This is a genomic window from Streptomyces sp. NPDC019396, assembly GCF_040632375.1.
Taxonomy (GTDB): Bacteria; Actinomycetota; Actinomycetes; order Streptomycetales; family Streptomycetaceae; genus Streptomyces.
In genome coordinates, this window is the sequence record NZ_JBEYBS010000001.1 from 1 (window position 1) to 225846 (window position 225846).

Annotated in this window: 208 protein-coding genes, 1 tRNA gene, 2 pseudogenes and 1 riboswitch (1 of these 212 only partly in view); of the genes and pseudogenes, 92 read left to right on the plus strand and 119 right to left on the minus strand. The window is 70.4% G+C overall.

What is annotated here, in order from left to right; genetic code table 11:
• Positions 1–422: 422 nt before the first annotated feature.
• Positions 423–1064: a DNA-3-methyladenine glycosylase gene (locus tag ABZ532_RS00005; protein WP_361277831.1), complete on the minus strand. Its 642-nt coding sequence runs from the start codon at positions 1062–1064 to the stop codon at positions 423–425.
• A gap of 89 nt (positions 1065–1153) precedes the next feature.
• Between ABZ532_RS00005 and ABZ532_RS00010 the strand changes: the two genes are divergently transcribed.
• The 3 genes from ABZ532_RS00010 (at position 1154) to ABZ532_RS00020 (ending at position 3244) form a co-directional block, all read left to right on the plus strand.
• Positions 1154–1936, plus strand: a complete 783-nt coding sequence (locus ABZ532_RS00010; RefSeq protein ID WP_361277833.1) for a sporulation protein — start codon at positions 1154–1156, stop codon at positions 1934–1936.
• Positions 1937–1990: 54 nt separating this feature from the next.
• On the plus strand, positions 1991–2527 hold the full coding sequence (locus tag ABZ532_RS00015; RefSeq protein ID WP_361277835.1) for a YbhB/YbcL family Raf kinase inhibitor-like protein: 537 nt from the start codon (positions 1991–1993) through the stop codon (positions 2525–2527).
• Between the two features lie 186 nt (positions 2528–2713).
• Positions 2714–3244 (plus strand): HNH endonuclease, encoded by a 531-nt coding sequence (locus ABZ532_RS00020; protein WP_361277837.1) that lies wholly within the window; start codon positions 2714–2716, stop codon positions 3242–3244.
• Positions 3245–3311: 67 nt separating this feature from the next.
• On the opposite strand, the gene ABZ532_RS00025 is transcribed toward ABZ532_RS00020, so the two are convergent.
• The 4 genes from ABZ532_RS00025 to ABZ532_RS00040 all read right to left on the minus strand — a co-directional run bounded on the left by ABZ532_RS00025 (position 3312) and on the right by ABZ532_RS00040 (position 6531).
• Complete coding sequence (locus ABZ532_RS00025) at positions 3312–4082, minus strand: sulfite exporter TauE/SafE family protein (RefSeq protein WP_361277839.1); 771 nt, start codon at positions 4080–4082, stop codon at positions 3312–3314.
• A gap of 86 nt (positions 4083–4168) precedes the next feature.
• Positions 4169–5134: an SPFH domain-containing protein gene (locus ABZ532_RS00030; protein WP_361277841.1), complete on the minus strand. Its 966-nt coding sequence runs from the start codon at positions 5132–5134 to the stop codon at positions 4169–4171.
• Positions 5135–5236: 102 nt separating this feature from the next.
• Positions 5237–5665, minus strand: a complete 429-nt coding sequence (locus ABZ532_RS00035) for an NfeD family protein (protein ID WP_361277843.1) — start codon at positions 5663–5665, stop codon at positions 5237–5239.
• A 71-nt stretch (positions 5666–5736) separates the two neighbouring features.
• Positions 5737–6531 carry an ABC transporter ATP-binding protein gene (locus ABZ532_RS00040; RefSeq protein ID WP_361277845.1) on the minus strand — a complete coding sequence of 265 codons (795 nt, stop codon included), beginning with the start codon at positions 6529–6531 and terminating at the stop codon, positions 5737–5739.
• A gap of 134 nt (positions 6532–6665) precedes the next feature.
• On the opposite strand from ABZ532_RS00040, the gene ABZ532_RS00045 reads away from it, so the two are divergent.
• Positions 6666–7457, plus strand: a complete 792-nt coding sequence (locus ABZ532_RS00045) for a hypothetical protein (protein WP_361277847.1) — start codon at positions 6666–6668, stop codon at positions 7455–7457.
• A gap of 123 nt (positions 7458–7580) precedes the next feature.
• On the opposite strand, the gene ABZ532_RS00050 is transcribed toward ABZ532_RS00045, so the two are convergent.
• The 3 genes from ABZ532_RS00050 to ABZ532_RS00060 all read right to left on the minus strand — a co-directional run bounded on the left by ABZ532_RS00050 (position 7581) and on the right by ABZ532_RS00060 (position 9791).
• Complete coding sequence (locus tag ABZ532_RS00050; protein ID WP_361277849.1) at positions 7581–7823, minus strand: chaplin family protein; 243 nt, start codon at positions 7821–7823, stop codon at positions 7581–7583.
• A 173-nt stretch (positions 7824–7996) separates the two neighbouring features.
• Positions 7997–8641 (minus strand): response regulator transcription factor, encoded by a 645-nt coding sequence (locus ABZ532_RS00055; protein WP_361277851.1) that lies wholly within the window; start codon positions 8639–8641, stop codon positions 7997–7999.
• A complete protein-coding gene (locus ABZ532_RS00060; protein ID WP_361277853.1) occupies positions 8634–9791 on the minus strand; it encodes a GAF domain-containing sensor histidine kinase in 1158 nt (385 codons plus the stop codon). The genes ABZ532_RS00055 and ABZ532_RS00060 overlap by 8 nt, the downstream gene beginning before the upstream one ends.
• 197 nt (positions 9792–9988) lie before the next feature.
• Between ABZ532_RS00060 and ABZ532_RS00065 the strand changes: the two genes are divergently transcribed.
• The 3 genes from ABZ532_RS00065 (at position 9989) to ABZ532_RS00075 (ending at position 12850) form a co-directional block, all read left to right on the plus strand.
• Positions 9989–10717 carry an SDR family NAD(P)-dependent oxidoreductase gene (locus tag ABZ532_RS00065; protein WP_361277855.1) on the plus strand — a complete coding sequence of 243 codons (729 nt, stop codon included), beginning with the start codon at positions 9989–9991 and terminating at the stop codon, positions 10715–10717.
• A 14-nt stretch (positions 10718–10731) separates the two neighbouring features.
• Positions 10732–11841: an S-adenosylmethionine:tRNA ribosyltransferase-isomerase gene (locus ABZ532_RS00070; protein WP_361277857.1), complete on the plus strand. Its 1110-nt coding sequence runs from the start codon at positions 10732–10734 to the stop codon at positions 11839–11841.
• A 277-nt stretch (positions 11842–12118) separates the two neighbouring features.
• Positions 12119–12850 (plus strand): lytic transglycosylase, encoded by a 732-nt coding sequence (locus ABZ532_RS00075; protein ID WP_361277859.1) that lies wholly within the window; start codon positions 12119–12121, stop codon positions 12848–12850.
• Positions 12851–12963: 113 nt separating this feature from the next.
• On the opposite strand, the gene ABZ532_RS00080 is transcribed toward ABZ532_RS00075, so the two are convergent.
• Positions 12964–15564 carry an FHA domain-containing protein gene (locus ABZ532_RS00080; RefSeq protein WP_361277861.1) on the minus strand — a complete coding sequence of 867 codons (2601 nt, stop codon included), beginning with the start codon at positions 15562–15564 and terminating at the stop codon, positions 12964–12966.
• 236 nt (positions 15565–15800) lie between these two features.
• Between ABZ532_RS00080 and ABZ532_RS00085 the strand changes: the two genes are divergently transcribed.
• Both ABZ532_RS00085 and serB read left to right on the plus strand, forming a co-directional pair.
• Positions 15801–17591 carry a streptophobe family protein gene (locus tag ABZ532_RS00085; RefSeq protein ID WP_361277863.1) on the plus strand — a complete coding sequence of 597 codons (1791 nt, stop codon included), beginning with the start codon at positions 15801–15803 and terminating at the stop codon, positions 17589–17591.
• A gap of 165 nt (positions 17592–17756) precedes the next feature.
• Positions 17757–18971, plus strand: coding sequence for a phosphoserine phosphatase SerB (gene serB, locus ABZ532_RS00090; RefSeq protein ID WP_361277865.1), 1215 nt, complete (start codon positions 17757–17759; stop codon positions 18969–18971).
• A 290-nt stretch (positions 18972–19261) separates the two neighbouring features.
• On the opposite strand, the gene ABZ532_RS00095 is transcribed toward serB, so the two are convergent.
• The 4 genes from ABZ532_RS00095 to ABZ532_RS00110 all read right to left on the minus strand — a co-directional run bounded on the left by ABZ532_RS00095 (position 19262) and on the right by ABZ532_RS00110 (position 21698).
• Positions 19262–19801 carry a histidine phosphatase family protein gene (locus ABZ532_RS00095; protein ID WP_361277867.1) on the minus strand — a complete coding sequence of 180 codons (540 nt, stop codon included), beginning with the start codon at positions 19799–19801 and terminating at the stop codon, positions 19262–19264.
• 92 nt (positions 19802–19893) lie between these two features.
• The gene (locus tag ABZ532_RS00100; protein ID WP_361277869.1) at positions 19894–20097 is read right to left on the minus strand and encodes a hypothetical protein; all 204 of its coding nucleotides are present in this window, start codon (positions 20095–20097) and stop codon (positions 19894–19896) included.
• Positions 20098–20266: 169 nt separating this feature from the next.
• Positions 20267–20383: an SGM_5486 family transporter-associated protein gene (locus tag ABZ532_RS00105; protein WP_361277871.1), complete on the minus strand. Its 117-nt coding sequence runs from the start codon at positions 20381–20383 to the stop codon at positions 20267–20269.
• Positions 20384–20387: 4 nt separating this feature from the next.
• Positions 20388–21698: an MFS transporter gene (locus ABZ532_RS00110; RefSeq protein ID WP_361277872.1), complete on the minus strand. Its 1311-nt coding sequence runs from the start codon at positions 21696–21698 to the stop codon at positions 20388–20390.
• A 161-nt stretch (positions 21699–21859) separates the two neighbouring features.
• Between ABZ532_RS00110 and ABZ532_RS00115 the strand changes: the two genes are divergently transcribed.
• Positions 21860–22546, plus strand: coding sequence for a FadR/GntR family transcriptional regulator (locus ABZ532_RS00115; RefSeq protein WP_361277874.1), 687 nt, complete (start codon positions 21860–21862; stop codon positions 22544–22546).
• A 17-nt stretch (positions 22547–22563) separates the two neighbouring features.
• Here ABZ532_RS00115 and ABZ532_RS00120 read toward each other — a convergent pair whose 3' ends face one another.
• From ABZ532_RS00120 to fabG, 3 genes are all read right to left on the minus strand, one after another.
• Positions 22564–22902 carry a hypothetical protein gene (locus ABZ532_RS00120; protein ID WP_361277876.1) on the minus strand — a complete coding sequence of 113 codons (339 nt, stop codon included), beginning with the start codon at positions 22900–22902 and terminating at the stop codon, positions 22564–22566.
• Between the two features lie 221 nt (positions 22903–23123).
• Entirely contained in the window at positions 23124–23891 is a 768-nt protein-coding gene (fabI, locus tag ABZ532_RS00125) for an enoyl-ACP reductase FabI (RefSeq protein ID WP_361277878.1), read from the minus strand.
• A gap of 4 nt (positions 23892–23895) precedes the next feature.
• Positions 23896–24615: a 3-oxoacyl-[acyl-carrier-protein] reductase gene (fabG, locus tag ABZ532_RS00130; protein WP_361277880.1), complete on the minus strand. Its 720-nt coding sequence runs from the start codon at positions 24613–24615 to the stop codon at positions 23896–23898.
• 296 nt (positions 24616–24911) lie between these two features.
• Here fabG and ABZ532_RS00135 point away from each other — a divergent pair, with 296 nt between their 5' ends.
• From ABZ532_RS00135 to tyrS, 3 genes are read left to right on the plus strand one after another with little or no spacing between them, the layout of a single operon-like run.
• Positions 24912–26435, plus strand: coding sequence for a TldD/PmbA family protein (locus ABZ532_RS00135; protein ID WP_361277882.1), 1524 nt, complete (start codon positions 24912–24914; stop codon positions 26433–26435).
• The gene (locus ABZ532_RS00140; RefSeq protein ID WP_361277884.1) at positions 26432–27832 is read left to right on the plus strand and encodes a metallopeptidase TldD-related protein; all 1401 of its coding nucleotides are present in this window, start codon (positions 26432–26434) and stop codon (positions 27830–27832) included. The genes ABZ532_RS00135 and ABZ532_RS00140 overlap by 4 nt, the downstream gene beginning before the upstream one ends.
• Before the next feature lie 54 nt (positions 27833–27886).
• Positions 27887–29158, plus strand: coding sequence for a tyrosine--tRNA ligase (tyrS, locus tag ABZ532_RS00145; protein ID WP_361277886.1), 1272 nt, complete (start codon positions 27887–27889; stop codon positions 29156–29158).
• A 75-nt stretch (positions 29159–29233) separates the two neighbouring features.
• Here the strand turns inward: tyrS and ABZ532_RS00150 are convergent, their stop codons facing one another.
• Complete coding sequence (locus ABZ532_RS00150; protein WP_361277888.1) at positions 29234–29509, minus strand: GlsB/YeaQ/YmgE family stress response membrane protein; 276 nt, start codon at positions 29507–29509, stop codon at positions 29234–29236.
• Positions 29510–29751: 242 nt separating this feature from the next.
• Here ABZ532_RS00150 and ABZ532_RS00155 point away from each other — a divergent pair, with 242 nt between their 5' ends.
• Together ABZ532_RS00155 and ABZ532_RS00160 are read left to right on the plus strand one after the other, a co-directional pair.
• Complete coding sequence (locus tag ABZ532_RS00155) at positions 29752–30096, plus strand: DUF3099 domain-containing protein (RefSeq protein ID WP_361277890.1); 345 nt, start codon at positions 29752–29754, stop codon at positions 30094–30096.
• Between the two features lie 263 nt (positions 30097–30359).
• Entirely contained in the window at positions 30360–30599 is a 240-nt protein-coding gene (locus ABZ532_RS00160) for a hypothetical protein (RefSeq protein WP_361278614.1), read from the plus strand.
• Here the strand turns inward: ABZ532_RS00160 and moaA are convergent.
• From moaA to ABZ532_RS00175, 3 genes are all read right to left on the minus strand, one after another.
• Positions 30582–31571 (minus strand): GTP 3',8-cyclase MoaA, encoded by a 990-nt coding sequence (gene moaA / locus ABZ532_RS00165; protein ID WP_361277892.1) that lies wholly within the window; start codon positions 31569–31571, stop codon positions 30582–30584. The genes ABZ532_RS00160 and moaA overlap by 18 nt on opposite strands.
• A gap of 179 nt (positions 31572–31750) precedes the next feature.
• Positions 31751–33394 (minus strand): cation acetate symporter, encoded by a 1644-nt coding sequence (locus tag ABZ532_RS00170; RefSeq protein ID WP_361277894.1) that lies wholly within the window; start codon positions 33392–33394, stop codon positions 31751–31753.
• Positions 33391–33762 (minus strand): DUF485 domain-containing protein, encoded by a 372-nt coding sequence (locus tag ABZ532_RS00175; RefSeq protein ID WP_361277896.1) that lies wholly within the window; start codon positions 33760–33762, stop codon positions 33391–33393. The genes ABZ532_RS00170 and ABZ532_RS00175 overlap by 4 nt, the downstream gene beginning before the upstream one ends.
• A gap of 302 nt (positions 33763–34064) precedes the next feature.
• Between ABZ532_RS00175 and ABZ532_RS00180 the strand changes: the two genes are divergently transcribed.
• A complete protein-coding gene (locus ABZ532_RS00180; RefSeq protein WP_361277898.1) occupies positions 34065–35597 on the plus strand; it encodes a S8 family serine peptidase in 1533 nt (510 codons plus the stop codon).
• A gap of 279 nt (positions 35598–35876) precedes the next feature.
• Positions 35877–37217, plus strand: a complete 1341-nt coding sequence (locus tag ABZ532_RS00185) for a CoA transferase (RefSeq protein WP_361277900.1) — start codon at positions 35877–35879, stop codon at positions 37215–37217.
• On the opposite strand, the gene ABZ532_RS00190 is transcribed toward ABZ532_RS00185, so the two are convergent.
• The 6 genes from ABZ532_RS00190 to ABZ532_RS00215 form a co-directional block, all read right to left on the minus strand.
• Entirely contained in the window at positions 37118–38068 is a 951-nt protein-coding gene (locus ABZ532_RS00190) for a sterol desaturase family protein (protein ID WP_361277902.1), read from the minus strand. The genes ABZ532_RS00185 and ABZ532_RS00190 overlap by 100 nt on opposite strands.
• Before the next feature lie 146 nt (positions 38069–38214).
• Positions 38215–38946, minus strand: a complete 732-nt coding sequence (locus ABZ532_RS00195) for a VIT family protein (RefSeq protein WP_361277904.1) — start codon at positions 38944–38946, stop codon at positions 38215–38217.
• A gap of 16 nt (positions 38947–38962) precedes the next feature.
• Positions 38963–40189: an amidohydrolase family protein gene (locus tag ABZ532_RS00200; RefSeq protein WP_361277906.1), complete on the minus strand. Its 1227-nt coding sequence runs from the start codon at positions 40187–40189 to the stop codon at positions 38963–38965.
• Positions 40186–41487, minus strand: coding sequence for an amidohydrolase family protein (locus ABZ532_RS00205; protein WP_361277908.1), 1302 nt, complete (start codon positions 41485–41487; stop codon positions 40186–40188). The genes ABZ532_RS00200 and ABZ532_RS00205 overlap by 4 nt, the downstream gene beginning before the upstream one ends.
• Positions 41488–41552: 65 nt before the next feature.
• On the minus strand, positions 41553–42437 hold the full coding sequence (locus ABZ532_RS00210) for an SDR family NAD(P)-dependent oxidoreductase (RefSeq protein ID WP_361277910.1): 885 nt from the start codon (positions 42435–42437) through the stop codon (positions 41553–41555).
• Entirely contained in the window at positions 42434–43240 is an 807-nt protein-coding gene (locus ABZ532_RS00215; protein WP_361277912.1) for an acetoacetate decarboxylase family protein, read from the minus strand. Before ABZ532_RS00215 ends, ABZ532_RS00210 begins: the two co-directional genes overlap by 4 nt.
• Before the next feature lie 138 nt (positions 43241–43378).
• Here ABZ532_RS00215 and ABZ532_RS00220 point away from each other — a divergent pair, with 138 nt between their 5' ends.
• From ABZ532_RS00220 to ABZ532_RS00240, 5 genes are all read left to right on the plus strand, one after another.
• Positions 43379–44005 carry a TetR family transcriptional regulator gene (locus ABZ532_RS00220; protein ID WP_361277914.1) on the plus strand — a complete coding sequence of 209 codons (627 nt, stop codon included), beginning with the start codon at positions 43379–43381 and terminating at the stop codon, positions 44003–44005.
• 108 nt (positions 44006–44113) lie between these two features.
• Positions 44114–45127 carry a DEDDh family exonuclease gene (locus ABZ532_RS00225; protein WP_361277916.1) on the plus strand — a complete coding sequence of 338 codons (1014 nt, stop codon included), beginning with the start codon at positions 44114–44116 and terminating at the stop codon, positions 45125–45127.
• Between the two features lie 107 nt (positions 45128–45234).
• Positions 45235–45468 (plus strand): hypothetical protein, encoded by a 234-nt coding sequence (locus ABZ532_RS00230; RefSeq protein WP_361277918.1) that lies wholly within the window; start codon positions 45235–45237, stop codon positions 45466–45468.
• A gap of 72 nt (positions 45469–45540) precedes the next feature.
• Complete coding sequence (locus ABZ532_RS00235; RefSeq protein ID WP_361278616.1) at positions 45541–46332, plus strand: SURF1 family protein; 792 nt, start codon at positions 45541–45543, stop codon at positions 46330–46332.
• Between the two features lie 55 nt (positions 46333–46387).
• A complete protein-coding gene (locus ABZ532_RS00240; protein ID WP_361277920.1) occupies positions 46388–47143 on the plus strand; it encodes an SDR family oxidoreductase in 756 nt (251 codons plus the stop codon).
• A 193-nt stretch (positions 47144–47336) separates the two neighbouring features.
• Here ABZ532_RS00240 and ABZ532_RS00245 read toward each other — a convergent pair whose 3' ends face one another.
• From ABZ532_RS00245 to ABZ532_RS00285, 9 genes are all read right to left on the minus strand, one after another.
• Positions 47337–47528 carry a DUF6381 family protein gene (locus tag ABZ532_RS00245; RefSeq protein ID WP_361277922.1) on the minus strand — a complete coding sequence of 64 codons (192 nt, stop codon included), beginning with the start codon at positions 47526–47528 and terminating at the stop codon, positions 47337–47339.
• Positions 47529–47604: 76 nt separating this feature from the next.
• A complete protein-coding gene (gene amaP, locus ABZ532_RS00250; protein WP_361277924.1) occupies positions 47605–48192 on the minus strand; it encodes an alkaline shock response membrane anchor protein AmaP in 588 nt (195 codons plus the stop codon).
• Positions 48193–48196: 4 nt separating this feature from the next.
• On the minus strand, positions 48197–48820 hold the full coding sequence (locus ABZ532_RS00255; RefSeq protein ID WP_361277926.1) for a DUF6286 domain-containing protein: 624 nt from the start codon (positions 48818–48820) through the stop codon (positions 48197–48199).
• Positions 48817–49164, minus strand: coding sequence for a hypothetical protein (locus ABZ532_RS00260; protein WP_361278618.1), 348 nt, complete (start codon positions 49162–49164; stop codon positions 48817–48819). Before ABZ532_RS00260 ends, ABZ532_RS00255 begins: the two co-directional genes overlap by 4 nt.
• Before the next feature lie 39 nt (positions 49165–49203).
• Positions 49204–49392 (minus strand): hypothetical protein, encoded by a 189-nt coding sequence (locus ABZ532_RS00265; protein WP_361277928.1) that lies wholly within the window; start codon positions 49390–49392, stop codon positions 49204–49206.
• A gap of 25 nt (positions 49393–49417) precedes the next feature.
• Positions 49418–49849 carry an Asp23/Gls24 family envelope stress response protein gene (locus tag ABZ532_RS00270; RefSeq protein WP_361278621.1) on the minus strand — a complete coding sequence of 144 codons (432 nt, stop codon included), beginning with the start codon at positions 49847–49849 and terminating at the stop codon, positions 49418–49420.
• 244 nt (positions 49850–50093) lie between these two features.
• Positions 50094–50894, minus strand: coding sequence for an enoyl-CoA hydratase/isomerase family protein (locus ABZ532_RS00275; RefSeq protein ID WP_361277930.1), 801 nt, complete (start codon positions 50892–50894; stop codon positions 50094–50096).
• 154 nt (positions 50895–51048) lie between these two features.
• On the minus strand, positions 51049–51270 hold the full coding sequence (locus ABZ532_RS00280) for a helix-turn-helix domain-containing protein (RefSeq protein ID WP_018518904.1): 222 nt from the start codon (positions 51268–51270) through the stop codon (positions 51049–51051).
• Positions 51271–51696: 426 nt separating this feature from the next.
• The gene (locus ABZ532_RS00285; RefSeq protein ID WP_361277932.1) at positions 51697–53295 is read right to left on the minus strand and encodes an ABC-F family ATP-binding cassette domain-containing protein; all 1599 of its coding nucleotides are present in this window, start codon (positions 53293–53295) and stop codon (positions 51697–51699) included.
• Between the two features lie 195 nt (positions 53296–53490).
• Between ABZ532_RS00285 and ABZ532_RS00290 the strand changes: the two genes are divergently transcribed.
• Both ABZ532_RS00290 and ABZ532_RS00295 read left to right on the plus strand, forming a co-directional pair.
• Positions 53491–54381, plus strand: coding sequence for a neutral zinc metallopeptidase (locus ABZ532_RS00290; protein WP_361277934.1), 891 nt, complete (start codon positions 53491–53493; stop codon positions 54379–54381).
• A gap of 117 nt (positions 54382–54498) precedes the next feature.
• Entirely contained in the window at positions 54499–54903 is a 405-nt protein-coding gene (locus ABZ532_RS00295) for a VOC family protein (RefSeq protein WP_361277936.1), read from the plus strand.
• Positions 54904–54918: 15 nt separating this feature from the next.
• On the opposite strand, the gene ABZ532_RS00300 is transcribed toward ABZ532_RS00295, so the two are convergent.
• From ABZ532_RS00300 to ABZ532_RS00310, 3 genes are all read right to left on the minus strand, one after another.
• Entirely contained in the window at positions 54919–56310 is a 1392-nt protein-coding gene (locus tag ABZ532_RS00300) for a hypothetical protein (protein ID WP_361277938.1), read from the minus strand.
• 134 nt (positions 56311–56444) lie between these two features.
• Positions 56445–57572, minus strand: coding sequence for an alpha/beta fold hydrolase (locus tag ABZ532_RS00305; RefSeq protein ID WP_361277940.1), 1128 nt, complete (start codon positions 57570–57572; stop codon positions 56445–56447).
• 120 nt (positions 57573–57692) lie between these two features.
• Positions 57693–58388: a class II aldolase/adducin family protein gene (locus ABZ532_RS00310; RefSeq protein ID WP_361277942.1), complete on the minus strand. Its 696-nt coding sequence runs from the start codon at positions 58386–58388 to the stop codon at positions 57693–57695.
• Between the two features lie 182 nt (positions 58389–58570).
• Here ABZ532_RS00310 and ABZ532_RS00315 point away from each other — a divergent pair, with 182 nt between their 5' ends.
• The 7 genes from ABZ532_RS00315 (at position 58571) to ABZ532_RS00345 (ending at position 67110) form a co-directional block, all read left to right on the plus strand.
• Positions 58571–59812 (plus strand): inorganic phosphate transporter, encoded by a 1242-nt coding sequence (locus ABZ532_RS00315; RefSeq protein ID WP_361277944.1) that lies wholly within the window; start codon positions 58571–58573, stop codon positions 59810–59812.
• A 17-nt stretch (positions 59813–59829) separates the two neighbouring features.
• Complete coding sequence (locus ABZ532_RS00320; protein ID WP_361277946.1) at positions 59830–60051, plus strand: hypothetical protein; 222 nt, start codon at positions 59830–59832, stop codon at positions 60049–60051.
• Positions 60052–60206: 155 nt separating this feature from the next.
• A riboswitch (cobalamin riboswitch) is annotated at positions 60207–60358 on the plus strand.
• Positions 60359–60386: 28 nt separating this feature from the next.
• A complete protein-coding gene (locus ABZ532_RS00325; RefSeq protein WP_361277948.1) occupies positions 60387–61418 on the plus strand; it encodes a cobalamin biosynthesis protein in 1032 nt (343 codons plus the stop codon).
• Complete coding sequence (locus ABZ532_RS00330; RefSeq protein ID WP_361277950.1) at positions 61415–62923, plus strand: cobyric acid synthase; 1509 nt, start codon at positions 61415–61417, stop codon at positions 62921–62923. Before ABZ532_RS00325 ends, ABZ532_RS00330 begins: the two co-directional genes overlap by 4 nt.
• A 112-nt stretch (positions 62924–63035) precedes the next feature.
• The gene (locus ABZ532_RS00335; protein WP_361277952.1) at positions 63036–65141 is read left to right on the plus strand and encodes a putative cobaltochelatase; all 2106 of its coding nucleotides are present in this window, start codon (positions 63036–63038) and stop codon (positions 65139–65141) included.
• Positions 65141–65749, plus strand: a complete 609-nt coding sequence (gene cobO, locus ABZ532_RS00340) for a cob(I)yrinic acid a,c-diamide adenosyltransferase (protein ID WP_361277954.1) — start codon at positions 65141–65143, stop codon at positions 65747–65749. Before ABZ532_RS00335 ends, cobO begins: the two co-directional genes overlap by 1 nt.
• Entirely contained in the window at positions 65743–67110 is a 1368-nt protein-coding gene (locus ABZ532_RS00345; RefSeq protein WP_361277956.1) for a cobyrinate a,c-diamide synthase, read from the plus strand. Before cobO ends, ABZ532_RS00345 begins: the two co-directional genes overlap by 7 nt.
• Before the next feature lie 268 nt (positions 67111–67378).
• Here ABZ532_RS00345 and ABZ532_RS00350 read toward each other — a convergent pair whose 3' ends face one another.
• A complete protein-coding gene (locus ABZ532_RS00350) occupies positions 67379–68122 on the minus strand; it encodes a ZIP family metal transporter (protein WP_361277958.1) in 744 nt (247 codons plus the stop codon).
• Between the two features lie 47 nt (positions 68123–68169).
• Between ABZ532_RS00350 and ABZ532_RS00355 the strand changes: the two are divergent.
• Positions 68170–68547 (plus strand): annotated as a pseudogene (locus ABZ532_RS00355) (cobalamin biosynthesis protein); the annotation flags it as partial.
• Positions 68548–68754: 207 nt separating this feature from the next.
• Positions 68755–69864 carry an Rv2231c family pyridoxal phosphate-dependent protein CobC gene (cobC, locus tag ABZ532_RS00360; RefSeq protein ID WP_361277960.1) on the plus strand — a complete coding sequence of 370 codons (1110 nt, stop codon included), beginning with the start codon at positions 68755–68757 and terminating at the stop codon, positions 69862–69864.
• 305 nt (positions 69865–70169) lie between these two features.
• Here the strand turns inward: cobC and ABZ532_RS00365 are convergent, their stop codons facing one another.
• Together ABZ532_RS00365 and ABZ532_RS00370 are read right to left on the minus strand one after the other, a co-directional pair.
• On the minus strand, positions 70170–71120 hold the full coding sequence (locus tag ABZ532_RS00365) for an SCO1860 family LAETG-anchored protein (protein ID WP_361277962.1): 951 nt from the start codon (positions 71118–71120) through the stop codon (positions 70170–70172).
• Between the two features lie 207 nt (positions 71121–71327).
• Positions 71328–72416 (minus strand): amidohydrolase family protein, encoded by a 1089-nt coding sequence (locus tag ABZ532_RS00370; protein ID WP_361277964.1) that lies wholly within the window; start codon positions 72414–72416, stop codon positions 71328–71330.
• A gap of 452 nt (positions 72417–72868) precedes the next feature.
• Here ABZ532_RS00370 and ectA point away from each other — a divergent pair, with 452 nt between their 5' ends.
• The 4 genes from ectA (at position 72869) to thpD (ending at position 76097) form a co-directional block, all read left to right on the plus strand.
• Positions 72869–73366, plus strand: a complete 498-nt coding sequence (gene ectA / locus ABZ532_RS00375; protein WP_361277966.1) for a diaminobutyrate acetyltransferase — start codon at positions 72869–72871, stop codon at positions 73364–73366.
• 90 nt (positions 73367–73456) lie between these two features.
• The gene (gene ectB, locus ABZ532_RS00380; protein ID WP_361277968.1) at positions 73457–74725 is read left to right on the plus strand and encodes a diaminobutyrate--2-oxoglutarate transaminase; all 1269 of its coding nucleotides are present in this window, start codon (positions 73457–73459) and stop codon (positions 74723–74725) included.
• Between the two features lie 79 nt (positions 74726–74804).
• Positions 74805–75203 (plus strand): ectoine synthase, encoded by a 399-nt coding sequence (locus tag ABZ532_RS00385; protein WP_361277970.1) that lies wholly within the window; start codon positions 74805–74807, stop codon positions 75201–75203.
• A 3-nt stretch (positions 75204–75206) separates the two neighbouring features.
• Complete coding sequence (thpD, locus tag ABZ532_RS00390) at positions 75207–76097, plus strand: ectoine hydroxylase (RefSeq protein ID WP_361277972.1); 891 nt, start codon at positions 75207–75209, stop codon at positions 76095–76097.
• Between the two features lie 60 nt (positions 76098–76157).
• Here the strand turns inward: thpD and ABZ532_RS00395 are convergent, their stop codons facing one another.
• Positions 76158–77237 carry an alkene reductase gene (locus ABZ532_RS00395; protein ID WP_361277974.1) on the minus strand — a complete coding sequence of 360 codons (1080 nt, stop codon included), beginning with the start codon at positions 77235–77237 and terminating at the stop codon, positions 76158–76160.
• A 155-nt stretch (positions 77238–77392) separates the two neighbouring features.
• Between ABZ532_RS00395 and ABZ532_RS00400 the strand changes: the two genes are divergently transcribed.
• The gene (locus tag ABZ532_RS00400) at positions 77393–77941 is read left to right on the plus strand and encodes a MarR family winged helix-turn-helix transcriptional regulator (protein ID WP_361277976.1); all 549 of its coding nucleotides are present in this window, start codon (positions 77393–77395) and stop codon (positions 77939–77941) included.
• Here ABZ532_RS00400 and ABZ532_RS00405 read toward each other — a convergent pair.
• The 4 genes from ABZ532_RS00405 to ABZ532_RS00420 form a co-directional block, all read right to left on the minus strand.
• Positions 77890–78936, minus strand: a complete 1047-nt coding sequence (locus ABZ532_RS00405) for an aminotransferase class V-fold PLP-dependent enzyme (RefSeq protein WP_361277978.1) — start codon at positions 78934–78936, stop codon at positions 77890–77892. The two genes, ABZ532_RS00400 and ABZ532_RS00405, sit on opposite strands and share 52 nt — an antisense overlap.
• 49 nt (positions 78937–78985) lie before the next feature.
• A complete protein-coding gene (locus ABZ532_RS00410; RefSeq protein WP_361277980.1) occupies positions 78986–79702 on the minus strand; it encodes a DsbA family oxidoreductase in 717 nt (238 codons plus the stop codon).
• A gap of 95 nt (positions 79703–79797) precedes the next feature.
• Positions 79798–80412, minus strand: coding sequence for a DUF1349 domain-containing protein (locus ABZ532_RS00415; protein ID WP_361277982.1), 615 nt, complete (start codon positions 80410–80412; stop codon positions 79798–79800).
• Between the two features lie 4 nt (positions 80413–80416).
• On the minus strand, positions 80417–81952 hold the full coding sequence (locus tag ABZ532_RS00420) for an aldehyde dehydrogenase (NADP(+)) (protein WP_361277984.1): 1536 nt from the start codon (positions 81950–81952) through the stop codon (positions 80417–80419).
• Positions 81953–82143: 191 nt separating this feature from the next.
• Between ABZ532_RS00420 and ABZ532_RS00425 the strand changes: the two genes are divergently transcribed.
• The 6 genes from ABZ532_RS00425 (at position 82144) to ABZ532_RS00450 (ending at position 88195) form a co-directional block, all read left to right on the plus strand.
• Positions 82144–83127, plus strand: coding sequence for a hypothetical protein (locus ABZ532_RS00425; RefSeq protein WP_361277986.1), 984 nt, complete (start codon positions 82144–82146; stop codon positions 83125–83127).
• Complete coding sequence (locus ABZ532_RS00430) at positions 83115–84425, plus strand: histidine kinase (protein ID WP_361277988.1); 1311 nt, start codon at positions 83115–83117, stop codon at positions 84423–84425. Before ABZ532_RS00425 ends, ABZ532_RS00430 begins: the two co-directional genes overlap by 13 nt.
• The gene (locus tag ABZ532_RS00435; protein ID WP_361277990.1) at positions 84422–85093 is read left to right on the plus strand and encodes a response regulator transcription factor; all 672 of its coding nucleotides are present in this window, start codon (positions 84422–84424) and stop codon (positions 85091–85093) included. Before ABZ532_RS00430 ends, ABZ532_RS00435 begins: the two co-directional genes overlap by 4 nt.
• 209 nt (positions 85094–85302) lie before the next feature.
• Complete coding sequence (locus ABZ532_RS00440; protein ID WP_361277992.1) at positions 85303–86106, plus strand: polysaccharide deacetylase family protein; 804 nt, start codon at positions 85303–85305, stop codon at positions 86104–86106.
• Between the two features lie 96 nt (positions 86107–86202).
• Positions 86203–87651, plus strand: a complete 1449-nt coding sequence (locus tag ABZ532_RS00445) for a penicillin-binding protein 2 (protein ID WP_361277994.1) — start codon at positions 86203–86205, stop codon at positions 87649–87651.
• A gap of 124 nt (positions 87652–87775) precedes the next feature.
• Positions 87776–88195 carry a hypothetical protein gene (locus ABZ532_RS00450; protein ID WP_361278623.1) on the plus strand — a complete coding sequence of 140 codons (420 nt, stop codon included), beginning with the start codon at positions 87776–87778 and terminating at the stop codon, positions 88193–88195.
• Here the strand turns inward: ABZ532_RS00450 and ABZ532_RS00455 are convergent.
• A complete protein-coding gene (locus tag ABZ532_RS00455; protein ID WP_361277996.1) occupies positions 88188–89609 on the minus strand; it encodes an NCS2 family permease in 1422 nt (473 codons plus the stop codon). The two genes, ABZ532_RS00450 and ABZ532_RS00455, sit on opposite strands and share 8 nt — an antisense overlap.
• A gap of 182 nt (positions 89610–89791) precedes the next feature.
• Here ABZ532_RS00455 and ABZ532_RS00460 point away from each other — a divergent pair, with 182 nt between their 5' ends.
• The 3 genes from ABZ532_RS00460 (at position 89792) to ABZ532_RS00470 (ending at position 91712) form a co-directional block, all read left to right on the plus strand.
• The gene (locus ABZ532_RS00460) at positions 89792–90292 is read left to right on the plus strand and encodes a hypothetical protein (RefSeq protein WP_361277998.1); all 501 of its coding nucleotides are present in this window, start codon (positions 89792–89794) and stop codon (positions 90290–90292) included.
• A complete protein-coding gene (locus tag ABZ532_RS00465) occupies positions 90252–90482 on the plus strand; it encodes a hypothetical protein (RefSeq protein ID WP_361278000.1) in 231 nt (76 codons plus the stop codon). The genes ABZ532_RS00460 and ABZ532_RS00465 overlap by 41 nt, the downstream gene beginning before the upstream one ends.
• A gap of 66 nt (positions 90483–90548) precedes the next feature.
• Entirely contained in the window at positions 90549–91712 is a 1164-nt protein-coding gene (locus tag ABZ532_RS00470) for a TerD family protein (RefSeq protein ID WP_361278002.1), read from the plus strand.
• Positions 91713–91770: 58 nt separating this feature from the next.
• Here ABZ532_RS00470 and ABZ532_RS00475 read toward each other — a convergent pair whose 3' ends face one another.
• On the minus strand, positions 91771–93354 hold the full coding sequence (locus tag ABZ532_RS00475; RefSeq protein WP_361278004.1) for a TROVE domain-containing protein: 1584 nt from the start codon (positions 93352–93354) through the stop codon (positions 91771–91773).
• A gap of 601 nt (positions 93355–93955) precedes the next feature.
• On the opposite strand from ABZ532_RS00475, the pseudogene ABZ532_RS00480 reads away from it, so the two are divergent.
• A pseudogene (locus tag ABZ532_RS00480) lies at positions 93956–94801 on the plus strand (ISAs1 family transposase); the annotation flags it as partial.
• Positions 94802–95260: 459 nt separating this feature from the next.
• Entirely contained in the window at positions 95261–96310 is a 1050-nt protein-coding gene (locus tag ABZ532_RS00485; protein ID WP_361278006.1) for a Ca2+-dependent phosphoinositide-specific phospholipase C, read from the plus strand.
• A 468-nt stretch (positions 96311–96778) separates the two neighbouring features.
• On the opposite strand, the gene ABZ532_RS00490 is transcribed toward ABZ532_RS00485, so the two are convergent.
• Entirely contained in the window at positions 96779–98350 is a 1572-nt protein-coding gene (locus tag ABZ532_RS00490) for a hypothetical protein (RefSeq protein WP_361278008.1), read from the minus strand.
• Between the two features lie 204 nt (positions 98351–98554).
• Between ABZ532_RS00490 and ABZ532_RS00495 the strand changes: the two genes are divergently transcribed.
• On the plus strand, positions 98555–100405 hold the full coding sequence (locus ABZ532_RS00495) for an endonuclease/exonuclease/phosphatase family protein (protein WP_361278010.1): 1851 nt from the start codon (positions 98555–98557) through the stop codon (positions 100403–100405).
• A 242-nt stretch (positions 100406–100647) separates the two neighbouring features.
• Here the strand turns inward: ABZ532_RS00495 and ABZ532_RS00500 are convergent, their stop codons facing one another.
• A complete protein-coding gene (locus tag ABZ532_RS00500) occupies positions 100648–101361 on the minus strand; it encodes a hypothetical protein (protein WP_361278012.1) in 714 nt (237 codons plus the stop codon).
• 143 nt (positions 101362–101504) lie between these two features.
• Between ABZ532_RS00500 and dapA the strand changes: the two genes are divergently transcribed.
• Positions 101505–102410, plus strand: coding sequence for a 4-hydroxy-tetrahydrodipicolinate synthase (dapA, locus tag ABZ532_RS00505; RefSeq protein ID WP_361278014.1), 906 nt, complete (start codon positions 101505–101507; stop codon positions 102408–102410).
• 21 nt (positions 102411–102431) lie between these two features.
• On the opposite strand, the gene dapD is transcribed toward dapA, so the two are convergent.
• The 3 genes from dapD to ABZ532_RS00520 all read right to left on the minus strand — a co-directional run bounded on the left by dapD (position 102432) and on the right by ABZ532_RS00520 (position 104738).
• Positions 102432–103433 carry a 2,3,4,5-tetrahydropyridine-2,6-dicarboxylate N-succinyltransferase gene (gene dapD, locus ABZ532_RS00510; protein ID WP_361278016.1) on the minus strand — a complete coding sequence of 334 codons (1002 nt, stop codon included), beginning with the start codon at positions 103431–103433 and terminating at the stop codon, positions 102432–102434.
• 436 nt (positions 103434–103869) lie between these two features.
• On the minus strand, positions 103870–104418 hold the full coding sequence (locus ABZ532_RS00515; RefSeq protein ID WP_361278018.1) for a TetR family transcriptional regulator: 549 nt from the start codon (positions 104416–104418) through the stop codon (positions 103870–103872).
• Entirely contained in the window at positions 104418–104738 is a 321-nt protein-coding gene (locus ABZ532_RS00520) for a multidrug efflux SMR transporter (RefSeq protein WP_361278020.1), read from the minus strand. Before ABZ532_RS00520 ends, ABZ532_RS00515 begins: the two co-directional genes overlap by 1 nt.
• A 236-nt stretch (positions 104739–104974) precedes the next feature.
• Between ABZ532_RS00520 and ABZ532_RS00525 the strand changes: the two genes are divergently transcribed.
• A complete protein-coding gene (locus ABZ532_RS00525) occupies positions 104975–106012 on the plus strand; it encodes a hypothetical protein (protein WP_361278022.1) in 1038 nt (345 codons plus the stop codon).
• On the opposite strand, the gene ABZ532_RS00530 is transcribed toward ABZ532_RS00525, so the two are convergent.
• The 11 genes from ABZ532_RS00530 to ABZ532_RS00580 form a co-directional block, all read right to left on the minus strand.
• Positions 106002–106367, minus strand: a complete 366-nt coding sequence (locus tag ABZ532_RS00530; protein ID WP_361278024.1) for a VOC family protein — start codon at positions 106365–106367, stop codon at positions 106002–106004. The genes ABZ532_RS00525 and ABZ532_RS00530 overlap by 11 nt on opposite strands.
• Positions 106368–106458: 91 nt before the next feature.
• Positions 106459–106872 carry a metal-sulfur cluster assembly factor gene (locus ABZ532_RS00535; RefSeq protein ID WP_361278026.1) on the minus strand — a complete coding sequence of 138 codons (414 nt, stop codon included), beginning with the start codon at positions 106870–106872 and terminating at the stop codon, positions 106459–106461.
• Complete coding sequence (gene sufU / locus ABZ532_RS00540; RefSeq protein ID WP_361278028.1) at positions 106869–107342, minus strand: Fe-S cluster assembly sulfur transfer protein SufU; 474 nt, start codon at positions 107340–107342, stop codon at positions 106869–106871. Before sufU ends, ABZ532_RS00535 begins: the two co-directional genes overlap by 4 nt.
• A gap of 11 nt (positions 107343–107353) precedes the next feature.
• Positions 107354–108622 carry a cysteine desulfurase gene (locus ABZ532_RS00545; RefSeq protein ID WP_361278030.1) on the minus strand — a complete coding sequence of 423 codons (1269 nt, stop codon included), beginning with the start codon at positions 108620–108622 and terminating at the stop codon, positions 107354–107356.
• Positions 108619–109383 carry a Fe-S cluster assembly ATPase SufC gene (sufC, locus tag ABZ532_RS00550; protein ID WP_361278032.1) on the minus strand — a complete coding sequence of 255 codons (765 nt, stop codon included), beginning with the start codon at positions 109381–109383 and terminating at the stop codon, positions 108619–108621. Before sufC ends, ABZ532_RS00545 begins: the two co-directional genes overlap by 4 nt.
• 7 nt (positions 109384–109390) lie before the next feature.
• On the minus strand, positions 109391–109708 hold the full coding sequence (locus tag ABZ532_RS00555) for a non-heme iron oxygenase ferredoxin subunit (RefSeq protein WP_338675803.1): 318 nt from the start codon (positions 109706–109708) through the stop codon (positions 109391–109393).
• Entirely contained in the window at positions 109708–110889 is a 1182-nt protein-coding gene (sufD, locus tag ABZ532_RS00560) for a Fe-S cluster assembly protein SufD (RefSeq protein WP_361278034.1), read from the minus strand. Before sufD ends, ABZ532_RS00555 begins: the two co-directional genes overlap by 1 nt.
• A 67-nt stretch (positions 110890–110956) precedes the next feature.
• The gene (sufB, locus tag ABZ532_RS00565; protein WP_361278036.1) at positions 110957–112378 is read right to left on the minus strand and encodes a Fe-S cluster assembly protein SufB; all 1422 of its coding nucleotides are present in this window, start codon (positions 112376–112378) and stop codon (positions 110957–110959) included.
• Positions 112375–113157: an ArsR family transcriptional regulator gene (locus tag ABZ532_RS00570; protein ID WP_361278038.1), complete on the minus strand. Its 783-nt coding sequence runs from the start codon at positions 113155–113157 to the stop codon at positions 112375–112377. Before ABZ532_RS00570 ends, sufB begins: the two co-directional genes overlap by 4 nt.
• Before the next feature lie 161 nt (positions 113158–113318).
• Entirely contained in the window at positions 113319–113702 is a 384-nt protein-coding gene (locus ABZ532_RS00575) for a YidB family protein (protein WP_361278040.1), read from the minus strand.
• A gap of 112 nt (positions 113703–113814) precedes the next feature.
• Positions 113815–114567, minus strand: a complete 753-nt coding sequence (locus ABZ532_RS00580; RefSeq protein ID WP_361278042.1) for a DUF72 domain-containing protein — start codon at positions 114565–114567, stop codon at positions 113815–113817.
• A 141-nt stretch (positions 114568–114708) separates the two neighbouring features.
• On the opposite strand from ABZ532_RS00580, the gene ABZ532_RS00585 reads away from it, so the two are divergent.
• The 3 genes from ABZ532_RS00585 (at position 114709) to ABZ532_RS00595 (ending at position 117539) form a co-directional block, all read left to right on the plus strand.
• Positions 114709–115635 (plus strand): ABC transporter ATP-binding protein, encoded by a 927-nt coding sequence (locus ABZ532_RS00585; protein WP_361278044.1) that lies wholly within the window; start codon positions 114709–114711, stop codon positions 115633–115635.
• 107 nt (positions 115636–115742) lie between these two features.
• A complete protein-coding gene (locus ABZ532_RS00590) occupies positions 115743–116459 on the plus strand; it encodes an ABC transporter permease (RefSeq protein ID WP_361278626.1) in 717 nt (238 codons plus the stop codon).
• 111 nt (positions 116460–116570) lie between these two features.
• Entirely contained in the window at positions 116571–117539 is a 969-nt protein-coding gene (locus ABZ532_RS00595) for a COX15/CtaA family protein (protein ID WP_361278629.1), read from the plus strand.
• Here the strand turns inward: ABZ532_RS00595 and ABZ532_RS00600 are convergent.
• The 3 genes from ABZ532_RS00600 to ABZ532_RS00610 all read right to left on the minus strand — a co-directional run bounded on the left by ABZ532_RS00600 (position 117536) and on the right by ABZ532_RS00610 (position 120237).
• On the minus strand, positions 117536–118696 hold the full coding sequence (locus ABZ532_RS00600) for an amidohydrolase family protein (RefSeq protein ID WP_361278046.1): 1161 nt from the start codon (positions 118694–118696) through the stop codon (positions 117536–117538). The two genes, ABZ532_RS00595 and ABZ532_RS00600, sit on opposite strands and share 4 nt — an antisense overlap.
• A gap of 134 nt (positions 118697–118830) precedes the next feature.
• On the minus strand, positions 118831–119190 hold the full coding sequence (locus tag ABZ532_RS00605; RefSeq protein ID WP_361278048.1) for a hypothetical protein: 360 nt from the start codon (positions 119188–119190) through the stop codon (positions 118831–118833).
• Positions 119191–119289: 99 nt separating this feature from the next.
• Positions 119290–120237, minus strand: coding sequence for a heme o synthase (locus tag ABZ532_RS00610; RefSeq protein WP_361278050.1), 948 nt, complete (start codon positions 120235–120237; stop codon positions 119290–119292).
• A 417-nt stretch (positions 120238–120654) separates the two neighbouring features.
• Between ABZ532_RS00610 and tkt the strand changes: the two genes are divergently transcribed.
• From tkt to pgl, 5 genes are read left to right on the plus strand one after another with little or no spacing between them, the layout of a single operon-like run.
• Positions 120655–122757, plus strand: coding sequence for a transketolase (gene tkt / locus ABZ532_RS00615; protein ID WP_361278052.1), 2103 nt, complete (start codon positions 120655–120657; stop codon positions 122755–122757).
• Between the two features lie 34 nt (positions 122758–122791).
• Entirely contained in the window at positions 122792–123910 is a 1119-nt protein-coding gene (tal, locus tag ABZ532_RS00620) for a transaldolase (RefSeq protein ID WP_361278054.1), read from the plus strand.
• A 5-nt stretch (positions 123911–123915) separates the two neighbouring features.
• Positions 123916–125448, plus strand: coding sequence for a glucose-6-phosphate dehydrogenase (gene zwf, locus ABZ532_RS00625; protein WP_361278056.1), 1533 nt, complete (start codon positions 123916–123918; stop codon positions 125446–125448).
• Positions 125445–126482: a glucose-6-phosphate dehydrogenase assembly protein OpcA gene (gene opcA / locus ABZ532_RS00630; RefSeq protein WP_361278058.1), complete on the plus strand. Its 1038-nt coding sequence runs from the start codon at positions 125445–125447 to the stop codon at positions 126480–126482. Before zwf ends, opcA begins: the two co-directional genes overlap by 4 nt.
• Positions 126479–127261 (plus strand): 6-phosphogluconolactonase, encoded by a 783-nt coding sequence (gene pgl / locus ABZ532_RS00635; protein ID WP_361278060.1) that lies wholly within the window; start codon positions 126479–126481, stop codon positions 127259–127261. The genes opcA and pgl overlap by 4 nt, the downstream gene beginning before the upstream one ends.
• Positions 127262–127354: 93 nt before the next feature.
• On the opposite strand, the gene thrS is transcribed toward pgl, so the two are convergent.
• The 13 genes from thrS to ABZ532_RS00700 all read right to left on the minus strand — a co-directional run bounded on the left by thrS (position 127355) and on the right by ABZ532_RS00700 (position 143713).
• A complete protein-coding gene (gene thrS, locus ABZ532_RS00640) occupies positions 127355–128623 on the minus strand; it encodes a threonine--tRNA ligase (protein WP_361278062.1) in 1269 nt (422 codons plus the stop codon).
• Positions 128624–128857: 234 nt separating this feature from the next.
• On the minus strand, positions 128858–130531 hold the full coding sequence (gene pgi / locus ABZ532_RS00645) for a glucose-6-phosphate isomerase (protein ID WP_361278631.1): 1674 nt from the start codon (positions 130529–130531) through the stop codon (positions 128858–128860).
• A gap of 198 nt (positions 130532–130729) precedes the next feature.
• A complete protein-coding gene (locus ABZ532_RS00650) occupies positions 130730–131065 on the minus strand; it encodes an RNA polymerase-binding protein RbpA (protein WP_338675831.1) in 336 nt (111 codons plus the stop codon).
• 109 nt (positions 131066–131174) lie between these two features.
• The gene (gene secG / locus ABZ532_RS00655; RefSeq protein ID WP_361278633.1) at positions 131175–131405 is read right to left on the minus strand and encodes a preprotein translocase subunit SecG; all 231 of its coding nucleotides are present in this window, start codon (positions 131403–131405) and stop codon (positions 131175–131177) included.
• Between the two features lie 150 nt (positions 131406–131555).
• On the minus strand, positions 131556–132332 hold the full coding sequence (gene tpiA / locus ABZ532_RS00660; RefSeq protein ID WP_361278064.1) for a triose-phosphate isomerase: 777 nt from the start codon (positions 132330–132332) through the stop codon (positions 131556–131558).
• 7 nt (positions 132333–132339) lie between these two features.
• Positions 132340–133551, minus strand: a complete 1212-nt coding sequence (locus ABZ532_RS00665; RefSeq protein WP_361278066.1) for a phosphoglycerate kinase — start codon at positions 133549–133551, stop codon at positions 132340–132342.
• Between the two features lie 107 nt (positions 133552–133658).
• The gene (gap, locus tag ABZ532_RS00670; RefSeq protein WP_361278068.1) at positions 133659–134663 is read right to left on the minus strand and encodes a type I glyceraldehyde-3-phosphate dehydrogenase; all 1005 of its coding nucleotides are present in this window, start codon (positions 134661–134663) and stop codon (positions 133659–133661) included.
• A gap of 198 nt (positions 134664–134861) precedes the next feature.
• Entirely contained in the window at positions 134862–137801 is a 2940-nt protein-coding gene (locus ABZ532_RS00675) for a M14 family zinc carboxypeptidase (protein WP_361278070.1), read from the minus strand.
• A gap of 218 nt (positions 137802–138019) precedes the next feature.
• On the minus strand, positions 138020–139009 hold the full coding sequence (gene whiA, locus ABZ532_RS00680; protein WP_093653140.1) for a DNA-binding protein WhiA: 990 nt from the start codon (positions 139007–139009) through the stop codon (positions 138020–138022).
• Complete coding sequence (yvcK, locus tag ABZ532_RS00685; protein WP_361278072.1) at positions 139000–140067, minus strand: uridine diphosphate-N-acetylglucosamine-binding protein YvcK; 1068 nt, start codon at positions 140065–140067, stop codon at positions 139000–139002. The genes whiA and yvcK overlap by 10 nt, the downstream gene beginning before the upstream one ends.
• Positions 140064–141038, minus strand: a complete 975-nt coding sequence (rapZ, locus tag ABZ532_RS00690; RefSeq protein ID WP_361278074.1) for an RNase adapter RapZ — start codon at positions 141036–141038, stop codon at positions 140064–140066. The genes yvcK and rapZ overlap by 4 nt, the downstream gene beginning before the upstream one ends.
• The gene (uvrC, locus tag ABZ532_RS00695) at positions 141035–143152 is read right to left on the minus strand and encodes an excinuclease ABC subunit UvrC (protein ID WP_361278076.1); all 2118 of its coding nucleotides are present in this window, start codon (positions 143150–143152) and stop codon (positions 141035–141037) included. The genes rapZ and uvrC overlap by 4 nt, the downstream gene beginning before the upstream one ends.
• Positions 143153–143284: 132 nt before the next feature.
• A complete protein-coding gene (locus tag ABZ532_RS00700; protein ID WP_361278078.1) occupies positions 143285–143713 on the minus strand; it encodes a Rieske (2Fe-2S) protein in 429 nt (142 codons plus the stop codon).
• A gap of 187 nt (positions 143714–143900) precedes the next feature.
• On the opposite strand from ABZ532_RS00700, the gene ABZ532_RS00705 reads away from it, so the two are divergent.
• On the plus strand, positions 143901–144821 hold the full coding sequence (locus tag ABZ532_RS00705; protein WP_361278080.1) for a carbohydrate kinase: 921 nt from the start codon (positions 143901–143903) through the stop codon (positions 144819–144821).
• Positions 144822–144944: 123 nt separating this feature from the next.
• Here the strand turns inward: ABZ532_RS00705 and uvrA are convergent, their stop codons facing one another.
• The gene (gene uvrA / locus ABZ532_RS00710) at positions 144945–147959 is read right to left on the minus strand and encodes an excinuclease ABC subunit UvrA (protein WP_361278082.1); all 3015 of its coding nucleotides are present in this window, start codon (positions 147957–147959) and stop codon (positions 144945–144947) included.
• A gap of 223 nt (positions 147960–148182) precedes the next feature.
• Between uvrA and ABZ532_RS00715 the strand changes: the two genes are divergently transcribed.
• From ABZ532_RS00715 to ABZ532_RS00725, 3 genes are all read left to right on the plus strand, one after another.
• Positions 148183–148884 carry a maleylpyruvate isomerase family mycothiol-dependent enzyme gene (locus ABZ532_RS00715; protein WP_361278084.1) on the plus strand — a complete coding sequence of 234 codons (702 nt, stop codon included), beginning with the start codon at positions 148183–148185 and terminating at the stop codon, positions 148882–148884.
• Positions 148885–148964: 80 nt separating this feature from the next.
• Positions 148965–149621, plus strand: coding sequence for an MBL fold metallo-hydrolase (locus ABZ532_RS00720; RefSeq protein ID WP_361278086.1), 657 nt, complete (start codon positions 148965–148967; stop codon positions 149619–149621).
• A gap of 154 nt (positions 149622–149775) precedes the next feature.
• A complete protein-coding gene (locus ABZ532_RS00725) occupies positions 149776–151065 on the plus strand; it encodes an MFS transporter (protein ID WP_361278088.1) in 1290 nt (429 codons plus the stop codon).
• Between the two features lie 96 nt (positions 151066–151161).
• Here ABZ532_RS00725 and ABZ532_RS00730 read toward each other — a convergent pair whose 3' ends face one another.
• The 5 genes from ABZ532_RS00730 to ABZ532_RS00750 form a co-directional block, all read right to left on the minus strand.
• Positions 151162–152187 (minus strand): TerC family protein, encoded by a 1026-nt coding sequence (locus ABZ532_RS00730; RefSeq protein ID WP_361278090.1) that lies wholly within the window; start codon positions 152185–152187, stop codon positions 151162–151164.
• A 273-nt stretch (positions 152188–152460) separates the two neighbouring features.
• Entirely contained in the window at positions 152461–154449 is a 1989-nt protein-coding gene (locus ABZ532_RS00735) for a TerD family protein (protein WP_361278092.1), read from the minus strand.
• A 121-nt stretch (positions 154450–154570) separates the two neighbouring features.
• Positions 154571–155149, minus strand: coding sequence for a TerD family protein (locus ABZ532_RS00740; RefSeq protein ID WP_361278094.1), 579 nt, complete (start codon positions 155147–155149; stop codon positions 154571–154573).
• Between the two features lie 148 nt (positions 155150–155297).
• The gene (gene uvrB / locus ABZ532_RS00745) at positions 155298–157421 is read right to left on the minus strand and encodes an excinuclease ABC subunit UvrB (protein ID WP_361278635.1); all 2124 of its coding nucleotides are present in this window, start codon (positions 157419–157421) and stop codon (positions 155298–155300) included.
• Positions 157330–158283, minus strand: coding sequence for an MHYT domain-containing protein (locus ABZ532_RS00750; protein ID WP_361278096.1), 954 nt, complete (start codon positions 158281–158283; stop codon positions 157330–157332). Before ABZ532_RS00750 ends, uvrB begins: the two co-directional genes overlap by 92 nt.
• A gap of 199 nt (positions 158284–158482) precedes the next feature.
• Between ABZ532_RS00750 and ABZ532_RS00755 the strand changes: the two genes are divergently transcribed.
• Both ABZ532_RS00755 and ABZ532_RS00760 read left to right on the plus strand, forming a co-directional pair.
• Positions 158483–159052, plus strand: coding sequence for a methylated-DNA--[protein]-cysteine S-methyltransferase (locus ABZ532_RS00755; RefSeq protein WP_361278098.1), 570 nt, complete (start codon positions 158483–158485; stop codon positions 159050–159052).
• 197 nt (positions 159053–159249) lie between these two features.
• Positions 159250–160617 (plus strand): MFS transporter, encoded by a 1368-nt coding sequence (locus tag ABZ532_RS00760; protein ID WP_361278100.1) that lies wholly within the window; start codon positions 159250–159252, stop codon positions 160615–160617.
• A 32-nt stretch (positions 160618–160649) separates the two neighbouring features.
• On the opposite strand, the gene ABZ532_RS00765 is transcribed toward ABZ532_RS00760, so the two are convergent.
• The gene (locus ABZ532_RS00765) at positions 160650–161027 is read right to left on the minus strand and encodes a cupin domain-containing protein (protein WP_361278102.1); all 378 of its coding nucleotides are present in this window, start codon (positions 161025–161027) and stop codon (positions 160650–160652) included.
• A gap of 122 nt (positions 161028–161149) precedes the next feature.
• Between ABZ532_RS00765 and ABZ532_RS00770 the strand changes: the two genes are divergently transcribed.
• Together ABZ532_RS00770 and ABZ532_RS00775 are read left to right on the plus strand one after the other, a co-directional pair.
• A complete protein-coding gene (locus ABZ532_RS00770; RefSeq protein ID WP_361278104.1) occupies positions 161150–162058 on the plus strand; it encodes a pseudouridine-5'-phosphate glycosidase in 909 nt (302 codons plus the stop codon).
• On the plus strand, positions 162055–162978 hold the full coding sequence (locus ABZ532_RS00775) for a PfkB family carbohydrate kinase (RefSeq protein ID WP_361278106.1): 924 nt from the start codon (positions 162055–162057) through the stop codon (positions 162976–162978). The genes ABZ532_RS00770 and ABZ532_RS00775 overlap by 4 nt, the downstream gene beginning before the upstream one ends.
• Positions 162979–162983: 5 nt before the next feature.
• Here ABZ532_RS00775 and ABZ532_RS00780 read toward each other — a convergent pair whose 3' ends face one another.
• Positions 162984–163646, minus strand: a complete 663-nt coding sequence (locus tag ABZ532_RS00780; protein WP_361278108.1) for a uridine kinase — start codon at positions 163644–163646, stop codon at positions 162984–162986.
• 54 nt (positions 163647–163700) lie between these two features.
• A complete protein-coding gene (locus ABZ532_RS00785) occupies positions 163701–164348 on the minus strand; it encodes a helix-turn-helix domain-containing protein (RefSeq protein WP_361278110.1) in 648 nt (215 codons plus the stop codon).
• Positions 164349–164432: 84 nt separating this feature from the next.
• Between ABZ532_RS00785 and ABZ532_RS00790 the strand changes: the two genes are divergently transcribed.
• Positions 164433–165644 (plus strand): pyridoxal phosphate-dependent aminotransferase, encoded by a 1212-nt coding sequence (locus ABZ532_RS00790; RefSeq protein ID WP_361278112.1) that lies wholly within the window; start codon positions 164433–164435, stop codon positions 165642–165644.
• A gap of 438 nt (positions 165645–166082) precedes the next feature.
• On the opposite strand, the gene ABZ532_RS00795 is transcribed toward ABZ532_RS00790, so the two are convergent.
• Positions 166083–166817, minus strand: a complete 735-nt coding sequence (locus ABZ532_RS00795; RefSeq protein ID WP_361278114.1) for a hypothetical protein — start codon at positions 166815–166817, stop codon at positions 166083–166085.
• Between the two features lie 94 nt (positions 166818–166911).
• Here ABZ532_RS00795 and ABZ532_RS00800 point away from each other — a divergent pair, with 94 nt between their 5' ends.
• Positions 166912–167595 (plus strand): DUF2293 domain-containing protein, encoded by a 684-nt coding sequence (locus ABZ532_RS00800; RefSeq protein WP_361278116.1) that lies wholly within the window; start codon positions 166912–166914, stop codon positions 167593–167595.
• Between the two features lie 70 nt (positions 167596–167665).
• On the opposite strand, the gene ABZ532_RS00805 is transcribed toward ABZ532_RS00800, so the two are convergent.
• The 4 genes from ABZ532_RS00805 to ABZ532_RS00820 form a co-directional block, all read right to left on the minus strand.
• Positions 167666–168370: a chaplin gene (locus tag ABZ532_RS00805; protein WP_361278118.1), complete on the minus strand. Its 705-nt coding sequence runs from the start codon at positions 168368–168370 to the stop codon at positions 167666–167668.
• Between the two features lie 329 nt (positions 168371–168699).
• Positions 168700–170052 (minus strand): SWIM zinc finger family protein, encoded by a 1353-nt coding sequence (locus ABZ532_RS00810; protein WP_361278120.1) that lies wholly within the window; start codon positions 170050–170052, stop codon positions 168700–168702.
• A gap of 76 nt (positions 170053–170128) precedes the next feature.
• The gene (locus ABZ532_RS00815; RefSeq protein WP_361278122.1) at positions 170129–173056 is read right to left on the minus strand and encodes a DEAD/DEAH box helicase; all 2928 of its coding nucleotides are present in this window, start codon (positions 173054–173056) and stop codon (positions 170129–170131) included.
• A gap of 137 nt (positions 173057–173193) precedes the next feature.
• Entirely contained in the window at positions 173194–174177 is a 984-nt protein-coding gene (locus tag ABZ532_RS00820) for a slipin family protein (protein WP_361278637.1), read from the minus strand.
• 191 nt (positions 174178–174368) lie between these two features.
• Here ABZ532_RS00820 and ABZ532_RS00825 point away from each other — a divergent pair, with 191 nt between their 5' ends.
• Together ABZ532_RS00825 and ABZ532_RS00830 are read left to right on the plus strand one after the other, a co-directional pair.
• Positions 174369–174704 (plus strand): hypothetical protein, encoded by a 336-nt coding sequence (locus ABZ532_RS00825; RefSeq protein ID WP_361278124.1) that lies wholly within the window; start codon positions 174369–174371, stop codon positions 174702–174704.
• 123 nt (positions 174705–174827) lie between these two features.
• The gene (locus tag ABZ532_RS00830) at positions 174828–175103 is read left to right on the plus strand and encodes a DUF6343 family protein (RefSeq protein WP_361278126.1); all 276 of its coding nucleotides are present in this window, start codon (positions 174828–174830) and stop codon (positions 175101–175103) included.
• A gap of 3 nt (positions 175104–175106) precedes the next feature.
• On the opposite strand, the gene ABZ532_RS00835 is transcribed toward ABZ532_RS00830, so the two are convergent.
• The 4 genes from ABZ532_RS00835 to rpsA all read right to left on the minus strand — a co-directional run bounded on the left by ABZ532_RS00835 (position 175107) and on the right by rpsA (position 178730).
• Positions 175107–175469 (minus strand): tetratricopeptide repeat protein, encoded by a 363-nt coding sequence (locus tag ABZ532_RS00835; RefSeq protein WP_361278128.1) that lies wholly within the window; start codon positions 175467–175469, stop codon positions 175107–175109.
• A 48-nt stretch (positions 175470–175517) separates the two neighbouring features.
• Positions 175518–176120, minus strand: coding sequence for a dephospho-CoA kinase (gene coaE, locus ABZ532_RS00840; RefSeq protein WP_361278130.1), 603 nt, complete (start codon positions 176118–176120; stop codon positions 175518–175520).
• 31 nt (positions 176121–176151) lie between these two features.
• On the minus strand, positions 176152–177090 hold the full coding sequence (locus ABZ532_RS00845) for a PAC2 family protein (protein ID WP_361278132.1): 939 nt from the start codon (positions 177088–177090) through the stop codon (positions 176152–176154).
• A 146-nt stretch (positions 177091–177236) separates the two neighbouring features.
• Entirely contained in the window at positions 177237–178730 is a 1494-nt protein-coding gene (rpsA, locus tag ABZ532_RS00850; protein WP_361278134.1) for a 30S ribosomal protein S1, read from the minus strand.
• 394 nt (positions 178731–179124) lie between these two features.
• Here rpsA and ABZ532_RS00855 point away from each other — a divergent pair, with 394 nt between their 5' ends.
• A complete protein-coding gene (locus ABZ532_RS00855; protein WP_361278136.1) occupies positions 179125–179952 on the plus strand; it encodes a class I SAM-dependent methyltransferase in 828 nt (275 codons plus the stop codon).
• Positions 179949–182483: an ATP-dependent helicase HrpB gene (hrpB, locus tag ABZ532_RS00860; RefSeq protein WP_361278138.1), complete on the plus strand. Its 2535-nt coding sequence runs from the start codon at positions 179949–179951 to the stop codon at positions 182481–182483. Before ABZ532_RS00855 ends, hrpB begins: the two co-directional genes overlap by 4 nt.
• Here the strand turns inward: hrpB and ABZ532_RS00865 are convergent.
• The 3 genes from ABZ532_RS00865 to ABZ532_RS00875 form a co-directional block, all read right to left on the minus strand.
• Entirely contained in the window at positions 182473–183465 is a 993-nt protein-coding gene (locus tag ABZ532_RS00865; protein ID WP_361278140.1) for a DUF3068 domain-containing protein, read from the minus strand. The two genes, hrpB and ABZ532_RS00865, sit on opposite strands and share 11 nt — an antisense overlap.
• 18 nt (positions 183466–183483) lie before the next feature.
• Positions 183484–183621, minus strand: coding sequence for an SPW_0924 family protein (locus ABZ532_RS00870; RefSeq protein WP_361278142.1), 138 nt, complete (start codon positions 183619–183621; stop codon positions 183484–183486).
• Between the two features lie 157 nt (positions 183622–183778).
• Positions 183779–185512 (minus strand): lytic transglycosylase domain-containing protein, encoded by a 1734-nt coding sequence (locus ABZ532_RS00875; protein ID WP_361278144.1) that lies wholly within the window; start codon positions 185510–185512, stop codon positions 183779–183781.
• Positions 185513–185773: 261 nt separating this feature from the next.
• On the opposite strand from ABZ532_RS00875, the gene ABZ532_RS00880 reads away from it, so the two are divergent.
• A complete protein-coding gene (locus tag ABZ532_RS00880) occupies positions 185774–186631 on the plus strand; it encodes a DUF4184 family protein (protein WP_361278146.1) in 858 nt (285 codons plus the stop codon).
• 135 nt (positions 186632–186766) lie between these two features.
• Here ABZ532_RS00880 and polA read toward each other — a convergent pair whose 3' ends face one another.
• Positions 186767–189421 (minus strand): DNA polymerase I, encoded by a 2655-nt coding sequence (gene polA, locus ABZ532_RS00885; RefSeq protein ID WP_361278639.1) that lies wholly within the window; start codon positions 189419–189421, stop codon positions 186767–186769.
• A gap of 187 nt (positions 189422–189608) precedes the next feature.
• On the opposite strand from polA, the gene ABZ532_RS00890 reads away from it, so the two are divergent.
• Positions 189609–191888, plus strand: coding sequence for an FdhF/YdeP family oxidoreductase (locus ABZ532_RS00890; RefSeq protein ID WP_361278148.1), 2280 nt, complete (start codon positions 189609–189611; stop codon positions 191886–191888).
• 82 nt (positions 191889–191970) lie between these two features.
• Positions 191971–192468 carry a hotdog fold thioesterase gene (locus tag ABZ532_RS00895; protein ID WP_361278150.1) on the plus strand — a complete coding sequence of 166 codons (498 nt, stop codon included), beginning with the start codon at positions 191971–191973 and terminating at the stop codon, positions 192466–192468.
• A gap of 208 nt (positions 192469–192676) precedes the next feature.
• Here the strand turns inward: ABZ532_RS00895 and ABZ532_RS00900 are convergent, their stop codons facing one another.
• A complete protein-coding gene (locus ABZ532_RS00900; RefSeq protein ID WP_361278152.1) occupies positions 192677–194644 on the minus strand; it encodes a Xaa-Pro dipeptidyl-peptidase in 1968 nt (655 codons plus the stop codon).
• 155 nt (positions 194645–194799) lie between these two features.
• Here ABZ532_RS00900 and ABZ532_RS00905 point away from each other — a divergent pair, with 155 nt between their 5' ends.
• The 6 genes from ABZ532_RS00905 (at position 194800) to ABZ532_RS00930 (ending at position 201531) form a co-directional block, all read left to right on the plus strand.
• Positions 194800–195228, plus strand: coding sequence for a hypothetical protein (locus tag ABZ532_RS00905; protein WP_361278154.1), 429 nt, complete (start codon positions 194800–194802; stop codon positions 195226–195228).
• A 522-nt stretch (positions 195229–195750) separates the two neighbouring features.
• Positions 195751–196986, plus strand: coding sequence for a branched-chain amino acid ABC transporter substrate-binding protein (locus ABZ532_RS00910; RefSeq protein ID WP_361278156.1), 1236 nt, complete (start codon positions 195751–195753; stop codon positions 196984–196986).
• A 102-nt stretch (positions 196987–197088) separates the two neighbouring features.
• Positions 197089–198021: a branched-chain amino acid ABC transporter permease gene (locus ABZ532_RS00915; RefSeq protein WP_361278158.1), complete on the plus strand. Its 933-nt coding sequence runs from the start codon at positions 197089–197091 to the stop codon at positions 198019–198021.
• Between the two features lie 5 nt (positions 198022–198026).
• Entirely contained in the window at positions 198027–199769 is a 1743-nt protein-coding gene (locus ABZ532_RS00920) for a branched-chain amino acid ABC transporter permease (protein WP_361278641.1), read from the plus strand.
• A gap of 5 nt (positions 199770–199774) precedes the next feature.
• On the plus strand, positions 199775–200818 hold the full coding sequence (locus ABZ532_RS00925) for an ABC transporter ATP-binding protein (RefSeq protein ID WP_361278643.1): 1044 nt from the start codon (positions 199775–199777) through the stop codon (positions 200816–200818).
• On the plus strand, positions 200815–201531 hold the full coding sequence (locus ABZ532_RS00930; RefSeq protein WP_361278160.1) for an ABC transporter ATP-binding protein: 717 nt from the start codon (positions 200815–200817) through the stop codon (positions 201529–201531). Before ABZ532_RS00925 ends, ABZ532_RS00930 begins: the two co-directional genes overlap by 4 nt.
• Before the next feature lie 97 nt (positions 201532–201628).
• Here ABZ532_RS00930 and ABZ532_RS00935 read toward each other — a convergent pair whose 3' ends face one another.
• Positions 201629–202282 (minus strand): response regulator, encoded by a 654-nt coding sequence (locus ABZ532_RS00935; RefSeq protein WP_361278162.1) that lies wholly within the window; start codon positions 202280–202282, stop codon positions 201629–201631.
• A gap of 97 nt (positions 202283–202379) precedes the next feature.
• On the opposite strand from ABZ532_RS00935, the gene ABZ532_RS00940 reads away from it, so the two are divergent.
• A tRNA-Leu gene (locus ABZ532_RS00940) sits at positions 202380–202454 on the plus strand.
• Between the two features lie 58 nt (positions 202455–202512).
• Here ABZ532_RS00940 and ABZ532_RS00945 read toward each other — a convergent pair.
• From ABZ532_RS00945 to ABZ532_RS00960, 4 genes are all read right to left on the minus strand, one after another.
• Positions 202513–203016 carry a hypothetical protein gene (locus ABZ532_RS00945; protein WP_361278164.1) on the minus strand — a complete coding sequence of 168 codons (504 nt, stop codon included), beginning with the start codon at positions 203014–203016 and terminating at the stop codon, positions 202513–202515.
• Between the two features lie 26 nt (positions 203017–203042).
• Complete coding sequence (locus tag ABZ532_RS00950) at positions 203043–203636, minus strand: hypothetical protein (protein WP_361278166.1); 594 nt, start codon at positions 203634–203636, stop codon at positions 203043–203045.
• A gap of 96 nt (positions 203637–203732) precedes the next feature.
• Positions 203733–205169: a pyruvate kinase gene (pyk, locus tag ABZ532_RS00955; RefSeq protein ID WP_361278168.1), complete on the minus strand. Its 1437-nt coding sequence runs from the start codon at positions 205167–205169 to the stop codon at positions 203733–203735.
• 329 nt (positions 205170–205498) lie between these two features.
• Complete coding sequence (locus ABZ532_RS00960; RefSeq protein ID WP_361278170.1) at positions 205499–206197, minus strand: SIMPL domain-containing protein; 699 nt, start codon at positions 206195–206197, stop codon at positions 205499–205501.
• A 98-nt stretch (positions 206198–206295) separates the two neighbouring features.
• On the opposite strand from ABZ532_RS00960, the gene ABZ532_RS00965 reads away from it, so the two are divergent.
• Positions 206296–208104, plus strand: a complete 1809-nt coding sequence (locus ABZ532_RS00965) for a 5'-nucleotidase C-terminal domain-containing protein (RefSeq protein WP_361278172.1) — start codon at positions 206296–206298, stop codon at positions 208102–208104.
• On the opposite strand, the gene ABZ532_RS00970 is transcribed toward ABZ532_RS00965, so the two are convergent.
• The 5 genes from ABZ532_RS00970 to ABZ532_RS00990 all read right to left on the minus strand — a co-directional run bounded on the left by ABZ532_RS00970 (position 208101) and on the right by ABZ532_RS00990 (position 215084).
• Positions 208101–209555, minus strand: a complete 1455-nt coding sequence (locus tag ABZ532_RS00970) for a SidA/IucD/PvdA family monooxygenase (protein WP_361278174.1) — start codon at positions 209553–209555, stop codon at positions 208101–208103. The two genes, ABZ532_RS00965 and ABZ532_RS00970, sit on opposite strands and share 4 nt — an antisense overlap.
• Positions 209555–210925 carry an aminotransferase class V-fold PLP-dependent enzyme gene (locus ABZ532_RS00975; RefSeq protein ID WP_361278176.1) on the minus strand — a complete coding sequence of 457 codons (1371 nt, stop codon included), beginning with the start codon at positions 210923–210925 and terminating at the stop codon, positions 209555–209557. The genes ABZ532_RS00970 and ABZ532_RS00975 overlap by 1 nt, the downstream gene beginning before the upstream one ends.
• Before the next feature lie 217 nt (positions 210926–211142).
• Entirely contained in the window at positions 211143–213650 is a 2508-nt protein-coding gene (gene pepN, locus ABZ532_RS00980) for an aminopeptidase N (protein WP_361278178.1), read from the minus strand.
• Between the two features lie 115 nt (positions 213651–213765).
• A complete protein-coding gene (locus ABZ532_RS00985; protein WP_361278180.1) occupies positions 213766–214752 on the minus strand; it encodes an asparaginase in 987 nt (328 codons plus the stop codon).
• Positions 214749–215084, minus strand: coding sequence for a chorismate mutase (locus ABZ532_RS00990; RefSeq protein ID WP_361278182.1), 336 nt, complete (start codon positions 215082–215084; stop codon positions 214749–214751). Before ABZ532_RS00990 ends, ABZ532_RS00985 begins: the two co-directional genes overlap by 4 nt.
• A 103-nt stretch (positions 215085–215187) precedes the next feature.
• Between ABZ532_RS00990 and ABZ532_RS00995 the strand changes: the two genes are divergently transcribed.
• Positions 215188–215574 carry a hypothetical protein gene (locus ABZ532_RS00995; RefSeq protein ID WP_361278184.1) on the plus strand — a complete coding sequence of 129 codons (387 nt, stop codon included), beginning with the start codon at positions 215188–215190 and terminating at the stop codon, positions 215572–215574.
• A 126-nt stretch (positions 215575–215700) separates the two neighbouring features.
• Here the strand turns inward: ABZ532_RS00995 and ABZ532_RS01000 are convergent, their stop codons facing one another.
• Positions 215701–216474 carry a serine protease gene (locus tag ABZ532_RS01000; RefSeq protein ID WP_361278186.1) on the minus strand — a complete coding sequence of 258 codons (774 nt, stop codon included), beginning with the start codon at positions 216472–216474 and terminating at the stop codon, positions 215701–215703.
• Positions 216475–216724: 250 nt separating this feature from the next.
• On the opposite strand from ABZ532_RS01000, the gene ABZ532_RS01005 reads away from it, so the two are divergent.
• Both ABZ532_RS01005 and ABZ532_RS01010 read left to right on the plus strand, forming a co-directional pair.
• Entirely contained in the window at positions 216725–217675 is a 951-nt protein-coding gene (locus ABZ532_RS01005; protein ID WP_361278188.1) for a hypothetical protein, read from the plus strand.
• A gap of 23 nt (positions 217676–217698) precedes the next feature.
• Positions 217699–219228, plus strand: a complete 1530-nt coding sequence (locus tag ABZ532_RS01010; RefSeq protein ID WP_361278190.1) for an ankyrin repeat domain-containing protein — start codon at positions 217699–217701, stop codon at positions 219226–219228.
• Between the two features lie 177 nt (positions 219229–219405).
• Here the strand turns inward: ABZ532_RS01010 and ABZ532_RS01015 are convergent, their stop codons facing one another.
• The 5 genes from ABZ532_RS01015 to ABZ532_RS01035 all read right to left on the minus strand — a co-directional run bounded on the left by ABZ532_RS01015 (position 219406) and on the right by ABZ532_RS01035 (position 222796).
• Positions 219406–219813, minus strand: a complete 408-nt coding sequence (locus ABZ532_RS01015) for a VOC family protein (protein ID WP_361278192.1) — start codon at positions 219811–219813, stop codon at positions 219406–219408.
• A 147-nt stretch (positions 219814–219960) separates the two neighbouring features.
• A complete protein-coding gene (locus ABZ532_RS01020; protein ID WP_361278194.1) occupies positions 219961–220353 on the minus strand; it encodes a ribonuclease domain-containing protein in 393 nt (130 codons plus the stop codon).
• A 63-nt stretch (positions 220354–220416) separates the two neighbouring features.
• Complete coding sequence (locus ABZ532_RS01025; RefSeq protein ID WP_361278196.1) at positions 220417–220815, minus strand: DUF6234 family protein; 399 nt, start codon at positions 220813–220815, stop codon at positions 220417–220419.
• Positions 220816–221097: 282 nt separating this feature from the next.
• Entirely contained in the window at positions 221098–222030 is a 933-nt protein-coding gene (locus tag ABZ532_RS01030; protein ID WP_361278198.1) for an SDR family oxidoreductase, read from the minus strand.
• A gap of 1 nt (position 222031) precedes the next feature.
• Positions 222032–222796, minus strand: a complete 765-nt coding sequence (locus tag ABZ532_RS01035; RefSeq protein ID WP_361278200.1) for an SDR family oxidoreductase — start codon at positions 222794–222796, stop codon at positions 222032–222034.
• A gap of 67 nt (positions 222797–222863) precedes the next feature.
• Here ABZ532_RS01035 and ABZ532_RS01040 point away from each other — a divergent pair, with 67 nt between their 5' ends.
• The 4 genes in view from ABZ532_RS01040 to ABZ532_RS01055 are tightly spaced (at most 8 nt apart) and all read left to right on the plus strand, a layout consistent with a single transcriptional unit that may run on beyond the window.
• Entirely contained in the window at positions 222864–223625 is a 762-nt protein-coding gene (locus tag ABZ532_RS01040) for an enoyl-CoA hydratase family protein (RefSeq protein ID WP_361278202.1), read from the plus strand.
• Positions 223622–224479 carry a CoA-transferase gene (locus ABZ532_RS01045; RefSeq protein WP_361278204.1) on the plus strand — a complete coding sequence of 286 codons (858 nt, stop codon included), beginning with the start codon at positions 223622–223624 and terminating at the stop codon, positions 224477–224479. The genes ABZ532_RS01040 and ABZ532_RS01045 overlap by 4 nt, the downstream gene beginning before the upstream one ends.
• Positions 224476–225228: a CoA-transferase gene (locus ABZ532_RS01050; RefSeq protein ID WP_361278206.1), complete on the plus strand. Its 753-nt coding sequence runs from the start codon at positions 224476–224478 to the stop codon at positions 225226–225228. The genes ABZ532_RS01045 and ABZ532_RS01050 overlap by 4 nt, the downstream gene beginning before the upstream one ends.
• Before the next feature lie 8 nt (positions 225229–225236).
• A protein-coding gene (locus ABZ532_RS01055; protein ID WP_361278646.1) for a nitronate monooxygenase crosses the window boundary here: on the plus strand, positions 225237–225846 show its 5' portion. 464 nt of this gene lie beyond the right edge of the window; the window shows 610 of its 1074 coding nt (coding positions 1–610); it begins with the start codon at positions 225237–225239; its stop codon lies beyond the right edge, outside the window.

Below are 225846 nucleotides of genomic sequence, written 5' to 3' on the forward strand. Positions count from 1 at the left end.
TCTTCAAAGGAACCTCGACCATCCGAAACCGGATGGACGGGGTATCAACTAATCTGGCGTTGATTTTTGGCACGCTGTTGAGTTCTCAAGGAACGGACGCTTCCTTTGTACTCACCCTCTCGGGCTTTCCTCCGGGCGCTTCCCTTCGTGTTTCCAACCCTACCAGATTCATTTTCCGTTCCGTTCCCGGTTCGGATTCTGTTTCCAGTGGCCGTTGGAGGGCCTTTGCCTTTCGGCGTGTTCACTACGTTAGCCGATTTCCCTGGTAGCTCATAATCGAGCTATTCGGATTGAATTTCGGCATGCCGAAATCACACCCGGGTCCGGGTTGTCGTAGGTAGTGGATGGCCGCTTCGGGGGCTGTAGAACAGCAGTCCCCGTTCAGGCGGCTCGGGCTACGTTAGGCGTCTCGAAACACGGAGTCAAGTTGACCTACGGCGTGGCGCATGAGGCCGGTAGGGGCTCACGGTGGGATCGCCGTCGATCCAGTAGCGCCATGGATGAGTGCCGCCTTCGCCGCCCACTCCCGTACGCGGACCGTTGCGTACCTGGTCAGAACTGACGGGCCGCCCGGTGAGGATGCTGAGTGGCGCGCCTGGTCCGCGGCAGACGTCGGTGCCGTCGAGGGCCCGGTCGATGCCGAGGGCTGTGGCCAGCCGAGCCGGTCCTTTGGCCAGTTCCTTGTCATTGCGGGCTGAGATTCGACGTTTGCGGGCCAGTTCGTTGCCCACATGGATCTCGCCCGCACGCAGCAGGACTCCACTCGCGGTGCCTTCGGGACCGCACACCAGGTTGAGGCAGTGCCACATGCCGTAGGTGAAGTACACGTACGCGTGTCCGGGCGGACCGAACATCACTGCGTTCCGGGCCGTGCGGCCCCGGTAGGCGTGCGAGCCCGGGTCGGCCTCGCCGGCGTAGGCCTCCACCTCCGTCAACCGGAGCTCGATCGGGCCGTCGTCCGTCTGTCGTACCAGCGTGCGGCCCAGGAGATCGGGGGCCACATCGAGCACCGGGCGGTCGAAGAAGCGTCGGGGCAGCGGCGTACGGTCGGAGCTCTCGGGCATGGCGTCCGAGGGTACCCGTCCGCAACGTCCCGGGAACCGGCTACGGTCGTCGCGCGTAAGTAGAGGTCAGGACCAAGGGAGGTAGGAGCATGGGCTTCAAGAGGCTGCTCGCGAGTCTGGGCGCCGGTGGGGCGTCAGTGGAGACCGAGCTGACGGAGGCGAACGTCGTCCCCGGTGGTGTCGTGCAGGGCGAGGTGCGGATCCAGGGTGGTTCCGTCGACCAGCAGATCGAGGGGCTGTCCGTCGGTCTCCAGGCGCGCGTCGAGGTCGAGGGCGGTGACCAGGAGCTCAAGCAGGACATCGAGTTCTCCAAGCAGCGGCTCGGCGGTGCCTTCGAGCTCAAGGCCGGCGCGATGCACGTGGTGCCGTTCGGGCTCGAGATCCCCTGGGAGACGCCGGTCACCACGATCGCGGGGCAGCAGCTGCGCGGGATGAACATCGGTGTGACCACGGAACTGGAGATCGCGCGTGCCGTGGACTCCGGTGACCTGGACCCGATCCATGTCCACCCGCTGCCGGCCCAGCAGGCGATCCTCGACGCGTTCATCCAGCTCGGCTTCCGCTTCAAGAGCGCGGACATGGAGCGGGGCCACATCCGTGGGACGCGCCAGCGGCTGCCGTTCTACCAGGAGATCGAGTTCTTCCCGCCGCAGCAGTACCGGGGGCTGAACCAGGTCGAGCTGACGTTCATCGCCGACGGCCGCGAGATGGATGTGGTGCTGGAGATGGACAAGAAGCCGGGGCTCTTCAGTGAGGGCAGCGACTCCTTCCGCTCGTTCCAGGTAGACCTGCACAACTTCCAGGGGACGGATTACTCCGCCTACCTGAACCAGTGGCTCGCTGATGTCGGCGGTCGCCGCAACTGGTTCTAGGCTCGGGTCCGTAAGCGCGGAAACGCGCAGGAACGCCTATTCGGAGGTTCAGACGTGACCGAGGCGAAGAGGGCTCCACTGCCTCATGACTTCCATCCGCCGGTGCCGTCGTTCACCGTGACGAGTCCCGATGTCGAGCCCGGAGGCTTCCTGAAGGACGCCCAGGTCCACTCTGGTGGCAACACCTCGCCGGGGCTGCGGTGGGAGGGCTTCCCCGCGGAGACGAAGAGCTTCGCGGTGACGTGCTTCGATCCGGACGCACCGACGGGCAGCGGGTTCTGGCACTGGGTCCTGTTCGACATCCCGGCATCGGTGACGGAGCTGCCCGCCGGTGCGGGCGGCGGGAAGTTCGAAGGCCTGCCCGACGGCGCGGTCCATGTCCGCAACGACTACGGGTCGAAGGACTTCGGCGGGGCCGCTCCGCCGCCCGGGGACGGGCCGCACCGCTATGTGTTCACGGTGTACGCCGTGGACCAGGAGAAGCTCGGCCCGGGCGACGAGGTGTCGCCGGCGGTCGTGGGCTTCAATCTGCGGTTCCACGCGCTGGCGCGCGCCCAGCTCATCGGGGAGTACGAGGACAAGGGCTTGTGAGCAGCCCGAGCTGCTGCTCAGGCTTCGCCTGTTGTTTGCCCGCTCCTGGTCTTGGAAGAGATCAGGAGCGGGCATCTTTCGTTGTGCGCGGATATTGCGTTGTCCATCGCGGCGTGCCCGGCCAGAGTTGATCCCAGCCCAGAGCTCGCCACAAGGGCCGGGCCGGCACATGGGAGGCGGGGCACAATGCGGGACACGCTGGTACTGAATGCGAGCTTCGAGCCGCTGTCGACGGTGACGCTCAACCGTGCGGTGGTGCTGGTGCTGCAGGACAAGGCCGTCGTCGAGCAGGCCCACCCCGCGCTCCGTGTACGCGCCGCAGCGGTGGAGCTGCCGGTGCCCCGGGTGATCCGGCTGTGCAGATACGTACGGGTGCCGTTCCGAAGACAGGCGCCGTGGTCGCGGAGGGGTGTGCTGGTCAGGGACCAGAACCGGTGCGCGTACTGCGGCAAGCGGGCGACGACCGTGGACCATGTGGTGCCGCGGGCGCAGGGTGGGGTGGACAGCTGGCTGAACACGGTGGCGTCCTGTGCCGAGGACAACCACCGCAAGGCGGACCGTACTCCCGAGCAGGCCGGTATGCCGCTGCTGCACGAGCCCTTCGAGCCGACGCCGGCGGACGCGATGCTGCTGACGCTGCGGGCGGGTGAGCGCGCGGAGCTGCCGGAGTGGCTGGCGCGGAACGCGTCGCAGCCACCCTCCCGGACCGCGGCCTGAGCATTGGCGTAGGGGCTGTGGTGCCACGAGAGCCCGCCTCCGGAAGGAGGCGGGCTCTCGTGTGCCGTCAGCGCAGCAGTAGCAGAACGATGGCGGTCGTACCGACGATGACGATCACGGTGCGAAGCGCCACGGGCGACAGCCTCCGGCCGACGGTGGCGCCGATCTGACCGCCGATGGTGGAGCCGACCGCGATCAGCAGGGCGGCCGTCCAGTCGATGTCCGCGGCGAACACGAAGAAGAGGGCGGCGACGCTGTTGACGATCGCGGCGAGGACGTTCTTGACGGCGTTGAGGCGCTGGAGGGTTTCATCGAGCAGGATGCCCATCAGGGACAGGTAGATGATCCCCTGGGCCGCGGTGAAGTAGCCGCCGTAGACGCTGGCCAGCATCAGGGCGATGAGGAGGAGCGGGCCTCCGTCGGGGTGCGGTTGCGCGGTGGCGACCCGTTCCCGGCGGCGCTGGACGGCTGCGGAGATCCGGGGCTGGAGGATCACCAGGACGAGGGCGAGCGCGACGAGGACGGGGACAATCGTCTCGAAGGCGGTGGACGGCAACAGGAGCAGGAGCATCGCTCCGCCGAGCCCGCCGATGAGTGAGGCGAGTCCGAGACGGAGCACTCGGCGGCGCTGTCCGGTGAGTTCCTCGCGGTAGCCGATGGCTCCGCTGATCGATCCTGGTATGAGTCCGATTGCGTTCGAGACGGTCGCGGTGACCGGGGGCAGTCCGGTGGCCAGCAGGACCGGGAACGTGATGAGCGTTCCCGAGCCGACGATCGTGTTGATGGTGCCTGCCGCCGTACCGGCCGCGAAGACCGCGAGTGCTTCCCAGATGGACAAAGCCATCTCCTCACATGATCAGTGTGTCGCCTCCCCGCCGTGAAGGTCGAGGGGCCGAACCGATCATGCCCGACCGCGTGTATGTGTCAATCGATCGGCGGCTGCTCGCGTCGCTCGGTGCCGCTCTGCGGCGGGATGTTGCCGCTGCCGCCGCCGTGGTTGCTGTTGCCGGAGAACGAGCCGCCGAAGCTGCCGATCGCACCGGAGAGGCCCTTGAGTGCGTCGCCGATCTCGCTGGGCACGATCCAGAGCTTGTTGGCGTCGCCCTCGGCGATCTTCGGCAGCATCTGGAGGTACTGGTAAGAGAGCAGCTTCTGGTCGGGGTCTCCCGCGTGGATGGACTCGAAGACGGTGCGGATCGCCTGTGCCTCGCCCTCGGCGCGCAGGGCGGCGGCCTTGGCCTCGCCTTCGGCGCGCAGGATCGCGGACTGCTTCTCACCCTCGGCGGTGAGGATCTGCGACTGGCGGATGCCTTCCGCGGTGAGGATCGCCGCGCGCTTGTCCCGGTCGGCGCGCATCTGCTTCTCCATCGAGTCCTGGATGGAGGTCGGGGGTTCGATGGCCTTGAGCTCGACGCGGTTGACGCGGATGCCCCACTTGCCGGTGGCCTCGTCGAGGACCCCGCGCAGAGCCGCGTTGATCTCCTCGCGCGAGGTCAGGGTCCTCTCGAGGTCCATGCCGCCGATGATGTTGCGCAGTGTGGTGACGGTGAGCTGCTCGATCGCCTGGATGTAGCTGGCGACTTCGTAGGTCGCGGCCCTGGCGTCAGTCACCTGGTAGTAGATGACGGTGTCGATGTTGACGACGAGGTTGTCCTGGGTGATCACCGGCTGAGGCGGGAAGGGGACGACCTGTTCACGGAGGTCGATCCGGTTGCGGATCGAGTCGATGAACGGCACGACGATGTTCAGGCCCGCGTTGAGGGTGCGGGTGTAGCGGCCGAAACGTTCGACGATGGCGGCACTGGCCTGCGGGATGACCTGGATCGTCTTGATCAGGGCGATGAAGACAAGCACCACCAGAATGACCAGGACGATGATGATCGATGGCATCGTGCTCCCCGTGCCCTTCGCTGCCGGATGATTCTGATGATCGAGTTTCCCAGACCGCGGGCGGTGATGGGACCCGTTCCGTCACATGATGATGACGCGTGGTCAGATGACCACGGCGGTGGCACCGTCGATCTCGACCACGTCGACCTGCTCGCCCGGTTCGAAGGCGCGCTCCGTGTCCAGGGAGCGTGCCGACCAGACCTCTCCCCCGAGCTTGATGCGGCCGCCGCCGCCGTCGACCCTTTCCAGAACGACTGCTTGACGGCCTCTCAACGCGTCGATGCCAGTGGCCAGTTGAGGCCGCTGCGAGCCGTGGCGGGCCGCGATGGGGCGTACGACCGCGATGAGCGCGACCGACACCGCGGCGAACACGATCACTTGAGCGACCACGCCGAAGCCGAGGGCCGCGGTGACGGCTCCCGCGACGGCGCCGGCGGAGAGCATGCCGAATTCGGGCATGGCGGTGAGCACCAGCGGGATGCCGAGCCCCACCGCTGCGATCAGCCACCACACCCATGCGTCGATGTCCACACAGGCATGGTAGGTCCGTGGCCGCCGCTAAGACAGAGCGCGCGGGCCGGGCTGCCGGGGCCCAACTGGTTTCACTGGCCGAGCGGGAGGCCCTGGGCGCTCCAGCGCTCGCCGTTGCGCTCCACGATGAGGGGCAGGCCGAAGCAGCGGGAGAGGTTGCGGGAGGTCAGCTCGGTCTCCACGGGACCGGCGGCGACCACCTTGCCCTGACGGATCATCATGACGTGGGTGAACCCGGGGGCGATCTCCTCGACGTGATGGGTCACCATGATCATGGACGGTGCCAGGGGGTCGCGGGCGAGGCGGCCGAGCCGGCGCACCAGGTCCTCACGGCCGCCGAGGTCGAGTCCCGCGGCGGGCTCGTCGAGCAGCAGCAGCTCGGGGTCGGTCATCAGGGCGCGGGCGATGAGGGTGCGCTTGCGCTCGCCCTCTGAGAGGGTGCCGAACCTGCGGTCCAGGTACTCCGACATGCCGAGGCGGTCGAGGAAGGCGCGGGCGCGCTGCTCGTCGACGGCGTCGTAGTCCTCGTGCCAGGTGGCGGTCATGCCGTAGGCGGCGGTGAGCACGGTCTGGAGGACGGTCTGGCGCTTGGGAAGCTTTTCGGCCATGGCGATGCCTGCCATGCCGATACGCGGGCGGAGTTCGAATACGTCGATCTTGCCGAGCTCGTCACCGAGGATGGTGGTGGTGCCGGTGGTGGGGAAGAGGTAGCTGGAGGCGATGTTGAGCAGGGTCGTCTTGCCGGCGCCGTTGGGGCCGAGGATCACCCAGCGCTCGCCTTCCTTGACCGACCAGGAGACGTCGTCCACCAGAGCGCGTCCGTCGCGGACCACGGATACGTCCACCAGCTCCAGTACATCGCTCATGAGCGCGTTGTCTCCCCATGCAATCGTCGAGAGGTCCCGGGAGTCCGGTGTGCCTGCGGGCGTGGCTCCCAGGGGAAAACCTACGCCACCAGCCGGGTGCCCCGATGGCCCGGTCCGGTACCTAGGCTGGGTCCATGCTTTCGGAACCACGCTCAGGACGGCTGGCCGCATGGGGAAATGCCCTGTTGGCCGGTTTTGTATCACCCGATGACGCGGTGCTCGCGATCGTCGGGGAGGACGCGGTGCATCGTGTGGAGGGGCTACCGGACGAGCCGGGGCCGGTCGGGCTCAGTCTCGCACTGGGGCGGCTGCGGGGGCTCGGTGTGACGGGTTTCCGGGTCGCGCTGCCCGCGCCCGGACATCCGCTCGGGCTCAGCGGCCCGCCGGTGTTCAACGCACGGGCCCTCGATGCGGAGGAGGCGGTCGTCGGCCACGGGGCGGCGTACGGGCTCGTTCCGGACGTGCACGAGGTGGGGCCCGCCGGGGATGTGCATGTGCGGGTGGTCTGGCACTGCCTCGAGGTGCGGGATGCCCCGCCTGCGGATGTGCCCTCGCTCGGGGAGGCCGAGCGTGAGCTGGCGGAGGCGATGCGGGACGCCACGGCGGTGCTGTCGCGGCTCGATGTGGCGGGGTCAGGTCCGGCGGCCGAAGCGGCGCTCGACGCGTACCGGGCACGGGCCGAGGCGGGCGCGGGGCGGGATGTGCTGGCGCCGGGGTATCCGCCGCGTGCGGTGCGGGTGCTCGAGCTGGCACAGCGGGTCGGGCTGCTGGTGTCGCTCGCGTACGAGAACGGGCACGGCGGCGCTGTGAGCGCGTCGGAGATGGCGGCACGGGGTGCGGCACTGCGGCCGGTGGAGCGGGTGGCGCGGCGTGCCCAGGTGGCCGCGTACAACGCGTACGTGGAGGAGCAGGAGCGCCGCGAGTAGCCGTAGGGCCATGTCGGCGGGCGACCCGAAGGGCCGCGGGGACTGCGCGACCAGTCACAGCGGGCCCTCCCCCTGCTCTCGCGGGGAGGGCCCCGAGTGACACACCGGACTTGCGGCGGTTGGTCAGCCGTTGACACCCATGTTGCCGAAGGCCGGGTTGAGCGCACCGATGACGTTGACGGTGTTGCCGACGACGTTGACCGGGACGTGGACCGGGACCTGGACCAGGTTGCCGGAGCCGACGCCCGGGGAGTTGACGGCGCTGCCGTCCGCGTGCGCGCTGGTCGCGGACGCGGCACCGGCGCCGGCTGCGAGCAGCCCACCGGCGACCATGGTGACGGCGACGGCCTTCTTGAGGTTCTTCACTTCAGCTTCCTCCTGGTCACGGACTGCGGTGGTCACCGCAGCACGTACTGGAGAACGCCCGTCAGACCCATCCGGATACGCCATGTGGGCGACATACACACGACGGTATGAATCTCAGACCGGCGGGCAACCGTCCTGGGGGCAGGCTCCACCGACCTGCTGAAACGTTCTGATCAGCCGCTGAGGCCATGGCGAACGGCCCAGAGCGCCGCCTGCGTACGGTCCGCCAGATCCAGCTTCATCAGAATGTTCGACACATGGGTCTTCACCGTCTTCTCGGAGAGGACCAGAGCGCGGGCTATCTCGCGGTTGGAGCGGCCGTCGGCGATCAGCCCCAGCACCTCGCGCTCGCGCTCGGTGAGCGAGGTGCCCCTCCCCTGCCCGGTGCCGGGCTCGTCCTCCGAGAGCAGCGCGTCGGCCACCTCGGACTGGAGCAGCACATGGCCCGCGTGCACGGAGCGGATCGCGCCGGCGAGGGCGTCCGGATCCACGTCCTTGTACACATACCCGGAGGCGCCCGCGCGGAGCGCAGGGACGACGGTGCGACGTTCCGTGAAGCTCGTGACCACCAGCACCTTCGCCGGGTTGTCGAGGGCTCGCAGCCGGCGCAGGGCCTCGATCCCGTCCATACCGGGCATCTTCACGTCCATGAGCACGACATCAGGACCGAGCTCCTCGGCTTGCGCCACACCCTCGGCTCCATCGGCGGCCTCCCCCACCACTTCGATGTCGTCCTGCACTTCGAGGAAGGTGCGCAAGCCCCGCCGGACGACCTGGTGATCGTCCACGAGCAGCACGCGGATTCCCTTGTCACCCACCGGGGACCTCCATCTCGATCGTGGTGCCCTCACCGGGCGCCGATTCCACCGTGAGTGTGCCGCCGACTCCACCGGCCCGGTCACGCATCGAGACCAGGCCGAGGTGCCGCCCCGCCCTGCGCACCGAAGCTGGTTCGAAGCCCTTGCCGTCGTCCCTGACGCTGAGGACCGCGCCCTGTCCTCTGCGGCCCAGACTGACCGCGACCAACCCCGCGCCCGAGTGCCGGAGCGCGTTGTGCAGGGCTTCCTGGGCGACCCGTAGGAGGGCTTCCTCCTGGGCCGCGGGCAGGGCGCGCACTCCCACGGCGTCGAAGGTGACGCGGGCGGTGTGGGCGCGGTCGAGCACCTGGATCTGCGTACGGAGGGTGTTGACGAGCCCGTCCTCGTCGAGGGCCGCGGGGCGCAGCTCGACGACCGCCGCCCGCAGTTCGTCGGTGGCTTCGGCGGCGAGCAGGGCGACCTGCTGGAGTTCTCCCTTGGCCCGCACGGGATCACGGTCCACCAGCGCGGCCGCGGCCTGGGCGGTCAGCCGCAGCGAGAACAGCTTCTGGCTGACCGCGTCATGCAGCTCATGGGCCAGGCGGGAGCGCTCCTCGGCGATCGTGAGCTCACGGCTGCGCTCATAGAGCCGGGCGTTGACGAGGGCAATCGCGGCGTGCTGGGCGAGGATCGAGAGCAGCTCCTCGTCCTCCTCGGTGAAACCGCAGGTCCCCCCGCGGTCGCCGCGGGGCTTGGGGCACCGCTTGTTGGCGAGGAAGAGCGCGCCGATCGTCTCGCCGCCGTCCTTGATGGGCAGGCCCAGGAAATCGGACATGTCGGGGTGTGCGGACGGCCAGCCCTCGAAGCGGGGGTCCTCGCGTACGTCCGCGAGCCGCTCGGTCTTCGCGTCCCTGAGCATCGCGGCGAGGATTCCGTGCTGGCGCGGCAGCGGTCCGATCGCCCTCCACTGCTCGTCGCTGACGCCGTCGACGACGAACTGTGCGAAGCCGCCGTGGTCGTCCGGCACGCCCAGCGCCGCGTACTCCGCGTCCAGCAGCTCGCGTGCCGAGGCGACGATCGTCTTGAGGACGTCGCGCACCTCGAGGTGCCTGCTCATCTCGAGGAGGGCGGTGCTCACCGCGGCGAGGCCGGAGCGCGGTCTGTGGCTCATGGGATCACGGTACCGGCATGCCGTGACCGTGCGTATCGGCCTGTGGACGGTCGCAGCCTGGGCCGTCGGTCGTAGGTCGAAGTGCCCTGCACGGCAGGGCCTCGGGGACGAGGTGGACGGCCGGGGTGCGGAGCCACTCTGAGGGTCTCAGGGCCTGAGGTGGCCCGAGGGCAAACCGAACAGAGGGGACGGACATCATGCCGGTAGCGATCATCACGGGTGCTTCCAAGGGGCTGGGACGGGCGCTGGCCGGGTCACTCGCCCAGCGTGGCTGGGACCTGGTGCTGGACGCGCGCACCGAATCCGTGCTGACGGAGACGGCTGAGCAGGTGAGGCGCCGCTTCGGGACCCGGGTGGTGGCACTGCCCGGGGATGTCACCCGGGCCGGGCACCGCCGTGACCTGGTCGCGGCGGCAAAGGAGCTGGGCTCGCTCGATCTGCTGGTCAGCAATGCCAGCGCGCTGGGTGCCGAGCCACTGGTGCCGCTGGCGGAGCTGACGCTGGACGGGCTGCGTGAGGCGCTGGAAACCAATGTGGTGGCGGCGCTCGGGCTGGTGCAGGAGGCACTGCCGTCGCTGCGCACCAGTACGGCGGGGGGCACGGAGCCGGATACGGCGGGTGCGGTGATCGCGGTGAGCTCGGACGCGGCGCGGGAGGCGTACGCCACCTGGGGCGGATACGGGTCGTCGAAGGCGGCGCTCGACCTGCTCACCCGGGTGCTGGCGGTCGAGGAGCCCGGGCTGAGGGTCTGGGCGGTGGACCCGGGCGACATGCGCACGGATCTGTATGAGGCCGCCGTGCCCGGGGACGGAGACGCCGGGGCGCGGCCCGAGCCGGAGTCGGTGGTCCCGGCGTTCCTGAGGCTGCTGGACGAGCGTCCGGCCAGCGGCCGGTACGAGGCGGCCGCGCTGCTGGCGGCCCGGTGAGCGGGGTGGACCGGATGAGCCCGGTGGGTGTCCTGGAGAGCCTGAGGGTGCCGGACGAGCTGCTGGCGCGTGTGCCCGCGGAGGATCGCGGCAGCGGCCGGGACGACGTACGGCTGCTGGTGTCGCGCGGCACCGCGGTGTCGCACCATGCGTTCCGTGAGCTGCCCGGGCAGCTGCGGGCCGGTGATGTCCTCGTGGTGAACACGTCGCCCACATTGCCGGCCGCCGTGGACGGGCGGCTCGGTGCGGAACGCCTGGTCGTGCACTTCTCGACGCGCGGTGACCTGCCTCCCGGCCGCGGTCAGGAGGGTGAGCGCTGGGTGGTGGAGCTGCGCGCCCCGGACCGCGCGGGGAGCACGCGGCAGCGGGCCGGGGGACCTGCGGGAGCACGGATCCGGCTGCCCGGGGGCGGCAAGCTCGTCCTGGAGGAGCCGCTGGAGCACGGGGGCGCAGCGGGCGGGCGGCTGTGGTGGGCCACGGCCTCGGTGGACGTGGCGGGGCTGATGAGGCGGTACGGCAGGCCCATCCGATACCGGTACACGGAGCGGGACCAGCCGCTGTCCGCGTACCAGACGGTGTTCGCGCTGCCCACCCCCGACGGCTCGGGCTCGGCGGAGATGCCGAGCGCGGCCCGCCCCTTCACGGAACCCCTGGTGGCGGAGCTGGTGCGGCGGGGGGTGCAGTTCGCTCCGCTCACCCTGCACACGGGTGTGGCGTCGGCGGAGGCGCACGAGCCTCCTTACCCGGAACGCTTCGAGGTGTCCGAGGCGACGGCGTGGCTGGTGAACGCGGCACGGGCGGGGGGCGGCAGGGTCATCGCGGTGGGGACGACCGCCGTACGGGCGCTGGAGTCGGCGTCGGGGCCGGACGGCGTGGTGCGGGCGGCGAGCGACTGGACGGATCTGGTGGTCACTCCCGGGCGGGGGGTGCGGGCGGTGGACGGTCTGCTGACGGGACTGCACGAGCCCGAGGCCTCACATCTGCTGATGCTGGCGGCCATCGCCGGGGAGGAGGCGCTGGCCTGCGGTTATACCCGGGCGCTGGAGCACCGCTACCTCTGGCATGAGTTCGGGGACGTGCATCTCATCCTGCCGGATGACCTCGTGACAGATCGGGTTGCTTGAGCAACTCGGCGTGAGGTGGAGCGGGGCCCGGTGTGAGCCCGCACATAGGGCGCAGGTCACTTACGAAGCGCACTAGTGGATACATAAAGAACATCTGAACTGGACTTTTTGGGGGACTTGTCCTGACTTATGGGGGCCTGCTCCACTACCCGGGATCGTACGTCACACCTTTGCCAGCGGATTTTGCTGCCGCTAAGAATTGCGTTCGTCGCCGCCGAGAAGGCGCTGAGCCGCCCGGCCTTTCGCGACTCCCGCTATTCGAAGAGGTACGTCTCGCATGTTCGCGTCCCGCACTTCCGGTTCCGCTCGTATGTCCAAGACTCACAAGATCTCGATCGCCGGTGTGGCCGCCGTTGGCGTCTCGGCCCTCGCGTTCTCGCTCGTCCCGGGCAGCGCCTCCGCCGAAACCGAGACGCAGGCTGTGTCCACCGCCAATGTCGCCTGGTCCACCAGCGTCGACACGGCGAAGGCCGCGGCCCTTCAGGCGAGCATCGCCAACCAGTCGTCCTTCCTCGACGCCCAGGCCCAGGCCCAGGCGAAGGCGAAGGCCACCGCCGCGGCGCTGAAGGCCAAGGCCGAGGCCCAGGCCGCCGCCAAGGCGAAGGCCGCCGCCGCCAAGGCCGCCGCGAAGAAGCGCGCCGCCGTGCAGGCTGCCGCCAACCGCGCCGCCACCCGCAAGGCGGTCTACCCGAACAACCTGGACGGCTGGATCCGCGAGTCCCTGGACATCATGAAGAAGCACAACATCCCGGGCACCTACGAGGGCATCCACCGCAACATCATGCGTGAGTCCTCCGGTAACCCGCGTGCCATCAACAACTGGGACATCAACGCCCAGAACGGCATCCCTTCGAAGGGTCTGCTCCAGATCATCAAGCCCACCTTCGACACGTACCACGTCGCCGGCACCGCCCGTGACCAGTACGACCCGGTCGCCAACATCGTCGCGTCCTGCAACTACGCGGCCGACCGCTACGGCTCGATGGACAACGTGAACAGCGCCTACTGACGCTGACGGACGCGCCGCACGGCCGATCCCACACGCCGGGAGGCCGGCACCCCACGCGGGTGCCGGCCTCCCGGCGTGCTCCGTCGGACTCTCCGTCCGGCGGATGCACACCACTACTTCCGCATGACCTCCGGCTCGTGGCGGCGCAGGAAGCGGGCCACGAAGAACCCGCACAGCGCGCCGAGCGCCAGCAGCGCCGCCATGTCCAGGCCCCAGGCGCCGACCTCGTGGTCCCAGAGGGGGTCGGTGTTGCCGGGGTCGTCCTGGTTGGGGCTGATCCGGTTGAAGTCCAGCGTGGCGCCGGCCGCGGCGACCGCCCAGCGGGACGGCATCAGGTAGGAGAACTCGTTCACGCCGACCGTGCCGTTGAGGATGAACAGACAGCCCGTGAACACGACCTGGATGATCGCGAACATCACCAGGAGCGGCATGGTCTTCTCGGCGGTCTTCACCAGCGCCGAGATGATCAGGCCGAACATCATCGAGGTGAAGCCGAGCGCCATGATCGGCAGCGAGAGCTCCAGGAGTGTGGCCGAGCCGAGTACCAGGCCCTCCTCGGGGATCTCCCGGCTGGAGAAGCCGATGACACCGACCAGTGCGCCCTGGAACACCGTGATCATGCCGAGCACGATCACCTTGGACATCAGATACGCGGAGCGTGACAGACCGGTCGCACGCTCGCGCTCGTAGATCACCCGTTCCTTGATCAGCTCACGCACCGAGTTGGCGGCACCGGCGAAGCAGGCGCCGACCGCGAGTATCAGCAGCACGGTCGTGGCCGTGCCGTTCGGGATGATCCTGCCGCTCTGCGGGTTCACACCGTTGGGCAGCAGTCCCTTGTCCGCGTCGATGAGCAGGCTCACCGCGCCGAGCACGGCAGGCAGGAGCACCATCAGGGCGAGGAAGCCGCGGTCGGAGACGATCACGGAGACATAGCGCCGGATCAGCGTACCGAGCTGGGAGAACCAGCCCTGCGGCTTCGGCGGCCTGATCGCCTGCGGCGACGGCATGTTCACCGACTGCGGGGCGACGGCGTCGATGTCCGCGGCGTACATCTGGTAGTGCTGCGAGCCCTTCCAGCGGCCCGCCCAGTCGTAGTCGCGGTAGTTCTCGAAGGCGGAGAAGACATCGGCCCAGGTGTCGTAGCCGAAGAAGTTCAGTGCCTCCTCGGGCGGGCCGAAGTACGCCACCGAGCCACCGGGCGCCATCACCAGCAGCTTGTCGCACAGGGCCAGCTCGGCCACGGAGTGGGTGACGACGAGGACGGTGCGGCCGTCGTCGGCGAGACCGCGCAGCAGCTGCATCACATCGCGGTCCATGCCCGGGTCGAGGCCCGAGGTCGGCTCGTCCAGGAATATCAGCGACGGCTTCGTCAGCAGCTCCAGGGCCACGGACACGCGCTTGCGCTGGCCACCGGAGAGGGAGGTGACCTTCTTCTCCTTGTGGATGTCCAGCTTGAGCTCGCGCAGGACCTCGTCGATGCGGGCCTCGCGCTCGGCGGCGCTGGTGTCCGCGGGGAAGCGCAGCTTGGCCGCGTACTTGAGAGCGGTGCGGACGGTCAGCTCCTTGTGGAGGATGTCGTCCTGCGGGACCAGACCGATGCGCTGGCGCAGCTCGGCGAACTGCTTGTACAGGTTCCGGTTGTCGTAGAGGACATCGCCCTGGTCGGCGGGCCGGTAGCCGGTGAGCGCCTTGAGCAGGGTGGACTTTCCGGAACCGGACGGGCCGATCACCGCGACCAGCGACTTCTCGGGAACGCCGAAGGAGACGTCCTTGAGGATCTGCTTGCCCCCGTCGACGGTGACCGTGAGGTGGCGTGAGGAGAAGGAGACCTCACCGGTGTCGACGAACTCCTCGAGCCGGTCGCCGACGAGCCGGAAGGTGGAGTGGCCGACGCCGACGATGTCGTTCGGGCCGATGAGCGCGGATCCGGACTTCGCCAGCGGCTGGCCGTTGACGTAGGTGCCGTTGTGGGAGCCGAGGTCCCGGATCTCGAAACGGCCGTCCGGCGTGGCGTGGAACTCGGCGTGGTGGCGGGAGACCTGGAGGTCGGAGACCACCAGGTCGTTCTCCAGGGCACGGCCGATGCGCATGACGCGGCCGAGTGAGAACTGGTGGAACGTGGTCGGGCTGCGGTCACCGTAGACCGGCGGTGCCTGCCCCCCGGCCTGCTGCCCGTAGGCCCCTGCGGGACCTTGCTGGTACGGGGTCTGCGGGGCCTGCTGGTGCGGCACCTGCGCATGCTGCGGTGCCTGGTCCTGCTGCCAGTTCGGCTGCGGCGTCCCCTGGGGCGCCTGCTGCCACTGCGGCTGGGCGGGAGCCTGGGGTGCGGCGGCCTGCTGGGCGTACTGGTTCTGCTGCGCCTGATGAGACTGCTGTACCTGCTGCGGGGCGGCACCCTTGGCGTTGTAGTTGTCGTCCGCGCCACCGTTCAGATTCAGCCGCGGCCCGTCGGTGGCGTTGCCGAGGTGTACCGAGGAGCCGGGGCTGACCTCCGTCTGGTGGATCCGCTGGCCCTGCACATAGGTGCCGTTGGTGCTTCCGTGGTCCTGGATGACCCAACTCCGGCCGCCCCAGCTGACCGTGGCGTGCCGCCACGACACTCTGGCGTCGTCGACCACCACGTCGCCCTGTGGATCACGTCCGATGGTGTACGACCTGGACGGATCGAGGTTCCAGGTCCTTCCGTTCAATTCCAGTACGAGTTCCGGCACTCCATGCCCCACTAGTTGTCCCCCGAGTTACCCCCGTCGCAGGGAGTCTAGGGATGGCGAACATCGTGAGGAACTATTTCAGGCCCGCCGCCGTAACCAAAAGCCGGGCCTCCCGACGGCGTGCTTCCGAGTGCCCGAACGCGCCGTTGACGGCGGAGAAACGCGCCCGGAGAGTGGTAAGCGCCCATGAGTGCACACGGATCATGCACGAAGGGGATAAATGCGTATGAGCTCGGATGGCTCGGGGGGTCCTGATGGCGTCGACCGGCGACGGGGACCGCGAACAGCCGGTGCCGTGGGGGGATGTGGTCCTGGCTTCGATCGCCGCGGTGAGCTGGTCGCTGGCCGGGATGGCGGGGACAGCCGCGCTCGGGCTGCACCTGCTGGGCGCCGACGCGAGCGGCTCTCTTGCCGCCATGACGGCGGCGGTCACGGTGCTCGCTGTCGGGGGGTCGGTCACCCCGTACGGCGATGTGTCGCTCTTCGGGCTCGAGGGTGCGCAGGCGTCGACGGCCGTCCATGTCGTCCCGCTCGGAGTGGCGGTGGTCGGGGTTCTGCTGCTGGCTCACTTCTTCCTGAGGTCGCTGCGCGGGGCCGGCGGCTGGCTCTCCGCCACGGAACTGGCCGCGCGGGCAGGCGTGTTGGCGGGGGTGTTCCTCGGTGCGGTCGGCGCGCTCGCCTGGGTGGGGCACGACGTGATCACCTTCGACGGCGGCGCCCTGGGGATCGATGGAACGCCGGGATCCGGTTCGGACGGCGGTTCCGGCATCGGGGTGCCGGGTCTTGGGGACCTCGGGGACCTGGGAGAACTCGGTGGTCAGGGGGACGGCGCCGGGGGGATCGGGGCGCTGCTGCCGGACCGGCTCGGGGACCTGGTGGACGCCCGGGCTTCGGTCGGGTTCTCCGTGAACACCGCCGACTCCCTGGCCGGTGCGCTGTTCTGGGTGCTCGCGGTGCTGCTGATCGCTCTCCTCGCCTCGCGTCGCACGCCGCTGCCAGGAAGCTGGGCCGTGGTGCACCGGGTGATACGGCCCGCCGTCTCCGCGCTGGTGACCGTACTGCTGACGGCCGTGGCGGCGGGGCTGGCCGCGGCGGTGTACGCGGCCTTCACGGACGACCGGCCGGGACCGGTCATGGGCGCGGCCCTGCTCGGCGCGCCGAACGGTGCCTGGACGGGCGTGGCACTGGGGCTGCTGGTGCCCTGGCACGGCAAGGCGACCGGTGAGCTGGCGAAGACGTTACCGGATCCGATGGAGAAGCTCATCCGACTGTCGGCGGACGAGCGGGTGACGGTGGGGCGGCTCGCGGAGTACGACGGCCGGGTGTGGCTGCTGGGGGTGGCCGCTGCCGTGCTGATGCTGTGCGCCGGAGTGCTCGTGGCGGTGCGTACGCCCAGACCCGACGAGGTGGGGGCGGTGGGGTTCGCGGGGCGGTGCGCGCTCGCGCTGGGTCTGGTCTCGGCCCTGACGCTGCCGCTGCTGGTACTGCTGACGGGGGTGTCGGCGGACGCATCACTGTCGGTGCTCGGGGTCGACGCGTTCGGAGCGGGCCTTGAGCTGCACGGCGATCCGGTCGTGGCCGTGCCGCTGGGAGCGGTGTGGGGCGCGGCTGCGGGCGGACTGGGGGCGCTGCTGGCGTGCGCCGCGGGGGCGGCCGGCTCACGGGCGGCGCCGCTCTCCGTGGCGGAGCGCGCGCCTCTGGCACCGGTCGCCGGGCCCTACCGTCCCTCCATGCCGTATCGCCCGCCGAACGCGGATACGAACCCGTATCTGAGGCTGCCTGAAGGGCGGGGAGGGCCCGGTCAGGGGCCGCGCGGGACCCCGGGAAAGGGGCTGCCAGGAGCCCCGGGTCAGGGACTGCACGGAGCTCCGACGGTGGCCGGGCCGGTCCTGCCTCCGCCCCCTCCGCCAGGGCCTCCCCCACCGCCCGGGTATCGGCGGACTCACCCGGACGGCCCACAGGACCGAGGGCCGGACCAGCCACCGGATGGGCCGCCCCCGCCCGGGGCGCCCCGGACGCGTCGCTGATTCCGGCACAGGGCCGGAGCCCCGCCCGACATCCCTGGGCCGGCCTGCCGAAACCCGGACTTCGCCTTTCCGACGCGGACCCGGGTCCCCGGCGGGGTGGTGGCCGTCCGCTCCGCGGGACGGGGCGGCGCGTGGCACGGAGTGCCCGATAACGTGGGAAGCACCATGAGCGCATCGCAGCCCCCTCAGACGCCCGACGTCCGCACCCTTCTGGTCAAGATCTTCGGGAAGGACCGCCCCGGGATCACCGCCGGGCTCTTCGACACCCTCGCCGCGTACGCGGTCGATGTGATCGACATCGAGCAGATCGTCACGCGTGGCCGCATCACGCTGTGCGTCCTCGTCACGGCGCCGTCCACGGGTGCCGAGGGCGCGCTGCGCTCCACCGTGCACAGCTGGGCCGAGTCGCTGAAGCTCCAGGCGGAGCTCATCTCGGGTACCGGTGACAACCGGCCGCGTGGCAGCGGCCGCTCCCATGTGACCGTGCTCGGGCATCCGCTGACGGCGGAGTCGGCGGCCGCCATAGCCTCCAGGATCACCGGCTGCGGGGGCAATATCGACCGCATCTTCCGACTGGCGAAGTACCCCGTCACGGCGGTGGAGTTCGCGGTGTCCGGCTGCGAGACCGAGCCGCTGCGCACCGCGCTGGCCCTGGAGGCGGCCGAGATCGGCGTGGATGTCGCCGTGGTGTCCGCCGGGCTGCACCGCAGGGCGCAGCGTCTGGTGGTGATGGACGTGGACTCCACCATGATCCAGGACGAGGTCATCGAGCTGTTCGCGGCGCACGCCGGATGCGAGGATCGGGTCGCCGAGGTCACCGCCGCCGCGATGCGTGGTGAGCTGGACTTCGAGCAGTCCCTGCACGCGCGGGTGGCGCTGCTGGCCGGTCTTGACGCCTCGGTGGTCGACAAGGTGCGGGCGGAGGTGCGGTTGACCCCGGGGGCCCGCACCCTGATCCGTACGCTCAAGCGCCTCGGCTATCAAGTCGGCGTCGTGTCCGGCGGGTTCACGCAGGTCACGGATGACCTCAAGGACCGGCTGGGTCTTGATTTCGCCTCCGCCAACACACTGGAGATCGTGGACGGCAAGCTGACTGGGCGGGTCACCGGGGAGATCGTGGACCGGGCGGGCAAGGCGCGGCTGCTGCGGCGGTTCGCCTCGCAGGCGGGCGTGCCGCTGGCGCAGACGGTGGCGATCGGCGACGGTGCGAACGACCTGGACATGCTGAACGCGGCGGGACTCGGTGTGGCCTTCAACGCCAAGCCGGTGGTGCGGGAGGCGGCCGACACGGCGGTGAACGTGCCGTTCCTCGACGCGGTGCTGTATCTGCTCGGGATCACACGTGAAGAGGTCGAAGCCGCGAACGTGCACGAGGACTAGGCGGGCTGATCGGCAGCGCCCATGAGCGTGCCCCGGCGTGCGCACCGCACACCGGGGCCGTGACGTGCTCGGCGGACTGCGCGCTACTAGGGCGTGTTGCGAAAGTAGCGCCGTCCGCCCGGAGGGCGGGGCTCGCGGCGTCCGGTGCGTGCGATCGCAAGGCGGAGGGTCATCCTCGTACTGGACGTACTCGGATGAGTCCGACAACGCAGCGAGTGTGCGCGCTGGGGGCACCTCCCAGGCGAAGCTCTGGGGGAGTCGCGTGCCAGGCGGGACCTTCGCAACACGCCCTAGTCGTGCGGCGCCCAGTAGTCGACGAGTGTGCCCACGCCGTGCTCGACGGACTTCCAGGAGCCGGAGAAACCGATGACGGCGAACGCGGCGGTGGGGAAGCCGCCCCTGTTCATCCTGGCGAGGGCATCGCCCTCGGCCGTGCCCGCGAGGGCGTCGGCGAGCGCGTGCATGCCCGGGTTGTGACCGATCAGCAGCAGATCGTCGATATCGTCCGGGGTCTCGTTGAGCAGTGCGATGAGATCACCGAGCGACGCCTCGTACATGCGCTCCTCGTACACGGTGCGGGGGCGGTGCGGCAGCTCGTGGACCGCGAGCTTCCAGGTCTCGCGTGTCCTCGCCGCGGTCGAGCAGAGGGCCAGGCCGAAGGCGATGCCTGTGTCGGCGAGCTTGCGTCCGGCGATCGGGGCGTCCATGCGGCCCCGTTCGGCGAGGGGCCTCTCATGATCGGAGACCTCGGGCCAGTCGGCCTTCGCATGGCGGAGCAGGACGATCCTTCGGGCTGGAGGTGTGTCTCCGGAAAGCTCAGCGGCGCTCATGGTCTCCAGCTTCGCATGAATTCAGCCATGGGGCGCAGGGTGTTGAGGAGCTCGGACACCCTGCGGCGTCGCAGCCGCCTCCGGGCCGCTCGTCAGCCGGTCAGGGACCGTATGCGGTCCAGCAGGAAGCCGACCGACTGCTCGCCGCCCGCGGCGTGTGCCTCGCCGGAGGCCGTCATCAGCACGAGCAGCACGGCGAAGGCGATCACCGGCAGCACCAGGGCCCACCACGGCAGCCGCACGTCGGGACCGCCCACCGCAGGGGCATGCGTCCGGGTGCGACTGAGGGCCGGCATGACCGCCTCCGTGAGGTCCGCTGGTGGGCTGTTTGGCCAGCACGGCCTGGATCGCCGAGCTGCTTCCAACGTACGGATCTCGGGCCCGGTATCCCATCCGGTGATCCACCCACTTCACCCTGACACTGGCCCCCTAGGGGACGGGGGGACAGCCCTACCGGCTGCTGGTTCAGGGAGAGGCGATCGAGGCGATGACACCGATGACCACGGTGATGGCGATCATGGCACCGAAGATGAGCAGCAGCTTCTTCTGGCCGTTCGGGGGGTTCGGATCGAGCACAGGCATGCCGTCAGTCTCGCATCCCCGCCTCCTCCTCCACCGTGCGGTCCCGGCCCGCCAGGCAGCCGGCGATCATCTGGGGCACCATGAGCCCGGCCATCAGGGTCAGCGGCACCGCCCAGCCCCCGCTTTGCTCGTAGAGGGCGCCGACCAGGGTCGGTCCGGGGATGGAGATCAGGTACCCGGTGCTCTGGGCGAAGGCGGAGAGCCGCACGACACCCGAGCCGGTACGGGCACGCATTCCGATCATCGTCAGGGCCAGCGGGAACGAGCAGTTGGCGATCCCGAGCAGCATCGCCCAGCCCCAGGCGCCCTGGGCAGGGGCGGTGATCAGGCCTGTGTAGCCGGCGACTCCGCACAGACCGAGGGCGATGACGAGGGGCGCCTGGTTCCTCAGACGGGCGGCGAGCCGCGGAATCGTGAAGGCCAGCGGTACGCCCATGACCATGACCACGGCGGACAGTGCTCCTGCGGTGTTCGCCGACACGCCCGCGTCGCGGAAGATCAGCGGCATCCAGCCCATGGCCACGTAGGCGCCGGTGGCCTGGAGCCCGAAGAAGCAGGCGAGCGCCCAGGCGGTACGGCTCCCGGTGATCCGCGGGCCCGGGGCGGTGGGGCGGTGCACGGCGCGGGGAGCGGGTGGCCCGGTGGCTGTACCCCGGCCGCGGCCACGCAGCGGCAGCACGGTCCAGGGCACCACGGCGACGGCGGCGAGCAGGCCCCATACGGCCAGCCCGGTGCGCCAGCCGCCGCCCAGGGCCCCGGTGAGGGGCACGGTCGCGGCGGCGGCCACGGCGCTGCCGAGTGACAGCGCCATCGAGTAGAGCCCGGTGACGCCGCCGATGCGGTCGGGGAAGTACCGCTTGACGATCACCGGCATGAGGACGTTGCTGACGGCGATGCCCGTGAGGGCGAGCGCGGTGGCCGCGAGGAATCCCGGGGTGCCGTGGGAGTAGGGGCGTATCAGCAGCCCTGCGGCGATGGCCGCCGTCCCGGCACAGACGACCGGGACGGGGCCGAACCGCCGGGCCAACCGGGGCGCGGTGAGGCCGAACACGGCGAAGCAGAGCGCTGGTACGGAGGTGAGGAGCCCCGCCACGGCGCCACTCATGTGCAGGCCGCCTCGCACCTCTTCGAGGAGCGCGCCGAGGCTGGTGATAGCCGGGCGCAGGTTCAGCGCGGCGAGGACCAGTGCGATGAGTACGAGTCGATGGAGCCAGACCTGGGCTCCGGACCCCGGAGCCGGATCACCGCGAGGAGCGGAGCGCTTGTGCGTCCGTGCGGCAGCCTCCTGGTTGGGGGTTCGAGGTTCTTCCAGCATAAGCCCATCATAGAATCATGGGATGATTTACCCGAGGACGGTGATGGTCGTACGGCCGGACTTCCCGGTGCCGGTCCTCACGGTGGACGATGTGACACGACGGGCCCTGTGTCCGTCGGCACACCGGCAGTGACAGAGCGAACAAGGAGCACAGGGACACCATGGCGCTGACCTCACCCCGGCGTTCCGCTCTCTCGGATCAGGTGATCACCCAGCTGCGGAACCAGATCACCTCGGGCGAGTGGCCCGTGGGCTCACGGATCCCGACCGAGCCCGAGCTGGTCGAGCAACTCGGCGTCGCCCGCAACACCGTGCGCGAGGCCGTCCGCGCACTCGCCCACAACGGGCTGCTGGACATCCGCCAGGGCTCCGGCACCTACGTCATCGCCACCAGCGAACTGGCCGGGGTGATGCACCGCAGGTTCGCCGGCGCCGACCCGCGCCATGTCGCCGAGGTCCGCTGCACCCTGGAGTCCTCGGCGGCCCGGCTGGCGGCCCGGAACCGGACCGAGCGGGATCTGAAGCAGCTGGACGCGCTGCTGGCGCGGCGCGAGGAGGCGTGGCGCACCGGCGACCCGATGCTGTTCGCCACGGCCGACGCCACCTTCCATCTCGCCGTGGTCGCGGCGTCCCACAACGACGTGCTGACCGCCCTCTACGCGGACCTCGGCGATCTGCTGCGTGAGTGGCTGCACGACTGGCTGCGCGAGGGACCGGGCTCGGAGATGCGCCCGGAGGACCACATGGACCACGCCAGGCTCGTGGCGGCGATCCGGGCGGGCGACGGGGACCTCGCGGCTTCGGAGGCCGCGAGCTATCCCGTCATGTGTCTGCGTGACGGGAGCTGACTCCCGCGGGGCACCCTTCAGGGCACGCGCACATGGCTCACCCAGGCGTTGCCTATCTCCATCCAGCAGCGCTCGGTGAGGGTCGCGTAGGCCGTGGGGTTCACATCGACGGGATCGCTGTCCGCGTCGACGTCCCACCACCGCGCGCACTCGACGTGCAGTTGCACCCGGTCGGTGTCGAGATAGGAGTTACGGCAGTACGCGGTGGCGCGCGAACCCTGGACCACCACGTCGCAGTCAGCGCCGTAGGGCCTCGGAGGCACCTCCCCGTGCGGCAGGGAGGCCGCGCTCGACGCCGGCAGAATCAGGCTGGTCAGCGTCCCCAGCACGGCCACGGAACACCATGACGTACGCACAAGCAGACCTCCTCGGCCGTACGGCGGCACAGGGCCGCTGCTGCACCACAAGAAGGGATTGCCTCTCCAGACTCCACGAGCGGCCGGGGTGGCGCCCGTTCCGCTAGCCCGAACGAGCGACGCCCCGGCCTCCCGCGCACAGCGGGTGACCGGGGCATCGGCGGCGTACGGGTTACACCGGGCGTTACGCGTCCGTTACGTAACAGTGTGTAGCTGTGGTCTCAGGCGCCCATGATGTGCACGCCACCGTCGACGTGCACGATCTCACCGGTGGTCTTGGGGAACCAGTCGGACAGCAGCGCCACGATTCCCCGGCCCGCAGGCTCCGGGTCGGCCATGTCCCACTGCAGCGGGGAGCGCTCGTCCCAGACCCGGGCGAGGTCCGAAAAGCCCGGGATGGACTTGGCGGCCATCGAGCCGATCGGGCCCGCCGAGACCAGGTTGCAGCGGATGTTCTGCTTGCCCAGATCGCGGGCGAGATAGCGGGAGGTGGCCTCCAGCGCGGCCTTCGCGGGGCCCATCCAGTCGTACTGCGGCCAGGCGAACTGCGCGTCGAAGGTCAGACCGACCACGGAACCGCCCTCCTGCATCAGCGGCAGGCAGGCCATCGTCAGCGACTTCAGCGAGAACGCGGACACGTGCATCGCGGTCGAAACGGACTCGAAGGGCGTGTTGAGGAAGTTGCCGCCGAGCGCGTCCTGCGGTGCGAAGCCGATGGAGTGCACGACGCCGTCGAGGCTGCCGAGTTCCTCACGGACCAGGTCGGCGAGCCGGCCGAGGTGCTCGTCGTTGGTGACGTCGAGCTCGATGACCTTGGCGGGCTTGGGCAGCTTCCTGGCGATGCGCTCGGTCAGGGTGGGCCGCGGGAAGGCGGTGAGGATGATCTCCGCACCCTGCTCCTGGGCCAGCTTCGCGGCATGGAAGGCGATGGAGGACTCCATCAGCACACCGGTGATGAGGATGCGCTTGCCGGCGAGGATTCCACTCATGTGATCAGTGACCCATGCCCAATCCGCCGTCAACGGGGATGACGGCTCCAGTGATGTACGAGGCGTCGTCGGAGGCGAGGAACTTCACCGTGGCGGCGATCTCCTCCGGCTGCGCGTAACGGCCGAGCGGCACCTGGGAGACGATCCCGGCGCGCTGCTCGTCATTCAGCGCCCTGGTCATATCGGTGTCGACGAAGCCGGGCGTGACGACGTTGAAGGTGATGTTCCGCGAACCGAGTTCACGGGCGAGGGACCGGGCGAACCCGACCAGTCCGGCCTTGGAGGCCGCGTAGTTGGCCTGGCCGGCCGACCCCAGCAGACCCACCACGGACGAGATCAGCACGACGCGGCCCTTCTTGGCACGCAGCATGCCGCGGTTGGCGCGCTTCACGACCCGGAAGGTGCCGGTGAGGTTGGTGTCGAGCACGGAGACGAAATCGTCCTCGGACATCCGCATCAGCAACTGGTCCTTGGTGACGCCGGCGTTGGCCACCAGCACCTCCACGTTGCCGTGCTTGTCCTCGATCTCCTTGTAGGCCTGCTCCACCTGGCCGGCGTCGGTGATGTCGCAGCGCACGGCGAGGCAGCCCAGCTTGGCCAGCTCCTCCGGCGGCTCACCCGAGCGGTAGGTGATCGCGACCTTGTCGCCGGCCTCGGCGAAGGCGCGGGCGATGGCGAGGCCGATGCCCCGGTTTCCTCCGGTGACGAGAACCGAGCGGCTCAACGGATCACCCTTTCGTTAGCGGCCTGTGCAGGGGCTGCATATGTCCTGTCCTGCGAGAACCTATCGGTCCCGCACCTTCCGGAGGGAATCGGCTGCGACAGTGGCGTCCCCCGTCTGCTGTGGGGACCCTACAGTCGGCGCGGGCCGGCGGCCGGAAGTCATCGCCAGGGCGGCCGGTCTTGGCGTATAGCCGCCACAAGCGCGGGATCCCCCTCGGAACTGACCCCGCCGCATGCTTGACTTCGCGTAGTGATCGAGCACGCACCCTTGAGGAAGACGAGAAGGAGAGGCCGCCTGTGCCCCATGACATCGATCCGACGTTTCTGGCGCTCCCGTTGCGGGCGCTGGCCGATGCCGCGCTCGCGCGGGCGCGGGCGCTCGGCGCGGAGCATGCCGACTTCCGGCTGGAGCGGGTGCGCAGCGCGGCCTGGCGGCTGAGGGACGCCAGGCCCGCTGGTTCATCCGACACCACCGATCTCGGCTTCGCGGTACGGGTGGTGCACGGCGGTGCGTGGGGGTTCGCGTCCGGGGTCGATCTGACGATGGACGCCGCCGCCCGGGTCGCCGGTCAGGCGGTGGCGATGGCGAAGCTGTCCGCACAGGTGACCGCGGCGGCCGGGTCAGAGGAGCGGGTGGAGCTCGCCGACGAGCCGGTGCACGCGGACCGGACGTGGGTCTCCTCGTACGAGATCGATCCGTTCACCGTGGCCGACGAGGCCAAGTCCGCGCTGCTGACCGACTGGAGCGCGCGGCTGCTCAGGGCGCGGGGCGTGGCGCATGTGGACGCCTCGCTGCTCACGGTCCACGAGAACAAGTTCTACGCGGACACCGCGGGCACGGTCACCACCCAGCAGCGGGTGCGGATTCATCCGCAGCTCACGGCGGTCGCCGTGGACGAGTCGACCGGTGAGTTCGACTCGATGCGGACGATCGCACCCCCGGTGGGCCGCGGCTGGGAGTATCTGACCGGCACGGGCTGGGACTGGGACTCCGAGCTGGAGGAGATCCCCGAGCTGCTCGCCGAGAAGATGCGCGCGCCGAGCGTCGAGGCGGGGCGGTACGACCTGGTCGTGGATCCCTCCAACCTGTGGCTGACCATCCACGAGTCGATCGGGCATGCCACCGAGCTGGACCGGGCGCTCGGCTATGAGGCGGCGTACGCGGGCACCTCTTTCGCGACCTTCGACCAGCTGGGCAAGCTGACCTACGGCTCTCCGGTGATGAACGTGACCGGGGACAGGACCGCCGAGCACGGACTCGCCACGATCGGCTACGACGACGAGGGCGTCGAGGCGCAGAGCTGGGACCTGGTCAGGGACGGCACGCTCGTCGGATACCAGCTCGACCGGCGCATCGCCAAGCTCACCAACCTCGGCCGGTCCAACGGCTGTGCCTTCGCGGACTCCCCCGGGCATGTCCCGGTGCAGCGGATGGCGAATGTGTCCCTGCTGCCGGAGGAGGGCGGTCTGTCGACGGAGGACCTGATCGGCGGGGTGGAGCGCGGGATCTTCGTGGTCGGTGACCGCTCCTGGTCGATCGACATGCAGCGCTACAACTTCCAGTTCACCGGGCAGCGCTTCTACCGGATCGAGAACGGCCGGCTGGCCGGACAGCTGCGCGATGTCGCCTACCAGGCCACGACCACAGACTTCTGGGGCTCGATGGACAAGGTCGGCGGCCCGCAGACCTATGTGCTCGGCGGTGCCTTCAACTGCGGAAAGGCCCAGCCGGGGCAGGTTGCGGCGGTGTCGCACGGCTGCCCCTCCGCCCTGTTCCGCGGCGTCAACATCTTGAACACGACTCAGGAGGCCGGTCGATGAGCCCCGTCAGCAAGCCGCACGAGATCGTCGAGCGCGCCCTCGAACTGTCCACGTCCGACGGCTGCGTGGTGATCGCCGACGAGGAGTCGTCCGCCAATCTGCGCTGGGCCGGAAACACCCTGACCACGAACGGCGTGACGCGCGGGCGCACCCTCACCGTGATCGCCACCGTCGACGGGGTGCAGGGCACCGCGTCCGGAGTGGTGTCGCGGTCGGCGGTCACCGCCGAGGATCTGGAGCCCCTGGTGCGGGCCGCCGAGGCGGCCGCGCGGGCGGCCGGTCCCGCGGAAGACGCCCAGCCGCTGGTCAGCGGGATCCCGGCGACCGCGGACTTCACGGAGGCGCCGGCCGAGACCTCGTCGGCTGTGTTCGCCGACTTCGCGCCCGCGCTCGGCGAGGCGTTCGCCCGGGCCCGCGCCGGCGGGCGCGAGCTGTACGGCTTCGCGAACCACGAGCTGACCTCGACCTATCTCGGCACCTCGACGGGCGTACGGCTCCGCCATGACCAGCCCACCGGCACCCTTGAGCTCAACGCCAAGTCCCCGGACCGGACGCGGTCCGCCTGGGTGGGCCGTTCCACACGGGACTTCCGGGATCTCAAGGACATCGACCCGACCGCGCTGGACGCCGAGCTCGCCACCCGGCTCGGCTGGGCCGAGCGCCGGATCGACCTCCCCGCCGGACGGTACGAGACGCTGCTCCCGCCGACCGCCGTCGCCGATCTGCTCATCTACCAGATGTGGTCGTCGGCCGGCCGGGACGCGGTGGAGGGCCGCACGGTGTTCTCCAAGCCCGGTGGCGGCACCCGACTCGGTGAGTCACTCACCGAGCTGCCGCTCACCCTGCGCAGCGATCCCCACGAGCCCGGGCTGGAGTCCGCACCCTTCGTGATCGCGCACGCGTCGGGTGACACCGCGTCGGTCTTCGACAACGGCCTTCCGCTCGAGCCGACCCGGTGGGTGCGGGACGGAAAGCTGGACCGGCTGGTCACCACCCGGCACAGCGCGGGCCTGACCGGACTGCCGGTCGCCCCGGGTATCGACAATCTGGTCCTGGACGGCGGCGGTGAGCGCTCCCTGGAGGAGATGGTCGCGGCCACCGAGCGCGGGCTGCTGCTCACCTGCCTCTGGTACATCCGCGAGGTCGATCCGGCGACGCTGCTGCTGACCGGACTGACCCGCGACGGGGTCTATCTCGTCGAGAACGGCGAGGTGACCGGTGCGGTGAACAACTTCCGCTTCAACGAGTCGCCGGTGGACCTGCTGCGGCGGGCCTCCGAGGCGGGGCGGACGGAGAAGACATTGCCCCGCGAATGGAGTGACTGGTTCACTCGGGCCGCGATGCCCCCGCTGCGGGTGCCGGACTTCAATATGAGCTCCGTCAGCCAGGGCGTATAACCTCGTAGCTGTTTGTCGGACCCACTCGAAACCAGCTGAGGAGAAGCGAGAGAAGTGACGGACATCGTCGACGAGCTGAAGTGGCGCGGGCTGTTCGCCCTGTCCACTGACGAGGACGCATTGCGCAAGGCGTTCACGGACGGTCCCGTCACGTTCTATTGCGGTTTCGACCCGACCGCGCCCAGCCTTCATGTGGGTCATCTGGTGCAGGCACTCACCATGCGCCGGCTCCAGCAGGCGGGTCACCGCCCGCTGGCGCTGGTGGGTGGGGCGACGGGTCAGATCGGTGACCCCAAGCCCACCGCTGAGCGCACGCTGAACGCCCCGGAGACCGTCGCGGCCTGGGTGGAGCGGGTGCGCGCCCAGATCGAGCCGTTCCTGTCCTTCGAGGGTGAGAACGCCGCGGTCATGGTCAACAACCTGGACTGGACGGCGGGGATGTCCGCCATCGAGTTCCTCCGCGACATCGGCAAGCACTTCCGCGTGAACAAGATGCTCACCAAGGACTCGGTCGCCCGCCGGCTCGAGTCCGACCAGGGCATCAGCTACACCGAGTTCAGCTACCAGCTGCTCCAGGGCATGGACTTCCTGGAGCTGTACCGCCGCCATGGCTGCACCCTGCAGCAGGGCGGCAGCGACCAGTGGGGCAATCTCACCGCGGGTCTGGACCTGATCCACCGCCTGGAGCCGCACGCCACCGCGCACGCGTTGGCGACTCCTCTGATGACCAAGGCGGACGGCACCAAATTCGGCAAGACCGAGGGCGGCGCCATCTGGCTGGACCCGGAGATGACCACGCCGTACGCGTTCTACCAGTTCTGGCTGAACGTGGACGACCGCGACATCTCCACCTACATGCGCATCCTCAGCTTCAGGAGCCGTGCGGAGCTCGAGGAGCTGGAGCAGCAGACCCAGGAGCGCCCGCAGGCCCGCGCGGCGCAGCGTGCGCTGGCCGAGGAGCTGACGACGCTGGTGCACGGCGCCGACCAGTGCACGGCGGTCATCGCCGCGTCGAAGGCGTTGTTCGGCCAGGGTGAGCTCGCGGATCTGGACGAGGCCACGCTCGCCGCGGCTCTCTCGGAGCTGCCGCACGCACGCGTGTCCGAGCCGGGCGCGGTGGCGGACCTCTTCACGGAGGTCGGTCTGGTGGCGAGCAAGTCAGCCGCCCGCCGCACCATCAAGGAGGGCGGCGCCTACGTGAACAACGTGAAGGTGACCGCCGAGGACGCGGTGACGGCGGCCGGCGACCTGCTGCACGGCCGCTGGCTGGTGCTGCGCCGCGGCAAGAAGAACCTGGCGGCGGTCGAGGTCGCCGCGGCGGACTGATTCGCCGCGGGCAAGAGGTCCCGCTGCACGAGCAGACGGCCGGGTGGAGGTGATCTCCGCCCGGCCGCTGCCGCTTCAGGCCTTCTGCTTTCTGGCACGCAGGCTCATGTAGGCCATATCGCCGAGGCCGACGATGACCACGGCGGCGATGATCTGGAGGATGTGCCGACCCCAGTCGATGCCCGGGGTCTCTCCGATCCCGAAGGCATTCGCGAGCGCGTTGCCGACGATCCCTCCGATGATGCCGAAGATCGTGATGAGCCAGAGCGGGCTGTGCTGCTTGCCCGGCAGAATCAGCTTGGCGATGAGTCCCAGCACGAACCCGACGATGATCGCCCACAACCAGCCCATGGCTGCCTCCCGATTTCGGCTCGACGTGAGCAGTGATGCGGTTACTTGGATATCCGACAGATACCCGACATTTTCGGCCCATCCGCTATACGGCGCATGTCGGACGGCCTTCTGCGCGGTGTGACGGTGCGACCCCGCCGGGGAACGGGTGACCCTGTCTCGTAGCGGTGCGGGCCGCGGCGTACGGTGGAGGCAGGATCGGCCGGGGAGAGCCCGGCACGGCGGTCGGGCGGTGGAATGTCATGCGGAAGCGCACTACGACCGAGGTCTTCCGGATCACCGGGGCCCGGCAGGGGCTCAACGACGATGTGCGCGGGCGGCAGCGCCGCTATGTCATCTCCATGTCGGTCCGGACCCTGGCCGTGATCCTGGCCGCGACGCTCTGGAACGTCGAGCGGCATGTGGCGATCGTGGCGCTGGTACTCGGCGCTCTGCTGCCGTATGTCGCCGTGGTGATCGCCAACGCCGGCCGGGAGCGCCCGCCGTCACTGCCGTCCGTCTTCGTCCCCACACCCGTACAGCCGGCCATCGGCCCGAGGGTGCCCGAGGCGGAGGAACAAGCGGAACGGCACACTCGTCAGAGCTGACGAGCCGCTCACGGAATGCCGCCGAATGCGGAATGGCAACCTCAAGAAAAGCTCAAATCAATCATGCGGTTCCAGTGCACCACACGGGGTTCCCCGTGACATACTGCGTGTGCGCTCCGCATCCCCCGTCGGAGCGACAGACCGACGCCGGGCAGCTCCCCCCGTGGCTGCTCGGCGTCGCTTTGTTGTCGCCGCCTTCGTGCCGCTCCATTGGCACCGGATAATCACTTGTCAGAGTGACGACGATCGGGGTGACGGTGATCGTGGAGAATGACCGGGTGAGTGACGAAACCCCGATCTGTTCCGCCAAAGGCTGCCGTGCCCCCGCGGTCTGGGTTCTGGCCTGGAACAATCCGAAGCTGCACACACCGGAGCGCCGCAAGACCTGGCTCGCCTGCGAAGAGCACCGCGAGCATCTCTCCCAGTTCCTTGGTGTACGGGGCTTCCTGAAAGACGTCGTGACGCTCGGCGAATGGACTGCCCGCTCAGCCTCCGATGGCTGACATGGGGCGCGAAGGCTGAAGGAAGGACGGGTCGTCGAGCCCGGATCCGGCCTTCTTGCCCCACATCGCGACCTTCCAGATGCGGGCGATCTCCTCGTCGGGTGCACCCGAGCGCAGCGCCCCGCGCAGATCGGTCTCTTCCTGGGCGAACAGGCAGGTGCGGACCTGACCGTCCGCGGTGAGCCGGGTGCGGTCGCAGGCAGCGCAGAAGGGGCGGGTGACAGAGGCGATGACGCCCACCCGGTGCGGTCCTCCGTCGACGATCCAGCGCTCGGCGGGTGCGGAGCCGCGGGAGTCGTCGCCCTCGGGCGTGAGGCTGAACCGCGTGGCCAGCGAGGCCAGGATGTCGCCCGCGGTGATCATGCCGTCGCGCTTCCAGCCGTGCTGGGCGTCGAGGGGCATCTGCTCGATGAAGCGCAGCTCGTAGCCGTGCTCGATCGCCCAGGCGAGCAGCTCGGGGGCCTCGTCGTCGTTGAGACCGGGCATCAGGACCGTGTTGACCTTGACCGGGGTGAGTCCGGCCTCATGGGCGGCTCGCATGCCGTCGAGCACATCGCGGTGGCGGTCACGGCGGGTGAGCGTCTTGAAGACATCCGGCCGCAGGGTGTCCAGGGAGACGTTGACCCGGTCGAGCCCGGCCTCCTTGAGCGCGCTCGCGGTGCGACGCAGCCCTATGCCGTTGGTGGTCAGGGACATCTTCGGCCGGTGCGCCAGCTCCGCGCAGCGCTGGACGATCCCGACGAGTCCGGGCCTCAGCAGGGGCTCCCCACCGGTGAAACGGACCTCGGTGACACCGAGGCCGGTCACGGCGATGCGTATCAGCCGGACGATCTCGTCATCGCTGAGCAGCTCGGGCTTGGTGAGCCACTGGAGACCCTCTTCGGGCATGCAGTAAGCACACCGCAGATTGCACCGGTCGGTCAGTGAAACCCTCAGGTCGGTGGCCACCCGCCCATACGTGTCGATCAGCACTGCGGGCCCCCTCCCCGGTATCCGGAAATCGGTAACAGGAACTCCTCTGTAAAGCCGAGCCTACGTGAGAGCTCCGGCTGTGACAGGTGCCGATTGCCACGAGGAACGACACGGCCGCGCCGTAGGTCTTCGTAGGACCCTACGACGCGGCCGTGGTCAGGCGTGTATCGATCCGCTCCTCAGTGGGCGCCGACGCCTGTGAGGGACTTGACCTCGAGCTCCGCGTACTTGCCCTTGTCGGGCTCTTCCTTGGACAGCAGGGATCCGATCCAGCCGAGCAGGAAGCCGAGCGGGATGGAGACCAGACCTGGGTTCTCCAGCGGGAACCAGGCGAAGTCCGCGGCGGGGAACATGGAGGTCTCCTTGCCGGAGACGACCGGCGAGAAAAGCACCAGCAGCACGGACGAGACCAGACCGCCGTAGATGGACCAGAGCGCGCCCTGAGTGGTGAACCTCTTCCAGAAGAGGCTGTAGAGGATCGTCGGCAGATTGGCGGACGCGGCGACCGCGAAGGCGAGGGCGACCAGACCGGCCACGTTCAGATCGCGGGCCATGGCACCGAGGGCGATGGAGACGATGCCGATGAACACCGTCGCCCAGCGCGCGGCACGCACTTCCTCCTTCTCGGTCGCCTGCCCCTTGCGGATGACATTGGCGTAGATGTCATGGGCGAACGACGACGACGAGGCGAGGGTGAGCCCGGCGACGACCGCGAGGATGGTGGCGAAGGCGACCGCGGAGATCACCGCGAGCAGGATCGGCCCTCCCGCGGAATCGATGCCGCCGAGATGGAGGGCGAGCAGGGGTGCCGCCGTGTTGCCGGCCTTGTTGGACTCCTTGATCTCCTCGGGTCCGACGAGGGCCGCGGCACCGAAGCCGAGCGCGATCGTCATCAGGTAGAAGGCACCGATGATGCCGATGGCCCAGATGACTGACTTCCGTGCGGCCTGGGCGGTCGGCACGGTGTAGAAGCGGATCAGGATGTGGGGCAGACCCGCGGTGCCGAGTACCAGGGCGATGCCGAGCGAGAGGAAGTCCAGCTTGGAGGTGTCGGTGGCGCCGTACTTGAGGCCGGGCTCGAGGAACGCGGCGCCCTTGCTGCTCTCCTCTGAGGCCCTGCCGAGCAGTTCGGAGATGTTGAAGTTGAACTTCAGCAGCACGAGGAAGGTGATGAGCAGGGTGCCCGCGATGAGCAGGACGGCCTTGACCATCTGCACCCAGGTGGTGCCCTTCATCCCGCCGATGGTGACGTAGAGGATCATCAGTACGCCCACCAGGGCGACGACCCCGACCTTTCCGGCGTCACTGGTGATCCCGAGCAGCAGCGAGACGAGCACGCCGGCGCCTGCCATCTGGGCGAGCAGATAGAAGATCGAGACGACGATGGTGGAGGTGCCGGCCGCGGTGCGCACGGGACGCTGGCGCATGCGGTAGGCGAGGACGTCGCCCATCGTGAACCGACCGGAGTTGCGCAGCGGCTCGGCGACCAGCAGCAGTGCGACCAGCCAGGCCACCAGGAAGCCGATGGAGTACAGGAATCCGTCGTAGCCGAAGAGGGCGATGGCTCCTGCGATGCCGAGGAACGACGCGGCGGACATGTAGTCGCCGGAGATGGCCAGGCCGTTCTGGAAGCCGGTGAACTGGCGTCCGCCCGCGTAGAAGTCGGCCGCGCTCTTGGTCTGGCGGCCGGCCCGGACGGTGATGAAGAGCGTCCCGACGACGAACGCCGCGAACAGCGAGATGATCAGCGCCCGGTGCTCGCTGGTGGCGCTTGATGCCGCGAGCCGGGTTCCGGCTCCGTACAGCGTGCTGGTGCCGCTCATGCGTCGGCCTCCATCCGGGACTTGATTGCTGCCGCCCTGGGGTCGAGCTTCCGGGCCGCGAAACGGGCGTAGAACCAGGCGATCAGGAAGGTGCTGACGAACTGGGCGAGACCGAGGACCAGCGCCACATTGACATTGCCGAAGAGCTTGGTGCCCATGAAGCCGCCGGCGTAGTTGGACAGCAGGACGAACAGCAGGTACCAGGCGATGAAGGCGACGGTCAGGGGGAAGGCGAAGGAGCGGTAGGTCTGGCGCAGTTCGCCGAATTCCGCGCTCTCCTGCGTATCGACGAAGTCCGGTGTCGTGGGCGGGGCGGGGCGGGCGGGGGCGTCCGTGCCGCCGGGCGGCGGCGGTGCGTCGGTGGCCACGGATTCTCCTCGTGACTCGGGTGCGGTGGGCATGGGAGAGGGGGGTCTCGCAGCGGAGGTGCTGGGGGCTCCTCCCGTGAGAACGGCACGGAGCCGGGGGCCCGGTGGTTCACATCCGGTCTGCTTGCCGCAGGTTCCGGCCGGCGTCCGGTCCGGGCCTGGAGGTCCGATCAGGTTCCTGTCGGGTTTTCCTACCGAAGTCGTTGATGTACCCCGATGATCGGGATAATTTCACTCGTCATGTACCCGCCCATTCGCAACAGGGGTGTCTGGGCGGACATTACGGATGATGTGGAGAACCCATGGCTCATCTGCGATCCAGGCGAACGCGCGCTATAGCGCTGCCCGTCGGTCTGGCGCTCACGGCCTCGCTCGGTTTCCTGCCCACGGGCGCCGCTTCGGCGGCTCCTCTCGACGGCGCTCCGGCGGCCGTGTCGACCGAAGGACCGCTGCTGTCGTACGTCGTCAACACCAAGGGCGGGCATGCGACCGTCAAGTCGGTGAAGCGGGCGATCGAGAAGGCCGGCGGCACGGTCGTGATCGCGTACGACCAGATCGGCGTCATCGTCGTCCACTCGCAGAACCCGGACTTCGCCAAGCAGATCCGCACCGTCAGGGGCGTCGCGTCGGCCGGGGCCACCCGCACCGCGCCGATCGCTCCGCAGTCCGACACCGCCATCGGCGCGGACCAGCCCCTCGGCGCTGCCGAGGCGGCCAAGGCCAGTGCGAAGGCCACGGACGAGCAGGACCCGTTCGAGCCGCTCCAGTGGGACCTGCCCGCCATCAAGGCGGACAAGGCCCACCAGAGGACGCTGGGCAGCAAGAAGGTCACGGTCGCCGTGATCGACACGGGTGTCGACGACACCCACCCCGATCTGGCGCCCAACTTCAACGCCGCGGCCTCCGCCAACTGTGTGACCGGAAAGCCGGACACCACCCCGGGCGCCTGGCGTCCGGCCGCCGGAGAGAGCGACCACGGCACGCATGTGGCGGGCACCATCGCCGCGGCGAAGAACGGCATCGGTGTCACCGGTGTGGCCCCGGGCGTGAAGGTGGCCGGCATCAAGGTCGCCAACCCGGACAGCTTCTTCTACACCGAGTCCGTGGTCTGCGGTTTCGTCTGGGCCGCCGAGCATGGCGTCGACGTCACCAACAACAGCTACTTCACCGACCCGTGGCTGTTCGCGTGCAAGACCGACGAAGACCAGAAGGCACTGCTCGAGGCGGTCACCCGGGCCACGCGGTACGCGGAGCGCAAGGGCACGGTCAACGTCGCTGCGGCGGGCAACTCCAAGATGGACCTGGCGGCGGACGAGCTCACCGACGCCACCAGCCCCAACGACACCACTCCGGTGACGCGCCTCGTCAACCCGCGCGAGTGCTTCGACTACCCGGCCATGCTGCCGGGAGTCGTGACGGTCTCCGCGACGGGTGCGAAGGGCCTCAAGGCCTCGTACTCGAACTACGGCAACGGCGTCGTCGACATCGCCGCCCCGGGCGGCGACTCGACGGCCTACCAGAAGCCGGACGCCCCGGCGACCAGCGGGCTGATCCTGTCCACGGTGATGAACGGCGGCTACGGCTACAAGGGCGGTACGTCGATGGCGTCGCCGCACGTCGCGGGTGTCGCCGCGCTCATCAAGTCGACCCACCCGCGCGCCTCGGCCGCCGAGGTCAAGGCGCTGCTGTACGCGCAGGCCGACGACACCGCGTGCGGTGACGCGTACGACATCAACGGCGACGGGACCGTCGACGCCGTGTGCGAGGGTGGCAAGCGCAAGAACGGTTTCTACGGGACCGGTGTGGCGGACGCGCTGGACGCGGTGCGGCGCTAGGGCGTGTTGCGAAAGTCCCGCCTGGCACGCACCCTCGCTGCGTTGTCGGACTCATCCGAGTACGTCCAGTACGAGGATGACCCTCCGCCTTGCGATCGCACGCACCAGACGCCGCGAGCCCCGCCCTCCGGGCGGACGGCGCTACTTTCGCAACACGCCCCAGGCCGACGGCCCCGTGTGAAAAGGGGCTGAGTCCTGCTGAGTTGGGCCCGGGCGCGAAATCGCGTCCGGGCCCGTTCTTCGACCCATGCGATGGCACTGAGTGCCATACTGCCGTCCATGGCTGACACTTCCTCACCCGGGACCGAGCTCCTGTGGGCGGCACTCGGCGGAGACCAGGCGCTGACCCACCACGTCGCGTACGGCGGGCCGCGCGGGCTGCTTGCGGCACGGCTGCCCGTGATGGAGCTGGCCCGCGCCGCGGTGGCGGTGTGCGCGCTCGCGGGTGCGGAACGTGCCGCGAGCCTCGCCGGGGGCGCCGTCCCCGCCGTGCGGGTCGACGACGGGGCTGTCGCCACGGCGTTCGTCAGCGAACGGAACCTACGGGTGGACGGTCGCGCCCCGGTGTCGTTCGCCCCGCTGTCCCGGTTCTGGCGCACGGCCGACGGCTGGGTGCGTACGCACGCCAACTACCCGCACCACCGGGCCGCGCTGCTGACCGCGCTGGGCACCACAGAGGAGGGCGTGGAGTCCGCGATCGCCGAGCGGCGTGCGCAGGACGTCGAGGACGTCGTGTACGAAGCCGGGGGCCTGGCGTTCGCGCTGCGCACCCCCGGTGAGTGGGCGGCGCATCCGCAGGGCGCGCTGGCGGCCCGGCAGCCGGTGCTGGCCAGGGAGCGGCTGGACGACGCGGCACCACGGCGCAGGGGCGCCGGGGACCGGTTGCGGGTGCTCGACCTGACACGGGTCATCGCGGGCCCGGTCGCCACCCGGACGCTGGCCCTGCTCGGCGCGGACGTGCTGCGGATCGACCCGCCCCGGCTGCCCGAGCTCGCCGACCAGCACACCGACACCGGCTTCGGCAAACGGTCCACGGCGCTGGACTTGGACAGCCCGGCGGACCGCCGCACCTTCGATGAACTGCTCGCCCGGGCTGATGTGCTGGTCACCGGCTACCGTCCGGGTGCGCTGGAGCGCCACGGGCTGCTGCGTCCGGGGCTGGTGGTGGCGCAGGTCTCGGCATGGGGGCACGAGGGACCATGGGGCGACCGGCGCGGCTTCGACAGCCTCGTCCAGGTGGCCAGCGGAATCGCCGTGATCGAGGGATCCGCAGAGCAGCCGGGGGCGCTGCCGGCGCAGGCCCTCGACCACGGTACCGGCTATCTGCTCGCGGCGGCGGTGCTCCGCTCCCTGACCGAGCAGGACGCGACCGGGGGCACCCGGCTGCTGCGGCTGGCGCTGGCGCGTACGGCACACCTGCTGACCGGCGTACTACCGCGGCGGCAGCCCGTCGGGGCGTCGGATGCGTACGCACCCGGCGCCTGGCTCGCCGAGACCGCGAGCCCGCTCGGCACGTTGCGCTACACCCGGTCGCCGGTGACGTACGAGGGAAGCCCGGCCGACTGGTCGCGCCCCCCGGGTGTCTGGGGCTCGGACGCCCCGGAGTGGCTCACCACCTGACCCTGCTCCCCGCACCCGGGGGCGGGCTGCCACCCGGGCCCGCGGAACACCCGCCCGCCCCGCTCGCGCCAGCTGCCCGCGGCACGCAGATCGCGGGCGATGGAGACGTATTCGTGGGTGGCGACCCGCAGCGGGTTGTAGGTCCCGATGTTCTTGGTGAGCCCGAACACGGGCCGTTCCGTCTCGGCGGTGAAGGAGCGGAAGAGCCGGTCCCAGACGATCAGGATCCCGCCGAAGTTCCGGTCCAGGTAGCCGCCTTGCGAGGCGTGGTGCACCCGGTGGTGCGAAGGCGTGTTGAACACGTACTCGAAGAACCGAGGCAGCTTGCCGATCCGCTCCGTGTGGATCCAGAACTGGTAGACGAGATTGACCGAGTAGCAGAACGCGAGCGCCGCCGGGTGCACGCCGCCGGCCACCAGCGGAAGGTAGAACGGCCAGGTGGTGAACCCCGTCCAGGGCTGGCGCAGCGCGGTGCTGAGGTTGAACTTGCGGCTGGAGTGATGGACGACATGGCTGGCCCACAGGATCCGGATGACGTGATGGCCGCGGTGGGACCAGTAGTAGAAGAAATCCTGCGCGAGCAGCAGCAGCGGGATCGTCCACCACAGGACGGGGACCCGCAGCGGCGCGAGTTCGTACACCGCCGTGTAGATCGCCACGACCGGGATCTTCCACAGGACGTCGAAGAAGAGGCTGCCGAGCCCCATGGAGATGCTGGTGGCAGCGTCCTTCGCCTCGTAGGCAGCGGCGTCCTCGTCGGGATGGAGCCGGTAGCTGACCGCCTCCACGATGGTCAGCAGAACGAATGCGGGGATCGACCACAGCACGACGTCGGGCAGGTTGGGCGCCATGCGAGGACCGTAGAGGCGGTGGTGCGGGCGCGGCTAGATGTCGTTACCGACAAGTATGCGGGCCGCGGTGCCAGCGCGCTTCGGCCAAGGGGCACAACACTCGGCGGCACCGGGCTCTTCGCCCCCGGGCAGGTCGCCCGGAGGTCCTAAATCCCCGCCGCGCCCATCAGCGACCCCGCCGCGTACGTCACGCCCATGGCCAGCGCTCCCCCGACCACGTTCCGCGCCATCGCCCGCCCCGCCGGGGCAGCGCCCAGGCGGGCGCTCCACCAGCCCGTGAAGGTGAGCGCGGTCAGCACCGACAGCACGGTGACCCACAGCCGTGACGACGCGGGCGGCAGCACGATGGCCAGGAGTGGCAGCAGGGCGCCCGCGGTGAAGGCGAGGAAGCTGGCGCCTGCCGCGTGCCAGGGGTTGGCCAGTTCATCGGGGTTGATGCCGAGTTCGACCCGGGCGTGGGCGCGGAGCGCGTCGCGTTGAGTGAACTGGACCGCGGCCTCGTGGGCGACCTCCCGGGTGAGGCCGCGTTGTTCCAGCAGTTCGGTGAGTTCCTCGAGTTCGGCTTCGGGCTGCTCGCGCAGCTCGCGCTTTTCGAGGGCCAGCGCGGCCCCTTCCGAGTCGCGCTGGGTGGAGACCGAGACGTACTCGCCGGCCGCCATGGACATGGAGCCGGCGAGCAGTCCCGCGAGTCCGGCCGTGAGCAGGTCGCTCCGCTCGCTGGTCGCGCCCGCGACGCCGACGACGAGGCCCGCGGTGGAGACGATGCCGTCGTTGGCGCCGAGTACCGCGGCGCGCAGCCAGTTGAGACGGGTGCCGAGGGTGCCATCGTGGGGCTCGTGGTGGGTCGGTTGCGTCACGCCACGGAGGGTCTCATCCATGAGGGTCCGGGGACAGTCACCACACGCGTACCGAACCGCCCGGCGCGAAGGCGGGGCTGGTGGCGTCGGCGGGGACCTCCTTCAGCGGCTGAGCGATCTCCTCGACCGTGGGGCCGACGCGTGCCGCCACGGCGTCGAGCAGTTCCAGGTCGAAGCCGTACACCCGGGCCGCGTTCCCGCCCACCATCGCCGCGATCTCGTCGCGCGGCAGCCCCGCGTAGGCGATACGGAGACCCTCGCGGGAGTACGGGGCCGTGCCCTCGTCATGCGGGTAGTCGCTACCCCACATGATCTTGTCCAGGCCGATCCGGTCGCGCAGCGGCACCTCGTGCGGACGCATGAAGCTGGCGCCGACGAAGCAGTTGTCGCGCCAGACCTCGCTGGGCCCCTTGCCCATCGAGGCGGCCAGTCCGGTGCCGAACTTGGACTCGGCGGTGACGGCCCGGGATGCCGCGGAGACCAGCCGCCCGTGGTAGTAGTCCAGCATCTCCACCACCCCGGGGATCCAGCCCGAACCCTGTTCGGTGAGCACGAGGTTGAGCCCGGGATGGCGGCGGAAGGCGCCGCCGAAGATCAGATGCCACAGCGCCCGGTGCGAGAACCATGTGGTCTCCACCATGAACACGGCCCGCGCGGCAGGTTCGTCGCCGAGCGGCGGGGACGCCGAGCCACCGTGGTGGTTGACGGGTACGCCGAGTTCCGCGCAGACCGCCCACAGCGGGTCGTACACCGCCGAGTACAGCTCCGGGATGCCCGATCCCGGTGGAGTCCCCGGGAGCAGGACTCCACCGGTCAGGCCCGCGTCCCTGCTGCGGCGGACCTCGGCGACGGCCGCGGGCACGTCGTTCAGCAGGATCTGGGCGACGCCCGCCCGGCGCCCGGGGGCGAGGGAGCAGAAGTCGGCGAGCCAGCGGTTGTGGGCGCGCAGGCCGGCCCAGCGCTGCTCGTACTCCTCGCGCGTCGGCACCGGGGCCATCAGGGACGCGGAGGGGAAGAAGGGCGGGATGGTGTTGGGGTAGACGACTTCGGCGACGATGCCGTCGGTCTCGAGCTCGGCGAGCCTGCGCGCCGAGTTCCAGTTGCGGTCGGCGGTGTCGGCGAGCAGGTCCTCGTAGGGGTTGACGTATGCGGCCGCCCAGGCGTCGAAGTCGTCGTGGTGCCGCTTCTCCAGGTAGGGCTTGTAGTCCAGGAGATCGGCTCCGGCGTGGCAGTCGGCGGAGATGACCGTGTAGCGCTCGGTCATGGCGTCACCCCCAGTGCGGGGAAGTCCTCGCCGGTCAGCCAGTGGCGTCCCACCGCGCGCGACCGGGCCCAGGACGCCTCGACCGCGGCCTGGTCGGGTGACTGCCCCAACTCGGCCGGTGTGGGTCCGACGCGCCGGGCGATCGGTGCCAGCGCCGCCGTGTCGAAGCCGAACACCTCGGCCGCGGCGAGGCCCAGCATGCGGCGGGTCTCGGCGACGGGGATGTCGTGGAAGGTGTCCCGCAGCCAGGCCCTGGTACGGGGCCAGGTGCCCTCGGGGTGGGGGAAGTCGGAGCCCCAGAGGATGTTGTCGACGCCGATCTCGTAGCGCTGGGCGAGCTCGCGGCGTTTGGTGTTGGTGGCGCAGATGAAGACCTGCCGGTCGAGGTACTCGCTCGGCGGGCGCTTCATCTCGGCGAAGGGCGACAGTTTCTTGCCGCCGTGTGCGCCGAGGTAGAGCCGGTCCATGAACCAGAGCAGATTGGGCAGCCACCAGCAGCCGGACTCGGCCACACCGAACCTGAGGCCGGGATGACGCTCGAACGCCCCGGACCAGAGCAGGAACCACAGCGGCCGGGCGGGCCACCAGGTGACCTCGGAGACGTAGATGCCCAGGTGGTCGCCGTACTCATGGCGCGGTGCGGCGCCGGAGTGGGTGATCAGCGGCATGGCGGTCTCGGCCGCCGCGGCCCAGACGGGGTCGTAACGGCGGTCGTGGTAGGGGGCCTTGTCGACCCACATCGAGGGAATCATCAGCGCGCCGAGTCCGGACTCCTTGGCACGGTGGATCTCGGCGACGACCCGGTCCACCTCGCCGGTGACGGGCAGCAGGGCGACTCCGCAGTGCCGCTGCGGGTGCTCGGACACGAAGTCGGCCAGCCAGCGGTTGTGCGCCTGTGCCCCTGCCATGCCGAGCTCGGGATCCTGGTCACCGGAGAGCCCGAGCCCGACCCCGAAGGGTGCGGCGGTGCCGCTGTCGACGGCGTCCGCGTCGGGGAAGACCACCTCGGCGGCCACCCCGTCGCCGTCGAGCTCCTTGATGCGCTGCCCTGGGTCCCAGCCTCCCCGCAGGCCTTCCTCGTTGTCGCTGAACCACTTGTCGGCGAAGGCTTCGTTGCGTACGCCGAGCCGGGTCATCTCCTCGCGCCTGCGGTCGCGTCCGGCGAGGAACTCGTCGAAGTCATGGTGATGGCGGGCGTCGAGATAGGGGCGGTACCGCTCGGTGGGCAGCCCGGCATGGCAGTCGGAGGAGATGATCAGATACGGGTCTTCGGGTGCCGGTGCGTACGGGTCCGTCATGGCACGTCACTCCTGCGGTCGGTCGTCCAGCAGTGCGGTTTCGTGCGGTCGCGTGCGTTTTGCGTTCAGTCCAGGATGAAGCGCTCGAGATAGGCAGGGTTGGCGCGGTCGAGCATCGACTGGGCGCGGGCGCGGATCTGGCGATCGCTGTGCTCCCCGGGCGGGAGCATCCAGAAACGGTCCGCCCTGATGCCCTCCAGGACGTGCTCGGCGACCTCGTCGACCGGGGTGAACCGCACCTCGTGGCCGGCGTCCCGCATCGCCGCCTCCCACTGGGCCAGGCTGCGGTAGGGGGTGCGGCGGGGTCGCTGCTTGGCGTAGCGGTCGGGCCTGTTGCGGTGGGACTCCCACAGCCCGGTACGGAGCATATGGGGTCCCGGGAAGAGCACGGATGCTCCGATCAGGGCTTGCTCGGCACGCAGTTGTGCGTAGAGCGACTCGGTCATCGTCACGACCGCCGCCTTGGTGACGGCGTACACGGAGGCGGTGGGCAGTGGGGCGATACCGCCGTCGCCGGACGAGGTGTTGACGACATGGCCCGGCTCACCCGCCTCGATCATCCGGGGGACGAACGCCTGGATGCCGTGGAAGACGCCCCAGACGTTGACGGCGAAGGCCCATTGCCAGTCGTTGGGTTCGTGCTGCCACATGGGGCCTTCGGCACCGGAGCCGACACCGGCGTTGTTGCACAGCACATGGACGGCGCCGAAGGTCCCGTACACCTCGTCGGCGAAGGCGCACACCGAGTCCCGGTCCGAGACGTCGACCACGCGAGCGAGCACCTCCGCGCCGTCCGCGGCGAGCTCGCCGGCGGTCTTGTGCAGTGCCGCCTCCTCGACGTCGGCGAGGACGACCTTCAGTCCTTCGGCGGCGAAGCGGCGGACCATGGCGCGGCCGATCCCGCTCGCCGCGCCGGTGACGACGGCGACCTGCCCGGGCGCGGGCCTCACCGGTCACTCCCCTGCGGGGGTCCGTCGAGGATCTGCCGGGCGTCGTCGTAGCGCTGGTGGAGATAGGGCAGCAGAGCCTGGGCGCTGACCCGCTCGACCACACGGCCCTTCTGGTCACTGGTCTTCTCACCGATGGTGAGCTCCACCAGCTTCCGTACGGGCAGATCGGCGACCGGGTCGTACATGGACTCGCGCAGCACCACATCGCCGGTGAGACGTTCGAGCGTGCGGAACCTCTCGTTGCGCACGCAGTGCACGAGCACCGGGTCGGCGTCGAATCCCGATCCCGAACCATCCACCGAAGGAAGGCACTTGAAGTAGAAGTCGAGCTTCTCGGCGGGCTCGGGCAGCGGCAGCGGTCCGGACACCGCGCCCCGCACCTCGACGAAGGCGATCCCGTGCCGGGCGAGTGAGGCCCGTACGACCATGCCGTCGCGCTCGACGGACACCTCGCCCAGCTTCTTCGGCTCGCCGAACACCTCACGGCCGCCGATGAGGGCGCGTTCGGTGGTCATCGGCATGACCAGCGGATACCAGCCCTGCTGCTCGCCGTGCGCGGCCGCGACCGCGACGGAGCCCGCTCCGAGTGGATGCCCTGGCAGGTCGACCCGGCTGATGTTCACCCGCACCAGGGGCTGTTCGGTCGGTTTGAGCGGTGGCGGCAGCACGGCCGCGATCACATCCGGGTCGGTCTCCCACACGGCCACGACGCCCGTGGACCAGATCTCGGGGAGTGCCGCGGCGGCTGCGCGGGCTGCTGTGATCTCGGCCTCGGAACGCGCTCCGTACCGTACACGTGCCATGTCGTACCACCCTTCGTCGTGCGCCGAATGCATCGCAGGGGGACGGGTCCGTCTGGCTCTCTCGGCGAATCTGTAACAGAGTTACACCGTTGCCGATGAAGGGTAAAGAGCCTTGCACGTAACGGAATTGGGGGATCCATGCCACGTACTGCCCTGACCCGCGAAGAGGTGCTCGACACCGCGGCGGAGCTTGTCAGGCAGCACGGCCCCGACGCCCTCACCATGCGGGGCCTCGCGGCCAGGCTCGGCACCGCGGTCACCTCGATCTACTGGCATGTCGGCAACCGCGAGTCACTGCTGGACGCGCTTGTGGAGCGGACCGTGCGGGAGATGGGCGCGATCCGGCCCACCGGCCGTACCCCCGCCACCAGGATCGTGTCGGTGGCCCGGCAGCTGCGCCTGGAGCTGCTGGCCCGTCCGCATCTGATCGCCATGGTCCATGAACGGGGCCTGACCGAGCGGATGTTCCTGCCCGCGCAGCGCGCCCTGGTCCACGAGATGCACACGGCGGGGCTGCGGGGAGCGCGTGCGGCGGAGGCGGTTCGTGTCGTGCAGTTCCAGATAGTCGGCTTCGTCCTCGTCGAGCGCAACCAGGGACGCGCCCCCGCACAGTCGCCGGGGCAGGACGTGCTGTGGGACGCGGAAGCCGCCGAGGACGACCCGGGACTGGCCCGCGCGCTCGCCCGGCAGCCAAGGCCGGAGAAGCTGTTCACCACTTCGGTGCGGGCACTCGTGGACTCCCTGCTGGCGCAGGCCGGGAGATAGCCGTGCGGCTGCGGCCGGACTGTAGGGCCGGGGGCCCGTCGCGGCGCTCGGCCGTGCCGTCGCCCATGGGGCGCTCGACCGGTTTGTCAGTGGGGCCCCGTAAGCTCTGTGACCATGCTCGACGACCGTACGACCGCAGCAGCGTGGCCGGCCGCGTACCCGGAGGGGTACGCGGTCGTCGACGTGGAGACCACCGGACTCGCCCGCGACGACCGGATAGTCTCTGCTGCCGTCTACCGCCTCGACGCGCAGGGGAACGTGGAGGACCACTGGTACACACTGGTCAATCCCGAGCGGGATCCGGGGCCGGTATGGATCCACGGTCTGACGAGTGATCTGCTCGACGGAGCGCCTCTGTTCACCGATATCGCCCGGGAGTTCGCGCACCGGCTGGACGGCCGGGTCCTGGTCGCGCACAACGCCATCTTCGACTGGTCCATGATCGCCAGGGAGTACGCGCGGGCGGACCATGCCGTACCGGTGCGGCAGCGGCTCTGCACCATCGCGCTCTCCAAGGAGTTGGCGCTGCCGCTGCCCAACCACAAGCTGGAGTCGCTGGCCGCCCATTTCGGCGTGGTCCAGCAGCGCGCACACCACGCCCTGGACGATGCCCGGGTGCTGGCCGAGGCGTTCCGGCCCAGTCTGCACGCCGCGGCGGAGCGGGGGGTGCGGTTGCCGCTGCTGGAGTGCCGGCCGCTGACCGAGTGGTCCACCGCCGCGCCCGCGCCGCGCATCGGCCGGCAGGCGACAGGCTCCTCGTCGGCCGGCTTCTCGTCAGCAGGATCCTCGTACTGGCACAACAGCTGGCGACCCTCCCGCAGGCGCCCCGCCTGCCCCTACCCCAACCCAGGGCGCTACGAAGCGGACAAACCACTCAAGCAAGGCATGCGGGTGGCGTTCTCGGGTGATACCTCCATCGAGCGGGAGCTGCTCGAGGACCGCGCGATTGAGGCGGGACTGCACATCGCGACAAGCGTGTCACGGCTCACCAGCCTCCTGGTCACCAATGATCCGGACGCGGGGACGTCGAAGACCGTCAAGGCGAAGTCCTTCGGCACACCTGTCGTCGACGAGGCGGCGTTCACCCAACTGCTGCGGGATGTGAGCCCGGCAGGGAAGTGACGCGGAGGCTGTGCCCCGGCACGGGCACTGCGCCGGTCGGGTGCTGCCACGCCGACCCGCCCCCACGGATCTTGCTCTGGCCGCCCGCGCTCCGCAGCATGCGGCGCATGGCACGTTGCGAGGTCTGCGGAAACGACTACGGCATGTCCTTCGAGGTGCACGCGCAGGGCGCCGTGCACGTCTTCGACTGCTTCTCCTGCGCCATCCACCGGATGGCCCCCATCTGCGAGCACTGCAAGGTCCAGATCATCGGCCAGGGCGTCGAGGCCGAGGGCCACTGGTACTGCGGAGCGCACTGCGCCCGCGCCGAGGGGAGGGCGGGCATCGTCGACAGGGTCTGACGCTACGGGCACCGAGCCTCCTCGAGCACCCCTCCGTCCGAACACCCCATGGCCGAGTTGTACGGTCATGGGGTGTACCGCTTCCTGTTGTCCCGGCAGTGGGTGATCCTCACCCTCGTCAGCCTCGTCCTCATCCCCGTGATGGTCGAACTGGGCTTCTGGCAGCTGCACCGGCACCAGCACCGCGTCGCCCAGAACCAGCTGATCGCCGACAATCTCGCCGCCCGGCCGACACCGGTCACCGAGCTCACCTCTCCCGGTCACACTGTTCCGCGCGCCGACTACTGGCGGCAGGTCACGGCCACGGGCACCTTCGACACCGCGCACGAAGTCGCCGTACGCCGCCGCACCAACGCCGATGACCGCGTCGGGTTCCACGTGCTGACTCCGCTGGTCCTCGCGGACGGCCGCGCGGTGCTGGTGAACCGCGGCTGGGTGCCTGCGGCGGCCGACCAGGCGGCGTTCCCCGAGGTGCCGCCCGCGCCCAGGGGCCGGGTCACCGTCACCGGTCGACTGATGGCCGACCAGACGACCGGTGCCAGCGGCATCAGGGACCTGTCCGGGCTGCCGCCTCGTCAGATCATGCTGATCAACAGTGCGCAGCAGGCGAAGTCCCTGGGGCTGGCCCTGCTCGGCGGCTATATCGAGCAGACCGCGCCCGAGCCGCCGCGCGGCTCGCCCGAGCTGATTCCCGAGCCGGACCACGACTCCATCGGCGCCCATATGGCCTACGCAGTCCAGTGGTGGCTGTTCGCGGCCGGGGTGCCCGTCGGCTGGGTGATCCTCGTGCGCCGCGAGAAGCGCGATCGCGCGGCGGCATCGTCCGAGGAACCCGTGGCCGCTCCGGAGTCCGCAGCCGTCTGAGAGAGCCCGGGACCGGCCCTCGCCCGGGCCGCGGGGTGCAGGGCAGGATAAGCGCATGGATCTTGGACTGAAGGACCGTGTCTACATCGTCACCGGGGCGACCCGGGGTCTGGGCAACGCGTCGGCGCACGCACTGGCGGCGGAGGGCGCGCGGCTGATCGTCACAGGCCGGGAGCAGAAGGCCGCCCAGGCGGCGGCCGCCGAACTCGGGCCGGACGCACTCGGCATCGCGGCGGACAACGCCGATCCGGACGCGGCCGAACGGCTCATCACGGCCGCGCGCGAGCGTTTCGGGCGGGTCGACGGCGTACTGATCAGCGTGGGCGGACCGCCGCCCGGCTTCGTCGCCGACAACACGGACGAGCAGTGGCAGGCGGCGTTCGACGCGGTCTTCCTCGGCGCGGTGCGGCTGGCGCGGGCCGCCGCGGCCGCGCTGGGTCCTGGCGGGGTGATCGGCTTCGTGCTCTCCGCCTCGGTCCACGAGCCGTTCCCGGGCCTGACGATCTCCAACGGGCTGCGCCCGGGCCTGGCCGGTTTCGCCAAGTCCCTCGCCGACGAGCTGGGGCCGCGCGGGATTCGCGTCCTGGGCCTGCTTCCGGGGCGCATCGCCACGGACCGCATGCGCCAGCTCGACGAGCTCTCCGGCGACGCGGACGCCTCCCGGGCCGCGAACGAGCAGCGCATCCCCCTGCGGCGGTACGGCACCCCGGAGGAGTTCGGCCGCACGGCCGCGTTCCTCATGTCACCTGCGGCGTCCTACCTGACGGGCGTGATGCTCCCTGTGGACGGCGGCGCCCGCCACGGGTTCTAGCCACACGGCGAGGGAGTGGGCTCCGGGGCGCGCCCAGCACCGGTCGGGCCTCGTGGTCGCGGAGTGGGCAGGCCGCCGCTGTGCCGTGGCGGTGACCCCGGGTGTCCGTCTCCAGCACTGGAATCCGTCCGGGGACGGGGCTTGGGATTCCGGGCTTGCCGTGCACCGTGGAGGGCAAGCCCGGGCAATCCCGTCACACCTCCGGGAAGATGTCCCCCGCCCCCATCGCACTCTCCTGGTCACTCTGGTCCCGCAGCTTCCGGGACTTCTCTTCCAGCCGGCGGCGCTCCTCCGGGTCCGAGGCCCGTTCCGCGGCCTGCTTCAGTTCGTCCGCCTTCTGGCGCATCTGGCGTACACGACCACTTGCCTCGCCTGAAACGCTCATGATCACTCCTCATACGTCATCGGATGAGCGGGCACCTCTCAGCGAACCAGTGCCGCCGTGACCTCGCATCCGGAGGTCACACCACGCGCCTGGCGTGGTGCCGCTCCGCGCGGAGGCGGACCTCCGTCGGCAGCGCGGCAAGGGCCGCCGACGTGCGGGCGTGGTCCAGGGCCTCGGCCGAGAGACGGTGGAGGGTCTCGCCGGGGGACGCATAGGGCTCCAGGAGCAGACGGACGCGGGCCGTCGGCGCCGTACGGCGGCCGTGAAGGGCGATCTGGGCCCGGGCCACGCCGTCGAGCTGCTCCGCCTCGCCGACCAGTACGGACTCCAGGGCGCGGCCCCTGAGCAGCGCGCCCTCGCCGTCAGCGGTCTCGACCAGGATCTCGGCGAGACGCGAGCGGCGGAACTGTGCCAGCAACCACCACAGGCCCATCAGCAGCACCACCACGAGTGCCACGATCACCACCGGCCACCACCAGCTCTCGGCACGCCATCGCTGCCGGGCGCTCTGGGCGAGCAGCACGTCACCCGGCCCCGACCAGGGCCACCAGGACGGCACCGCGGCCCCGACAGCGGCGGCGAGTACCGCTCCCCCGGCGGCCAGCAGCACCAGACCGGCGAGCCCGAGCAGCACACGGTTGACGACGGGGAGCGCGGGAGCCATGGGGTCATCCCCTCTTGGGAGGCCGGCGGACCTGCACGGACAGCGCAGGGGGGTGCGCGAGGCCCAGTTCGCGGATGCCGGCGTCCAGCACGGCTTCCAGGTCGCTGCGCACCTCATCGAACTCACGGAAATGGGACACCGCCCGTACGCCGACCCAGGAGCGTCGCATCCGCACCCGTACGGACTGCACACCGGACACCTCCATCGCCCGGTCGCGCAGAACGAGCGCCGCCGCGTCCCGGTCGAGTCCCGCTCTCAGCGCGATGTCGGCCGCTGAGCGCCTCATCGGCAGCAGGCCCCGCAGTCCGGGGGTGACGGCGAGCACGATCAGGCACAGTCCGAGTGTCACGGCGACGCTCGCGCCCACGAGTACCCAGGTGTCGTCGAGGGGCCGCCGGTCGAGCTCGTCGGCGAGTGTCCGGCGCCATGCCACACCGGGCCGCTCGGCACGTACGGCGGCGACGTCGTACAGGAACAGCCCCGCACCGGCGGTCAGCAGGGCCGCGACCAGTACGGCCGGGATCCGCCGCTTGGACCAGAAGCGCGAAGCCTTCCCGGGTGCGGATTCGTTCGCGGGTGCGGGCTCGTTCGCCTGTTCGACCCCGGACTCAGTCGCGGGCTCGGTCATCTCAGTCTCCCCTGATCCGTCCGGCGGGTATGGACGGATTGCAGCCGCTCGACCTCCACGGCCACCTCGGACGCCTCCATCCCGGCCAGTGACGCCACCCGTTCGGCCACGCGCCGGCGCACCGCACCGCACTGGGCGCCGATGTCGGAGGGGTAGTCGAGTTCGAGGCTGATACGGATACGGGCGTGGTCGTGGTGCACGATGACCGTGGCATGCGGGGGTGAGCATCCTTCGGGCACACGCCCCAGGGCCTCACGCGCCGCCCGCGCCGCGATCTTCGCGACGACCCGGTCGGCGATCGTCGTCTCTCCGCGTGCGGCCGCCTCGATCCGCTGCGGCGGCATGGACGACAGGGGCGGGGGCGGGTCCACGGCCACCCCGGATCACCTGCGGTCGCCGTGCTCGCGGCCCCGGAAGAAGGCCCCCGGGTCGAGGCCGCCTTCCAGGAAGCGGCCGGCCACGAACCCGACCGCGCCGAGCGCGGCCACCAGGAGGAAGGCGCCGAAGCCGCCGAAGTATCCGGCGAAGCCGAGCGCCATGCCGGCCAGCAGGCCGACCACCGCCATGCTCATTCGTGAGCTCCTCTCGTGAGCTCCGCTACTGGATCCGCGGTTCCGGCTCTTCGTCTTCCTCGTCCGGGAGCTTCACATCGGTCACCGCGATGTTGACCTCCACGACTTCGAGACCGGTCATCCGCTCCACGGATGAGACGACGTTCCCACGGACGGCCCTGGCCACATCCGCGATCGACACCCCGTAGTCGACGACGATCTCCAGGTCGAGGGCGGTCTGCACCTCGCCGACCTCGGCCTTCACGCCGCGTGTGACACCGGAGCGTCCGCCCGCGCCGGGCACCCGGTCGCGCACGGCGCCGAGGGCGCGGGAGACCCCGCCGCCCAGCGCGTGGACTCCGATCACGTCCCGGGCAGCGAGTGCGGCGATCTTCTCGACCACTCCGTCGGCGATGGTGGTACGCCCCCGGGCGCCCGGATCACCAGCGGCCCGCCTGCTCGGCCCGGTGCCCCCCATGCCCTCCGACGGTTCCTTGCTGACATTGACGCCGGTGTCGGTCATCGCCGTACGTCCCTTTCCGGGAGGTGGTGAACTCCTGGCTCCGCTGCCCACACTAAGTGCGCTTGCCCTGTCACGCGCCGGGGACGCGGCAGGTGGGGGCAACAGCAGAGGTGATCACCACTTCCCGGACGGGAGGCAAGCGCGGAGCGCGCGAGCGCCCTGGGCCATGCGGGACCGATGTGGCCCGACGCGCGTGGGCTCAGTCGGCGAGACCCGCGAGGTCCCTCAGACGCCGGGCCTGGGCAGCCCGCTCGGCCTTGCGCTGCTCCTCGTAGGTGCGGTCCTGAGCACCACGCAGCAGCGCCTTGGTCTCGATCACGGCGTCACGCGGGGCAGCCAGCAGAGCCGCCGCAAGGTCACGCACGGAACCGTCGAGCTCCTCGGCGGGCACCACGAGATTGGCGAGACCGATCCGCTCTGCCTCATCGGCCTGGACGGAGCGTCCCGTGGCGCAGATCTCGAGCGCGCGGGCGTACCCGACCAGCGAGACGAGCGGATGCGTCCCGGCAAGATCCGGGACCAGGCCCAGGCTGGTCTCGCGCATGGCGAACTGGACGTCCGGCGCGACGATTCTCAGGTCGCAGCCCAGAGCGAGCTGGAAGCCCGCCCCGATCGCATGCCCCTGCACCGCCGCGATCGACACCAGGTCGTTGCGGCGCCACCAGGTGAATGCCTCCTGGTACTCGGCGATGACCGCGTCCAGCTCCTCGGCGGAGCCGCGGGCGAGGTCGAGGAACGACGGCTCGCCGTCGAAGCCCTCGGGCGTGAAGGCCTGGCGGTCGAGGCCCGCGGAGAAGGACTTGCCCTCTCCGCGGAGCACGACCACCCGCACACTGCCCGGCAGCATCCGCCCGGCCTCCGTCAACGCCCGCCAGAGAGCGGGGGACTGGGCGTTGCGCTTGGCCGGGTTGGTGAGGGTCACCGTGGCCACCGCGTCATCGACGGTGAGCCGTACGCCGTCCTTGTCGAGCACAGAGTCCAGCGAGTCGAGCGAAGTCATGGGGAGCCTCCGGTTCCGGTGCGGTCAGTGCAGCGAAGATTTAAGTTACTGCACAGTAACCAGTCAGTCGACCGTATCGATCGACCGAGTGGCCCACACCGGAACCGTCCGGTCACCCACGGACGCCGCCGACTCGACGGCTGTGCGCGGAATGTCAGGCCGTGGCGGCCTTCTTGCCCCGCGTAGCTCCGCCGCGTCCACGCAGCGTGACTCCGGACTCGCTGAGCATCCGGTGCACGAACCCGTAGGAGCGGCCAGTCTCTTCGGCCAGCGCCCGGATGCTCGCACCGGAGTCGTACTTCTTCTTCAGGTCTGCCGCGAGCTTGTCGCGCGCGGCGCCGGTCACCCGGCTGCCCTTCTTCAGAGTCTCGGCCACCCGTGCCTCCTCATGGGAAGTGCGCTCTGGACTTCTCATGATCACCCCTACCGGGCCTCATGGCCACCCATTCGACAAGGTCCGTGCCACAAGGTTTGGCCGCGGCGGGCTTCCGATCGCGACCGGAATAATGGATTCCGGTCCTGGCCGCCGAGAGGTTTCCGCGCGCCGCGCCAGGAAACTCCAGGTCAGAACAGGTGTGACCCCGACGGTGCGGTTCCGGGCCGCTGCGCGAGCACAGCGGCCCGCGGAACCTGCCGCCACGCCGGAGGATGAGACGTTCTCACCCAGATGAAGGACAAACGGTGGGCCGAATGATCCATACGGAGTGGATCAGAGCGCTCCGGACGGGACACCCGGGCACGGGACACGGGGCGTCAGGCGTCAGGCGTCAGGCGTCAGGCGTCAGGCGTCAGGCGTCAGGCGTCAGGCGAGGGTCACGAGATCCGCGTAGTCCGCGCCCCAGAGATCCTCGACACCGTCCGGGAGCAGGATGATCCGCTCCGGCTGCAGTGCCTCGACCGCGCCCTCGTCGTGCGTGACCAGGACGACCGCGCCCTTGTAGGTGCGCAGCGCGCCGAGGATCTCCTCGCGGCTGGCCGGGTCGAGGTTGTTGGTCGGCTCGTCCAGCAGCAGCACATTGGCCGCGGAGACCACCAGCGTGGCCAGCGCGAGCCGGGTCTTCTCACCGCCCGACAGAACCCCGGCCGGCTTCTCGACGTCGTCGCCGGAGAACAGGAACGACCCCAGCACCTTGCGGACCTCGACGAGATCGAGGTCGGGCGCCGCGGTCCGCATGTTCTCCAGGACGGTGCGGTCCGGGTCGAGGGTCTCGTGCTCCTGGGCGTAGTAGCCCAGCTTGAGGCCGTGGCCCTGGACGACCTCGCCGGTGTCGGCGTTCTCGACCCCGCCGAGCAGCCGTAGCAGGGTGGTCTTCCCTGCTCCGTTCAGACCGAGGATCACGACGCGGGACCCCTTGTCGATGGCGAGGTCCACATCTGTGAAGATCTCGAGCGAGCCGTAGGACTTGGACAGGCCCTCCGCCATCAGCGGGGTCTTGCCGCACGGCGCGGGCTCGGGGAACCGCAGCTTGGCGACCTTGTCGGCGGCCCGCACGTCCTCGAGGCCGGACAGCAGCCGCTCGGCGCGGCGCGCCATGTTCTGCGCGGCGACGGTCTTGGTGGCCTTGGCACGCATCTTGTCGGCCTGGGCGTTGAGCGCCGCCGCCTTCTTCTCCGCGTTCTGGCGCTCGCGCTTGCGGCGCTTCTCGTCCGCCTCGCGCTGCTGCTGGTAGAGCTTCCAGCCCATGTTGTAGACGTCGATGGTCGAGCGGTTGGCGTCGAGGTAGAAGACCTTGTTGACGACGGTCTCGACGAGGTCGACATCGTGGGAGATCACGATGAAGCCGCCGCGGTAGGTCTTCAGATAGTCACGCAGCCAGACGATCGAGTCGGCGTCGAGGTGGTTGGTCGGCTCGTCGAGCAGCAGGGTGTCGGCGTCCGAGAACAGAATCCGGGCCAGCTCGACACGGCGGCGCTGACCACCGGAGAGGGTGTGCAGCGGCTGGCCCAGCACGCGGTCGGGCAGGTTGAGCGCCGCGGCGATCGTGGCGGCCTCCGACTCGGCGGAGTAACCGCCCTTGGTCAGGAACTCCGTCTCCTGGCGCTCGTACTGCTTCAGCGCCTTCTCCTGGGTGGCGCCCGTGCCGGTGGCGATGCGCTGCTCGTTCTCGCGCATCTTGCGGAGCAGGACGTCGAGGCCACGCGCGGAGAGGATGCGGTCACGGGCCAGGACGTCGAGGTCGCCGGTGCGTGGGTCCTGCGGGAGGTAGCCGACCTCGCCCGAGCGGGCGATCTGTCCGGCGGCGGGGATGCCCTCACCCGCGAGGCACTTGGTGAGGGTGGTCTTGCCCGCTCCGTTGCGGCCGACAAGGCCGACGCGGTCGCCCCTGGCGATGCGGAAGGTGGCGGACTCGATGAGGACTCGGGCGCCGGCGCGCAGCTCGATGCCGGAAGCGGTGATCACGGAAAGACTCCAGGACGGGACGGACGGCGGAGGGACGACAGGGCGTGCGAAGGCTCGACGCCGTCTAATCCACGGGGAGAATTGCCATACGGAGCAGTCTACCGGCCTTGTGCAACCGGTTTCCTGTGGCGCTGCCCACCTCTGGCCGCCACGCAAAAGGGGCGGGCGGCACCCTGCTGCTCGATACTCGGGATCATGCAGTTCGACGACGACGCCGACCTGGACACCTCGGAGGTCCAGGATGTGCGGGGCAGCCGGTTGCCGGGGGGAAGGGCGACCGTCGGCGGTGGGATCGTCGGATTCATCGCACTGGTGCTCGGGCTGATCTTCGGGGTGGGACCCGACCAGCTCGGGCTCACGGACGGCGGCCAGGAGACCCGGCCGAGCGCCTCGACCGCGGCGCAGGTGGGCCAGACCTGCCGCAAGGGCGTGGACGCCAACACCCGCGACGACTGCCGGACCGTGGCCGTGGTCAACAGCGTGCAGGACTTCTGGCGCGCGGAGTACACCCGGCGCGGCGGACGGTACACGGATGCGCCGACGGTGATGTTCACCGATCGGGTCGGGACCGCGTGCGGATCGGCCACATCGGCGGTCGGGCCGTTCTACTGCCCCGCCGATCGCAAGGTCTATCTGGACCTCAGCTTCTTCGACGACCTGCGCACGAGGTTCGGGGCCTCCGGCGGGCCGTTCGCGCAGGCGTATGTCGTCGCCCATGAGTACGGCCACCACATCCAGAACCAGATGGGCACCCTGGCCCTGGCCCAGGACAACCGGGCGGGGGCGGGGAGCAACGCGGTCCGGGTGGAGTTGCAGGCGGACTGCTACGCGGGGGTGTGGGCGCACCACGCCACGACGACCCCGGACGAGAAGACCGGGAAGCCGCTGCTCACCCGGCTGACGGACGCGGACATCCGGGAAGGCCTCGACGCGGCGGCGGCCGTGGGCGACGACCGGATCCAGCAGGCGCTGCAAGGGCGGGTCACCCCGGAGACCTGGACGCACGGCTCCGCGGCGCAGCGTCAGGAGTGGTTCTACACCGGCTATCGCACGGGCGACATGGCCGCGTGCAACACCTTCCGCTGAGCCGCTCCCCCGGACTCCGCCCGGAGGAGCGCCGGGGTCCCGGGCATTGTCGGTGCCCCCTGCCAGACTGAGATCCGGATCACACCCCTGTGGGCGGGTGACGGAGGAGGGATCGAGATGGCGGAGGCACCGAGCATCTGTCCGACGCTGCTGTACACGGACGCCAAGGCCGCGATCAGGCAGCTCACCGAGGCCTTCGGCTTCACCGAGCACGCGGTGTACGAGGCCGGGAGCGGCAAGGTGGTGCACGCCGAACTGTCGTACGGGAACGGAATGGTGATGCTGGGCAGCAAGGGCACCGGCAGCGAGTTCGACAAGCTGATGGAGACCGGCGGCCCGATCGGTGTGTACGTCCAGGTCGACGACGTGGACGCACACCACCTCCGCGCGGTGGAGCACGGGGCGGACATCGTGCTGCCGCCCACCGACCAGGACTACGGCTCGCGGGACTACATGGCACGCGATCTGGAGGGCAACGTCTGGAGCTTCGGGACGTACCGGCCGGGTGCGAGCGCGGAATGACCCGGCCTGGCGTCCTCAGGCTCCTCCGGTGTGGACCTGGAAGGCCGCCCGGCGAAGTGCCTTGGACAGGGCGGGGTCGGGGTGGGCAGCGGCGAGTGCGACCAGGACCTGCACGGTGCGGGGGTGGCCGACCGCCCTGACCTCGTCCAGCAGGGCGGGGACGGTGCCCTGCACGGCAGCGTCGAGGTGACGGACCAGGAGGGTGGTCTCACCGTGGTCGGCGACGGCAGCCGCGGTGTCCACCCAGAGCCAGGTCGCCTCGTCGCGGGTGAGCACTTCTGCCGCGTCATCCGGATCCGCTCCCTCGTACTCGGCAAGCCAGAGCAGGGCGTACGGGCGCAGGGACGGCTCTTCGGCGGCGGCACGCACCCCGGCCTCGGCGGGGGCTCCGACGACGCGGAGTGCCTCGAAGGCGAGACCACGCAGCAGCGCGTCCTCGCCGCGGGCCGCGACGAGGAGCTCGGAGACGGCACTGGAGACGGTGCGCGCGGCCAGCCAGGCGCGGTACTCGTCCCGGGCGGGTCCCGGGCTGAGCCGGGCGCAGGCCCGGAGCAGGTCCTCGGCCGGGTGCTCGATGTGGCCGGCAGGGCTCTGGGCCGCGACGCAGATCTGCTCGAGCTTGACCCAGACCGCCCAGTTGCCGAGCGGGGTGAGGGTGGCCTGGCTCTGCCCGAGGGTGAGTGCGTCGACGGCGGCGAGGCCCTCCAGGGCCCAGTCCATCAGGGCGGGGAGCAGCGCGTCGGCGACGGCCCGGTCGACCGGGGAGACCGCGGCGGCCGGGGGTGCGGCGGGCTCCCGCTGCGAGGGGGCCATGGGCACTTCGCAGCGTTCGTCGCGCAGTTCCGCGACGCGCTGCTGGAGCAGGTCCAGCAGCGCTGACACCAGGACGGGGCCGGCGGAGAGCTGGAGGAGGGTGAGGATCTGCGGGACGGCCTCGACGACTTCGGCGACGGCTGCGGGTGCGACGTCGTCGGGTGCGGGGTGGACCAGCGACCATGCGTCGAACAGGGCGACCCAGCCCCGCAGCACGGCCGTGTCGTCCCGGTCCCAGGCGTTGAGCCGCCAGCCGGGGCGGGCGGTGCTGCCGTGGAGTTCGACGAGCCCGGCGAGACGTGCGCGGTCCCAGCTCGCGCTCGCCTGGTCCGGGGTCAGCTCCAGCGCCGTCGCGGCCTGTTCCCGTACGGCGTGGACGGCCGCGTCGGGTGCGGAGGCGGCCCAGCGGGCGATGCGCACGGCGTCGGCGAGGGCCTCGCGCGCCTGGCGGGCCAGTTCGGAGGCAGGCGGAGTGCCCTCGGGCGGGCGCGGGGCGGGACGCGTACGCCGGTTCGACACGGCACGCCGGGCCGTGGCGGTGGGACGGGGACGGACAAGACGGAGTCTGGAGTCGCGCACGTTACGGGACGTCACGGGGAGCAGTCTTCCCGCTGTCGGCCCGAAAGCCCAATTCGGAATGACGGATCTCGTCGCGGGGCCGCTCAGAGGGCGAGGGCTGGGCCTCCTTCGACCGGTCGCGGGGCCCTGACCCTGCTCGGACCGCTTGCTCAGACCAAGGGGGTGAGGAAGCGGCGGAGAGCCTCCTCGTAGCGTGCCGGGTCGGCGTTCCACATCGCCGAGTGCGGGGCCTCGGTGACGGTGTGGAGGCTGACCAGGTCGGGGCGGCGTGCAGCGAGTTCCCGGGAGGGCCCCCAGGGAGCGAGCCGGTCGTCGGGACCGTGGAAGATCAGTGTCGGCACGCCGAGGCTGCTCGGATCCGCGGCCTCGCGCAGGCGGTCACCGTGCAGTCCGGTGCGCCCCTGGGCGGCGCGCACCGCCAGCGGGAGCAGCAAGGACGGGGTGTGGCGGGCGGTGGCGAGGGCGCGCAGTGTGGCTTCCCAGTCGAGCACCGGGGAGTCCAGCACGAGCCCGGCGATCCGGTCCCGCGCGGCCGAGTTGGCTGCGGCATGCAGGGCCATCGCGGCTCCGACGGACCAGCCGTGCACGATCACGCGTTCGGCGCCGCCGCGGACCGCGTACCGGATGGCCGCGTCGAGATCGCGCCACTCGGAGTCGCCGAGATGGCAGAGGCCGTCGGGAGAGCGGGGTGCGCCGGGGTCGCCTCGGTAGGCGATCGCCAGTACCGGCACGCGCCGCCCGGCCAGGAACGGCATCAGGTTCAGGACGTGTTCGCGGGTGGCGCCCAGACCGTGCACGGCGATGATCCATGTGGCGCGGGGCCCGGGGACGAACCAGGCGGGCAGGGGCCCCAGTTCGCCGTGGACCTCCACGTCCTCGTGGTCGATCCCGAGGGCGCCGCTCGGCGTGCCGCTGTGCAGCCGAGGGGTGAAGCGGACCTTCGTGCCGATGTCGAGGCCGCCGTGGCCCACGCTCTCCAGCCGGCGGACGACGGTGTCAGCGGCGTGGGGGACGTCTTCGAGCACCGGGCCGACGACCGCGTGGACACCCTGGCCGGTGAGTCCGTACAGGCCGGGGCGGAGCGAGGCGAGGCTGCGGGTGAGGGTGATCCGGCCCGGCCCGGTCGCGTGCACGGTGAGCCGGGGCTCGCCGGGCAGGGGGCGTTCGGGCGTGGCCTTGAGTGCCGCGTCGCTCGCGTACCGGCCCGCGGCGAACGTGGCAGCTCCAAGACCGAGCAGGGTGGTGACGGCCGCTGCCGTCGCTTTAGCCGGGCGCACCGTTCCAGTGTGGTGAGGTCCTCGCCAGGCTGCCAGTGGGCGCGCCACCAAGAGTGACGCGCAGGGCGCGGGCTCAGCCGCCGGGCGCCGGTTCTCGTGCACGGCCGGGCATCGAACGGTTCAGCCCGGCTGGCCGTAGGTGCGGAGCTTCTCGCGCACCTCGTCGACCTGGTCCCGCGAGAGGAGGTTCGGCTCACGGCCGGGCACGGAGCTCGCGGTGAGCCAGACCCGGCACATCCACTCCAGCTGCGCGGTGCGGTCGTATGCCTGGTCGAGCGTGGCGCCGTAGGTGACGGTGCCGTGGTTCTGGAGCAGGCAGCCCGTGCGGTCCGCGAGGGCGTCGAGCATCCGGGCCGCGAGTTCCTCGGTGCCGTAGCGGGCGTACGGGGCGACACGGACGGGTCCGCCGAGGGCGGCCGCCATGTAGTGGATCAGCGGCAGCTCGGTGACCAGCGTCGACACGGCGGTGGCGTGCACCGCGTGGGTGTGCACGACGGCGGCGGCGTCCGTGGCGCGGTAGATCTCCAGATGCATCGGCAGTTCGCTGGTGGGGACCAGGTCACCCAGTACGCGGCGTCCGTCCGGAGCGACGCCGACGGCGTCCTGCGGCCCGAGCCGGTCGTAGGGCACCCCACTCGGCGTGACCAGGATCACATCCCCGCCCTCGGCGGGTACCCGTACGGAGACATTGCCCGAAGTGCCGACCACGAGTCCGTCCGCCACGGTCCTGCGGGCGGCGGCCACAAGGTCCCTCCATGCCCGTGCGATCGGCTCCTGCTGCCCGTCGTACCGCTCGTCCCGCTGCCGCCCACTCATGGGTTGATCATGTCAGGCACCCGGCCGCGGCAGCGCACTTCGGCCCGCGCAAGCACCTTCTCCGCCAAGCGGAATGGCCATACCCTTCTGGAGTCACTCATGAGCCGTGCTGAGTTCATCTTCCGTTCACTCAGCTTGCTTACGTTCGGCTGGCCACTGACGTCCAATAGAAGCCTGGGTAAATGGAACACATCACGCTTCTCCTCGGGATCGTGATCATCACCGCTCTCGTGTTCGATTTCACGAACGGTTTCCACGACACGGCCAACGCGATGGCCACCACCATCTCGACCGGGGCACTCAGACCGAAGACGGCGGTGGCCATGTCGGCCGCGCTGAATCTCGTGGGCGCCTTCCTGTCCATCGAGGTCGCCAAGACGATCTCCGGCGGGCTCATCGAGGAAGAGGGCATCCGCACAGAAGTGATCTTCGCCGCGCTCGTCGGCGCGATCCTGTGGAACCTGCTCACCTGGCTGCTCGGCCTGCCGTCCAGCTCGTCGCACGCCCTCTTCGGCGGTCTCATAGGCGCCGCCGTGATGTCCGCGGGCTTCTCGGCCGTGAACGGCGGGACGATCGTCACCAAGGTGCTGATCCCGGCCGTCGCCGCGCCGGTGGTCGCCGGTCTCGCCGCGTTCCTCGCGACGAGGCTGACATACAAGATCGGCAACGGTGCCGACGACAAGGCCACGTCCAAGGGCTACCGGGCGGGTCAGATCGCCTCGGCCGGGCTCGTCTCCCTCGCGCACGGCACCAACGACGCGCAGAAGACCATGGGAGTCATCACCCTGGCCCTGGTCACCGGCGGCGTGCTCGCCCCCGGCTCCAACCCCCCGATGTGGGTCATCGTCTCCGCGGGTCTGGCGATCGCGCTCGGCACCTACCTGGGCGGCTGGCGCATCATCCGCACCATGGGCCGGGGACTGACCGACCTCCAGCCGCAGCAGGGCTTCACCGCCCAGACCAGCGCCGCGACGGTCATCCTGGCCTCCTCGAACCTGGGCTTCTCGCTCTCCACCACCCAGTCGTGCTCCGGCGCCGTGATGGGCGCGGGGCTCGGCCGCAAGGGTGGTGTGGTCCGCTGGTCCACCGCGACACGGATGTTCGTCGCCTGGGGCCTCACCCTCCCGGCAGCCGGCCTGGTCGGTGCCGCCGCGGAATTCCTGACCAGCCAGGGCGCCTGGGGCACCGCCGCCGTCGCCGTGCTGCTCGTCGCGGGCTCGGCCGCCATCTGGGTGCTGTCGCGCCGCAAGCCGGTCGACCACACGAACGTCACCTCCGACGAGATCACCGAGGCCCCGGGTGTGGTCACCACCGCCATCGCGGCCGTGACCCCGCCGCCCACCGTGGCCGCCGCCGAGGAGCTGAAGGCCACCATCCCGGCTCCCGCCAGTGAGTCCGCTCCCGCGCCCACCGCCACGGTGTAAGGAAGAAACGAATCAGCATGAAGATCGACTGGGCAGCTCTGGGCTCCGTCTTCGGCGTGAGCCTCATCGTGACCGTCGCCCTGGTGGGCCTGTTCACCCTTGGCATCGTCGGCCTCTCCAAGCAGGAGGCGGCAGCCGCGCAGGGAGGCTCCGCCGGCCTGGCCCGCACTGGCGCCTACGCCTGCTTCGCACTGTGCGCCGCCGCCGTGGCGTACGGGATCTATCTGATCGTCTCCTGACGATCGGCGGCACGGCAGCCGGCAGAACGACACATGGGAGCCGGACACCCCCGAGGGGGTGTCCGGCTCCCGCTCTGCGCACCCCTCCCACACCGCGGTGTGGGCCTGCGCACACTGTCCCGTCGCAGGTCAAAGGTGAGTTGACGGGTGTTCGCGGCCCATGGTGGACTTCCGGGGCCACTTACGGCGGCAGAAGAGGAAGCCGGTGCGAATCCGGCGCGGTCCCGCCACTGTCACGGGCGCGCACTCCCTACACCAGGGCGCTTCCCGAAGCCAGGAACTCTCTCCCGCCGGATCACGTCGAGCCAGGGCGCGGACCCTGAGTGAGGACGAACATGCCTGCCGAGCAGCGGGCGCCGGGGGGACTCGTCCCTGCTGTCGCTGTCCCTGCCATCACGTTCGCTTACGGCGCCACGGCCGGACTCGTCGGCGACCTGCTCTTCGGCGATCCCCGCCGAGGACATCCGGTCGCCGCCTTCGGCAGGGCCGCCGCCGCCGTCGAGCGCGGGCTCTGGCGCGACCACCGCGGCTGGGGCGCCCTGCACACGGCGCTGTGCGCCGGGGGCGCGATCGCCGCGGGTGCGCTGGGCGCCGCTTCCGTACGCCGGTCCCGTACCGCGTCCCTGGCCCTGACCGCCGCCGCCACCTGGGCCGTCGTGGGCGGTACCACCCTCGGCAGGGAGGCAAGGGCGATCGGCGGGGCCCTCGCGGTCGGTGACATCGAGACCGCCCGTGAGCGCCTCCCCCATCTCTGCGGCCGTGACCCCGAGGCGCTGGACGGGCCCGGGATCGCCCGCGCCGTCGTGGAATCCGTCGCCGAGAACACCTCGGACGCCGTGGTCGGCGCGCTGGTGTGGGGCGCGGTGGCGGGCGTGCCCGGTCTCGTGGGCTTCCGTGCCGTGAACACCCTGGACGCCATGGTGGGCCACAAGTCGCCCCGCTACCGGCGGTACGGCTGGGCATCGGCTCGACTCGACGATGCGGCGGGCTGGCCGGGCGCCCGGCTCACCGCGGGCCTCGCGGTAATCGCCGGCGGCGACCCCCGAGGTGCTGTACGGGCCTGGCGCGTGGACGCGGCGAAGCATCCCAGCCCCAACGCGGGTCCGGTAGAGGCGTCGTTCGCGGGTGCGCTCGGGGTACGTCTCGGGGGGACGCTCTCGTACGGCGGGCGCACCGAGGAACGGCCCGTGCTCAACGGGCAGGGCAGGGCCGTCGAGGTGGCGGACATCGAGCGCGCGGTGCGGCTGTCGCGCCGGGTGGGTGTGCTGGCGCTCGCGGCATGCGCGGGCGCACGGCTCGCCTGCACGGCGGCGACGGCGATGCGGGGCAGGAGCGGCATGAGAGACATGAGGGGGAGGCGGAAGTGAGCGGCGGAGGACTGCTGATCGCCGGCACCACGTCGGACGCGGGCAAGAGCGTCGTCACGGCGGGGATCTGCCGGTGGCTGGTGCGCCAGGGTGTGAAGGCCGCCCCCTTCAAGGGGCAGAACATGTCACTCAACTCCTTCGTCACCCGCGAGGGTGCCGAGATCGGCCGGGCGCAGGCCATGCAGGCCCAGGCTGCGCGCGTGGAACCAACGGCGCTGATGAACCCGGTGCTGCTCAAGCCGGGCAGTGACCGCTCCAGCCAGGTGGTGCTGATGGGCAAGCCGGTGGGGGAGCTGAGCGCACGCGGCTACCACGGCGGCAGGCAGCAGACGCTGTTCGAGCCGGTGGTGGAATGCCTGGAGAAGCTGCGCAGCACCTACGACGCCGTGATCTGTGAAGGCGCCGGCAGCCCCGCCGAAATCAATCTGCGGCGCACCGACATCGTCAACATGGGCATCGCACGGGCCGCCCGGCTCCCCGTGGTGGTGGTCGGGGACATCGACCGGGGCGGGGTCTTCGCGCAGTTCTTCGGGACGACCGCGTTGCTCGCGCCCGAGGACCAGGAGCTGGTCGCGGGCTATCTGGTCAACAAGTTCCGCGGCGACGTGACACTGCTGGAGCCGGGTCTCGAGATGCTGCACGGGCTGACCGGAAGGCGGACGTTCGGTGTGCTGCCCTACGCCCACGGCCTCGGCATCGATGAGGAGGACGGGCTGCGGGTCTCACTGCGGGGCGCCGTACGCGAGTCGGCGACCGCAGCGCCGCTGGGCGAGGACGTGCTGCGGGTCGCGGTGTGCGCCGTGCCGCTGATGTCCAACTTCACCGATGTGGACGCGCTGGCGGCCGAGCCGGGGGTGATCGTGCGGTTCGTGGACCGCGCCGAGGAGCTGGCCGACGCTGACCTGGTGGTGGTGCCCGGCACCCGCGGCACCGTGAAGGCGCTCGCCTGGCTGCGTGAGCGCGGGCTCGCGGACGCGATCGCGCGACGGGCCGCCGAGGGCAGGCCCGTGCTGGGCATCTGCGGCGGTTTCCAGGCCCTGGGCGAGCACATCGAGGACGAGGTGGAGTCGCGCGCGGGCGAGGTCGACGCCCTTGGACTGCTGCCGGTGCGCGTACGGTTCGCGCGGGAGAAGACCCTGGCCCGGCCGGTGGGCGAGGCGCTCGGCGAGCGGGTCGAGGGCTATGAGATCCACCATGGCGTCGCCGAGGTGCTGGGCGGCGAGCCGTTCCTGGACGGCTGCCGGGTCGGCGCCGTCTGGGGCACCCACTGGCACGGCTCGCTGGAGAGCGACGGCTTCCGGCGGGCGTTCCTCCGGGAGGTCGCCGCTGCGGCGGGACGCCGTTTCGTGCCGGCGCCGGACACCAGCTTCGGTCTGCTGCGCGAGGAACAGCTCGACCGCCTCGGCGATCTGATCGAGGAACACGCCGACACCGCCGCCCTGCTCGAACTGATCGAGCGCGGCGCCCCCGCGGGCCTGCCCTTCGTCCCTCCGGGGGCGCCATGAGGAGGGCGACACCGGACCCGGTCCGCGCCAAGGCCAACGACCGCGTCCACGTGCCGAATCGGCCCGACCGGACACAGCGGGAGCAACGAGAGCAACGGGAGGACCAGAACGTATGAGTGGTGCCGTGCACTACCCCTTCACCGCGATCGTCGGGATGGACGATCTGCGCCTGGGACTGCTGCTGAACGCGGTCTCGCCCGCTGTCGGCGGGGTCCTCGTACGCGGCGAGAAGGGCACCGCCAAGTCCACCGCCGTGCGCGCACTCGCCGCGCTGATGCCGGATGTGGAGGTCGTCGCGGGCTGCCGCTTCTCCTGCGCGCCCGGCGCACCCGATCCCGGTTGCCCGGACGGCCCGCACGAGGACACGCCCGGCACCGCACGTCCGACCCGCATGGTGGAGTTGCCCGTCGGCGCGTCCGAGGACCGGCTGGTCGGTGCGCTCGACATCGAGCGGGCGCTCGCGGACGGCGTGAAGGCCTTCGAGCCCGGTCTGCTGGCCGACGCGCACCGCGGAGTGCTCTATGTCGACGAGGTCAATCTGCTCCACGACCACCTGGTGGACCTGCTGCTGGACGCGGCGGCGATGGGGGCCTCGTACGTGGAGCGCGAAGGCGTCTCCGTACGTCATGCCGCGCGCTTCTTGCTCGTCGGGACCATGAACCCCGAAGAGGGCGAGCTGCGGCCCCAGTTGCTCGACCGCTTCGGGCTCACGGTGGAGGTCGCCGCCTCGCGCGAGCCGGAACTGCGGGTGGAGGTCGTACGGCGCAGGCTGGCGTACGACGACGACCCGGCCGGTTTCGCCGCGCGCTGGGCGGACGAGGAGGCGGCGCTGCGCGAGCGGATCGTGGCCGCGCGGGCCCTGCTGCCGTCCGTCGTGCTCGGGGACGCGGCGCTGCGCCAGATCGCGGCGACCTGTGCGGCGTTCGAGGTGGACGGCATGCGTGCCGACATCGTCATGGCGCGTACGGCGACGGCGCTGGCGGCGTGGGCGGGGCGTACCGACGTACGGGAGGAGGATGTGCGCCAGGCCGCCCTGCTCGCACTCCCCCACCGGCGGCGGCGCAATCCCTTCGACGCGCCGGGGCTTGACGAGGACAAGCTGGACGAGACGCTGGAGCAGTTCGGCGGGCACGACGAGCCGGATCCGGATCCGGACGGTGGTCCCGGCGGCCCTGATGACGGTCCCGACGGTCCGGATGGCGGTCCCGGAGGCGGTGGCGGGATTCCGCCGCAGGGCCAGGGGCCCGAGGCCGAACCGCCGCACACGAACGAGCCCGGCGCCTCCGATGCGTCCCGTGAATCCCAGACGCCGGAGCCGTCCGCGGCGCCCGGACCGCGTTCCGGCGCCGGCGAGCAGTCCCCCGTGGCGGCCGCGGAGCCGTTCCGTACGAGGATGCTGAGCGTCCCCGGTCTCGGCGACGGCGCCGCGGGGCGGCGCTCACGCGCCCGCACGGAGCACGGCCGGACCACCGGTGCGCGGCGGCCCCGGGGCACGCTGAGCAAGCTCCATCTCCCGGCGACCGTGCAGGCCGCGGCCCCCCACCAGCGAGCGCGCGGACGCTCGGGACCCGGGCTGGTCGTACGACGTGACGATCTGCGCCAGGCGGTCCGCGAGGGACGCGAGGGCAATCTCGTGCTGTTCGTCGTGGACGCCTCCGGTTCGATGGCGGCGCGCCGCCGGATGAGCGCGGTCAAGGGCGCGGTGCTGTCCCTGCTCCTCGACGCGTACCAGCGGCGGGACAAGGTGGGCCTGGTGACCTTCCGCGGCCGGGACGCGGAGGTGGTGCTGCCGCCGACCTCGTCGGTGGACGCCGCCGCCACGCGGCTGGAGCAGCTGCCGACGGGCGGGCGTACCCCGCTCGCCGCCGGCCTGCTGAAGGCACATGACGTGCTGAGGGTCGAGCGTTTGCGCGACCCATCGCGGCGCCCGCTGCTGGTCGTGGTGACGGACGGGCGCGCGACCGGGGTGCGCGGCGAGGATGCCGTGGGTCTGGCCGCGCGGGCCGCCAGGCTGCATGCCGCCGATGGCACCGCCGGTGTGGTCGTGGACTGCGAGAGCGGGCCGGTGCGGCTGGGTCTCGCCGGCCGTCTCGCGGGCGAACTCGGCGGCAGCGCCGTCACCCTGGACGAGCTGCGGGCGGACAGCATCGCCGGACTGGTCAGGGACGTACAGGCGGGCACGGGTACCAGGACGGGAACCAACAGGAGGGCCGCGTAATGCCGCAGGGACAGCCGAGCACGGTGCCGAACGACGGACTCACCACCCGTCAGCGCCGCAACCGCGCGCTGGTGATGGTGCACACGGGCGTCGGCAAGGGGAAGTCGACGGCCGCCTTCGGAATGGCGCTGCGCGCCTGGAACCAGGGCTGGCCGGTCGGGGTGTTCCAGTTCGTCAAGTCGGCGAAGTGGAAGGTCGGCGAGGAGAACGCGCTCAAGGCGCTGGGTGCCACCGGCGAGGGCGGCACCGTCGACTGGCACAAGATGGGCGAGGGCTGGTCCTGGATCCAGCGCCCGCCGGGCGAGGGCGAGCCGTCCCACGAGGAGAAGGCGCGCGAGGGCTGGGAGCAGGTCAAGCGTGATCTCGCGGCGGAGAAGTACACGTTCTACGTCCTGGACGAGTTCGCGTATCTGCTGCACTGGGGCTGGGTCGACGTGGCCGAGGTGATCGAGGTGCTGCGGGATCGGCCGGGCACCCAGCATGTGGTGATCACCGGCCGCAACGCCCCCCAGGAACTCCAGGACTTCGCCGACCTCGTCACCGACATGTCCAAGGTCAAGCACCCGATGGACGCCGGTCAGAAGGGCCAGCGGGGCATCGAGTGGTAGCACGTCTCGTCATCGCCGCACCCGCGTCGGGCAGCGGCAAGACCACCGTCGCGACCGGCCTGATGGCGGCGTTCACGGCGAGCGGTCTCGCCGTGTCCCCGCACAAGGTGGGTCCCGACTACATCGACCCGGGCTATCACGCGCTCGCCACGGGCCGGCCCGGCCGCAACCTCGACTCGTACATGTGCGGTACGGAGCTGATCGCGCCGCTCTTCACGCATGGCGCGCACGGCTGCGATCTGGCCGTGATCGAGGGCGTGATGGGGCTGTACGACGGTGCGGCGGGCGAGGGTGAGCTGGCGTCCACGGCGCAGGTGGCGAAGCTGCTACGGGCGCCGGTGGTACTGGTCGTGGACGCCTCATCGCAGTCGAGGTCGGTCGCGGCGCTGGTGCACGGCTTCGCGTCATGGGACCCGGAGGTGCGGCTCGGCGGGGTGATCCTCAACAAGGTCGCCACGGACCGCCATGAGGCGCTGCTGCGGGAGGCTCTCGAGGAGTCGGGCGTCCCCGTGCTGGGTGTGCTGCGCCGGGCTCCCGCCGTCAGCACCCCGTCGCGGCACCTCGGCCTGGTGCCGGTGGCCGAACGGCACACGGAGGCGCTGGACGCGGTGCGGGCGCAGGCGGAGCAGGTGCGGGCGGGCTGCGATCTGGAGGCCCTGCTGGCGCTGGCGCGCGGTGCGCCGCCGCTCAGCGCGGAGCCGTGGCACCCGGCCCCCGGCCGGGAGCCCGCGCCGGTCGCCGGGTCCCCGGTGGTCGCCGTGGCCGGCGGTGCGGCGTTCACGTTCTCGTACGCCGAACACGCGGAGCTGCTCACTGCGGCCGGTGCCAGCGTCGTCCCCTTCGACCCGCTGCGCGACGAGGACCTGCCCGAAGGCACCCGCGGCGTGGTCGTCGGCGGCGGTTTTCCCGAGATGTACGCGCCCGAGCTGTCCGCCAACACCCGGCTGCGCAAGGCGGTCGCGGAACTGGCGCAGACGGGCGCGCCCATCGCGGCGGAGTGCGCCGGGCTGCTCTATCTGGCGCGTTCGCTGGACGACAAGCCCATGTGCGGGGTGCTGGAGGCCGATGCGCGGATGTCGCCGCGGCTCACCCTCGGTTACCGGGACGCGGTGGCGGTGAGCGACAGTGTCCTGGCCGCGGCGGGCACCCGGATGCGGGGCCATGAGTTCCACCGCACGGTCATCGAGCCGGGCGCGGGTGCCCAGGCGGCATGGGGGCTGCGGCAGCCGGAGCGTCGGGTGGAGGGCTTCGTGCGGGGCGGGGTGCACGCGAGCTACGTCCACATGCACTGGGCAGCGGTCCCGGACACGGCATACCGCTTCGTCCGGCACTGCGCCCAGTGGTCCGGGCATGCGGGCTAGGCCGTGTTGGAGAACCAGCGCCGTCCGCCCGGATGGCGGGGCTCGCGGCGTCCGATGCGTGCCCTCGCGAGACGGTGGGGGTACCCCCACCGAAGGTCGGGGGGAGCCGTCCTCGTACTGGGCGGGCCTGAACGGTCCCGACCACGCAGCGAGTGCGCGGGCTGGGGGCACCTCCCAGGCGAAGTTCCGGGCGAGTCGTGGGCCAGGCGGGACTTCTCGGACTCGGCCTGGTGCCACCTGTTGCGGCGGCACCGGGCACGGTCCGGTGTCATTCGGCGACGCCCGTCACGACCCAGATGAACGCCACACCGCCCACCGTGCACAGCAGCGTGGAGTGTGCGGGGTGGCGGTGGTGCGCCTCGGGCAGGATCTCGGCGGCCGCGAGGTAGACGAGCACACCGCCGAAGAAGCCGAGATAGCTGCCGAGCAGTTCCGGCGGCAGGGTGAACAGCAGGGTCGACGCCGCGCCGACGACGGGCGCCAGCGCGGCGGCCACCAGCATGGCGAGGGCCCTGCGGCGCTCGTTGCCGTACAGGCTGGTGACGGTGTACGTGTTGAAGCCGTCGGCGAAGTCATGGCTGATGACGGCGAGCGCGACCGTGGCGCCCATCCCGCCGCCGGCCTGGAAAGCCGCGCCGATGGCGATCCCGTCCATGAGGCTGTGCCCCACCATCGCCGCGGCCACGGTCATACCGACCTGCGGTACGCGGTGGTCATGACCGTTCCGCGCCCCGTTGTACGCGCCGTGCGAGGCCTGGCGGGCGGCCAGCATCCGCTCGACGAGGTGGGCGACCAGGAACCCGCCGACGAACAGCAGCAGAGCCTGCGGCACTCCGAAGACCTCGTGACCCGCCGCGGCCATCGCCTCCGGCAGCAGATCGAGACCCGCCGCACCGAGCATGAGCCCACCCGCGACGCCGAGGACCAGGTGCCTGCGGTCGGTCACGTGCTGCGCCGTCCAGCCGCCGAAGAGCGTCATCAGGAACGCGCCGAGCGCGACGAACACCGCCATGGGTTCTTGCTAGCGGATACCGCCCCTGCGGCGCCGGGCGCCACGCCATGAGCCGCCTGGTGGTCGGTGTCGGGGCACGGCACGGCGCGGCCGCCGCCGAGGTGCTGGAGCTGATCCGCACCGCGCTGCGGGAGGTCGCGCACGGGCCGGGGGCGGTCGTGGCCCTGGCGACCGTGGACGCCAAGGCGGACGAACCGGGGATCGTCGCCGCCGCGGCGACGCTCGGGGTACCCCTGCGGGTCTATCCGGCGGGGGTGCTGGCCGGGGTTCCGGTGCCGCATCCGTCGGGTGTGGCACGGGACGCTACGGGCACGGCGTCGGTGGCGGAGGCCGCAGCACTCGCAGAAGGGGGCGAACTGCTCCTACCGAAAACGACATCGGGGGAGGTGGGGCGACCCGGCAGGGTTACGTGTGCGATCGTACGACTTTCAGTGCCGCTGGATCCGTAGCCTCCGATTCCGGAGCCGATACACCAGCACGAGCACCAACCCCAGCACCACCGGCAACGCTGCCCCACCTCGAGGAGAACGTGTGACTTCCCTGCCCGCATTGCTCATCGCGGCCGCCAGCGCCGGACATGGGTCCGCGGCCGGTAGCGGAGCCCGCGCCGTCCCGGGATCGGCGGAGCACCCGTGAACATACCGACCGACCCGACCGACCGGCACGATCCGCTGGATCCCCACGATCTGCGCCACCACGGCGACGCGGAGGTACGGGACGCCCGGCTGACCGACCTCGCGGTCAACGTCCGCACCGGCACTCCCCCGCGCTGGCTGCGCGAGCACATCGCCGCGTCCCTGGCGGAGCTCGCCGCCTACCCCGACGGACGGGCGGCGCGGGCGGCGGTCGCGGCCCGGCACGGGCTCCCGGTGGAACGGGTGCTGCTGACTGCGGGCGCGGCGGAGGCGTTCGTACTCCTGGCACGCGGACTGCGGGTGAGCCGCCCGGCAGTGGTGCACCCCCAGTTCACGGAGCCGGAGGCGGCGCTGCGGGACGCGGGGCACGAGGTGACCCGGGTGGTGCTGCGCGAGGAGGACGGCTTCCGGCTCGATCCGAGAGCCGTACCCGACGACGCGGACCTGGTGGTCATCGGCAATCCGACGAACCCCACATCGGTGCTGCACCCGGCCGCCACCATCACGCGGCTGGCCCGCCCGGGCCGGATCCTGGTGGTGGACGAGGCTTTCATGGACGCCGTGCCCGGTGAGCGCGAGGCGCTGGCGTCGGTGACCGATGTGCCGGGGCTCGTGGTGCTGCGCAGCCTCACCAAGACCTGGGGGCTCGCCGGACTGCGGATCGGCTATGTGCTGGCCGCCGCGGAGACGATCGCCGCGCTGGAGCAGGCCCAGCCCCTGTGGCCGGTGTCGACTCCGGCGCTGGCGGCGGCCGAGGCGTGTGTGTCGTCACGGGCACTGGTGGAAGCGGCCGGGGCGGCGGAGCAGATCACCACCGCACGGGCGCATCTGCTGGCCGGTCTCGCGGAGTTCGACGAGGTGCGCACGGTGCCGACGGCGCAGGGCCCCTTCGTGCTGATCCACGTGGAGCGCGCGGACCGGGTACGCGAGCTCCTGCGAAACCTGGGCTTCGCGGTCCGACGCGGCGACACGTTCCCTGGTCTCGACCGGAACTGGCTCCGGGTGGCGGTACGCGACCGCGCCACGACGAATCGTTTCCTCCAGGCACTGGACCAGGCGCTGGCGGCAGTGGGCGCGACCACGAGCGGCGGCCGGGGCCGCGCTTGAGCTCCGGCCCTCCCGGGCCCGGAAGCCGAAACCGCGCTCGCGCCGCGGCAGCGCGGAGGACCCCGCCGCAGTCCGGGCGCGGCCCGGCCGGTCGGCTCGGGCCTCGACGACAGCTGCGGGTCTTCCCCGAGCTCTCCGCAGCGCCGTCGACGGTGCTACCGCAACCCCCGACCGGCACGGCGCTTCGGCGGGAGCGCCGCGACCGGCCGGCGGGCCCTTACGGGGCGCGGAGCACCGGTCGCGGGCCCAGGGCACGCAGCCGCCGGCCCGGACAGCAACCGGGGCCCTGGGCGCGGGGGGGGGCATCAGTCCCGGGCGCGGCGGCGCGACAGTGCCACCGCGGCGGCGCCGGTGGCCAGGAGCGCGACACCGGCCGCGGCGGCATACGGGGTGGTCGAGCCGCCGCCCGTCGCGGCGAGACCCTCGGAGCCGGGCCCGGGTGAGGCTGCGGCCGGGGACGCCGAGACCTGGGGGGCGGCCGGTTCCGCTCCGGTCTGGGTCCGCACGCCCGGTGCGGGTGCGGCGGCTTCCGGGGACTCGCAGCTCGCCGCCGCCAGTGTCACCGTGCCCTCGACCTCCGCCACGTTCAGCTTCAGCGGGTTCACCGACACCTTCAGCTCAAGCGCGGTCGCCGCTGCCGTGCGGGAGGTCGTCTCCGTACGGGACAGATCGAGCGTGATCGCGCCGACCCCCGGCACCTCGACCTTCGACGGAGCCCCCGACGTGAGGGCCACCTTCTTCCCCAGCGCCCGCACCGTGCCGAGCACATTGGCCGTGGCCTGCGGCTTCTCGCCCACCGCGCAGACCGCCTTCGCCGTCACCTTCTCGACCTCGATCAGCGAGAGCAGGGCGAGGCCGGGGACGTGCACCTTGGCGTGCGCGAGCGTGGCGACACCCTCGGCACGCTCCCGGTTCGCGGTGGCCCTGGCACTCGCGGCGTCCGCGCTCAGCACGCTGAACGGCCGCCCCTCGTCGACGCCTTCCAGCTGCACGGTGAGCGCGGTCTTCTCCGCGTTCCCAGGCGCATGCACCTCGTTGAGGCTCGTCCTCAGCGGCACTTGGACGGTCTTGTTCAGAAGGGAGACATCCAGGCCGGTGCGCAGGACGACCGCACTCGCCTGCCCTTCGGAGCCGCCCGTGGCATGAGCGGGCACGGCGAGGGCCAGGGGACCCGCTACGGCCAGTCCGACGACGGCGGCCGCCGAGGCCGCGACTCCCGGGCGGCGTGCGGGCATGCGGAAGGTGTTGCTGTTCACGGTGGTGAAACCCCCACGAGAGACAAGGCATCGCCGGGCACGTCCACCACGGGGACACGTGTACGACGGCGGCGACTGGAACATCCGCATACTTACGTACCAAGAGTGAACCCGCGCGCACCCGGCGTGAGTTCACTCCAAAGTGTGGTTTCGCGCTCGTATTCGATTGCGCACCCGTGGACGTTGCGGCCCCACCCGACGCGTGCGTCAGGCCATCACACGACCGTTGACGACCACCCTTCGCGGCGCGGCCAGCACCGCCGCATCCGCCCGCGGATCCGCCTCGTACACCACCAGGTCCGCCGGGGCACCCTCTTCGAGCCCCGGGCGCCCGAGCCAGCCGCGCGCGCCCCACGTGGTCGCGGAGAGCGCCTCCACCACCGGGATGCCGGCCTTCACCAGCTCGGCGACCTCCGCGGCGACGAGCCCGTGGGGCAGCGAGCCGCCGGCGTCCGTGCCGACGAACACCGGGACGCCGGCGTCGTACGCCGAGCGCACGGTGTCGTAGCGGCGCTCGTGCAGTCGTCGCATATGGGCCGCCCAGCGCGGGAACTTGCCCTCGCCGCCTTCCGCGAGCTTCGGGAACGTCGCGATGTTGACCAGAGTCGGCACGATCGCGACACCCCGCTCGGCGAAAAGCGGGATGGTCTCCTCCGTCAGCCCGGTCGCGTGCTCGATGCAGTCGATGCCCGCTTCCACGAGGTCCCGCAGGGAGTCCTCGGCGAAGCAGTGGGCGGTGACCCGGGCACCCATCCGGTGCGCCTCGGCGATGGCCGCCTCGACGGCTTCGCGCGGCCAGCAGGCTCCCAGGTCACCGGATTCACGGTCGAGCCAGTCGCCGACCAGCTTGACCCAGCCGTCACCGCGACGGGCCTCCCGCGAGACATAGGCGACGAGGTCCTCCGGCTCGATCTCATGGGCGTAGTTGCGGATGTAGCGGCGAGTACGGGCGATATGCCGGCCAGCCCTGATGATCTTGGGGAGATCGTCACGCTCGTCGATCCAGCGGGTGTCGGCGGGTGAACCGGCGTCCCTGATGAGCAGGGTGCCCGCGTCACGGTCGGTCAGCGCCTGCTTCTCGCTGGTCACCTCGTCCACGGCGCCGTGTGCGTCGAGTCCCACGTGGCAGTGGGCGTCGACCAGACCGGGCAGCACCCAGCCGCCCACGGTGCGTACATCCGTGGTCACGGGGCGCTGGAAGGTGATGCGGCCACCGACCACCCACAGCTCGTCCCGCACCTCCTCCGGACCGACGAGCACCCGACCCCTGACATGCAGCACCACACCATCGCTCATGGCATGCACTCTACGAGCCCCGGTGGCACCACCGGCAGAGGACGCCCGGTCCGCCGGCCCTCCGGGCCGCCCGGGAAATTCCCGGCATCCCACACAGCCCGCGCCACCCCCGCCCACCACCTTTACGGAAACAAATAGGGCCTGAATCCTGGAATGCACAGAGGAATTCCGAAGAAAGTAGCTCCCCGCATTCTCCTGCCCCGTTTCCCTCACCCTAAACGCCAAGATTCCGCAAGGATGTATTGCCTCATTTCCGGCACGATCCCCAGCTCGCCCCGCATGTGACCGACTCCACATCCAGGATTCTTTGCCCCGATAACTCCACCACAAAAGCGTCCAGTTCGGGAATCGCTCGCGCCAGGGCCCGCGCACGCGCGATAACACACAACCGCGCTTCACCCAACCCCCTGGCCACATGCAATCCAGCAATTTGCTCGGTAAATTCAATTCGCATGACCACCGCATTGAGCATCGACAGCCCACGCGTGGAGGACGGAGCCGCGATCTGGCGAATAGCCCGCGACTCCGAGGTCCTGGACCTGAACTCCTCGTACAGCTATCTGCTGTGGTGCCGCGACTTCGCCGCGACTTCCGCGGTGGCCCGCGGCACGGACGGCGAACCGATCGCGTTCATCACCGGTTACATCCGGCCCGAGCGCCCGGACACGCTGGTCGTCTGGCAGGTCGCCGTCGACGAGGCGCACCGGGGCCGCGGACTCGCCGGGACACTCCTGGAGGCGCTGGCCGTGCGGGCCACCGCCGCACAAGGGATCCGCGCGATCGAGACCACCGTCACGCCCGACAACACCGCGTCCGACCGCCTCTTCGCGTCCTTCGCGGCCCGCCGGGGCGCAAGCCTCGAGCGCGAGGTGCTCTTCGACGGCGGGCTGTTCCCCGACGGGGGGCATCAGCCCGAAGTGCTGTACCGCATCGGGCCGATCGCGGGCTGACCGCCGGCCACGGCGAGGCCGCCGCCAAGAGCCCGGCTCTCGGCCCCGCCCTCGTTCCAGCCAGAACACCCCACACCAGGAGAGAACGCTGTGACCATCACCCCGCCCGCCCTGAGTGTCTTCGAGACCCTGGAGTCGGAGGTGCGCAGCTACTGCCGCGGTTGGCCCGCCGTGTTCGACCGTGCGCAGGGCGCTCGCCTCACCGACGAGGACGGCCATTCCTACCTCGACTTCTTCGCCGGCGCAGGATCACTCAACTACGGCCACAACAACCCTGTGCTCAAACGCGCGCTGCTGGACTACCTGGAGCGCGACGGCATCACCCACGGCCTGGACATGGCGACGACCGCGAAGCGTGCCTTCCTGGAGTCGTTCCAGAACATCGTGCTACGACCGCGCGACCTGCCGTACAAGGTGATGTTCCCGGGCCCGACCGGCACCAACGCAGTGGAGGCCGCTCTCAAGCTGGCCCGCAAGGTGAAGGGCCGCGAGGCGATCGTCTCGTTCACCAACGCCTTCCACGGGATGTCGCTGGGCTCGCTGGCCGTGACGGGTAACGCCTTCAAGCGGGCGGGCGCCGGGATACCGCTGGTCCACGGCACGCCGATGCCGTTCGACAACTACTTCGACGGCCAGGTGCCGGACTTCCTCTGGTTCGAGCGCCTGCTGGAGGACCAGGGCTCCGGCCTCAACAAGCCCGCGGCGGTCATCGTCGAGACCGTGCAGGGCGAGGGCGGTATCAATGTGGCACGCGCCGAGTGGCTGCGTGCGCTGGCCGACCTCTGCCACCGCCAGGACATGCTGCTTATCGTGGACGACATCCAGATGGGCTGTGGCCGCACCGGTGCGTTCTTCTCCTTCGAGGAGGCGGGCATCACCCCGGACATCGTCACACTGTCCAAGTCGATCAGCGGCTACGGACTGCCCATGTCGCTGTGCCTGTTCGCACCCGAGCTGGACATCTGGGAGCCGGGCGAGCACAACGGCACGTTCCGCGGCAACAACCCGGCGTTCGTGACCGCCGCCGCCGCGCTCGACACGTACTGGGCCGACGGCCAGATGGAGAAGCAGACCATCGCCCGCGGTGAGCAGGTCGAGCAGACCCTCCTGTCGATCGCCGACGAGAACTCGGCGGCCGGGGTCCACTTCCGCGGCCGGGGCCTGGTCTGGGGCATGGAGTTCGCCGACAAGAGCCGGGCGTCCGCCGTCTGCGCCCGCGCCTTCGAGCTGGGTCTGCTGCTGGAGACCTCCGGTCCGGAGAGCGAGGTCGTCAAGCTGCTGCCGCCGCTGACCGTGACGCCCGACGAACTGGACGAGGGCCTCAGCACCCTCGCCCGCGCGGTCCGCGAGACGGCCTGAACCACGGCACTCCCGCATCACCGCACACCCGCATCACCACCCACCTGGAAGCCCGGAAGAGAAAGGGTCTGAATCCACCGTGATCGTCCGTTCACTGAAGGACATCGAGAACACCGACCGGCACGTCAGGGCCAAGTCCGGCACCTGGGAGAGCAAGCGCATCGTGCTTGCCAAGGAGAAGGTCGGCTTCTCGCTGCACGAGACCGTGCTGTACGCGGGTACGGAGACGTCGATGTGGTACGCGAACCACGTCGAGGCCGTGCTGTGCGTCGAGGGCGAGGCCGAGCTCACCGACGACGAGACCGGCGAGTCCCACTGGATCGAGCCCGGCACGATGTACCTGCTGGACGGGCACGAGCGTCACACGCTGCGCCCCAAGACCGATTTCCGCTGTGTCTGCGTCTTCAATCCGCCCGTGACCGGACGGGAGGACCACGACGAGAACGGCGTCTACCCCCTGTTGACCGAGGAGGGCTGACACATGACCACCGCGATCACCGATCTCTACCCGACCCGCGGGGCGACCGAGGCGGCCGTCCCCCGTCAGGACCCGGTCGTCTGGTCATCGCCTGGGGCGCCGGGACCGATCGCCCCATCGGCGCTCCAGTCGTATGAGCGCGACGGTTTCCTGGCGGTCGATGAGCTGATCACCCCGGCCGAGGTGGCGATCTACCGCACCGAGCTCGACCGCCTGGTCTCGGATCCGGCGATCAGGGCCGACGAGCGCTCGATCGTCGAGCCGAAGTCCCAGGACGTGCGCACGGTGTTCGAAGTGCACAAGATCAGCGAGTTGTTCGCCGGGCTGGTGCGCGATGAGCGGGTCGTGGGCAAGGCACGGCAGATCCTCGGCTCCGACGTGTACGTCCACCAGTCGCGGATCAACGTCAAGCCGGGCTTCGGGGCCTCGGGTTTCTACTGGCACTCGGACTTCGAGACCTGGCACGCCGAGGACGGGCTCCCGCGGATGCGGACCGTGTCGGTCTCGATCGCGCTGACCGAGAACCTCGACACCAACGGCGGTCTGATGATCATGCCCGGATCGCACAGGACGTTCCTGGGATGCTCGGGTGAGACGCCGAAGGACAACTACAAGAAGTCGCTTCAGATGCAGGACGCGGGCACGCCGTCCGACGAGGTGCTGACCGCCTTCGCCGACCGGCACGGCATCCGGCTGTTCACGGGCAAGGCCGGGTCCGCGACCTGGTTCGACTGCAACGCGATGCACGGGTCGGGGGACAACATCACCCCGTATCCGCGCAGCAACGTCTTCATCGTGTTCAACAGTGTGGAGAACACGGCCCAGGAGCCGTTCGCGGCGCCGGTGCCCCGGCCGTCGTTCATCGGGGCACGGGACTTCACCCCGGTGCGCTGACCACACCGGAGGGAAGGACGGGCCGGTCGCGCGCTGCGCGACCGGCCCGTTCGCCGTCGGTCAACCGGTAAGGGCCGGGTAGTCGATGTACCCCTTGTCGCTCCCGCCGAAGAACGTGGCCGGGTCGGGGGTGTTGTACGGTCCGCCCGCCGCGAGCCGGGCCGGAAGGTCCGGGTTGGCGAGGAACAGGGCGCCGTACGCCACGATGTCGGCGATCCCGTCCTCGACCAGGGTCAGGGCGTCGTGGCCGGTGGGCCCGTCGGTCGCCGGGTTGAGGACGACCGTGCCGGAGAACTCCTTGCGCAGGTCGAGGGTCAGCGGGCGCAGCGCGGGGGTGGCCTCCAGGATGTGCACATACGCGATGCCCAGCGCTTCCAACTCGCCGAGCAGCGCCGGATAGGCCCGCTCCGCCTCGTCCAGCGGCTCGGCGATGTCGTTGTACGGGTTGGTCGGCGAGATCCGGATGGCGGTGCGCTCGGGGCCGATGGCCCCGGCCACGGCCTTGGTGACCTCGACGGCGAAGCGGATACGGGACTCCGCGTCGCCGCCCCACTCGTCGGTGCGGCGGTTGGTGTTCGGCGCGATGAACTGGTGGATGAGATAGCCGTTGGCGCCGTGCAGCTCGACCCCGTCGAAGCCGGCCTCGACGGCGCGCCGGGCGGCGGCGGCGAAGTCCTCGATGGTGGCGCGTACTTCGTCGCCGGTCAGCTCGCGGGGGGTGCCGATGTCCTTGGGGCCCTCATGGGTGAACACCTGGCCGTTGGCGGCGACCGCCGACGGTCCGACCGGGGTCAGCTCGCCGGGCAGCACATCCGGGTGGCCGATCCGGCCCGCGTGCATCAGCTGGGCGAAGATCCGGCCGCCCTTGGCGTGTACGGCGTCGGTGACCCGGCGCCAGGCGGCGAGCTGCTCCGCGCTGTGCAGACCGGGGGTGTCGGGATAGCCCTGGCCGACGGCGGACGGCTGGATCCCCTCGGTGATGATCAGACCGGCCGAGGCGCGCTGGGTGTAGTACTCCACGGTGGAGTCGGTCGGGGTGAGACCGGGGCCGAAGGCGCGGCTGCGGGTCATCGGGGCCATGGCGACGCGGTTGGCGAGCCGGGTACCGGACAGGTCGATCGGGTCGAAGGCGGTGGTCATGGGGGCCTCCTGAACGGGAAAATTGGTCGGCCAAGCAATTGGCTCGGGATTCACTGTACCCCATTGATTGGTCGACCAAGGTAATCTGGACAGAGGAACCTATGGGAACGTCGGGACTGCCCGACGACCCCGCTTGTAAGACTCCAGGAGGCCCGATGAAGCCCGAGGTCACCCCCTCCTGCACCGGCGGCCAGCCGCCCGAGGCCGCAGCCTGCGGGCCGGTGGGCCACGCCGTCACGCGGGTGGCACGGCTGCACCGCATGGCCGCGGGCAGGCTCCTGCGGCAGGTCGGGCTCTACCCCGGCCAGGAGGCCGTGATGATGCTGCTGTGGCAGAAGGGGCCGGTGCGGCAGTCGGAGCTCATCAAGATCTGTGAGCTCGACCCGTCGACCATCACCAAGATGCTCCAGCGCCTCGAGCAGTCAGGGCATGTCCGCCGCTGCCCCGATCCGGCCGACCGGCGTGCGGTGCTCGTCGAGGCGACGGAGACGAGCTGTGCGCTGTTCGCCGATGTCAGCCGGGCCTGGCGCGAGCTGGAGGAACACACACTCGCCGGCCTTGACCACGCCGAGCGTGCCGAGCTCGGCCGCCTCCTGGCCAGGGTCGAGGAGAACCTGTGCCCGGAGACGGCCGAGTGCCCGGAGATCGGTGCTCAGCCGGACAGCACGTCGAGCGCCCTGTCGACGTCCGCTTCCGAGTTGTAGAGGTGGAACGACGCCCGCATGTTCCCCGCGCGGGCCGCCACGACGATCCCGGCCCGGGCCAGCTCCGGCTCCCGGTACCCGAGCCCGGGCACGGCCACGATGGCGGACTCCCCCGGGACCGGGGCGTGGCCGAGCTCAGTGAGCCCCCTGCGGAAGCGGGCCGCGAGCGCGGTGTCGTGGGCGTGGATCCGGTCCACCCCGACCTGCTCGACCAGCGCGAGTGAGTGCTCCGCCGCGTGGTACGCGAGGAACGCCGGCGGCTCGTCATAGCGCCGCGCCGACCGGGCGAACTCCTCCACCGGCCCATAGGTGCCCCGCGACAGGTCCTCGGCCGCCAGCCACCCCGCATGAGCCGGGGCCATCGACCGCTGCGCGTCCTCCGTGACGGTGAGGAACGAGGCCCCGCGCGGACAGAGCAGGTACTTGAAGGCGGCGGTGACGGTGTAGTCGTACTCCCCCGCCTCCAGCGGCAGCCACCCCGCGGCCTGACTGGCGTCGAGCAGCACACGGGCCCCGTGGGTGCGCGCCGCCCCCCGTACGGCGGCGAGATCGGCGACTCGCCCATCGGCCGACTGCACGGCGGACAGCGCGACCAGCGCCGTTACGGGACCGACCGCCTCCGCGATCCGCTCCAGCGGCACATACCGCACCTTCAGATCGCCCCGGGCCACGAACGGGGTAACCACGGAGCTGAACTCCCCCTCGGGCGCGAGGACTTCGGCCCCGGCGGGCAGCGAGGCCGCGATCAGCCCGACATGGACGGCCACCGAACCCCCGATCGCCACCCGCTCGGCGCCGACTCCGACGATCCGCCCGAAGGACGCACGCGCGGCCTCGGTGGCCTCGAAACTGCCCGAGCCTCCCGCCCACCCGGCGGCGATCTCCTCGGCGAGCCGCCTGACGGCCTCGACGGAACGCCGGGGCAGCAGCCCGCAGGTGGAAGTACTCAGATAGGTCGATGTGGGCGCGAACTCCGCGCCTCCCAGAGTGTCCATGTACGTGCACACTACGTCGCCCGGGGAATCACCGCCCGGCCCCGGGTGATCAACGACGCGGCGGAACCTCGCACGCGCCGTCGGCCTCGCAGACTCCTGTGGTCCCGGCCGTGTCCACCGGCGTGCTCTCCCGGCCCTCCCAGGCCTGCTCCAGAGCGCGCGTGAACACGTCGGAGGGCTGCCCGCCGGAGACGCCGTAGCGCCGGTCGAGGACGAAGAACGGCACGGCGTTCGCCCCCAGCTCGGCGGCCTCGCGCTCATCCGCCCGCACCTCGTCCGCGTAGGCGCCCTCGTCGGCGAGGACCGACCGGGCCTCGTCGGCGTCCAGACCGGCCTCGACAGCGAGCCCGACCAGCACCTCGGGGTCGAAGACAGACCGCTCTTCGGCGAAGTTCGCCCGGTAGGCGAGGTCGAGCAGCGCGTCCTGGCGCCCGCGCGCCCTGGCGAGGTGCAGCAGACGGTGCACGTCAAAGGTGTTGCCGTGGTCCCGCCCCTCGGTGCGGTAACCGAGTCCCTCCGCACGCGCGGCGGCCGCGACGTGCTCCTCCATCGCCCGCGCCTCCTCGACGGTGCGCCCGTACTTCTTCGCGAGCATCTCGATCACCGGGGCGGACTCGCCCTTGGCGCGGTGCGGATCGAGCTCGAAGGAGCGGTGCACGACCTCGACCTCGTCACAGTGGGCGAAGGCCGCGAGGCCCTTCTCGAAGCGGGCCTTGCCGATGTAGCACCACGGGCAGGCGATGTCGCTCCAGATCTCGACGCGCATGGAACAGCTTTCTCATCGGTCGGGTGTCATGGCGAGCGGGCGGTCGAAGCCGCCGTTCGGTGGGGCAACGCACGAGCACGCCGATGCATTCCGGGTCAGGAGCCGTCGCGCAGCCCGTCCGGCCAGGAGGGACGGAACTCGATGTGGTCGAAGGCGACGACGCAGCCCTCGCCCACGGGGGACTGGGCCATGAAGCCGACCAGCGCGGCCCCGGCCTGGTCGGGGGTGCCGAGGCGGAAGATCCGGACGAAGGTCCAGTGGGTGCCGTCCGTGGACGCGTGGAAGGCGAAGGCACCGCCGGTGCGGCTCATGCGGAGCCAGGCGCGGTCGCCGTCGACGGCGAAGGAGTTGGCGTCGTCGGAGTGCCCCCGGGTGACGACCGTGCAGACGGTCGGGGTGTCGGGGGACAGCTCCAGGCAGAGCTTGGCCCATTCACGCTCGGCGACATGGAGGTAGAGCGCGCCCGCGTCGAAGGCCGCGCCGAAGCCGGCTTTGACACGGGCGATCAGCTGGAAGTCGCCCTCGGGTGCGCCGAGCAGCCGGGGTGCGTCGGAGACCGGGTCGAGGGCGTCGGCGGTGGGTGGGACGAAACGGTCCTGGCGGGCACCCGCCCAGCCGGTGAGCGTGCCGTTCTCGTACGACCAGTGGGCATCCGGGCCGTACGGGCGGAGCGGGAAAGGGAGCTCCGGCAGGGTGGTCTCCTCGGTCACCCGGTCAGCTTTCCAGACCCTCCGGGCGGCCGTCGACCAGGCGTGGCAGGCCCAGCGGGTTTCCGTCGCGCAGCTCCGGGGGGAGAAGGACGGACGGGACGGACTGGTAGGTGACCGGTCGCAGCCAGCGCTCTGTCGCGCTGGCGCCCACGGAGGTGAAGGTGGAAGTGGCGGCAGGGTAGGGGCCCCCGTGGTACTGGGCGGGGGCGACGGCCACGCCGGTCGGCCAGCCGTCGACCAGCACCCGGCCCGCGAGCGGCACGAGCGAGGCGAGCAGCTCCGCCGCGGTGCCGTCCGCGGCCTCGGCCCCGGCGAGGTGAACCGTCGCCGTGAGGTTGCCGGGCAGCCGGGCGAGCACGGCCTCCATCTCGACGCGGGACTCGTAGCGGGCGACGACGGTGACCGGGCCGAAGCACTCCTCCAGGAGCAGATCGTGCGGGCCTTCGGTGGCCAGCGGCCCGGCGGGTACGGTCAGATAGCCCGCGCTGACGGTGTGCTCACCGCCCGCGCCGGGTGTCACGGGTGTCTCGACGCCGTCCAGCGACGCACGTTCGGCGACGCCCGCGATGAAGGCGTCCCGCATCCGGTGGTCGAGCATCACCCCCGGCTCGGTCTCGCTCACCGCCGCTGTCAGGGACTTCAGGAGCCTGTCCCCCACATCGCCCGCGGGCACGAGCACAAAGCCCGGCTTGGTGCAGAACTGGCCCTCCCCCAGAGTCATCGACCCGGCCAGGCCCGCGCCGATCGCCTCGGCCCGCTCGGCCGCAGCGGCCTCGGTGACCACCACCGGGTTGAGCGAGCCGAGTTCGCCGTGGAAGGGGATCGGCACGGGCCTGGCGGCCGCGGCGTCGAAGAGCGCCCGCCCGCCGCGTACCGAACCCGTGAATCCGGCAGCCGCCACCAGTGGGTGGCGCACCAGCTCCACTCCCGCGTCGAAGCCGTGCACCAGGGCGATCAGGTCCTCCGGCAGCCCCACCCGCTGAGCGGCGCGCCGCAGCACCGACGCGCACAGCTCGGAGGTGGCCGGATGGTCGGGGTGGGCCTTGATGACGACGGGGCAGCCGGCCGCGAGCGCGCTGGCGGTGTCACCCCCGGGCACCGAGAAGGCCAGGGGGAAGTTGCTCGCCGCGTAGACGGCGACCACGCCCAGCGGGATCCGCCAGCGGCGCAGATCCGGCAGGGGCGGGGTGCGGCCCGCGTCGGGGTGGTCGATACGGATGTCGAGGAAGGAGCCTTCGTCCACGGCGTCGGCGAAGGCACGCAACTGCCCTGTGGTCCGGGCCAGTTCACCGGTGAGGCGCACCGGGCCCAGCGCGGTCTCGGCGTCGGCGGCTTCGATGACGTGCTCGCCCGCTTCGTCGAGGAGGTCGGCGGCGGTACGCAGCAGAGCGGCGCGGACCGTACGGTCGGCCAGCGAGGACCGGGCGGCGTGCGCGGCACGCACCACCTGGTCGACCTCCGCGGCCGTGGCCTCGACCGCGACCTGTTCGCGCTGATGCCCGGTTCGGGGGTCCACGCTCCAGACTGGTGCTGCTCCCACCACGGCTTTCCTTCCCCGGAACGATTGTGCGCAACGGTGCGGACCCTATTTCCGGGTGTTTGGCAGGGTCAAGGGACACCGGGAGTCCACCTGTCCTCCCACGTGCGGTGAGGGCTCTCCGCCGCACGGCGGAGACGGTTCCTCTCCGGGCAGGAGGTGCCGTGCGGGCGCGGGCCGCGAGGGTGGTCTCCATGACACACACGCCGCTCACCGCTGTTTCCCCGGCGCCGCCCAGCCGGGCCCGCAAGGTCCTGCGGGCCGTCGAGATCGCCTCCTGCGTCCCGTATCTCGCCCTCAAGGTCGCCTGGATCGCGGGCAGCCGGATCGGGATACCCGAGGGCAGTGTGCTGCTGGAACACCGCGCGCTGATGGCCGTCGTCAACAGCGTGACCGTGCTGATGGACGGTGCCGTCATCGTGCTCGCCCTGCTGCTGACCCAGCCCTGGGGCAGGCGGCTGCCGTCCTGGCTGCTCGCCGTAGCGGCGTGGGGCGCGGGCGGACTGCTGGTACCGATCATGGTCGGCTTTCCGGTGCAGTCGCTTCTCGCGGCCACGAACGGTGCGGCGGATCCAGGGGCGGCCATGGACGGGAAGTTCCTCGATCCATGGGTCTTCGACGTCGTCTACACCGGCTTCATCATCCAGGGCCTCTGTCTGGGAACCCTGTTCGTGCTGTATGCCCGCGAGCGCTGGGCGCACTTGTGGCAGGGCCGGGTCGGGGACCTGCCCGACGGCGGCCGGGGGCTCAGGGCGGCTGCCATGGCCGGGGCCGTGCTCGCGCTCTTCCTCGTCGCGCTGCACGCGCTCTGGGCGCTCGGCGCGACCACGGGCCTTTCCCGCACCCAAGCCGCCCGGCGCGGGCCGGACTTCCACGTCCTCCAGACGGTCGACGCCCTGTATCTCGTCGCCGCGGCCGCCGGTCTGCTGATGCTCGCCTTCCGCCGGGGGCGGGCCCTTCCGGTACGCCTGCCGCTGGGCATGGCCTGGCTGGGATCCGGTGCGGTCGGCTGCTGGGGCGCCTGGCTGCTGTTCGCCGCGGCGCTGCCCGTGACCGAAGGCACCGAAGGCGTCCCGCAGTTGACAGTGCTGACCTACGCTGGCGGCATGATCGTCGGTCTGCTGGTGGCCGCCTGTACCGCCGTCTTCCTGCGGCGACGCGGCACATGGGACGTGTGAGGCGCGGATGCGCGGCCCTGTTCGGCGCGCGGGCGCGGCGGCGCTGGGTGCATCTGATCCTGGGCGGCGCCCTGCTGATGCCGTACTGGCTGCTCGGCCTGGTCGCGACGGGACCGTTGCTCGGGGCGGAAGGCACCTTCGGCGGGTCGTACGCGGCGCAGTTCGGGGCGTACGCCGTCGCCCTGCCGCTGGCCGCGGCCACCGCGGTGTTCCCGCTGACCCGGCTCATGTCGGTGGCAGCGGCCAAGGCGCTGTGCGGGGTGGCTCCGGAGCTCTTCGCGGACGGCCCGGCCGTTTCGCGGGGGGCCAGGCTGCGCACGGCGGGCTGGTTCACCCTGCACGTCGGGATGGGCGGGCTGATCAGCGGGGCGTCGCTGGCCCTTCCGCCGTTCGCCGTGACCACGGCGCTGCTGCCGCTGTCGGCAGGGATCCGTGACTGGGTACGGCTGCCCGCATCGCTCGACCGGCCGTGGGTCCTGGCCCTCGCGCCGTTCGCCGGGGCCGCGATGCTGCTGGCGCTGGCCGTCTGCGCGGCAGCGGCCGGGGCGCTGCTGGCGCGGCTGGCACCGGCGCTGCTGGGGCCTACGCCCGCCGACCGGGTCGCGGCGGCCGAGAGGCGCACCGCGGAGCTCGCCGCGCGCAACCGGCTGGCACGCGAGCTCCACGACTCGGTGGGACATGCGCTGAGCGCGGTGACCCTCCAGGCCGGAGCCGCGCTCAGGGTCCTGGACAGCGACGTACCGGGCGACCGGGCCTTCGTCCGGGAGGCGCTGGCCGCGATCGAGCAGACCACGCGTCGTACGGTCGGTGAACTCGACGGTGTGCTGGGGCTGCTGCGACGGGACGACGAACCCGCCGGGTCCCGTGTGCCGACCGGACCCACCCTGGAGTCCTTGGACCTACTCATCGGAAACTGCGGGCTGGCCGTCGGGTACGAAGTCGGTGCCGATCTCAGCCGGGTACCGGAGCGGATCTCGCGTGACGCGTACCGCATCGTGCAGGAAGGTCTCAGCAACGCCCAGCGGTACGGCGGCACCGACGCCAGGGGGGCACCGGACGGAGTTCGCCGACCCGTATCGCTGCGCATCGCCTGGGAGGACGACGTCTTGCTGATCGCCATCGAGAACCCGCTGCCCGACCGGCGAGCCGTGGTACGGCCCGGCGGCGCCCGTGGGCTGCGCGGAATCGCCGAACGTGCCGCCCTGCTCGGCGGCCATGCCGAGGCGGGCCCCGTCGACGGTGGTACGTGGCTGCTGACCGCCAGGCTCCCGCTCACCGGCGCGCGAGGTGCACGGTGACGACGACGAGCACGGTCCGGGTCGTGCTGGCCGACGACGAGCGGATGGTCCGCACCGCGCTGCGGGTGATCATCGACGCCGAACCGGACCTGGAAGTGGTGGGCGAGGCGACGACGGGCGCGGAGGCGGTTTCTCTGGTGCGGCAGTTGCGGCCCGATGTGGTGCTGATGGACGTACGTATGCCGGACGTCGACGGCATACGCGCCACCGAGCAGATACTCGGCACCCTGACCACGGCGCCGCGGATCGTGGTCGTGACGACCTTCGAGAACGATTCGTACGTGTACGACGCCCTGCGCGCCGGTGCCGCGGGCTTCCTGCTCAAGAGGTCCGGTGCCCAGGACCTCGTCGCGGCGGTGCGGCTGGTGGCGCACAGCGACTCGCTGCTGTATCCGGCCGCACTGCGCGGTCTCGCCGCCGCCCACGCCCGCCTCGCTCCCCAACCGCCGAGGTGGGCGGCGCGGCTGACGGAGCGCGAGGCGGATGTGCTGCGGCTGATGGCCAAGGGGCTGACGAACACGGAGATCGGTGAGCGGCTGGGGGTCGGTCACGCCACGGCGAAGACACACGTGGCGGCGGTGCTGGCGAAGACCGGCACGCGCGACCGCACCCAGGCCGTGATCGCGGCGTACGAGTCGGGCTTCATCACCCCGGGTCCGCACGCCTGAGTGTCCGGCGGCCGGGGCCGAAGCAGACGCCGTACGCCGAACGCTGTGAGGCCGGCAACGCGGTGCAGGGGGCACGGACGTGGCAGCCGCCGTCCCGAGGGGCGGCATCGGCCACGGAAATGTTCGGGATTGGTAATAAGCGGATCCGTCACGCCCCCGCTCCCGTCCTCCGGGGTGCAAGTCAGGCGCAGGGGAGAGCGGAGAAGGACATGGGGCGGCGTCGGAGCCTGGGTATGAACGGCCGTGTGATGGTGGCGGCCGTCGGTGTGGCGGGGATCACCGCCCTGGCAGCGGCATGGACGAGCCAGGCCGCCCCTCCCGGAACGGAGCCGGCCGTATCCGCGAAGCCGGAGCCGAAGCCGATCGTGGGCCAGACCTCCGTTCCGGATCCCAAGCTCCCCCCACCCACCGTCAACATGGACATCGCGCACGCCTCCGACGTGGGCGACAAGGGCGTCAACATCACGATCGACGATGGTCCTGACCCGACTTGGACACCTCAGGTCCTCGCCGCACTCAAGGACAACGGTGTCAAGGCGACCTTCTGCATGGTCGGAACGCAAGCCAGGGCCCATCCCGATCTGGTCAAGGCCGTGGTGGCGGACGGGCACCGGCTGTGCGACCACTCCGTCTCCCACGACACGACCATGGGCAGCGCGTCACATGCCCGACAGTCCCAAGAGATCCTGGACGCGGCGAAGATGATCACCGAGGCGTCAGGGGGCGTCAAGCCGCTCTACTACCGTGCTCCGGGCGGTGCCTTCACTCCCTACAGCCGTCAGATCGCCGCCTCGCAGGGCATGCGGCCGCTGGGCTGGAACGTGGACTCCAAGGACTTCAAGCGCCCCGGGGCGGCCGCGATGGTGGCGACCGTGAAGAACGAGGTCTCCAACGGGCCCACCATTCTGTTCCATGACGCGGGTGGAGACCGCAGCCAGACGGTTGCCGCTCTGCGCGAGGTCCTGCCGTGGCTCCGGGAGCAGGGATACGGCTTCGGGTTTCCGGTGCGCTGAGACCGGCGCATGAGATCGATGGATCCCGGATGAGGATCTCCTGAGAAAGCCGGCAGAACGGAACGAAAGCCTCCGGGTCGGTCGTCCTCACCAGGGATGAACAAGACGATCAGACACGCCGCGGTCTTCAGCCTCCTCCTTGTGCTCGCCCTGCTGGTGCAGGCGACCTGGGTGCAGGCGTACCGGGCCGAGGCGCTCACGGACGGCAGCCACAACCGGCGGAACACCATCGCGAAGTACGCACAGCCGCTCGGCGACATCGTCGTGGCCGGTGCACCGGTCACGGGTTCGAGCAGGACCAGAAGCGGTGATCTCGCGTACCAGCGCACCTACACCGACGGCGAGCTCTACGCGCCGGTCACCGGCTACAGCTCGCAGGCCTACGGTGCCACCCAGCTCGAGGGCATCTACGGGGACGTGCTCGACGGCTCGGCGAACCGTCTGAAGAACCCGCTCGACGCACTCACCGGAAAGCCGGAGCGGCCCGGGGACGTTCTGACGACCATCGACCCGGCCGTGCAGAAGGCCGGTTTCGAGGCGCTCGGCGACAACAAGGGCGCTGCGGTCGCCATCGACCCGAAGACCGGCCGGATCCTGGGGATGGTGAGCACCCCGTCGTACGATCCGTCGACGATCAGCGGCACACACGACGGCGACGCCTGGAAGCGGCTCACGGAGAGCGAGGACCAGCCGATGCTCAACCGGGCGCTGCGCCAGCCGCTGCCCCCTGGCTCGACCTTCAAGCTGGTGGTAGCCGCGGCTGCGCTGGAGGACGGGCTGTACTCCTCCGTGGACGAGCGCACGGACAGCCCGTCCCCGTACACGCTCCCGAACACCCGGACCGTCCTGCCGAACGAGAATCCGTCCGCGCCGTGCGAGAACGCCAGCATCCGCACCGCGCTCCGGTACTCCTGCAACAACGTCTTCGGGAAGATGGCCGCTGACCTGGGGCAGGAGAAGGTACGGGCGACGGCCGAGAAGTTCGGCTTCAACGACGCGGAACAGGACGTGCCGGTGCGCGCCACGAAGAGCGTGTATCCGTCCGGGATGGACGCGGCGCAGACCGCACTGACCGGCATCGGCCAGTTCGACGTGACGGCGACTCCCCTGCAGATGGCGATGGTGTCCGCGGCTCTGGCCAACGACGGGGTCATGGCGGCCCCGCACATGGTCTCCAAGGTCGTCGACGCGGACGGCTCGACCGTGGAGAGCGACGAGGAAACGGGATCGGAGCGGATCGTGTCCTCGTCCACGGCGCGGCAGCTGCGCAGTGCCATGGTCACCGTCGTCGAGGACGGCACGGGCGCCAACGCGCGGATCGACGGTGCAGAGGTGGGCGGCAAGACCGGGACCGCCCAGCACGGCGAGAACAACAGCAAGACGCCGTACGCCTGGTTCACGTCCTACGCGAAGGACACGGCCGGCGGCGACGAGGTGGCCGTCGCGGTGATCATCGAGGACTCGGGGGCGGAACGCTCCGAGGTGAGCGGCAACGGTCTCGCCGCACCGGTCGCCCAGAAGATGATGCGGGCCGCGCTGCGCTGAGCACCCCGGTGGGCGGGCGGGGCCGGGCGCACGATATGCAGGAGGTCGGCCATCCTGGCTCAACTTCCTTGCAGACCGGAGGACTTCAGTGCGCCCCCTGCCCCGTTCCCTGTCCGGCTGGACCATGGCGGTGTTCGGTGTGCTCGCCGCCGCGCTCGGCGTGGTGGGGCTGGTCGCCCCGGATGCGCTGATCAGTCTGATGGGCTTCGCCCCGGTGCCGGGCCCAGGCGGGGACCGGGCGCCGGGCGACCACACCCTGGTGTTCCTCACCGCGTCCTCGATGGCCGCGGTGAACATGGGCGTGTACTACATCCTGGCCGCCCTGGCCGACTGGCGGGCCTTCTTCCGGTGGACGGTGCCGTTCCGGCTGCTGACCTGTGCGGTGTTCACGGCCGCGGTGGTCACCGGGCGGGCGCCGGCCGGATTTCTGGGGGTGGGTCTCTGGGAGGGGCTCGGTGCGGCGCTGACGGGTGCGGCGCTGTGGCACGAGACCCGCCGCCGCACGGGCGACGGTGGCCGCAGCCACGGCCACCGGGTCATCTGACCCCGAGCAGTTCCTCGACCGGACCGATCGCGAAGTAGAGGACGAACAGCGCCGACACGGTCCACAGCAGCCAGTGCACCTCGCGCGCCTTGCCCAGCACGGTCTTGATGGCGACGTACGACAGGAATCCCGCCCCGATGCCGTTGGTGATGGAGTACGTGAAGGGCATGACGGCGATCGTCAGGAAGGCGGGGATGGCGACCTCGTAGCGCTCCCAGTCGATGTGCCGTACCTGGGTCATCAGCAGGAAGCCCACCACCACGAGGGCGGGGGCGGCGGCCTGGGCCGGGACGACCGTGGCCAGCGGGGTGAACAGGAGCGCGAGGCCGAAGAGGGCCCCGGTGACGAGGGAGGCGAGCCCGGTACGGGCGCCCTCGCCGACGCCCGACGCCGACTCGATGTAGCAGGTGGCGGACGAGGAGGAGGCCATACCGCCGGCGACCGCCGCCGCACCGTCGATCAGCAGTACCCGCCCGAGGTTGGGGACGTCGCCGTTCTCGTCGAGCAGCCCCGCCTCGTTGGTGACGCCGACGATCGTGCCCATGCTGTCGAAGAAGTCGCTCAGCAGCAGCGTGAAGACCAGCAGCACGATGGTCACCGCGCTGGCCTGTCCGAAGGCGCCGAACAGACTGAACTGACCGAGGAGTTGGAAGTCCGGGGCGGCGATGATGCTCGGAGGGACGTCGGGGACGGTCAGTCCCCAGGCGTTGGGGTCGATGTCCGCGAGCTCGTCGATGAGGATCGCGATCAGCGTCATCACCACGATCGAGATGAGGATCGCGCCGCGCATCCTGCGGGCCATCATCGCGCAGGTGAGCAGCAGCCCCAGGCAGAAGACGAGCACCGGCCAGCCGGAGAGCTGCCCGCTGGCACCCAGTTGCACGGGCACGGTGCCCGTCTCTCCCGGGATCCGGGTGACGAAGCCGGCGTCGATGAAGCCGATGAACGCGATGAAGAGCCCGATGCCCACGCTGATGGCCTGTTTGAGCGGCTGCGGGATGGCGTGCATCACCGCCTCGCGCAGTCCGGTGACGACCAGCACACAGATGACGATGCCCTCGACCACCACCAGGCCCATCGCGTCCGCCCAGCTCATCAGCGGGGCGAGCTGGAAGGCGACCACGGCGTTCAGGCCGAGACCGGCGGCGATGGCGATCGGCAGATTGCCACCGAGACCCAGGAGCGCGGTCATCACGGCGGCGACCAGGGCCGTGGAGGTGACGAGCGCCGGTCCGGAGAGCGTGTGACCGTACTTGTCCTCGGCGCCGCCCAGGATGATCGGGTTGAGCACGAGGATGTAGGCCATCGTGAAGAAGGTGGCGAAGCCGCCGCGTACCTCCCGTGCGACGGTCGAACCCCGTGCACCGATCCGGAAGTACCGGTCGAGGGCGTGGTGATGCTGCGAAGTCGGCATGGCTCTCCTCGGCGGTGGCGGCGGCAGCCGCGGTGGGCCGGTTCCGGCGGCTGGTCGGTCAGCCGCCGGATCCGCACGGACCGGGGCCGTGTTATGTCATCTGCTATCTAAGGCATGCACCGGTCCGTCATCAGGGCGGCTTCCCCATCCGGGCAGGCCATTCACCCTGCCAGCATGCCCGGATGCGCAACCTGACGGTTCTTCAGGGCAGCGACACGGCGCTGTATCTCACCGGAGGGGTCGTCTCCGGCTTCGGCGCCACCGCGATGTGGCTGGTCTCCGGCATCTGGGTGAAGTCGCTGACCGACTCCGACGGTCCGGCGGCCCTGGCGGTCTTCGCCCTGTGGGCTCCCGCGCTGGCCGGGCCCTGGCTCGGGTCGGTCGCCGACCGGGTGCGCCGGCGGCCCCTCGTCGTCGCGGTGGCCGCCGCCATGGCCCTGCTGCTGCCCTGCCTCGTGCTGGTCGGCTCCGCCGGACGGGTCTGGCTGCTCTTCTGCGTCCTGGTGGTGTACGGGGCGGGCGGGGTCATCGCGGAGGCGGCGGAATCCGCCCATGCGCTCGACGGTCCGGGCGCGCCGGGTGAGAGCGGCTCCCGCGGAATACGGATGACGGACCCGGTGGGCAGCGGGCATCATTCCGGTCATGCCGAGACCTTCCGGATTCCGTTACGAGCAGCGTGGTGACGGCAGCGTCATCATCACCCACCGCGGCCGCTCCGCCGCCACTCTGCGCGGAGCGCGTGCCGGCACGTTCCTGTCCGAGGTCGAGTCGGGCGACGCGCAGCTCGTGATGGCCCGCTGGACCGGGGCGTACCGCTTCGGGAACGAGCGGCAGGCCCGCCAGCATCCGAGGAACCGGTCGGGTCGGCGATAGACGCCATTCGGCCGAAGGTGCCGAAGGTAAGGGAACGGCAAAGCCGCCTCGCTCGTTACCCCAGTCATGACAGCTATGACCCCCGGCTCGAACATCTCCCTGGCCGCCACGCGCGTGGCGGTGGACGTCAGCGCTCCCGTACGGCTTGACGTCTCGGGCCTGCTGCTCACGGCCGACGGCAAGGTGCGCTCCGACGACGATTTCATCTTCTACAACCAGCCCTCGGGGCCCGGTGTCACCCACCGCTCAGGCGGGGGCGCGACCCCCGACGCGATCATCGTCGACACCGCCGCAGTCCCGGCCGGGATCGAGAAGATCGTCGTCACGGCGAGCCCGGACGCCGCAGGCCAGAGCTTCCAGGGCATCGAGCCCACGGCCACCATCCGGGACGCCGACAGCGGCTCCGTGCTTGCCACCTTCACCCCGCCGCAGCTGGGCACCGAGACCGCGCTGGTGGTCGTGGAGATCTATCTGCGGGGCGGCGCCTGGAAGGCGCGCGCCGTGGGCCAGGGATATGCGAACGGCCTGGCGGGCATCGCCACCGACTTCGGGGTCTCGGTGGACGAGGAGCCTGCCGCCGCGCCCGTACAGGCGCCCGCCCCTGCTGCGGCGGCACCCGCCGCCGCACCTGCGGCACCCGCGGCCGCGAGCGGCAAGATCAACCTGGACAAGGGCCGGGTCAGCCTTCAGAAGAACCAGACCGTGTCCCTGGTGAAGGGCGGCAGTCCGCTGCTCTCCCAGGTCAAGATGGGCCTCGGATGGGAGCCTGCCTTCGGGGGCAAGGACATCGACCTGGACGCGTCGGTGATCGCCTACGGACCCCAGCGCAACCATCTGGACAGCTGCTACTTCGGCAAGCTCTCCATCCTGAACGGTGCGGTCAAGCACTCGGGCGACAATCTGACCGGTGAGGGCGCGGGTGATGACGAGGTGATCGTCGTGGATCTGGGCCGGATCCCGGCCGAGGCCACCGGCCTGGTGTTCACCGTGAACTCCTTCTCCGGCCAGAAGTTCACCGAGGTCGCCAAGGCGTACTGCCGGCTGCTCGACGCCGCCACAGGTGAGGAGCTGGTCCGGTTCGACCTGACCACCGCGGAACCGCAGACCGGGGTCATGATGGCGAAGCTCATCCGGCAGTACTCCGGTGAGTGGGAGATGACCGCGATCGGCGAGTTCGTGAAGTCGCGCACGGTCCGGGGCATGGTCAAGCCGGCGGCGCAGGCACTCTGACCCACCAGGCGAACAGCCCCGCTCCGGTCGCCGCACGTGCGGCGACCGGAGCCGGATGTCAGCTCTGCGCCCAGGGCCAGTCGGCCGACCGGCCCGCCTCCAGCAGCGGGACCATCCGGAAGGCCGCGTCGGTGAGCCCGCCGAAGGTGTGCCGGTTTCCCTCACCGGACGGGCCGTGTCCGGCCCGGTAGCCCGCCAGGTTCCAGGTGTAGACGGGCACGTCCGCCGGGATCTGCGCGATCGGGCTTCCGTGGTGGCTGTACGCCGTCTGCTCGTCGGTGACGATCAGCACCCGGTCGTGCCTGCGGTAGTGCCGGCGCACTGCCTCGGCGGTCTTGGTGCCGCCGAGGTCGCCGAAGCGCCCCAGGACCTTAAGAACCGAGTCGCCGCGGCGGTACTTCACGGCCCGGCTGCTCGTGCCGAACTCGACCAGATCGGCATCGGCAGCTCGCATCGCCAGCGCCGTACCGAAGATCGCCGCCGCGTCCGCGCAGTTGAGCTGGGAGCGCGCGGACAGCGGCGACCACATCGAGCCCGAGCGGTCCACGAGGATCAGCGTCCGCCCGGGCAGCGCGGGCACGTTGGCCAGCGAGTGCCCGAGTGCCTTCTCCAGCGGGTACGACCAGCGCAGCGACGGCGCGTGCTGGTACGCGGCGAGGTAGCGGAACGGGAACTGCTTCGAGGCGGCCACCGCCTCAGGGTCCGAGATCCTCGCGGCGACTTGAGCCGCCACCTCGTCCGAGACCCCGGCCTCGTCGAAGTTGCGCAGATTCCGCACCATCGCCATTGCGCCCATGGACGGGATGACGGCTTCCCAGGCCGCCGCGTCCATCGGCCCCTGGAGCCAGCCCGCCAGCGCCTCCCAGGTCACCCCGGCCTGGGTCAGGCGCTCAGCGCCACCCGGTCCGGTGACCACGGCACGCCGCTCGGCGACGGGCAGTTCCATCAGCGCACGATGGGCGGTCAGCATCCGGTTCGACGCGGGCGGGGTGGCGGTGTCGGGGTGGTGGCGGCGGTCCAGCGCGTAGTGGAACAGCTCGCCCTGCCACGGCTTGCCGGGGTCGGGCGAGGCGTGCACCAGGTTGAGCACGTCGCCGAAGCGGTAGCCCTTGCCGGAGGTGTCGTACTTCAGCAGCGACGCACCGTGGTAGAGGCGGCGCACGGCGTCGGCGACACCCCGCTTGACGGGCTTGGGCACAGCCCGCCCGTAGCGCGAGGTCCAGTAGCCGAGCAGCTCTCCCGGCTCGTCGGCGCGGCGCAACACGGACGCGATGACCTGCCGGTTCGCGGGGCCCTCGGTGGCAGCGGCGGCGAGCCGGGCCCTGACGTACTCCGCCGCCCCGACGAGCGAGGCCGTGCGCATGCCCGCGTCGCCGCGGAGCCACCCGAGCAGGCCGGCGGTCCAATCCGGGTCCTCGACGGCGAGGGTGCGCACCAGGGCGGTGAAGCGGTCGTCGCGGTCGTCGCCGGACTCGTAGAACGTCTGCTGCGAAACGAAGTTGGCGACGGCGAGCAGGAACAGCTCGGAGCGTGCGTCGCGCCGGACACCGGTGCCTCCCTGGTGGGTGGCGGCAAGGTCGGTGGAGCGTACGGGCGAGGTCGCCGCGGCTCGTCGATTGGTGCGGGTGTTGAAGCGTGCCATGTGAATTCCCCCGAATTCCCCGTTGGTTGTTCATTGCCGGGGAGGCACAGCATGAACGAGCGATGAGAGGCGCCCGAGGTCGAAGCGGCCACGGTCCATATGACGGCTGCTCTATCCGATTGAGCTACACGCCCCGAAGGCGTGACGGGATTCGAACCCGCAACCCGCTGTTCCCCATGAAGTATCCGGGGCCTGCGCACCGGGCACTCTCTTCGCATGCCGGCCTCCCGAGATCGAAATGGCGGCGGTTGGGATTCGATCAACGAAGTAACCGCAGCCTGCGCACCGGGAGGTGCATGAAGTCGTGGTGTCCAGAGAACAAGTTCGGCGGAACCGACGATGGTGCTCTGGCCCCTGAGCTACACCGGCCTGAGTGCCGGAGACGGGACTCGAACCCGTGACCTCCCCATTAGCAGTGGAAGTAGGTCCTGCCTGCGCACCTGGACGCTGATCACTCTAGGGCGGACGGCCGGGTGCGCGCCAAGGGATTTACCCGGAGGGCGCCGGCGGTTCAGCGGGGGGGTGACGCTTCCACGGTCCGGTGATGGCGAGCATGATGCCCGGGTTCTGGATGTTGGCGAACAGCGTCCGCCCGTCGGGTGAGAAGAGCCGTGCCCACCGAGCCGCCTCGCTTGCCCCGGACCCGGTCCGGCTGAGGCGGCGGGCGTTCGCCGTGGACGGCAAGTGCCTGCGCGGAGCCGTCCGCGCAGACGGCAGCCGGATGTTCGTCCTGACCGCCGTCCGTCACGACGACGCACTGACCGCCGCCCTGCGCGAGATCGGCGCGAAGACCAACGAGATTCCTGAGTTCGCCCCGCTCCTGGACGCCATCGACGACGCGGACCTGCACGAGGCCGTGATCACGGTGGACGCGATGCACGCGCAGAAGGATCACGCCCGCTACCTCGTCGAGGACCGCCACGCGCACTATCTGCTGTCGGTGGCGAACAACCAGCCCACGCTCGCGGGGCAGTTGAGAAAGTTACCCTGGGGCAAGGCGCCTGCCCTTGACCATTCACGCGACCGGGGACACGGCCGCGAGGAGGTGCGGGGGGTGAAGGTCGTCTCCGTGGACGGCCTGCTCTTCCCGCCCGCCCGCCAGGTCGTTCGCATCCACCGCAAACGCCGGCCCCTCGGTGCGAAGAAGTGGCAGACCGAGACGATCTACGTAGTCACCGACCTGCCCGCCCATCAGGCGTCCCCCGCCGAGATCGCTTCCTGGGCCCGCGGCCACTGGATCATCGAGAACACCGTCCACTGGACCAAGGACGTCACCTTCGCCGAGGACGCCAGCCAGGTCCGACGTCACCACACCCCGGCCGTCATGAGTGCCTTACGCGATCTGACCCGCACGGCCCTCGACCGGGCCGGCTGGACCAACATCGCCAACGGCCGACGCGCTCACACCCGCCCCGACGCAGCCCTCAACCTGCACGGCATTCCATGATCAAAACGGGGGATTCTCCCCGGGCCCTGACCGCAGGGTCGAGGTGAACACGGCGATGCCGGACGGACAAGCACGCGGAAGCTCCTGTCGGACAGGCGATCTTGGCCGTAAACCCGTCTACCAGGGGCTTCTTCACGTCCGGATATCAACCCCTCCAGCCCAACTACCGACCCAGCCCAAGAGGTTGGAAAACGCTCACCGCTTCTGCTTGCTGTGGAACAGCTGTGAATAGGCATCAGGCGCTACCGAAGGTGACTCACCTTCACTACAGTCGCTCGCCATCCCGCTGCATCGTCAGCGGGATACCTCGACAACTGCTGGCCCAACCCAAGTGCTGCTCGCTGCGCCTACATTGCAGGGGTCGAGCTTCTAGGGGCCAGCCAGATTCAGCGAGTTCAAGGAGCTGAAGTGACCTACGGAAAATCTGCCCCAGGCAGAAGGCTACGCAGAACCCTGGTCATGGGCAGCGCTCTGCTTCTGGCCGTGGTCGGCCCGAGCGTGGCCGGCGCGCCCGCCGAGGCGACCTCCAGTGCGTCGTCGGCAGTCGAAGACCTTCCCCTGAACCAGGTCAGCGTCTCCGGTTGGCACAACGCCTTCGAAAAAGACAAGGCGAGCAAGCTCACCACTGCGCTCGACAAAGGCGCCCGCCTGCTGGAGATCGACGCCTACAGCACTTACAGCGGAACGGGCGGATGGGTGGTGAGCCATTCGAACCCATTGATCGCGAACAACAACTGCACCTACACGGTGGGAAAGTGGATTTTCAAGACGACTCAACAAGATGGAAATCTGCGCACCTGCCTCGACAACCTGGAATCGTGGAGCAAGGCTCACCCTGGCCATGACCCCGTTTATGTCAAGCTCGAACTGAAATGGGGATTCAGGAAGAGCGCGGACAAGGGTCCTGCCGATCTGGATTCGCTCATCAAGAATCACATCGGCGAGGAGCGCATATTCAAGCCCAGTGACCTGACCGGAGGCCGTCAGCTCACGCTGGACGACGCGGCGCGTGCGGGTTGGCCGACCTGGAAGCAGCTGCGTGGGAAGTTCATCTTCTACCCGATCACCGGGACAGTTGAGAATGAGCTCGCCGGCTACGACCTTGACAACCTCTCCACATCCGAGGAGTACGCGGCACACGTTCGGGATCTCGCAAATTCAGGACACCTGAACCAGGCAATGATGTGGCCAAACATGCGTCCCCAGTCCGGCAACGGTGACCCGCGCACCGCCTACGACGTCTCGCTGCGCCCCTGGATCGTCATGTTCGACACGCAAGCCCAGAACTGGCTCAACGATGGACACGACATGGCCTGGTACTGCTCGCAGCACTATCTGACCACATTCACCTCCGCAGCCAGTGTCGCCCCCGCCTTGGACGGCACGGATCCCGACCCCGACGCGGCAGCCGAACGCGTCAGGTACCTGGCACAGCGCGGAGCCAGCGCCGTGACCCACGACTGGACCAAGGCGCCAGGCGCCCTCACCGTGCACCCCCGTACGTGCTGAGAAACCACCATGAGTCGATCCGGGCGGCGATCGTCGCCCGGATCCTGACAGTCCCGTAGGACACGGTCCAAGGATCTTCAGTGCGGTCACCGATCGGGTGACGGCCGGGGATGGATAGCAGGCGAGGCCTTCGGGCAGTGGTTCGAGATGTCTTAGTGGACGTTAAGTCCGTTTCTGGTAGCGGCCTTGTCCGGGTTGGGTGAGGAAGCCTTGGCGGGCAGGGCCCCGGGGAGAATCCCGTCGCTCCTGGTTTGACCGGTTGATCATCGATGCCGGGGGGGGACGAGGGGGGTGTGCCTCTTGAATGCTGGCGGTGCGAGTGTGCCCGGCCGCGACCCGCGCACGGACAGACGGCAGGTGAACACCACGCGACCGTCACACGACACGGTGGGCCCACGCCCGCGCATCGCCGCCCTGCGCCGTGCCTCGTGCCGCGCCATCCCGGCTCCCTCTGCCGGGGCCGCCTTCTCAGGTCCCGGCGCGGGAGCGGGCCTTGAACGCCGCCTTGCGTGCCTCCTTGGCCGTCCCGCGATCGCCGTGCAGCCGTCCCATCGCCTCCAGCACATCGGCCGTCGCGGGGTGCTCCACACGCCATGCCTCGCCGAAGAACCCGCTGTGCTGTCCGACGAGCCCCTCCACGAGCCCCCGTAGCTCGTCCGACTCCCCCTCGGCGTCGAGCTGGGCCGCGATCGTGTCGACCGCCAGCCAGAGGATCATGGACGGCGGGGGCGCCGGAACGTCGGCGGTGCCACGCTCCGCGAGCCATACCCGGGCGAGCCCGCCCAGCTCCCGGTCGTCGAGTACCGCGCGTACGGCGGGCTCGGCGTCCGCGCCGAGCAATGCGAGGGCCTGCTGGCAGTGCAGCCGCCGAAGCGGCGCGCCGCGGTCGGTGCCGTGTGCGGCGTCCAGCAGTTCGGCGGCGGCTGCGCGAGGGGTACGGCGGGCCAGCCACTCGATGGTCTCCGCCCGCGCCGTGAGCTCGGAGTACCGCGCCACCCCGTCGAGCAGTGCGTCCGCTCCCCCGGTCGCGAGGTCCCCGACGGCAGGTGCCGCGATCCCGGCCTCCAGCATCCGGGCCCTGATCCCGTACAGCCCGAGCGGGGTGAGCGCCACGAGGCCGTAGCGTGACACGTCGTCATCCGCCGCGTCGGGCGCATGCATGTCCGACGCGGCCGGACCGGAGGGGCCGGACCGGGCGGTGGCGGGCCCCGCCTCCTCCTCCATCAGATCCCCGTCCACGGGCCGGTACCGCACCAGACCGATCGGTTCAAGCAGCCGGAACTGGTCGTCCAGCCGCATCATCGCCTCCGACACCTGCTCCAGGATGTCGTCGGTCGGCTCTCCCATGTCGTCGGGCACGATCATCGACGCGGCCAGCGCGGGCAGCGGCACAGCAGCACCGCTGCCCGCGGACGCGGCGCCGTCCCCGGTGATGCCGCCGTCAGCGGCTCCCTCGGTCAGGGTCAGCAGATACAGATTGCCGAGCACCCCGTCGAGGAACTCGGACTCCGCCTCCGGGTCCCAGTTCAGGGCGTCCAGGTCGATCTCGCCTTGCTCGTCGATGACCGCCGACAGATCGTCCAGGAGGGGCGCGATGGCGTCGGCGCGGACCGACTCGAAAGCGTCCTGCCACAGCGCCAGCACGTCCCTGGGGCTGCCGCCCGTGATCAGCGGCAGATTGCCACCCGTGGTGACGGTCCCCGGCAGTTCGCCACCACCGACACCGTCTCCGGCTCCGTCCTCGTCATCGGGGACGACGACCTCGACCAGTCCGGTGTCGACGGCCACGCGCCAGGCCGCACTCGCGTCCGCCGTCCCCTCTTCGTCGGGCGCGAGGCCCAAGGCCTTCGCCGCATCCGGAAGCTGATCCTCCACCAGCACTCCGCCCGCGCCGACCCTGGTGCCGGGGCCGGCCCAGCGCGCCAGACGCACGGCACGCGACAGCAGCGGTGCGCCCAGCGCGTCCCGTGCCAGCTCGGCCTCCCGGCGCAGCCTCACCGGGGGCAGTGCGGGGCTTGCGGCGGGGCGGTCTGGTGACATCTGGCGGTTCTCCTCGGCATGCGTGTACCGGCTCGGGCGGCATCCCCAGCGTAGACGCATTTCGCCCCATGCCACCCGGTTCATACACGCGTCAACGGCAGTACACCGAGAGCCCCTTGACAAGTGACATGTCCACCCAGGACATTGACGCGCGTAGAACCAGCACCACCACCCTCATACCCCCCTCATTCCGGAGTTTTCCCGATGCCTTCGATCCCGAGATCAGCCGCCGTCGCGTCCGTTATGGCGTCCGCTCTGGCCGCCGGACTGCTCGCCGGTTCCTCCTCGGCCGCCGCCGACGCCGACATCACGGCAGACACCGCCGGTACGCGTATTCACGACATCCAGGGCACCACCCGCACCAGCCCACTCGTCGGCCAGCAGGTGAAGGATGTCGAGGGCATCGTCACCGGCGTGCGCTCCTACGGCTCTTCGCGCGGCTTCTGGATGCAGGACACGCAGGCGGACGCCAACCCGGCCACCAGCGAAGGCCTGTTCGTGTTCACCAGCTCCGCCCCGACGGTCGCCGTCGGCGACTCGGTGAAGGTCACCGGCACGGTCAGCGAGTACGTCCCGGGCGGTCTGACCTCGGGCAACCAGTCCCTGACCCAGATCTCCAAGCCGACCATCGCCGTGGTGTCCTCCGGCAACGCGCTGCCGGCCCCGGTCACCATCAGCGCCAGGAGCGTCCCGTCGGCCTACGCCCCCGAAGGCGACCCGGCCGCCGCGAACAGCATCAACGGACTCACGCTGGAGCCCGGTACGTACGCCCTGGACTACTACGAGTCCCTCGAGGGCACCAACGTGAGCATCGGCACCTCGCGTGTCGTCGGCGCCACCGACCCGTACTCCGAGCTCTGGGTCACGGTGAAGCCCCGCGAGAACGCCACCGTGCGCGGCGGCGCCCGATACGGCTCGTACGAGTCCCAGAACACCGGCCGTCTCCAGATCCAGTCGCTGGTGCCGACCTCCCAGCAGGCGTTCCCGAAGGCGAACGTCGGTGATGTGCTGTCCGGTACGACCGAGGGCCCGCTGGACTTCAACCAGTTCGGCGGCTACACCATCACCGCCCGCACCATGGGCACGGTCACCGACCGCGAGCTGGAGCGCGAGTCGACCCGTCCGCAGCGCCGCGGCGAGCTGGCGATCGCCACCTACAACGTGGAGAACCTGGACCCGTCCGACCCGCAGGAGAAGTTCGACGCGCTGGCCAAGGCCGTCGTCGAGAACCTCGCCGCCCCGGACATCCTGGCCCTGGAGGAGATCCAGGACAACACCGGCGCCAAGAACGACGGTGTGGTCGCCGCCGACCAGACGATCAAGAAGTTCACGGACGCGATCGCGGCTGCCGGTGGTCCGGCGTACGAGTACCGCACGGTCGACCCGGCGAACAACAAGGACGGTGGCGAGCCGGGCGGCAACATCCGCCAGGTGTTCCTGTTCAACCCGGAGCGGGTCTCCTTCACCGACCGCGCCGGTGGTGACGCGGCCACCGCGACCGGTGTCACCAGCGAGGGCCGCAAGGCCGCGCTCACCCTCTCCCCGGGCCGGATCGACCCGGCGAACACCGCCTGGGAGGCCAGCCGCAAGCCGCTCGCGGGCGAGTTCGTCTTCCGCGGCCGCACGGTCTTCGTCATCGCCAACCACTTCGGCTCGAAGGGCGGTGACGAGGGTCTGACCTCGCAGCACCAGCCGCCGGTCCGCTCGTCCGAGACCAAGCGCCTCGAGCAGGCCAAGGCCGTCAACACCTTCGTCAAGGACATCCTGAAGGTGCAGCGCAACGCCCACGTCGTGACCCTCGGCGACATCAACGACTTCGAGTTCTCGGACACGGCCAAGGCGCTGTCCGACGGCGGCGTGCTGTACTCGGGCATCAAGTCCCTGCCGCGCTCAGAGCGTTACTCGTACGTCTACCAGGGCAACAGCCAGGTGCTGGACCAGATCCTGGTCAGCCCGTCGATCTGCGACTTCGACTACGACAGCGTGCACATCAACGCGGAGTTCGCCGACCAGAACAGCGACCACGACCCGCAGGTGCTGCGCTTCCGCCCGTAAGCCCTGGTGCTTCGCCACTGCACGCCCGTGCTCATACCGAGTGCGGGCGTGCAGTGCGTCATGGGCCCCGCCTCAGTCCTCCTGTTCGCTGAGCAGCCGTCACGCGGTGAGGACCATGGCGGTACGGGCGGTGCCACACCGTGCCGATCTCCTCCTCATCGAGGGGTGTTCGCGCACTGCTGGGTGCGGGTGCGGATGGAGTCGGCCGCCATGAGAGCCGCCCTCCGCGTGCCCCAAGGTCGTCAGCCTCCCGCGTTCACCTCGTTGTCGGGTGCTCCGTCACCGACGGGTGGCAGATCGCCCCGCTCGACCGGTGCGGCGGACCGTGCCGGCTCCTCGGGGAGCAGAGCGTCGAGCTCGCGGTCGTCGGCCCGGTGCGCGGATATCAGCGCGGCGCGGAGGACCTCCCGGTCCACCGACGCGCTGTCGGCGTCAAGCCGGACTACGTGGCCGTCCTCGACCCGGACGTACTCGTGCTGTCCGCCCTTGGCGCTGTACCACGTCCGGTCACCGTCGGGCCGACAGCTCCGCTGCGCACCGGACTCGCAGGTGGCGTCGGGGAACGTGCCCCGGTCGACGCGCAGATGGATCTGCCCGCCGCCGGACGCCGCCACATAAGCGCTCTGGAAGCCGTCGTCCCCCGAGGGCCCCAGGGACTGCTTGGCCACCGCGAAGCCGGGAACATCGATGACGTAGATCAGCTCCATGGCGGACTCCAGACTCCGCGCCCTGGCCTCCAGCACGGACCGGTCAGGGACGGGCCCGTCGACGGCGGCGGACCGGTCGGGGCCGGGCCGGGCCGGGGTGGCACCGGACGCCGGTATCCCGTCGACCCGTTGCGTGCCGCAGGCTGCGAGCACGATGAGCAGAGGAAACACAGCGATACGCCCGATGCGGCCAGTGCGGCTCATGCGGGCCATACCGCCGGCGCGGGAGATGTGTGCGTGACGGATCATGACTCCATCCTGCCCGGCGCCCGAGCGACCTCGCACCTCCCTGGCACCTACTCGCCACCGCTCCCTTCGTTAACCATCACTAACCCTTGGTTCGAAGGAAATCTAAGTGGACCTTCACGGTAAAGCCGGCGGACACTTCGGACATGACGATGTCTCACCTTCCCGAGCCACCCTTCGGCCGTGCCCTCTGCGCCATGATCACTCCATTCACCGCCGGCGGCGCACCGGACCTGGACGGAGCCCGCAAGCTCGCCGCGCACCTGGTGGCCGAGGGCTGCGACGGGCTGGTGCTGAACGGGACCACGGGCGAGTCACCGACCACCACGGACGCCGAGAAGACCGCGCTCGTCGCCGCCGTGCGCGAAGAGGTGGGGGCATCGGCGAGCATCGTGGCGGGCGTCGGCAGTGCGAGCACCCGGCACACCGCCGAGCTTGCCCGGTCCGCCGAAGGCGCGGGCGCGGACGGGCTGCTGGTCGTCACCCCGTACTACAGCCGTCCGCCGCAGGCCGCGGTGGAAGCGCACTTCCGGGAGGTCGCGGACGCGGTCGGAATCCCGCTGATGCTGTACGACATCCCGGGCCGCACCGGCACCCGGATCACCCCCGAGACGATGGGGCGGCTCGCGGACCATCCACGGATCGTGGCCGTGAAGGACTGTGCCTATGACCTGCTCGGCAGCGGCAAGGTGCTGGCCGGCACCTCACTCGCCTACTACGCGGGCTGCGAGGAGCTGAACCTGCCGCTCTACGCGATCGGCGGCGCGGGCTTCGTCAGCACGGTCGCGAACATCGCTCCGGGCCCGCTGCGGGCAGTGCTCGACGCCCATGACGCGGGCCGTCCGGACGAGGCCGCCCGGCTCCACCGGCTCACCCTGCCGCTCACCGAGCTGATGATGGCCTCGGGACTGCCGGGCACAGTGACGGCGAAGGCTCTGATGGCCGAGCTGGGTCTGCCCGCGGGGGCGGTGCGGGCACCACTGCAGCCCGCCGACCGGGAAACGGTCGACGGGCTGCTGGCGGCCTATCAGGAGCTCCGGTCGGCCTGGTAGCCCGGACGCCCCGGTCACACGTCAGTTGTGGCTGTGCAGCACCTCGTTGAGGCCGCCCCACACCGCGTTGTTCGGGCGGGCCTCGACGGTGCCGGTCACCGAGTTGCGGCGGAAGAGGATGTTCGAGGCGCCGGAGAGCTCGCGGGCCTTGACGACCTGGCCGTCCGGCATGGTGATACGCGTACCGGCGGTGACGTACAGACCGGCCTCGACGACGCACTCGTCGCCGAGCGCGATCCCGACGCCCGCCTCGGCGCCGACCAGGCAGCGCTCGCCGATGGCGATGATGACATTGCCGCCGCCCGAGAGGGTGCCCATGGTGGAGGCGCCACCGCCGATGTCGGAGCCGTTGCCCACCACGACGCCCGCGGAGATCCGGCCCTCGACCATGGAGGTTCCGAGCGTGCCGGCGTTGAAGTTGACGAAGCCCTCGTGCATCACGGTGGTGCCCTCGGCGAGGTGCGCGCCGAGCCGGACGCGGTCGGCGTCGGCGATCCGCACACCCTTGGGCGCGACGTAGTCCGTCATCCGCGGGAACTTGTCGATCGAGGTCACCTGGAGGTGCAGGCCCTCCGCGCGCGCGTTGAGCCGCACCTTCTCGATGTCGTCGACCGCGACCGGCCCGAGCGAGGTCCAGGCGACGTTGGAGAGCAGCCCGAAGACGCCCTCCAGGTTCTGGCCGTGCGGCTTCACCAGGCGGTGGGAGAGCAGGTGCAGACGCAGATAGGCGTCGTGCGCGTCCAGCGGCTTGTCGTCCAGCGAGGCGATGACCGTGCGGACGGCGACGATCTCGACCCCGCGGCGGGCGTCCACGCCGACGGCCTTCGCGGCGCCTGTGCCGAGCAGCGTGACCGCCTGGTCGGCGGAGAGCCGTTCGGTGCCTGCCGGCCCGGGCTCGGCGGAGAGCTCGGGGGCGGGGAACCAGGTGTCGAGCACGGTGCCGTCGCCGGCGATGGTGGCGAGGCCGGCGGCGACGGCGCCGGTGGTGCGGGGGGCGGTGGTGCTGTCGGGCGAGTCAGTCATACGGAGAACCTAACCGGCCGGACCGGGCGGGTGCGAACCGGTCTCAGGTGCCGGTCCGCACCCGCGGGTCCATCGAGTGCCCTGCCGGGGCCGCCCCCGTGACGGTCCCGGTAGGCGTGGGCCGGGCCGCCCCGTGACGGTCCGGTCCAGCCGCGTCAGAGCCGGCGCCCTGGCTTGTCCACGATTCGCCCGCTGCACCGCGGCGCTGACGCCCACCGGGGTGTCCTTCGTGGTGACCTTGCCGTTGAGCTTTTCACCGGCGAGGTACATGGTCCGGCTGCCCCGGTACTCGTAGGTGTCGGGCGAGGAGCAGTTCCTCCTGGAGGTCAGGTCCTTGGTCAGGCCCCTGCTGGTGAAGTGGACGGCCAGGGACGGCCGGCCCAGCGCGTCGCTTGCTACCCACAGGTCCCGAACGGGTTCACGGAAGTCCCGCACGTCAGTCGCGGACCAGTACGCGGGCCAGCATCTCCCGCGCGAACGCCTCGTCGTAGCGGGTGTCGGTGAGCAGCACCTGTACGCAGATTCCGTCCATCAGCGCCATCACCGCCCGCGCCGTCATCGCGTCCGTCCTGCGGGAGAGTGCACCGATGACGCCATCGGTCCATTCGGCGGCGACCGGGCGCAGGGCGGGGCGGCGCAGCGCCGCCAGATAGAGCTCGTATTCGAGCTCCACGCCGGTCCGTTCACCGCCGAGCCACTCTCCCATCAGCCTGGCGAGTCCCACGGCGAGGTCCGCGTCCGGGTCGGCGAGGACATCACTGGTGCGCAGCAGTTCCGCGAAGCCCTCGTTCGTCTGCCGCAGGGCGGCGATGAGCAGTTCGTCCAGGGAGGCGAAGTGGTACGTGGTCGAGCCGAGGGGCACGTCGGCCTCGGCGGCGACCGTGCGATGGCTGAGCCCCGCGATGCCGTCGCGTCCGACCACCCGGATCGCGGCGTCGATGATCCGCTGGCGCCGTTCGGGGTCGTACCGCCGGCTGCGGGGCATCAGTGGACACCGCCCAGGTTGAGCACGATGACCCCGATGACGACGAGGGCGATACCGGCGAGCCTCATGGCATTCGCCGGCTCGCCCAGGAACACCATCCCGATCGCCGCCACCGCAGCGGTACCGACACCGGCCCAGATCGCATAGGCCGTGCCGACCGAGAGGGTCTTCAGTGTCTGTGCCAGCAGCGCGAAGGCGGTCACATAGCCCACCACGGTGATCAGCGACGGCCACAGCCTGGTGAAGCCCTCGCTGTACTTCATCGCCGTGGTGCCTGCCACCTCTGCCGCGATCGCCGCGGCCAGCAGTGCGTATCCCATGTGTACGAGTGTACCTATCGATGGGTACGATCGTACGCACAGCACACCAGCGCATACCGCTACCGTGTTCGAGTCACAGTGGGGATGAGTACGGGACGGGGCGGGGTACGGCGATGTCGCAGAACACGGGGTGGGGACCTTACGGCGGGACTCATGGAGCGCCGGGCGCGCCAGGATGGGGCGCCTGGGCACCGCCGCCGCCGAAGCCGGGCGTGATACCCCTGCGGCCACTCACTGTGGGCGACCTTTTCAACGGCGCCTTCAGCACGGTCGGCCGTCACTGGAAGCAGCTGTTCGGCATGGCCCTCGCGGTGTACGGGGCCGCCACCCTGCTCGTGGTCGCGGCCATCGCCATCGCCTACTCGGCCGTCGAGAGAGAGCTCCGTGTCCTGCTGGACACGTCCCACGACTCGCCCCCGAGCTGGGACGAGGGTGCCCCGCTGCTCACCGCCTTCGTCTGCGTCTGGCTCATCGCCGTGCTGGCGATGCTGCTCTCGACGGTGGTGGTGCAGACGAGTATCGCGGTCGTCGTCCAGGACGCCGTCCTCGGACGTCCTACGACCATCGGTGCGGTCTGGCGGCGCACAGCGCCCAGGGTCCCCGCCGTGCTGGGTACGCTCCTCATCAGCAGCCTCATCGTGGTGGTCCCTGTGGCGCTCGCCCTCCTGGGCTTCGTCAGCGCGATCGTCATCCTCGCCACCCAGGACGACGCCCCCGCGGCAGGCGGCCTGGCCCTGCTGGGCTTCCTGGGAACCATGGTGACCGCACCCCTGGCCGTCTGGCTCTGGGTCAGATTCAGTCTGGCTCCGGCGGCCGTCGTCTTCGAGGGCCAGGGACCGGTCAAGGCGCTGCGCCGCTCATCCGTCCTGGTACGCGACGAGTGGTGGCGCGTGTTCGGTATCTCGCTGCTGGCCTGTATGGGCGCGGCGACCGTGGGCTCGATGGTGCAGTACTTCGCACAGTTCCTGGGCATGTTCCCGACGATGATGATGAGCCCCAGCAGTTACGGCCCTGAGCCCGACGTCGCCGAGATCTTCACGGGGCTCGGCGTCGCCATGGTCGTCTCCATGGTCGGCGGGCTGATCTCCCAGATCATCACCACGACCTTCCCCAGCCTGGTGACGTGCCTGCTCTACGTGGACGAGCGCCTCCGCAAGGAAGACCTGGGGCCGGTCCTGGCCGAGGCGGCGGGGATGCAGCAGCAGCCCGCCCCGCCGAAGCCCCAGGCACCGTACGGCCCCGCTGCCCCGGAGAACCCGCCCGTCAGTCCGTGAGCGTCCGCTTCGGCCGCAGCACGCAGAATTCGTTGCCCTCGGGATCTGCCAGCACTACCCAGCTCGCCTCCGCGCTCTGTCCCACATCGACCCGCCGCGCCCCGAGTGCGAGGATCCGCTCGACCTCGGCGTCCTGGTCGTCGGGCGCGAGATCGATGTGGAGCCGGTTCTTGAGGGTCTTGCGCTCCGGCACCGGTACGAAGCACATGCCCGGCATCGCGTGCTGGTCGGCACCGATGACGACTTCGTCCTCGGCCTCGTAGAGCACCTTCCAGTCGAGCACCTGACTCCAGAAACGGGAGAGTCCGGGCAGGTCGCGGGCGTCGAGGACGAGGTGGTACAGACGAACGGCCATGCCCGCCAGTGTGCCTGGCGGGCATGGCCGTTGCCCGTATACGGGCGGTCCGGGATGTCGCGGAGGACCACCCCGGTGCGTCAGACGCGGGTCAGACGTTGAAGCCCAGAGCGCGAAGCTGCTCGCGACCGTCGTCCGTGATCTTGTCCGGGCCCCACGGCGGCATCCAGACCCAGTTGATCTTCAGCTCGTTGACGATGCCGTCGGTCGCCGCCTTCGCCTGGTCCTCGATGACATCGGTCAGCGGGCAGGCCGCCGACGTCAGCGTCATGTCCAGGGTGGCGATGTTGGAGTCGTCGATGTGGATGCCGTAGATCAGCCCGAGGTTGACCACGTCGATGCCCAGCTCGGGGTCGACGACGTCGTAGAGGGCCTCGCGGACCTCTTCCTCGGACGCCTTCGAACCCGCAGGGCCCGGAGCCGGGGACGAGAAGGTCTCCTCGGTCGGCCACTCCTGCTCGGTGGTGCTCTCCGGGGTCGTCGTGGTGTCGGCGTTCTCAGTCATGCGGTCTTCCCTTCGGACGGCTCCGGTAGCTCGGACAGCGCCTGGGCCGTCGCGTCCTTCCACGCCATCCAGCTCAGCAGCGCGCACTTCACCCGCGCCGGATACTTCGAGACGCCGGCGAACGCCACCGCGTCCTCCAGCACCTCCTCCATCGCGTCGTCCGGCTCGATCTGACCCTTGGACTGCATCAGCTCCAGGAAGGTGCCCTGGATCTTCTGCGCCTCGGCCAGTTCCTTGCCGACGAGCAGCTCGTTCAGCACGGAGGCCGAGGCCTGGCTGATGGAGCAGCCCTGACCTTCGTAGGAGATGTCCTCGACGCGCGATCCGTCGTACTTCACGCGAAGGGTGATCTCGTCGCCGCAGGTCGGGTTGACGTGGTGCACCTCGGCGTCGCCGTCCCGCAAGCCCCGCCCGTGCGGGTGCTTGTAGTGGTCCAGGATGACGTCCTGGTACATCGAATCAAGCTTCACGCGTCAGTCCCTCATCCGAAGAAGTCACGGACGTGCTCCAAGCCGTTGACCAAGGCGTCCACCTCGGCCGGCGTGGAGTACAGATAGAACGACGCCCGCGTGGTCGCAGGAATTCCGTACCGCAGGCAGACGGGCCGTGCGCAGTGGTGGCCGACCCGGACCGCGATGCCCTGCTCGTCCAGCACCTGGCCCACGTCGTGCGGGTGGATGTCCCCGAGCACGAAGGAGATCGCCGCACCGCGGTCCTCGGCCGTCACCGGGCCGATGATCCGCAGGTCGGGGACTTCCTGAAGGCGCTGGACCGCGTACTCGGTGATCGCGTGCTCGTGCTGGGCGATCTTGTCCATGCCGATCGAGGTGAGGTAGTCCACGGCCGCGCCGAGACCGACGGCCTGGGCGATCGGGGGCGTGCCCGCCTCGAACTTGTGCGGCGCCGGGGCATACGTGGACGAGTGCATCGAGACGGTCTCGATCATCTCGCCGCCACCCAGGAACGGCGGGAGGTCCTCCAGGAGCTCCTGGCGTCCCCAGAGCACACCGATGCCGGTCGGGCCGCACATCTTGTGACCGGTGAAGGCCACGAAGTCGGCACCCAGGGCCTGGACGTCCAGCGGCATGTGCGGGGCCGCCTGCGAGGCGTCGATGAGGACGAGTGCCCCGACCTCCTGCGCGCGGCGGACGATCTGCTCGACCGGGTTGAGCGTGCCCAGGATGTTCGACACCAGCACGAAGGAGACGATCTTCGTCTTCTCGGTGATGATCTCGTCGATGTTGGACAGGTCGAGCCTGCCGTCGTCGGTGAGACCGAACCACCTCAGCTTCGCCCCGGTGCGCTGCGCCAGCAGCTGCCACGGAACGATGTTGGAGTGGTGCTCCATCTCCGTGATGACGATTTCGGTGTCCTGGTCCACGCGGTAGGGCTCATCGGCCCAGCCCAGCATGTTCGCCACGAGGTTCAGCGACTCCGAGGCGTTCTTGGTGAAGATCACCTCGTTGCGGCTGGGCGCGTTGATGAAGGCGGCGACCTTGTCGCGAGCGCCCTCGTACAGCGCGGTGGCCTCCTCCGCGAGCACGTGCACGCCGCGGTGGACGTTGGCGTTGTGCTGCTCGTAGTACTCACTGAGCACGTCGAGCACCTGGCGCGGGGTCTGCGAGGTCGCCGCGTTGTCCAGGTAGACGAGCTTCTTGCCGTCGTGCAGGACGCGGTCCAGGATCGGGAAGTCCTTGCGGAGCGCCTCGGTGTCGAGAAGGCCGGGGAGCCCCTGGCGGGGATGGGTCACGCGGATACGCCACCCTTCACATATGCCTCGTAGCCCTCGGCCTCCAGCTTGTCCGCGAGCTCCGGGCCGCCGGACTCGGCGATCCGCCCGTTCGCGAACACGTGGACGTAGTCGGGCTTGATGTAGCGGAGGATCCGGGTGTAGTGCGTGATCAGCAGGGTGCCGACCTCGCCGGTCTCGCGGACCCGGTTGACGCCCTCGGAGACCACGCGCAGGGCGTCGACGTCCAGACCGGAGTCGGTCTCGTCGAGGATCGCGATCTTCGGCTTGATCAGCTCGAGCTGGAGGATCTCGTGGCGCTTCTTCTCACCGCCGGAGAAGCCCTCGTTGACATTGCGCTCGGCGAAGGCCGGGTCCATCTGGAGACGCTCCATGGCCTCCTTGACCTCCTTCACCCAGGTGCGCAGCTTGGGGGCCTCGCCGCGGATGGCGGTGGCTGAGGTGCGCAGGAAGTTGGAGACGGAGACGCCCGGGACCTCGACCGGGTACTGCATGGCGAGGAAGACACCGGCACGGGCGCGCTCGTCGACGGACATCTCCAGGACGTCCTCGCCGTCCAGCGTCACGGTGCCACCGGTGATCGTGTACTTGGGGTGGCCCGCGAGGGAGTAGGCGAGGGTCGACTTGCCGGAGCCGTTGGGGCCCATGATGGCGTGGGTCTCACCCTGCTTCACGGTCAGGTCGACGCCCTTGAGGATCTCCCGGGGGCCGTTCTCGGCGTCGACGGAGACGTGCAGGTCGCGGATTTCAAGCGTTGCCATGGGTGACTCAGGACTCCTGGGTGACGGAGACGAGCACATCGTCCCCTTCGATCTTTACGGGGTATACGGGGACGGGTGCCGTCGCGGGAAGGCTGTCGGGCTTGCCGGTGCGGAGGTCGAAGCTGGAGCCGTGCAGCCAGCATTCGATGTGGCAGTCCTCCACCTCGCCCTCGGAGAGTGAGACGTTCGCGTGCGAGCAGATGTCGTTGATCGCGAACACCTCGCCCTCGGTGCGCACCACTGAGACCGGCGTGCCGTCGAGTTCCACCCTCTTCGGGGTGTCCTCCTCCAGCTCGCTCAGCCCGCAGGCTCGGACGAAGGCCATCAGACGGATGCCTCCAGCTCGGCCTCGATCTTGGCGATGAGGCGCTCTTCGACGTCCGGCAGACCGATCTGCTGGACCAGCTCGGCGAAGAAGCCGCGGACGACCAGGCGGCGGGCCTCGGTCTCCGGGATACCGCGAGCCATCAGGTAGAAGAGCTGCTCGTCGTCGAAGCGGCCGGTGGCGGAGGCGTGTCCGGCGCCGACGATCTCGCCGGTTTCGATCTCGAGGTTCGGCACCGAGTCGACCCGCGCGCCATCCGTCAGGACGAGGTTGCGGTTCATCTCGTAGGTGTCGGTGCCCTCGGCCCTGGCCTCGATCAGCACATCGCCGATCCAGACGGCATGGGCGTCGTCGCCCTGGAGCGCGCCCTTGTAGACGACGTTCGACTTGCAGTGCGGGGTGTTGTGGTCCACCAGGAGGCGGTGCTCCTGGTGCTGGCCGGCGTCGGTGAAGTACAGGCCGAACAGCTCGGCCTCGCCGCCCGTGCCCGCGTACGACACCCGCGGGTGGAGCCGTACCACGTCGCCGCCGAAGGTGACGACGACGGACTTGAAGGAGGCGTCCCGGCCGACCAGCGCGTTGTGCTGGCCGAGGTGGACGGCCTTGTCGTCCCAGTCCTGGACGGAGACGACGGTCAGCTTGGCACCGTCTCCGAGCACGAAGTCGACGTTGGCGGCGACGGCCGCGTCACCGGTGTGGTCGATGACGACGACGGCCTCGGCGAAGGCGCCCAGCTCGATGTGCTGGTGACCGTAGGCGACCCCGCCCTCACCGCGCACCGAGATCCGGATCGGCTCGCTGAGCACGGTCTCCTTCGCCACCGTGACGACGGAGGCCTTCTCGAAGGAGGAGTACGCCTGGGCGGCGACCCGGTCCACGGGCTTGCCGGCCTGGCCGAGCCGCGCGTCGTCGCGGCCGACGGCCTCCACCGTGACGCCTTCGGGGGCGCTGATCTCGACCGTCACCCCGCCGTCCGTGGCGACCGCGGTGCCGTCGTGCAGCCCGGCGAGGCGGTCCAGCGGGGTGAACCGCCATTCCTCCTCGCGTCCGTGCGGGACGGGGAAGTCCGCCACGTCATAGGACGGGGGCGCGCTCATGCGCGTGGCGACGGTGGACTCCGCGGCCACCGCGATCGAGCCGGCGGTGGTGGAGCCCGCCGGGATGTTGTGAGCCTCAGCCATGGCTGTCGTGGTGCTCGCTTTCTCGGATAAGTCGGTGCTGACGGTCGGATGCGGCGGTGGCGTGGCGCTAGCCGACCGCTCCTTCCATCTGGAGCTCGATCAGCCGGTTGAGCTCGAGGGCGTACTCCATGGGCAGTTCCTTGGCGATCGGCTCGACGAAGCCGCGCACGATCATCGCCATCGCCTCGTCCTCGGACAGACCACGGCTCATCAGGTAGAAGAGCTGGTCCTCGGAGACCTTGGAGACGGTGGCCTCGTGGCCCATGGACACATCGTCCTCACGGACGTCCACGTACGGGTAGGTGTCGGAGCGCGAGATGGTGTCGACCAGCAGCGCGTCACAGAGCACGTTGGACTTCGCGCCCGGGGCGCCCTCGCCGATCTCGATCAGACCGCGGTACGAGGTGCGGCCGCCGCCTCGCGCCACCGACTTGGAGACGATGTTCGAGGAGGTGTTCGGCGCCATGTGGACCATCTTGGCGCCGGCGTCCTGGTGCTGGCCCTCGCCCGCGAAGGCGATGGAGAGGGTCTCGCCCCTGGCGTGCTCGCCCATCAGGTAGACGGCCGGGTACTTCATCGTCACCTTGGAGCCGATGTTGCCGTCGACCCACTCCATGGTCGCGCCCTCGTAGGCCACGGCGCGCTTGGTGACCAGGTTGTAGACGTTGTTCGACCAGTTCTGGATGGTCGTGTACCGGCAGCGGGCGCCCTTCTTGACGATGATCTCGACCACGGCGCTGTGCAGCGAGTCCGAGCTGTAGATCGGGGCGGTGCAGCCTTCGACGTAGTGGACGTAGGCGTCCTCGTCGACGATGATCAGCGTCCGCTCGAACTGGCCCATGTTCTCGGTGTTGATCCGGAAGTAGGCCTGCAGCGGGATCTCGACGTGCACGCCCTTCGGGACGTAGATGAACGAGCCGCCGGACCACACCGCGGAGTTCAGCGAGGCGAACTTGTTGTCACCGACGGGGATGACCGTGCCGAAGTACTCCTTGAAGAGCTCCGGGTGCTCCTTCAGCGCGGTGTCGGTGTCCAGGAAGATGACGCCCTGCTCCTCCAGGTCCTCGCGGATCTGGTGGTAGACGACCTCGGACTCGTACTGCGCGGCGACACCGGCGACCAGGCGCTGCTTCTCGGCCTCGGGGATGCCGAGCTTGTCGTACGTGTTCTTGATGTCCTCGGGCAGGTCCTCCCAGCTCGCGGCCTGCTTCTCGGTGGACCGTACGAAGTACTTGATGTTGTCGAAGTCGATGCCGGAGAGGTCGGAGCCCCAGTTCGGCATGGGCTTCTTGTCGAACAGACGCAGACCCTTCAGACGCAGCTTCAGCATCCACTCGGGCTCGGACTTCTTCGCGGAGATGTCGCGGACGACGGCCTCCGAGAGGCCGCGCTTGGCGGCGGCGCCGGCGGCGTCGGAGTCGGCCCAGCCGTATTCGTACTTGCCCAGGCCCTCGAGCTCAGGGTGGGCAGTCTCCGTGGGGAGAGTCATGCGGGGTTCCTCCCGGCCTTGCTTGCAGATGCTGATGTGTCTTCTGTGGTGCTGCTTCTGGTTCTGCCGCTGTCGCTCGTGCCACGGCCCGCCTTCGGGATGAAGGTGGTGCACACTCCGTCGCCGTGGGCGATGGTGGCCAGCCGCTGCACATGGGTCCCGAGCAGGCGCGAGAAGAACTCCGTCTCCGCCTCGCACAGCTGGGGGTACCGCTCGGCGGCGTGGGCGACGGGGCAGTGGTGCTGGCATAGCTGCTCGCCGACCGGGGCGTCACGGGCCGTAGCAGCGTACCCGTCGGCGCTCAGAGCCTTGGCCAGAGCCTCGGTACGGCGGTCCGGCTCGGCGGCATCGAGCGCCCTGCGGTACGCATCGGCCTGGGCTTCGATCCGGGCCCGGGCGAAGTCGGCGACAGCCGCTTCACCAGCGGCTCCGCCGCCGGCCGCGCGTTCGATCCAGTGCAGGGCGTCAACGGCCAGCTTGTCGTACGACTGCTCGAAGGCGTCACGTCCGCAGTCCGTGAGCGCGAACACCTTGGCGGGCCGGCCGCGCGTGCGCGTGCCGTACACGCGCTGCTCATGCGGAGCGACGACGTCGTCGCTCACCAGCGCGTCGAGATGGCGGCGGACGGCGGCCTGGGTCAGGCCGAGGCGTTTCGCGAGGTCGGCGACGGTGGAGGGGCCGTGGTCCAGGATGGACCGCGCGACCCGGTTGCGCGTCGAGCGCTCCCCGGTAGCGAGCTCCTCCTGGGGGGCCGCGGGCCCCGCCTCACCGTTTTTCACAACGCCATTGTTGCGTAATTCCCAGGACAGTGACAAGCCGCGTCCAGGCCGTGGACGGTGCCGTGCATCACTTAGGGAAACCTAACCTGACCTGCGGAAACGATCACTCCGCTACGCCGCCTCGGGGCGCGCCGGGTGATCGCCGGGGGTGTCGGCGTGCTCTAGAGCAGCCCTTCGGGGACCTGCCCCTCCGGGGTGAGCTTGTCGACGACCTGCGGCAACGCGGCGGCGAGCCGGTCGGCGGCCTGTTCGGGGGAGACACCGCCCCGTTGCGCCACACGGTCGAGCACCTGGTACGGAAGGGCCTGCGCGAGCTCCGGGCCGCTGACGGGCTCGTTGTCACCGAGGCCGATCCAGGAGCGGACCTTGGCGGCGAGACCGCCCTCGTCGAGCTCGTTCACCAGGCCCTGGAGCGGGTTGCCGCCGCCCTGGCCGCTGTCACCGACCTCGCTGAACAGCGAGGCGAGCAGCCTGCCCACCCCGCTCCCCTCCTGTCCGTCGCCCAGCAGCCCGCCGAGCAGACGTTCCAGATCGTTCTCCGCCATCACCGTCGCCTTTCCGGAGGGGCCCGCCCAGGACACCCCCAAGGCCTACCCTCCGGCGCCCGGGGGCGGACCCCCTGCCCGATGGTTCACCCGCTTGGTGTCCGGCGCGCCGTCACGGGGTGCGGGTCGCGCCGCCCCCGCGCGACAGGACCGCACGCCGGAACGCCGTGGCGTCGAGGACCGCCGCGCCACCCGCGTCGTTGTTGAAGTACGCGAAGACATCGGCCGTCGCGGGCCACGTGTCGGCGATACGTCCGGCCCAGGACGCCAGCGCCCCGCGGCCGTACCGGGGCCAGGGCTCGGCCCGGCCCTCGTGGAAGCGCACATAGCCCCATCCCGTGGTCCGCCACAGCGGGGTCCGCGGCCGGGAGCCCCGGTCCGCCCAGCACAGGGCCGCTCCGCGGTCCTCCAGCACCCGTCTGACCTCCTCCGTCCACCAGGACGGGTGCCGGGGCTCGACCGCCACGCGCACCTCGGGCGGGAAGCCGGCGAGAGCGGCGTCCAGGAGTCCGGGGTCGGCCTTGAGCGTCGGCGGCAGCTGGAGCAGCACCGGTCCCAGCCGCTCCCCCAGCCCCTCGGCATGCTCAAGGAGCCGCCGCACCGGCTCCCCGGGGTCGCGCAGCCGTTTGATGTGGGTGAGATAGCGGCTCGCCTTCACCGCCATGAGGAAGTCGCCGGGGGTCCGGTCCCGCCAGTCGGCGAACGTCGAGCGCTCGGGCAGCCGGTAGAAGGCGTTGTTGTTCTCCAGGGTCGCGAAGCACCGCCCGTACTCCTCCAGCCACAGCCGCTGGGGCAGCCCGTCGGGATAGAGCACCCCGCGCCAGTCCCTGTACTGCCACCCTGAGGTGCCGATGTGCACGGGCATAGAGAGAATCTTCCCCGGCGTGTCGCGCCTCACCCGCTTCCGGAGGACTCGGCCGCACCCACCGGAAGAACTGGTTCCGGTAATGGCGAGTTCCAGACCCGGGGGTCCGGGGACCGGCCGCGGCTCCTTAGACTTCCCCGCATGAACAACGAGTCCGTCGTCCAGGTGCGCAGCCTGGTCAAGCGGTACGGAGCCAAGACCGCGGTGGACGGGCTCGACCTCGACGTCCGCGCCGGTACGGTGACCGCCGTCCTCGGTCCCAACGGCGCGGGGAAGACCACCACGGTCGAGACCTGCGAGGGCTACCGCCGCCCCGACGCGGGCAGCGTCCGGGTGCTCGGGCTCGACCCGGTCGCCGACGCCGAGCGGCTGCGGCCCCGGATAGGCGTGATGCTCCAGTCCGGTGGCGTCTACTCAGGCGCCCGCGCCGACGAGATGCTCCGCCACATGGCCAGGCTGCACGCCCACCCGCTGGACGTGGACACCCTGATCGAGCGGCTCGGCCTCGGCTCCTGCGGCCGTACGACATACCGGCGGCTGTCCGGTGGACAACAGCAGCGGCTCGCGCTCGCCATGGCCGTCGTCGGCCGCCCCGAGCTGGTCTTCCTCGACGAGCCGACCGCGGGACTCGACCCGCAGGCCCGCCGGTCCACCTGGGAGCTGGTGCGCGAGCTGCGCACGGACGGAGTGACCGTGGTCCTCACCACCCACTTCATGGACGAGGCCGAGGAGCTCTCCGACGACATCGCGATCATCGACACGGGCCGCGTCGTCGCGCAGGGCAGCCCCGAGCAGCTCTGCCGCGGCGGTGCGGAGAACACCCTCCGCTTCACCGGGCGACCGGGACTCGACCTGGGCTCACTGCTGAAGGCACTGCCGGACGGCACCTCGGCCGCGGAGCCGGCCTCGGGGGTGTACCGGATCTCCGGCGACGTCGACCCGCAGCTGCTGGCCACGGTCACCTCCTGGTGCGCACAGCACGGGGTGATGCCGGAGGGGATCGCGGTGGAGCGGCACACCCTGGAAGACGTCTTCTTGGAGCTGACCGGGAAGGAGCTGCGGTCATGACCGCTGAGGTGAGTGAGGGCGTGACGGCGGGTGCGCCGTCGGCGCCCGGGACGCCGGGAGCACCCGGGCGCTATGCGCCGAAGCCGGGCGCCGCGCCGCTCGGGCGGATGATCGCGGCGCAGGCGGCGCTGGAGACCCGCATGCTGCTGCGCAACGGCGAGCAGTTGCTGCTGACGGTGATCATCCCGTCGCTGCTGCTGGTGCTGTTCTCGACGGTCGACATCGTGGACACGGGTGCCGGTCGTGCCGTGGACTACCTCGCCCCCGGCGTCCTCGCGCTCGCGGTGATGTCCACCGCGTTCACGGGCCAGGCGATCGCCACCGGTTTCGAGCGGCGTTACGGGGTGCTCAAGCGGCTCGCTGCGTCACCGCTGCCCCGATGGGCGCTGATGACGGCCAAGACGCTCGCTGTCCTGGCGACAGAGGTGCTCCAGGTCGTCCTGCTGACGGTGATCGCCTTCTCACTGGGCTGGTCCCCCGAAGGGGGTCCCGTCCCCGTCCTGTCCCTGCTCGTGTTCGGCACTGCGGCCTTCTCCGGGCTCGGGCTGCTGATGGCCGGCACACTCAGGGCGGAGGCGACCCTGGCCGCGGCGAACCTGGTGTTCCTGCTGCTCCTGGTGGGCGGCGGAGTGATCGTGCCCCTCGCCAGATTCCCGGACGCGGCACAGTCGGTACTCGGGCTGCTGCCGATATCCGCGCTGTCGGACGGACTGCGGGACGTGCTCCAGCACGGTGCCGGGATGCCCTGGGCCGACCTGGGGATTCTGGCGGGCTGGGCCCTGCTCGGGCTCGGGGCGGCAGCGACGTTCTTCCGCTGGGAGTGAGCACGGCACGTAGCGACACATGCGCGGAGCGCCGCCCGCGACATGGCCGTTCGCGTCCGGACACGACCCTGTCGTCCCCCTCGTGAAAGCTTGCACAAGCGGCCGCCTACGATAGTCGCCGTGCAGACCCCCCTCGCCTTCATCGCCCAGCGCTGGACACCATCCCCCGCGACCGTCCGGCGTGCCGCGCTCTCCGCTGTCGTGATGAGCGTCGTCATCATCGTCACGGGTGGCGCGGTCCGGCTGACCGGCTCCGGTCTCGGCTGTGACACCTGGCCCAAGTGCACGGACGACAGCCTCTTCGCCACGCCCGCGCAGGGCATCCACGGCGCGATCGAGTTCGGCAACCGCATGCTGACCTACGTCCTGTCGGCCGCGGTCGGCTGGGCGATCATCGCGGCGCGCTCCACCAAGCCCTGGCGGCGCGGGCTCACCCGGCTCGGCTGGGCCCAGTTCTGGGTCGTGATGAGCAACGCGGTCATCGGCGGTATCACCGTGTGGGCGGGCCTCAACCCGTGGACAGTCGCCGGGCACTTCCTGGCGGCCAACGCGCTGCTGACCGTGGCCACCCTCACCTGGATCAGGGCGGGCGAAGGCGACGCCGCGGCCCGTCCCCGGGTGCCTCGCCCGGTGCGGAAGCTGTCCTGGGCGCTGCTGGTGTCCTCCGCGCTGCTGATCGCGGTGGGCACGACGGTGACCGGCTCCGGGAAGCACGCGGGCGACAGCAGCGATGTGCCGCGGATGCCGTTCGACTGGGTGGACGCGGCGCATGTGCACGCCGCGCTGGCCTGGCTGGTGTGTGCGCTGGCCCTCGCGATGTGGCTGGCCCTTCGGGTGGTGGACGCCCCCAACGACACCCGGGCTCGCGCCCGCGACCTGCTGGTCGTGCTGCTGGCCCAGGGCGCCATCGGCTACGTCCAGTTCTTCACCGATGTGCCCGAGGTGCTGGTGGGCGCCCACATGCTCGGCTCCTCGCTGATGTGGGTCGCCGTGCTGCGGCTGGCCCTGAGCCTGCGGGAGCGACCGGTCGAGAGCCCGGCCGCTTCGGTACGGCAGGACCCCGCACTCACGACGGCCTAGCCGCCCCGCTGGATCTGGGCCGGCAGCCTGGGGTTCTGGGCCAATGGCCCCGGAGCCGGGGCCTGGGCCTGGGCCTGGGCCGGAAGTCCGTAGACGCGGCGGGCGTTGCCCGCCGCGATCATCTCGGCCACCCGCTGGGCATCGGCACGGGACCACGCACCGTCGGTGACCCAGCCGCTCAGTACCCGCCCCAGCGCCTCCCGGAAGATCCGCGCACCGACCACATGGAGCTCGGGCAGTCCCCGCGACCCGCTGGAGAACAGCAGCTTCCCGAAGGGCGCGAGCTCCAGGATCTCCGCGAGCACGGACGCCGCCCCAGCCCCCGTGTGCGCGAGCGCGGGCCCGACGTCGGCGTACACATGCGGGAAGACGCTCGCCAGGTGTGCGGCGTGGCGGTGGTGCGGATAACCGTGCAGCAGGACGAGATCGGTGCCGAGACCGGTCGTGGCCGCGGCGAAGCCGGTGAGCAGCAGCGGATCGTCCACACCGACGTGCAGTTGCAGCGGACGCCCCGCGGTGACGGCGATCCAGAGCAGATGGCGGAGCAGCACGGGATCGGTGAGGCGCTCTCCCACGCGGCGCGCGGACAGCCAGCGGCCCGTCGCACCCCGTACCTCTCCGGGCCCCGGCGGCTCGGGGGCGAGGGCGAGCCCGTGCCGTACGCCCGCGAGGGACGTGAGGGCGACCGCCGTCACCGCCGCACCGTGCACGGCCTCGGCGAGGTTGGCCAGGAATCCGTCGACGGTGCCGGAAGTGTCGGCCACCTGTTCGGCGAGCTGTTCCAGGCGGGCGATCTCATGGGCTTCGGCCGCGCCCGCCGCGGCGATCTCGGGGATCCCGGTGATGTCTCCGGGCAGCCCGGTGTCCACCAGATACGTGGAGATCCCGGTGGCCCGCAGCAGCCGTCTGCCGGACTCCAGGACGCCGAGTTCCCTGCGGCGGGCGAGATAGTGCGCGGGTGGGCAGTGCGGCTCGAGGCCGAGCAGCGGCGGGCACCAGCGCCGCACGGCGAAGCCCGTCTGGGTGTCGAAGAAGGTGGTTCCGGGCGCGGGTGGTCCGGCGGTCCTGCCCAGGTGCGCCTCGAACGTGCCGAGGCCGAGTTCGGTGCGCAGGACGCCGTGGCAGTACTGGTCCACCAAGGACGGCGTATCGATCATCCGGGGCTCCCTGCGGTGGACGCGCTTCCACACGTCCTAACGGGTGAGCCCCGCATGAGGTGTTGCCCTGGTGCCCGATGGACCGTCCCTACGGGCGGTCGGGCCCTGTCCTGAGGACGCGGCCCGGCCCCGCGTCAGCCGTTCGACGGGCCGCCGACCTGGATGCCCGCCATGCGGGTCCACTCATACGGCCCGGTGCGGACCTTCGCGGCGAAGTCGCCGTCGAAGGACTCGTGCATGGTGATACCGGACTTCTCCGCCGCGCTGACCGCGATGGCATGGCTGGGGGCCACGATGTCGCCCCAGCCGCCGTCCTCGCCCACGAGCACGATGCGGGTGCCGCGCTGCCCGATGTAGGCGAGCTGGCCCTCGGCGCCGCCGTGCGCCTTGGCGAAGGCGCCGATCTCCTTGGCGAGCTTCGCGGCCTTCCGGGCGGCGCGTGCGTCCTGCCTGGCCTGGGGCGCGGTCTCGTCGACCTGCTGGGTTTCTGCCATGACACCGATGCTACTCGTGAGTAGATCCACTGGCGACCGCCGTGCCACGTGGTCTGGGCCACGCCGTGCCTGAAAGGGCCGCCCGGTCTGCTGCCCGCCCTACTTCAGGAACGGGTCCACGGCCACCGCCACGAACAGCAGCGAGACATAGGTGATCGACCAGTGGAAGAGCCGCATCTCCTTGAGCTTGCCGCCCGTGGCCCCGGCCTTCGCCCGGCTCTGGAGGGCGTGTGCCTCCCACAGCCACCAGCCGCCGGTGGCCAGCGCCACCGCCGTGTAGAACCAGCCGGTGTAGCCGAGCGGGGTGAGCAGCAGCGAGACCGCGACCATCACCCAGCTGTAGATGACGATCTGGCGGGCGACGACCCTGTTGGAGGCGATCACCGGGAGCATCGGCACGCCCACGCGCGCGTAGTCCTCCTTGACCTTCATCGACAGCGGCCAGTAGTGCGGCGGCGTCCAGAAGAAGATGACCAGGAAGAGGATGACCGCGGCCCACGACATCGAGTTCGTGACGGCGGACCAGCCGATGAGCACGGGCATGCAGCCCGCGATTCCGCCCCAGACGATGTTCTGCGCGGTGCGCCGCTTCAGCAGCATCGTGTAGACGACGACATAGAAGAGGAGCGCGCCGAGCGCGAGCGCCGCGGACAGCCAGTTGACGAGGAGTCCGAACCAGAGGGTGGAGACCACCGCCAGGGTGAGTCCGAAGACGAGACTCTCGCGGGGCGAGACCATCCCGGTGACCAGCGGACGCTGCGAGGTGCGGTCCATGAGCGCGTCGATGTCGCGGTCGATGTACATGTTGAGCGCATTGGCGCCGCCCGCGGAGAGATAGCCTCCGACACAGGTCGCCACCACCAGCCAGAGGTCCGGCACCCCCTGGGCGGCCAGGAACATCACGGGGACCGTGGTGATCAGCAGCAGCTCGATGATCCGCGGCTTGGTGAGCGCCACGAATGCCTTGACCCGGGCCCCGAATGGCCGATGGCCCCCTGGGCCGGTGGTCAAGGCGACCCCTGCGGGCCGGGACTCGACGGCCGTCACGCACACCCCTGACAGAGAATTCCCAGCGAGCCCACGAGGACGCCTCCCGCACCCGAGGGTTGTGGGGGCATGAACACCCGTGGAGGCTCACGCGTACCACGCCACTCTAGACGTTGGTCGCATGCCGATCTTCGCGGGGGTGGGGTCGTGTTGAGCGGTCCGGGACGAGGCCGCGTATTCACGCATTGACGTGACCCGTCGACGCGACGAACACCGAGCCGATCACCGACAGGAGGCGAAGTCCGGCCCGCGAGCGCACCCTGGCAGTGGCGGCACCGGAGGGAAGACCGGCGCTGTCCGAGGGGAGAGACGTGCTCTCGAAAGGACGCCCGCTGCTGCGAGGGTAGGCTCGACAACGCCCGGGACACCCGTTCAGTCACCGGGCCCCGAACATGTGGAGAGGAGCCCTGACCCAGGGTGAGCACCAAGCCGACCACCACAGATCTCGAGTGGACCGCATTGGACCAGCGGGCCGTGGACACCGTCCGTGTCCTCGCCGCCGACGCCGTACAGAAGGTCGGCAACGGCCATCCTGGTACGGCCATGAGCCTGGCCCCCGCGGCGTATGTCCTCTTCCAGAAGCTGATGCGGCACGACCCCGCGGACGCGGACTGGACCGGCCGTGACCGGTTCGTCCTCTCCGCAGGTCACTCCAGCCTGACCCTCTACATCCAGCTCTACCTGGCCGGGTACGGCCTGGAGCTGGATGACCTGAAGGCCTTCCGCACCTGGGGCTCCAAGACCCCGGGGCACCCGGAGTACGGCCACACCGTCGGTGTCGAGACCACGACGGGTCCGCTGGGCCAGGGCGTTGCCAATGCGGTGGGCATGGCCATGGCCGCCCGTTACGAGCGCGGTCTGTTCGACCCGGACGCGGCGCCCGGTACCTCCCCGTTCGACCACATGGTCTGGGCGATCGCGGGCGACGGCTGCCTCCAGGAGGGCATCTCCCACGAGGCGTCCTCGCTGGCCGGCCACCAGAAGCTCGGCAACCTGGTGCTGCTGTGGGACGACAACCACATCTCCATCGAGGGCGACACGGAGACGGCCGTCTCCGAGGACACCCTGAAGCGGTACGAGTCGTACGGCTGGCATGTGCAGCGCGTGGAGCAGCTGCCGAGCGGTGATCTCGACCCGGTGGGTCTGTACCGTGCGCTGAAGGCTGCTCAGGCGGAGACCGAGCGGCCTTCCTTCATCGCGGCACGCTCGATCATCGCCTGGCCGGCCCCGAACGCCCAGAACACCGAGGCGGCACACGGCTCGGCGCTCGGCGACGACGAGGTCGCGGCCACCAAGCGGGTCCTCGGCTTCGACCCCGAGCAGAGCTTCGAGGTCTCCGAGGAGGTCATCGGGCACACCCGCGAGGCACTGGACCGGGGCCGTGACGCGCGCGAGGAGTGGGAGAAGACGTTCGCGGAGTGGCGGGCCGCCAACCCGGAGCGCGCCGCCGAGTTCGACCGTTTCCGTGCGGGCGAGCTGCCGACGGGCTGGGAGGAGAAGCTCCCGGTGTTCGAGGCCGGCAAGGGCCTCGCGACCCGTGCCGCGTCCGGCAAGGTGCTCCAGGCACTGGGCGGTGTCATCCCCGAGCTGTGGGGTGGTTCCGCCGACCTGGCGGGGTCGAACAACACCACCATCGACAACACCTCGTCCTTCCTGCCGAAGGGCAACCCGCTGCCGGAGGCGAACCCCTACGGCCGCACGGTCCACTTCGGCATCCGCGAGCACGCGATGGCGGCCGTGATGAACGGCATCACGCTGCACGGCAACACCCGGGTCTACGGCGGCACCTTCCTGGTGTTCTCCGACTACATGCGCAACGCGGTGCGCCTGTCCGCGCTGATGCACCTGCCGGTCACCTACGTCTGGACGCACGACTCGATCGGTCTCGGCGAGGACGGCCCGACCCACCAGCCCGTCGAGCACCTCGCGTCGCTGCGTGCGATCCCGGGGCTCGCCGTCGTGCGCCCGGCCGACGCCAACGAGACCGCCATCGCCTGGCGGGAGATCCTCCGGCGCTGGACCAAGGAGTTCGGCGTGGGCACCCCGCACGGCCTGGCGCTGACCCGCCAGGGTGTGCCGACCTACGAGCCCAACGAGGACACGGCCAGGGGCGGTTATGTGATGTTCGAGGCCGAGGGCCCCGACGGGCAGGCCGCGGACGCCCAGGTCGTTCTGATCGCCACCGGCTCCGAGGTGCACCTCGCGGTGGAGGCGCGCGAGCAGCTCCAGGCCGCGGGCATCCCGGTCCGGGTCGTCTCGATGCCGTCCGTCGAGTGGTTCGAGGAGCAGGACCAGGCGTACAAGGACAGCGTCCTGCCGCCGTCGCTGAAGGCCCGTGTCGCGGTCGAGGCCGGGATCGGCCTGACCTGGCACCGGTACGTCGGCGATGCCGGCCGGATCGTCTCGCTGGAGCACTTCGGTGCGTCGGCGGACGGCAAGGTGCTGTTCCGCGAGTTCGGGTTCACCCCGGAGGCAGTGGCCGCCGCCGCCCGGGAATCGATCGACGCCGCCGGGCGCTGACGCCGGTATACGACAAGTAGGAGATGCAACTCTCATGACAGACGCACTCAAGCGCCTCTCCGACGAAGGCGTGGCGATCTGGCTCGACGACCTGTCGCGCAGGCGGATCACCTCCGGCAATCTCGCCGAGCTGGTCGACCAGCACCACGTCGTGGGTGTCACCACCAACCCGTCGATCTTCCAGAAGGCCATCTCGTCCGGTGACGGTTACGAGCAGCAGCTCGCCGACCTGGCCGTGCGCCGGCTGACGGTTGAGGAAGCCCTGCGGATGATCACGACGGCGGACGTCCGGGACGCCGCCGATGTGCTGCGCCCGGTCTTCGACGCCACCAGCGGCCAGGACGGCCGGGTGTCGATCGAGGTCGACCCGCGGCTCGCGCACAACACCGCGGCGACGATCGCCGAGGCCAAGCAGCTCGCCTGGCTGGTGGACCGGCCGAACACGTTCATCAAGATCCCGGCGACGAAGGCCGGTCTGCCCGCGATCACCGAGGTGATCGGGCTCGGTATCAGCGTCAATGTCACGCTGATCTTCTCGCTGGAGCGCTACCGCGAGGTGATGGACGCCTACCTGGCCGGTCTGGAGAAGGCGAAGGCGGCCGGACTCGACCTGTCGAAGATCCGTTCGGTGGCGTCGTTCTTCGTGTCCCGGGTGGACACCGAGATCGACAAGCGCCTGGACGCGCTCGGCACGGACGAGGCGAAGCAGCTGCGCGGCAAGGCGGCGCTCGCCAACGCCCGCCTCGCCTACGAGGCCTACGAGGAGGTGTTCGCCTCCCAGCGCTGGGCCGCGCTGGACAAGGCGGGGGCCAACAAGCAGCGTCCGCTGTGGGCGTCGACGGGCGTCAAGGACCCGGCGTACAAGGACACGCTGTACGTGGACGAGCTGGTCGCCCCGGGCACGGTGAACACCATGCCGGAGGCCACGCTCAACGCGACGGCGGACCACGGGCAGATCACCGGCGACACGGTGCGCGGCACCTACGAGCAGGCGCGTGCCGAGCTCGACGGTCTCGCGAAGATCGGGATCTCGTACGACGACGTGGTGCAGCTGCTCGAGGACGAGGGCGTCGAGAAGTTCGAGGCGGCCTGGAACGATCTGCTCAAGTCGACGCAGGCGGAGCTCGAGCGCCTCGCCCCTTCGGAGGGCTGAGCATCTTGACTCCCGCACACGGAGCAAATCCGCTCCGTGACGCCGCGGACCGACGGCTCCCGCGTATCGCGGGGCCGTCGGGCCTGGTGATTTTCGGCGTTACGGGCGATTTGTCACGTAAGAAGTTGATGCCCGCCGTTTACGACCTCGCCAACCGGGGTCTGCTTCCGCCGGGCTTCTCGCTCGTCGGCTACGCGAGGCGCGAGTGGGACGACGAGGACTTCGCGCAGGAGGTGCACGACGCGGTGAAACAGCACGCGCGCACCCCCTTCCGCGAAGAGGTCTGGCAGCAGCTGATCCAGGGAATGCGCTTCGTCCAGGGCGACTTCGACGACGACGACGCCTTCGAGAACCTGAAGAAGACGATCACCGAGCTCGACCAGGTGCAGGGCACCGGCGGCAACTTCGCCTTCTACCTCTCGGTGCCCCCGAAGTTCTTCCCCAAGGTCGTCAAGCAGCTCAAGAAGCACGGTCTGGCCGACCAGAAGGACGGCTCCTGGCGACGCGCCGTCATCGAGAAGCCCTTCGGTCACGACCTCGCCTCCGCCAAGGAGCTCAACTCGATCGTCCACGAGGTGTTCGACCCGGACCAGGTGTTCCGGATCGACCACTACCTCGGCAAGGAGACCGTCCAGAACATCCTGGCGCTGCGCTTCGCCAACACCCTCTTCGAGCCGATCTGGAACCGGTCGTACGTGGACCACATCCAGATCACGATGGCCGAGGACATCGGCATCGGCGGCCGGGCCGGCTACTACGACGGCATCGGCGCCGCCCGCGACGTGATCCAGAACCACCTGCTCCAGCTCCTCGCGCTGACCGCGATGGAGGAGCCCGCATCCTTCGAGGCGGACGCGCTCGCGGCGGAGAAGACCAAGGTGCTCGGGGCCGTGAAGCTGCCGAAGGACCTGGCCGCGGGCACCGTGCGCGCCCAGTACACGGCGGGCTGGCAGGGCGGCGAGAAGGTCGTCGGCTATCTCGAGGAAGAGGGCACCGACCCGAACTCGAAGACCGACACCTACGCGGCCATCAAGGTGGAGATCGACAACCGCCGCTGGGCGGGTGTGCCCTTCTACCTGCGCACCGGCAAGCGGCTCGGGCGCCGGGTCACCGAGATCGCCGTGGTCTTCCAGCGCGCCCCGCACTCCCCCTTCGACCGCACAGCCACCCAGGAGCTGGGGCAGAACGCCCTGGTCATCCGGGTCCAGCCGGACGAGGGTGTCACCCTGCGGTTCGGCTCGAAGGTGCCGGGCACCTCGCTGGAGGTCCGGGACGTCTCGATGGACTTCGCCTACGGGGAGTCCTTCACGGAGTCCAGCCCGGAGGCGTACGAGCGGCTGATCCTCGATGTGCTGCTCGGCGACTCCAACCTCTTCCCGAGGGTCGAGGAGGTCGAGCTGTCCTGGAAGATCCTCGACCCGATCGAGCAGTTCTGGGACCGGCACGGCAAGCCCGCGCAGTACCCCGCCGGGACCTGGGGGCCGGCCGAGGCGGACGAAATGCTCGCACGAGACGGACGGAGCTGGCGTCGGCCATGAAGATCGACCTCACGGACACCACGTCGGGAAAGATCAACAAGGCTCTGGTGAAGGGTCGGCGGGCGATCGGCACACCGGCCGTCGGCATGGTGCTCACCCTTGTCATCGTCACCGACGAGGAGAACGCCTACGACGCGCTGAAGGCCGCCAACGACGCGTCCCGCGAGCACCCTTCGCGCACCCTCGTGGTGATCAAGAGGGTCTCCCGGTCACCGCGTGACAAGGCCAAGGCCCGCCTCGACGCCGAGGTGCGGGTCGGCGCCGACGCCGGCAGCACCGGCGAGACGGTCGTACTGCGGCTCTACGGCGAAGTCGCCGACCACGCCAACTCGGTCGTCCTGCCGCTGTTGCTGCCGGACGCGCCGGTGGTGGTGTGGTGGCCGGTGCACGCACCGGTCGACCCGGCGTCCGACCCGCTCGGCGCGCTGGCACAGCGCCGGGTCACCGACACCTACGCCTGCGAGCAGCCGATCGCCGAGCTCACGGCCCGGGCCGACGCCTACACCCCGGGTGACACCGATCTGGCCTGGACCCGGATCACCCCGTGGCGTTCGATGCTCGCCGCCGCACTGGACCAGGCGCCCTGGAAGGTGACCTCGGTCGAGGTGGAGGGCGAGGAGTTCAACCCGAGCTGCGAACTGCTCGCCATGTGGCTCGCCGACCGGCTCAAGGTGCCGGTGCAGCGCTCGGTCTCGGCAGGACCCGGTCTGACGTCCGTGCGGATGGAGACCAAGCAGGGGCCGATCGTGCTGGGCCGGTCCGACGGATCCATCGCGACGCTCTCCATCGAGGGCCAGCCGGACCGCGCGGTGGCACTGAAGCGGCGTGACACGGCGGAGCTGATCGCGGAGGAGCTGCGGCGCCTCGACCCGGACGACATCTACGCCTCGGCGCTGCGCTATGGCGTCGACCGGCTGGAAGAGGCGTCGGACGAGGATCCGCAGCCCGCTCCCGCGCAGGGTTCCCCGCAGGCCGCGGCGCCGCAGAAGAAGGCCGCCGCGAAGGCTCCTGCCAGGAAGGCGGCGTCGAAATGAGCGCTCCCCAACTGGTCGTCCACCGCGACAAGGAGCTGATGGCGCAGGCCGCAGCGGCCCGGCTGATCACGAAGATCGTGGACGCCCAGGCCGCTCGGGGCTCGGCTTCGGTGGTCCTCACCGGCGGGCGCAACGGCAACGGCCTGCTGGCAGCGCTGGCCGCGGCGCCCGCACGGGACGCCATCGACTGGTCACGGCTCGACCTGTGGTGGGGTGACGAGCGCTTCCTGCCGGAAGGCGACCCGGAGCGCAATGTCACCCAGGCACGCCAGGCCCTGTTGGACTCGGTACCGCTGGACCCCTCCCGGGTGCGTCCGATGCCGGCGTCCGACGGCCCCAGCGGCAGCGACGCGGACACCGCGGCGGCCGCGTACGCCCGGGAGCTGGCAGCAGCGGCGGGTCCCGAGGACCACGGCGATGTGCCGACCTTCGACGTGCTGATGCTGGGTGTCGGCCCTGATACCCATGTCGCCTCCCTGTTCCCGGAGCATCCGGGGGTACGGGAGACCGAGCGCACGGTGGTCGGCGTCCACGGCGCGCCCAAGCCACCCCCGACCCGGATCTCGCTGACGCTTCCGGCGATCCGCGCGGCACGCGAGGTGTGGCTGCTCGCGGCGGGCGAGGACAAGGCGAACGCGGCACGGATCGCCCTGTCGGGCGCGGGCGAGATCCAGGCCCCGGCGGCTGGTGCGTACGGGCGGGCCAGGACACTGTGGCTGCTCGACTCGGCAGCTGCGTCCCAGCTGCCCCGCGGGTTGTATCCACCGGCATCAGCCTGAGCCGCTGGATCCGGCCTGAGTCCGCTGATCCGCTTGAGCCTGCGCTGACGGCCCGGTTCCCGCACGGAACCGGGCCGTCAGCGTGTCCGGTTGTCAGCCGGTGCCGCTGTCCCACAGCTCGGTGCGGTGGTCCTTGACGAGTGCGCCGACCCGGGCCAGGACCTCGGCGGCGTGCAGTGGCTCGAGCCTGCGTCCGTCCCGCAACCGCAGGGCGACCTGGTCGTCGGCGGCCTCCCTGGACCCGATCACGGCCTGATACGGCACCAGCCGCGCCTCCCGGACACGGGCGCCGAGAGTGCCGCGCTCCGGCCCGGCGACCTCGGCGCGCAGCCCGATGGCCTCGCAGCGCCCGGCGAGTGCCTCCGCCTGCGCGGACTCGCCTTCGGAAACGGGGAGGATCACCATCTGGGTGGGGGCGAGCCAGGCGGGGAAGGCACCGCCGTGCTGTTCCACGAGATGGGCGACAGCCCGTTCCACACTGCCGATGATGCTGCGGTGGACCATGACGGGCCGGTGCCTGGCGCCGTCCTGGCCGATGTAGTGCAGATCGAACTGCTCCGGCTGGTGGAAGTCGACCTGGACGGTCGACAGGGTGGACTCCCGGCCCGCGCTGTCGGTCACCTGCACATCGATCTTGGGACCGTAGAACGCGGCCTCACCCTCGGCTGCCTCGTAGGGCAGTCCGGAGCGGTCGAGCACCTCGGTCAGCAGGGCGGTGGACCGCTGCCACAGCACCGGGGCGTCGACGTACTTGCCGCCGGGTCCGGGGAGGGAGAGCCGGAAGCGGCTGGGGGTGATGCCGAGCGCGCGGTAGGCGCGGCGGATCAGGTCCAGGGCGGCCTGCGCCTCGTCGGTGATCTGATCGAGGGTGCAGAAGACATGGGCGTCGTTGAGCTGGATCGAGCGGACCCTGGTCAGCCCGCCGAGGACTCCGGACAGCTCGGAGCGGTACATGCCGCCCAGCTCGGCCATGCGCAGGGGCAGTTCGCGGTAGCTGTGGGAGCGGGAGCGGTAGATCAGCGCGTGGTGGGGGCACAGACTGGGCCGCAGCACGACCTGTTCACCGCCGAGGTCCATCGGGGGGAACATGTCGCCGCTGTAGTGCGACCAGTGGCCCGAGATCTCGTAGAGCTCGCGTTTGCCGAGCACGGGCGAGTACACGTGCCGGTAGCCGGCCTGCCGCTCGACGGCACGGATGTACTCCTCCAGGGTGTGCCGTACGGTCGCGCCGTCAGGCAGCCAGTAGGGCAGACCCGCGCCGATCAGCGGGTCGGTGTCGAACAGGTCCAGCTCGCGACCGAGTCTGCGGTGGTCGTGCATGGTGGTCTCCTCGCGGTCGGGGGCGAGTGACCTCCCCCGCACACGGCCGGGGCTCCCAAGGCGAAAGCCCCGGGGCACTCGCCCCGGGGCTTTCGACTAAGGACATCGGTCAGCGCGCCGGGACACTCTCCGGCGTCGTCGTGTTGGCAGCGCGCTTCATGCCGCCGACCGTAGCAGAGGAGGGCGTGAGCCACGCGCTCATTTTCCGGACGCCGTGGGGACCGCATCCGCAGCGGGCTCCTGAGCGTCCTCCGCAGCCGTCACCGGCTCGGGCCCCTACCGCTCCGAGGCTTCGGACGACCTTCCGCGCAGGCCCCGGTAGGTGGCCACGAGCCCGGCGGTCGAGCCGTCGAGGTCCTCGGTGCCGGTGCCGTCGGTCAGCATCGGCTCGATCCGCTTGGCGAGGACCTTGCCGAGTTCGACTCCCCACTGGTCGAAGGAGTTGATGTTCCAGATCGCGCCCTGGACGAACACCTTGTGCTCGTAGAGCGCCACGAGCTGGCCGAGCACGGACGGGGTGAGCTCGCTCGCCAGGATGGTGGTCGTGGGGTGGTTGCCGCTGAAGGTCTTGTGCGGCACCAGCTCCTCGGCGACGCCCTCCGCCCGTACCTCGTCGGCGGTCTTGCCGAAGGCCAGCGCCTGCGTCTGGGCGAAGAAGTTGGCCATGAGCAGGTCGTGCTGGGCGGCGAGCGGCGGGGTCAGCTCTCCGACGGGCCGGGCGAAGCCGATGAAGTCGGCCGGGATGAACCGGGTGCCCTGGTGGAGCAACTGGTAGTACGCGTGCTGGCCGTTGGTGCCGGGGGTGCCCCAGACGACGGGGCCCGTCTCCCAGTCGACGCGATTGCCCTCGCGGTCCACGGACTTGCCGTTGGACTCCATGTCGAGCTGCTGGAGATACGCCGTGAACTTGCTCAGGTAGTGCGAGTACGGCAGCACCGCGTGGGACTGGGCGTCGAAGAACCCGCCATACCAGGCGCCCAGCAGCCCGAGCAGCAGGGGCGCGTTCTCGGCGGCCGGGGCGGTGCGGAAGTGCTCGTCGACGAGGTGGAAGCCGTCGAGCATCTCGCGGAAGCGCTCGGGGCCGATGGCGATCATCAGGGGGAGCCCGATGGCCGAGTCATAGGAGTAACGCCCGCCGACCCAGTCCCAGAACTCAAACATGTTGGCGATGTCGATACCGAATGCCCCGACCTTGTCGGCATTGGTCGAAAGGGCCACGAAGTGCCGGGCGACGGCCTCCGGACCGGCTTTCAGCTCGGTGAGCAGCCAGTCGCGTGCGGAGGTGGCGTTGGTGATGGTCTCGATGGTGGTGAACGTCTTCGAAGCGATGATGAACAGCGTCTCGGCCGGGTCGAGGTCCCGGACCGCCTCATGGAGATCGGCCCCGTCCACGTTGGAGACGAAACGGAACGTCAGATGCCGTGCGGTGGCGGCGCGGAGTGTCTCGTAGGCCATCGCCGGGCCGAGGTCGGAGCCCCCGATGCCGATGTTGACCACGTTCCTGATGGGCTTTCCGGTGAAGCCGGTCCAGCTTCCGGACCGGATCCGCTCGGAGAACGCGCTCATCTTGTCGAGCACCGCGTGCACCTGGGGCACCACGTTCTCGCCGTCGACCTCGATGACGGCGTCACGCGGGGCACGCAGCGCGGTGTGGAGCACGGCACGCCGCTCGGTGACGTTGATCTTCTCGCCGCGGAACATCGCGTCCCGCAGTCCGGCGACATCGGTGGCCGCGGCCAACTCGTGCAGCAGCGCCAGGGTCTCGTCGGTCACCAGGTGCTTGGAGTAGTCAAGGTGAAGGTCGCCTACCTGGAGGGTGTACCGGCGGCCGCGGCCCGCGTCGGCGGCGAACAGGTCCCGCAGATGCGTCTCCCCGAGCTGCTCACGATGCCGGCCCAGGGCGGCCCATTCGGGCATCCGGCCCAGCCGGGTACGGCTTGCTGCGTTCACTGACATCAGCCCACTTCTTTTCTTGCCTTGGTGCCCCGCTGCCCCACCAACCTAATTGATCTGGGGGAAGGGAAAGCCCATCCCGCGCGTTCGACAGTAGAGGGCACTACTGACAGACGGCAGCGGGCCCGGCTTTCACAGGAAACAGTCATTTCCTGTGAAAGCCGGGCCCGCTGTCGGTCGAAGAGCGCCGGCCGCTCAGATCTCGCCCCGGAGCTTGGCGAGCGCCTCGGCGAGGATCGCCTCGCCGTCCGCGTCGCTGCGCCGCTCTCGTACATACGCCAGATGCGTCTTGTACGGCTCGGTGCGCGGCGGGTCCGGCGGGTTGTCCCGGTCCTGACCGGCCGGGAACCCGCAGCGCGGGCAGTCCCAGTGCTCCGGAACCTGTGCGTCACTGGCGAAGCTCGGCTGCGTCTCGTGCCCGTTCGAGCACCAGAAGGAGATGCGGAGACGCGGCGCGGATTCTCCCCGCTCGGCCTCCCCCATCGGCCCCGCTCCGACCCGGCTTCCCCGGATCGCGTTGCCACTTGCCACGGTTGTAACTCCCTGCGTGATGGTGCTCGAGGATGCCCCAGTCTACGTAAGGCCCAACGCGCGTCCAGTGATTGGAGTTACACCCCACCCCAGAAGCGCCCGATGTGCGTCAGCTGTCCAGCTTCATCAGCAGACCAAGCACGACAATGCACGCGAACCACATCAGACCGAGCACGACGGTGATGCGGTCGAGGTTGCGCTCGGCGACCGAGGAGCCGCCGACGGACGACTGCATACCGCCACCGAACATGTCGGAGAGGCCGCCGCCCTTCCCCTTGTGCATCAGCACCAGCAGCATCAGCAGCAGGCTGAAGACGATCAGGGCGATCGAGAACCCCATAATCACGGCTGGACCAACTTCCTCGGACAGGACACGACTGGACAGGAACAAAGCAACTGATCAAACCCCGGAGGCCGATCAAGGAACCGGGGGCCGGACCCCAGGGTCCGGCCCCCGCAAGGGTACGACGGGATCGCCGCTACGGCCTACTCACTGGTCGCGGAAACGGACGATCCTGACGAACTCGTCGGTGTCCAGTGCCGCGCCACCCACCAGGGCGCCGTCCACATCGGGCTGGGCCATGATCGCCGCGACGTTCCCGGCCTTCACCGATCCGCCGTACTGGATCCGGACCTTGTCGGCCACGTCCTGGTTGTACAGCTCAGCGAGTCGGCCGCGGATCGCCGCGCAGACCTCCTGCGCGTCCTCGGGGGTCGCCACCTCGCCGGTGCCGATGGCCCAGACCGGCTCATAGGCGATCACGATGGTCTCGGCCTGTTCGGCCGGGATGCCCTCGAGGCCGCCGTCGAGCTGCTTCAGGGTGTACTCGACCTGCTGTCCGGCCTTGCGGATGTCCAGGCCCTCGCCCACACAGAGGATCGGGGTCAGGCCGTGCTTGAAGGCGGCCTTCACCTTGGCGTTGCAGAGCTCGTCGGACTCATCGTGGTACTGCCGTCGCTCGGAGTGTCCGACGGCGACGTAGGCACACTTCAGCTTGGCGAGCATGAGGCCCGAGATCTCGCCGGTGTAGGCGCCGGAGTCGTGCGCAGAGATGTCCTGGGCGCCGTACTTGATCTTCAGCTTGTCGCCGTCCACCAGCGTCTGCACGGAGCGCAGATCGGTGAAGGGTGCCAGTACGGCGACCTCGACGGCGTCGTAGTCCTTGTCCGCCAGGGCGAACGCGAGCTTCTGGACGTGGGCGATGGCCTCGAGGTGGTTGAGGTTCATCTTCCAGTTGCCCGCCATCAGCGGGGTGCGGGTGCTCATCGGTGGATCAGTCCTCCAGTGCGGCGAGGCCGGGAAGCGTCTTGCCCTCGAGATACTCGAGGCTCGCGCCGCCACCGGTCGAGATGTGGCCGAAGGTGTTCTCGTCGAAGCCGAGCGTACGCACGGCGGCGGCCGAGTCGCCGCCGCCGACGACGGTGAAGGCCTTGCCGTCGACGAGCGCCTGGGCGATGGCGCGGGTGCCCCCCGCGTAGTCGGGATGCTCGAAGACGCCCACCGGACCGTTCCAGAACACGGTCTCGGCGTCGGCGATCTTGGACGCGTACAGCTCGCGCGTCTTCGGGCCGATGTCCAGGCCCTCCTTGTCGGAGGGGATCTTGTCGGCGTCGACGACGTCGTAGTCGGCCGGGGCCTTGGTCTTCAGGTCGGGAAACTCCGGGGAGGCGAGCACGTCGACCGGCAGCACCAGTTCGACGCCGCTCTTCTCGGCACGCTCCATGTACTCGGTGACCACCGGGACCTGGTCCTCCTGGAGGAGGGAGATACCGACCTCATAGCCCTTGGCCTTCAGGAAGGTGTACGCCATTCCGCCTCCGATCAGCAGACGGTCGGCCTTGCCGAGGAGCTGGTCGATGACGGCGAGCTTGTCGGAGACCTTGGCGCCGCCGAGCACGACCACATAAGGGCGCCGGACATCCTCGGTGAGCTTCCTGAGCACGCCCACCTCGGTCGCGATCAGGTAGCCGGCGGCGTGCGGCAGCCGCGCCGGGAGATCGAAGACCGAGGCGTGCTTACGGTGCACGGCTCCGAAGCCGTCGCCGACGTAGACGTCCGCGAGGGCGGCGAGCTGGTCGGCGAAGGCGGCGCGCTCAGCGTCGCCCTTGGCGGTCTCACCGGGGTTGAAGCGGAGGTTCTCGATCACGGCGATCTGGCCGTCGGCGAGGCCGTCGACCGTCGTACGCGCCGACTCACCGACCGTGTCGGTCGCGAAGGCGACATCGGTCCCGAGCAGCTGGCCGAGGCGCGCGGCGGCCGGGGCGAGCGAGAAGGCCGGGTCCGGGGCGCCCTTGGGGCGGCCTAGGTGGGAGGCGACGACAACCCGGGCGCCCGCGTCCGCGAGGGCCTTCACTGTGGGCAGCACGGCGCGGATTCGACCGTCGTCCGTGATGGTGGTGCCGTCGAGCGGCACATTGAGATCGGCGCGGACGAAGACCCGCTTGCCGGTGACTCCTTCGGCGAGGAGTTCGTCGATCGTCTTCATGCTGTGATGACTCCTAGAGAGGGCGAGGACACGCTACAGGGCCCGGCCAGCGCTTCTTTGCGCTGGCCAGGCCCTGCTGCTCACATCGCTGTGTTACCGGCCGACGATCAGAGCTGGTTGCCGACGAACACGGTCAGGTCGACAAGGCGGTTGGAGTAGCCCCACTCGTTGTCGTACCAGCCGACGATCTTGATCTGCTTGCCCTGGGACATGGTGAGCTTCGAGTCGAAGGTGCAGGAGGCCGGCCAGTTGACGATGTCCGAGGAGACGATCGGGTCCTCGGTGTAGTCCAGGATGCCCTTGAGCTCGCCCTCGGCGGCCTTCTGGAAGGCGGTGTTGATCTCGTCCCTGGTGACCTCGCGGTCGAGCTCCACGACGAGGTCGGTGACGGAGCCGGTCGGGACGGGGACCCGCATGGCGATGCCGTCCAGCTTGCCCTTGAGCTGCGGCAGCACCAGGGCGGTGGCCTTGGCGGCACCGGTCGAGGTCGGGATGATGTTCTCCGCGGCGGCGCGTGCGCGGCGCAGGTCCTTGTGCGGGAAGTCGAGGATCCGCTGGTCGTTGGTGTAGGCGTGGACGGTGGTCATCAGACCCTTGACGATGCCGAAGTTCTCGTCGAGGACCTTCGCCATCGGAGCCACGCAGTTGGTGGTGCAGGACGCGTTGGAGATGACGTGGTGGCTGGCCGCGTCGTACTTGTCCTGGTTGACGCCCATGACGATGGTGATGTCCTCGTCGCTGGCAGGGGCCGAGATCAGGACCTTCTTGGCGCCGCCGGCGATGTGCTTCTCGGCGTCGGCCTTCTTGGTGAAGATGCCGGTCGACTCGATGACGATGTCGACGCCCAGCTCACCCCACGGGATGTCGGCGGGGTCGCGCTCGGAGAGCACCTTGATCGTGTGGCCGTCGACCGTGATGGTGTCGGCGGTGTGGCTGACCTCCGCCTTGAGCCGACCGAGGATGGTGTCGTACTTCAGCAGGTGAGCCGTGGTCGCGGTGTCTCCCAGGTCGTTGACAGCCACGATCTCGATGTCTGCGCCCTGCTCCAGCAGCGCGCGGAAGTAGTTACGGCCGATGCGGCCGAAGCCGTTGATGCCTACGCGGATCGTCACGAACCGATCTCCTCGTTAGGTACGCCGGGTTTCAGCGCCCGGCGAGCATTTATAGGGATGTCCCCGACCGCTTATGACCCTACCTCTCCGCGGGACCTTGCAGTGACATCGGCCACGGAGCGGAAACGAGACGGCGACCCGTACCCATGAGTAAGATGCGGGCCGCCGTTCCCGTGCCGGGGAGTTGAACACCCTGTGTCAGCGGCGGAGTGCTCTCAGTGCCTTCCCCACGAGCTGGGCGCGGGCCGCGGGTTCGGTGACGTGCTCGAGTCCGAAGCCGAGCAGGACCGTGTCACGGGTGGTGACGGCCGCGTAGGAGGCGAACAGCTCTCCCGACCGCGCCCAGTCGCCCTCGATCACCGGACTGCCCTCCGGTGCGCCGGGGGTGGTCCAGTTGCCGAGCGAGGTCTCGAAGCCCTCGCTGTCCTTCTCCGTGCCGCCGATGACCAGGGCGGCGTTGTCGGCGAAGACTCCGCGTCCGCCGCTGCCCGGGTCGGTGATGGAGCTGAGGGACAGCTCGACCGTCTTGCCCGCGTAGGCGCCCAGGTCGAACGTGACCTGCTTCCAGCCGCCCGACGAGCCGGTGAAGCTGTTCCACGCCCCGCTGGTGCCGCTCGCGGTGCAGCCTCCGGCGTCGAGGGTGAGGTAGTGGCGCAGGAAGGGGTGGCCGTTGACGAAGAAGCCGGCCGCACACTCTTCCGGGACGGTCGTGCTGGTCAGGCCGCCGGCCTCGGGCAGCGTGGTCCAGTCGTCGGCGCCCGCCGTGCGGGCTTCGAGCACCGCGTGGTCGTAGCCGGGCTCGGTGTTCCAGTTGAGGGCGAGCTTCAGCTTCGGGCTGTCGGCTGCCGCGACCCCGGTGAGGTCGACGGTGCGGGTCAGGCGCTTCCAGTCGTTGTCGTCGTGCGTCGCGGAGACCATCCACTGGCCCGCGTACGGGGCGTACGGGTTGGTCACTCCGCTGTACCGGCCCGCCTGGGCGCTGGCGAACTGGGGGAACTCGGCGGCGGGCAGGGTGTCGGAGGTGACCGTGTACAGACCCGCCGCGTTCAGCGGGTTGCCCGGGGCCGCGCCGAGTGCACCGGTGGATCCGGTGAGGTCCCCAGCTCCGGTGAAGCCGTTCGCGGTGGAGGCCGAGGTGCGTCCGTAGGCACCGAGGTAGTACTGGCTGAAGTCGTTGGTGGCCGCCCTGCCGACCTGGGCGTTGCCACCGGCCAGCTCACCGGCCTCGATCAGCTTGCCGCCCTCGTTGAGGAAGTCGCGCAGGGCCAGCTGGGTGGGGCCGCCGGGGGCCTGGGCCCCGGTGTAGTGGACGGCGGTGGAGAAGTGGCCGAGGACACCGAGCGGATGCGGGGCGCCCTGGGTGGCCACGTCCCAGACGACGGCCTTGCGGCCGTTGGCCTTCAGCGCGTCGACATATGCCTGGGCATGCTGGGCGGCTGCGCCTTCTTCGGCGACCACGACGGTGTCGGCCTTGGGCCGGGACGCGATGGTGTAGGTGAAGTGTTCGCTGGAGGTGGGCTTTCCGCTGCGGGTCTCGCCCGTGAACCAGACCTCGACCTTGTCGCCGACGTCACCGTCCATGACCTTGGCCCGGTACTCGTCGAAGCGGATGTTGTCCTCACCTCCGTACTTCTCGCCGCCCTTCCAGGGACGCAGGGCCATGTCGTACGTACGCCCGCCGTTGACGCGGTACTTGAGCTCCTTGTCGCGTACGGACTTGCGGACGGTGACGGCCACCTCCTGGTTGCCGCCGCGGGCGTAGGAGGTGGTGAACGGGTCGATGGTGAAGTCGGCCGCCGTGAGGCCGACCGGCGAGGACGGCTGGTCGGGGTGGGCGGTGGTCTCGGCGACGGACAGCGCGAAGTCGATGTTCTTGGCGAACTCCGTCTGGATCAGCTTCTCGTCGTCGGGGAAGTTGAAGCCCGACTGGCAGTCCTGAGCCTTCCAGGCGTCGTCCGGAACGCTGTTGGAGGCGGTCTGACAGGTGCTCATCTCCGGGGTGAACATCATCATCCCGTTGATGTTGGCCGCATGGCCGTCGGCCTCGCCGTTGGTGGTGTAGAGCTCGGAGGAGACCTGCGGGTAGTAGCCGGGGACCGCGGAGTTGTCGGGTGTACCGGCGAGCGCGGTGTAGAGCACGTCGTCGGGTGTCGGGGTCGCCACCTGCCAGCCGACGCCGTACAGCAGCAGTTCGGCGGCGGAGTGGTAGTTGATGCCGTAGGCGAAGCCGATGCGCTTCTGGAAGCGGTCGAGCGCGACGGTCTCGGGCTCGGATGCGGCGCCGGGGCCGCGATAGGTCTCGCTGGCGGGGTTGGGCGACGAGCCCTCGTTGTCGTATCCCCACTTGTAGGCGAAGTTCCGGTTGAGGTCGACGCCGTCACCGGTGGTGATCTTGCCGTCCCCGTTGTTGTCCCGGAGGTTCTTGCGCCAGAGGCGGTTGGCCGGAGAGGCGTGGGTGTAGTCGTAGCCGTCGGGGTTCGCGGAGATCAGGAACCACACCTCGGTGGTGTTGAGGATCTTCGTGACACGGGGGTCCTTGCCGTAGCCCGTCAGATAGTGGTGCATCAGCCGGCGGGTCATCTCCGGGGTGATCCACTCACGTGCGTGCTGGTTGGACATGTACAGCGTGGCGGGCTTGGCGCCGTCGGCGTACCTCTTGGCGCCCTTGGTGACCTTGAGGGCGAGGATGTCCTGGCCCTGCACGGTCTTGCCGATGCTCTCGACCTTGGTGATCGAGGGATGGGCTTCGGCGGCGGCGAGGACTTCCTCCTTGATGCCGCCTTCGCCCCTGTAGGGGCGGAAGACCCCGTCGCCGGCCGCGGCGAGACGCCGGGCCGCGGAGCGGGACACGGTGTGCTTCGTGAGGTCGATGTGCTGGGCCCGCAGCTGTCCGGCCTGCTCATCGGTGAGGTACAGCTCGACGTTGGCGGTGCCCTTGTCGGGCACCTGGGCAGTCAGCTCGTGACCGTCGGCGCCGGCCGCGAGGAGCAGCGGCACTTGCGCCTTGGTGACTTTCGCTTGCCAAACGGACAGTCCGTCACCGGCTGCGCCCTGGTCCGCCCGGGCGAGTGGTGCGGCTGCGAGTCCTGCGATCAGGAGTGAGGTCGCGGCAAGGATCGATCTCGCTCGTCGTCTCATTAGCCCCTCTTGCTTTCGTCTGTGGCGAAAGAAAACAGATGCCAGGCTCATGACTGTTCATGATCATGTCAAGACGGCGTGGGGTCCAGCGACACACCGCTGCCGGCGCCCCAAAGGGGCGCCGGCAGCGGAAAATTCACTCATTGAGCCGAAGGGCCGACGGCGGACGGGCCTGCGGCGGAGGCGGCAGGGCCACGCGGCCGGAGACGGCGCCGCCGTCAGCCGACGAGACCGTCGGCCATTTCCTCCGTCAGATTCGACTCCGTGCCCGGGATACCCAGGTCCTGCGCGCGCTTGTCGGCCATCGCCAGCAGACGGCGGATACGGCCCGCGACCGCGTCCTTGGTCAGCGGTGGATCCGCGAGGGCCCCCAACTCCTCGAGGGACGCCTGCTTGTGCTCCATGCGCAGCCTGCCCGCCGCGGCGAGGTGCTCGGGCACCTCCTCGCCGAGGATCTCCAGCGCACGCTGCACCCGGGCCCCAGCGGCCACCGCCGCGCGGGCCGAGCGGCGGAGGTTGGCGTCATCGAAGTTGGCGAGGCGGTTGGCGGTGGCACGCACCTCACGCCGCATCCGCCGCTCCTCCCACGCGAGCACCGACTCATGGGCGCCGAGCCGCGTCAGCAGCGCGCCGATCGCGTCACCGTCACGGACCACCACCCGGTCGACACCGCGCACCTCACGCGCCTTGGCGGCAATGGACAGCCGACGGGCGGCGCCCACCAGCGCCAGCGCGGCCTCCGGGCCCGGGCACGTCACCTCCAGGGACGAGGAGCGGCCGGGCTCGGTCAGCGAGCCATGCGCCAGGAAGGCCCCGCGCCAGGCCGCCTCCGCGTCACAGGTCGCACCGGAGACCACCTGCGGGGGCAGCCCGCGGATGGGGCGGCCCCGGCCGTCCACCAGACCGGTCTGACGGGCCAGTTGGTCACCGCCCGCCACGACCCGCACGACATAGCGCGAGCCGCGCCGCAGCCCTCCGGGAGCCATCACCACCAGATCCGAGGAGTGCCCGAAGATCTCCAGGATGTCCTTGCGGAGCCTGCGCGCCGCGATCCCCGTGTCCAGCTCCGCCTCGATCACGATGCGTCCGCTCACCAGGTGCAGCCCGCCAGCGAACCTCAGGATCGCCGAGACCTCCGCCTTTCTACAGCAGGTCCGGGTGACGGGGAGCCGGGAGATTTCGTCCTTCACCGCTGCCGTCATCGCCATGGGCCGATCCTTCCATGCATCCGAAAAATACGGTCGTACGCGGCGGCCAGCAGCTCCGGGTCATGCCGGGCCGAACCAGCACCAGAGCCTTCCTCGGCCTGGGCGGCATTCCCGTGCAACGCCACCGGAGCCAGCTCGACCGCGGCACCGAGCCGCTTCGCCGCGTCGGCGAGGGACTCCCGGTCGGGCACGGCCGCCTCGTCGGCCAGCACCACGTCCAGGGCGAGTTTAGGGGCGTGTCGCGCCAAAACCTCCACATGACGCTGCGGGGAGAAGCCTTCCGTTTCTCCCGGCTGCGGCGCCAGATTGAGGGACAGCACACGGCGCGCCTTGGTCTCCACCAGCGCGTCGAGCAGCTCGGGGACGAGCAGGTGCGGGATCACCGAGGAGAACCACGAACCGGGTCCGAGTACCACCCAATCGGCGTCACGCACGGCCTCGACGGCCTCCGGAACCGCCGGTGGGTCGTTCGGCACGAGGTGCACGGACTGCACCTCCCCAGGGGTGAGCGCCACGGTCGCCTGCCCCCGGACCGTGGCGATCTCGTCCGGCCGCTGCGGATCATGGCCCTTGACCAGTGCCTGGAGCTCCAGCGGCACCGCGGACATGGGCAGCACCCGGCCATGGGCCCCGAGCAGCCTGCCGACCAGGTCCAGCGCCTGTACATGATCACCGAGCTGCTCCCAGAGGGCGACGATCAGCAGATTGCCGACCGCGTGCTCGTGCAGCTCGCCCTGCGACTGGAAACGGTGCTGGATGACCCTGGCCCAGGTCTGCCCCCAGTCGTCGTCGCCGCACAGCGCCGCCAGCGCCTTGCGGAGATCGCCCGGGGGCAGCACGCCCAGCTCCTTGCGGAGCCGGCCGCTGGAGCCGCCGTCGTCGGCGACCGTGACGACGGCGGTGAGGTCACCGGTGATCCGGCGCAGGGCGGCGAGCGAGGCGGACAGACCCATCCCTCCGCCGAGCGCGACGACCTTGGGCTGGGTGCCGCGCCTGCGGCCGGACCCCGGGGCGTCGATGCCCCGAAGCCGGCGCAGCCGAAGTGTGCGACCGGTCACTCGCGCCCCATGTCACGGTGGACGACCACGGTCTCGATGCCCTCGGAGCCGAGGCGTGCGGCGAGCTTCTCCGACATGGCGACGGAGCGGTGCTTGCCCCCGGTGCAGCCGACGGCGATGGTCACATACCGCTTGCCCTCGCGGCGGTAGCCCGCCGCGATCAGCTGGAGCAGCTCGGTGTACTGGTTGAGGAACTCCTTGGCGCCCGGCTGGTCGAAGACGTAACCGGACACCTCCTCGTTGAGCCCGGTGAACGGGCGCAGCTCCGGAACCCAGTGCGGGTTCGGCAGGAAGCGGCAGTCCACCACGAGGTCGGAGTCGACGGGCAGCCCGTACTTGTAGCCGAAGGACATCACGGTGGCCCGCAGCTCAGGCTCCTCGTCACCCGCGAACTGGGCGTCCATCTTGGCGCGCAGCTCATGGACGTTGAGGCTGGAGGTGTCGATCACCAGGTCGGCGTCGCCGCGCAGCTCCCGCAGCAGGTCGCGCTCGGCGGCGATGCCGTCCACGATCCGGCCGTCGCCCTGGAGGGGGTGCGGGCGGCGCACCGACTCGAATCGGCGCACCAGGGCATCGTCGGACGACTCCAGGAAGACGATCCGACGGGTGACCTGCTTGGCGTCGAGGTCCGCGAGTGACTCGCGGAGGTTGTCGAAGAAGCGCCGGCCGCGGACGTCCACGACGACGGCGATGCGGGCCACATTGCCCTGGGACCGTGCGCCGAGCTCCACCATGGTGGGGATCAGCGCGGGCGGCAGGTTGTCGACGACGAACCAGCCGAGGTCCTCCAGGCACTTCGCCGCGGTGCTGCGGCCCGCGCCCGACATTCCGGAGATGATCACCAGCTCGGGGATGGCGGCCTCGGCGGCCGGCCCGGCTTCGGGGTTCGTTCCCGTACTCACGTCTCCTGCTCCGTGTTCTTCAAGGCGTTCTTCACGGTCCATGCGGCCGGTTCTGTCCTGATCGCTCATTCCGTGCTGCCCCCGTTCTCGGTCGCGCTCTGCGCCGGCGTCCCGTGGCCCGGTATCCCGTGATCCGGAATCCCATGGTCCGCTTCCTCTTCAATGATCTCTCCTGTCGCCGTGTTCACAGCGGGCGCGGCCGGGGCCGCTTCGGAGAGCGCGAGGACGACGGACGCCGCCGTCTTGCGGCCCATGCCCGGCACCTCGCAGATCTGCTCGATTGTCGCCTGCCGCAGGCGCTTCACCGAGCCGAAATGCTTGATCAGCGCCTGTTTCCGGGATTCTCCGAGGCCGGGTACGGCGTCCAGGGGGCTGGTGCGCAGCCGTTTGGTGCGCTTGGAGCGCTGGTAGCGGATCGCGAAGTCATGTGCGGTGTCGCGGACGCGCTGGATGAGATAGAGCCCCTCGCTGGAGCGCGGCAGCACCACCGGATCGTCCTCGTCCGGCAGCCAGACCTCCTCCATGCGCTTGGCGATACCGCAGACCGCGACGTCATCGATGCCCAGCTCGTCCAGCGCCCGCTGGGCGGCGGCGACCTGTGGCCGGCCACCGTCGACGAGCACGAGCTGGGGAGGGTACGCGAACTTCTTGGGCCGGCCGTTGTCGCCCGCGGCGGACGGCGAGGGGATCTCACCGGCTACGGCGGCCCCCTCACCGACGCCGCTCGCGTCGATCGCACCGCTCACATCTCCCCCGCCGGAGAGATCCCACTCCCCCGTCTTCTCCTTCTCGGCCAGATAGCGCTTGAAGCGCCGGCTGATCACCTCGTGCATCGAGCGGACATCGTCCTGTCCCTCGAATCCCTTGATCTGGAACCGCCGGTACTCGCCCTTGCGGGGCAGCCCGTCCTCGAAGACGACCATGGACGCGACCACGTCCTCGCCCTGGAGGTGCGAGATGTCGAAGCACTCGATACGCAGCGGCGCGGAGTCCAGGTCCAGGGCCTCCGCGATCTCCTCCAGGGCCCGGGACCGGGTCGTGAGATCGCTTGCGCGCTTGGTCTTGTGCAGCACCAGGGCCTGCTGGGCATTGCGTCCGACCATGGCCATCAGGTCCTTCTTGTCGCCCCGCTGCGGGATGCGCAGGGAGACGTTCGATCCGCGCCTGCCGCTCAGCCACTGGCCGACCGCGTCGAGATCGTCCGGCAGGGCGGGCACGAGGACCTCCTTGGGGACGGCGTCGCCGCTCTCCTCCCCGTAGAGCTGTTGCAGAGCGTGTTCGACCAGACCCGCCGTGTCCACGGCCTCCACCTTGTCGGTGACCCAGCCGCGCTGACCGCGCACCCGGCCGCCCCGGACGTGGAAGATCTGGACGGCCGCTTCCAGTTCGTCCTCGGCGACCGCGATCAGATCGGCGTCGGTCGCGTCGGCCAGCACGACGGCGTTCTTCTCCATGGCCCGCTTGAGCGCCTCTATGTCGTCACGGAGCCTGCCCGCCCGCTCGTACTCCATCTCCTCGGCCGCCGCCATCATGTCCTTCTCCAGGCGGCGGATGTAGGTACCGGTGCGGCCCGTCATGAACTCGCAGAAGCCCTCGGCCAGTTCGCGGTGCTCGTCCGGGGTGACCCGCCGCACACAGGGTGCCGAGCACTTGCCGATGTAGCCGAGCAGGCAGGGGCGGCCGGTGCGCGCGGCGTTCTTGAAGACACCCGCGGAGCAGGTCCGTACAGGGAAGACCCGGAGCATCAGGTCGACGGTCTCACGGATCGCCCAGGCATGGCCGTAGGGACCGAAGTAGCGCACGCCCTTGCGCTTGGCCCCGCGCATGACCTGGACCCGGGGAAACTCCTCGTTCATCGTCACCGCGAGATACGGATAGCTCTTGTCGTCGCGGTACTTGACGTTGAACCTGGGATCGAACTCCTTGATCCAGGAGTACTCCAGCTGAAGCGCCTCCACCTCCGTGGAGACGACCGTCCACTCCACGGAGGCCGCCGTGGTCACCATGGTGCGGGTGCGCGGATGCAGACTCGCCAGGTCCTGGAAGTAGTTGGCGAGACGCTGCCGCAGGCTCTTCGCCTTGCCGACGTAGATCACCCGGCGGTGCTCGTCACGGAACTTGTAGACCCCTGGCGAGTCGGGGATCTGTCCCGGCTTGGGGCGGTAGCTGGAGGGGTCTGCCATGCCGACCACCCTACTGGCGGGGGCCGACAACCGGGCCTCGCCTCGGGGGCGCGTGACGCCTTCGCGCCAACGTCTCGCGCGGGTTCGCGCCAGGGCTCCGCGGACCGGGTCCGGCGCGCGGTGCCGAGTCGGTCAGGCCTGCGGGCCCGCGACGAGCTTTCCGTCCCGCACGCTCACCGGGACCTCCGGCAGCGGCACGGTCGCCGGACCCTTGACGGCGTTGCCCGACGTCACGTCGAAGCGGCTGCCGTGGCAGGGGCAGTTACCCTCGGTGCCCTCGAGCTTGTCCAGGACGCAGCCCGCGTGGGTGCACTGTGCGCTGAACGCCTTGTACCGGCCCGCCGCCGGACAGTGGACCACCAGCCGCTGCTCCCGGTAGAGCTTCGCGCCGCCGACGGGGACGGCGTCCGCGGCGCCGAGGTCGACGGGGGCGGTCGGGGTGGGTACCTCGGCGTGACCGAGCTTGGACTCGGTGGAACAGGCGGCGGCTCCCAGCCCTGCTGCCCCGGCGAGCGCGGCGCCCTTCAGCACGGTGCGGCGGGCGGGCGACTGACCGGACATGCGCACTCCACTGGGTCGGGATCGAGGTCGGGGCGGGTGCGCAGGCAGATGCGGGTGCCGGTGCGCCACTCGGGTGACAGAAGCGACGATACCGGCGCAGTTCACGGCCCTCACGAGCGGGTGGGCGGACGGGTGGCGTTCCCGACTCGCTGTCGCCCGAGCGGAACGATGAGTTACGTTTCCGGGCGTGATCGTCGTCGCCGGTGAGTCCCTGATCGATCTGGTCCCGCAGCGGGCTGCAGCCAGCGGCGGGCCCCTGCCCGCGCTGCTGCCCAGGCTCGGCGGCGGCCCGTACAACACCGCGGTGGCACTGGGGCGGCTCGGCGCGCCGGTGACCTTCTGTTCGCGGGTGTCGACGGACGGCTTCGGCGAGGCCCTGCTCGGCGGGCTGCACGCGGCGGGCGTCGGGACGTCGCTGGTGCAGCGCGGTCCCGAGCCGACGACGCTCGCGGTCGCCTCGCTCGGGGCGGACGGCTCTGCGCGCTACGGCTTCTACGCCAACGGCAGCGCGGACCGGCTCTTCGAACTGCCGCCCGAACTCCCCGAGGAGGTCCGGGCGTTGGCGTTCGGGACCTGCTCACTGGCGCTGGAACCGGGGGCGAGCGCCTATGAGGCCCTGCTGCGCCGGGAGGCCTCCCGGGGGCGCTTCACCCTGCTCGATCCGAACGTACGCCAGGGTCTGATCCCCGACGACGAGGGATACCGGGCCCGCTTCGACGGCTGGCTCCCCTCGGTGTCGCTGCTGAAGCTGTCCGAGGACGACGCGGCCTGGCTGGGCGGGGATCCCGGGCGCTGGCTTGGGGGGCGGGGCCCGGCCGCGGTGGTACTGACGCGTGGCGACCAGGGCCTCGCGGTGTTCACCCGGCAGGGCAGGAAGGTGTCCGTGCCCGCGGAACCGGTGACGGTGGTGGACACCATCGGCGCCGGCGACACGGTCAACGCGGCGCTGCTGCATGCCCTGGAGCGCCGGGACGCACTCTCCCCGGGCGCCCTGGACGCCATGGACACATTCGACTGGACCGCTGTCCTCGAATTCGCCGCCCGGGCGGCGGCGCTGACCTGCTCGCGCACGGGGGCGGAGCCGCCGTACGCCCACGAGCTGGGCTGACACCCGGCCCCGGTGCCCGGAGCCGTTCCGCACCCCGAACAGGGGCCAGGTCCGGTGTCCTGCCACCCCCGAGCGGTGGCTGGACTCCGGACCCGGCCTGGTCGTCGCGGCCCCGGTCCGGGCTCAGGCCTTGCGCGCCCTGGCGCGCGTGGTGGCCTTCTTCGCCGTGGTGGCCCGGGCCGTCGCCCCCTTCTTGGTGGCGGTGGAATTGGCCGCCACCACCTTCTTCGCCGTCGTGGTCTTCCTGGCCGAAGCGGACTTGCGTGACTGCGGCGGCACCGCGTCGCTGATCCGCTCAGCGCCCAGGATGTCACGCAGGAACTTGCCGGTGTGGCTCTCCGGGACGCTCGCGACCTGTTCGGGTGTGCCCTCGGCGATCACCAGGCCACCGCCGCCGCCGCCTTCGGGACCCATGTCGACGACCCAGTCGGCAGTCTTGATCACGTCCAGGTTGTGCTCGATGACGATCACCGTGTTGCCCTTTTCGACCAGCCCGGACAACACCTTGATCAGCTTGGAGATGTCCTCGAAGTGCAGACCGGTGGTCGGCTCGTCGAGCACGTAGACCGTGCGGCCGGTGGACCGCTTCTGGAGCTCGCTGGCCAGCTTCACCCGCTGCGCCTCGCCACCCGACAGCGTGGGTGCGGACTGGCCGAGCCTGACGTACCCGAGGCCCACCTCGTTCAACGTCCTCAGATGGCGGGCGATGGTCGGCACCGCCTCGAAGAAGTGCAGGGCCTCCTCGATGGGCATGTCCAGCACCTCGGCGATGGACTTGCCCTTGTAGTGGACCTCGAGGGTCTCCCGGTTGTAGCGGGCGCCGTGACAGACCTCGCACGGGACGTAGACGTCCGGCAGGAAGTTCATCTCGATCTTGATCGTGCCGTCACCGGAGCAGTTCTCGCAGCGACCGCCCTTGACGTTGAAGGAGAAGCGGCCCGGCAGATAGCCGCGCACCTTCGCCTCCATGGTCTCCGCGAACAGCTTGCGGACATGGTCGAAGACCCCGGTGTAGGTGGCCGGGTTGGACCGGGGGGTGCGGCCGATGGGCGACTGGTCGACGTGGACGACCTTGTCGACGAGATCGTCACCGTCCACGCGGGTGTGCCGCCCGGGCACCGACTTGGCACCGTTGAGCTCCCGGGCGAGGTGTGTGTAGAGGATGTCGTTGACCAGGGTCGACTTGCCCGAGCCGGAGACTCCGGTGACGGCGGTGAGCACACCCAGCGGGAAGGACACGTCGATGTCCCGCAGGTTGTTCTCCCGGGCGCCGTGCACGGTGAGCTGCCTGCCGGGGTCCACCGGGCGCCGGATGTCCGGTGTGGCGATGGACTTCTTGCCGGACAGGTACTGCCCGGTCATCGACTCCTTGTTGGCCAGCAGCTGCTTGAGCGGACCGGAGTGGACGACCTTGCCGCCGTGCTCACCGGCGCCCGGGCCGATGTCGACCACCCAGTCGGCCACCTTGATGGTGTCCTCGTCGTGCTCGACGACGATCAGGGTGTTGCCCATGTCCCGCAGGCGCACAAGGGTCTCGATGAGCCGGTGGTTGTCGCGCTGGTGCAGTCCGATGGACGGCTCGTCCAGCACATACAGCACGCCCACGAGCCCCGAGCCGATCTGGGTGGCCAGGCGGATGCGCTGCGCCTCGCCGCCGGAGAGGGTGCCCGCCGCACGATTGAGGGAGAGGTAGTCGAGTCCGACGTCGACCAGGAAACGCAGCCGCTCGTTGACCTCCTTGAGCACCCGCTCCGCGATCTTCTTGTCACGGGCGTTGAGGGTGAGTCTGCCGAGGAAGTCGGCGCACTCGCTGATCGACATGGCGGAGACCTCGGCGATGGACTTCTCCATCACCGTGACCGCGAGCACGATCGGCTTGAGGCGGGTGCCCTCACAGGTCGGGCAGGGCACCTCGCGCATATAGCCCTCGAAGCGCTCACGGCTGGAATCGCTCTCGGCCTCGCTGTGGCGCCGCTTGACGAACGAGACCGCACCCTCGAAGGCGGGGGTGGTGTAGGCCCGCTCGCGTCCGTAGCGATTGCGGTAGCGCACCTCGACCTGGGTCTTGTGCCCGTACAGCAGGGCCTTCTTGGCGCGCTGCGGCAGCCCGGCCCAGGGCATGTCCGTGCGGAACCCGAGCGCGTCGGAGAGCCCGCCGATCAGGCGCCCGAAGTACTCCTTGGTGTGACCGTGTGACCAGGGGTGGATCGCGCCCTCGTCGAGCGAGCGCTCCTCGTCCGGGACGATCAGCTCGGGGTCGACCTCCATCCGCGTGCCGATGCCGGTGCAGTCGGGGCAGGCACCGAAGGGCGAGTTGAAGGAGAACGAGCGGGGCTCGAGCTCCTCGAAGGAGAGGTCGTCGTACGCGCAGTACAGATGCTCCGAGTACATACGCTCCCGCTCGGGGTCGTTCTCGGAGAGATCCACGAAGTCCAGCACGACCATGCCGCCGGAGAGGCCGAGCGCGGTCTCGACGGAGTCGGTGAGCCGCCGCTTGGCGCTGTCCTTGACGGTGAGGCGGTCGACCACCACCTCGATGGTGTGCTTCTCCTGCTTCTTGAGCGTGGGCGGCTCCGAGAGCTGGATCGTCCGACCGTCCACCCTCGCCCGGGCGTAGCCCTTGGCCTGGAGGTCGGCGAAGAGATCCACGAACTCGCCCTTGCGCTCGCGCACCAGCGGCGACAGCACCTGGAAGCGGCTGCCTTCGGGCAGCTCCAGCACCTTGTCCACGATGGCCTGCGGCGACTGGCGCGCGATGGGACGGCCGCACTCGGGGCAGTGCGGCTTCCCGATCCTGGCGAAGAGCAGCCGGAGGTAGTCGTAGACCTCGGTGATGGTGCCCACCGTGGAGCGCGGGTTGCGTGAGGTGGACTTCTGGTCGATCGAGACGGCCGGTGAGAGGCCCTCGATGAAGTCGACGTCCGGCTTGTCCATCTGGCCGAGGAACTGCCGGGCGTAGGAGGACAGCGACTCGACGTAGCGGCGCTGTCCCTCGGCGAAGATCGTGTCGAACGCGAGCGACGACTTGCCCGACCCAGAGAGCCCGGTGAAGACGATGAGTGAGTCACGCGGGAGGTCGAGCGAGACGTTCTTGAGGTTGTGCTCGCGAGCGCCACGGACGATGAGACGGTCGGCCACGCCGGGTCCGCACCTTTCTTGAGAGAGGTCGTGGGAGAAGAGCGGGGGCACGGGCCCCGTCCCGGACTGCTCCAGGCTAGGGGGCCACGAGATCGATAGCTGCCTGACGGATGAATGCCTGACTACCAAGGATGCCTCGACCGAGCCTATAGCACGCGCATTCGATTTTCGGCGGTCCGGTGCGAGCTTCACCCGAACGTGTGGCGGGGCTATGGTCGGCCCCATGATCGATCCTTTGCGCGACCTGGATTCAGTACACGAAGCGACCGAGCGGCTCCTCGATGCCGCCGCCGGACTGGACAACGCGGCCGTCGCCGGGCCGTCACGGCTCCCCGGCTGGAGCCGCGGCCACGTCCTGGCCCATATCGCCCGCAACGCCGACGCCATCGTCAACGTCCTCGAGGGCCGCCCCATGTACCCGAGCGCCGAGGCCCGCGACGCCGACATCGAGCGGGACGCGGCCCGGCCGCTCGACGCCCAGCTCGACGACGTGCGCGAGAGCGGCATCCGGTTCCGGACCGTGGGCGCCACCCAGGAGACGGTGGAAGGCGGCTGGGACCGCACGGTCGAGCTGCGCAACGGAATCACGGACACGGCGTCCCGCGTGCCCTTCCGGCGCCTTGTCGAGGTGGAGCTGCACCATGTCGACCTCGGCATCGGATACGAGCTCGAGGACCTCCCCGGCAGTTTCACCGAGCGCGAGATCGACTTCCTCACCCAGCGCTTCGCCGGGCACAAGGACGTACCGTCCACCACGGTGGTCGCGGACGACGGGCGCACATGGGGCACGGGCGGAGGGGCCGAGGGCGCACCCGTCACCGTCACGGGGGCCGCGGCCGATCTCCTCGGCTGGCTGGCCGGCCGCCGCGACGGTGCGGCACTCAAGGTCTCGGGTGGTGCGCTTCCGGCGTTGCCGGCGCTGTGATCGCGCCGGTGTCATCGTGATCGGGCTCCCGTCACGTGATCATGCTGCCGCGGCTGTGATCACCTGAGTACGCTGGCTCCATGACTTACAGCGGAGCGGTGAAGGTCGGCGGCCCGGCGGATGTCCATGAGCTCAAGGACCTGATGATCTCGAAGGTCGCGGTGGGTCCGATGGACAACAACGCATATCTGCTGCGCTGCCGGGCGACCGGCGAGCAGCTGCTGATCGACGCGGCGAACGAGCCCGAGACCCTGCTCCGGCTGATCGGTGACGACGGCATCGCGTCCGTCGTCACCACCCATCAGCACGGTGACCACTGGCACGGGCTCGAATCGGTGGTCGCGGCGACCGGAGCCCGCACCTACGCGGGCCGTGAGGACGCCCGGGGAATCCCGGTGCCCACGGACGTACTCGTGGACGACGGCGATGTCATCAAGGTCGGGCGGGTCGAGCTGACCGCCCGCCACCTCGTGGGTCACACCCCGGGGTCGATCGCTCTGGTCTACGACGACCCGCACGGTCACCCGCATGTGTTCACCGGTGACTGCCTGTTCCCCGGGGGGGTCGGCAACACCCACGACGACCCCAGGGCGTTCGCCAGCCTCATCGACGACGTGGAGACCAAGATCTTCGGTCGGCTCCCCGACGAGACCTGGGTGTACCCCGGGCACGGCAACGACACCACCCTGGGCGCAGAGCGTCCGCATCTGCCGGAGTGGCGCGAACGCGGCTGGTGAGCGCCCCGACCGGGGACGGTTTCCGGGGCGGGGCGTGCCGACCACGTGCGCCCCGTAACCCGGAACGATCACGCGTAGTTGGCGCGGCGTGCACAAAAATCACGCTGCGCCCACTTCCCCCGCTCCCTCCGGTGCTGAACCATCCGCCCCTTCGATGACCCGCCTCGCCGCTGCCTCCCTCGCCGGGACGGCCGTGGAGTTCTACGACTTCTTCGTCTACGGCACGGCTGCGGCACTGGTCCTCGGACCGCTGTTCTTCCCCACGTTCTCCCCGCTCGCCGGAACCCTGGCCGCCTTTGGCACGTTCGCGATCGGATTCATCTCACGACCGCTTGGTTCCGTCCTCTTCGGGCACATCGGCGACCGGTACGGACGGCGGCCGGTGATGTTCGGCTCTCTGCTGCTGACCGGGGTGGCCACCGTGCTGGTCGGCTGTGTGCCCACCTACGCCACCCTCGGCGCCGCCGCCCCCGCGCTGCTGCTGGTGCTGCGCTTCCTGCAGGGGTTCGGGCTCGGCGGGGAGTGGGGCGGTGCCGTCCTGCTGACGGCCGAGCACGCGCCCGAGGCACGCCGCGGGCTGTGGGCGAGCTTCCCCCAGATCGGGCCCGCCGTGGGCTTCCTGCTCGCCAACGGGGTGATGCTGGCGCTCTCCGCGGGACTGACCCAGGCCCAGTTCCAGAGCTGGGGCTGGCGTGTGCCGTTCTGGGCGGCTGGGCTGCTCGCCGCCGGTGGACTGCTGCTGCGCCGTTCGCTGGCGGAGACCCCGCAGTTCAGGGAGATCACCGAGCCCGCCCGGATGCCCCTGGCCGAGGTGCTGCGCGGGCACTGGCGGCTGGTGCTGCTGACTGCTGGCGCGCTGGCCGTGGGATACGCGGTCTTCTACACGGTCTCGACCTGGTCACTCGCCTACGGGACCGAGCGGCTCGGGGTGAGTCGTACGGCCATGCTCGGGTCGATCATGGCCGCCGTCGCCCTCAAGGGTGCCGCCACGCCGTTCGCGGCGATGCTCGGTGACCGGTACGGCCGGCGGCCGTTGTGTCTCATCGGCTGCGCGGTCATCGCGCTCTGGATGTTCCCGATGGTGGCCCTGCTGCAGACAGGGCGGCCGGTGCCCATGTTCTTCGGCTTCCTTGTCGCCCTGCTGGCGTTCATCACCATCTTCGCCGTGATCGCGGCGTATCTGCCGGAGCTCTACGAGCCGAGGGTGCGCTGCACCGGTGCGGCGGTGGGTTACAACCTCGCCGGGGTACTGGGCGGGGCGCTGACGCCGATCGTGGCCACCGCGCTGTCGGACGGGAGCGGCCCGCCCTGGGGAGTGGCCGCCTATCTGACGGGGATCGCGCTGCTCAGCCTGCTGTGCTTCGCCCTCCTGCCGGAGACCCTGCCCGCGCGGCTGCCGACGGCGGAGTCCGCGGCGCCCGCGCGGGACAGCGCGGCGGCCTGAGCGTCGCCCCCTGCCTGAGCCCGGGCCCGCACCCGGACCTGAGCCGGGGCCCGCACCGCAGAGGACGTGCGGGCCCCGGAGTGTGCGAGGCGGGTGTCAGGCGCCGATGCTGTCCTTCTCGGTCTCGCCGTCCGAGGCCGGGGGCGAGCTGGTGCCGCCACCTTCGGCGGCCTCGCGCTGCTCCTGCCTCCTCGAGGCGATGAGGCTGGTGATGGTGGTGATCACCAGGACGGCGCAGATGAACGCCAGCGAGAACGGGATCGAGATCTCGGGGACGGGCACCCCGGACTCGTGCAGGGCGTGCAGCACGAGTTTCACCCCGATGAAGCCGAGAATCACCGAGAGGCCGTAGCTCAGGTGGACCAGCTTCTTGAGGAGCCCGCCGATCAGGAAGTACAGCTGGCGCAGGCCCATCAGGGCGAAGGCGTTGGCCGTGAAGACGATGTACGGGTCCTGGGTCAGTCCGAAGATCGCCGGGATCGAGTCCAGGGCGAACAGCACATCCGTGGTGCCGATGGCCAGCATGACCACCATCAGCGGGGTCAGCACACGCTTGCCGTTGACGCGGATGAACAGCTTGGTGCCGTGATAGCGGTCGGCGACGCCGAACTTCTTCTCGATCGACTTGAGCAGGCGGTTCTCCTCGAACTCATCCTCCTCGTCGTCCGAGCGCGCCTCCTGGATGAGCTTCCAGGCGGTGTAGATCAGGAACGCGCCGAAGATGTAGAACACCCACGAGAAGTTGGTGATGATCGCGGCGCCCGCGGCGATGAAGACGGCCCTCAGGACCAGGGCGATCAGCACACCCACGAGCAGCACACGCTGCTGGAGGTGGGACGGCACCGAGAACTTCGCCATGATCAGGACGAAGACGAACAGGTTGTCGACACTGAGCGACTTCTCCGTGATGAATCCCGCGAAGAACTCGCCCGAGGCCTGGCTCTCTCCGGCAAGCAGCAGGCCGAGGCCGAAGAGCACTGCCAGGACGATCCAGACCACCGTCCAGATCCCGGCTTCCTTCATCGACACGTCATGGGGCTTGCGCCCGATCAAGAAGTCGACAGCGATCAAGGCACACAGACCGAGAATGGTCAGTGCCCACACGGTTATCGAAACGTCCACTGCGCCTCCGGCGTCGTACCGCTACTGATCAGCGTCATCGCTGCCGGAGGTCTCTTCCACCCGGGCGGACACTGCCGCTCGCGGGCCGGTGCCCCGGGACCGGGCTCTGTCTGACGGTCCGTACTGACGGGCACACCGCATATGGGAGTACTCCCCTCCGCGTAAAGAACAGTACAGGAAAGACCAAAGGAAGGTAAAGCGAAGGGTAATGTGAATGCCAAGTCCCTCGGTGGGGAGCCGTGCGATCAGCGCTTCCTCCGCACCACGGCCGTTTCACCGCCTCCCGGTGCGCCTGGCCTCGGCCACCCGGGTGAGCACCTGCCGGAGCACCTGGCTGCCCGGGGGGATCACCGGCGGCTCGTATGTCCAGGAGTGCTGCACCCAGGGGTCGGCGAGATGCGCGTCCGGGACCGGGGTGATCCTCAGCAGCGAGCGCCACAGGGGATCGAGCACCGGCCCGTAGGCGCTTGCGTCCTCCCGGTCGGCCACCATGAGCAGATGCACGCCGACCGCGGGACCCTCGTCGGCGAGATAGCGCAACTGGGTGACGGCGCGGTCGTCGAAACCATGCGGGAAGTCATTGACGATCACCAGCTGCTCGGCGGTGTCGAGATCCGGCGGCAGTGCGTCGGCCGCTCCGGCGCGTACCGCCATCTGTACGAGATCGACTCGCTGGGTGAGCTTGCCGAGCACCGTTGAGACACCCTGGGCGCCGGAGGCAGGCGGCTCGTCCAGCACGCCCGAGTGCACCAGCGGGGCGAGCGAGCTCGCACCCGAACCGGCCGGGTCGATCACATGCACCGTGAACTCACCGGCCGGATAGACGGCGAGCAGCCGGGCCGCGTGGTTGACGGCCGTGTCCATGGCGAGTCTGCGGATCTGCGCCTCGTCCATCAGGGACGCCGCATCCGAGGTCCGGCGGCCGCTGTCGACCCACAGGCCCCGTTCGAGCGGCAGCCGCATCAGCATGGGGATACGCAGCCCGGGGCACTCGGGAAGGTGCAGATCCCCGAGGCGCAGGGCCATCGGGATCTCCATCGGCGCACGGTAGGCCTGCCAGACCGGATGGTCCCAGCGGGCGAAGGCGGGCGGCAGCGCGGGCTCGACGACCCCGGACTCCGCGGTGAGCTGGCCGAGATCGCGGTCGAGGGCCTCACGGGCCCGTCCGGTCAGCTCATCGCAGCGGTCGCGAGCGGCCATCGCGGCATCCCCTGAGCCGGTGAGCCGGGCACGCGGGTCGGAGAGAGCACGGTCGAGCTCCTGATCACGGCGGGTCTCGGCGAACTCGACGGCGCTCCGGTAGGCGGCGGTTGCCCGGGCCAGGTCCTCGAACATGCCCCAGACCTGGTTGTAGAGCCGCTCCTCCATGGACCATCCGGTGGCGTCACCGGCGACCGGCGGGGCCGGGCGGCCCGGCTCGGCGGGCGGCACGGCCGGGCCCGGCGACGGTGGCGCGGTGGACTGTCTGCGGGGGTGCGCGTAGCTGATGGGGCCACTGGGCGGCGCGGCCGTAACCGGCTCGTTCGCGGCGCTCGGCAGGGGCACGTCCTGGGTCCCGGGGTGCGCGTCGGCCGGCTCCTGGGTGCCCTGGTCGGGCGCGGGCGTCCCGGTACCGGGAAGAGTGTGGTCTCCCGCCGCGCTCGAGGCGGCCGCCGGTGCGCCGTGGCGCACCTCCGTGGTGCGTGGCGGTGGTGTGCCGACCGTGCGGGCCAGCCCGGGGGCGACGGTCTCGTGGATGGTGGCGGCGAGCTCACCGGGACGGTCGACGCCCTGATCGGCGAGCAGCTCGGCGAGACCGCCCGCGTACCCCTGGCCGACGGCCCGTATCTTCCAGGCGTCCTGACGGCGGTAGAACTCCACGGCGACCACGGCGGACTCGGTGTCCAGGCCGGTGAGGGTGTAGCTGACGATCCCGGCGCCTTCGGGGCCGGTGACGGCGAGAAAGGGGGCCGCGACGGCCCCGAAGCCGGCCGGGGCGCCTGGGGCCACCGGCAGCGCTAGCAGCACCGACACCCGGTGCGTGGCGGCCGGCACGACGGCCAGGTCGACGGCGATCCGGTGGTCGGCGGTCGCCTGCCGGGACACCTCCACTCCGGGACAGGCCGGCTGGGCGGGGTGTGCGAGCCATTCGGGGCCCGGAACGCGGCCGTGCTCGTCGGCCAGGGTCGCACCGGCCACGACGGACTTTCCGGCCGACACCCGGATTTCCAGTCGGGTGTGGGGCAGCGGATGGTTCTGCCCCCGGACCAGCTCGGCCGTCATCGGCTCTGTCCCCTCGGTGATGAGCTCTCGGTGGTGCGCGGTGACGACGGCTCCCGGCGGTCGAAGCCGCCGGGAGCCGCACGAAGGGCGGTCACGGCCCCGGGGCCGTGACCGGGCATGCCTACAGGTGCGGAACGATCGCCGGCATCAGGTCCTGGAAGGTGCGGCCGTTGGCGGGCTCGCCGACGGCGGTCATCTGCCAGCCGGAGCCGACGCGGTGCACCTTGGCCATGATCTGGGCGGTGTACTGACCGCCACCGGTGAGGGTGTAACGCGCCATTTCCTGGCCGTTGGTCTCGTCGACGATCCGGCAGAACGCGTTCTGCACCTCGGCGAAGGTCTGGCCGGTGAAGGAGTTCACCGTGAAGACGATCTGGTCGATGTGGACCGGTACACGCTGGAGGTCGACCAGGATGGCCTCGTCGTCCCCGCCCTGTCCGGCGCCGCCGACCAGATTGTCACCGGTGTGGCGGACGGATCCGTCGTCGCTGACAAGGTGGCGGAAGAACACCACATCCACGGGCTGCTTGTCGGCGAAGAGGACGGCCGAGGCGTCGAGGTCGATCTCCCTGGTGCGGGACCCGAAGAGCCCGCGCCGAGGAGCCGCCTGCCAGCCCAAGCCCATCCGCACCGCGGTCAGCGTGCCGCCGTCGGACTTCTGAAGGCTGATGCCCTGCCCCTTGGACAAGTTGACGCTCACGCGCTGTCCCCCCTCTCTCCCCGGTCTGACCGGGATAGCCATCGCGGTCGCCGTCCGCGGGGCGACCACGTCTGAAACCCTACGCATCCCAGCCGACCCGCGGAGCGCGGGTCGGCCTTTTTGTGGCGCTCTTGCAACAGTCGCGGGCTCAGGCCAGCCCCGCCTCCCTCATCTGCCGCAGCTCCTTCTTGAGTTCACTGACCTCGTCCCTCAGCCGGGCGGCCACCTCGAACTGGAGCTCCGCCGCTGCGGCCCGCATCCGGTCGGTCATCTCCTCGATGATCCCGGCCAGTTCGGCGGCCGGGCGGTCGCTGGTGATCTCGCCCTTCCTGGCGCCGCCGGCCTTGGCGCCCTTCGCCGCCTTTGCGCCCGGGCCCGCGTGCGCTGCCAGCGAGGGCACCGGTGTCCTTGCGGCCTTGCCCTCCTTGCCCTGGCGGTAGCCGGTGCCGAGGAGCTGCTCGGTGTCGACCTCCTCGCGGGCGATGGTGGCCACGATGTCGTTGATCTTCTTGCGCAGGGGCTGGGGGTCGATTCCGTTCGCCTTGTTGTAGGCGATCTGCCTGGCCCGGCGGCGGTTGGTCTCCTCGATGGCCTTCTCCATGGCCGGGGTGATCTTGTCGGCGTACATATGGACCTGCCCGGAGACATTGCGCGCCGCGCGGCCGATGGTCTGGATGAGGGAGGTGCCGGAGCGCAGGAAGCCCTCCTTGTCCGCGTCGAGGATCGCCACCAGGGACACCTCGGGGAGGTCGAGGCCCTCACGGAGCAGGTTGATGCCGACCAGCACGTCGTACTCACCGGCGCGCAGCTCGCGCAGCAGCTCGATCCGGCGCAGGGTGTCGACGTCGCTGTGCAGATAGCGGACCTGTACGCCCAGCTCCAGGAAGTAGTCGGTGAGGTCCTCGGCCATCTTCTTGGTGAGGGTGGTCACCAGGACGCGTTCGTCCTTCTCGGTCCGCTTGCGGATCTCGTGCACCAGGTCGTCGATCTGGCCCTCGGTGGGCTTGACGACCACCTCGGGGTCGACCAGTCCGGTAGGGCGGATGATCTGCTCCACGAACCCGTCGGAGCGGGACAGCTCATAGGCGCCCGGGGTGGCGGACAGGTACACCGTCTGCCCGATCCGCCCCTGGAACTCCTCCCACTTCAGGGGCCTGTTGTCGAGGGCCGAGGGCAGGCGGAAGCCGTGGTCGACAAGGGTCCGCTTACGAGAGGCGTCACCCTCGTACATCGCGCCGATCTGCGGGACCGTCACATGCGACTCGTCGATGACCAGCAGGAAGTCCTCGGGGAAGTAGTCGAGCAGCGTGTTGGGCGGGGTGCCGGGGTCACGGTCGTCGAAGTGCATCGAGTAGTTCTCCACGCCGGAGCAGCTGCCGATCTGGCGCAGCATCTCGATGTCGTACGTGGTGCGCATCCGCAGCCGCTGCGACTCCAGCAGCTTGCCCTGCTTGTCCAGCTCGGCGAGGCGCGCCTCGAGCTCGCGCTCGATGCCGTTGACCGCCTTCTCCATGCGCTCGGGTCCGGCGACGTAGTGGCTGGCGGGGAAGACGTACAGCTCCCGGTCGTCACTGATCACCTCGCCGGTGAGCGGGTGCAGGGTGGAGAGCGCCTCGATCTCGTCGCCGAACATCTCGATGCGGACGGCCAGCTCCTCGTAGACCGGGAAGATCTCGATGGTGTCGCCGCGGACCCGGAAGGTGCCCCGGGCGAACGCCAGGTCGTTGCGCGTGTACTGGATGTCGACGAAGCGGCGCAGCAGCTGGTCGCGGTCGATCTCCTCGCCGACCTTCAGCGGCACCATGCGGTCCACGTACTCCTGCGGGGTGCCGAGGCCGTAGATGCACGAGACCGATGCGACCACGACCACGTCCCTGCGGGTCAGCAGCGAGTTCGTCGCGGAGTGGCGCAGCCGCTCCACCTCCTCGTTGATCGAGGAGTCCTTCTCGATGTACGTGTCCGACTGGGGGACGTAGGCCTCTGGCTGGTAGTAGTCGTAGTACGAGACGAAATACTCCACCGCGTTGTTCGGCAGGAGCTCGCGGAACTCGTTGGCCAGCTGGGCGGCCAGCGTCTTGTTCGGCGCCATGACCAGAGTGGGGCGCTGGAGCTTCTCGATCATCCATGCCGTGGTCGCGGACTTGCCCGTGCCGGTCGCACCGAGCAGGACGACGTCCTTCTCACCTGCTCGAATGCGCTTCTCGAGCTCGGCGATGGCCGTCGGCTGGTCGCCGCTGGGCTGGTAGGGGCTGATGACCTCGAAGGGCGCCATCGAGCGTTCGATCTTGGTAACGGGCCGCATGGAACCACCGTACGACCCGCCACTGACATTGATGCCGGTACGCGGAATCCCCGGCGGACTCGGCGTTCTCGGCGGGCGCGGAGCCCCCGGACCGCTTCCGGGCGGATACGGCGAGCGCACCCGCCAGGACGAGGAAGAACAGCGGGCCGACCAGGAGGGGGGCGAGGAGGGTGGCCGGTGAGTCGCCGGCCACGCCCGCGGGGGCGGCACCGTGCACATGGACCCGCACTCCCGCCATCCCGGTGTAGTGCATGCCGCTGACGGCGAGCCCCATCACCAGTCCGGCACCCAGGCTCGGCAGAAGGCCGCGGACGGAGACGGCGGCCCAGAGGGCCGCGGTGGCCGCGACGACGGCGATCACTACGGAGAGGGCGATGGTCGCGGTGTCGTAGGCGAGCCGCCCGTGGAGCCGCATTCCGGCCATGCCCAGATAGTGCGCGGAAGCGATGCCGAGTCCGGTGATGGTGCCACCGGTGACCAGGGCCAGGGCGGTGGCGCCGCGATGGCCCACGATGACGATCCCGGTGCCGGTCATGACGACGGCGACACCGAGACTGGCCCAGGTCGTGGGCCGGTCGTAGCCGATCGGGGCCTCCGCGACGGTGAAGCCCGTCATCGCGATGAAGTGCATGGTCCAGATCCCGGTACCGATGGCGGCGGCCCCGAGCATCAGCCACCACCAGCGCAGCGCTCCGCGCGCTCCGCACGATCTGCTCGTGCACACCGCCCAGGCGGTGCAGCGCAGCCCCAGCGCCCCGCCGGCGCAGGCCATGAGAAAGGCGGCCACGGGCGTGAGGAGACCGTGGCTGAAACCATCGACTGTGCCCTGCATCGCGCTGTGTCCTTCGCTCCGTGTACCGCCCTGTGCCGCTGTGTACCGCCCGTGTGCGGGCCCTTGCCGCCCTGTGCCGCTCGCGGCCCGAGGGTTCCCGGTGGAGGGAGCCCGTTACGGGGTGAGGGTAGGGCGATCCTGCCAGGAGGCAAACCCCGGGGTCAGGGGCATTGTCAGTGGCTGGTCCTACGGTGGTGCCATGAAGAGCTTCGAGTGGACCGTGGTGGGCTCGGACATCGGGCCGCTGCTGCTCGCTGCCACCGCGGACGGACTGGTGAGCGTCGCGTTCCACGCCGATGCGCCGGCGCGTGACAGGGCGGTCGACCGGCTGGTCGCCCAGCTGGGCGGCACCCCTCGTCAGGTGGCCTCCGGGGCGGGTGCGGCTTCGGCGGGCGGCCCTGCCGCACCCGGTCGGCTCGCCGAGCCCATATGTCAGTTCGCAGAGTACTTCGCGGGGCGGCGCCGGGACTTCGACCTGACGCTGGACTGGTCGCTGACCTCCGGCTTCAACCGCGAGGTGCTGCGCGAGCTGGCATCGGGGGTGCCGTACGGCGCGGTGGTGGGATACGGCGAGCTGGCCGCGCGGGTGGGTCGGCCGGACGCCGCGCAGGCGGTGGGCGCTGCGATGGGGTCGAATCCGCTGCCGTTGGTGGTGCCGTGCCACCGCGTGGTGGAAAGCGACGGAAGTCTCGGAGGCTTCGGCGGCGGCCGGGAGACCAAGCGCAAGCTGCTGGCCCTGGAGGGAGTGCTGCCCGAGCCGTTGTTCTGATCGGCGGGCCCGAGCGGCTGCTCTGAGCGGCACTGGTGTGCCACCTCACCCGCACCGAGCCCTCTGTCCGGGGCGGCCGAAAGGCGATTCCGCCGGTGCGCACACACCTGGCACACTGCGGCGGTGGCTCCTACTTCCTGTGATGTTCCGATAGCCGGTGTCGACAGCGCGTTCTCCGGAGCGGGCGCGGTCACCCGATGAGCACCGGAAAGAAATCCCCGGCGGCTATCGACGCGGCGGAACTGCCCGCGCTACGACGGCGAATCACCCCCGTGCTCATCGCGGGCCAGATACTCGGGGGTCTCGGCGTGGCCACCGGCGTCGCTCTGGCCTCCGTGCTGGCGCAGCAGGTGAGCGGTTCCGAGGCGCTCTCCGGTCTCGCCCCGACGGCGATGGTGGCAGGTACGGCGCTGCTGTCCGTACCGCTGGCCGCGCTGATGACCGCGCGTGGGCGCCGCCCGGGCCTCGTGCTTGCCTATGTGATCGGCGCGACCGGGGCGGCCATCGTGGTTCTGGCGGCGGCGCTCGGCAATTTCCCGCTGCTCCTGCTGGGGATGGCGGGCTTCGGCGCCGCCTCATCGGCGAATCTCCAGTCGCGCTTCGCCGCTGCGGACCTGGCGGAGCCCGACCGGCGGGCACGGGCCATCTCCCTCGTGGTGTGGGCCACCACGATCGGAGCGGTGCTCGGGCCGAACATCGCCGCGCCCGCGGGCCGCAGCGCGTCCCGGCTCGGGATCCCGGAGACAGCCGGACCGTTCCTGTGGGCGGGCGGGGTGTTCCTGATCTCGGCGCTGGTCGTCGCCCTGCTGCTGCGTCCCGACCCCCTGCTGACGGCGCGGGCGCTGGCCCCGGCCGGCGAGGACACCAAGGAAGGGCGTTCGCTACGGGCGGGGGTGCGTGCGGTCCGGGAATCGCCGCGGGCCCAGCTGGCCCTCGCGACCATCGTGGTCGCCCATACCGCGATGGTGTCGATCATGTCGATGACCCCCTTGGCACTGAGCCATCACGGGGCGGGGATCGAGCTGATCGGCTTGGTGATCAGCGGCCATATCGCGGGTATGTACGCATTCTCACCGGTGATGGGCTGGCTGGCCGACCGGCTCGGTCGGCTCTCGGTGATCGGCCTGGCCATGGGGCTGCTCGCCTGCGCGACGCTGCTGGCCGGGACCGCCGGGGCGAGTCACAGCCGTACCGCCGCCGGTCTGTTCCTGCTCGGCCTGGGCTGGTCCGCGGGGCTCGTCTCGGGCTCGGCGCTCCTGACGGACTCGGTGCCGGGCCCGGCCCGCGCCGCCGTGCAGGGTCTTTCGGACCTGACGATGAACGCGGCGGCGGGTATCGGCGGTGCCGCGGCCGGTCTGATCGTGTCCCGCACCAGCTATGGCTGGCTGAACGCGGTCGGGGCCTGCCTGCTGCTGCCGCTGGCGACCCTCATCGTGTACCGCGCGCTCACACGGTCGCGTGAGGACACCAGGGCGGCGGCGTCCGGGGGCGGGGACCCCGCCCGCCCGGACACCTCGGATGCCCCGGCTGTCCCGGACCCGGCGGGTTCCGCGACCACGGACTGATCCCTGCCGCCACCCACCGGCTGAGCCTTGTTCTAAAGGCTGATGTGGTAGGCCTTCCGCAGGGTCTCGTGGACCGTCCAGGTCGTCTTGTCGCCCTCGCGCAGCACACAGGCGTCGCCGGGACCGACTTCAAGGGTGGCACCACCCTCCACCGCCACGGTGGCGCGCCCGCTCACGACGACGAACAGCTCATTGGCCTCGGTGTCCGTGACCACGCCGGGGGTGATCTGCCAGATGCCGCGCAGCTGCTTGCCGTCTTCCGACTCCCACAGGACCCGTCCGGTCACCACGGGCTCACCGGAGACGATCTGCTCAGGGGCGAGCGGTTCTGCTTCCAGCTCGACGTCCGGAATGTGCACGACAAAGGAAGGGGATTCAGGGCCGGCAGCGGTGTCATCAAAGGTCGTCATGGCGCGTCACCTTAGCGGGGCCGGATAGGCACCGCGCGAGCAGGCGAGATTCAGGGCGCGCCAGTGAAGATCGATGTCTGGCGAAACGTTTGCGCGGGGTTTCGCCGTGCCAGGGATGGATCATGCCCGAGACCACACTGCTGCTGTCGCCAGAGGTACGGGAGGCGCTCGACGCCCACCGTCCCGTCGTAGCCCTCGAATCCACGATCATCGCGCACGGTCTGCCCCGCCCCCGCAATCTGGCCGTGGCGGCGGAGCTGGAGTCCCTTGTCAGGGACAACGGAGCGGTGCCCGCGACGATCGCCGTACTGGATGGACGCGCCCATATCGGCCTCGGCAAGGACCAGTTGGAGCGGGTCGCGAAGGACCCGGAGGTCCGCAAGCTCGGGCACCGCGACCTCGCACCCGCCCTCGCCACCGGGGCGAGCGGGGCGACGACCGTGTCCGCCACCGCGTTCCTCGCCGCCCGTGCCGGGATCAGGGTGTTCGCGACGGGCGGGCTGGGCGGAGTCCACCGGGAGTGGATCCACTCCCAGGACGAGTCGGCGGATCTGCGGCTGCTGGCACGCACGCGGATCGCCGTCGTCTGCGCCGGGGTGAAGTCGATCCTCGACGTCCCCGCGACACTGCAGCGCCTGGAGACCCTGGGCGTCGGCGTCCTCGGCTACCGCACCGACCTCTTCCCCGGGTTCTACCTGTCCTCCTCGGGCGAGCCCGTCGACTGGACGGTGCACACGCCCGAAGAGGTCGCCGGGGTGATCCGCGCCCAGGACGCACTCGGCGGGCCCGACACGGCGCTTGTCGTGGCCCAGCCGGTCCCGGAGGACCGGCAGCTCGATCCCGAACTGCATGACCGGGTGCTGTCGGAGGCGCTGGACGCCTGCCAGGAGCGCGGCATCGCGGGCCAGGGAGTGACCCCCTTCCTCCTGGAACACCTGACACAGGCCACGGCGGGCGCGTCGCTGGAGGCCAACCTGGCGGCGGTACGCGGAAACGTCACGCTCGCGGCCCGGATCGCGGCGGCGCTGTGACCGGTCCGACCGCGCCAGGTCCCGCCCGGGGCGGTGCCCTGCTGGTGGTCGGCGATGTGGCGACCGATGTGGTGGCACGGCACCGTTCGGATCTCGCCCATGGGACCGACACCGCCGCCGAGGTACGGACCCTCCCGGGTGGCGCCGGGGCCAACGCGGCCTGCTGGGCGGCGTACGCGGGTTGCGCAGACGTACGGCTGCTCGGCAGGGTCGGCGCGGAGAGCGCCGACTGGCACACGGCGCGTCTGCGAAAGGCCGGGGTGCGTCCGCTCCTGGTGACCGACCCCGAGGCACAGACCGCCACCATCGTCGCGCTCGTGGACGCCCGTGCCGAACGCACCTTTCTCACCGACAGCGGGGCGGCTCTGCGGATCTCCCCCGCCGACTGGTCGCCCGGCCTGCTCGACGGGGTCGCCCGGCTCCATCTGTCCGGCTACCTCTTCTTCGCCGACCGGAGCCGCGAACTCGCGGACGTGGCCATGGCCGACGCACACGCACGGGGCGTCCCGGTGAGCGTGGACCCCGCGTCGGCGGGCTTCATCGCGGCGCTGGGAGCCGAGTCGTTCCTCCACGCGGTCGCCAAGGCCGATGTGCTGCTGCCCAACACCGACGAGGCCCGGCTGCTGACCGGCGCCCCCGACGCCGCCGACGCCGCGGCACTGCTGAGCCGCCGGGTCCCGCTCACCGTCGTCACGCTCGGCGCCGAGGGCGCCTTGGTGGCGGAAGCGGGCACGGTGACGGCACGGGTGCCACCGGTCCAGGCGAAGGCGGTCGACTCGACGGGGGCCGGTGATGCCTTCACCGGCGCCTTCCTGGCCGCCCTCCTGTCCGGCGCCGACGCGGCGGTCGCCGCGACGGAGGGATGCCGGGCGGGGGCCCTCGCGGTCGCCCTGGACGGGGGACGCCCGCCCTCGGGATAGGGCCTCTACGCGCCTGGCGTTTCGCCGGCTCCCCACGGGTCGTTCCAGGCCGGGTGCCTCGGATCGTCGGCACGGACGACGACCTCGGCGGCACCGGCCGGGGCGACCTCGTGCTCGTAGCGCTCGAAGGCGGGCAGTGTCCAGTGCTCCGCCTGGTCCGTGCGACGGCTCAGTGCGCCCGGCGAGAGCCGCAGATGGACGGTGAGGTCGAACGGGAACCAGTGCCCGAGCAGTAGCGGCCCTTGCAGCACCAGCACTCCCCCGGGCGGGAGTTCGCGGTACGCGCTGCGTGTGGCGCGGTCGGTGACCGGATCCCAGAGGTCGGGCAGCACCCGTCCCGACCCTCCGGGCTCCAGGGGTCCGAAGACCTCGCGCCAGAGCGCGCCCGTGTCGAACCAGCCTTCGTAGTACGTGTCGGGGTCCTCGCGTCCGTGCTCGTAACGCAGTGAGGCCGGCCGCAGGAACCCGGTGGCCGCGACCACCTGGACCGCACGCCCGCGCAGCCGCAGCGCGTCCGCGAACGCGGAGGCGGCCGCGCCCGTGCCGGCGGCGGGCGCACCGTCCACGGCCACACGGAGCCGGCTGCCCCCGTCGTGGGACGTGGTCCGCGTGATCCGGTCGGCGACGGCTTCGGTCAGCCGTTCCCAGGTGATCGGTTGCAGTCGCACGGCTCCATCATGCCTGGGGCGCGGACCGGGCAATGCGGCACGGCCTCGGCGGCCTCAGGCCGTGAACCGCTCCAGGCGGATACGGCCTTCCCGTACCCCGTCGTCCACGCCCAGCTTCCCCAGACTGATCTCCAGGCATGTCCCGGCATCGAGTTCGAGCCGTGCCGCCGCCGTACCGGGCGGCGGCGCCCCTTCCCCGTACACCGGGTCCCCCGCGGACTCACCGACCCGCAGATGGAACTCGCCCTCGTCCAGCCGGACTTCCACGGTCCCCTGCCACCCCGCCCGTTCAAGGCTCCGGCGCAGCGGCAGGGCGAACCAGTGGGCCCGTACCGCGTCCGTCGGCCGGGGCTCGGTCAGCTCGGGGACGCCCCACTCGGCCAGGGCTGTGAGCACGGGCAGCAACTCATGTCCGCGCGGAGTCAGTTCGTAGACGTAGGCGGAGACGGGCGCCGGGAGGCGGTGGCGCACGGCCAGGCCGTCGCGCTCCATGTCCTTGAGCCGGGAGGCCAGCACGTCCGTGCTGACACCGGGCAGATCCGCGTGCAGATCGGTGTACCGGCGCGGCCCCGCCAGCAGTTCCCTGACGATCAGCAGGGTCCAGCGGTCGCCGACGGCGTCGAGCGCGCGGGCGGCGGCGCAGTACTGGTCATAGCTTCGGCGGCGCGCGGTGCGCGGCGGGGATGACGAGCGAGGCGGCATGCGAGGCAGTCTAGACATAGTGTTGGACTTTCCAAGCGGTCACTTGGTAAAACCAAGCAACAACGTTTCCGGGGAGGTCAGCGCATGGAGTTCCGGCAGTCGAGCAAGCTGAGCGAGGTCTGCTACGAGATCCGCGGACCGGTGATCGAGCACGCCAACGCGCTGGAGGAGGCCGGCCACAGCGTCCTGCGCCTCAACACGGGCAACCCCGCGCTGTTCGGCTTCGAGGCACCGGACGAGATCCTCCAGGACATGATCCGGATGCTTCCGCAGGCCCATGGCTACACCGATTCCCGCGGCATCCTCTCCGCCCGCCGCGCCGTCGCCCAGCGCTACCAGGCCCTCGGCCTCAGCGAGGTCGGCGTGGACGACATCTTCCTCGGGAACGGGGTGTCCGAGCTGGTCTCCATGGCCGTGCAGGCCCTGCTCGAGGACGGTGACGAGATCCTGATCCCCGCTCCCGACTTCCCGCTGTGGACCGCCGTGACCACGCTCGCCGGAGGACGGCCCGTCCACTACCTGTGCGACGAGTCGGCGGACTGGTACCCGGACCTTGACGACATGGCCTCGAAGATCACCGACCGGACCAAGGCCGTGCTGATCATCAATCCCAACAACCCCACCGGCGCCGTGTATCCGCGTGAGATCGTCGAGGGCATCCTCGATCTGGCGCGCCGCCACCAGCTGATGGTGTTCGCCGACGAGATCTACGACCAGATCGTGTACGACGACGCCGTCCACCACAGCGCGGCGGCCCTCGCCCCGGACCTGGTCGTCCTCACCTTCAGCGGACTCTCCAAGACCTACCGCGTGGCCGGGTTCCGTTCCGGCTGGATGGTCGTCACCGGGCCCAAGCAGCACGCCCGAAGCTACCTGGAGGGGCTCACGATGCTCGCGTCCATGCGCCTGTGCCCCAACGCGCCCGCGCAGTACGCCATTCAGGCCGCGCTCGGCGGGCGCCAGTCCATCCACGAACTGACCGCGCCCGGGGGGCGGCTGCGCGAGCAGCGCGACCGTGCCTGGGAGCGGCTCAACGAGATACCCGGGGTCTCGTGCGTGAAGCCGAAGGGCGCGCTGTACGCCTTCCCGCGGCTCGACCCGGCCGTGCACCCCATCCACGACGACGAGAAGTTCGTGCTGGATCTGCTGCTGCGCGAGAAGATCCAGGTCGTGCAGGGTACGGGCTTCAGCTGGCCGCGTCCGGACCACTTCCGGATCCTGACGCTCCCCCACGCCGACGACCTGGACGCGGCGATCAGCCGCATCGGCAGGTTCCTCAGCGGCTACCGCCAGTGAGTGCGCGGGAAGAGGCAGAACTGGAGCGGGCCCGAGGGCGTAGCCTGCCCTCGGGCCCTGTTGATGCCGCTCACATCACACGCCGGCACGTTTGAGGACCCGGGTCAGTCTCATTGTGTCGCGTCCTGCCTTTGGACCACCGCCGATCGAGCTCGGCGGACCAGATTCGAACTGGCATTTCGACACACCAGGGCCCGGGCCCGGTCGATCCGGCGATGAGCGGCGAATGCTGAGTCTGGAGCGAGAGTCTGAGATTGATCGCGGTCTGCCTCTGCCGGGTTGGGCTACCCCGGCTCGCACGGTAGTGCCGGGGGGAGGACTCGAACCTCCACTGGAACCGCTTCGTCACGACAAGCTTCAGCTTCAGCTTTGCGCTCCTCGCGCACCCCGCCCGCGAAGCCGCGGACGGGGAGTCTGTGTGATCGTAGCCGCAGGGGGCTACTGACCGAAGAGATAGCCGAAGACGGCGTCACCGACCCGCTGGTCCGTGACCTCGGCGCCGTTGGCCTCCTCACGGGCGAACTTCACGGCCTGCTGGAGCTTCTCCACCCGGTCCAGCAGTTCGTTCACCCGGCGGGCGGGCAGCGCTCCGGAGAACTTGACCGTTGTCCAGTAACCGACGGGGATGTCCTCGTAGTACACCTCGACCTGCGCCGGGTGCTTCTCGGTGGCCTCCGCCTTCACATGGTTGCGGGGCACCTTCCTGGTCCGGACCGTCTTGACCGGCTCGGTCTTCCAGGAGTCCGTGGACGGGTCCTGGGACCAGGACTCGGCCGCGTCGAGCACCGGCAGCTTGCGCACGAAGGTGTTGATGTCCGTCAGCTGCTTCTCCAGGAAGAGGAGATACGAGACGGGCGCGTCGGCGACCAGCACCCGGCCGTCGACGGTGATATCGGCGCGGGCCGCGCAGTTCGCCCAGTCCTTGGTGGCGGTCACATCGAACAGCCGGGTCAGCGTCTTCGCGGTGTCACGCAGCACGTCCTCGGCCTTGATCTGCACCAGCGTCGACTCGGGCGGAAGCTGCTCGCCCTCCTCGTCCTTCGGCTGGTACGTCCGGGAGATGCCGGCCAGAAGCGCGGGCTTCTGAAGGCCGTGATGGGCCGCCGTAAGATCCTGGTGCGCCTTGGACTTGACGCCTTTCTCCACTGCGATGATCTGATTGAGTTTCGCCACGTGCGGGAACGTAGCAGTCCCCAAGCCCCTTCATCGAGCGATTATCCGGCGCAGGGCCGGAGATGCGGCCGCCGCACGGAGGGAGACCGGGCCGGTGGATCCTCTCGTGGTCGTGGAGCCGTTGAGGCAGCGCCGCTGCGCCGAGTGCCATCGCGGTCCGCTGGAGCGGATGGTCCTCGAGTTCAACTCACCGCGCTGTCTGGACTGCGCGGACCTGGGGCACCTGGTGTTTCTGCCCCGGGGGAACGCGGCCCTCACCCGGCGTGCCCGGGAGGCCGGTTCGCTGTGGGCCGTCGTCGTACGGCACAACAGGCAGCGCACACGGTACGAGCGGCAGGGTCTGCTGGTGGAGGAGGAGGCCCTGGCCCGGGCCGAGCGCGCCTGCCTGGCCGACGCGGAAGCGCGGGCCAGGCGCCGGGAAAGGGACGCCGCGCGGCGTGCCGCGCGGGACGTGCTGTTCACGGGGACGCTGACCGCGGAGATCCTGCGGCTGTTCCCGTACTGCCCACTGGACCGCGCGGTCGATGTCGCGGCGCACACCTCGGAGCGCGGGAGCGGGCGGGTGGGGCGCACCGCGGCCGGACGAGCCCTGGACGAGGGGGCGATCACGGCGGCGGTGCGTGCGTCCGTACGTCATCTCGACACGCCGTACGACACCCTGCTCATGCGGGGCGTACCTCGCCCTGAGGCGCGCAGGCGGGTGGCTCCGGCCATCGAGGCGCTGCTGGCCAGGTGGCGGGGACCGGTGCGGCAGGGGACGGACACGGGGGCCGAGTGACGCCCACGTCACCGCGAACGCCCCGTCTCTTCCGTACCAGTCGTGTCAACAACCCTGCGGGCCAATACACCTAGGCCGCGGGGCGGAAGCGGCGGTAGAGCACGGCACCACCGAGGATCAGGGCCGCGCCTGCCGGGACGGTGAAGGCGGCACCGGCCGTGGCGCCCGTCCAGGCCAGCTGGGCCGGCATCTGATGGGGCTCGTGGTGGGCTGCCGCGACTTCCTCCATCGGCGGCCTGGACACCGGATTCGGAGTGACCGGAATTCCGGGCCCGTTCGACGAGACGTTACCGACGGAGGCGTTGCCGATACCGACGACGTTGAGGGAATTACCGGAGACATTCACCGGCAGATCGACGGGGAGTTGAACGGTGTTGCCCGAGAGCAGCCCCGGGGAGCCCTGGGCGTCACCGGCGGCCAGCGCACCGCCCAGGACACCGTTGTCGGCGTCGTTGTCGCGGGCGTCCGTGGTGCGGGTGCGCGGTGCGTCGGCGTGCGGGGGGATGCGCCGCATGTCAGTGGCGATCCGCGCGGCGTCCACGTTGGTACAGCGGTTGCCGACGGCCGGGTTGAGCACGCCGATCACGTTGATGGTGTTGCCGCACACGTTCACCGGGACATGCACGGGGATCTGCACGGTGTTCCCGGAGATCAGGCCCGGCGATCCCGCCGCGCCTCCCTGCGCGGCCGAGTCGGCGTACGCGGCCCCGGCGGCTGCCATCGCACCGCCCGTGACCATCGCTGCGACGAGGCCTGTTCGGCAAATCTGCCTCATTGTTCCTGCCTTCCGGATAATGACCACGGGTAGCGTCCCGCACCGGAAATAACGCGATGGAGCCAATCGGGTTATGGCCGGCCATCCTTTCACCCCATCGAGTGGGCCGATTATCGAACTGAACGTCACTAAGCGCTGTCCCGTAATCCCCGGCGGGCGCACGACGACAGCTACGGCACCTCGCTGCGTTGTCGAATCGCCCGAATACGCCCAGTATGAGGACGACCCTCCGCCTTGCGATGCACCGCATCTGACGCCGTGCGCTGATCCACCCGGGATTACGGGACAGCCCTTAGGCTGTCACCACACCCGATCTGGTGGCCGTGCGCTCAGTGGCCGGTCAGCGCGGTGAGCGCCCCGACCGGATCCGTGTCGGGCATACCGCGCGGCCACCAGTCGTCGCGGCCCGGATCCGACTCGTAGCCGTACCACAAGCCGTCCCGGCCCAGGCGCAGTTGAAGTGCGGGGGTGGAGAGCCGGTTGTGCCGGGGACGGAACGCCGGGCCGTCCGGGAAACCGGCGGCGATCAACGCGGGGCGCGCCCGGTCGAAGGGACCGGCCGGAGGGTCCCATTCCTCCTCCAGGGCGGTGAGGCCCGCGAGTCCGCCCTGCCGCCAGGCCGCGACGGCACGGGCCAGATCCGTCGGGCTGCGGTCGGTGGCGCGGGCCAGCGCGGTGTAGAGCGCGCGGGTGGACGCGGTCAGCCCGGAGCCGGGATGGGCGGCGGCCAGCCGGACGGCGTCCTGCCAGGGGGTGAGGCCCGTGAGCGGGTCCCGCCCGGTGCGCAGTGTGGTGTGGGCCCGCCCCGCGGCTTCGGTGGCGAGCAGATCCAGGGCCAGTGGGTCAGGGGCTCCGGCCGCCTCCGGATACACGGGCGGGCGTCCGGGATGCGGAGGTACGGGCAGCGGGTCCGGGAGAGCCGGAAGGCTGCGAGCCGCCAGAACGGATGCGGCGGGAACGGTCGCGAGAAGCGGCGGCGGAATCTGCCCTCCGGCGCCGCTCCGACCCCCCATGGAGCCCCGGTTCGCGGTGCGCTCCGCCATGATGCGCTGCGCGGTGGCCCGCTCCGCCGCCGAGCGTGCCGCATTGCGCCGGGTCAGCTCGGCGAGGACCTCCTGCTCACCACGTCCGCGCATCAGGAACAGCACGAACGGGTCCTCGTCGAGGATCCTGGCCGTCTGGTAGCAGAGCGCAGCGGCGTGCTTGCAGGGAAGGCCGTCATCGGGGCAGGAGCAGTCCGGGATCAGATCACCGGGTGCGGGCAGCAGTTCGGCGGCGTCCGCGAGTGCGTGCGGCACGTCCTTGTCGAGCAGTGCCGCGATGTGGTCGGGGCGGCCCGCCGCGATGTCCAGGAGCCGCTCCCATTCCTCGTCGCCGAGGGTGCGCAGCCGGATGTCCGTGCGATACGGGCGCGGGCGGGAGCCGTGGACATAGGCGGTGACCCTGCCCGGAGTCACGGTGATCGCGTCGACATGGCCCCGCCCTGCGTACGACCGGCCGCGGGCGAGGCGCGCCGGGTCGAGCGCGGTGTCCTCCAGCGCCTCCACCCAGGCGTCGCCCCACCAGGAGGCCGCGGGGGCGTCGTCACCGGAGCGCGGGGCGAGCCGGGGGAATGTGCGCCGGCGATCGTCCGGTCTGCGGGGGGTGTCCCCGCGGGAGGTGCGGTGACGGTGGGCGGTCATGACGAACTCCTGGTGGTGCGTCCACGGACGGGCCGTTCGACGCGGCTGGTCGGCCTGGCCGGCCGGCTCGAGCCGGTCACGAGGGCCTCCGCAGCGATACGAGATCGGCCAGCTCCCGGTCGGTGAGTTCGGTCAGCGCCGCCTCACCGGATCCGAGCACCGCGTCCGCCAGCGCCCGCTTCGAGAGCAGCATCTCCGCGATGCGGTCCTCCACGGTGCCTTCGGCGATCAGCCGGTGTACCTGCACCGGCTGGGTCTGGCCGATGCGGTAGGCACGGTCGGTGGCCTGGTCCTCCACCGCCGGGTTCCACCAGCGGTCGTAGTGGATGACGTGACCGGCCCTGGTCAGATTGAGCCCGGTGCCCGCGGCCTTCAGGGAGAGGATGAACACGGGGACCTCGCCGGACTGGAAGCGATCCACCATCCGCTCCCGCTCCGGGACGGGTGTGCCGCCGTGGAGCAGTTGGGAGGCGACTCCCCTGGCGTCGAGATGTCCGGCGATCAGCCGGGCCATCGACACGTACTGGGTGAACACCAGCACCGAACCGTCCTCCGCCAGGATCGTGTCGAGCAACTCGTCGAGGAGAGTGAGCTTCCCGGAGCGGGCGGCGAGGCGGGCGCCGCTCTCCTTCAGATACTGCGCGGGGTGGTTGCAGATCTGCTTCAGCGAGGTCAGCAGCTTCATGATCAGACCGCGGCGCCCCATGCCCTCGGCGGTTTCGATCAGCGCCATGGTCTCGCGCACGACCGCCTCGTAGAGCGATGCCTGTTCCCGTGTCAGTGGCACGGGGTGGTCGGACTCGGTCTTGGGCGGCAGCTCGGGCACGATGCCGGGGTCGGACTTCCTGCGGCGGAGCAGGAAGGGACGGACCAGCCGGGCGAGCCGCTCGACGGCCTGCTCGTTCTCCACGTGTTCGTGGTTCTCGACGGCGCGGGCATGGCGGGCGCGGAAGGCCTTCAGCGGTCCGAGCAGTCCGGGTGTGGTCCAGTCGAGCAGGGCCCAGAGCTCCGACAGGTTGTTCTCGACGGGGGTTCCTGTGAGGGCGATCCTGGCCGGGGCGGGGAGGGTGCGCAGTGCCTTGGCAGTTGCCGAGAACGGGTTCTTGATGTGCTGTGCCTCGTCGGCGACGACCATGCCCCAGGTCTCGGCGGCCAGTGCCGCGGCGCTGGTGCGCATCGTGCCGTAGGTGGTCAGGACGAAGCCTGGGCGGTCGGCCGCGGTGCGGATCGCCTCCAGGCTCCGCTCGGCACCGTGGAACCGGAGCACGGGCACACCGGGCGCGAACCGGGCGATCTCCCGCTGCCAGTTGCCCAGCAGGGACGCCGGGCAGACGACGAGGGTCGGTGCGGTGCGGGCGCCGTAGCTGCCACGGTGCAGATGGAGTGCGATGACCGTGACCGTCTTACCGAGGCCCATGTCGTCGGCGAGGCAGCCCCCGAGCCCGAGTGAGGTCATCAGGTCCAGCCAGGCGAGCCCCCGCAGCTGGTAGTCGCGCAGCGTCGCGTCGAGCCCCGGCGGCTGGGCGAGTGCCGCCGGGCCTTCGACGAGCCTGTCCCGGAGCGCGGCGAGCGTGCCCTCGGGGACGGCCTCGACGAGTTCCCCGTCCACCTCGGCGCTGCCGGTGAGCGCCACGGCCAGCGCGTCCACCGGCCCCAGGAGCCCCAGCTCCCGCTTGCGCGCCTTGCGTACGAGAGCGGGGTCGACCACGACCCACCGGTCACGCAGCCGCACGATGGGGCGATGGGACTCGGCGAGTGCGTCCATCTCGCCCGCGGTCAGCGGGTCCCCGCCCAGCGCAAGCTGCCAGTGGAACGCGAGGAGTTGCTCGCTGTCGAAGAAGGGCGTGCCGTCGGTGGCCGACCCGGGCGCCGATGACCGCACCACGGCGGTGGCGCTGAGGGTCCTGGCGAGCTCCCTGGGCCAGTGCACGGCCACACCCGCCGCAGCTAGCCGCTCCGCGGCCACGCCCAGCAGTTCGTACAGCTCGTCCTCGCTCAGCGGAAGGACGTCGGGGACCTCGCGCTCCAGGAGGCGCCCGAGCGGGTGCCACACCCTGGCGGCGCGGCGCAGGGCCAGCACCGCGTCGATCCGGGCCCGGGGCCCGAAGTGGTCCTCGCCGTCACCCGCCCAGAGCCGTGCGGCGTCGAGGACCAGGGTCGGGTCGGCAAGGCTGTGCACCTGCACGAGGGCTGTGGCGGCCCGCCGCACGGACCCGTGCCCGTCCGGCCCGGTCGCTTCGGGATCGTCCTCGGCCGGCCCGTGGGCGTCGGACCCGCGTGCGTCGGCGCGGTCGAACAGCTCGTACGCCGAGAGGTCGAGGCGCAGCGAGATCCGCACCCCCGCGTCCATGCCCGCGGCGGCCTCCGCGGCCCAGGCACGGGCTTCCGGCAGGCGCTGCGGCGCCGTCGCGGCGAACGGCCGTCCCACGGCGTGCTCGGCCGCCGGGGTGCGGGGCAGCGTGTCCGCGACCGCGTCCAGGAACGACCTGACCAGCGCCTCGGGCTCGGGCAGCCGCAGCGACCGCAGTCCCGGCACCGGGGTGGCATGGGCTTCGCAGGGCATCGCGGCGGCGATGGCCCGCAGGTGGGCGATGTCGTCGGCGTCGAGCGGACCGGCCCGCCACGCGTCATGGTCGTCCGTGGTCAGACCGGGCAGCAGCCGGCCGCGTGCGACGAGCTGGAGGGCGTGCAGGGCGGCGGCTCCCCAGCAGACCGTGGCGGGGTGCGCCGCGGCGTCGTGCCGAGCCCTGGCGAGCAGGGGCAGGGCGTCGGCGACGGACAGCAGCACGGCGGGGACGACCTGTCGGCGCGCCCTGCCGCCGTGCCGCCGTACCACCGTCAGCTCGGTGTGCTCCCCCGCCGAACCGGGGGCGGGAGGAGGCGGGTCGCCGTCCGGACTCCAGAAGGCGACCCGCCCTTCGCGCGGCAGCGCGGCGGGGACGAAAACCGCTGCACTGGTGTGCAGCGTGAGTCGCTCGGGCTGCGTGTGCGGCGTACGCGGCATGCGCGGGGCACCTCCCCTCCGTGGCCGGGCTTCGAGGCCTTCTGGTCCTTCGGGTCACGACCATACGGGCGGGGTCTGACAGCGCTCCTCGAGAGCCTCTCGGCCGGCCCGTGCCGATACGGGCCGCCGGGCCGCGGTCACCCCGTTCGGGGGCTCTCCGGGGTGTCCTCCTCGGTCGTCGGCATCACGCCGGCGTCTGACTTCGGCGGGTCCAGGTCCAGGCCCAGGCCCGTCAGTCCGGTCAGCCCTTCGAGGGCCGCGGGTGTCTCTGGCGCTACGGCGTCGGGGGGCGCCACCGGCTCACGCTCGTTCGCGGGCTTGGTCTGCGCCGGCGCCGGGAGGGCGGCCTCAGGTGCGGGGCGGTGGGTGCCGTGCTCCAGGAAGCGCAGCAGCTCGACCGGGATCGGGAGCACCAGCGTGGAGTTCTTCTCTGCGGCCACGGCCATCACCGTCTGGAGCAGCCTCAGCTGGAGCGCCGACGGTGCGTCGGCCATCTGGTGCGCTGCCTCGGCCAGCTTCTTCGACGCCTGGAGCTCCGCGTCGGCGTTGATGACCCGGGCACGGCGCTCCCGGTCCGCCTCCGCCTGCCGTGCCATCGAGCGCTTCATCGTCTCCGGCAGCGACACGTCCTTGATCTCCACCCGGTCGACACTGACGCCCCAGCCGAGCGCCGGACTGTCGATCATGAGTTCAAGGCCCTGGTTGAGCTTCTCCCTGTTGGACAGGAGATCGTCCAGCTCGCTCTTGCCGATGATGGAGCGCAGCGAGGTCTGAGCCATCTGCGAGACGGCGAAGCGGTAGTCCTCGACGCTGACGATCGCGTCGGCCGCGTCCACCACCTTGAAGTAGACGACAGCGTCCACCCGGACGGTGACGTTGTCCCTCGTGATGCCCTCCTGGGCGGGCACGGGCATCGTCACGATCTGCATGTTCACCTTGTGCAGGCGGTCCACCAACGGAACGATCATCGTGAATCCGGGCTCGCGGACGCGAGCGCGCAGCCGGCCGAGACGGAACACCACGCCCCGCTCGTACTGCTTGATGACCCTGGCCGCGGCCAGGCCGTACACCACGAGCGCAGAACCGGCGGCCACACCGGCCACCACCAGCTCTTCGACCATCACGGCACCCCCTGCCGTCCGTCTCGTCCCGGTCCGTCCTCGCTTCAACGGTATTCCCGCGATGACCCCCGGTCGAGCGTCCGGGTCCCCTGTGCGGCTGTCTCCGACGTGCCTGCCCGGCGGAAGTCCGGCAACGTGGCGACCACGAGTGATCACAAGTGGGATCCCCAGACGACAGACGAGGACCAGCCATGCCCCATCTCCGGCGTCCCGCCATCGCGGCCGGGACACTGCTTCTGACCCTCGCCGTCGCGGGCTGTTCCGGTCTCGGCCGGACCGCGGTAGGCACCGTGATCTACGAGACCGAGGACAAGCGTGTCGTCCATGTGTCCAACCCCGGGGTGAACGGCTGCTTCCCGTTCATTCCGAGGGGCGCGCACCGGGTCGAGAACGCGACGCTGATCGATATGTTCCTGTACCGGGAGCCGAACTGTAAGGGCCCCGAGTCGGGGTACATCGGGACGACGCTGTTCGACAACATCGCGCCGGGGACGACCCCGTGGCTGAGCTATAGCTTCGTCCACTGAGGGTGCGGGAGTCACGGGACGGACGGGCTGCTCGGTGTGCCCGCCCCTCTGGAGTGCGCGTCGGCCCAGGGGGGATACCCCGCGGATTCCGGGTAGACCCTGGAGTGGAAGAGGCGATATGCCATGCGCACCGGGAGTGAGCCCGCGACCGCACGCAGTCCCCTGCGGTTGCGATTCTGGCTGAGTGTCTGGGGCCTGCTGTGGGCGGTCGCCGGTACCGCCCTCTTCACCCTGACCGGCCGGGCGGGCTGGGCCATAGCCTGCGCGGTGCTGGTCGTGATCATCTCGGCGGACCTCATGATGGTGGTGCACCGGCTCCACCAGGGGCCGCACTACCAGCCGGGCCCGGACATCCCACCGTACGAGCCGGACCGGGGCGACAACCGTCCCCCGCGCTGACCGTCAGTTCTCGAAACGGGCCGCCTCGAGGTACTCCGGCTTGGGGTCGAGAGCCGCGGCCAGGCGGAAGTGCTTCCGGGCCAGCTCGGGGCGGCCCGCACGCTGGTAGGTGCGGGCGAGGGCGAAGTGGGCGAACGCGTTGTCCGGCTCGCGTTCCAGGACGATCTCGAACTCGAGCTCAGCGGGCCGCAGTTGGGCAGCGGCGAAAAAGGCACGGGCGCGCAGCAGTCGCGCGGCCGTGTTCTCGGGATGGGCCGCGATCACCGAGTCGAGCAGCTTCACCGCACCTCGCGGGTCCCGTGCCGCCAGCAGTTGCTCGGCTGCACGAAAGTCGATGACGTGGGTCTCCGGGTTCGTGTCGGGCACTCTCGCATCCTTCCCCTTGCTCGGGCGATTCAACATCCCCTGCGCCGGCTAACCGGCTGCCGCGCGCTCGGTGAGCGCCTCCCACACCTCTCGCACGCGTGGCTCCAGTGACTCCAGGGACCCGTCGTTGTCGACGACCAGATCGGCGATGGCGCGCCGCTCCTCGCGGGTGGCCTGTGCGGCCATCCGGGCCCGCGCGTCGGCCTCGGTCATTCCGCGAAGCCGGACCAGCCGGTCGAGCTGGGTGTCCTCGGATGCCTCCACCACCACGACCACGTCGTACAGCGGGGCGAGGTGGTTCTCGGTGAGCAGGGGGACGTCGTGGATGACGATCGCGTCCGGCCCCGCCGTGGCCTCGAGCTCGGCGGACCGGGCGCCGACCAGGGGGTGGACGATCGCGTTCAGTCCGGCCAGACGGTCGGGGTCGGCGAAGACGATCGAACCGAGTCTCGGACGGTCGAGGGTGCCGTCGGCGGTCAGGATCTCGGGACCGAAGGTCTCGACGATCGCGGCGAGTCCGGGTGTACCGGGCTCCACCACCTCTCGCGCGATCCTGTCGGCGTCGATGAGGGTCGCCCCGTACGACACGAGCAGTCGCGACACTTCGCTCTTGCCGGCGCCGATTCCGCCGGTCAGGCCCACCTTCAGCATGAGCGGAAGCTTAGGGGTCCGTTCCACGCGGCTATGCGTCGCCCTCCCGCTCGGCCAGGAACCGCTCGAACTCGCGGCCGATCTCGTCAGCGGACGGCAGATCCACCGGTTCGGCGACCAGACTGCCGCGCGTCTCCGCTCCGGCGACCGCGTCGTACTGGTGCTCGAGTCCACGGACCAGTGTCACCAGCTCCTCGTCACCTTCGCCGATCTGCCGTTCGATCTCGGTCTGGGTGAGCTGGGCCTGGGCGCGGAGCGCGTGCGCCACGCCCGGCAGCACCAGGCCCGTGGCGGCGGTGATCGTCTCGACGGCGGTGAGCGCGGCATCGGGGTAGGCGGAGCGGGCGACGTAGTGCGGTACGTGCGCGGCGATACCCAGGACGTCCTGGCCCCACTCCATCAGCCGGTACTCGACGAGCGCTTCCGCGCTGCCCGGCACCTGCGCCTCGTCGAAGGGGCTGCGATGCCCCGGAGTGAGGTCGGTGCGGTTGCCGTGCGGGGTGATCCCGACCGGCCGGGTGTGCGGGACGCCCATGGGGATGCCGTGGAAGTTCACGGAGAGGCGCACTCCGAGGCGCTCGACGATCTGCCGGACGGCGGCCGCGAAGCGCTCCCACTCGACGTCCGGCTCGGGTCCGGAGAGCAGCAGGAAGGGCGCCCCCGTGGCGTCCTGGACCAGCCGGACCTCCAGAGCGGGTGTTTCATAGCCCGCCCAGCGGTCGCGCCGGAAGGTCAGCAGCGGCCGGCGGGCACGGTAGTCCACGAGCCTGTCGTGGTCGAAGCGCGCCACCACCTGGTGCGGAAGCGAATCCAGCAGCGATCCCACGATCTGCTCGCCGGCTTCCCCCGCGTCGATATAGCCGTCGAAGTGGTAGAGCATCACCAGCCCTGACGACTCCTGCGCCAGCGCCATGTCGACAACCGCGAGCCCCTTGGGGTCCCACTCGTACAAACTCTGCGGATCAAGCACCTTTTAACGCCCCTCTTCCAGTTGCCCGTTACAACATCACGGAGAGAGCGGCCATTCCCGGGGCAAACGCCAAGGCCCGCCCCCGGAAAGGGGGCGGGCCTCGGTGGTGCTATCGCCTAGCGACTAGCGTCCGGCCGTGAGCCTTGTCAGCTCTGGCCGCCGGCCAGCTTCTCGCGGAGGGCGGCGAGGGCCTCGTCCGACGCCAGGGCGCCGGAGTTGTCGTCCGACTCCGAGGAGTACGAACCACCCTGCGGCGCGTCGGCCGGAGCGGCGGTGCCACCCTCGGCGGCAGCGGCCTCGTCGGCCTCGCGGGACTTGATGACCTGCGCCTGGTGCTGCTCGAAGCGCTGCTGCGCCTCGGCGTACTGGCGCTCCCACTCCTCGCGCTGCTTCTCGAACCCGTCGAGCCAGTCGTTGGTCTCGGGGTCGAAGCCCTCGGGGTAGATGTAGTTGCCCTGGTCGTCGTAGGACGCGGCCATGCCGTAGAGGGTCGGGTCGAACTCGACCGACGCCGGGTCGGCACCGAAGGACTCGTTGGCCTGCTTCAGGGACAGCGAGATCCGGCGACGCTCGAGGTCGATGTCGATGACCTTGACGAAGATCTCGTCGTTGACCTGGACGACCTGCTCCGGGATCTCCACGTGGCGCTCGGCCAGCTCGGAGATGTGGACCAGGCCCTCGATGCCCTCGTCCACGCGGACGAACGCACCGAACGGAACCAGCTTGGTGACCTTACCCGGGACGACCTGGCCGATCTGGTGCGTACGGGCGAACTGCTGCCACGGGTCCTCCTGCGTCGCCTTCAGCGACAGGGAGACACGCTCGCGGTCCATGTCGACGTCGAGGACCTCGACGGTGACTTCCTGGCCGACCTCGACAACCTCGGACGGGTGGTCGATGTGCTTCCAGGACAGCTCGGAGACGTGGACCAGACCGTCGACGCCACCCAGGTCCACGAAGGCACCGAAGTTGACGATCGAGGAGACGACGCCGGAACGGACCTGACCCTTCTGGAGGGTGGTGAGGAACGTCTGGCGGACCTCGGACTGGGTCTGCTCCAGCCAGGCACGGCGGGACAGGACCACGTTGTTGCGGTTCTTGTCCAGCTCGATGATCTTGGCCTCGAGCTCCTTGCCGACGTACGGCTGGAGGTCGCGGACACGGCGCATCTCGACCAGGGAGGCCGGGAGGAAGCCGCGGAGGCCGATGTCGAGGATGAGACCACCCTTGACGACCTCGATGACGGTACCGGTGACGATGCCGTCCTCTTCCTTGATCTTCTCGATGGTGCCCCAGGCGCGCTCGTACTGGGCGCGCTTCTTCGAGAGGATCAGGCGGCCTTCCTTGTCCTCCTTCTGGAGAACCAGGGCCTCGATCTCGTCGCCGACCTTGACGACCTCGTTCGGGTCGACGTCGTGCTTGATCGAGAGCTCGCGGCTCGGGATGACACCTTCGGTCTTGTAACCGATGTCGAGCAGGACCTCGTCCCGGTCGACCTTCACGATGACGCCGTCGACGATGTCGCCGTCGTTGAAGTACTTGATCGTCTCGTCGATCGCGGCGAGGAAGGCTTCCTCGTTACCGATGTCGTTGACCGCAACCTGCGGGGTGGTGGCGGTGGTCTCGGTGCTGCTCGTCATGTGGGAAAGGGCTCCGGTACGGACATTGAAGTCGTAGGCACTACCACGCCGTGAGCCCGTATCGCAGCTGAAGAAGCCGGACAGCCAAGGAAGCGCCAACCCGAAGGGAATGGCGCCTCGACAACCGAGGGGACATACAACAGATGCGAGCGCGGCCTGCTCGGTCTGAGGCGCGCAAGCCCGCAGCGCAACCTTTAGCATAAGGGCGCGGCAGGGCATGGTCAATGCGCGAAGGCCACCACCGTGGGCGGAAAAGCGCATACCCGGCACAACTAAGGTTCCCCGAGGCCACGATGAGCCTCACCGCACGCGCCGCGCGACACGACGGCCGTCCGCAGCACGTCCCGGTGGCGCCTCCGGCGGAGACCTTCAGCAACGTACAGCGACGGGCGAGATGATCCAAGAGGACGAACAAAAGTACGAACCGCAGGCAGTACGGCGCACCGCGGAGTACGCGGAGAGCAGCCGGGCCAGCCGCGGCTGGTGGGACCGGAACGCGGACGAGTACCAGATGGAGCACGGGACGTTCCTGGGCGACGACCGATTCGTCTGGGGCCCCGAGGGGCTCGACGAGGCCGAAGCCCGGCTGCTCGGACCCGCGGAGTCGCTGAAGGACCTGCCCGTGCTGGAGATCGGCGCGGGCGCGGCGCAGTGCTCGCGCTGGCTGGCGGCGCAGGGGGCTCGACCGGTGGCCCTGGACCTGTCGCACCGGCAGCTCCAGCACGCGCTGCGGATCGGCACCGGCTTCCCGCTCGTGGAGGCCGACGCGGGGGCGCTGCCCTTCGCCGACGGTTCCTTCGGCCTGGTGTGCTCGGCATACGGGGCGGTGCCCTTCGTCCCCGACGCGGTGAAGGTGTTCCGCGAGGTCCGGCGTGTACTGCGGCCCGGTGGGCGCTGGGTGTTCTCGGTGACCCATCCGGTCCGCTGGGCCTTCCCGGACGAGCCGGGGCCGGAGGGGCTGAGCGTGGCCGCCTCGTACTTCGACCGCACCCCCTACGTCGAGCAGGACGAGCAGGGTCGCGCCATCTATGTGGAGCACCACCGCACGGTCGGCGACTGGGTGCGTGCGCTGGTCACCGGGGGCTTCCGGCTGCTGGATCTGGTCGAGCCCGAGTGGCCCGAGTGGAACGGCCAGGAGTGGGGCGGCTGGTCTCCGCTGCGGGGGCATCTGATCCCCGGCACGGCGATCTTCGTCTGCGAGCGTGAAGAGCCCGGGGCGTGATCCGCGCGGACGCATTGGCGGGGCTGCCCGTACGGACCGCCCTGCCCGCGCTCGGGCGTGCGCTGGACACGCACGGCGCGGCAGTGCTCTGCGCACCGCCCGGGACCGGCAAGACGACCCTCGTGCCGCTGGCCCTGGCAGGGCTGGTCGAGGACGGCGCGCGCGGCGGCGGCAAGGTCCTCGTCGCAGAACCGCGCCGGATCGCGGCACGGGCCGCGGCGCGCCGGATGGCCTGGCTGCTCGGGGAGCGGGTCGGCGGGCGGGTCGGCTTCACGGTGCGCGGCGAACGGGTCGTCGGGCCCGGGACCGTCGTCGAGGTGGTCACCACGGGTGTGCTGCTCCAGCGGCTCCAGCGGGACCAGGAGCTGTCCGGGGTCGGCACGGTGATCCTCGACGAGTGCCATGAGCGGCATCTGGACGCGGACACCGTGGCGGCCTTCCTTCTCGATGTGCGTGCGGCTCTGCGGCCCGAGCTGAGGCTGGTGGCGGCATCCGCGACCACGGATGCCGCCGGGTGGGCACAGCTGCTCGGTGACGCGCCGGTGGTCGAGGCGGAGGGTGTCGCGCATCCGGTGGAGGTGGTCTGGGCTCCCCCGGCCGGTCCGGTGCGCCCGCCGCACGGGATGCGGGTGGACCCGGCCCTGCTGACGCACGTGGCATCGGTGGTGCGCGGGGCGCTGTCCGCTCACCCCGGTGACGTGCTCTGCTTCCTCCCCGGCGCCGGGGAGCTCGCACGGGTCGCAGGGCTGCTGTCGGACGTGGACGCCGAGGTACTCCAGGTGCACGGGCGGGCACCGGCCGCGACGCAGGACGCCGTGCTGTCGCCGGGGCGGCGGCGCCGGGTGGTGCTGGCGACGGCGGTGGCGGAGTCCTCGCTGACCGTACCGGGGGTGCGGGTGGTGGTGGACTCGGGTCTCGCACGCGAGCCGCGTATGGACCACGCACGGGGTATCGGCTCCCTGACGACCGTGCGGGCCTCGCAGGCGGCGGCCCGCCAGCGTGCGGGCCGGGCGGGGCGCGAGGCGCCGGGCACCGTGTACCGCTGCTGGTCCGAGGCGGAGGACGTACGACTGCCCCGGTTCCCCGCTCCCGAGATCCAGATCGCGGACCTGACCGCGTTCGCCCTCCAGGCGGCGTGCTGGGGCGACCCCACGGCATCCGGACTCGCCCTGCTGGATCCACCGCCTGGCGGCGCGATGGCCGCCGCCCGCGCGGTGCTCGGCGCGATCGGTGCGGTGGACGCGTCGGGACGCGCCACGGACCGGGGCGTCGGGCTGTCCCGCGTCGGTGTCCATCCCCGGCTCGCCCGCGCGCTGGTGGACGGGGCCGCGGAGGTGGGTACGCGGCGCGCCTGCGAGGTGGTGGCACTGCTGAGCGAGGAGCCGCCCCGGGCGTACGGGGACGATCTGGCGGCGGTGTGGCGCACGGCGCGGCGGAACGGTGACGCCTACGGGGCGCGCTGGCGGGCGGAGGCGGGACGACTGGCACGCTCGCTCGGCGAGCGGGTGCCGGAGGCGGCGGCCGGGGGCCGGGGCGGCGAAGCCCCTGCCGGCGTGGCCCATGCCGCGGACGACACGGTCGCCGGGCTCGTCACGGCGCTCGCCTTTCCCGAACGGGTCGCCCGGGCGCGCGGGGAGCGGGCGTTTCTCATGGCGTCCGGGACGGGGGCCGAGCTGGGGGAGGGTTCAGGGCTGCGCAGTGCGTCCTGGCTGGCGGTGGCCGTCGCGGACCGGCCGGTGCACGCCGCGTCGGCACGGGTACGGCTCGCCGCCGTCATCGACGAGGACACGGCTCGCACCGCCGCCTCGCATCTGCTCTCCGGCGGTGAGGAGGTGCACTGGGAGGACGGCGACCTCGTGGCCCGCCAGGTGCTGCGGCTGGGTGCGGTCGAGCTGCTCGTACGACCGCTGATGAAGCCCGGTGCGGGACTTGTCCGGGGTGCACTGATGGAGGGGCTGCGGCGGGAGGGGCTCGGGCTGCTGGCCTGGTCGCGGGATGCGACGGCGTTCCGGCAGCGGCTCGCGTTTCTGCACCGGGTCCTGGGGGCGCCATGGCCGGCGGTGGCCGATGACGGGGCCCTGCTCGACCGGGCCGATGAGTGGCTGGAGCCGGAGCTGTCCCGGGCCCGCCGCCGCGCCGATCTGGGCCGTATCGATGCCGGACAGGCGCTCAAGCGGCTGCTGCCGTGGGCGAGTGGCGATGCCGCGCGTCTGGAAGAGCTCGCGCCCGAGCGGATCGAGGTGCCGAGCGGATCGCGGATCCGGGTCGACTACTCGGCTGAGCAGCCGGTGCTCGCCGTGAAGCTCCAGGAGTTGTTCGGGCTGTCGGCGACGCCGACCGTCGCGGGGGTGCCGGTCCTGGTGCACCTGCTGTCACCCGCCGGCCGGCCGGCCGCGGTCACCGCCGATCTCGCGTCCTTCTGGCGCGACGGCTACCGGGCCGTTCGAGCGGAACTGCGCGGCCGCTATCCGAAGCATCCATGGCCCGAGGACCCGTCCACCGCCGAGCCGACCCGCGGGGTCAGGCGCTGACCGGTGCCGACTCATGTCGCAGCGGGGGCCGCCCTTCCGGTCGGCGTGAGCGCGCCTCCAGACAGAGGGAGAGCGCCAGCAGCAGGAGCCCGAGCGCCGTGAAGCCCCAGGGCAGGTAGGAGACCAGCAGCAGCACGGTCGTACGGTTGGCAGAGACCAGGGCCACGGTGTGGTCGACGTAGTCCTCGCGCATCCTCACATGGCCCGAGAAGGCCGTGACCTTGGCCCTGCCTCCCAGCAGCGAGCCGCCGCGCAGCTCCTCGGTGTGGATCTCCTCACCGTTGACGGGCGCTCCGGTGACCGGCTCGACCCAGAACATCCGCTTGGTGGTGTACCAGCGGCTGGTGCCGGTCTGCTTCTCCAGCGTGGTGGAGTCGATGCCCGGGAGCGGCATCTTCTTCGGGTACGCGACCTTGGTCCAGGGGATGGTCTGCTCGAAGTAGTAGACCTCGAGGCCGCGGAAGGTCCGGATCCCCTTGTAGTGGATCGGCGCCGACGTACGGGTCTGGGCGTCGAAGTACTCGTAGTCCCGCTTCTCGGTGAGGAAGGGGAACTTGAACTCGATGCCCTCGCGGCGCACCGCGTCGCCGTCGACCGACTCACCGGTGGCGTGCACGGGGGCCTGGGTGTGGGCGTCGAAGACATAGCGCTCGGGGATCTGGGAGACCATCGCACCGTCGGGTCCCTGGACGTACGACAGGGAGTCCCAGACCACGACATCGCGCCCCGCGTCCCGTTCGATCCTCCGGGACTCCTCGACGTTGCCTTTGAGGGTCTGCACGATGGTGACCTTGTCGACCTGCTCGGCCTGCATCGTGTCGTAGCGAAGCAGCGTCGCGGGCTTCGCCTCCAGCACCATCTCCTGGTACTGCGAGGGCGGGATCTTGGCCAGCCTCGGGAAGGCGTACCAGCGCAGCACGGGCGCCAGCGCGCCGAAGAAGACGGCCAGGGCGAGCAGGACCAGGCTGACGCGGCGGCGCATGGCGGCGGCTCCTTCCGGCTACTGCTTGGGGCCGGGGACGGTGGTCAGGAGCGGCTTGGGGGATGTCTCCCCCGGCGGGACGTCGAGGACCGCGATGAGCAGCACGACGAGCAGCACCGCGGCCAGCCCGATGGCGGCTGCGACGAGGGCGCGCATGGCCGTCCTCCCCCATCTGATGTGGCGTCAGAAACGCCGGAGTCCGGGCACCGTAGCAACGTGGCCGTGAGATGAGAACACGTCGCACCGCACGACAGCACCGCCCCTTCGCCGCGACGGGCGGAAGGGGCGGTGGGCGGTGGTACGGACCCGGGTCTCAGCCCTGCGGCTCCGGGTCGACGGCCGGTTCGGTGCCGTCGACCGGTTCCGTGCCGATGACCGGGGCGGCGGTGACCTTCAGCTCAAGGGTGAGCGTGGCGCCACCCTCGGTGGTGAGGCGCAGCTGGAAGACGCCCGCCTGGTCGTCCGCGTAGATCTTCGGGAGGACGAGTACGCCGTTCTCGTCGGTCTTCAGCCCGGTGAGGCTCCGGACGGACTTGCCGTCCTCGTCCTTGAAGCAGGGACCCTCGGTGTTCTCGGCCGGGTCCTCAGCATCGGTGATCATGGTGGCGGTCACGGCCACACCGGCGGCGGTGGCCCCCTTGAGGCTGGCCTTGAGCTCGATCTCCTCGGCGAACTCGGCGCCGGTCACGGCCGTCAGCTCCTTGCCGCCGGTGCGCTCCAGCGCGTCGGCCTGGCGGGCCACGACGGACGCGAGGTACTCGACGCCGGGCAGGTTGCGGCCGTTGACGGTGACCCGGATGGTGAAGTCCCCGGTCTTCTCACCGGCGCGCAGCACAGGTGCGACGGCGATGCCGTCGGCCCCGGTGGCTACGAGGACCTTCTTGCGTCCCTTGGTGAAGCGGGCGTCGGTGTCACCGACGATCTCGAAGGCGATATCGGCCTTGCCGACGGCGGTCCCGCCGCGGTTCTCGGCGCGGACCTTGACCCGCTCGCCGAACTCCGCACCCGCAGTGGCCGCGAGCGTGCCGCTGGCCGCGTCCTCGATCCGGGCGACGCCCTCGGTGGGCGTCGGGGTGCTCGTGCCGTCGCCGGGCTTGGGCTTCGACGGCGTGGGCGGCTTGGGCGGTACGGGGGGCTTGGCCGGCGGTTTGGCCGCGGCGGGCTTTGCGGGCGCGGGTCCCGGGGCGACGGGGGTGGTCGGCGTGGTGCCCGGTGTGACGTCGTCGTCGCTGCGGTCGACGGGCAGCACACCCGTGCCGTCCGGGACCTCGTGGGTGCCGCGGTTGTAGAACTCGAACCACGAGAGCACAGTGCGCAGATACTCCTGCGAGTGGTTGTAGCTGAGGATCGCCCGCTCCATGCCCGCCGACTGCGACAGGTCACGGCCGTCGGCGCACAGGTACTTCCCGGCCGCGAGTGCGGCGTCGTAGATGTTGTTCGGATCCTTGGCGCCGTCGCCGTTGCCGTCCTGGCCCCAACCGTCCCAGGTGGAGGGGATGAACTGCATCGGGCCGACAGCCCGGTCATGGGTCCGGTCGCCGTCGTACGCACCGTCGTCGGTGTCGGAGATGTTGGCGAAGCCCACACCGTTGAGGACCGGGCCCAGGATCGGGGAGGTCGTGGTGCCGTCGGCGCTCACCCGGCCGCCGCTCGCGTGCCCGGACTCGACCTTGCCGATCGCGGCGAGCAGCTGCCAGGGGAGGCGGCAGGCGGGGTCGGAGGTCGTCAGGGACGCCTCGGCCCGCTTGTAGGCGTCGAGCACCGTGGCCGGGATTCCGGCTTCCGAGGAGCCGGTGACCACCGGGGTCTGCGGAGTCGCACCTGGCTTGTTCGGGGTGTTGAGCGGCGGGAGGTCCGTGTAGTAGGGGGAGTCACCCGTGGCCGTGCTCGCGGGCGGGGTGGTCGAGCCGGCCGCGTTGCCGTCGCTTCCCGCCGCGGCGGACGTGACACCCGGCGCCTGCGACGCGGAGAGCGCGGCCACCGCAGCCGCGGCCACCGCCGTGGTGGTCGCCCCCTTGCGCAGTCGGCGGCCGAAATGCGCTGCCATACGTCTGTTTCCTCCCCATTGGCAAACCTCGCGCTCCCCGCGCGACACCCCCAAGACCCTACGGCAAGGCGGAACACCGAAACACCGGATACCCGGCCGCTCTTGCGGGTTGTTCACCCATCGGTCATCCGGCCCGAATGAAGCGGGACGAGGTGCTCCCGTTCACAGGGCGGACGATCAGCATCGCGCATACTAGGTGACATTTACCGGGTGACACTTTCCGGGTCACATGGTCCGCAACCGGCCTGACTGGGGTTCTTCATGCCGTTCACACTCAGCCACGCCGCGGCGGTGCTGCCGGGGATCAGGAGGGACGGCTCCGCACGGGGCCCGCTGGTGGCGTCGGCACTGCTCGCGGGGTCCTTCGCGCCCGATATGACGTATTTCGCGGCAAGCCTGCATCCCGAAGCGATGTTCTTCGGGGCAGTCACCCACAGCCTCAGAGGCATGCTGACGGTGGATGTGGCCATCACGGCGGCGCTGGTGGGGCTGTGGGTGCTGGTCCGCGATCCCCTGGTGGCACTGCTGCCGCACGGCTGGCAGGGACGGATCCATACGCTGCTGCGGGGGCCGGCCCGGGCCCAGCGGTCTCCCGCGGCCTGGATGTTCCTCTTCTATGTGTCGGCCGTGCTCGGCGCGGCGACACATGTGGTGTGGGACTCCTTCACCCACTTCGACCGCTGGGGGGTGCGGGCAATGCCGGTGCTGAGCGAGCTGGTCGCCGGCTTCCCGCTCTATCTGTACACGCAGTACGGCAGTTCGGCGATGGCGCTCATCGCCGTCGTCTGGTTCGTCACCTCGGCACTGCGCCGGCTGCCGGGACCGGTCCCGGTGCCACCCGGGGTGCCGCTGCTCGGCCGCGGGGACCGGCTGGCCGCCGGGGCGCTGATCGCGGTGTGCGTGCTGGCCGGGATGACGCATCGCTGCGTGCGGTTCTACCTGTACTGGGGCCGGATCGACACACCCCTCGACATCATCCCGACCGCCTGCTTCGGGGCGGGTGCGGGGCTGGCGGCGGGGGTCGTGCTCTACGCGCTGGCGGTCCGGCTCCGACCTGACCGACCGGCCCCTGACGGTGCCCGCGAGAAGACCGCCGCGGACGGCGCGGGCGTGAGCTGAGCGGCCAGGCCGTCTGGCGGAGGCCCCACCCGGCGCGCGACGCCTGGACGGGTCTCCCTACATACCCGCCCGGCAGACCCCGGGTGCGCCGGGCGGACCGCCGGCCCGCCCGGCGCCTTCAGGCCTTGCCCGGGCTCAGTGCGCAGCCGACTCCCAGTCCGGGCCGACGCCCACCGAGACATCCAGCGGTGCCAGTAGCTCCACCGCTGTCGACATCTCGTGGCGCACGATCTCCTCGACCTGCTCGCGCTCGCCGGTAGCGAGCTCCAGGACGATTTCGTCGTGGACCTGGAGCAGCATGCGGGAGGTGAGGCCCGCTGCCCGCAGGGCCGTGCCGACACGCACCATGGCCAGCTTGACGATGTCCGCGGCCGTGCCCTGGATCGGTGCGTTCAGCGCCATGCGCTCGGCGGCCTCGCGACGCTGGCGGTTGTCGCTGTTGAGGTCGGGCAGATAGCGGCGACGGCCCAGCATCGTGGCCGTGTAGCCGGTGGCCCTGGCCTCGTCCACGACCCGGCGCAGATAGTCGCGGACCCCGCCGAAGCGCTCGAAGTAGGTGTCCATCAGGGCCCGGGCCTCAGCCGCCTCGATGTTGAGCTGTTGTGACAGCCCGAACGCCGAGAGGCCGTAGGCGAGTCCGTAGGACATCGCCTTGATCTTGCGGCGCATCTCCGCGTCGACCGCCGACCGCTCGACGCCGAACACCTGGGAAGCGACCGTCGTGTGCAGGTCCTCGCCCGAGGTGAACGCCTCGATCAGGCCCTCGTCCTCCGAGAGGTGGGCCATCACCCGCAGCTCGATCTGGCTGTAGTCGGCGGTCATCAGGGCCTCGAAGCCCTCACCGACCACGAACCCACGCCGGATCGCCCGGCCCTCGTCGGTGCGCACCGGCACGTTCTGGAGGTTGGGGTCGATGGAGGAGAGGCGGCCGGTGGCCGCGACCGTCTGGCTGAAGGTGGTGTGGATCCGGCCGTCGGCGGCGATCGTCTTGATCAGGCCCTCGACCGTGGAGCGCAGCCGCGCCTGCTCACGGTGACGCAGCATGATGACCGGCAGATCGTGCTCGGTCTGGGACGCCAGCCAGGCCAGCGCGTCCGCGTCCGTGGTGTAGCCGGTCTTGGTCTTCTTCGTCTTGGGGAGGTTCAGCTCGCCGAACAGGACCTCCTGGAGCTGCTTGGGCGATCCGAGGTTGAACTCGTGGCCGACCGCGGCGTGCGCCTCCTTGACGGCCTGCTGCACGGCCCCGGCGAACTGCTGCTCCATCGCTTCCAGATGGGCGCGGTCGGCGGCGATGCCGTGCCGCTCCATCCGGGCGAGCAGCAGCGACGTGGGCAGTTCCACATCGTGGAGCAGCCCTGCCGCGCCCACGTCCACCAGCTTTTCGCCGAAGGCCTCACCGAGGTCGAGTACGGCCCGGGCCTGCGCCATCAGGGCGTCCGCCTCGGCCTGCTCGTCCGTGCCGAAGGCGAGCTGACCGTCGGCGGCGGCCGGGGCCAGCTCGCGATGCAGATACTCGACGGACAGGGTGTCCAGCGCGAAGGAGCGGCGGCCCGGCTTGACCAGGTAGGCGGCGAGCGCGGTGTCCATCGTCACGCCCTGGATGTCCCAGCCGTGCTCGGGGAAGACCCGCAGCGCCTCCTTGGCGCTGTGGATCACCTTCGGGCGGGCCGGGTCCGCGATCCAGGCGGCGAAGGCCCGCTCGTCGGCCTCGTCCAGCTTGGTGGTGTCGAACCAGGCCGCGCTGCCGGTGGCCGCGGCCAGGGCGATCTCGCTGACGCTGCCCACACCCAGGGCCCAGCTCGCGACCGTGGCCACACCGAGCGGCTGCCCGGCGTGCTGATCCAGCCAGGGGCCCAGCTCACCGGTGCCCAGCACGCTGCCGTCGAGCTCCACCCCGGCGGCGGGGGCGGGGGCGGCCTCCTCCTCTGCACCCGGGTCGACCGCGAGCAGCCGCTCCCTCAGGCTCGGGTTGCGGATCTCCAGGACCTCCAGGAAGGCCTGGAGCGCTGTCCTGTCGTAGGCGGCGCGCTCCAGGTCGGCGACGGACCGGGGCAGCTCGACGTCGCGGACCATCTCGGTCAGCCGGCGGTTGAGCTTGACGGCCTCCAGGTGGTCGCGGAACGCCTGGCCCACCTTGCCCTTGACCTCGTCGGCGCGCTCGACCAACTCCGCGAACGAACCGAACTGGTTGATCCACTTCGCGGCGGTCTTCTCGCCGACGCCGGGGATCCCCGGCAGGTTGTCCGACGGGTCACCGCGCAGGGCGGCGAAGTCCGGGTACTGCCGCGGGGAGAGTCCGTACTTCTCCTCGACCTTCTCCGGGGTGAAGCGGGTGAGCTCGGAGACGCCCTTGGTCGGGTAGAGCACGGTGACATGATCGGTGACGAGCTGGAAGGAGTCCCGGTCACCGGTGACGATCAGCACCTCGAACCCGGCGGCCTCCGCCTGGGTGGCCAGGGTGGCGATGATGTCGTCGGCCTCGAAGCCGTCCACCGCGAAGCGCACCGCGTTCATGGTGTCGAGCAGCTCCCCGATCAGCTCGACCTGCCCCTTGAACTCGTCCGGGGTCTTGGAGCGGTTCGCCTTGTACTCGGGGAAGTCCTCGGAGCGCCAGGTCTTGCGGGATACGTCGAAGGCCACGGCGAAGTGCGTAGGCGCCTCGTCGCGCAGGGTGTTCGCCAGCATCGACGCGAAGCCGTAGATGGCGTTGGTCGTCTGGCCGCTCGCCGTCGTGAAGTTCTCCGCGGGCAGCGCGAAGAACGCCCGGTACGCCAGGGAGTGCCCGTCCATGAGGAGCAGGCGCGGGCGGGTTTCTTCTGGGGTCTTCTTCGATGCTGTCTCTGCCACGGACACGATCCTCCCACGGAGCACTGACAACGCTTCCCGCACCGGCGGACACGACCGGACAGGGTCCGTGCCACCGGCGTGACAGGATCTGTACCGGAGACGACTCATTCCGCGCTCGAGAAGGAGCACGATGGCCAGCAAGCCGCCCTCCGGTGACCCGGTCCAGGACGCGCCCCAGGTGGGTGCGCCCCAGCACGCCGCGGCCGGGCTGCCAGCGATCGGGCACACGCTGAGGGTCGCGCAGCGGCAGATGGGAGTGGCGCGCACCGCCAGGACCCTGCTCAAGGTGAACCAGAAGGACGGCTTCGACTGCCCCGGTTGCGCCTGGCCCGAGGCCGACAAGCGGCACCTGGCCGAGTTCTGCGAGAACGGCGCGAAGGCGGTCGCCGAGGAGGCGACGCTGCGCCGGGTGACGCCCGCGTTCTTCGCCGCTCATCCGGTGTCCGAGCTTGAGGGGCGCAGCGGCTACTGGCTGGGGCAGCAGGGCCGTATCACCGAGCCCATGTATCTGCCCGAGGGCGCCGAGCACTACGAGGCGGTGAGCTGGGAGCGGGCGTTCGCGATCATCGCGGAGGAGCTGACGGGCCTGTCGTCGCCGGACGAGGCACTGTTCTACACCTCGGGCCGCACCAGCAACGAGGCCGCTTTCCTGTTCCAGTTGTTCGCCCGCGAGTTCGGCACCAACAACCTGCCGGACTGCTCCAACATGTGCCATGAGTCTTCGGGCTCGGCGCTGACCGAGACTCTGGGCGTCGGCAAGGGAAGCGTCTCCCTGGAGGATCTGCACCAGGCGGATCTGATCATCGTCGCGGGCCAGAACCCGGGCACGAACCACCCGCGGATGCTGTCCGCGCTGGAGCTGGCCAAGCAGTCCGGCGCGCGGATCATCTCGGTGAACCCGCTGCCGGAGGCCGGTCTGAAGCGGTTCAAGAACCCTCAGACCCCGAAGGGCATGCTCAAGGGCGCCGCGCTGAACGAGCTGTTCCTCCAGATCCGGATAGGTGGCGACCAGGCGCTGTTCCGCCTCCTCAACAGGCTGGTCCTGGAGACCGAGGGCGCGGTCGACGAGGCGTTCGTACGCGAGCACACGCACGGTTTCGAGGAGTTCGCCGCCGCGGCCCGGGCCGCGGACTGGGACGAAACGCTCGCCGCGACCGGCCTGGAGCGCTCCGAGATCGAGCGCGCGCTGCGCATGGTCCTGGAGTCCGAGCGCACGATCGTCTGCTGGGCGATGGGGCTGACGCAGCACAAGCACTCCGTGGCCACCATCCGCGAGGTGGTCAACTTCCTGCTGCTGCGCGGGAACGTCGGCCGGCCGGGGGCGGGGGTCTGCCCGGTGCGCGGGCACTCCAACGTGCAGGGCGACCGCACGATGGGCATCTTCGAGCGGCCTTCGCCCGCTTTTCTCGACGCCCTGGAGAAGGAGTTCGGCTTCGCACCGCCGCGCCACCACGGCATGGACGTGGTGCGCTCCATCCGGGCGCTGCGCGACGGCGAGGCCAAGGTGTTCTTCGCGATGGGCGGCAACTTCGTGGGGGCCACTCCGGACACGGAGGTCACGGAGGCCGCGATGCGGCGGGCCCGGCTCACGGTGCATGTGTCGACGAAGCTCAACCGCTCGCACGTGGTGACGGGGCGCCGAGCGCTGATCCTGCCCACGCTCGGCCGTTCCGACAAGGACGTGCAGCGCGGCGGTAAGCAGTTCGTGACCGTGGAGGACTCGATGGGCCTGGTGCACGCCTCGCGGGGCAATCTCCCCCCGGCGGGCGGGCGGCTGCTGTCGGAGCCGGCGATCGTGGCGCGGCTGGCGCGTGCCGTGCTGGGCCCGGGGTCGCGGACCCCGTGGGAGGACTTCGAGCACGACTACGCGACGATCCGCGACCGGATCGCGCGGGTGGTCCCGGGCTTCGAGGACTTCAACCGGAGGATCACCCGTCCGGGCGGCTTCGCCCTGCCGCACGCACCAAGGGATGAGCGCCGCTTCCCCACCGCCACGGGCAAGGCCAACTTCACTGCGGCCCCCGTCGAGTATCCCGAGCTCCCCGAGGGCCGGCTGCTGCTCCAGACCCTGCGGTCGCACGACCAGTACAACACCACGATCTACGGCCTCGACGACCGCTACCGGGGGATCAGGGGCGGCCGCCGGGTCGTGCTCGTGCACCCGGACGACGCCCGTGCACTGGGCTTCGAGGACGGCACATATGCCGATCTGGTGAGCGAGTGGAAGGACGGTGTGGAGCGCAGGGCGCCCGGATTCCGGGTGGTGCACTACCCCACCGCACGGGGCTGCGCCGCCGCGTACTACCCGGAGACCAACGTCCTGGTGCCGCTGGACGCCACCGCCGACACCAGCAACACCCCCGCGAGCAAGTCCGTGGTGGTCCGTCTGGAACAATCACCGTCCGCCTAAGCGTTTGCTCAGGCAGCTGACGACAGAGGGACGAGTGACGGACGTCGGACGTCGCCGTACACAGACGAACGGAGCCGGGCCCATGGGCGAGCAGACCAGCGTGAAGTTCCCGCAGGAGGTCATCGACGAGTACGCGGCGCTGGGCATCGATCTGCCCGGCCTCTTCTCCGCCGGGCACCTCGGCGACCGTATGGGCGTCCAGATCGTCGAGGCCTCCGCGGACCGCGTGGTGGGCACCATGCCGGTGGAGGGCAACACCCAGCCGTACGGACTGCTGCACGGCGGGGCGTCCGCCGTACTGGCCGAGACCCTCGGTTCGGTGGGCACGATGCTGCACGGCGGCATCTCCAAGATCGCCGTCGGCGTGGACCTGAACTGCACCCACCACCGGGGTGTCCGCTCCGGCCTGGTGACCGGAGTGGCCACCCCGGTGCACCGGGGCCGCTCCACCGCCACGTACGAGATCGTGATCACCGACGAGCAGGACAAGCGGGTCTGCACGGCCCGGCTGACCTGCCTGCTGCGCGATGTCCGCCCCCAGGACGCGGAGAACCTCCCGGGAGCGGGGACCACGGCCTGACCCGTGCCGTGGCCGGAAGGGCCGCCGTTCTCGCGGCGTCCGGTGGACGGTGCTTCCCCCCGGCTCGGGGCCGGGGGGAAGCACCGCAAGGCGGAGCGTCACCCTCGTACGGGACGCACCCGGGTGTCACGACCAAGGAAGCCGGGGGGAGCACGGCGCCGGCGCCACGAGCCGGTGAAGCCTGCGGCCACGGCACCAGCGCCCCGCGCTAACCGCTGACCGGCAGGGTGACGCTGCTGAACCCCGCCCGGACCGACAGCCGTGTCCCGGCCGGGTAGCGCAGGGTGTAGTCGTAGTCGGTCGAGATCAGCACCACTCCGAGCCGGTGGCCCTTCTTGAAGACGTAGTCCTGCGGTTGCATGGCCCACTTCAGCCGGTACTCGCGACCCTCGACCACCTTGCTCTCGTGGGCGAGGGAGGACCGGTTGCGGATGTCGAGCCAGCCGCGCGAGACGATCTTGAAGTCGGCGGTCTCGGTGCGGTGGACGGTCCGGTAGGTGCACCCGGTGTCACCGGGGATGCCCTCGCCGTAGCAGATCTGCTGCGAGGTGTCGGGGGTCGTGGCCGCGACGGCGCGGGTGTCGGCGCCGTAGTCGACCAGCAGCGCCGTGACATACGGGGACGAGCCGGCGAGCGAGGCGCGTACCGACAGCTCCGGGGTGCCGTTGACGCGCAGATCGGCCAGGAGCGGGCCGGTCGTGTACCCGAGCCGGTCCGGGCGTGCCGTGTCGGGGCCGGCGACCAGTTGCTCGGCGGGGACGGTGCGGCCGGCGTCGGTCATCGTCTGCCGCACGGGCGCTCCCGGGAGCGGCGACAGACCGTCTGCGTTCAGGCCCAGAGTGAGGTCGCGGGTGGAGCGCTCCGGCCAGTCGCCCTGCTGCCGCCAGCTGAAGTCCGCCTGTTCGACATCGACGCGGGGCGCGCTGAGTGCGCCGTTGTCCAGCCCGTACAGGAAGTGATCGAACCACTGGTGCAGCTGGTTCAGCCACTCCTCCATGCGCAGGGGCATGGGGTTGATGTGGCCCGCCTGGTGCAGCCAGAGCTTGCGGGGCACGTGGTGCTTCCTGAGGGCCTCCCAGAGCTGCCCGAAGTGCTGGGTCTTCACATTCCAGTCGTTGCCGCCGTGCACGACGAAGACCCCTGCCTTGATCTTCCGCACGTCCTTGAGATAGTCCCGCTCCCGCCAGAAGGAGCTGAAGTCGCCGCTGACACGGTCCTGTTCGGCGGTCAGCCGGTCGATCACGGGCTTGCAGACCTCGCGGTCGGCGCGGGTGTGGACGTACTTCGCGAGCACATCGGTGTCCTCGCCCTGGTAACCGCCGGGCGCCACAACTCCGCCGCCCGCGCGGTAGTAGTCGTACCAGGAGGAGATCCCGGAGATCGGCACGATCGCCTTGAGCCCCTCAACCCCGGTCGTCGCGACGGCGGTCGGCAGGGTGCCGTTGTACGAGACGCCCATCATCGCGGCGTTCCCGGTGGACCAGTCGGCGCCGACGGGCCTGCCGTCCGGGTCCCAGCCCCTGGCGCGGCCGTTCAGCCAGTCGACGGCGGCCTTCGCGCCGAGGGTCTCGTTGCGTCCGCCCGAGGTCGGGCAGCCGGTGGAGCCTCCGGTGCCGAGGCTGTCGACCTGGGCGACGGCGTAACCACGCGGCAGGAAGTAGTTGTCGGTGTAACCGGACCAGACGACGGAGGATCCGCTCGCCGCGTGGGCTGAGGTGTCCGCGGGAGCCGAGGTGCTCGCGAGGCCGGGGACGCGGGCCACGAGTGCCGGCTGCCGGCCGGCCGGGAGCCCGTCCCCGTCCACGTCCACGTTGTGGTTCTCGACCTTGTTGCCACCCGCCCAGTAGGGGCTGGCCTCGATGATGGTGGCGACCCTGAGCCCGGTGTCCGTCTCCTTGGGCCGCAGGATCCTCATGCGTACGGTGTCGCGGCGGCCGTCTCCGTCGCTGTCCGCCTCCGTCTCGATGTCGACCTGCTGATACACCGCGTCCGCGCGGGAGAACACCGGCTGCGTCTCCTCGCCGACGATGCTCAGGGCGGGGGCGGCCCCCGCATGGGCGGTGGGTGCGAGGAGGGCCGTCAGCAGGGAGGCGGCGAGAGCCGCCGTCCCCCAGCCGCGGACTCTCCCCGCGAAGCGGGTTCCCTGGGCGTTGCCTGTTCGGGTGGCTCTCGCCATCGTGCCTGCCTCCGGGGCCGGGGTTAGTGACGATCACGCGGGACGCGCGAAGGTATTCCATCGCCCCCGCGCCAACGGCACCAGACCACGCGGCCGCCAACACCCTTTTGCGCACACCCTCTTGCTCCCAGCGCACCAGGCCGTAGCGTGGTGCCATGGGGTTCACGGCGTACTCACCGCCCCGCGCAGCCGTCCGCGCGCTTCTGGTCGCCGCTGCCCTTGTGGCCGCGGCCGCCTGTTCGTCCGCGGGCCGGTCCGACCCCGGTGCCGCCACCCGCGCGCCCGCCACACCCTCCACACCCGCCACACCCTCCACACCCGCCGAAGTCTGCGCCGGCCTCGTCACGTACTGGGCCGAGCAGGCCCTCAAGGGCAGTACATGGGCGGGCCTCGACTCGGAGCAGAAGGGCCTGTCCAATGAGCAACTCACCCTTCACGACGAGGTGTTGGCGGAAGCCCGCGCGGAGGAGAAGCGGAATGGCCGCACCGCCGCCGTGGCACTGGTCAGACGGGAAGCCGGCAAGAGATGCAAGGCGCAGAACGGCGCCACCGGCAGCTCCGAGAACTGGGACCTTCCCCGGTGAGAGGCCGGGTGCGCCGTCGGCTTCCAGGCGCCGGAACGGTTTGCGGGAGGCCTGAGGCGGAACCTCGCGAAAGGACCACGGGACTCTGTCGGGGGTCGAACAGTCTTTCCCTAAGTTAACACTGAGTAACCAACGCCCCGCGAGAAAGCCGCGCCGCACGCGCGGCGCGGTGGAGGCAGGACGCCTCCGCGAGCATCAGGCGCGGTCACTTCATGTCAGCACCATCACGACCCGATGCCCCTTAGCGGAACTGGGAGTTCTCACTATGTGAGAACTCGATCACCGGCCGGAAACGCCCTATCTGCCCACACAGCCCCCACGTCCCCTCCCTCGTGGCATAACAAGACAGTCACATCCTGACCTCCACCGTCCCCGGAGCCCGCCGGCTGCGCTTAGAGTCACGCCCAGTCACCGCGCCGCCGGGCGCGTCTGCAAGTACGGCACTGCCCCACCCTTCAGTACGCACCGGCAACGGAAACGGCACCTCAACCACGAGGAGGCCGCGCCAGGAAAGGACACAGCGTGCGACACCGTTCCCTGCTCATTCTCACCGCCGTGATCACCACGGGAGCACTCAGCCTCACCGCCTGCGGTTCGCGCGACGACGCCAACGGCGGCAGCAAGGACAGCAGCGGCAAGACCACCGTGGTCATCGGCGTCGACGCCCCGCTGACCGGCTCGCTGTCCGCCCTGGGCATGGGCATCAAGAACTCCGTGGACCTGGCGGTCAAGACCGCCAACAAGAACAACGAGGTCCCCGGGGTCGAGTTCAAGACCGAGGCGCTCGACGACCAGGCCCAGCCGTCGTCCGGCCAGGCCAACGCCACCAAGCTGGTCGGCATGAAGGAAGTCCTCGGCGTCGTCGGCCCGCTGAACTCCGGCGTGGCCCAGTCCATGCAGGGTGTCTTCAACTCGGCGAACCTCACCCAGGTGTCCCCCGCCAACACCGGGCCCGCGCTGACCCTGGGCGACAACTGGGGCAAGGGCGAGAAGAAGCGCCCGTTCCAGACCTACTTCCGCACCGCCACCACCGACGCCATCCAGGGCAAGTTCGCCGCCAACTACCTGTTCACCGACGCCAAGAAGAAGAAGGTCTTCGTCGTCGATGACAAGCAGACCTACGGCGCCGGCCTGGCCGCGATCTTCTCCGCGGAGTTCAAGCGCCTCGGCGGCACGGTCGTCGGCACCGACCACGTCACGGTGAAGGAGACCGACTTCTCCAGCACCGCTGACAAGGTCAAGAGCTCCGGCGCGGACTCGGTCTACTTCGGTGGCCAGTACCCCGAGGGCGGTCTGCTCGCCGACCAGATCAAGAAGGCCGGCGCCAAGATCCCCACGATGGGCGGCGACGGCATGCTGGACCCGCAGTACATCAAGGCTTCCGGTGTGTCCAACGACGGCGACCTCGCCACCTCCGTCGGCTACCCGGTCGAGAAGCTGGAGACCGCGAAGAAGTTCATCGCGGACTACAAGGCCGAGAACTACAAGGACCCGTACGCGGCCTACGGCGGCTACTCCTACGACGCGGCCTGGTCCATCATCCAGGCGGTCAAGTCGGTCGTCGCTGCGAACGACAACAAGCTCCCCGAGGACGCCCGCGCCAAGGTCACCGAGGCGATGGCCAAGGTCTCCTTCGAGGGTGTGACCGGCAAGGTCTCCTTCGACGAGTTCGGTGACACCACGAACAAGCAGCTCACGGTGTACGTCGTCAAGAACGGCGAGTTCGTGGACGTCAAGAGCGAGACGTTCCAGGACTGACCCCCACCGCAGTACCCAGCACCACATGATCCAGCCCGCGCGAGGGCGCAAACAGCGCCCTCGCGCGGTTTCATATCCGACACCTTCATCGGAGGCCCTGCGGTGAACGAACTGCCGCAACAGCTGGCCAATGGCCTTGCCCTCGGTGCCCTATACGGCCTCATCGCCATCGGGTACACCATGGTCTACGGCATCGTCCAGCTCATCAACTTCGCCCACGGCGAGATCTTCATGATCGGGGGCTTCGGCGCCCTCACCACCTACATATGGCTCCCCAGTGGAACCCCGCTCCTGGTGGCGATCCCGCTCATGATCATCGGTGGCGCGATCGCCTCCGTAGCCGTCGCCACCGCCGCGGAACGCTTTGCGTACCGGCCACTGCGCAGCGCCCCGCGCCTGGCCCCGCTCATCACCGCGATCGGTCTGTCCATCGCGCTCCAGCAGCTCATCTGGGGCTTCTACCCGGGCGCCAAGTCCGCGAAGAGCTTCCCCGAGTTCACCGGCGAGTCGTTCAAGATCTTCGACAACCTCGCCATCCAGCAGTCCGACGCCTTCGTCCTGATCCTCGCCCCGCTCTGCATGCTCGGTCTGGGACTCTTCGTCTCCAAGAGCCGCAGCGGCCGTGCCATGCAGGCCACCGCCCAGGACCCGGACACCGCGAAGCTGATGGGCATCAACACCGACCGCATCATCGTGATGGCCTTCGCCATCGGCGCCGCCTTCGCCGCGGTCGCAGCGGTCGCCTACGGCCTGGACAAGGGCCAGATCAACTTCGAGATGGGCTTCATCCTCGGACTCAAGGCCTTCACCGCCGCGGTCCTCGGCGGCATCGGCAACATCTACGGCGCCATGGTGGGCGGTGTCGTCCTCGGTCTCGCCGAGTCCCTGTCGATCGCCTACATCGAGAACATCCCCGGCATGCAGCAGCTCGGCGGTGGCGCCTGGTCCAACGTCTGGGCTTTCGTACTCCTCATCGTCGTGCTCCTCGTCAGGCCACAGGGCCTGCTCGGTGAGCGCGTCGCGGATCGGGCGTGAGAATGATGACGACCTCCGACACCACCAAGGCAACGGGCACCGCCCCCGCCGACGGCGCCTCCAAGGTGAACACCCTGCGCTGGCTCACCGCCGCGGGCGGCGTGGCCACCGTGGCGAGCACCTTCCTGGCCTGGACCTGGACGCCGGCCTTCCCCGGCAACCTCACCATCAGCGGGTACCCCGGCGGCCTCCAGGTCCTCACCCTCGTCGCCGGCCTCCTCACCACCCTCTTCGCGCTGGCCTCGCTCGGCATCAAGGGCCTCGGCTGGCTCGTGCCCGCGGGCAGCACCAAGGCCCTCCGGGCCCTGGCCCTGGGTGGCGTGGCCACGACCTGGTTCGCCCTCGGCGCCATCACCGTCGAGCTGGGCGGCCTGATCAATCTGGAGCCCGGCGGCTTCGTCGCCGCCGTGGCCTCCGTGATCCCGGTCGCCGCCGCGTTCCAGCTGCCCGACGACACCCGCGTGGCCGCCCGGCCCAAGGAGCTCCCCTCCTGGGCCGAGATCCTGGTCATCGTCGGCGCCTTCGCGGTCGGCCTCTACGTGATCACGTACGGCATCGACACCGAGTACGCCGAGCTCTTCACCGGCTACCTCGCCGTCGTCGGCTTCGCCGCGGCCGGACTGATCAAGTCCGGGCTCATGGCGCGTCTGTCGGCGATCACCGCCAAGCACCGCCAGGTCACGCTGATCGGGGCCTTCGTCGCCGCCGCGGCCTTCCCCTTCACCCAGAACACGGACCAGTACACCCTGGTCGCGGTCAACATCCTCATCTTCGCGACCGTGGCCCTGGGCCTGAACGTCGTCGTCGGCCTCGCGGGCCTGCTCGACCTCGGATACGTCGCCTTCCTCGGCGTCGGCGCCTACACCGCCGCACTCGTCTCCGGATCGACGGCATCCGCCTTCGGGATCCACCTGCCCTTCTGGGCCGCGGTCCTGCTCGGCGCCCTCGTCTCGCTGATCTTCGGCGTCGTGATCGGCGCCCCGACCCTGCGACTGCGCGGCGACTACCTCGCCATCGTCACGCTCGGCTTCGGTGAGATCTTCCGTATCGCCATGGGCAACCTCGACGGTGTCTCCGGACCCCAGATCACCAACGGCCCGAACGGCGTCCCCAACATCCCGGACCTCGAGTTCTTCGGGTACAACTTCGGGGAGTCCCACAACGTCCTCGGCTTCGAGCTCGGCGCCTATGCCAACTACTACCTGCTGATGCTCCTCGCGACGGTCCTCGTCGTCCTGGTCTTCAGCAGGGCGGGCAGCTCCCGCATCGGCCGGGCCTGGGTCGCCATCCGCGAGGACGAGACCGCCGCCACGGCCATGGGCATCAACGGCTTCCGGGTCAAGCTGATCGCCTTCGCGCTCGGCGCCACCCTCGCCGGCCTCGCCGGAACCGTGCAGGCACACGTCCAGCACACCGTGGTCCCGGAGATGTACCAGTTCGCCGGCCCGGTGCCGCCCAACTCCGCCTTCCTTCTGGCGGCCGTCATCCTCGGCGGTATGGGCACCATCAGCGGACCGCTGCTGGGCGCCGCGCTGCTCTACATGATCCCGGCCAAGCTCCAGTTCATCCAGGACTACCAGCTGCTCGGCTTCGGCATCGCCCTCATCCTGCTGATGCGCTTCCGTCCCGAAGGCCTCATCGCCAACCGGCGCGCCCAGCTCGAGTTCCACGAGACCGGCCAACTCGACGTGCCGGAACAACGAACCCCCGACGACGCCGCTGTCGGCACGGCCAAGGCTGGGGCGTGAGCACCATGACAACCACCATCACGGAAACCACCACGAAGACGGCGGAGACCGTCCTCGAGGCCAGCGGCGTCACGATGCGCTTCGGCGGCCTCACCGCCGTACGCTCCGTCGACCTCACCGTCCGCGCGGGCGAGATCGTCGGCCTCATCGGACCCAACGGTGCGGGCAAGACGACCTTCTTCAACTGCCTCACCGGGCTCTACGTGCCCACCGAGGGCAAGGTGACGTACAAGGGCACGGTGCTGCCTCCCAAGCCGCACCTCGTCACCACCGCGGGCATCGCTCGTACCTTCCAGAACATCCGGCTCTTCTCCAACATGACCGTCCTGGAAAACGTCCTCGTCGGACGCCACACCCGGACGAAGGAGGGCCTCTGGTCCGCGCTGCTGCGCGGCCCGGGCTTCAAGAAGGCCGAAGCGGCGTCGCACGCCCGCGCCATGGAACTGCTCGAGTTCATCGGCCTCGCCCACAAGGCCAACCACCTCTCGCGCAACCTGCCCTACGGCGAGCAGCGCAAGCTGGAGATCGCCCGGGCGCTCGCGAGTGACCCCGGCCTGCTGCTCCTTGACGAGCCCACGGCCGGTATGAACCCGCAGGAGACCCGGGCGGCCGAAGAGCTCATCTTCGCGATCCGCGACATGGGCATCGCCGTGCTCGTCATCGAGCACGACATGCGCTTCATCTTCAACCTGTGCGACCGGGTCGCCTGCCTCGTGCAGGGGCAGAAGCTCGTCGAGGGCACCGCGGCGGTCGTCCAGGGCGACGAGCGTGTCATCGCGGCCTACCTCGGTACGCCCTTCGAGGGTGCACCCGGGCAGGAGGAGGTCGCCGAGGTCGAGGCCGCCGAGCAGGCGGCCGAGGCGGCTGACGAGACCCCGGAAGCCGAAGTGGACGCCGACGAGGCGGACGAGCCGGCTGACGCGGACACCTCGGACGAGGCCGACGAGCCGGCTGACGCGGACGCCTCGGACGAGGCGAACGAAACCGCCGACGCGGACAGCTCGGACGACGACACCAGCACCACCAGCACGGAAGGAGACGCGAAGTGACCGCACTCCTCGAAGTCGAGGACCTCCGGGTCGCGTACGGCAAGATCGAGGCCGTCAAGGGTATCTCCTTCTCCGTCGAGGCCGGCCAGGTCGTGACCCTGATCGGCACCAACGGCGCCGGAAAGACCACGACCCTGCGCACCCTGTCCGGACTGCTCAAGCCGTCCAGCGGCAGGATCGTCTTCGACGGACAGGCCCTCAACGGCATCCCTGCCCACAAGGTCGTGTCCCTCGGACTGGCTCACTCCCCCGAGGGCCGGCACATCTTCCCGCGTCTCAGCATCGCCGAGAACCTCCAGCTCGGAGCGTTCCTGCGCAGTGACAAGGCCGGGATCGAGAAGGACATCCAGCGCGCCTACGAGCTCTTCCCGATCCTGGGCGAGCGCCGCAAGCAGGCCGCAGGCACCCTCTCGGGCGGTGAGCAGCAGATGCTCGCGATGGGCAGGGCCCTGATGTCCCAGCCCAAGCTGCTGATGCTGGACGAGCCGTCGATGGGTCTCTCCCCGATCATGATGCAGAAGATCATGGAGACCATCACCGAGCTGAAGGCCGGCGGCACGACGATCCTGCTCGTCGAGCAGAACGCCCAGGCCGCGCTGTCCCTGGCGGACCAGGCGTATGTCATGGAGGTCGGCGAGATCAAGCTCACCGGCACCGGCCAGGACCTGCTCCACGACGAGAACGTCCGTAAGACGTATCTCGGCGAGGACTGACCGGTCCGCACACACGAGGAGGCCCGCACCCGATCATTTCGGGTGCGGGCCTCCTCGTGTGTGCACTGCCGCATCACCGGGTCACCGCCGTCACCGGCTACTGCCCCTTCGCGGCCTTCTTCTCCTCGGCGTCCTCGATGACCGCCTCGGCCACCTGCTGCATCGACAGCCTGCGGTCCATGGACGTCTTCTGGATCCATCGGAACGCGGCGGGCTCCGTCAGTCCGTACTGGGTCTGGAGGATGCTCTTGGCCCTGTCCACCAGCTTGCGGGTCTCCAGCCGCTGGGAGAGGTCGGCGACCTCGTTCTCCAGCGCCTTGAGCTGGGCGAAGCGCGACACCGCCATCTCGATGGCGGGGACCACGTCGCTCTTGCTGAACGGCTTCACCAGATACGCCATGGCGCCCGCGTCACGGGCCCGCTCGACCAGCTCGCGCTGCGAGAACGCGGTGAGCATGAGCACGGGTGCGATGGACTCCTCGGCGATCACCTCCGCGGCGGAGATTCCGTCGAGTACCGGCATCTTCACATCGAGGATCACGAGGTCGGGGCGGTGTTCGCGCGCGAGATCGACGGCCGCCTGGCCGTCACCGGCCTCGCCCACGACCGTGTAGCCCTCTTCCTCGAGCATCTCTTTGAGGTCGAGGCGGATGAGCGCCTCGTCCTCGGCGATGACGACTCGGGTCGTCAGCGGCGGGACGTGCGAGGTGTCGTCGTCGGCGGCGGGCTGGGGCGACTCGGGGGCGGTCACAGGGGCTCCTCGGTGCGTCACGAACTGCTCCCCAAGAGCCTACCCAGCTGCGGTAAGGTGGTGACCCACAGGGCCACCGCCGCCCTGGATTTCTTAGGCCCCAGTACTCCAACTGGTCAGAGAGGCCGCTCTCAAACAGCGGACAGTGTGGGTTCGAATCCCACCTGGGGCACTTTTCCTTTATTCCCAAGGTCACGCCCACAGCGCATCGCGGCGCAGTGCGCGGTCCGTCAGGCGTCCAACAGCTGGTTGAAGAACGCCCTGTAGTGCTGGAGCGCCACCCTGAGTTCCTCTGTCTGGATCTCCTCGCCACGTGACCACTGCGCCTCAAGGTCCCGCTTGTGGTCGGCGAAGGTCGTGGCCAGGGACTGGATCACCTCGGCGACCAGGGTGTCCGCGTTGCGTACGGCCTCCCTGGGGTCATCGACGAAGGTGCCCTGGATCTGCTGCCATCGGTCCCGGTAGTTCCCCGCCTCGCCGGAGGGGACGAGTGGCTCCAGTGGCTCCCGCACGGGCTCCCCCGACGCTTCGGACATGGGCGCCGCCTCGGGCTCGGACACGGCTTCGGGCGGCGGCGCCTCGGATGCGGGTGCCGTTCCGGTCACGGGTGCGGCCTCGCCCGGGTAGATGCGTGCCTCTGTTTCCTCCCGCGTACCCTGCCGTGGCTGCGTGAGGTCTTCGGTCGAGAGGTCGCTCGCGGGCGGTGCGCCGCGCGTGGTCTCTGGGTTCCGCATGTCAACTCACCTCGTCGGAACGGCGGTCAGGCCGCGCCGTATCGTGTGCCTCGGTGCTGGTGATGGTGCTCGGACCGGCGGCTGCTCTGGTTGCTGCCGAGCAACTCCTGGAAGAGCGCGCGGTAGTGCACCATGGCGCCGCGCAGTTCTTCGGTGGTCGCCCTGCCGTCCATGTTGCGGGCGTTCACCTCGTGGGCGGCCCGGTAGTGCTCCAGGGTGCCCGCATGCTCGACGGAGAGGTCGCGCACTTGCTGCTCGTAGCCGTCCGTCGGGTAGCCGCGGTCGCCCATGAGCTGGGTGACCAGGTGATCCGCGTCGTCGACGCTCTGGCGCGGCTGGTCCACGAAGCGTTCCTCCGCGCCCTTCCACTCCTCGGCGTAGCGCTCACGTGCCTCTGGGGGCAGCTCCTTGATGTCGAGCTTGCGGTGCCGCTGTTCCCTGCCGCGCAGCTCGCGTTCGGCGGTCAGCCGGTCGCCACCGTCCGCGTCGAGGGTCCGGTCGTACTCGGGACCGAACCTCTGCCGGAGGTGGCGGCGGCGCATGGTCATCCAGACCGCTCCCGCGATCAGGACCAGGAGGACCGCCAGGGCAATGATGGCGATGACAATTCCAGTGGACATCCGGACCTCCGTGTGTCCTTGTCGGTCGGCCCACACTTACAGGCCTCCTGTAATCGCCGACTGCCCAGGAAGGAACCAGGCAAACGCCCCGGGGGGTCAGGATGCGGGCGAGTCGTCCGTTCCGATGTGGTGCACCCGCACCAGATTGGTCGAGCCCGAGACGCCTGGCGGGGACCCTGCCGTGATCACCACGATGTCGCCCTTCACGCAGCGGCCGATCCGGAGCAGCTCCTCGTCCACCTGGTCGACCATCGCATCGGTGGAAGCCGCCTGCGGCACGAGGAAAGCCTCAACGCCCCAGGTCAGATTGAGCCGGGAGCGGGTGGCCGGGTCCGGGGTGAAGGCCAGCAGCGGGATCGGCGAGCGGTAACGCGACAGCCTCCGGACGGTGTCCCCCGACTGGGTGAAGGCGACCAGGAACCTGGCCCCGAGGAAGTCCCCGATCTCGGCTGCGGCACGGGCCACGGCACCGCCCTGGGTGCGGGGCTTGTTGCGTTCGGTGAGCGGCGGCAGTCCCCTGGCGAGGATGTCCTCCTCCGCCGCCGCGACGATACGGGACATGGTCCTGACCGTCTCGACGGGATAGCTGCCGACGCTGGTCTCACCGGACAGCATCACCGCGTCGGTGCCGTCGATGACGGCATTGGCGACATCGGATGCCTCGGCACGGGTGGGCCGGGAGTTGTCGACCATCGAGTCCAGCATCTGGGTGGCGACGATGACCGGCTTGGCGTTGCGCTTGGCCAGTTTGATCGCGCGTTTCTGGACGATCGGGACCTGCTCCAGGGGCATCTCGACGCCGAGATCGCCGCGGGCGACCATGATGCCGTCGAAGGCGGCGACGATCTCCTCGATGTTGTCCACGGCCTGGGGCTTCTCGACCTTCGCGATGACGGGGAGCCTGCGCCCCTCCTCGTCCATGATCCGGTGGACATCCGCGATGTCGCGTCCGCTGCGCACGAAGGACAGGGCGATGACATCGGCGCCGAGCCTGATCGCCCAGCGCAGGTCCTCGACGTCCTTCTCGGACAGCGCGGGTACGGAGACCGCGACTCCGGGGAGGTTGAGGCCCTTGTGATCGGAGACGAAACCGCCTTCGACCACGATCGTCCGCACCCGCGGGCCGTCGACCGAGGTCACTTCCAGGGCGACCCGGCCGTCGTCGACGAGAATGCGCTCACCGGTGATGACATCGACGGCCAGGCCGGAATGCGTGGTCCCGCACATACTCCGGTCGCCGTCCACCTGCTCGACGGTGATCGTGAACTCATCACCGCGTTCAAGCAGTACCGGGCCCTCACGGAATCGCCCGAGACGGATCTTCGGACCTTGAAGGTCGGCAAGGACCCCGACACTGCGTCCGCTCTCGTCCGACGCCTTGCGCACGCGGTGATAGCGCTCCTCGTGCTCAGCGTGGGTGCCATGGCTGAGGTTGAAGCGGGCGACGTCCATTCCGGCCTCGACCAGTGCCTTGATCTGGTCGTACGAATCGGTGGCGGGCCCCAGTGTGCAGACGATCTTTGCTCGGCGCATGATTCGAGCCTATGGCCTACCGGCGGGTAGCGAATTTGTTGCACATGGCCACTCAACAACCTTTCCATGAAAGGTTGTTGACAAGTATTGAAGTGTGCACGGGGGTGCTCTTCTGAGCACGCGCGTCTGCGCTCCCGACAGTCGGGGCCGGGAGCGCAGTGACCACTCAGATGTGCCAGGCCTTCGGTCAGTCGATCAGGAAGCGGTCGACGCATCTTGGCGTCATCACCCCGAGAGCCGGTGGGGCACCTCGGAACGGCGCGAGAGGGTGGCAGCGTCCACAGGTGAGTGAGGCCCTCGGCGGGACAGCGCCGAGGGCTTTCCGCGGCCTACAGCTCCGGCGGCGTCATCGTGAAGCGGGCGTTCACCTGTGCGTAGACCGTCTGGCACTGCGGTTCGAGGTCGAGGGCCGGGGCGGTCGCCCCGTCCGCGCCCCCGTACGCGGCGGCGCGCAGGGCCCCGGATGCCTGGGGGCCGTTGTACGCAGCCGGGGCCTCGGCGCCGATGTCGGCGAGCTCGACCAGGGCGGCGAGGCGGGCGCCGAGTGCGCCGGCGTATTCGCGGGCACGCTGGACGGCTTCGAGCACGGCCTGGCGGCGGGCCTCGGCGGGGGCCGGGGAGTCGGGGCGCAGGGACCACCAGGGTCCGTCGACGCGGGTGAGGTCGAGGTCGGCGAGGCGGGTGGTGAGTTCACCGAGGGCCGTGAAGTCGGCGAGTTCCGCGGTGATGTGGACGCGGCCCTGGTAGGCGCGGACGCGTTCGCCGCGGCCGTGGGCGGTCAGCTCGGGACTGATGGAGAACGCACCGGTCTCCAGCTTCTCGACCGCCTCGCCATAGGACTTGACCAGGTCGAGCACCTGGCCGTTACGGCGGGTCAGGTCCTCCAGCGCGGCCCTGCGGTCCTTGCCGCGGGCGCTGACGGTGACACCGATCCGGGCGATCTCCGGTTCGACCTCCAGCCGCGCCTCGCCGCGGACGGCGACTCGCGGGGTTTCGGGGGTTCCGTACGGCGCCGCGTCATTCGTCATGTGGCCTCCCTCGCTGTTGTTCACCGAACACTTTCGCAGGCAGCCGCCCTGCGCCAGAATCTACGCGCGTTGTGCCATTGAACGAGGGAGATCAACACATGCCGCTCAACCGCAGGACGTTCCTCGGCCGTACGGCCGTGGCGGGAGCCGGTGCGGCCGTCGCGGGGACGGTAGCCGCCACTCCGGCCGCAGCTCAGGAGCACGCTCACGGCCACGGACGACCGCCGAAGCGGTACTCGTTCACCGTGATGGGCACCACCGACCTGCACGGCAACGTCTTCAACTGGGACTACTTCACGGACAAGGAGTTCGACGACAAGAACCACAACGACGTCGGCCTGGCGAAGATCTCCACGCTGGTCGACCAGGTGCGGCGGGAGAAGGGGCGGCGCAACACGCTGCTGATCGACGCCGGTGACACCATCCAGGGCACCCAGCTCTCGTACTACTACGCCAAGGTGGACCCGATCACGGCCCGGCGCGGCCCCGTCCACCCCATGGCCCAGGCCATGAACAGCATCGGCTACGACGCCGCGGCGCTCGGCAACCACGAGTTCAACTACGGCATTCCGGTGCTGCGCAAGTTCGAGGAGCAGTGCGACTTCCCGCTGCTCGGTGCCAACGCGCTGGACGCCAAGACACTGCGGCCCGCGTTCCGTCCGTACAGCATGCACCGGCTGTGCACCCCGTGCGGCCGGGATGTGAAGGTCGCGGTGCTGGGGCTGACGAACCCGGGCATCGCGATCTGGGACAAGGCCAATGTCAGCGGCAAGATGGTCTTCCCCGGCCTTGAGGAGCAGGCTGCGAAGTGGGTGCCGAAGCTGCGCTCGATGGGTGCGGACGTCGTCATCGTGTCGGCGCACTCCGGCTCCAGCGGCACCTCCTCCTACGGCGACCAGCTCCCCCACATCGAGAACGCGGCCGCGCTGGTGGCCGAGCAGGTGCCGGGCATCGACGCGATCCTCGTCGGGCACGCGCACACCGAGATACCCGAGTACCTGGTCACCAACAAGGAGACGGGCAAGCAGGTCGTGCTGTCCGAGCCGCTCAAGTGGGGCCAGCGGCTGACCCTGTTCGATTTCGACCTGGTGTGGCAGAAGGGGCGCTGGAGCGTCGAGAAGGTGGGCGCGCAGGTGCTCAACTCCAACACGGCCGCCGAGGACCCGCGCATCGTCCGGCTGCTCGAGGACGAGCACAAGAAGGTGGTCACGTACGTCAACCAGATCATCGGCACGTCGACCGCGGCCATGACCACGGCCGAGGCGCCGTGGAAGGACGAGCCGATCATCGACCTGATCAGCCATGTGCAGGTGGAGACAGTGAAGGCGGCCCTGGCCGGCGGCCAGTACGCCGCGCTGCCGGTGCTCTCCCAGGCCTCGTGCTTCTCCCGTACGGCGTCGATCCCGCAGGGACAGGTGACGATCCGGGAGGCTGCCGGGCTCTACCCGTTCGAGAACACACTGGAGGCGCGGCTGCTGACCGGCGCCCAGATCAAGGAGTATCTGGAGTACTCGGCCCGGTACTACGTGCAGACCCCGGCCGGGGCTCCGGTGGACACGGCGAAGCTGACGAACGCCGAGAGCATCCCGGACTACAACTACGACGCGGTCTACGGGGTGACCTACGAGATCGACATCGCGAAGCCGTCCGGTTCGCGGATCGTCAACCTGTCGTACGGCGGCAAGCCGGTCGACCCCGCGGCCCAGTTCGTGCTGGCGGTGAACAACTACCGGGCCAGTGGCGGTGGCGCCTTCCCCCACGTGGCCAAGTCCCAGCAGCTGTGGGCCAATTCGGATGAGATCCGCAACACGATCATCCAGTGGGCGCAGGCCAAGGGGACCATCGACCCGGCAGCCTTCGCCTCGGAGGGCTGGAAGCTGACCCGGGACGGTGTTCCGGTCTTCTAGCGCTGCCTGTCGAGCGGCATGAGCGGAGGCGCCTGGGCGGGAATGCCAGGCGCCTCCCGCTGTTCCAGGCCGAAGCTGGTGAAGGCGGTTCGGCGCGGCAGCGGGTAGTGCTCCTTGCCCGTCAGGGAGTTGAGGATGGTCGCGCTGCGCCAGGCGGCGAGTCCCAGGTCGGGGGCGCCGACACCATGGGTGTGCCGCTCCGCGTTCTGCACGTACACCGCGCCGGTGACGCCGGGGTCGAGCTCCAGCCGGAACTGCTCGTCGACACGGGGGCGTTCGGACCCGTCGCGGCGCATATAGGCGTCGAGCCCCATGAGGAGCCGGTCGAGCGGGCGCTCACGGTAGCCGGTGGCCAGCACCACGGCGTCGGTGGTGAGCCGGGAGCGGGTGCCCTGCTGGAGGTGTTCGAGGTGGAGTTCGACCTTGCCGGCGGCGAGACGCCCCGCGGTACGCACCTGTACCCCGGGGGTGAGCACGGCGTCGGGCCAGCCGCCGTGCAGGGTGCGGCGGTAGAGCTCCTCGTGGATGGCGGCGATGGTGTCGGCGTCGATACCCTTGTGGAGCTGCCACTGCCCCGGGACGAGCCGGTCACGGACGGCTTCGGGCAGGGCGTGGAAATAGCGGGTGTAGTCCGGTGTGAAGTGTTCGAGGCCCAGCTTGGAGTACTCCATGGGCGCGAAGGCTTCGGTGCGGGACAGCCAGTGGAGCTTCTCGGCCCCCGCGGGACGGGCCCGCAGCAGATCGAGGAAGACCTCTGCGCCCGACTGGCCCGAGCCGATGACGGTGACGTGCTCGGCGGCCAGCAGCCGTTCGCGGTGGGTGAGGTAGTCGGCGGAGTGCAGCACCGGGACGGCCGGTACGTCGGCCAGAGGCTTCAGCGGCACCGGGACATACGGCTCGGTGCCGATCCCGATGGCGATGTTCCGGGCGTACACGCGCCCAAGGGCGGCCTCGTCGTCCGCGGAACCGCCGATGGGGATGCCGTCGAGCCGGGTGAAGTCCACCTCGAACAGGGAACGTTCGGGATTCCAGCGGACGGCCTCGACCTGGTGGCCGAAGTGCAGCCCGGGGAGCAGCTCGCTGACCCAGCGGCAGTACGCGTCGTACTCCGCTCGCTGGATATGGAACTTCTCGGCGAAGTAGAACGGGAAGAGCCGCTCACGCGCCCTGAGATAGCTGAGGAACGACCAGGAACTGGCCGGATCGGCGAGGGTGACGAGGTCGGCGAGGAAGGGGACCTGGAGGGTGGCACCGTCGATGAGCAGGCCCGGGTGCCAGTGGAAGGCGGGGCGCTGCTCGTAGAACGCGAACCCGAAGCCGCCCGTGTCCTCCCGCTGGCGCAGCCCGTGGGCGAGTGCGGCGAGGGAGAGGTTGAACGGGCCGATGCCGATGCCCACCAGGTCCTGGGGCTGATGGGGATCGTGGGCGACGGGGGCCGACGTGCCGGTCATCAGGTGGTGCTGCCTTCTACGAGTGCGATGAGGGTCTTGAGGTCGCCTGGGCCGGTGTGCGGGTTGAGCAGGGTGGCCTTGAGCCAGAGGCGGCCGTCGGCACGGGACCTGCCCAGCACGGCGCGGCCCTCGTGGAGCAGGGCGCGGCGCAGCGCGGCCACGGTGTCGTCGCTCGCGCCGCGCGGGCGGAAGAGCACCGTGGACAGCACGGGCCTGGCGTGGAGTTCCAGCGCCGGGTGCTCGTCGACGAGACCGGCGAACTCCTGGGCGGCTGCCATGGTGCGGTCGATGAGCGCGGCGAGCCCGCTCCGGCCGAGTGCACGCAGGGTGACGGCGATCTTGAGGATGTCGGGGCGCCGGGTGGTGCGGAGGGAGCGGCCGAGCAGGTCAGGTAGCCCGGCTTCGGTGTCGTCGTCGGGGTTCAGATAGTCGGCGGTGTGGGCGAGGGGTGCGAGCAGGGCGCCGTCGGGGACGGCGAGCAGCCCGGCCGCGACCGGCTGCCAGCCGAGTTTGTGCAGATCGAGCGTGACGGACCGGGCGCGCTCAAGTCCCTGGAGCAGCGCGCGGTGCCGGGGGCTGAAGAGCAGCGCTCCGCCGTACGCCGCGTCGATGTGGAGCTCGGCGCCGTGCCGTACGCAGAGCTCGGCGATGGCGGGGAGCGGGTCGATCCGCCCGGTGTCGGTGGTGCCCGCGGTGGCGACGACGAGCGCGGGGCGTCGCTGGGCGCGCAGTGCCTCGTCGAGTGCGGTGAGGTCGGTGGTGCCCCCGGGGGCGGGGACGGTGACCGGATCGGGCAGTCCGAGCAGCCAGGCCGCGCGGCGGACCGAGTGGTGGGTGTGGCTGCCGCAGATGACCGGTACGGTTCCGTGCCGTTCGCGGGCGAGGAGCAGGGCGAGTTGATTGGCCTCGGTGCCGCCGGTGGTGACCAGCGCGTCGGGTGATGTGCTGCCGGGGTACACCTCGGCGGCGAGGGCCCCGGTCACCTCGGCCTCCAGCGCGGACGCGGCGGGCGCCTGGTCCCAGGAGTCCAGCGACGGGTTGAGCGCGGAAGCGGCGAGGTCGGCGGCGACGGCGAGCGCGAGTGGCGGGGTGTGCAGATGGGCGGCGCACCGCGGGTCCGCGGGGTCGGCCGCGCCTCTGGCGAGGGCGCCGACGAGGCTACGGAGCGCCTCCTCGGCGCCGTTGCCATGTTCGGGTACGACGGGCCGGGCCGCGTCCCGTACCCCCCGGCCCACCGCGTCCGGCCCCCCGCGCGGCAACGGCCCGCCCCGCTGGTCCGCGCCCTCCTTCAGCGCGTCGAGGACGACGGCCAGGAGGGGGCGCAGGGCGTCATGCCCTGCAACCCCTCCGGCGAGGGGCGGTGTGCTCATGCGGGGTCCTCCGGTGCGCGGTAAGACGGCTGCACCAGGGTGGACTTGTTCGGCGCCGTGCGGTTCCGGGTTCCGGTGATCTAACCCGAACGGGGGACGGGAGACTGCCGGTGCGCCCGCACCCCGCGGGGCCGCCCGTCCGCGGTGCGGTACACCGCGAAGCCCCGCACCCGGTGCGGGTGAAGCCCCAGCGGGTGCGGGCACGACGCGAACCCCGTCACACCTCCCGCGAGCGCACCCCGAGCGCGCGCTTCAGGTCGTCGAGCTGGTCCACCAGCCGGCGTCGCAGTGCCGGGGTCAGCTCCGAGTCGTGCAGGCACGCCTCCCCCACCCGGAGGTGTTCCGCGTCCACCGCGTGGGCCGGGAACGCGTACTGGCCCGCCGCCTGGGCGATGGCTGGGCCCCTGCGGGCGGCGAGGGCGACGGCCGCCGGGTAGTAGCGCGGCACGTAGTCCCGTACCAGCTCCGCCTGTTCGGGCTGCCAGAAACCCTGGGCGGTGGCGGTGAACAGGTAGTTGGAGAGGTCGTCGGAGTCGAAGAGCCGGGACCAGGCGGCCTCCTTGGCCTCCGGGGTGGGCAGGGCGGCGCGGCAGCGGGCGGCGCCCTCCTGGCCGGTGGCGCTGGGGTCGCGGTCGAGCTCCGCCGCGATCTCCGTCTCGCCGATAGCGCCGAGTACGGCGAGCCTGGCGAGGATGCGCCAGCGCAGTTCGGGGTCGAGCTCGGGTCCGCCGGGCACGCTTCCCCCGTCGAGCCAGTCGTGCAGGCCGTTGGGATGGACGGCGGCGTCGATGAAGTGGCGTACGGCGGTGAGTCGCAGGCCGGAGTTGCTGCCGTCCTCGGTGCGCCGGATCAGGTCGCGGGTGAGGTCGGTGATGAGGGCGAGCCCTGCGGGACGGTCATCGGGCGCGAGGTAGCGGTCGAGGACGTGGGTGCGGGCGAAGCCGAGGACACCCTGGACGACGGCGAGGTCGGGCTCCTCGGGGAGATGGGCGCGGGCCGTCTCGAGATAGGTGACGGGTTCGAGCTGGCCGTCGCGGACCATGTCCCGCAGGGAGTTCCAGACCACCGCGCGGGTGAGCGCGTCGGGGATACCGGAGAGGGTGCGCAGCGCGGCTTCGCCGGAGGTGCCGTCGAGGCGGACCTTGGCGTAGGTGAGGTCGCCGTCGTTGAGGACGACGAGAGCGGGGCGGCGTCCCGGTCGTGTCGCGGTCTCGCCCTGCCGCGTCTGCGGCACGTCGGTCTCGAAGCGCTCGCGCAGCACCAGGCGGCCGGATTCCACGGGGTCGCGGTCGTAGGCGCCGACGGCGATGCGGTGCGGGCGGTTTCCGTCCTGGGCGACGGCGAGCTGCCAGCCGCCGTCGGCCTCCGCGACCTCGGCGCTGAGTGTGTCGATTCCGGTGGTGCGCAGCCAGACCTCGGCCCAGGCGTGCACGTCGCGGTCGGTGACGGCGGCGAGCGAGTCGATGAAGTCGGCGAGCGTGGCGTTGCCGAAGCGGTGCCGGGTGAAGTGGCGGTTGATTCCGGCGAGGAAGTCCTTCTCACCGAGCCAGGCCACGAGCTGCCGCAGGGCGGACGCGCCCTTGGCGTAGGAGATGCCGTCGAAGTTGACCAGCGCCGACGCGGTGTCGGGCACGGCGTCGGGATCGGGCGCGACCGGGTGGGTGGACGGTCGCTGGTCGGCGTCGTAGCCCCAGGTCTTGCGGGCGATGCCGAAGTCGGTCCAGATGCCCGTGAAGCGGCTGGTGGCCTCGGCCAGGGTCTGGTAGCCCATGTACTCGGCGAAGGACTCGTTCAGCCAGATGTCGTCCCACCAGCGCAGGGTGACCAGGTTGCCGAACCACATATGGGCCATCTCGTGGGCGATGACCATGGCGCGGGTCTGCCGCTCGGTGTCGGTGACCGCGGAGCGGTAGACGAACTCGTCGCGGAAGGTCACCAGGCCCGGGTTCTCCATGGCGCCCGAGTTGAACTCGGGGACGAACGCCTGGTCGTACGAGTCGAAGGGGTACGGCTCTTCGAACTTCTCGTGGTAGCGGTCGTAACAGGCCCGGGTGGCGTCGAGGATCTCGTCGGCGTCGGCGTCCAGGTACGGGGCGAGGGACCGGCGGCAGTGGATGCCGAACGGCAGCCCGGCGTGTTCGGTGCGGACCGAGTGCCAGGGTCCCGCGGCGACGCCGACGAGGTAGGTGGAGATCAGCGGTGTGGGCGCGGCGGTCCAGCGGCCGTCGCCCTGGTGCGTGGTGACCCCGTTGGCGAGGACCGTCCAGCCCTTGGGCGCGGTGACACTGAGCTCGAAGACCGCCTTGATGTCGGGCTGGTCGAATGCGGCGAAGACCCGCTGCGCGTCGTCCATGCACAGCTGGGTGTAGGTGTAGGTCTCGCCGTCCGTCGGGTCGGTGAAGCGGTGCATGCCTTCGCCGGTGTGCGAGTAGCGCATCGCGGCGGCTATGCGCAGCTCGTGCTCACCGGCCGTGAGCCCCTTCAGCGGGAACCGGTTCCCGTCGAGGGTCTCCGGGTCGAGGGGCTGTCCGTCCAGGGTGACGGAGCGAAGGGTGGCGGGCTTGAGCTCGATGAAGCTGTCCCCGTCGGCCCGCGCCGTGAACCGGATCGCGGTTCGTGAGTCGAAGTTCTGATCACCAGTGGTGAGATCGAGTTCGATCGAGTACCGGTGGACGTCGATGAGCTCGGCTCGGGTCTGCGCTTCGTTGCGCGTCAGTACGGACATGGGGGTCATGCTGCCTGATGGGGTGGATCGGAGGCACGGGGGATTCGCTCTCAGCGTGCGCGGGTTTCGCTCTCCGCCTGGACGGGTCCCGCGTCAGTCACGTCCGGTCGCCACGTCACACCGGAGCCGCAGCCCCACCGGCGATCCGGGCGAAGGCCCCGCTGACGCGTTCGCGGTCCGCGCCGTCCGCCAGCAGCGCGTGCAGCAGCAGGCGAGCCTTGGGGGCGTCGAGATGGCCCGCGGAGAGCAGTCCGCGGGCCAGCACGTCGCTCTCCGAGCCGGGCCCCGTGTAGGTCCTGCTGAGCAGTGCGCCCGCGCCGGTACGGGAGGCCAGGACGACCGGTATCCGGGCCGCCAGCCGTCCCAGCGGCTCGACCAGCCAGGCGGGGACGTGGCCCGCGCCGAAGGCGGCCACCACCAGGCCGTCGAACCGCTCGTCCACGTTGTCGAGCAGTTCGCCGCCGTCACCTAGCGCCAGGGTGAGCAGGCAGACACGGACCTGGCGCCGCAGCGACAACGGGGCGTCCGCCACCAGCGGGTGCGCGGGCCGCAGCAGGATCCGGGGGCTCCCCTCGACCAGGGTGCCCAGCCGGCCCGCGCCCGGTGAGGCGAAGGTGGCGACGGATGTGGTGTGGGTCTTGCGTACGTGGCGGGCGGAGTGGATCTCGTCGGCGCACACCACGAGCACTCCCAGGCCGCGGCAGCCGGGGTCGGCGGCCACCGCGATCGCCCCGGCGAGGTTCGCCGGTCCGTCGGCCCCCGGCAGGTCGGGGCGGCGCATCGCGCCGGTGACGACCACGGGCCTCGCGGTGGTGGTGCAGAGCAGGTCGAGGAGGAAGGCCGTCTCCTCGAGGGTGTCGGTGCCCTGGACGACGGCGGCCCCGGACCCGGCCGCGGTGACCTTGTCGATCTCCCCGGCGAGCGCGGCGATGTCGTCGAACGACAGCGAGGAGCTCGGCAGCCGCCGGAAGTCGCGCAGTTCGACCGCGGCGGTCACGGGGATGCCCGCCGCCGCGAGCACTTCGGCGCCGGTCATCCGTGAGGCGTCGCCGCCACGTGCGGAGATGGTGCCCCCGAGGGTGAAGACGACGACCGGATTCACGACTGGTCCTGCTCCTGTTCCTTGTCGGCGATGGTCTCGTGGTGGCGGATGACCTCGGCGATGATGAAGTTGAGCAGTTTCTCGGCGAACGCCGGGTCGAGCTTGGCGCTTTCGGCGAGCTCGCGGAGCCGGGCGATCTGGCGGGCCTCACGGGCCGCGTCGGCGGGCGGGAGGTGGTGCCGCGCCTTGAGATGGCCGACCTGCTGGGTGCACTTGAAACGTTCCGCGAGCATATGGACGACCGCCGCGTCGATGTTGTCGATGCTCTCACGCAGCCGGATCAGTTCGGCCTGGACGGACTCGTCGATGTCGATGGGCTCGCTTGTGCTCATGGGGGCTGAGCCTACGTCGGCCGGGGCTCCCGCCGCCGGGGCAGGCACGGGAACGATCTAGGCTTGAGCAGCCTTTGCCATGAGCACATCACAAGGAGAGGCGATGCGGACGTACCGAATCGTTCAGAGCACCCTAGCGGTGGCCGGAGCCCTCACTCTCGTGGTCGGCGCGACGGGTACCGCCAGCGCCGCCGACACCACCCTGCGGCTGAAGCGCGGGGGCCACACCATCGGCACCATGACCCACCTCGACGCCGACCCCGACACGTTTCGCGTCTGCGACACCCGGGCCGACGGACACGGCGTCACCGGCAAGCTCTATATGTACACGGCCGGCTGGCAGCTGAAGGAGACGAAGGAGGACGGCGGCGACTCCGGTTGCGGCTACTTCGACTACAACGTCGTCCCCTACGTCGCCAAGTACATGCTGAAGCTCTGCTGGAACGGCCCCGGCGAGGTATGCGTCAAGAAGGAGTTCACCGAGGACTGAGCCGGTCCCGGTGGCTGCGCCGCCGCCGGCGCGAGCGCGGCACGGAGCCCGGGCGGGGCGGGGAGGCAGCCACCTGGCATGCCCTCCCCGCCCCGTTCGGCGCGCTGGGCGCGGAATCAGGCGGAGTCAGAGCGTCGCCGCCGCGTTCTTGATGGCGGTGGCGAAGGTGGAGACCTCGGTGTAGACACCCGGGTAGCCGGCACGGGCACAGCCGTAGCCCCAGCTCACGATGCCGACCTGGATCCACGCGTCGCTGTTGTCCTTGCGGAACATCGGGCCGCCGGAGTCACCCTGGCAGGTGTCGACGCCGCCCGTGTTGTAGCCCGCGCAGATCTCCTCGCCCGCGACGAGCTCGGAGTACGCCGAGGCGCAGTCGCCGTCGGAGACGAACGGGACCGTGGCCTTGCGCAGGTAGCGCTGCTGCGAGCCGCCCTCGCGGGTCGCGCCCCAACCGGCCACGGTGAAGGTGCCGCTGTTGTACGCGGTCGTGTCGGCGATCTTCAGTGTCGGGAGGTTGATCGGCTTGGCGAGCTTGATCAGCGCCCAGTCCTTGCCGGTGCCGTTGTAGCCGGGCGCCTGGAGGACCTTGGTCGACTTGACCTTGATGGCGCTGGAGCTCCGGAGGTCCACGACCCCCGCGGTGGCGGTGATGCTGGTGTTGTCACCGGAACCGCTCACGCAGTGGGCGGCGGTCAGCACGATCTGCTGGGTGTACAGCGCGCCGCCACAGCCCATGGAGAGGCGGACCATGAAGGGGAACTCGCCCTGGGAGGCGCGGGTTCCGCCGACGACGGGCTGAGGGGCGGCGGAGGCGGAGGTCGGCTGGAGACTGATCGCGGCGAGCATGACCGCACCGGCGGCCAGGCATCTCTTGAGGGCACGTACGAGGGTGTGGTTCACCGTATGCCTTCTTCCGTGGGGGGTTGCTGGTTGCGTGCCAACGCACGGCTCACTGGGTGACATGAGCCCGTCAACACTGGTCCGGATTATGAGGACGGTGTGGCGTGCACCACAAGGCGCCGTTTTCGGCCAGACGGAGACCGCCCGGCGAAACGCGGCACCGCGTTTCCGGGTCGTAGAGTTGACAGCGGTCGACCGTTGTCCAGGGCGGCACCTCAAGGCGTCGCACGCACCGGCAGGGGGTACGGACGTGGCGGACGACAGCGAGGTGGTGCACGGCTACCCGCATCTCGGCACCGCGCGGGCCGCCATCACCGCGCTGCACAAACGCCTGTCCTACGACGGGGTCCGGGCGTACGCGAACAGCGTGGCCCCGGCCGATGTGGCGTTCTGCGACCAGGACGACCTCCATCTCGGGACCCAGCGGGTCGCCCATGCCCTGGTACGCCAACTGCGGCTGCCGGAAGCCCGGATGATCGTGAGCTTCCGGGAGATGCGGCATGCCGCGAGCGTCGAACTCACCGCGGGACCCGAGTACTTCATCGAGCTCAACGACCGGTTCCGCAGGTATCGCAGGGACATCGGCGCGGCGCTCGCCCACGAGATCACCCATGTACTGCTGCACCGCCTAGGGCTCGCGTTCTCCGGCACGCGTGACAACGAGATCCTCACGGACACCGTGACGACCTATCTGGGGGCGGGCTGGCTGCTGCTCGACGCGTACCGCGAGGACGCGGTTTCCAGCCAGAAGCTGGGCTATCTGACCCCCGAGGAATTCGGCTACGTGCTGGCGAAGCGCGCACTGTTGTTCGATGAGGACCCTTCCGTGTGGTTCACCAGCCCGCAGGCGTACACCGCCTATACGGCGGGGCGGGCGCAGGCGCTGCGCGACGGGCGGGAGCCGCCACTGGCCGCGGCGGGATGGAACGGGCGGCGCCGCTACGCGAAGGACCGGCGCCAGGCGCAGGAGCACCCTGCGGGGCGGCCCGGGGGGCCGGGCCCCTCTCCGGGGTCCGGGTCCCCGCCGGGCGCGGGTCTCTGGTCGCCGGGGTCCGCGTACGCGTTCGAGCGGATGCCCGGGGAGGGGCTACGGGTGTCGTTCCCCTGCCCCACCTGCCACCAGCGGATCCGGGTGCCCGTAAGGGGCCGGGTCCGGGCGCGGTGCGCACTGTGCCGGACCGTTCTCGAATGCGACACCTGAGGGGCTTTCCGTAGGGTTTTCGTATGAGGACCGACGAGCTAAACGGAGAGCTCTTCGAAGCCCTGTTCCAGGGCGACGACGACGCCGTCGTACGGGCGCTGCGGGCAGGAGCCGCGGCAGAGGCCGCCGACGAGGACGGGCAGACCGCGCTCTACGCCGCGGCGTCCATGAACCGGCCGGGGATGGTGCGCCTGCTGCTCGCCGCGGGCGCCGACCCGGACCGTCCGAGCGACGCCGACGGCGGGGGGCTGCCCCTGTGCGGGGCCGCGGTGTGGGGCCGCACCGAGGTGATGCAGGCCCTGCTGGCCGCGGGCGCACGGCCCGACCTGGAGGAGGACCCCGGGGTACGCGCGCTGACCTGGGCCTGCCGCCAGGGCCGCGCCGAAATGGTGGACCTGCTGCTCGCCGCGGGCGCGGACCCCGACCTGCCGGGTCCGGGCGGTGAGTCGCCGCTGGTGACCGCGGCACGGCGCGGGTCGCCTTCCTGTGTACGGGCCCTGCTGCGGCACGGCGCCCGGCCCACGCGGGAGGCTCTCGCCGAGGCCCGCGGGTGGATCGGCGTCGACGTGGAGGCGCGTCTGCGCGAGGAACTGTCCGGCATGGACGGCGAAGGGCTCCAAACCGTGTCCCGCCGGGTCGAGGAGGACGGCACAGTGACGGTGGTCGTCGAGCTGATCCGCGAGGGCGGCCTTGTGGCGGGCAACGAGCAGCAGACCGGGCACGCGGCCGTCGCCACCCTGCTGGAGACCGCGCTGGGCACGCGGACGCCCGCCGACGAGCTGGCCGAGCGCGCCCTGCGCTGCGGGGACCCGGACCAGGACGACTGGACCGAGGCCGTGGGCGCACTCCAGAGCCGGGCCGACGAGGAGACCTTCCGGGCCGCGGCGGCGTGGGTGGGCACGGAGGATCCGCTGCGGCAGGCGTTCGCCGCCGATGTGCTGGCGGGTCTCGGGCTGCCGGACGAGGACTACGGCGCCGACGGAGCTCCGGGCAACCCAGGGCACGCGGGACTGCCCGCCCGCGTGGTGCCGCTGCTGCGGGAGCTTGCACGGGAGGCCGGTGATCCCGAGGTGATCCGGGCCGCCGTGGCCGGGCTCGGCCAGCAGCGCGACCCCGCCGGGGTCACGGAGATCCTGCGCCATGCCGGGCACACGGACCCGGAGGTGCGCTTCGGTGTGGCGGTGGCGCTGCACGGGCTGCTCCCCGGTGACCACACCGAGGGCGTCGACGCGGTCATCGGGCTCACCCGGGACAAGGACGACGGGGTCAGGGACTGGGCCACGACCGTGCTGGCCGACACGGGGGCCGACGGCCCCGCGGTCCGCCAGGCCCTGGCGGACCGGCTCGCGGACGCGGTTCCCGATATCGAGGCGGAGGCGGCACGGGGCCTGGCGATGCGTCAGGACGCGCGCGCGGTGGAGGCGTTGGCTCGGATCCTCGCGGACGAGGACCCCGAGGGGTACGCGTACTCCACCGCGGAGCAGGCGCTGGAGTACGTCACGGACGAGGGGGCGCGGCGCCGCCTGGAGGCGACGGTGCCGCGAAGCCACTGAAGCGGTGCGGGGTGCGGGGTCGGCGGATTTCGCGGTGTGCCGCATCCCGTGGCGGTGCCCGGGGTGCCCTCGCCCTCGGTCTCCCCGGACTCCGTCCGGGAACCCCGAGGGGCTGGGCTCCCGGGCCCTCCCGGCACCGTGGAGTGGCCGTTGGGGATGCTCCGGGGCTCGCGCCCCCTACGCGTCCCCCGCCCCGCGGGCGGCCAGCACGTCCAGGTAGTGCGCGTTGTACATGATGCCCAGGACGTTGCCGAAGGGATCGGTCACGGACGCGGTGACGAAGCCCGGGCCACGCTCCTTGAGCGGCTCGTACTCCTTCGCCCCCATGGACAGCAGCGTGTCGAGCGCCGCGCTCACGTCGTCGACGTGCCAGTACACGACCGCGCCCCCGGGTCCGGTCGCGGAGCCGGGAGGAGCGTAGCGGCTGTCGATCAGCCCCAGCTCGTGCCGGTAGTCGCCGAAACGGAACTCCGCATACCCCGGGCGCTCGAAGTACGGCCCCGTGCCGAACAGTTCGGTGTACCAGGCCTTGGCCGCCGACAGATCGGCCGCCCAGAAACTGACAGTGGTGAGTCCTCGCAACACGCGTGTCGCCTCCTTGGTCGTTGCTGAGGACCGTAGGCGGCATATAGGCCAGGTTTCGTCCGCATGGATGGAAGAGCTGAAAACAACCGTGCCGCCGGCCCGAGGAGGGCCGGCGGCACGCGGTGGGGGGTGGGGATATGGCGGCGGTCAGCAGCCGTGGTCGACGAGGTCGAACGAGCTGTAGTGATCGGCGGTGTAGTAGTCCTCGTCCGCGGACTCACCGGTGACGATACGGCGGGCCCCGCGCGTGGGGGATCCGGGCGTCTCGACGGTGTACTCGTGGTAGTAACCGCTCGACTGCGCCGGAAGGACGCCTTCACGGTTGGAGAAGACGGTGCCGTCCTGGGAGTGGGGGAACGGACCGCCGTCCTCGATGAGTTCGAGGGTGTCGTGTGCCTGCGAAGGCAGGGCGGAGTAGCAGATCTCGCCGACGGACGCGGAGGCCGCGCTCGCCGGGGTCGCGATCGGGCCACCGATGAGCAGGGTGGAGGCAAGGGCGGCGGCGCCGCCGAGCAGGGTGAATCGTGGGGGGATTCGCATGGCTCCATTGACGCGCGTAGAACTTGACGCGTCAATGACAACAGTGGGGAGTTCCTGTGCAATTCACCTACACGAATCGGTCACCTCTGGATGTTCACACAAAGGAAACCCCAGCGACACCGGTCGCCCGCTCTCGTGATCCTGGACGGCGGCGCCGCCGAGCAGCACCAGCATGAGCAGCCCGGCCATGACCAACTGCCCACGCACGAGAGCGCGCTTGTGCGCCCAGGTGCCGTACGCGCACAGCGCGAGCGCCACCATGAGCAGCACACCCACCACCCCGAGGTACGGGCCCGTCGGGTCCGCGCTCCCCTCCCCGTCGACGCTCAGCCCCGACCGCGCCCAGGCCCCGTATGTCAGCAGCAGGCCCGACAACTCCAGGATCACCAGCGCGTATGCGGCGAACCCGGACGACTTCTGCTCACCCTGCTGCGGATCACGGTTGATGGAACGTTCACTCATCCCTCCAGCCTGATCATCGCGACCCGTGGTGCGCATGAGTACGCGTACTCATGCGCACTGAGCACACCGCCCTGTCGCGGCCCCGGCGGTGGACCGGTGCGCTCGGCAGCGCCCCAAGGGGGCCCGGTTCGGCTGCCGTTGGGGTGCTTCGGGACCGGGGTCCCGGACCGGGGAGGGGGCGAGGACGTATGTGGACCGGGCTGAGCAGTCGACACACCGGCCTCGGCAACGCCCCGGCGCCGGCCACGGCACGCCCGCCCAAGGGCTGTCCGGACAACACACCTAGCGCCGTGCCCCGTACACCGGCAGCGGCGGTTCGGCGGACTCCAGGAGCTTTCGGGCCGCCTGCCCCGCCTCCGCGGGGCTCCAGCGGGCGCCCTTGTCGACCGCTGGGCCGGGGCGCCAGCCCTCCATGACCGTGATGCGCCCCGCCTCGGCCTCGAAGACCCGGCCCGTCACCCCCGCGCTGTCCGCCGATCCGAGCCAGACGACCAGCGGTGAGACGTTCTCCGGTGCCATCGCGTCGAACGCGGCGGGATCGGCCGGGGCCGCCATCGCGCCGGCGAAGGTCTCCTCGGTCATACGGGTCCTCGCGGCCGGGGCGATCGCGTTGACCTGGACCCCGTAGGACGCGAGTTCCTCCGCGGCGACCAGGGTGAGGCCGACGATGCCCGCCTTTGCCGCGCTGTAGGCACCCTGTCCGACGGAACCCAGCAGGCCCGCGCCACTGGAGGTGTTGACGATCCGGGCCATGGTCCTGCGGCCGGCCTTCGCCTCACCGCGCCAGTACGCCGCCGCGTGCTTCAACGGCAGGAAGTGACCCCGCAGATGCACCCGCAGCACCGCGTCCCAGTCGTCGTCGTCCAGATTCACCAGCATCCGGTCCCGCAGGAAGCCCGCGTTGTTGACGAGGGTGTCCAGGCGGCCGAACGAGGCCAGCGCGGCCTCCACCAGCGAGCCGGCACCCTCGCCGGTGGCGATGTCACCGGCGTGGGCGACCGCTTCACCGCCACCGGCCTTGATCTCGGCAACGATCCGCTCGGCCGGTGAGGCGGACGCCCCTGATCCGTCGGGACCGACCCCGAGGTCGTTCACCACGAGCCGCGCACCCTCGGCGGCGAAGGCCAGTGCGTGCGCCCGGCCGAGGCCCCGGCCCGCGCCCGTCACGATCACCACTCTTCCGGCGCAGATGCCGTCCGCTGTTCCACCGCTCATCTCAGTCCTCCTTGTTGACCGTTGCCGCGTCCAGGAACGCCGGGCGCTCCCCGCCCCCGTGCACCAGCAGCGACGCCCCGCTCACATAGGCCGCCCGCGGTGAGGCGAGGAAGACCGCCGCCTCACCGATCTCGTCCGGCTCGGCGAGCCGCCCGAGCGGCACGGTGCGGCCCACCGCCGCCACGCCAGCCTCGTCGCCGTAGTGCAGCGGCGCCCGTTCCGTACGGACCATCCCGGGCACCAGCGTGTTCACCCGCACCTCGGGCGCCCACTCCACCGCCATCGAGCGCCCGAGGCTCTCCAGGCCCGCCTTCGCCGCCCCGTACACGGCCGTGCCGGGCGACGGGCGGGTCCCGCTCACGCTGCCGATCATCACGACCGAGCCGCGTGCCCCGCGCAGATGTTCGTACGCGGCGAGTGACACGGTCAGCGGCACCAGCAGGTTCAGTTCGAGCACCCGCGCGTGCCGGGCGGCGTCCGCGTCGCCCAGCAGCCGGTAGGGCGTGCCGCCCGCGTTGTTCACCAGGGTGTCGAGCCTGCCGTACCGGCGTATCACCCGGTCGATGAACTCCCCCGCGGCCGCCGGGTCCCGCAGGTCGGCGGGCTCGAAGCGGGCGGTGCGCCGGCCGGCTTCGAGCGCGGCGTCCGGTGGCCTGCGGGCGCAGACCACGACTTCGGCACCCGCGGCGAGGAAGGCGCGCGCGATTCCCGCGCCGACGCCCCGCGTCCCCCCGGTGACGACGGCGACCCTCCCGTCCAGCTCCATCGGCTGCTACCTTCCTCACTGGGCATTCACCTAACAAACGTTTGGTGGAAAGGTAGCTGATCGGCTCATGGGTGTCTCCACCGCAAGCCCCGAGAAGGGCATATCCGTCGTCACGACCGACTTCCCACCCGTCAACGCCCTTCCCGTACAGGGCTGGTACGACCTCGCCGACGCCGTACGGGCCGCGGGACGCGACCCGGAGATCCGCTGTGTGGTGCTGGCCGCCGGGGGCCGCGGCTTCAACGCGGGTGTGGACATCAAGGAGTTGCAGCGCGACACCGGCCATGCGGCCCTGATCGGCGCCAACCACGGCTGCTACGAGGCGTTCGCGGCGGTCTACGAGTGCGAGGTGCCGGTGGTCGCCGCCGTACACGGCTTCTGCCTCGGCGGCGGGATCGGGCTCGCGGGCAACGCCGACGCGATCGTGGCATCCGACGACGCCACGTTCGGTCTGCCGGAGCTGGACCGGGGCGCACTGGGCGCCGCCACGCATCTCGCCCGGCTGGTGCCCCAGCATCTGATGCGGGCGCTGTACTACACCTCGCGCACGGTGACCGCCACCGAGCTGCTGGGTCATGGATCGGTATGGAGGGTCGTACCGCGCGAGGCACTACGGGACGCGGCGCTGGAGCTGGCCCGCGAGATCGCCCGGAAGGACGGCCGGCTCATCCGGCTGGCCAAGGCCGCCATCAACGGCATCGATCCCGTCGACGTACGCCGCAGCTACCGCTTCGAGCAGGGGTTCACCTTCGAGGCGGGCCTCAGCGGCACCGCCGCGCGGGTACGGGACACGTTCGGGCAGGAAACGGAAGGGGAAACGGAGGCATGACCGACAAGACCATGACGCCGGACGAGGCGGTCTCCCGGCTGAGCAGCGGAATGACCGTCGGCATCGGCGGCTGGGGCTCCCGCCGAAAGCCGATGGCCCTGGTCAGAGCACTGCTCCGGTCCACGATCACCGATCTGACGGTGGTCTCCTACGGCGGGCCCGATGTCGGGCTGCTGGCCGCCGCGGGCCGGATCCGCCGGCTCGTCGCCCCCTTCGCCACGCTGGACTCGATCCCGCTCGAGCCGCACTTCCGTGCCGCCCGCGAGGGCGGCACCCTGCGGATGACGGAGCTGGACGAGGCGATGTTCATGTGGGGCCTGCACGCGGCCGTGAACCGACTGCCGTTCCTGCCCGTGCGCGCGGGCCTCGGTTCGGACGTGCTGCGGGTCAACCCCGAGCTGAGGACGGTGACTTCGCCGTACGAGGACGGCGAGGAGCTCGTCGCCGTGCCCGCGCTGCGCCTCGACGCCGCGCTGGTGCACATGAACCGGGCCGACCGGATCGGCAACGGCCAGTATCTGGGCCCCGACCCGTACTTCGACGACCTCTTCTGCGAGGCAGCGGACGAGGCGTACGTCTCCTGCGAGCGGCTGGTCGACACGGCTGAGCTGACCAAGGACGCCGCCCCGCAGACCCTGCTGATCGGCCGCCACAGCGTCACCGGCGTCGTGGAGACCCCGCACGGCGCGCACTTCACCTCCTGCGCCCCTGACTACGGGCGCGACGAGGCCTTCCAGAAGCTGTACGCGAGCACCCCCTGGCACGACTTCGCCGAGCGGTTCCTGTCCGGTCCCGACGAGCAGTCCTACCACTCGGCGGTACGGGCCTGGCGCGAGGAGGAACAGCGGCGATGAGGGATCCCGCTCCGCACATCGAGGCCACCCGGGCCGACTTCTGTGTCGTCGCCTGCGCCGATGCCTGGCGCGGCGGCGGTGAGGTGCTGGCCAGTCCGATGGGTCTGATCCCCTCCATCGGTGCCCGCCTCGCCCGGCACACCTTCTCCCCCGATCTGCTGCTGACGGACGGCGAGGCGATGCTCGTCGCCCCCGACGGCACGGTCGAGGGCTGGCTGCCCTACCGCCGCCACCTGACCATGGTCACCGGTGGCAGACGGCACGTGATGATGGGCGCGAGCCAGATCGACCGGTACGGCAACCAGAACATCTCCTGCATCGGCGCATGGAACCGCCCGGCACGGCAGCTGCTCGGCGTGCGCGGAGCCCCGGTCAACACCCTCAACAATCCGGTGAGTTACTGGATCCCCCGGCATTCGCGGCGGGTCTTCGTCGAGAAGGTCGACATGGTCAGCGGGGTCGGCTACGACAACGCCGCCGCCGCCGGTGACTCCGCGACCCGGTTCCACCGCATCCCGCGGGTCGTCTCGGATCTCGGTGTCTTCGACTTCGAGACCCCGGACCACTCGATGCGGCTGGTGTCCGTGCATCCCGGGGTGACCGTCGAACAGGTCCGGGAGTCGACCGGCTTCCCCCTCGTGACCGGTGACGACGTGCCGTGCACCCGCGAACCGACCACCGCGGAGCTGCGGCTGGTCCGCGAGGTCATCGACCCGGCCGGAGCCCGTGAGCGCGAGGTGCGCGGCTGATGACCCGGATCGAGACGGCGCTCACCCGGCTCACCGGGGTCGAGCACCCCATCGTCCAGACCGGGATGGGCTGGGTCTCGGGCCCCCGGCTGGTGTCGGCGACGGCCCGGGCCGGGGCACTGGGCATCCTGGCGTCCGCGACCATGACCACGGAGCAGCTCCGGCACGCCGTGCGCGAGGTCAGGTCCCGTACGGACGCGCCCTTCGGCGTCAATCTGCGCGCCGATGCGGGGGATGCCCGGGAACGGGTGCGGATCATCGTCGAGGAGGGTGTACGCGTCGCCTCGTTCGCCCTCGCTCCCTCACGCGCGCTCATCTCCGAGCTGAAGGACGCGGGTGTCGTGGTGATCCCGTCCATCGGAGCCCGCCGCCATGCCGAGAAGGTCGCGGCCTGGGGCGCGGACGCGGTGATCGTGCAGGGCGGCGAGGGCGGCGGGCACACCGGCGAGGTCGCCACGACCGTGCTGCTCCCCCAGGTGGTGGACGCCGTGGACATCCCGGTGATCGCGGCGGGCGGATTCCACGACGGGCGGGGCCTGGTGGCGGCGCTGGCGTACGGGGCGGCGGGCATCGCCATGGGGACCCGCTTCCTCCTCACCAGCGACTCGACGGTCCCTG

Bases quoted from the DNA above. Each gene is read 5' to 3' on its own strand.
- ABZ532_RS00005 (WP_361277831.1), bottom strand. From the start codon at position 1,064: ATGCCCGAGAGCTCCGACCGTACGCCGCTGCCCCGACGCTTCTTCGAC.
- ABZ532_RS00010 (WP_361277833.1), top strand. From the start codon at position 1,154: ATGGGCTTCAAGAGGCTGCTCGCGAGTCTGGGCGCCGGTGGGGCGTCA.
- ABZ532_RS00020 (WP_361277837.1), top strand. From the start codon at position 2,714: ATGCGGGACACGCTGGTACTGAATGCGAGCTTCGAGCCGCTGTCGACG.
- ABZ532_RS00030 (WP_361277841.1), bottom strand. From the start codon at position 5,134: ATGCCATCGATCATCATCGTCCTGGTCATTCTGGTGGTGCTTGTCTTC.
- ABZ532_RS00040 (WP_361277845.1), bottom strand. From the start codon at position 6,531: ATGAGCGATGTACTGGAGCTGGTGGACGTATCCGTGGTCCGCGACGGA.
- ABZ532_RS00045 (WP_361277847.1), top strand. From the start codon at position 6,666: ATGCTTTCGGAACCACGCTCAGGACGGCTGGCCGCATGGGGAAATGCC.
- ABZ532_RS00060 (WP_361277853.1), bottom strand. From the start codon at position 9,791: ATGAGCCACAGACCGCGCTCCGGCCTCGCCGCGGTGAGCACCGCCCTC.
- ABZ532_RS00065 (WP_361277855.1), top strand. From the start codon at position 9,989: ATGCCGGTAGCGATCATCACGGGTGCTTCCAAGGGGCTGGGACGGGCG.
- ABZ532_RS00070 (WP_361277857.1), top strand. From the start codon at position 10,732: ATGAGCCCGGTGGGTGTCCTGGAGAGCCTGAGGGTGCCGGACGAGCTG.
- ABZ532_RS00075 (WP_361277859.1), top strand. From the start codon at position 12,119: ATGTTCGCGTCCCGCACTTCCGGTTCCGCTCGTATGTCCAAGACTCAC.
- ABZ532_RS00085 (WP_361277863.1), top strand. From the start codon at position 15,801: ATGGCTCGGGGGGTCCTGATGGCGTCGACCGGCGACGGGGACCGCGAA.
- serB (WP_361277865.1), top strand. From the start codon at position 17,757: ATGAGCGCATCGCAGCCCCCTCAGACGCCCGACGTCCGCACCCTTCTG.
- ABZ532_RS00095 (WP_361277867.1), bottom strand. From the start codon at position 19,801: ATGAGCGCCGCTGAGCTTTCCGGAGACACACCTCCAGCCCGAAGGATC.
- ABZ532_RS00100 (WP_361277869.1), bottom strand. From the start codon at position 20,097: ATGCCGGCCCTCAGTCGCACCCGGACGCATGCCCCTGCGGTGGGCGGT.
- ABZ532_RS00105 (WP_361277871.1), bottom strand. From the start codon at position 20,383: ATGCCTGTGCTCGATCCGAACCCCCCGAACGGCCAGAAGAAGCTGCTG.
- ABZ532_RS00110 (WP_361277872.1), bottom strand. From the start codon at position 21,698: ATGCTGGAAGAACCTCGAACCCCCAACCAGGAGGCTGCCGCACGGACG.
- ABZ532_RS00115 (WP_361277874.1), top strand. From the start codon at position 21,860: ATGGCGCTGACCTCACCCCGGCGTTCCGCTCTCTCGGATCAGGTGATC.
- fabI (WP_361277878.1), bottom strand. From the start codon at position 23,891: ATGAGTGGAATCCTCGCCGGCAAGCGCATCCTCATCACCGGTGTGCTG.
- ABZ532_RS00140 (WP_361277884.1), top strand. From the start codon at position 26,432: ATGAGCCCCGTCAGCAAGCCGCACGAGATCGTCGAGCGCGCCCTCGAA.
- ABZ532_RS00150 (WP_361277888.1), bottom strand. From the start codon at position 29,509: ATGGGCTGGTTGTGGGCGATCATCGTCGGGTTCGTGCTGGGACTCATC.
- ABZ532_RS00155 (WP_361277890.1), top strand. From the start codon at position 29,752: ATGCGGAAGCGCACTACGACCGAGGTCTTCCGGATCACCGGGGCCCGG.
- ABZ532_RS00170 (WP_361277894.1), bottom strand. From the start codon at position 33,394: ATGAGCGGCACCAGCACGCTGTACGGAGCCGGAACCCGGCTCGCGGCA.
- ABZ532_RS00180 (WP_361277898.1), top strand. From the start codon at position 34,065: ATGGCTCATCTGCGATCCAGGCGAACGCGCGCTATAGCGCTGCCCGTC.
- ABZ532_RS00185 (WP_361277900.1), top strand. From the start codon at position 35,877: ATGGCTGACACTTCCTCACCCGGGACCGAGCTCCTGTGGGCGGCACTC.
- ABZ532_RS00190 (WP_361277902.1), bottom strand. From the start codon at position 38,068: ATGGCGCCCAACCTGCCCGACGTCGTGCTGTGGTCGATCCCCGCATTC.
- ABZ532_RS00195 (WP_361277904.1), bottom strand. From the start codon at position 38,946: ATGGATGAGACCCTCCGTGGCGTGACGCAACCGACCCACCACGAGCCC.
- ABZ532_RS00200 (WP_361277906.1), bottom strand. From the start codon at position 40,189: ATGACCGAGCGCTACACGGTCATCTCCGCCGACTGCCACGCCGGAGCC.
- ABZ532_RS00205 (WP_361277908.1), bottom strand. From the start codon at position 41,487: ATGACGGACCCGTACGCACCGGCACCCGAAGACCCGTATCTGATCATC.
- ABZ532_RS00215 (WP_361277912.1), bottom strand. From the start codon at position 43,240: ATGGCACGTGTACGGTACGGAGCGCGTTCCGAGGCCGAGATCACAGCA.
- ABZ532_RS00220 (WP_361277914.1), top strand. From the start codon at position 43,379: ATGCCACGTACTGCCCTGACCCGCGAAGAGGTGCTCGACACCGCGGCG.
- ABZ532_RS00230 (WP_361277918.1), top strand. From the start codon at position 45,235: ATGGCACGTTGCGAGGTCTGCGGAAACGACTACGGCATGTCCTTCGAG.
- ABZ532_RS00240 (WP_361277920.1), top strand. From the start codon at position 46,388: ATGGATCTTGGACTGAAGGACCGTGTCTACATCGTCACCGGGGCGACC.
- ABZ532_RS00245 (WP_361277922.1), bottom strand. From the start codon at position 47,528: ATGAGCGTTTCAGGCGAGGCAAGTGGTCGTGTACGCCAGATGCGCCAG.
- amaP (WP_361277924.1), bottom strand. From the start codon at position 48,192: ATGGCTCCCGCGCTCCCCGTCGTCAACCGTGTGCTGCTCGGGCTCGCC.
- ABZ532_RS00255 (WP_361277926.1), bottom strand. From the start codon at position 48,820: ATGACCGAGCCCGCGACTGAGTCCGGGGTCGAACAGGCGAACGAGCCC.
- ABZ532_RS00260 (WP_361278618.1), bottom strand. From the start codon at position 49,164: ATGCCGCCGCAGCGGATCGAGGCGGCCGCACGCGGAGAGACGACGATC.
- ABZ532_RS00265 (WP_361277928.1), bottom strand. From the start codon at position 49,392: ATGAGCATGGCGGTGGTCGGCCTGCTGGCCGGCATGGCGCTCGGCTTC.
- ABZ532_RS00270 (WP_361278621.1), bottom strand. From the start codon at position 49,849: ATGGGGGGCACCGGGCCGAGCAGGCGGGCCGCTGGTGATCCGGGCGCC.
- ABZ532_RS00275 (WP_361277930.1), bottom strand. From the start codon at position 50,894: ATGACTTCGCTCGACTCGCTGGACTCTGTGCTCGACAAGGACGGCGTA.
- ABZ532_RS00290 (WP_361277934.1), top strand. From the start codon at position 53,491: ATGCAGTTCGACGACGACGCCGACCTGGACACCTCGGAGGTCCAGGAT.
- ABZ532_RS00295 (WP_361277936.1), top strand. From the start codon at position 54,499: ATGGCGGAGGCACCGAGCATCTGTCCGACGCTGCTGTACACGGACGCC.
- ABZ532_RS00310 (WP_361277942.1), bottom strand. From the start codon at position 58,388: ATGAGTGGGCGGCAGCGGGACGAGCGGTACGACGGGCAGCAGGAGCCG.
- ABZ532_RS00315 (WP_361277944.1), top strand. From the start codon at position 58,571: ATGGAACACATCACGCTTCTCCTCGGGATCGTGATCATCACCGCTCTC.
- ABZ532_RS00320 (WP_361277946.1), top strand. From the start codon at position 59,830: ATGAAGATCGACTGGGCAGCTCTGGGCTCCGTCTTCGGCGTGAGCCTC.
- ABZ532_RS00325 (WP_361277948.1), top strand. From the start codon at position 60,387: ATGCCTGCCGAGCAGCGGGCGCCGGGGGGACTCGTCCCTGCTGTCGCT.
- ABZ532_RS00335 (WP_361277952.1), top strand. From the start codon at position 63,036: ATGAGTGGTGCCGTGCACTACCCCTTCACCGCGATCGTCGGGATGGAC.
- cobO (WP_361277954.1), top strand. From the start codon at position 65,141: ATGCCGCAGGGACAGCCGAGCACGGTGCCGAACGACGGACTCACCACC.
- ABZ532_RS00350 (WP_361277958.1), bottom strand. From the start codon at position 68,122: ATGGCGGTGTTCGTCGCGCTCGGCGCGTTCCTGATGACGCTCTTCGGC.
- ABZ532_RS00370 (WP_361277964.1), bottom strand. From the start codon at position 72,416: ATGAGCGATGGTGTGGTGCTGCATGTCAGGGGTCGGGTGCTCGTCGGT.
- ectA (WP_361277966.1), top strand. From the start codon at position 72,869: ATGACCACCGCATTGAGCATCGACAGCCCACGCGTGGAGGACGGAGCC.
- thpD (WP_361277972.1), top strand. From the start codon at position 75,207: ATGACCACCGCGATCACCGATCTCTACCCGACCCGCGGGGCGACCGAG.
- ABZ532_RS00395 (WP_361277974.1), bottom strand. From the start codon at position 77,237: ATGACCACCGCCTTCGACCCGATCGACCTGTCCGGTACCCGGCTCGCC.
- ABZ532_RS00400 (WP_361277976.1), top strand. From the start codon at position 77,393: ATGAAGCCCGAGGTCACCCCCTCCTGCACCGGCGGCCAGCCGCCCGAG.
- ABZ532_RS00405 (WP_361277978.1), bottom strand. From the start codon at position 78,936: ATGGACACTCTGGGAGGCGCGGAGTTCGCGCCCACATCGACCTATCTG.
- ABZ532_RS00410 (WP_361277980.1), bottom strand. From the start codon at position 79,702: ATGCGCGTCGAGATCTGGAGCGACATCGCCTGCCCGTGGTGCTACATC.
- ABZ532_RS00425 (WP_361277986.1), top strand. From the start codon at position 82,144: ATGACACACACGCCGCTCACCGCTGTTTCCCCGGCGCCGCCCAGCCGG.
- ABZ532_RS00430 (WP_361277988.1), top strand. From the start codon at position 83,115: ATGGGACGTGTGAGGCGCGGATGCGCGGCCCTGTTCGGCGCGCGGGCG.
- ABZ532_RS00440 (WP_361277992.1), top strand. From the start codon at position 85,303: ATGGGGCGGCGTCGGAGCCTGGGTATGAACGGCCGTGTGATGGTGGCG.
- ABZ532_RS00445 (WP_361277994.1), top strand. From the start codon at position 86,203: ATGAACAAGACGATCAGACACGCCGCGGTCTTCAGCCTCCTCCTTGTG.
- ABZ532_RS00450 (WP_361278623.1), top strand. From the start codon at position 87,776: ATGGCGGTGTTCGGTGTGCTCGCCGCCGCGCTCGGCGTGGTGGGGCTG.
- ABZ532_RS00455 (WP_361277996.1), bottom strand. From the start codon at position 89,609: ATGCCGACTTCGCAGCATCACCACGCCCTCGACCGGTACTTCCGGATC.
- ABZ532_RS00460 (WP_361277998.1), top strand. From the start codon at position 89,792: ATGCGCAACCTGACGGTTCTTCAGGGCAGCGACACGGCGCTGTATCTC.
- ABZ532_RS00465 (WP_361278000.1), top strand. From the start codon at position 90,252: ATGCCGAGACCTTCCGGATTCCGTTACGAGCAGCGTGGTGACGGCAGC.
- ABZ532_RS00470 (WP_361278002.1), top strand. From the start codon at position 90,549: ATGACAGCTATGACCCCCGGCTCGAACATCTCCCTGGCCGCCACGCGC.
- ABZ532_RS00475 (WP_361278004.1), bottom strand. From the start codon at position 93,354: ATGGCACGCTTCAACACCCGCACCAATCGACGAGCCGCGGCGACCTCG.
- ABZ532_RS00485 (WP_361278006.1), top strand. From the start codon at position 95,261: ATGGGCAGCGCTCTGCTTCTGGCCGTGGTCGGCCCGAGCGTGGCCGGC.
- ABZ532_RS00490 (WP_361278008.1), bottom strand. From the start codon at position 98,350: ATGTCACCAGACCGCCCCGCCGCAAGCCCCGCACTGCCCCCGGTGAGG.
- ABZ532_RS00495 (WP_361278010.1), top strand. From the start codon at position 98,555: ATGCCTTCGATCCCGAGATCAGCCGCCGTCGCGTCCGTTATGGCGTCC.
- ABZ532_RS00500 (WP_361278012.1), bottom strand. From the start codon at position 101,361: ATGATCCGTCACGCACACATCTCCCGCGCCGGCGGTATGGCCCGCATG.
- dapA (WP_361278014.1), top strand. From the start codon at position 101,505: ATGACGATGTCTCACCTTCCCGAGCCACCCTTCGGCCGTGCCCTCTGC.
- dapD (WP_361278016.1), bottom strand. From the start codon at position 103,433: ATGACTGACTCGCCCGACAGCACCACCGCCCCCCGCACCACCGGCGCC.
- ABZ532_RS00515 (WP_361278018.1), bottom strand. From the start codon at position 104,418: ATGCCCCGCAGCCGGCGGTACGACCCCGAACGGCGCCAGCGGATCATC.
- ABZ532_RS00520 (WP_361278020.1), bottom strand. From the start codon at position 104,738: ATGGGATACGCACTGCTGGCCGCGGCGATCGCGGCAGAGGTGGCAGGC.
- ABZ532_RS00530 (WP_361278024.1), bottom strand. From the start codon at position 106,367: ATGGCCGTTCGTCTGTACCACCTCGTCCTCGACGCCCGCGACCTGCCC.
- ABZ532_RS00535 (WP_361278026.1), bottom strand. From the start codon at position 106,872: ATGACTGAGAACGCCGACACCACGACGACCCCGGAGAGCACCACCGAG.
- sufC (WP_361278032.1), bottom strand. From the start codon at position 109,383: ATGGCAACGCTTGAAATCCGCGACCTGCACGTCTCCGTCGACGCCGAG.
- ABZ532_RS00555 (WP_338675803.1), bottom strand. From the start codon at position 109,708: ATGGCCTTCGTCCGAGCCTGCGGGCTGAGCGAGCTGGAGGAGGACACC.
- sufD (WP_361278034.1), bottom strand. From the start codon at position 110,889: ATGGCTGAGGCTCACAACATCCCGGCGGGCTCCACCACCGCCGGCTCG.
- sufB (WP_361278036.1), bottom strand. From the start codon at position 112,378: ATGACTCTCCCCACGGAGACTGCCCACCCTGAGCTCGAGGGCCTGGGC.
- ABZ532_RS00575 (WP_361278040.1), bottom strand. From the start codon at position 113,702: ATGGCGGAGAACGATCTGGAACGTCTGCTCGGCGGGCTGCTGGGCGAC.
- ABZ532_RS00580 (WP_361278042.1), bottom strand. From the start codon at position 114,567: ATGCCCGTGCACATCGGCACCTCAGGGTGGCAGTACAGGGACTGGCGC.
- ABZ532_RS00585 (WP_361278044.1), top strand. From the start codon at position 114,709: ATGAACAACGAGTCCGTCGTCCAGGTGCGCAGCCTGGTCAAGCGGTAC.
- ABZ532_RS00590 (WP_361278626.1), top strand. From the start codon at position 115,743: ATGATCGCGGCGCAGGCGGCGCTGGAGACCCGCATGCTGCTGCGCAAC.
- ABZ532_RS00600 (WP_361278046.1), bottom strand. From the start codon at position 118,696: ATGATCGATACGCCGTCCTTGGTGGACCAGTACTGCCACGGCGTCCTG.
- ABZ532_RS00605 (WP_361278048.1), bottom strand. From the start codon at position 119,190: ATGGCAGAAACCCAGCAGGTCGACGAGACCGCGCCCCAGGCCAGGCAG.
- tal (WP_361278054.1), top strand. From the start codon at position 122,792: ATGACAGACGCACTCAAGCGCCTCTCCGACGAAGGCGTGGCGATCTGG.
- opcA (WP_361278058.1), top strand. From the start codon at position 125,445: ATGAAGATCGACCTCACGGACACCACGTCGGGAAAGATCAACAAGGCT.
- pgl (WP_361278060.1), top strand. From the start codon at position 126,479: ATGAGCGCTCCCCAACTGGTCGTCCACCGCGACAAGGAGCTGATGGCG.
- secG (WP_361278633.1), bottom strand. From the start codon at position 131,405: ATGGGGTTCTCGATCGCCCTGATCGTCTTCAGCCTGCTGCTGATGCTG.
- tpiA (WP_361278064.1), bottom strand. From the start codon at position 132,332: ATGAGCACCCGCACCCCGCTGATGGCGGGCAACTGGAAGATGAACCTC.
- ABZ532_RS00665 (WP_361278066.1), bottom strand. From the start codon at position 133,551: ATGAAGACGATCGACGAACTCCTCGCCGAAGGAGTCACCGGCAAGCGG.
- ABZ532_RS00675 (WP_361278070.1), bottom strand. From the start codon at position 137,801: ATGAGACGACGAGCGAGATCGATCCTTGCCGCGACCTCACTCCTGATC.
- whiA (WP_093653140.1), bottom strand. From the start codon at position 139,009: ATGGCGATGACGGCAGCGGTGAAGGACGAAATCTCCCGGCTCCCCGTC.
- rapZ (WP_361278074.1), bottom strand. From the start codon at position 141,038: ATGAGCGATCAGGACAGAACCGGCCGCATGGACCGTGAAGAACGCCTT.
- uvrC (WP_361278076.1), bottom strand. From the start codon at position 143,152: ATGGCAGACCCCTCCAGCTACCGCCCCAAGCCGGGACAGATCCCCGAC.
- ABZ532_RS00700 (WP_361278078.1), bottom strand. From the start codon at position 143,713: ATGTCCGGTCAGTCGCCCGCCCGCCGCACCGTGCTGAAGGGCGCCGCG.
- ABZ532_RS00715 (WP_361278084.1), top strand. From the start codon at position 148,183: ATGATCGATCCTTTGCGCGACCTGGATTCAGTACACGAAGCGACCGAG.
- ABZ532_RS00720 (WP_361278086.1), top strand. From the start codon at position 148,965: ATGACTTACAGCGGAGCGGTGAAGGTCGGCGGCCCGGCGGATGTCCAT.
- ABZ532_RS00725 (WP_361278088.1), top strand. From the start codon at position 149,776: ATGACCCGCCTCGCCGCTGCCTCCCTCGCCGGGACGGCCGTGGAGTTC.
- ABZ532_RS00735 (WP_361278092.1), bottom strand. From the start codon at position 154,449: ATGACGGCCGAGCTGGTCCGGGGGCAGAACCATCCGCTGCCCCACACC.
- uvrB (WP_361278635.1), bottom strand. From the start codon at position 157,421: ATGGCGCCCTTCGAGGTCATCAGCCCCTACCAGCCCAGCGGCGACCAG.
- ABZ532_RS00750 (WP_361278096.1), bottom strand. From the start codon at position 158,283: ATGCAGGGCACAGTCGATGGTTTCAGCCACGGTCTCCTCACGCCCGTG.
- ABZ532_RS00755 (WP_361278098.1), top strand. From the start codon at position 158,483: ATGAAGAGCTTCGAGTGGACCGTGGTGGGCTCGGACATCGGGCCGCTG.
- ABZ532_RS00760 (WP_361278100.1), top strand. From the start codon at position 159,250: ATGAGCACCGGAAAGAAATCCCCGGCGGCTATCGACGCGGCGGAACTG.
- ABZ532_RS00765 (WP_361278102.1), bottom strand. From the start codon at position 161,027: ATGACGACCTTTGATGACACCGCTGCCGGCCCTGAATCCCCTTCCTTT.
- ABZ532_RS00770 (WP_361278104.1), top strand. From the start codon at position 161,150: ATGCCCGAGACCACACTGCTGCTGTCGCCAGAGGTACGGGAGGCGCTC.
- ABZ532_RS00785 (WP_361278110.1), bottom strand. From the start codon at position 164,348: ATGCCGCCTCGCTCGTCATCCCCGCCGCGCACCGCGCGCCGCCGAAGC.
- ABZ532_RS00790 (WP_361278112.1), top strand. From the start codon at position 164,433: ATGGAGTTCCGGCAGTCGAGCAAGCTGAGCGAGGTCTGCTACGAGATC.
- ABZ532_RS00805 (WP_361278118.1), bottom strand. From the start codon at position 168,370: ATGAGGCAGATTTGCCGAACAGGCCTCGTCGCAGCGATGGTCACGGGC.
- ABZ532_RS00810 (WP_361278120.1), bottom strand. From the start codon at position 170,052: ATGACCGCCCACCGTCACCGCACCTCCCGCGGGGACACCCCCCGCAGA.
- ABZ532_RS00815 (WP_361278122.1), bottom strand. From the start codon at position 173,056: ATGCCGCGTACGCCGCACACGCAGCCCGAGCGACTCACGCTGCACACC.
- ABZ532_RS00820 (WP_361278637.1), bottom strand. From the start codon at position 174,177: ATGGTCGAAGAGCTGGTGGTGGCCGGTGTGGCCGCCGGTTCTGCGCTC.
- ABZ532_RS00825 (WP_361278124.1), top strand. From the start codon at position 174,369: ATGCCCCATCTCCGGCGTCCCGCCATCGCGGCCGGGACACTGCTTCTG.
- ABZ532_RS00830 (WP_361278126.1), top strand. From the start codon at position 174,828: ATGCGCACCGGGAGTGAGCCCGCGACCGCACGCAGTCCCCTGCGGTTG.
- coaE (WP_361278130.1), bottom strand. From the start codon at position 176,120: ATGCTGAAGGTGGGCCTGACCGGCGGAATCGGCGCCGGCAAGAGCGAA.
- rpsA (WP_361278134.1), bottom strand. From the start codon at position 178,730: ATGACGAGCAGCACCGAGACCACCGCCACCACCCCGCAGGTTGCGGTC.
- ABZ532_RS00855 (WP_361278136.1), top strand. From the start codon at position 179,125: ATGATCCAAGAGGACGAACAAAAGTACGAACCGCAGGCAGTACGGCGC.
- ABZ532_RS00865 (WP_361278140.1), bottom strand. From the start codon at position 183,465: ATGCGCCGCCGCGTCAGCCTGGTCCTGCTCGCCCTGGCCGTCTTCTTC.
- ABZ532_RS00870 (WP_361278142.1), bottom strand. From the start codon at position 183,621: ATGCGCGCCCTCGTCGCAGCCGCCATCGGGCTGGCCGCGGTGCTGCTC.
- ABZ532_RS00875 (WP_361278144.1), bottom strand. From the start codon at position 185,512: ATGGCAGCGCATTTCGGCCGCCGACTGCGCAAGGGGGCGACCACCACG.
- ABZ532_RS00880 (WP_361278146.1), top strand. From the start codon at position 185,774: ATGCCGTTCACACTCAGCCACGCCGCGGCGGTGCTGCCGGGGATCAGG.
- polA (WP_361278639.1), bottom strand. From the start codon at position 189,421: ATGGACGGGCACTCCCTGGCGTACCGGGCGTTCTTCGCGCTGCCCGCG.
- ABZ532_RS00890 (WP_361278148.1), top strand. From the start codon at position 189,609: ATGGCCAGCAAGCCGCCCTCCGGTGACCCGGTCCAGGACGCGCCCCAG.
- ABZ532_RS00895 (WP_361278150.1), top strand. From the start codon at position 191,971: ATGGGCGAGCAGACCAGCGTGAAGTTCCCGCAGGAGGTCATCGACGAG.
- ABZ532_RS00900 (WP_361278152.1), bottom strand. From the start codon at position 194,644: ATGGCGAGAGCCACCCGAACAGGCAACGCCCAGGGAACCCGCTTCGCG.
- ABZ532_RS00905 (WP_361278154.1), top strand. From the start codon at position 194,800: ATGGGGTTCACGGCGTACTCACCGCCCCGCGCAGCCGTCCGCGCGCTT.
- ABZ532_RS00920 (WP_361278641.1), top strand. From the start codon at position 198,027: ATGACGACCTCCGACACCACCAAGGCAACGGGCACCGCCCCCGCCGAC.
- ABZ532_RS00925 (WP_361278643.1), top strand. From the start codon at position 199,775: ATGACAACCACCATCACGGAAACCACCACGAAGACGGCGGAGACCGTC.
- ABZ532_RS00945 (WP_361278164.1), bottom strand. From the start codon at position 203,016: ATGCGGAACCCAGAGACCACGCGCGGCGCACCGCCCGCGAGCGACCTC.
- ABZ532_RS00950 (WP_361278166.1), bottom strand. From the start codon at position 203,636: ATGTCCACTGGAATTGTCATCGCCATCATTGCCCTGGCGGTCCTCCTG.
- pyk (WP_361278168.1), bottom strand. From the start codon at position 205,169: ATGCGCCGAGCAAAGATCGTCTGCACACTGGGGCCCGCCACCGATTCG.
- ABZ532_RS00960 (WP_361278170.1), bottom strand. From the start codon at position 206,197: ATGACGAATGACGCGGCGCCGTACGGAACCCCCGAAACCCCGCGAGTC.
- ABZ532_RS00965 (WP_361278172.1), top strand. From the start codon at position 206,296: ATGCCGCTCAACCGCAGGACGTTCCTCGGCCGTACGGCCGTGGCGGGA.
- ABZ532_RS00970 (WP_361278174.1), bottom strand. From the start codon at position 209,555: ATGACCGGCACGTCGGCCCCCGTCGCCCACGATCCCCATCAGCCCCAG.
- ABZ532_RS00975 (WP_361278176.1), bottom strand. From the start codon at position 210,925: ATGAGCACACCGCCCCTCGCCGGAGGGGTTGCAGGGCATGACGCCCTG.
- pepN (WP_361278178.1), bottom strand. From the start codon at position 213,650: ATGTCCGTACTGACGCGCAACGAAGCGCAGACCCGAGCCGAGCTCATC.
- ABZ532_RS00990 (WP_361278182.1), bottom strand. From the start codon at position 215,084: ATGAGCACAAGCGAGCCCATCGACATCGACGAGTCCGTCCAGGCCGAA.
- ABZ532_RS00995 (WP_361278184.1), top strand. From the start codon at position 215,188: ATGCGGACGTACCGAATCGTTCAGAGCACCCTAGCGGTGGCCGGAGCC.
- ABZ532_RS01010 (WP_361278190.1), top strand. From the start codon at position 217,699: ATGAGGACCGACGAGCTAAACGGAGAGCTCTTCGAAGCCCTGTTCCAG.
- ABZ532_RS01020 (WP_361278194.1), bottom strand. From the start codon at position 220,353: ATGCGAATCCCCCCACGATTCACCCTGCTCGGCGGCGCCGCCGCCCTT.
- ABZ532_RS01025 (WP_361278196.1), bottom strand. From the start codon at position 220,815: ATGAGTGAACGTTCCATCAACCGTGATCCGCAGCAGGGTGAGCAGAAG.
- ABZ532_RS01030 (WP_361278198.1), bottom strand. From the start codon at position 222,030: ATGAGCGGTGGAACAGCGGACGGCATCTGCGCCGGAAGAGTGGTGATC.
- ABZ532_RS01035 (WP_361278200.1), bottom strand. From the start codon at position 222,796: ATGGAGCTGGACGGGAGGGTCGCCGTCGTCACCGGGGGGACGCGGGGC.
- ABZ532_RS01040 (WP_361278202.1), top strand. From the start codon at position 222,864: ATGGGTGTCTCCACCGCAAGCCCCGAGAAGGGCATATCCGTCGTCACG.
- ABZ532_RS01045 (WP_361278204.1), top strand. From the start codon at position 223,622: ATGACCGACAAGACCATGACGCCGGACGAGGCGGTCTCCCGGCTGAGC.
- ABZ532_RS01050 (WP_361278206.1), top strand. From the start codon at position 224,476: ATGAGGGATCCCGCTCCGCACATCGAGGCCACCCGGGCCGACTTCTGT.